The sequence below is a fragment of the Allobosea sp. UC22_33 genome (assembly GCF_042700715.1).
GTDB lineage: Bacteria > Pseudomonadota > Alphaproteobacteria > Rhizobiales > Beijerinckiaceae > Allobosea.
Genome location: NZ_CP170556.1, coordinates 7,501 through 230,438, shown reverse-complemented (window position 1 = coordinate 230,438; position 222,938 = coordinate 7,501). Strand labels below are relative to the sequence as shown.

At 67.3% G+C, this 222,938-nt stretch carries 212 protein-coding genes, 3 pseudogenes and 1 riboswitch (2 of these 216 only partly in view); of the genes and pseudogenes, 116 read left to right on the top strand and 99 right to left on the bottom strand.

Annotated features, from left to right (window positions below; genetic code table 11):
- The 4 genes in view from ACFJGT_RS01110 to cobJ are tightly spaced (at most 3 nt apart) and all read left to right on the top strand, a layout consistent with a single transcriptional unit that may run on beyond the window.
- Positions 1-230 carry the end of a precorrin-3B synthase gene (locus ACFJGT_RS01110; protein ID WP_377844978.1) on the top strand. The gene continues 1,162 nt to the left of window position 1, outside the view, so only the last 230 of its 1,392 coding nucleotides appear in the window; its start codon lies beyond the left edge, outside the window; it ends in the stop codon at positions 228-230.
- The gene (locus ACFJGT_RS01105; RefSeq protein ID WP_377844976.1) at positions 227-859 is read left to right on the top strand and encodes a precorrin-8X methylmutase; all 633 of its coding nucleotides are present in this window, start codon (positions 227-229) and stop codon (positions 857-859) included. Before ACFJGT_RS01110 ends, ACFJGT_RS01105 begins: the two co-directional genes overlap by 4 nt.
- Before the next feature lie 3 nt (positions 860-862).
- Positions 863-1,603 carry a precorrin-2 C(20)-methyltransferase gene (locus ACFJGT_RS01100; RefSeq protein ID WP_377844974.1) on the top strand — a complete coding sequence of 247 codons (741 nt, stop codon included), beginning with the start codon at positions 863-865 and terminating at the stop codon, positions 1,601-1,603.
- Positions 1,600-2,391: a precorrin-3B C(17)-methyltransferase gene (gene cobJ, locus ACFJGT_RS01095; protein WP_377844972.1), complete on the top strand. Its 792-nt coding sequence runs from the start codon at positions 1,600-1,602 to the stop codon at positions 2,389-2,391. Before ACFJGT_RS01100 ends, cobJ begins: the two co-directional genes overlap by 4 nt.
- On the opposite strand, the gene ACFJGT_RS01090 is transcribed toward cobJ, so the two are convergent.
- Positions 2,334-3,098 (bottom strand): cobalt-precorrin-6A reductase, encoded by a 765-nt coding sequence (locus tag ACFJGT_RS01090; RefSeq protein ID WP_377844970.1) that lies wholly within the window; start codon positions 3,096-3,098, stop codon positions 2,334-2,336. The two genes, cobJ and ACFJGT_RS01090, sit on opposite strands and share 58 nt — an antisense overlap.
- 19 nt (positions 3,099-3,117) lie before the next feature.
- Between ACFJGT_RS01090 and cbiE the strand changes: the two are divergent.
- From cbiE to bluB, 5 genes and pseudogenes are all read left to right on the top strand, one after another.
- Positions 3,118-4,348: pseudogene (cbiE, locus tag ACFJGT_RS01085) on the top strand (precorrin-6y C5,15-methyltransferase (decarboxylating) subunit CbiE).
- Positions 4,345-4,737 carry a cobalamin biosynthesis protein gene (locus ACFJGT_RS01080; RefSeq protein ID WP_377844968.1) on the top strand — a complete coding sequence of 131 codons (393 nt, stop codon included), beginning with the start codon at positions 4,345-4,347 and terminating at the stop codon, positions 4,735-4,737. Before cbiE ends, ACFJGT_RS01080 begins: the two are co-directional and overlap by 4 nt.
- On the top strand, positions 4,734-5,498 hold the full coding sequence (cobM, locus tag ACFJGT_RS01075) for a precorrin-4 C(11)-methyltransferase (RefSeq protein WP_377844966.1): 765 nt from the start codon (positions 4,734-4,736) through the stop codon (positions 5,496-5,498). Before ACFJGT_RS01080 ends, cobM begins: the two co-directional genes overlap by 4 nt.
- The gene (locus tag ACFJGT_RS01070; protein ID WP_377844964.1) at positions 5,495-6,823 is read left to right on the top strand and encodes a cobyrinate a,c-diamide synthase; all 1,329 of its coding nucleotides are present in this window, start codon (positions 5,495-5,497) and stop codon (positions 6,821-6,823) included. The genes cobM and ACFJGT_RS01070 overlap by 4 nt, the downstream gene beginning before the upstream one ends.
- Positions 6,820-7,431 (top strand): 5,6-dimethylbenzimidazole synthase, encoded by a 612-nt coding sequence (gene bluB, locus ACFJGT_RS01065; protein ID WP_377844962.1) that lies wholly within the window; start codon positions 6,820-6,822, stop codon positions 7,429-7,431. The genes ACFJGT_RS01070 and bluB overlap by 4 nt, the downstream gene beginning before the upstream one ends.
- Here bluB and ACFJGT_RS01060 read toward each other — a convergent pair.
- Complete coding sequence (locus tag ACFJGT_RS01060; protein WP_377844959.1) at positions 7,406-8,638, bottom strand: CynX/NimT family MFS transporter; 1,233 nt, start codon at positions 8,636-8,638, stop codon at positions 7,406-7,408. The two genes, bluB and ACFJGT_RS01060, sit on opposite strands and share 26 nt — an antisense overlap.
- A 94-nt stretch (positions 8,639-8,732) precedes the next feature.
- Here ACFJGT_RS01060 and ACFJGT_RS01055 point away from each other — a divergent pair, with 94 nt between their 5' ends.
- A complete protein-coding gene (locus ACFJGT_RS01055) occupies positions 8,733-9,641 on the top strand; it encodes a LysR family transcriptional regulator (RefSeq protein WP_377844957.1) in 909 nt (302 codons plus the stop codon).
- 73 nt (positions 9,642-9,714) lie between these two features.
- Here the strand turns inward: ACFJGT_RS01055 and ACFJGT_RS01050 are convergent, their stop codons facing one another.
- Positions 9,715-11,328: a caspase family protein gene (locus tag ACFJGT_RS01050; protein ID WP_377844954.1), complete on the bottom strand. Its 1,614-nt coding sequence runs from the start codon at positions 11,326-11,328 to the stop codon at positions 9,715-9,717.
- A gap of 440 nt (positions 11,329-11,768) precedes the next feature.
- Between ACFJGT_RS01050 and ACFJGT_RS01045 the strand changes: the two genes are divergently transcribed.
- The 5 genes from ACFJGT_RS01045 to ACFJGT_RS01025 all read left to right on the top strand — a co-directional run bounded on the left by ACFJGT_RS01045 (position 11,769) and on the right by ACFJGT_RS01025 (position 16,610).
- Positions 11,769-12,539 (top strand): ABC transporter ATP-binding protein, encoded by a 771-nt coding sequence (locus ACFJGT_RS01045; protein ID WP_377844953.1) that lies wholly within the window; start codon positions 11,769-11,771, stop codon positions 12,537-12,539.
- A complete protein-coding gene (locus ACFJGT_RS01040; RefSeq protein ID WP_377844952.1) occupies positions 12,526-13,272 on the top strand; it encodes an ABC transporter ATP-binding protein in 747 nt (248 codons plus the stop codon). The genes ACFJGT_RS01045 and ACFJGT_RS01040 overlap by 14 nt, the downstream gene beginning before the upstream one ends.
- A 60-nt stretch (positions 13,273-13,332) precedes the next feature.
- Positions 13,333-14,535, top strand: coding sequence for an ABC transporter substrate-binding protein (locus tag ACFJGT_RS01035; RefSeq protein WP_377844951.1), 1,203 nt, complete (start codon positions 13,333-13,335; stop codon positions 14,533-14,535).
- 175 nt (positions 14,536-14,710) lie between these two features.
- Positions 14,711-15,598 carry a branched-chain amino acid ABC transporter permease gene (locus ACFJGT_RS01030; protein WP_377844949.1) on the top strand — a complete coding sequence of 296 codons (888 nt, stop codon included), beginning with the start codon at positions 14,711-14,713 and terminating at the stop codon, positions 15,596-15,598.
- Positions 15,599-15,617: 19 nt separating this feature from the next.
- Entirely contained in the window at positions 15,618-16,610 is a 993-nt protein-coding gene (locus ACFJGT_RS01025) for a branched-chain amino acid ABC transporter permease (RefSeq protein ID WP_377844946.1), read from the top strand.
- A gap of 10 nt (positions 16,611-16,620) precedes the next feature.
- Here the strand turns inward: ACFJGT_RS01025 and ACFJGT_RS01020 are convergent, their stop codons facing one another.
- On the bottom strand, positions 16,621-17,151 hold the full coding sequence (locus tag ACFJGT_RS01020) for an isochorismatase family protein (RefSeq protein ID WP_377844944.1): 531 nt from the start codon (positions 17,149-17,151) through the stop codon (positions 16,621-16,623).
- 131 nt (positions 17,152-17,282) lie between these two features.
- Between ACFJGT_RS01020 and ACFJGT_RS01015 the strand changes: the two genes are divergently transcribed.
- The 3 genes from ACFJGT_RS01015 to ACFJGT_RS01005 all read left to right on the top strand — a co-directional run bounded on the left by ACFJGT_RS01015 (position 17,283) and on the right by ACFJGT_RS01005 (position 19,994).
- The gene (locus ACFJGT_RS01015) at positions 17,283-17,729 is read left to right on the top strand and encodes a MarR family winged helix-turn-helix transcriptional regulator (protein ID WP_377844942.1); all 447 of its coding nucleotides are present in this window, start codon (positions 17,283-17,285) and stop codon (positions 17,727-17,729) included.
- 117 nt (positions 17,730-17,846) lie between these two features.
- A complete protein-coding gene (locus ACFJGT_RS01010; RefSeq protein ID WP_377844940.1) occupies positions 17,847-19,340 on the top strand; it encodes an MDR family MFS transporter in 1,494 nt (497 codons plus the stop codon).
- A 93-nt stretch (positions 19,341-19,433) separates the two neighbouring features.
- Entirely contained in the window at positions 19,434-19,994 is a 561-nt protein-coding gene (locus tag ACFJGT_RS01005; protein ID WP_377844938.1) for a DUF1269 domain-containing protein, read from the top strand.
- A 122-nt stretch (positions 19,995-20,116) separates the two neighbouring features.
- Here ACFJGT_RS01005 and dapD read toward each other — a convergent pair whose 3' ends face one another.
- From dapD to ACFJGT_RS00975, 6 genes are all read right to left on the bottom strand, one after another.
- Positions 20,117-20,959, bottom strand: a complete 843-nt coding sequence (gene dapD, locus ACFJGT_RS01000) for a 2,3,4,5-tetrahydropyridine-2,6-dicarboxylate N-succinyltransferase (protein WP_377844936.1) — start codon at positions 20,957-20,959, stop codon at positions 20,117-20,119.
- 61 nt (positions 20,960-21,020) lie between these two features.
- A complete protein-coding gene (gene cobF, locus ACFJGT_RS00995; protein ID WP_377844934.1) occupies positions 21,021-21,779 on the bottom strand; it encodes a precorrin-6A synthase (deacetylating) in 759 nt (252 codons plus the stop codon).
- A 52-nt stretch (positions 21,780-21,831) separates the two neighbouring features.
- The gene (locus tag ACFJGT_RS00990; protein ID WP_377844932.1) at positions 21,832-22,083 is read right to left on the bottom strand and encodes a hypothetical protein; all 252 of its coding nucleotides are present in this window, start codon (positions 22,081-22,083) and stop codon (positions 21,832-21,834) included.
- 55 nt (positions 22,084-22,138) lie between these two features.
- A complete protein-coding gene (locus ACFJGT_RS00985) occupies positions 22,139-22,423 on the bottom strand; it encodes a hypothetical protein (RefSeq protein ID WP_377844930.1) in 285 nt (94 codons plus the stop codon).
- A 158-nt stretch (positions 22,424-22,581) separates the two neighbouring features.
- On the bottom strand, positions 22,582-23,361 hold the full coding sequence (locus tag ACFJGT_RS00980; protein WP_377844928.1) for a VOC family protein: 780 nt from the start codon (positions 23,359-23,361) through the stop codon (positions 22,582-22,584).
- A 121-nt stretch (positions 23,362-23,482) separates the two neighbouring features.
- Positions 23,483-24,469 carry a TRAP transporter substrate-binding protein gene (locus ACFJGT_RS00975; protein ID WP_377844926.1) on the bottom strand — a complete coding sequence of 329 codons (987 nt, stop codon included), beginning with the start codon at positions 24,467-24,469 and terminating at the stop codon, positions 23,483-23,485.
- Positions 24,470-24,609: 140 nt separating this feature from the next.
- Here ACFJGT_RS00975 and ACFJGT_RS00970 point away from each other — a divergent pair, with 140 nt between their 5' ends.
- Complete coding sequence (locus ACFJGT_RS00970) at positions 24,610-25,485, top strand: aldose 1-epimerase family protein (protein WP_377844924.1); 876 nt, start codon at positions 24,610-24,612, stop codon at positions 25,483-25,485.
- A 4-nt stretch (positions 25,486-25,489) separates the two neighbouring features.
- On the opposite strand, the gene ACFJGT_RS00965 is transcribed toward ACFJGT_RS00970, so the two are convergent.
- The 6 genes from ACFJGT_RS00965 to ACFJGT_RS00940 all read right to left on the bottom strand — a co-directional run bounded on the left by ACFJGT_RS00965 (position 25,490) and on the right by ACFJGT_RS00940 (position 32,353).
- Positions 25,490-27,079, bottom strand: coding sequence for an ABC transporter substrate-binding protein (locus tag ACFJGT_RS00965; RefSeq protein ID WP_377844922.1), 1,590 nt, complete (start codon positions 27,077-27,079; stop codon positions 25,490-25,492).
- Between the two features lie 71 nt (positions 27,080-27,150).
- A complete protein-coding gene (locus tag ACFJGT_RS00960) occupies positions 27,151-28,656 on the bottom strand; it encodes a serine hydrolase domain-containing protein (protein WP_377844920.1) in 1,506 nt (501 codons plus the stop codon).
- A gap of 11 nt (positions 28,657-28,667) precedes the next feature.
- On the bottom strand, positions 28,668-29,828 hold the full coding sequence (locus ACFJGT_RS00955; RefSeq protein WP_377844918.1) for an amidohydrolase: 1,161 nt from the start codon (positions 29,826-29,828) through the stop codon (positions 28,668-28,670).
- Between the two features lie 123 nt (positions 29,829-29,951).
- A complete protein-coding gene (locus ACFJGT_RS00950; protein ID WP_306223310.1) occupies positions 29,952-30,167 on the bottom strand; it encodes a hypothetical protein in 216 nt (71 codons plus the stop codon).
- A gap of 93 nt (positions 30,168-30,260) precedes the next feature.
- Entirely contained in the window at positions 30,261-31,001 is a 741-nt protein-coding gene (locus tag ACFJGT_RS00945) for a M48 family metallopeptidase (protein ID WP_377844914.1), read from the bottom strand.
- A gap of 47 nt (positions 31,002-31,048) precedes the next feature.
- Complete coding sequence (locus tag ACFJGT_RS00940) at positions 31,049-32,353, bottom strand: polyhydroxyalkanoate depolymerase (protein WP_377844912.1); 1,305 nt, start codon at positions 32,351-32,353, stop codon at positions 31,049-31,051.
- 181 nt (positions 32,354-32,534) lie between these two features.
- On the opposite strand from ACFJGT_RS00940, the gene ACFJGT_RS00935 reads away from it, so the two are divergent.
- Entirely contained in the window at positions 32,535-33,887 is a 1,353-nt protein-coding gene (locus ACFJGT_RS00935; RefSeq protein ID WP_377844910.1) for an ActS/PrrB/RegB family redox-sensitive histidine kinase, read from the top strand.
- An 86-nt stretch (positions 33,888-33,973) separates the two neighbouring features.
- Positions 33,974-34,540, top strand: coding sequence for an ActR/PrrA/RegA family redox response regulator transcription factor (locus ACFJGT_RS00930; protein ID WP_377844907.1), 567 nt, complete (start codon positions 33,974-33,976; stop codon positions 34,538-34,540).
- 73 nt (positions 34,541-34,613) lie between these two features.
- On the opposite strand, the gene ACFJGT_RS00925 is transcribed toward ACFJGT_RS00930, so the two are convergent.
- The gene (locus ACFJGT_RS00925; RefSeq protein ID WP_377844905.1) at positions 34,614-35,792 is read right to left on the bottom strand and encodes an MFS transporter; all 1,179 of its coding nucleotides are present in this window, start codon (positions 35,790-35,792) and stop codon (positions 34,614-34,616) included.
- A 98-nt stretch (positions 35,793-35,890) separates the two neighbouring features.
- On the opposite strand from ACFJGT_RS00925, the gene ACFJGT_RS00920 reads away from it, so the two are divergent.
- A complete protein-coding gene (locus ACFJGT_RS00920; RefSeq protein WP_377844903.1) occupies positions 35,891-36,856 on the top strand; it encodes a LysR family transcriptional regulator in 966 nt (321 codons plus the stop codon).
- Here the strand turns inward: ACFJGT_RS00920 and ACFJGT_RS00915 are convergent.
- Both ACFJGT_RS00915 and ACFJGT_RS00910 read right to left on the bottom strand, forming a co-directional pair.
- The gene (locus ACFJGT_RS00915; RefSeq protein WP_377844901.1) at positions 36,848-37,315 is read right to left on the bottom strand and encodes an MmcB family DNA repair protein; all 468 of its coding nucleotides are present in this window, start codon (positions 37,313-37,315) and stop codon (positions 36,848-36,850) included. The two genes, ACFJGT_RS00920 and ACFJGT_RS00915, sit on opposite strands and share 9 nt — an antisense overlap.
- Before the next feature lie 50 nt (positions 37,316-37,365).
- On the bottom strand, positions 37,366-38,436 hold the full coding sequence (locus tag ACFJGT_RS00910) for a LacI family DNA-binding transcriptional regulator (RefSeq protein WP_377844899.1): 1,071 nt from the start codon (positions 38,434-38,436) through the stop codon (positions 37,366-37,368).
- Positions 38,437-38,554: 118 nt separating this feature from the next.
- Between ACFJGT_RS00910 and ACFJGT_RS00905 the strand changes: the two genes are divergently transcribed.
- The 5 genes from ACFJGT_RS00905 to ACFJGT_RS00885 all read left to right on the top strand — a co-directional run bounded on the left by ACFJGT_RS00905 (position 38,555) and on the right by ACFJGT_RS00885 (position 44,778).
- Entirely contained in the window at positions 38,555-39,571 is a 1,017-nt protein-coding gene (locus ACFJGT_RS00905; RefSeq protein WP_377844897.1) for a TRAP transporter substrate-binding protein, read from the top strand.
- A gap of 88 nt (positions 39,572-39,659) precedes the next feature.
- Positions 39,660-41,501, top strand: coding sequence for a TRAP transporter large permease subunit (locus ACFJGT_RS00900; RefSeq protein WP_377848889.1), 1,842 nt, complete (start codon positions 39,660-39,662; stop codon positions 41,499-41,501).
- Between the two features lie 25 nt (positions 41,502-41,526).
- Positions 41,527-42,081 (top strand): VOC family protein, encoded by a 555-nt coding sequence (locus ACFJGT_RS00895; RefSeq protein ID WP_377844895.1) that lies wholly within the window; start codon positions 41,527-41,529, stop codon positions 42,079-42,081.
- A 132-nt stretch (positions 42,082-42,213) separates the two neighbouring features.
- Positions 42,214-43,494 (top strand): ribulose-bisphosphate carboxylase large subunit family protein, encoded by a 1,281-nt coding sequence (locus tag ACFJGT_RS00890; protein WP_377844893.1) that lies wholly within the window; start codon positions 42,214-42,216, stop codon positions 43,492-43,494.
- 6 nt (positions 43,495-43,500) lie between these two features.
- Entirely contained in the window at positions 43,501-44,778 is a 1,278-nt protein-coding gene (locus ACFJGT_RS00885; protein WP_377844891.1) for a four-carbon acid sugar kinase family protein, read from the top strand.
- Here ACFJGT_RS00885 and ACFJGT_RS00880 read toward each other — a convergent pair.
- From ACFJGT_RS00880 to ACFJGT_RS00855, 6 genes are all read right to left on the bottom strand, one after another.
- Entirely contained in the window at positions 44,775-45,719 is a 945-nt protein-coding gene (locus ACFJGT_RS00880) for a threonine/serine dehydratase (protein WP_377844888.1), read from the bottom strand. The two genes, ACFJGT_RS00885 and ACFJGT_RS00880, sit on opposite strands and share 4 nt — an antisense overlap.
- A complete protein-coding gene (locus ACFJGT_RS00875) occupies positions 45,719-46,759 on the bottom strand; it encodes a succinylglutamate desuccinylase/aspartoacylase family protein (RefSeq protein ID WP_377844886.1) in 1,041 nt (346 codons plus the stop codon). The genes ACFJGT_RS00880 and ACFJGT_RS00875 overlap by 1 nt, the downstream gene beginning before the upstream one ends.
- A gap of 192 nt (positions 46,760-46,951) precedes the next feature.
- Complete coding sequence (locus tag ACFJGT_RS00870; RefSeq protein ID WP_377844884.1) at positions 46,952-47,734, bottom strand: transporter substrate-binding domain-containing protein; 783 nt, start codon at positions 47,732-47,734, stop codon at positions 46,952-46,954.
- A gap of 41 nt (positions 47,735-47,775) precedes the next feature.
- On the bottom strand, positions 47,776-48,507 hold the full coding sequence (locus tag ACFJGT_RS00865; protein WP_377844882.1) for an amino acid ABC transporter ATP-binding protein: 732 nt from the start codon (positions 48,505-48,507) through the stop codon (positions 47,776-47,778).
- The gene (locus tag ACFJGT_RS00860) at positions 48,494-49,144 is read right to left on the bottom strand and encodes an amino acid ABC transporter permease (RefSeq protein WP_377844879.1); all 651 of its coding nucleotides are present in this window, start codon (positions 49,142-49,144) and stop codon (positions 48,494-48,496) included. The genes ACFJGT_RS00865 and ACFJGT_RS00860 overlap by 14 nt, the downstream gene beginning before the upstream one ends.
- The gene (locus ACFJGT_RS00855; protein WP_377844877.1) at positions 49,141-49,803 is read right to left on the bottom strand and encodes an amino acid ABC transporter permease; all 663 of its coding nucleotides are present in this window, start codon (positions 49,801-49,803) and stop codon (positions 49,141-49,143) included. The genes ACFJGT_RS00860 and ACFJGT_RS00855 overlap by 4 nt, the downstream gene beginning before the upstream one ends.
- A gap of 142 nt (positions 49,804-49,945) precedes the next feature.
- On the opposite strand from ACFJGT_RS00855, the gene ACFJGT_RS00850 reads away from it, so the two are divergent.
- Positions 49,946-50,728: an IclR family transcriptional regulator gene (locus ACFJGT_RS00850; protein ID WP_377844875.1), complete on the top strand. Its 783-nt coding sequence runs from the start codon at positions 49,946-49,948 to the stop codon at positions 50,726-50,728.
- A 10-nt stretch (positions 50,729-50,738) separates the two neighbouring features.
- On the opposite strand, the gene ACFJGT_RS00845 is transcribed toward ACFJGT_RS00850, so the two are convergent.
- Positions 50,739-51,641 carry a GntR family transcriptional regulator gene (locus ACFJGT_RS00845; protein WP_377844871.1) on the bottom strand — a complete coding sequence of 301 codons (903 nt, stop codon included), beginning with the start codon at positions 51,639-51,641 and terminating at the stop codon, positions 50,739-50,741.
- A gap of 93 nt (positions 51,642-51,734) precedes the next feature.
- Between ACFJGT_RS00845 and ACFJGT_RS00840 the strand changes: the two genes are divergently transcribed.
- From ACFJGT_RS00840 to minE, 10 genes are all read left to right on the top strand, one after another.
- Positions 51,735-52,883: a C45 family autoproteolytic acyltransferase/hydolase gene (locus tag ACFJGT_RS00840; RefSeq protein WP_377844868.1), complete on the top strand. Its 1,149-nt coding sequence runs from the start codon at positions 51,735-51,737 to the stop codon at positions 52,881-52,883.
- A gap of 49 nt (positions 52,884-52,932) precedes the next feature.
- Positions 52,933-54,474, top strand: a complete 1,542-nt coding sequence (locus tag ACFJGT_RS00835; protein WP_377844866.1) for an ABC transporter substrate-binding protein — start codon at positions 52,933-52,935, stop codon at positions 54,472-54,474.
- A 185-nt stretch (positions 54,475-54,659) separates the two neighbouring features.
- Positions 54,660-56,129 (top strand): M81 family metallopeptidase, encoded by a 1,470-nt coding sequence (locus tag ACFJGT_RS00830; protein WP_377844863.1) that lies wholly within the window; start codon positions 54,660-54,662, stop codon positions 56,127-56,129.
- Between the two features lie 104 nt (positions 56,130-56,233).
- Entirely contained in the window at positions 56,234-57,835 is a 1,602-nt protein-coding gene (locus ACFJGT_RS00825) for an ABC transporter substrate-binding protein (RefSeq protein WP_377844861.1), read from the top strand.
- Positions 57,836-58,009: 174 nt separating this feature from the next.
- The gene (locus tag ACFJGT_RS00820) at positions 58,010-58,951 is read left to right on the top strand and encodes an ABC transporter permease (RefSeq protein WP_377844859.1); all 942 of its coding nucleotides are present in this window, start codon (positions 58,010-58,012) and stop codon (positions 58,949-58,951) included.
- Between the two features lie 13 nt (positions 58,952-58,964).
- Positions 58,965-59,846 (top strand): ABC transporter permease, encoded by an 882-nt coding sequence (locus ACFJGT_RS00815; protein ID WP_377844857.1) that lies wholly within the window; start codon positions 58,965-58,967, stop codon positions 59,844-59,846.
- Positions 59,847-59,957: 111 nt separating this feature from the next.
- Positions 59,958-60,959 (top strand): D-cysteine desulfhydrase family protein, encoded by a 1,002-nt coding sequence (locus tag ACFJGT_RS00810; protein WP_377844854.1) that lies wholly within the window; start codon positions 59,958-59,960, stop codon positions 60,957-60,959.
- Positions 60,960-61,219: 260 nt separating this feature from the next.
- On the top strand, positions 61,220-61,948 hold the full coding sequence (gene minC / locus ACFJGT_RS00805) for a septum site-determining protein MinC (RefSeq protein ID WP_377848888.1): 729 nt from the start codon (positions 61,220-61,222) through the stop codon (positions 61,946-61,948).
- 37 nt (positions 61,949-61,985) lie between these two features.
- Positions 61,986-62,801, top strand: coding sequence for a septum site-determining protein MinD (gene minD, locus ACFJGT_RS00800; RefSeq protein ID WP_377844852.1), 816 nt, complete (start codon positions 61,986-61,988; stop codon positions 62,799-62,801).
- Positions 62,798-63,064 carry a cell division topological specificity factor MinE gene (minE, locus tag ACFJGT_RS00795; protein WP_199091428.1) on the top strand — a complete coding sequence of 89 codons (267 nt, stop codon included), beginning with the start codon at positions 62,798-62,800 and terminating at the stop codon, positions 63,062-63,064. Before minD ends, minE begins: the two co-directional genes overlap by 4 nt.
- Positions 63,065-63,097: 33 nt before the next feature.
- On the opposite strand, the gene ACFJGT_RS00790 is transcribed toward minE, so the two are convergent.
- The gene (locus tag ACFJGT_RS00790; protein ID WP_377844850.1) at positions 63,098-63,616 is read right to left on the bottom strand and encodes a hypothetical protein; all 519 of its coding nucleotides are present in this window, start codon (positions 63,614-63,616) and stop codon (positions 63,098-63,100) included.
- Positions 63,617-63,746: 130 nt separating this feature from the next.
- Here ACFJGT_RS00790 and ACFJGT_RS00785 point away from each other — a divergent pair, with 130 nt between their 5' ends.
- Positions 63,747-64,634: a LysR substrate-binding domain-containing protein gene (locus tag ACFJGT_RS00785; protein ID WP_377844848.1), complete on the top strand. Its 888-nt coding sequence runs from the start codon at positions 63,747-63,749 to the stop codon at positions 64,632-64,634.
- Between the two features lie 27 nt (positions 64,635-64,661).
- Here ACFJGT_RS00785 and ACFJGT_RS00780 read toward each other — a convergent pair whose 3' ends face one another.
- The 11 genes from ACFJGT_RS00780 to ACFJGT_RS00730 form a co-directional block, all read right to left on the bottom strand.
- The gene (locus ACFJGT_RS00780) at positions 64,662-65,873 is read right to left on the bottom strand and encodes a M24 family metallopeptidase (protein WP_377844846.1); all 1,212 of its coding nucleotides are present in this window, start codon (positions 65,871-65,873) and stop codon (positions 64,662-64,664) included.
- Positions 65,874-66,036: 163 nt separating this feature from the next.
- Positions 66,037-67,518: a dihydropyrimidinase gene (gene hydA / locus ACFJGT_RS00775; protein ID WP_377844844.1), complete on the bottom strand. Its 1,482-nt coding sequence runs from the start codon at positions 67,516-67,518 to the stop codon at positions 66,037-66,039.
- Between the two features lie 14 nt (positions 67,519-67,532).
- Entirely contained in the window at positions 67,533-68,192 is a 660-nt protein-coding gene (locus tag ACFJGT_RS00770) for an aspartate/glutamate racemase family protein (RefSeq protein ID WP_377844842.1), read from the bottom strand.
- Positions 68,193-68,246: 54 nt separating this feature from the next.
- Positions 68,247-69,548, bottom strand: coding sequence for a Zn-dependent hydrolase (locus ACFJGT_RS00765; protein ID WP_377844840.1), 1,302 nt, complete (start codon positions 69,546-69,548; stop codon positions 68,247-68,249).
- Between the two features lie 195 nt (positions 69,549-69,743).
- Positions 69,744-70,649, bottom strand: coding sequence for a LysR family transcriptional regulator (locus ACFJGT_RS00760; protein WP_377844838.1), 906 nt, complete (start codon positions 70,647-70,649; stop codon positions 69,744-69,746).
- A gap of 66 nt (positions 70,650-70,715) precedes the next feature.
- Positions 70,716-72,146, bottom strand: coding sequence for an amidohydrolase family protein (locus ACFJGT_RS00755; RefSeq protein WP_377844836.1), 1,431 nt, complete (start codon positions 72,144-72,146; stop codon positions 70,716-70,718).
- 157 nt (positions 72,147-72,303) lie between these two features.
- The gene (locus tag ACFJGT_RS00750) at positions 72,304-73,179 is read right to left on the bottom strand and encodes a polysaccharide deacetylase (protein WP_377844834.1); all 876 of its coding nucleotides are present in this window, start codon (positions 73,177-73,179) and stop codon (positions 72,304-72,306) included.
- A gap of 66 nt (positions 73,180-73,245) precedes the next feature.
- Positions 73,246-74,088 (bottom strand): ABC transporter substrate-binding protein, encoded by an 843-nt coding sequence (locus tag ACFJGT_RS00745; RefSeq protein ID WP_377844833.1) that lies wholly within the window; start codon positions 74,086-74,088, stop codon positions 73,246-73,248.
- Between the two features lie 19 nt (positions 74,089-74,107).
- A complete protein-coding gene (locus ACFJGT_RS00740) occupies positions 74,108-74,923 on the bottom strand; it encodes an amino acid ABC transporter ATP-binding protein (RefSeq protein WP_377844831.1) in 816 nt (271 codons plus the stop codon).
- 10 nt (positions 74,924-74,933) lie between these two features.
- On the bottom strand, positions 74,934-75,767 hold the full coding sequence (locus ACFJGT_RS00735; protein WP_377844828.1) for an amino acid ABC transporter permease: 834 nt from the start codon (positions 75,765-75,767) through the stop codon (positions 74,934-74,936).
- A gap of 84 nt (positions 75,768-75,851) precedes the next feature.
- Positions 75,852-76,109, bottom strand: a complete 258-nt coding sequence (locus ACFJGT_RS00730; protein ID WP_377844827.1) for a transporter substrate-binding domain-containing protein — start codon at positions 76,107-76,109, stop codon at positions 75,852-75,854.
- Between the two features lie 254 nt (positions 76,110-76,363).
- Between ACFJGT_RS00730 and ACFJGT_RS00725 the strand changes: the two genes are divergently transcribed.
- The 3 genes from ACFJGT_RS00725 (at position 76,364) to ACFJGT_RS00715 (ending at position 77,995) form a co-directional block, all read left to right on the top strand.
- A complete protein-coding gene (locus ACFJGT_RS00725; RefSeq protein WP_377844825.1) occupies positions 76,364-76,990 on the top strand; it encodes a GNAT family N-acetyltransferase in 627 nt (208 codons plus the stop codon).
- 144 nt (positions 76,991-77,134) lie between these two features.
- Positions 77,135-77,551, top strand: coding sequence for a hypothetical protein (locus ACFJGT_RS00720; protein WP_377844823.1), 417 nt, complete (start codon positions 77,135-77,137; stop codon positions 77,549-77,551).
- Between the two features lie 129 nt (positions 77,552-77,680).
- Positions 77,681-77,995 carry a hypothetical protein gene (locus ACFJGT_RS00715; RefSeq protein ID WP_377844821.1) on the top strand — a complete coding sequence of 105 codons (315 nt, stop codon included), beginning with the start codon at positions 77,681-77,683 and terminating at the stop codon, positions 77,993-77,995.
- Between the two features lie 8 nt (positions 77,996-78,003).
- On the opposite strand, the gene ACFJGT_RS00710 is transcribed toward ACFJGT_RS00715, so the two are convergent.
- From ACFJGT_RS00710 to ACFJGT_RS00675, 8 genes are all read right to left on the bottom strand, one after another.
- Positions 78,004-78,993, bottom strand: coding sequence for a hypothetical protein (locus tag ACFJGT_RS00710; RefSeq protein ID WP_377844819.1), 990 nt, complete (start codon positions 78,991-78,993; stop codon positions 78,004-78,006).
- A gap of 3 nt (positions 78,994-78,996) precedes the next feature.
- Positions 78,997-80,112: a GNAT family N-acetyltransferase gene (locus ACFJGT_RS00705; protein ID WP_377844817.1), complete on the bottom strand. Its 1,116-nt coding sequence runs from the start codon at positions 80,110-80,112 to the stop codon at positions 78,997-78,999.
- Positions 80,109-81,329 carry a hypothetical protein gene (locus tag ACFJGT_RS00700; RefSeq protein ID WP_377844815.1) on the bottom strand — a complete coding sequence of 407 codons (1,221 nt, stop codon included), beginning with the start codon at positions 81,327-81,329 and terminating at the stop codon, positions 80,109-80,111. Before ACFJGT_RS00700 ends, ACFJGT_RS00705 begins: the two co-directional genes overlap by 4 nt.
- Positions 81,326-82,207, bottom strand: coding sequence for a ThiF family adenylyltransferase (locus tag ACFJGT_RS00695; protein ID WP_377844813.1), 882 nt, complete (start codon positions 82,205-82,207; stop codon positions 81,326-81,328). Before ACFJGT_RS00695 ends, ACFJGT_RS00700 begins: the two co-directional genes overlap by 4 nt.
- On the bottom strand, positions 82,204-83,166 hold the full coding sequence (locus ACFJGT_RS00690) for a hypothetical protein (RefSeq protein ID WP_377844811.1): 963 nt from the start codon (positions 83,164-83,166) through the stop codon (positions 82,204-82,206). The genes ACFJGT_RS00695 and ACFJGT_RS00690 overlap by 4 nt, the downstream gene beginning before the upstream one ends.
- A complete protein-coding gene (locus ACFJGT_RS00685) occupies positions 83,166-86,573 on the bottom strand; it encodes an acyl-[ACP]--phospholipid O-acyltransferase (RefSeq protein ID WP_377844809.1) in 3,408 nt (1,135 codons plus the stop codon). The genes ACFJGT_RS00690 and ACFJGT_RS00685 overlap by 1 nt, the downstream gene beginning before the upstream one ends.
- Before the next feature lie 115 nt (positions 86,574-86,688).
- Positions 86,689-86,967 carry a YiaA/YiaB family inner membrane protein gene (locus tag ACFJGT_RS00680; protein WP_199091902.1) on the bottom strand — a complete coding sequence of 93 codons (279 nt, stop codon included), beginning with the start codon at positions 86,965-86,967 and terminating at the stop codon, positions 86,689-86,691.
- A gap of 39 nt (positions 86,968-87,006) precedes the next feature.
- Complete coding sequence (locus ACFJGT_RS00675; RefSeq protein WP_377844806.1) at positions 87,007-87,702, bottom strand: PspA/IM30 family protein; 696 nt, start codon at positions 87,700-87,702, stop codon at positions 87,007-87,009.
- 123 nt (positions 87,703-87,825) lie between these two features.
- On the opposite strand from ACFJGT_RS00675, the gene ACFJGT_RS00670 reads away from it, so the two are divergent.
- The 5 genes and pseudogenes from ACFJGT_RS00670 (at position 87,826) to ACFJGT_RS00650 (ending at position 92,050) form a co-directional block, all read left to right on the top strand.
- Positions 87,826-88,437, top strand: a complete 612-nt coding sequence (locus tag ACFJGT_RS00670; RefSeq protein ID WP_377844804.1) for a TetR/AcrR family transcriptional regulator — start codon at positions 87,826-87,828, stop codon at positions 88,435-88,437.
- A gap of 172 nt (positions 88,438-88,609) precedes the next feature.
- A complete protein-coding gene (locus tag ACFJGT_RS00665) occupies positions 88,610-89,698 on the top strand; it encodes a PspA/IM30 family protein (protein ID WP_377844802.1) in 1,089 nt (362 codons plus the stop codon).
- A pseudogene (locus tag ACFJGT_RS00660) lies at positions 89,698-89,979 on the top strand (hypothetical protein); the annotation flags it as partial. The gene ACFJGT_RS00665 and the pseudogene ACFJGT_RS00660, both read left to right, overlap by 1 nt.
- A 34-nt stretch (positions 89,980-90,013) precedes the next feature.
- Positions 90,014-90,349, top strand: coding sequence for an OB-fold-containig protein (locus tag ACFJGT_RS00655; protein ID WP_377844800.1), 336 nt, complete (start codon positions 90,014-90,016; stop codon positions 90,347-90,349).
- Between the two features lie 3 nt (positions 90,350-90,352).
- Positions 90,353-92,050, top strand: a complete 1,698-nt coding sequence (locus tag ACFJGT_RS00650; RefSeq protein ID WP_377844798.1) for a flotillin family protein — start codon at positions 90,353-90,355, stop codon at positions 92,048-92,050.
- Positions 92,051-92,125: 75 nt separating this feature from the next.
- Here the strand turns inward: ACFJGT_RS00650 and ACFJGT_RS00645 are convergent, their stop codons facing one another.
- From ACFJGT_RS00645 to ACFJGT_RS00615, 7 genes are all read right to left on the bottom strand, one after another.
- Complete coding sequence (locus tag ACFJGT_RS00645) at positions 92,126-92,941, bottom strand: ABC transporter permease (RefSeq protein WP_377844796.1); 816 nt, start codon at positions 92,939-92,941, stop codon at positions 92,126-92,128.
- Position 92,942: 1 nt separating this feature from the next.
- Entirely contained in the window at positions 92,943-93,857 is a 915-nt protein-coding gene (locus ACFJGT_RS00640; RefSeq protein ID WP_377844794.1) for an ABC transporter permease, read from the bottom strand.
- Positions 93,854-94,993 carry an ABC transporter ATP-binding protein gene (locus tag ACFJGT_RS00635; RefSeq protein ID WP_377844792.1) on the bottom strand — a complete coding sequence of 380 codons (1,140 nt, stop codon included), beginning with the start codon at positions 94,991-94,993 and terminating at the stop codon, positions 93,854-93,856. Before ACFJGT_RS00635 ends, ACFJGT_RS00640 begins: the two co-directional genes overlap by 4 nt.
- On the bottom strand, positions 94,990-96,051 hold the full coding sequence (locus ACFJGT_RS00630; protein ID WP_377844789.1) for an ABC transporter substrate-binding protein: 1,062 nt from the start codon (positions 96,049-96,051) through the stop codon (positions 94,990-94,992). The genes ACFJGT_RS00635 and ACFJGT_RS00630 overlap by 4 nt, the downstream gene beginning before the upstream one ends.
- Positions 96,052-96,206: 155 nt before the next feature.
- A complete protein-coding gene (locus ACFJGT_RS00625) occupies positions 96,207-97,505 on the bottom strand; it encodes an NAD(P)/FAD-dependent oxidoreductase (protein ID WP_377844787.1) in 1,299 nt (432 codons plus the stop codon).
- 20 nt (positions 97,506-97,525) lie between these two features.
- Entirely contained in the window at positions 97,526-99,019 is a 1,494-nt protein-coding gene (locus ACFJGT_RS00620) for an aldehyde dehydrogenase family protein (RefSeq protein WP_377844785.1), read from the bottom strand.
- A complete protein-coding gene (locus ACFJGT_RS00615) occupies positions 99,016-100,122 on the bottom strand; it encodes a mandelate racemase/muconate lactonizing enzyme family protein (RefSeq protein WP_377844783.1) in 1,107 nt (368 codons plus the stop codon). Before ACFJGT_RS00615 ends, ACFJGT_RS00620 begins: the two co-directional genes overlap by 4 nt.
- 133 nt (positions 100,123-100,255) lie before the next feature.
- Between ACFJGT_RS00615 and ACFJGT_RS00610 the strand changes: the two genes are divergently transcribed.
- The 6 genes from ACFJGT_RS00610 (at position 100,256) to ACFJGT_RS00585 (ending at position 107,877) form a co-directional block, all read left to right on the top strand.
- Positions 100,256-101,797 carry a PLP-dependent aminotransferase family protein gene (locus ACFJGT_RS00610; RefSeq protein ID WP_377844781.1) on the top strand — a complete coding sequence of 514 codons (1,542 nt, stop codon included), beginning with the start codon at positions 100,256-100,258 and terminating at the stop codon, positions 101,795-101,797.
- Between the two features lie 8 nt (positions 101,798-101,805).
- Positions 101,806-103,440 carry a GMC family oxidoreductase gene (locus ACFJGT_RS00605; RefSeq protein WP_377844779.1) on the top strand — a complete coding sequence of 545 codons (1,635 nt, stop codon included), beginning with the start codon at positions 101,806-101,808 and terminating at the stop codon, positions 103,438-103,440.
- A gap of 56 nt (positions 103,441-103,496) precedes the next feature.
- Entirely contained in the window at positions 103,497-103,841 is a 345-nt protein-coding gene (locus ACFJGT_RS00600) for a RidA family protein (protein ID WP_377844777.1), read from the top strand.
- A gap of 92 nt (positions 103,842-103,933) precedes the next feature.
- Positions 103,934-105,301 (top strand): glutamine synthetase family protein, encoded by a 1,368-nt coding sequence (locus ACFJGT_RS00595; RefSeq protein ID WP_377844775.1) that lies wholly within the window; start codon positions 103,934-103,936, stop codon positions 105,299-105,301.
- Positions 105,302-105,349: 48 nt separating this feature from the next.
- A complete protein-coding gene (locus ACFJGT_RS00590) occupies positions 105,350-106,732 on the top strand; it encodes an aldehyde dehydrogenase family protein (RefSeq protein ID WP_377844773.1) in 1,383 nt (460 codons plus the stop codon).
- On the top strand, positions 106,732-107,877 hold the full coding sequence (locus ACFJGT_RS00585; protein WP_377844771.1) for an iron-containing alcohol dehydrogenase: 1,146 nt from the start codon (positions 106,732-106,734) through the stop codon (positions 107,875-107,877). Before ACFJGT_RS00590 ends, ACFJGT_RS00585 begins: the two co-directional genes overlap by 1 nt.
- A 98-nt stretch (positions 107,878-107,975) precedes the next feature.
- On the opposite strand, the gene ACFJGT_RS00580 is transcribed toward ACFJGT_RS00585, so the two are convergent.
- Positions 107,976-110,165, bottom strand: a complete 2,190-nt coding sequence (locus ACFJGT_RS00580) for a methyl-accepting chemotaxis protein (protein ID WP_377844769.1) — start codon at positions 110,163-110,165, stop codon at positions 107,976-107,978.
- A gap of 368 nt (positions 110,166-110,533) precedes the next feature.
- On the opposite strand from ACFJGT_RS00580, the gene ACFJGT_RS00575 reads away from it, so the two are divergent.
- Entirely contained in the window at positions 110,534-111,439 is a 906-nt protein-coding gene (locus ACFJGT_RS00575; protein WP_377844766.1) for a LysR family transcriptional regulator, read from the top strand.
- A gap of 43 nt (positions 111,440-111,482) precedes the next feature.
- Here the strand turns inward: ACFJGT_RS00575 and ACFJGT_RS00570 are convergent, their stop codons facing one another.
- The 10 genes and pseudogenes from ACFJGT_RS00570 to ACFJGT_RS00525 all read right to left on the bottom strand — a co-directional run bounded on the left by ACFJGT_RS00570 (position 111,483) and on the right by ACFJGT_RS00525 (position 119,839).
- Positions 111,483-112,124, bottom strand: coding sequence for a CDP-alcohol phosphatidyltransferase family protein (locus tag ACFJGT_RS00570; protein ID WP_377844764.1), 642 nt, complete (start codon positions 112,122-112,124; stop codon positions 111,483-111,485).
- Positions 112,125-112,127: 3 nt separating this feature from the next.
- Positions 112,128-112,508: a hypothetical protein gene (locus tag ACFJGT_RS00565; RefSeq protein ID WP_377844762.1), complete on the bottom strand. Its 381-nt coding sequence runs from the start codon at positions 112,506-112,508 to the stop codon at positions 112,128-112,130.
- Positions 112,505-113,456 (bottom strand): annotated as a pseudogene (locus tag ACFJGT_RS00560) (phosphatidate cytidylyltransferase). The gene ACFJGT_RS00565 and the pseudogene ACFJGT_RS00560 overlap by 4 nt, the downstream one beginning before the upstream one ends.
- Positions 113,453-114,091 (bottom strand): lysophospholipid acyltransferase family protein, encoded by a 639-nt coding sequence (locus ACFJGT_RS00555; protein ID WP_377844760.1) that lies wholly within the window; start codon positions 114,089-114,091, stop codon positions 113,453-113,455. The pseudogene ACFJGT_RS00560 and the gene ACFJGT_RS00555 overlap by 4 nt, the downstream one beginning before the upstream one ends.
- Before the next feature lie 123 nt (positions 114,092-114,214).
- The gene (locus tag ACFJGT_RS00550) at positions 114,215-115,231 is read right to left on the bottom strand and encodes a DUF6925 family protein (protein ID WP_377844758.1); all 1,017 of its coding nucleotides are present in this window, start codon (positions 115,229-115,231) and stop codon (positions 114,215-114,217) included.
- Positions 115,228-116,019, bottom strand: coding sequence for an ABC transporter ATP-binding protein (locus ACFJGT_RS00545; protein ID WP_377844756.1), 792 nt, complete (start codon positions 116,017-116,019; stop codon positions 115,228-115,230). The genes ACFJGT_RS00550 and ACFJGT_RS00545 overlap by 4 nt, the downstream gene beginning before the upstream one ends.
- On the bottom strand, positions 116,019-117,038 hold the full coding sequence (locus ACFJGT_RS00540) for a FecCD family ABC transporter permease (RefSeq protein WP_377844753.1): 1,020 nt from the start codon (positions 117,036-117,038) through the stop codon (positions 116,019-116,021). Before ACFJGT_RS00540 ends, ACFJGT_RS00545 begins: the two co-directional genes overlap by 1 nt.
- The gene (locus ACFJGT_RS00535) at positions 117,035-117,895 is read right to left on the bottom strand and encodes an ABC transporter substrate-binding protein (protein WP_377844750.1); all 861 of its coding nucleotides are present in this window, start codon (positions 117,893-117,895) and stop codon (positions 117,035-117,037) included. The genes ACFJGT_RS00540 and ACFJGT_RS00535 overlap by 4 nt, the downstream gene beginning before the upstream one ends.
- Positions 117,892-119,487, bottom strand: coding sequence for a TonB-dependent receptor plug domain-containing protein (locus ACFJGT_RS00530; RefSeq protein ID WP_377848887.1), 1,596 nt, complete (start codon positions 119,485-119,487; stop codon positions 117,892-117,894). Before ACFJGT_RS00530 ends, ACFJGT_RS00535 begins: the two co-directional genes overlap by 4 nt.
- Complete coding sequence (locus ACFJGT_RS00525) at positions 119,474-119,839, bottom strand: TonB-dependent receptor plug domain-containing protein (protein WP_377844748.1); 366 nt, start codon at positions 119,837-119,839, stop codon at positions 119,474-119,476. The genes ACFJGT_RS00530 and ACFJGT_RS00525 overlap by 14 nt, the downstream gene beginning before the upstream one ends.
- Before the next feature lie 121 nt (positions 119,840-119,960).
- Positions 119,961-120,160, bottom strand: a riboswitch (cobalamin riboswitch).
- Between the two features lie 117 nt (positions 120,161-120,277).
- Here ACFJGT_RS00525 and ACFJGT_RS00520 point away from each other — a divergent pair.
- Positions 120,278-120,994, top strand: a complete 717-nt coding sequence (locus tag ACFJGT_RS00520) for a GntR family transcriptional regulator (protein WP_377844746.1) — start codon at positions 120,278-120,280, stop codon at positions 120,992-120,994.
- 6 nt (positions 120,995-121,000) lie between these two features.
- On the opposite strand, the gene ACFJGT_RS00515 is transcribed toward ACFJGT_RS00520, so the two are convergent.
- The 5 genes from ACFJGT_RS00515 to ACFJGT_RS00495 all read right to left on the bottom strand — a co-directional run bounded on the left by ACFJGT_RS00515 (position 121,001) and on the right by ACFJGT_RS00495 (position 126,533).
- Positions 121,001-122,521, bottom strand: a complete 1,521-nt coding sequence (locus ACFJGT_RS00515) for a tripartite tricarboxylate transporter permease (protein ID WP_377844743.1) — start codon at positions 122,519-122,521, stop codon at positions 121,001-121,003.
- A 3-nt stretch (positions 122,522-122,524) separates the two neighbouring features.
- Entirely contained in the window at positions 122,525-123,019 is a 495-nt protein-coding gene (locus ACFJGT_RS00510) for a tripartite tricarboxylate transporter TctB family protein (protein WP_377844741.1), read from the bottom strand.
- A 70-nt stretch (positions 123,020-123,089) separates the two neighbouring features.
- Positions 123,090-124,040, bottom strand: coding sequence for a Bug family tripartite tricarboxylate transporter substrate binding protein (locus ACFJGT_RS00505; protein ID WP_377844739.1), 951 nt, complete (start codon positions 124,038-124,040; stop codon positions 123,090-123,092).
- A 102-nt stretch (positions 124,041-124,142) separates the two neighbouring features.
- Positions 124,143-125,075, bottom strand: coding sequence for a methylisocitrate lyase (gene prpB, locus ACFJGT_RS00500; protein ID WP_377844737.1), 933 nt, complete (start codon positions 125,073-125,075; stop codon positions 124,143-124,145).
- Between the two features lie 6 nt (positions 125,076-125,081).
- Positions 125,082-126,533 (bottom strand): bifunctional 2-methylcitrate dehydratase/aconitate hydratase, encoded by a 1,452-nt coding sequence (locus ACFJGT_RS00495; RefSeq protein ID WP_377844735.1) that lies wholly within the window; start codon positions 126,531-126,533, stop codon positions 125,082-125,084.
- 212 nt (positions 126,534-126,745) lie between these two features.
- Between ACFJGT_RS00495 and ACFJGT_RS00490 the strand changes: the two genes are divergently transcribed.
- Genes ACFJGT_RS00490 through ACFJGT_RS00480 form a run of 3 tightly spaced genes read left to right on the top strand, consistent with a single transcriptional unit; the run spans position 126,746 to position 129,704 of the window.
- Positions 126,746-127,717, top strand: a complete 972-nt coding sequence (locus ACFJGT_RS00490; protein ID WP_377844733.1) for a Bug family tripartite tricarboxylate transporter substrate binding protein — start codon at positions 126,746-126,748, stop codon at positions 127,715-127,717.
- Positions 127,718-127,759: 42 nt separating this feature from the next.
- Positions 127,760-128,185 (top strand): tripartite tricarboxylate transporter TctB family protein, encoded by a 426-nt coding sequence (locus ACFJGT_RS00485; protein WP_377844731.1) that lies wholly within the window; start codon positions 127,760-127,762, stop codon positions 128,183-128,185.
- A gap of 1 nt (position 128,186) precedes the next feature.
- The gene (locus ACFJGT_RS00480; protein WP_377844728.1) at positions 128,187-129,704 is read left to right on the top strand and encodes a tripartite tricarboxylate transporter permease; all 1,518 of its coding nucleotides are present in this window, start codon (positions 128,187-128,189) and stop codon (positions 129,702-129,704) included.
- Between the two features lie 19 nt (positions 129,705-129,723).
- Here the strand turns inward: ACFJGT_RS00480 and ACFJGT_RS00475 are convergent, their stop codons facing one another.
- Positions 129,724-130,428 (bottom strand): SDR family oxidoreductase, encoded by a 705-nt coding sequence (locus ACFJGT_RS00475; protein WP_377844726.1) that lies wholly within the window; start codon positions 130,426-130,428, stop codon positions 129,724-129,726.
- A 194-nt stretch (positions 130,429-130,622) separates the two neighbouring features.
- On the opposite strand from ACFJGT_RS00475, the gene ACFJGT_RS00470 reads away from it, so the two are divergent.
- Positions 130,623-131,786 carry a M20 aminoacylase family protein gene (locus ACFJGT_RS00470; RefSeq protein ID WP_377844724.1) on the top strand — a complete coding sequence of 388 codons (1,164 nt, stop codon included), beginning with the start codon at positions 130,623-130,625 and terminating at the stop codon, positions 131,784-131,786.
- 158 nt (positions 131,787-131,944) lie between these two features.
- Here the strand turns inward: ACFJGT_RS00470 and ACFJGT_RS00465 are convergent, their stop codons facing one another.
- Together ACFJGT_RS00465 and ACFJGT_RS00460 are read right to left on the bottom strand one after the other, a co-directional pair.
- Entirely contained in the window at positions 131,945-132,583 is a 639-nt protein-coding gene (locus tag ACFJGT_RS00465; RefSeq protein ID WP_377844722.1) for a DUF5074 domain-containing protein, read from the bottom strand.
- A 34-nt stretch (positions 132,584-132,617) separates the two neighbouring features.
- Positions 132,618-133,838 (bottom strand): helix-turn-helix domain-containing protein, encoded by a 1,221-nt coding sequence (locus ACFJGT_RS00460; RefSeq protein WP_377844720.1) that lies wholly within the window; start codon positions 133,836-133,838, stop codon positions 132,618-132,620.
- A 116-nt stretch (positions 133,839-133,954) separates the two neighbouring features.
- On the opposite strand from ACFJGT_RS00460, the gene ACFJGT_RS00455 reads away from it, so the two are divergent.
- From ACFJGT_RS00455 to ACFJGT_RS00375, 17 genes are all read left to right on the top strand, one after another.
- Positions 133,955-134,734, top strand: coding sequence for a DUF899 domain-containing protein (locus tag ACFJGT_RS00455; protein ID WP_377844718.1), 780 nt, complete (start codon positions 133,955-133,957; stop codon positions 134,732-134,734).
- Between the two features lie 146 nt (positions 134,735-134,880).
- Positions 134,881-135,357, top strand: a complete 477-nt coding sequence (locus tag ACFJGT_RS00450; RefSeq protein ID WP_377844716.1) for a hypothetical protein — start codon at positions 134,881-134,883, stop codon at positions 135,355-135,357.
- Complete coding sequence (locus ACFJGT_RS00445) at positions 135,354-135,935, top strand: peroxidase-related enzyme (protein WP_377844714.1); 582 nt, start codon at positions 135,354-135,356, stop codon at positions 135,933-135,935. Before ACFJGT_RS00450 ends, ACFJGT_RS00445 begins: the two co-directional genes overlap by 4 nt.
- Position 135,936: 1 nt before the next feature.
- A complete protein-coding gene (locus ACFJGT_RS00440; protein WP_377844712.1) occupies positions 135,937-136,893 on the top strand; it encodes a LysR family transcriptional regulator in 957 nt (318 codons plus the stop codon).
- Positions 136,890-138,344, top strand: coding sequence for a SidA/IucD/PvdA family monooxygenase (locus tag ACFJGT_RS00435; protein ID WP_377844710.1), 1,455 nt, complete (start codon positions 136,890-136,892; stop codon positions 138,342-138,344). The genes ACFJGT_RS00440 and ACFJGT_RS00435 overlap by 4 nt, the downstream gene beginning before the upstream one ends.
- The gene (locus ACFJGT_RS00430) at positions 138,344-139,318 is read left to right on the top strand and encodes an ABC transporter permease (protein WP_377844707.1); all 975 of its coding nucleotides are present in this window, start codon (positions 138,344-138,346) and stop codon (positions 139,316-139,318) included. Before ACFJGT_RS00435 ends, ACFJGT_RS00430 begins: the two co-directional genes overlap by 1 nt.
- On the top strand, positions 139,315-140,217 hold the full coding sequence (locus ACFJGT_RS00425) for an ABC transporter permease (RefSeq protein WP_377844705.1): 903 nt from the start codon (positions 139,315-139,317) through the stop codon (positions 140,215-140,217). Before ACFJGT_RS00430 ends, ACFJGT_RS00425 begins: the two co-directional genes overlap by 4 nt.
- Positions 140,214-141,203, top strand: coding sequence for an ABC transporter ATP-binding protein (locus ACFJGT_RS00420; protein ID WP_377844703.1), 990 nt, complete (start codon positions 140,214-140,216; stop codon positions 141,201-141,203). Before ACFJGT_RS00425 ends, ACFJGT_RS00420 begins: the two co-directional genes overlap by 4 nt.
- Positions 141,200-142,225 carry an ABC transporter ATP-binding protein gene (locus ACFJGT_RS00415; RefSeq protein WP_377844700.1) on the top strand — a complete coding sequence of 342 codons (1,026 nt, stop codon included), beginning with the start codon at positions 141,200-141,202 and terminating at the stop codon, positions 142,223-142,225. The genes ACFJGT_RS00420 and ACFJGT_RS00415 overlap by 4 nt, the downstream gene beginning before the upstream one ends.
- Positions 142,222-143,793 carry an ABC transporter substrate-binding protein gene (locus ACFJGT_RS00410; RefSeq protein WP_377844698.1) on the top strand — a complete coding sequence of 524 codons (1,572 nt, stop codon included), beginning with the start codon at positions 142,222-142,224 and terminating at the stop codon, positions 143,791-143,793. The genes ACFJGT_RS00415 and ACFJGT_RS00410 overlap by 4 nt, the downstream gene beginning before the upstream one ends.
- Positions 143,794-143,814: 21 nt before the next feature.
- Positions 143,815-145,095: an acyl-CoA thioester hydrolase/BAAT C-terminal domain-containing protein gene (locus tag ACFJGT_RS00405; protein WP_377844696.1), complete on the top strand. Its 1,281-nt coding sequence runs from the start codon at positions 143,815-143,817 to the stop codon at positions 145,093-145,095.
- Between the two features lie 255 nt (positions 145,096-145,350).
- Positions 145,351-146,388: an ABC transporter ATP-binding protein gene (locus ACFJGT_RS00400; protein WP_377844694.1), complete on the top strand. Its 1,038-nt coding sequence runs from the start codon at positions 145,351-145,353 to the stop codon at positions 146,386-146,388.
- Between the two features lie 53 nt (positions 146,389-146,441).
- A complete protein-coding gene (locus ACFJGT_RS00395; protein WP_377844691.1) occupies positions 146,442-147,734 on the top strand; it encodes an ABC transporter substrate-binding protein in 1,293 nt (430 codons plus the stop codon).
- A 10-nt stretch (positions 147,735-147,744) separates the two neighbouring features.
- Positions 147,745-148,623, top strand: coding sequence for a carbohydrate ABC transporter permease (locus ACFJGT_RS00390; protein ID WP_377844689.1), 879 nt, complete (start codon positions 147,745-147,747; stop codon positions 148,621-148,623).
- Positions 148,620-149,483, top strand: coding sequence for a carbohydrate ABC transporter permease (locus tag ACFJGT_RS00385; RefSeq protein ID WP_377844687.1), 864 nt, complete (start codon positions 148,620-148,622; stop codon positions 149,481-149,483). Before ACFJGT_RS00390 ends, ACFJGT_RS00385 begins: the two co-directional genes overlap by 4 nt.
- 10 nt (positions 149,484-149,493) lie before the next feature.
- Positions 149,494-150,336 carry an endonuclease/exonuclease/phosphatase family protein gene (locus ACFJGT_RS00380; RefSeq protein ID WP_377844685.1) on the top strand — a complete coding sequence of 281 codons (843 nt, stop codon included), beginning with the start codon at positions 149,494-149,496 and terminating at the stop codon, positions 150,334-150,336.
- Positions 150,333-151,157, top strand: coding sequence for an inositol monophosphatase family protein (locus ACFJGT_RS00375; RefSeq protein WP_377844683.1), 825 nt, complete (start codon positions 150,333-150,335; stop codon positions 151,155-151,157). Before ACFJGT_RS00380 ends, ACFJGT_RS00375 begins: the two co-directional genes overlap by 4 nt.
- A gap of 212 nt (positions 151,158-151,369) precedes the next feature.
- Here ACFJGT_RS00375 and ACFJGT_RS00370 read toward each other — a convergent pair whose 3' ends face one another.
- From ACFJGT_RS00370 to ACFJGT_RS00325, 10 genes are all read right to left on the bottom strand, one after another.
- Entirely contained in the window at positions 151,370-153,946 is a 2,577-nt protein-coding gene (locus ACFJGT_RS00370; RefSeq protein WP_377844682.1) for a DNA translocase FtsK, read from the bottom strand.
- A gap of 181 nt (positions 153,947-154,127) precedes the next feature.
- Positions 154,128-154,301, bottom strand: a complete 174-nt coding sequence (gene ccoS / locus ACFJGT_RS00365; RefSeq protein WP_377844680.1) for a cbb3-type cytochrome oxidase assembly protein CcoS — start codon at positions 154,299-154,301, stop codon at positions 154,128-154,130.
- Complete coding sequence (locus ACFJGT_RS00360) at positions 154,298-156,496, bottom strand: heavy metal translocating P-type ATPase (RefSeq protein ID WP_377844677.1); 2,199 nt, start codon at positions 156,494-156,496, stop codon at positions 154,298-154,300. The genes ccoS and ACFJGT_RS00360 overlap by 4 nt, the downstream gene beginning before the upstream one ends.
- A 1-nt stretch (position 156,497) precedes the next feature.
- Complete coding sequence (locus ACFJGT_RS00355) at positions 156,498-157,019, bottom strand: FixH family protein (RefSeq protein ID WP_377844675.1); 522 nt, start codon at positions 157,017-157,019, stop codon at positions 156,498-156,500.
- 20 nt (positions 157,020-157,039) lie between these two features.
- Positions 157,040-158,494 (bottom strand): cytochrome c oxidase accessory protein CcoG, encoded by a 1,455-nt coding sequence (gene ccoG / locus ACFJGT_RS00350; protein ID WP_377844673.1) that lies wholly within the window; start codon positions 158,492-158,494, stop codon positions 157,040-157,042.
- A 1-nt stretch (position 158,495) separates the two neighbouring features.
- A complete protein-coding gene (ccoP, locus tag ACFJGT_RS00345; protein ID WP_377844669.1) occupies positions 158,496-159,383 on the bottom strand; it encodes a cytochrome-c oxidase, cbb3-type subunit III in 888 nt (295 codons plus the stop codon).
- A 2-nt stretch (positions 159,384-159,385) separates the two neighbouring features.
- Positions 159,386-159,541 (bottom strand): cbb3-type cytochrome c oxidase subunit 3, encoded by a 156-nt coding sequence (locus ACFJGT_RS00340; protein WP_377844667.1) that lies wholly within the window; start codon positions 159,539-159,541, stop codon positions 159,386-159,388.
- A gap of 11 nt (positions 159,542-159,552) precedes the next feature.
- Positions 159,553-160,317, bottom strand: coding sequence for a cytochrome-c oxidase, cbb3-type subunit II (ccoO, locus tag ACFJGT_RS00335; protein WP_377844665.1), 765 nt, complete (start codon positions 160,315-160,317; stop codon positions 159,553-159,555).
- 13 nt (positions 160,318-160,330) lie between these two features.
- A complete protein-coding gene (gene ccoN / locus ACFJGT_RS00330) occupies positions 160,331-161,944 on the bottom strand; it encodes a cytochrome-c oxidase, cbb3-type subunit I (RefSeq protein ID WP_377848886.1) in 1,614 nt (537 codons plus the stop codon).
- Positions 161,945-162,126: 182 nt separating this feature from the next.
- Positions 162,127-162,783 carry a helix-turn-helix domain-containing protein gene (locus ACFJGT_RS00325; protein WP_377844662.1) on the bottom strand — a complete coding sequence of 219 codons (657 nt, stop codon included), beginning with the start codon at positions 162,781-162,783 and terminating at the stop codon, positions 162,127-162,129.
- 216 nt (positions 162,784-162,999) lie between these two features.
- On the opposite strand from ACFJGT_RS00325, the gene ACFJGT_RS00320 reads away from it, so the two are divergent.
- A complete protein-coding gene (locus tag ACFJGT_RS00320; RefSeq protein ID WP_377844660.1) occupies positions 163,000-163,473 on the top strand; it encodes a hypothetical protein in 474 nt (157 codons plus the stop codon).
- A gap of 28 nt (positions 163,474-163,501) precedes the next feature.
- On the opposite strand, the gene ACFJGT_RS00315 is transcribed toward ACFJGT_RS00320, so the two are convergent.
- The 6 genes from ACFJGT_RS00315 to ACFJGT_RS00290 all read right to left on the bottom strand — a co-directional run bounded on the left by ACFJGT_RS00315 (position 163,502) and on the right by ACFJGT_RS00290 (position 169,619).
- A complete protein-coding gene (locus ACFJGT_RS00315) occupies positions 163,502-164,221 on the bottom strand; it encodes a ribonuclease activity regulator RraA (protein ID WP_377844658.1) in 720 nt (239 codons plus the stop codon).
- A 133-nt stretch (positions 164,222-164,354) separates the two neighbouring features.
- A complete protein-coding gene (locus ACFJGT_RS00310) occupies positions 164,355-165,272 on the bottom strand; it encodes a dihydrodipicolinate synthase family protein (RefSeq protein WP_377844656.1) in 918 nt (305 codons plus the stop codon).
- 35 nt (positions 165,273-165,307) lie between these two features.
- Positions 165,308-166,819, bottom strand: a complete 1,512-nt coding sequence (locus tag ACFJGT_RS00305; RefSeq protein WP_377844654.1) for a tripartite tricarboxylate transporter permease — start codon at positions 166,817-166,819, stop codon at positions 165,308-165,310.
- An 18-nt stretch (positions 166,820-166,837) separates the two neighbouring features.
- Complete coding sequence (locus ACFJGT_RS00300; protein ID WP_377844652.1) at positions 166,838-167,326, bottom strand: tripartite tricarboxylate transporter TctB family protein; 489 nt, start codon at positions 167,324-167,326, stop codon at positions 166,838-166,840.
- A 192-nt stretch (positions 167,327-167,518) separates the two neighbouring features.
- Entirely contained in the window at positions 167,519-168,514 is a 996-nt protein-coding gene (locus ACFJGT_RS00295) for a Bug family tripartite tricarboxylate transporter substrate binding protein (RefSeq protein WP_377844650.1), read from the bottom strand.
- A gap of 70 nt (positions 168,515-168,584) precedes the next feature.
- Entirely contained in the window at positions 168,585-169,619 is a 1,035-nt protein-coding gene (locus ACFJGT_RS00290; RefSeq protein ID WP_377844648.1) for a 4-hydroxythreonine-4-phosphate dehydrogenase PdxA, read from the bottom strand.
- 150 nt (positions 169,620-169,769) lie between these two features.
- On the opposite strand from ACFJGT_RS00290, the gene ACFJGT_RS00285 reads away from it, so the two are divergent.
- From ACFJGT_RS00285 to ACFJGT_RS00240, 10 genes are all read left to right on the top strand, one after another.
- The gene (locus ACFJGT_RS00285) at positions 169,770-171,176 is read left to right on the top strand and encodes a flagellar biosynthesis protein FlgA (RefSeq protein WP_377844646.1); all 1,407 of its coding nucleotides are present in this window, start codon (positions 169,770-169,772) and stop codon (positions 171,174-171,176) included.
- Between the two features lie 52 nt (positions 171,177-171,228).
- Positions 171,229-171,894: a GntR family transcriptional regulator gene (locus ACFJGT_RS00280; protein ID WP_377844644.1), complete on the top strand. Its 666-nt coding sequence runs from the start codon at positions 171,229-171,231 to the stop codon at positions 171,892-171,894.
- 282 nt (positions 171,895-172,176) lie between these two features.
- A complete protein-coding gene (locus ACFJGT_RS00275; RefSeq protein ID WP_377844641.1) occupies positions 172,177-173,769 on the top strand; it encodes an ABC transporter substrate-binding protein in 1,593 nt (530 codons plus the stop codon).
- A 150-nt stretch (positions 173,770-173,919) separates the two neighbouring features.
- Positions 173,920-175,536, top strand: a complete 1,617-nt coding sequence (locus ACFJGT_RS00270; RefSeq protein WP_377844638.1) for an ABC transporter substrate-binding protein — start codon at positions 173,920-173,922, stop codon at positions 175,534-175,536.
- A 97-nt stretch (positions 175,537-175,633) separates the two neighbouring features.
- On the top strand, positions 175,634-176,458 hold the full coding sequence (locus ACFJGT_RS00265) for a M55 family metallopeptidase (RefSeq protein WP_377844635.1): 825 nt from the start codon (positions 175,634-175,636) through the stop codon (positions 176,456-176,458).
- A 62-nt stretch (positions 176,459-176,520) separates the two neighbouring features.
- On the top strand, positions 176,521-177,531 hold the full coding sequence (locus ACFJGT_RS00260) for an ABC transporter permease subunit (RefSeq protein ID WP_377844632.1): 1,011 nt from the start codon (positions 176,521-176,523) through the stop codon (positions 177,529-177,531).
- 40 nt (positions 177,532-177,571) lie between these two features.
- Positions 177,572-178,480, top strand: a complete 909-nt coding sequence (locus tag ACFJGT_RS00255) for an ABC transporter permease subunit (RefSeq protein ID WP_377844630.1) — start codon at positions 177,572-177,574, stop codon at positions 178,478-178,480.
- A 4-nt stretch (positions 178,481-178,484) separates the two neighbouring features.
- A complete protein-coding gene (locus tag ACFJGT_RS00250) occupies positions 178,485-179,507 on the top strand; it encodes an ABC transporter ATP-binding protein (RefSeq protein ID WP_377844628.1) in 1,023 nt (340 codons plus the stop codon).
- Positions 179,504-180,484: a peptide ABC transporter ATP-binding protein gene (locus ACFJGT_RS00245; RefSeq protein ID WP_377844626.1), complete on the top strand. Its 981-nt coding sequence runs from the start codon at positions 179,504-179,506 to the stop codon at positions 180,482-180,484. The genes ACFJGT_RS00250 and ACFJGT_RS00245 overlap by 4 nt, the downstream gene beginning before the upstream one ends.
- Before the next feature lie 251 nt (positions 180,485-180,735).
- Complete coding sequence (locus tag ACFJGT_RS00240; RefSeq protein WP_377844623.1) at positions 180,736-181,134, top strand: helix-turn-helix domain-containing protein; 399 nt, start codon at positions 180,736-180,738, stop codon at positions 181,132-181,134.
- 248 nt (positions 181,135-181,382) lie between these two features.
- Here ACFJGT_RS00240 and ACFJGT_RS00235 read toward each other — a convergent pair whose 3' ends face one another.
- Positions 181,383-182,138: a glycerophosphodiester phosphodiesterase family protein gene (locus ACFJGT_RS00235; protein ID WP_377844621.1), complete on the bottom strand. Its 756-nt coding sequence runs from the start codon at positions 182,136-182,138 to the stop codon at positions 181,383-181,385.
- 121 nt (positions 182,139-182,259) lie between these two features.
- Here ACFJGT_RS00235 and ACFJGT_RS00230 point away from each other — a divergent pair, with 121 nt between their 5' ends.
- From ACFJGT_RS00230 to ACFJGT_RS00200, 7 genes are read left to right on the top strand one after another with little or no spacing between them, the layout of a single operon-like run.
- A complete protein-coding gene (locus ACFJGT_RS00230) occupies positions 182,260-183,099 on the top strand; it encodes a MurR/RpiR family transcriptional regulator (RefSeq protein WP_377844619.1) in 840 nt (279 codons plus the stop codon).
- A gap of 58 nt (positions 183,100-183,157) precedes the next feature.
- Entirely contained in the window at positions 183,158-184,765 is a 1,608-nt protein-coding gene (locus tag ACFJGT_RS00225; protein ID WP_377844617.1) for an ABC transporter substrate-binding protein, read from the top strand.
- Positions 184,762-185,625 (top strand): ATP-binding cassette domain-containing protein, encoded by an 864-nt coding sequence (locus ACFJGT_RS00220; RefSeq protein WP_377844614.1) that lies wholly within the window; start codon positions 184,762-184,764, stop codon positions 185,623-185,625. Before ACFJGT_RS00225 ends, ACFJGT_RS00220 begins: the two co-directional genes overlap by 4 nt.
- On the top strand, positions 185,622-186,614 hold the full coding sequence (locus ACFJGT_RS00215; protein WP_377844612.1) for an ABC transporter ATP-binding protein: 993 nt from the start codon (positions 185,622-185,624) through the stop codon (positions 186,612-186,614). Before ACFJGT_RS00220 ends, ACFJGT_RS00215 begins: the two co-directional genes overlap by 4 nt.
- On the top strand, positions 186,611-187,336 hold the full coding sequence (locus tag ACFJGT_RS00210) for a glycerophosphodiester phosphodiesterase (RefSeq protein ID WP_377844610.1): 726 nt from the start codon (positions 186,611-186,613) through the stop codon (positions 187,334-187,336). Before ACFJGT_RS00215 ends, ACFJGT_RS00210 begins: the two co-directional genes overlap by 4 nt.
- Positions 187,336-188,268, top strand: coding sequence for an ABC transporter permease (locus ACFJGT_RS00205; protein WP_377844608.1), 933 nt, complete (start codon positions 187,336-187,338; stop codon positions 188,266-188,268). Before ACFJGT_RS00210 ends, ACFJGT_RS00205 begins: the two co-directional genes overlap by 1 nt.
- A gap of 1 nt (position 188,269) precedes the next feature.
- Positions 188,270-189,151: an ABC transporter permease gene (locus ACFJGT_RS00200; RefSeq protein WP_377844606.1), complete on the top strand. Its 882-nt coding sequence runs from the start codon at positions 188,270-188,272 to the stop codon at positions 189,149-189,151.
- Positions 189,152-189,160: 9 nt separating this feature from the next.
- On the opposite strand, the gene ACFJGT_RS00195 is transcribed toward ACFJGT_RS00200, so the two are convergent.
- Complete coding sequence (locus ACFJGT_RS00195; RefSeq protein ID WP_377844604.1) at positions 189,161-189,913, bottom strand: AraC family transcriptional regulator; 753 nt, start codon at positions 189,911-189,913, stop codon at positions 189,161-189,163.
- Positions 189,914-190,006: 93 nt separating this feature from the next.
- Here ACFJGT_RS00195 and ACFJGT_RS00190 point away from each other — a divergent pair, with 93 nt between their 5' ends.
- The 10 genes from ACFJGT_RS00190 (at position 190,007) to ACFJGT_RS00145 (ending at position 200,635) form a co-directional block, all read left to right on the top strand.
- The gene (locus tag ACFJGT_RS00190; protein WP_377844602.1) at positions 190,007-191,206 is read left to right on the top strand and encodes an MFS transporter; all 1,200 of its coding nucleotides are present in this window, start codon (positions 190,007-190,009) and stop codon (positions 191,204-191,206) included.
- 152 nt (positions 191,207-191,358) lie between these two features.
- Positions 191,359-192,138 carry a GntR family transcriptional regulator gene (locus ACFJGT_RS00185; protein WP_377844600.1) on the top strand — a complete coding sequence of 260 codons (780 nt, stop codon included), beginning with the start codon at positions 191,359-191,361 and terminating at the stop codon, positions 192,136-192,138.
- Positions 192,135-193,640 (top strand): ABC transporter substrate-binding protein, encoded by a 1,506-nt coding sequence (locus tag ACFJGT_RS00180; protein WP_377844598.1) that lies wholly within the window; start codon positions 192,135-192,137, stop codon positions 193,638-193,640. Before ACFJGT_RS00185 ends, ACFJGT_RS00180 begins: the two co-directional genes overlap by 4 nt.
- A 6-nt stretch (positions 193,641-193,646) precedes the next feature.
- Complete coding sequence (locus tag ACFJGT_RS00175; RefSeq protein WP_377844596.1) at positions 193,647-194,573, top strand: ABC transporter permease; 927 nt, start codon at positions 193,647-193,649, stop codon at positions 194,571-194,573.
- A complete protein-coding gene (gene nikC, locus ACFJGT_RS00170; protein WP_377844594.1) occupies positions 194,570-195,427 on the top strand; it encodes a nickel transporter permease in 858 nt (285 codons plus the stop codon). The genes ACFJGT_RS00175 and nikC overlap by 4 nt, the downstream gene beginning before the upstream one ends.
- A gap of 12 nt (positions 195,428-195,439) precedes the next feature.
- On the top strand, positions 195,440-196,225 hold the full coding sequence (locus ACFJGT_RS00165; RefSeq protein ID WP_377844592.1) for an SDR family NAD(P)-dependent oxidoreductase: 786 nt from the start codon (positions 195,440-195,442) through the stop codon (positions 196,223-196,225).
- Positions 196,226-196,237: 12 nt separating this feature from the next.
- Positions 196,238-197,134: a polysaccharide deacetylase gene (locus ACFJGT_RS00160; protein WP_377844590.1), complete on the top strand. Its 897-nt coding sequence runs from the start codon at positions 196,238-196,240 to the stop codon at positions 197,132-197,134.
- The gene (locus ACFJGT_RS00155; RefSeq protein WP_377844588.1) at positions 197,134-198,678 is read left to right on the top strand and encodes a gamma-glutamyltransferase family protein; all 1,545 of its coding nucleotides are present in this window, start codon (positions 197,134-197,136) and stop codon (positions 198,676-198,678) included. The genes ACFJGT_RS00160 and ACFJGT_RS00155 overlap by 1 nt, the downstream gene beginning before the upstream one ends.
- On the top strand, positions 198,675-199,655 hold the full coding sequence (locus ACFJGT_RS00150) for an ABC transporter ATP-binding protein (RefSeq protein WP_377844585.1): 981 nt from the start codon (positions 198,675-198,677) through the stop codon (positions 199,653-199,655). The genes ACFJGT_RS00155 and ACFJGT_RS00150 overlap by 4 nt, the downstream gene beginning before the upstream one ends.
- Positions 199,652-200,635, top strand: a complete 984-nt coding sequence (locus ACFJGT_RS00145) for an ABC transporter ATP-binding protein (RefSeq protein ID WP_377844583.1) — start codon at positions 199,652-199,654, stop codon at positions 200,633-200,635. The genes ACFJGT_RS00150 and ACFJGT_RS00145 overlap by 4 nt, the downstream gene beginning before the upstream one ends.
- Here the strand turns inward: ACFJGT_RS00145 and ACFJGT_RS00140 are convergent.
- Together ACFJGT_RS00140 and ACFJGT_RS00135 are read right to left on the bottom strand one after the other, a co-directional pair.
- The gene (locus ACFJGT_RS00140) at positions 200,632-201,795 is read right to left on the bottom strand and encodes an AGE family epimerase/isomerase (RefSeq protein ID WP_377844581.1); all 1,164 of its coding nucleotides are present in this window, start codon (positions 201,793-201,795) and stop codon (positions 200,632-200,634) included. The two genes, ACFJGT_RS00145 and ACFJGT_RS00140, sit on opposite strands and share 4 nt — an antisense overlap.
- A 118-nt stretch (positions 201,796-201,913) precedes the next feature.
- The gene (locus ACFJGT_RS00135) at positions 201,914-202,375 is read right to left on the bottom strand and encodes an Lrp/AsnC family transcriptional regulator (protein ID WP_377844579.1); all 462 of its coding nucleotides are present in this window, start codon (positions 202,373-202,375) and stop codon (positions 201,914-201,916) included.
- A 128-nt stretch (positions 202,376-202,503) separates the two neighbouring features.
- Here ACFJGT_RS00135 and ACFJGT_RS00130 point away from each other — a divergent pair, with 128 nt between their 5' ends.
- The 8 genes from ACFJGT_RS00130 to ACFJGT_RS00095 all read left to right on the top strand — a co-directional run bounded on the left by ACFJGT_RS00130 (position 202,504) and on the right by ACFJGT_RS00095 (position 209,975).
- Positions 202,504-203,661 carry a trans-sulfuration enzyme family protein gene (locus tag ACFJGT_RS00130; protein WP_377844577.1) on the top strand — a complete coding sequence of 386 codons (1,158 nt, stop codon included), beginning with the start codon at positions 202,504-202,506 and terminating at the stop codon, positions 203,659-203,661.
- A gap of 9 nt (positions 203,662-203,670) precedes the next feature.
- Positions 203,671-204,558 carry a DMT family transporter gene (locus ACFJGT_RS00125; RefSeq protein ID WP_377844575.1) on the top strand — a complete coding sequence of 296 codons (888 nt, stop codon included), beginning with the start codon at positions 203,671-203,673 and terminating at the stop codon, positions 204,556-204,558.
- 186 nt (positions 204,559-204,744) lie between these two features.
- The gene (locus tag ACFJGT_RS00120) at positions 204,745-205,917 is read left to right on the top strand and encodes an ABC transporter substrate-binding protein (RefSeq protein ID WP_377844573.1); all 1,173 of its coding nucleotides are present in this window, start codon (positions 204,745-204,747) and stop codon (positions 205,915-205,917) included.
- Positions 205,918-206,095: 178 nt separating this feature from the next.
- Entirely contained in the window at positions 206,096-207,022 is a 927-nt protein-coding gene (locus ACFJGT_RS00115) for a branched-chain amino acid ABC transporter permease (protein WP_377844571.1), read from the top strand.
- A 2-nt stretch (positions 207,023-207,024) separates the two neighbouring features.
- Positions 207,025-208,017, top strand: a complete 993-nt coding sequence (locus ACFJGT_RS00110; RefSeq protein ID WP_377844568.1) for a branched-chain amino acid ABC transporter permease — start codon at positions 207,025-207,027, stop codon at positions 208,015-208,017.
- Complete coding sequence (locus tag ACFJGT_RS00105; RefSeq protein WP_377844566.1) at positions 208,010-208,759, top strand: ABC transporter ATP-binding protein; 750 nt, start codon at positions 208,010-208,012, stop codon at positions 208,757-208,759. The genes ACFJGT_RS00110 and ACFJGT_RS00105 overlap by 8 nt, the downstream gene beginning before the upstream one ends.
- Before the next feature lie 2 nt (positions 208,760-208,761).
- Positions 208,762-209,460, top strand: coding sequence for an ABC transporter ATP-binding protein (locus ACFJGT_RS00100; RefSeq protein WP_377844564.1), 699 nt, complete (start codon positions 208,762-208,764; stop codon positions 209,458-209,460).
- Positions 209,461-209,516: 56 nt separating this feature from the next.
- The gene (locus ACFJGT_RS00095) at positions 209,517-209,975 is read left to right on the top strand and encodes a cupin domain-containing protein (RefSeq protein ID WP_377844562.1); all 459 of its coding nucleotides are present in this window, start codon (positions 209,517-209,519) and stop codon (positions 209,973-209,975) included.
- Between the two features lie 156 nt (positions 209,976-210,131).
- Here the strand turns inward: ACFJGT_RS00095 and ACFJGT_RS00090 are convergent, their stop codons facing one another.
- A complete protein-coding gene (locus ACFJGT_RS00090; RefSeq protein ID WP_377844559.1) occupies positions 210,132-211,376 on the bottom strand; it encodes a flavin-dependent oxidoreductase in 1,245 nt (414 codons plus the stop codon).
- Between ACFJGT_RS00090 and ACFJGT_RS00085 the strand changes: the two genes are divergently transcribed.
- Complete coding sequence (locus ACFJGT_RS00085; protein ID WP_377844557.1) at positions 211,375-211,665, top strand: hypothetical protein; 291 nt, start codon at positions 211,375-211,377, stop codon at positions 211,663-211,665. The genes ACFJGT_RS00090 and ACFJGT_RS00085 overlap by 2 nt on opposite strands.
- 12 nt (positions 211,666-211,677) lie before the next feature.
- Here the strand turns inward: ACFJGT_RS00085 and ACFJGT_RS00080 are convergent, their stop codons facing one another.
- Positions 211,678-213,552, bottom strand: a complete 1,875-nt coding sequence (locus ACFJGT_RS00080) for a dipeptide ABC transporter ATP-binding protein (RefSeq protein ID WP_377844556.1) — start codon at positions 213,550-213,552, stop codon at positions 211,678-211,680.
- 262 nt (positions 213,553-213,814) lie between these two features.
- On the opposite strand from ACFJGT_RS00080, the gene ACFJGT_RS00075 reads away from it, so the two are divergent.
- Together ACFJGT_RS00075 and ACFJGT_RS00070 are read left to right on the top strand one after the other, a co-directional pair.
- Positions 213,815-214,822: an ABC transporter permease gene (locus tag ACFJGT_RS00075; RefSeq protein ID WP_377844553.1), complete on the top strand. Its 1,008-nt coding sequence runs from the start codon at positions 213,815-213,817 to the stop codon at positions 214,820-214,822.
- On the top strand, positions 214,815-215,723 hold the full coding sequence (locus ACFJGT_RS00070) for an ABC transporter permease (protein ID WP_377844551.1): 909 nt from the start codon (positions 214,815-214,817) through the stop codon (positions 215,721-215,723). The genes ACFJGT_RS00075 and ACFJGT_RS00070 overlap by 8 nt, the downstream gene beginning before the upstream one ends.
- 24 nt (positions 215,724-215,747) lie before the next feature.
- Here the strand turns inward: ACFJGT_RS00070 and ACFJGT_RS00065 are convergent, their stop codons facing one another.
- The 3 genes from ACFJGT_RS00065 to ACFJGT_RS00055 are packed head-to-tail and all read right to left on the bottom strand — an operon-like array spanning position 215,748 to position 218,632.
- On the bottom strand, positions 215,748-217,016 hold the full coding sequence (locus ACFJGT_RS00065) for an NAD(P)/FAD-dependent oxidoreductase (protein WP_377844549.1): 1,269 nt from the start codon (positions 217,014-217,016) through the stop codon (positions 215,748-215,750).
- Positions 217,013-217,759 carry an N-formylglutamate amidohydrolase gene (locus ACFJGT_RS00060; protein ID WP_377844547.1) on the bottom strand — a complete coding sequence of 249 codons (747 nt, stop codon included), beginning with the start codon at positions 217,757-217,759 and terminating at the stop codon, positions 217,013-217,015. Before ACFJGT_RS00060 ends, ACFJGT_RS00065 begins: the two co-directional genes overlap by 4 nt.
- A 6-nt stretch (positions 217,760-217,765) precedes the next feature.
- On the bottom strand, positions 217,766-218,632 hold the full coding sequence (locus ACFJGT_RS00055; RefSeq protein ID WP_377844545.1) for a MurR/RpiR family transcriptional regulator: 867 nt from the start codon (positions 218,630-218,632) through the stop codon (positions 217,766-217,768).
- Between the two features lie 123 nt (positions 218,633-218,755).
- Between ACFJGT_RS00055 and ACFJGT_RS00050 the strand changes: the two genes are divergently transcribed.
- A complete protein-coding gene (locus ACFJGT_RS00050) occupies positions 218,756-220,453 on the top strand; it encodes a peptide ABC transporter substrate-binding protein (protein ID WP_377844542.1) in 1,698 nt (565 codons plus the stop codon).
- Between the two features lie 624 nt (positions 220,454-221,077).
- On the opposite strand, the gene pntB is transcribed toward ACFJGT_RS00050, so the two are convergent.
- Positions 221,078-222,511: a Re/Si-specific NAD(P)(+) transhydrogenase subunit beta gene (pntB, locus tag ACFJGT_RS00045; protein WP_377844540.1), complete on the bottom strand. Its 1,434-nt coding sequence runs from the start codon at positions 222,509-222,511 to the stop codon at positions 221,078-221,080.
- Positions 222,512-222,524: 13 nt separating this feature from the next.
- Positions 222,525-222,938: the 3' portion of a Re/Si-specific NAD(P)(+) transhydrogenase subunit alpha gene (locus ACFJGT_RS00040; protein ID WP_377844538.1), read on the bottom strand. It continues 1,161 nt past the right edge of the window; 414 of the gene's 1,575 nt are visible here — the last part of the coding sequence; its start codon lies beyond the right edge, outside the window; it ends in the stop codon at positions 222,525-222,527.

Below are 222,938 nucleotides of genomic sequence, written 5' to 3'. Positions count from 1 at the left end.
GAGGCGCGACGCTGCATGTCTCCGGTTGCATCAAGGCCTGCGCCCATCCGGCGGCTGCCGACCTGACGCTGGTCGGGAGAGAGGGGCGCTACGACGTCGTGCCTGGCGGGACGACGCGGGACAAGCCGGTCGCGACGCTTGACCTTTCGGCGCTGCTCACGCGATTGCAGCCCGGACAGGATATTCACGCCCGGCTGAAGGCCGCGCGTTCAGCGGGATCGCAGGGTTGAGCAAGGCATACGACTACATCCAAGACGGCGCGGCGATCTACGCGCGCTCCTTCGCCATCATCCGCGTTGAGGCCGATCTCGCCCGCTTCAGCGGCGCAGCCGAGCGCGTCGTCGTGCGCATGATCCATGCCTGCGGCATGACCGACCTGCCTGATGACGTCGAGATGTCAGCCGGTTTCGCGGAGACCGCGCAGGCCGCCCTCAGGAACGGCGCCCCGATCCTCTGCGACGCCAAGATGGTCGCCAACGGCGTAACCCGTGCCCGCCTGCCGGCGAATAACGAAGTCCTTTGCACGCTCGACGATCCGCAGGTTCCGGCGCTGGCGGCCGAGATGGGCACGACGCGTTCCGCCGCCGCGATGGAGCTCTGGAAGCCCTGGCTCGCCGGCGCCATCGTGGTCATCGGCAATGCGCCGACCTCGCTGTTCCGTTTGCTCGAGATGCTCGATGCCGGCGCGCCAAAGCCCGCTGCTGTGATCGGCATCCCCGTCGGCTTCGTCGGCGCCGCGGAATCGAAGGAAGCGCTGGCTAAGGACGGGCGCGCGCCCTTCGTCGTCGTGCATGGGCGCCGCGGCGGCTCGGCCATGGCGGCGGCGGCCGTCAATGCGCTGGCGCAGGACAAGGAATAGGCGATGAGCGGGACGCAGAAGACCCTGCTCTACGGCGTCGGCCTCGGTCCCGGCGCGCCGGACCTGATGACGGTCAGGGCACGCGAAATCATCACCACGGCCGACCGTCTCGTGCATTTCTGCAAGCGCGGCCGGCGCGGCAATGCCCGCGGCACGGCGGACGCGATCATCGCGCCCGATCCGGCCCGCGAGATCGAGCTCGCCTTCCCGGTGACGGTGGAGGCCAGCGTCGGCGACCCCGATTATGATGGGCCGATCGCGGCCTTCTACGAGGAAGCCGCCGAGCGGCTGGCCGTGGAGATGCAGGCCGGGCGGACGCTCGCCGTGCTCTGCGACGGCGATCCGTTCTTCTACGGCTCCTTCATGCATCTGTGGCGACGGCTCTCGCAGCGTTTCCCGACCGAGGTCGTGCCCGGCGTCACCGGCATGACCGGCGCCTGGGGCGAGGCCGGCGCGCCGATCACCTGGGGCGACGACGTGATGACCGTGCTGCCCGGCACGCTGCCGGAAGCCGAGCTGACGCGCCGCTTGGCGGATACCGACGCCGCCGTGATCATGAAGCTCGGCCGCAACCTGCCGAAGGTGCGCCGCGCGCTTGTCGCTGCCGGGCTGGAAGGGCGCGCGATCTATGTCGAGCGCGCCACCATGGCGCGGCAGGTCGTGGCGCGTCTCGTCGACAAGGCCGATGACGAGGCGCCCTATTTCGCGATGGTGCTGGTGCCCGGAGAGGGGCGGCGCCTGTGACGGGCTCGCTCACCATCGTCGGGCTTGGGCCGGGTACACCGGAGTGGATTACGCCGGCGGCGCAGGCTACTCTCGATGCCGCGACAGACATCGTCGGCTACGGCCCCTATGTCGACCGGGTTCCCGAGCGGGCCGGACTGACCAAGCACGCCTCGGACAACCGCGTCGAGGTCGAGCGCGCCTCGCATGCCCTGCGACTGGCAGCGGAGGGCCGCAGGGTTGCGGTGGTATCCGGTGGCGACCCCGGTGTCTTCGCGATGGCGGCGGCGGTGTTCGAGGCGCTAGAGGCAGGCCCCGCCGAATGGCGTTCCCTTCCGATCACGGTCGAGCCCGGCATCACCGCAATGCTGGCGGCGGCGGCGCGGGCCGGCGCCCCGCTCGGCGGGGATTTCTGCGCGATCTCACTCTCCGACAATCTCAAGCCCTGGGAGGTCGTGACCGCGCGGCTCGAAGCGGTGCTCGCCGCCGATCTGGTGATCTGCCTGTACAACCCGATCTCGAAGGCGCGGCCCTGGCAGCTCGGCAAGGCGCTGGAACTGGCGGCGCAGCATCGCGAGGCGACGACGCCGGTGCTCTTCGCCCGCGCGGTCGGGCGGCCGGACGAGAACCTGCGCATCCTGACGCTGGCCGAAGCCATAGTCGCAGCGAGCACCGCCGACATGGCGACGCTGGTGATGATCGGGGCGTCGAGCACGCGCCTGATCGCGCGCGAGGGTGCGGCGCCTTACGTCTACACGCCGCGTTCGGTCGCGAAGATGCCCTGCGCCACCAGCCAGGGCAGGACCTGATCGATATGATCGACGGTCTCGACATCGGGCTTGGGCGGGCGCTCGACCATCACCACCGGCAGGGAGAGCCGGCGCGCTGCCACGAGCTTGCCGACCGTCGCCGGCCCGCCGGAATTCTTGCTGACGAGGATCTCGACGCCCTCGCGGCGCATCAGATCCTCCTCGTCATCGGCATCGAAGGGGCCGCGCTGCTGGATGACGTCAACATGCGGCACCGGCAAACGGTCGCCGATCGGCTCGATCGCCCGCACGAGATAGCGATGCTGGGGAGCGTCGGCGAAGGCCGGCAGCTCAAGGCGCCCGACCGTCAGGAAGACGCGCCGCGGCTCGTCGCCCAGCGCCTGCGCGGCAGCCTCGATATCTTGTACGGATTTCCAACGGTCGCCGGGACGCGGCTTCCAGGAATCGCGGCGAATCGCCAGCAGCGGCACGCCTTCCGCCTTGCAGGCATGTTCGGCATGGAAGGGCATGATCGCGGCGAAGGGATGGGTCGCATCGACGACAGCGACGATGCCTTCCTCGACCAGATAGCGCCTCAAGCCCTCGACGCCACCGAAGCCGCCGGTGCGGACCGGCAGATTGGTCGGGCGGGGATCGACGGTATGGCCCGCCAGCGAGATAATGGCACGGATATCGGGAGCCTGATCAGCCAGGTGCTGGTCAAGCGCAGCAGCTTCAGTCGTTCCGCCGAGGATGAGGACGGTCATGGCCACAGTTTCGCGTGAAATGGAGGCTCTGTCGAGCCAAGAGACGCCGGCGCCCTGGCTCGCGCTGATCGGTCTCGGGGAGGACGGGGCCGCAGGGCTCTGCCGGGAGGCGCTGGCTGCTCTGAACGAGGCCGAGATCGTCTTCGGCGGCGAACGGCATATCGCGCTGGTCGGCTCCGTGCCCGGCGAATTGCGGCCCTGGCCGCAGCCCTTCCGCAACGCTCTGCCACAGATCCTCAGGGAGCGCGGCCGCAAGGTCTGCGTGCTCGCAACGAGCGATCCGTTCCATTACGGCATCGGCAACAGCATCAGCCGGGCTATCCCGGCCGAGGAAATGCGGATCATTCCGCAGCTCTCCTCCTTCTCGATGGCCTGCACGCGGATGCGCTGGCCGCAGGAGGAATGCGCGCTGGTCTCGCTGCACGGCCGCACGCTCTACCGGATCGTGCCGCATCTCCAGCCCGAGGCCCGCATCCTCGCCCTGTCCTGGGACGAGACGACGCCGCGGGCCGTCGCCGAGCTCCTGACCGCACGCGGCATGGGCGCGAGTCGGATCGTGGTGATGGAATCGCTCGGCGGGCCGCAGGAGCGCATCCGCGCATGCCGCGCCGATGCATTCGACCTGAACGACATCGTGCCGCTCAACCTGATCGCGGTCGAGGTCGCTTCCACCCGCGATTTCCCGCATCCTGCCACTGGCGCCTGGGCTCGACGAGGAGTGGTTCGCCCATGACGGGCAGATCACCAAGTCCGAAATTCGCGCGATCACGATCTCGGCGCTCGCCCCGCGCGGTGGCGAACTGCTCTGGGATGTCGGGGCGGGCTCCGGCTCGGTCGCTGTCGAATGGTGCCAGCGCCATCTGCGCAACCGCGCCATCGCCTTCGAGGCCAAGCCGGAACGGGCCGAGCGGATCAGGCGCAACAAGCTGGAACTCGGCGGACTCTCCGTCGAAGTAGTCGGCGAGGCGCCGGCCGGCTTTGTCGGACGCGAGGCGCCGGACGCCGTCTTCATCGGCGGCGGCCTGACCGAGGACGGCCTGTTCGACGCCGCCTGGGCCGCGTTGAAGCCGGGCGGGCGCCTCGTCGCCAATGTCGTGACGATCGAGGGCGAGGCGAAGCTCGCCGCGCTCCATGCCGAGCATGGCGGTTCGCTGCGCCGCATCTCGATCGACCGGCTCGCGCCTGTCGGCGGCAAGCATGGCTGGCGCCCGGCCATGCCGGTGACGCAATGGCGGGTCGAGAAGCCTTGAGCGCGGGCCGCCTCGTCGCCGGCATCGGCATCCGGCCCGGAACGGAAGCCGCCGATATCCTCGCCTGCCTCGATCAGGCGCTGGCGAGCGCCGGGCTTGCCGGCGCGCCGACGCCACGCTTCGCCACGCTGGCGAGCCGCGTCGCGGAAGCCGGCATGATCGCGGCAGCCACCGAACGTGCGGCCGAGCTCGTCGCCATTCCCGACGAGGCGCTGAAGGGTTTCGAGGCGGCCTGCGCGACGCGCTCGACACGGATCGCCTCGCTCTATGGCGTCGGCTCGGTGGCGGAGGCCGCGGCTCTGGCTGCGGCAGGTCCGGGCGGCGAACTGGTGCAGCCGCGCATCGCAACCGCGCGCGTCACCTGCGCGCTCGCCAGAAGCCTCGCATGACCATCCATTTCATCGGCGCCGGCCCCGGCGCGCCCGATCTGATCACGCTGCGCGGTCGCGACCTGATCGCGGCTTCGCCTGTGTGCCTCTATGCGGGCTCGCTGATCCCCAAGGCGATGCTCGACTGGTGCCCGCCCGGCGCGCGCATCGTCGATACCGCCCCGCTCGATCTCGATGCGATCATCGCCGAGATGGAGGCCTCGCATCGCGCCGGGCAGGACGTGGCGCGCCTGCATTCCGGCGACCTTTCGATCTGGAGCGCCTGCGGCGAACAGATGCGCCGGCTCGACCGGGCAGGCATTGCCTATACGGTGACGCCGGGCGTTCCGGCCTTTGCCGCCGCAGCTGCCGTGCTGAAGCGCGAACTCACCTTGCCGGGCGTCGCTCAATCGCTGGTGCTGACGCGCACCTCCGGCCGCGCCTCGGCCATGCCGGAAAAAGAGAAGCTCGCGACCTTCGCCGCTTCCGGCGCGACGCTTGCCATCCATCTCTCGATCCATGTCGTCGAGCAGGTCGTGGCGGAATTGACGCCGTTCTACGGCGCCGATTGCCCGGTCGCGGTCGTGTTCCGCGCGACATGGCCTGACGAGACCGTGCTGCAGGGCAGGCTCGCCGATATCGCCGGGAAAGTCCGGGCGAGCGAACTCGAACGCACGGCGCTGATCCTCGTCGGGCCGGCAATGGCGGCCGATGATTTCGACGAAAGCGCGCTCTATTCGATCGATTACGACCGCCGCTTCCGGCCGCGGGGCGGGCCATGAGCGCGCGCGGGCTGCTCATCGCCGCGCCGCGCTCCGGCTCCGGCAAGACCACGATCACGCTCGGATTGCAGCGCGCGATGACGCGGCGCGGGTTGACCGTGCGCGGCCTGAAATGCGGGCCGGATTATATCGACCCGGCCTTCCATGCCGCCGCGACGGGAGCGCCCAGCGCCAATCTCGACAGCTACGCGATGACGGACGGCCTGCTCGGCCGGATCGCCAGCGAAGCCGCTGACGCCGCCGACATCGTCATCGCCGAGGGCTCGATGGGGCTGTTCGACGCCGTACCGGGACCGGAGGGACATACCGGCGCCGGCGCCGATATCGCGGCGCTGACGGGCTGGCCGGTCGTGCTCGTCATCGATGTTTCCGGGGCGGCGCAATCGGTGGCCGCGGTGGCGCTCGGCTGCAAGCTCTACGATCCGCGCATCCGCGTCGTCGGCGTGATCCTCAACAAGGTCGCCAGTGCCCGGCATGAACGACTGGTGCGGCAGGGCATGGACCGTATCGGCCTGCCCGTGCTGGGCGCCTTGCCGCGCGAGGCGAGCCTGATCCTGCCCGAGCGCCATCTCGGGCTGGTCCAGGCCGGCGAGACAGCCGACCTGCACGCAAGGCTCGATGCGCTGGCGGAAGCTGTCTCGAAGACCATCGATCTCGATGCCGTGATGGCTGCTGCCGGCGCCACGACGCTCCTGACGACGGCTGGCGATGCGACCCCGCCCCTGCCCGCGCCGGGCCGGCGGATCGCCATCGCCCGCGATGCCGCCTTCTCCTTCGTCTATCCGCATGTCGAGGCGGGCTGGCGCGCGGCGGGCGCGGAACTGGTGCCGTTCTCGCCGCTGAAGGACGAGGCCCCGCCAGAGGCTTGCGACGCCTGCTGGCTGCCGGGCGGCTATCCAGAACTGCATGCGGGCACGATCGCGGCGGCAAGCCGTTTCCTCGACGGGCTCCGGTCTTTCGCCTCGACCCGGCCAGTGCATGGCGAGTGCGGCGGCTACATGGTGCTCGGGCGCACGCTGACCGATGCCGATGGGGTCGCCCATGCCATGGCTGGCCTGCTCTCGGTCGAGACCTCCTTCGCCAAGCGGAAGATGAATCTCGGTTATCGCCGGGCGGTTCTGGAGGCGGATGGCCCGCTCGGACCGGCGGGCTCGGCGCTGACCGGGCATGAATTCCACTATGCCAGCATCGTCGCGCAGGGCGAGGACCCGGCCTTCGCCGTGGTGACCGATCCCCATGGCTCGGCGCCTGTACCAGCCGGCAGCCGGCGCGGACTGGTCACAGGCTCGTTCTTCCACGCCATCGCCACGGCGGGGTCGGCGTGAGCGAGCCGCCGGTCTTCGACGAAGGCTTTGCCCGGCAGTTCGAGGAGCTGCTGCGCTGGCGGCGCGATGTCCGGCGATTCAAGCGCGATGCGGTCCCGGTCGAACTGATCGAGATGCTGCTGGCGCAGACCAGTCTCTCTCCTTCCGTCGGGCATGCGCAGCCCTGGCGCTGGATTCCCGTTGCGGAGCCGGCGCAGCGCGCTGCCGTGCAGGAGAGCTTCGGCCGCTGCAATGCGGATGCGCTCGCGTCCTATGAGGGCGAGCGCGCGGCCCTCTATGCCCGCCTGAAGCTCGAAGGCCTGCGGGAGGCACCCGTGCAGTTCGCGGTGTTCTGCGACCACGGCACCGGGCGCGGCCATGGGCTGGGCCGGCGGACCATGCCGGAGATGCTGGATTACTCGGTGGTCGCTGCGATCACCCAGTTCTGGCTCTCGGCGCGTATCCATGGGCTCGGCGTCGGCTGGGTCTCGATCCTCGACCCCGACGAGATCGCCAAGACCCTTGAGACACCGCCTGAGTGGAAGCTCGTCGCCTATCTCTGTGTCGGCTGGCCGGAGGAGGAAGGCGACGTGCCCGAGCTGGTCAGGGCTGGCTGGGAGCGCGGCTGAGCGTCAGCCCGGCGAGATCGCGCCGCAGACCAAAAGCGGTGAGCACCGCCAAAATGGCGAGGATTGCGACGAGCCAGGCGGCAGCCGCCCAGCCGATGCCGGAGATCACCAGTCCGACCACGGCCGGGCCCAGGACCTGACCGAGATTGCTGCCCTGCATCAGGAGCCCGATGCTGGCCGGCACCAGATTGGGACGGGGGGCGAGCGCGGCAGCCGTCGAGAGCAGGGTCGCGGGGATGAAGCCGCCCGCCGTCGCGAACAAGATGCCGGATACGAAAGCGCCCGCCGGCGGCAAGAGCGGCAGGAAGACGAAAACCGCCGCGAGCCCCATCGCCAGGCTGGCGCCAGCAAGGACCGCGAGCCGTGGCACGCCACGGGCCAGCAGCATGCCGGCGATCAGGTTGCCGACGATGTTGCCCGCCGTCGCGAGGCCGCTCAACAGGCCTGCGACCGCCAGGGAACTCTGCATCCGCTCGATCAGCAGGACGGGCAGGAAGCTGAGTACGGCGAAGAACATCATGGCGTAGAGCGCGAAGCACAGAGCCAGAAGCATCGGCCCGCGCGTCCGGAACATGTTGCCCGCATCGGCGGCGAGCTGCCGCCAGGATACAGCCGCGCCGGCGGCCGAAGCCGGTACTCTCAGCGCGACCGACGCACCGGCCACCAGCGCGAAGCCCGCTCCCGCCAGCCAGATCGCGCGCCAGCCGCCGAAAAGCGGTCCGAGCAGCATCGCCAGCGCCATGCCCGCCGGCATGAAGCAGCTCCATAGCGCCATCGCGATCTCCCGGTCGCGCTCGCCGACGCAGCGGCGCAGCAAAGCCGGGCCGGAAACGCTGACCATCAGGAACCCCGAACCCTCGACGACACGGCAGGCCAGCAGGAGACCGAGGCCGGAGGTCATCGCTCCAAGCGCGCTGCCGATTGCGAGCAGGGTGAGGCCGAACAGCAGGATCCTCCGGTCACCGAAGCGTGTCGCCAGCGCGCCGACCGGCACGCCGCCGAACAGGCCGAGCACCGCGAAGATCGAGCTGACCCAGCCGAGGACGGCGAGATCGCGCCCCGTCTCCGTTTGCAGCAGCGGGATCGCGATCGCGGCCTTGCCGATCTGGAGCGAGGCGGCAATGCCCGCCGCGACAACCAGCACAACCACCCACCAGTCCGTTACGGCGCCTGCCACGCGCCTGGCCGTTCCATCGATCTTGTGCAAGCCGCGTCACCTCGTTGCCGGGCCTTCTGATGCACCTTCGGGTCAATCGACAGAAGTGAGATAATTCTCATCGAAATGATCTATGAGATCGATCATGCTCGACAATCTCTCCCTCGACCAGATGCGCATGTTTCTCGCGGTCTGCGATAGCGGCAGCTTCCGCGCGGCGGCGAAAGCACTTGGCCGCGTGCAGTCGGCGGTCAGCCATGCCATCGCCAGGCTTGAAGGCGAGCTCGGCGTCACGCTCTTCGACCGGTCCGGCCATCGGCCAGTGCTAACGCCGGAAGGCCGCGCCCTGCTCGCCAATGTGCGCGACGTGCTGCTGCGCGTCGATGCGATGCGGGCCCGGGCGCGCGGACTGCGCGAGGGCGTCGAACTCGAACTGTCCCTGACCATCGACGTGCTGTTCCCGCCTTTGCTGGTCGGCGCGGCGCTCGCCGAGATGAGCCTGGCCTATCCGTCCGTCGCGATCCGGCTTTCGGCCGAGGCGCTGGGCGGCCCGATCACGGCGCTGCTGGACGCGCGCAGCCAGGTCTCGGTCATCGTCGGCGAGAGCTTTCGCGATCCGCGCATCGCGATCGAGGCACTGACCTCGATCGAGATGATCGCGGTCGCCGCGCCTTCCCATCCGCTGGGGCAGGCCGGCGGGCGGACGCTCGATGCGGCTGCGCTCGCCGACCATCTCCAGATCGTCCAGTTCGACCGCTCGCCGCTGACACACCAGCGCGATATCGGCGTGGTCTCGCCTCGGACCTGCCGGGTCGACGGGCAGGACATCAAGCACGCGATGATCCGGGCCGGCCTCGGCTGGGGCCGGCTGCCAGGCTGGCTTGCAGCCGAAGATATCGCCAGTGGCCGGCTGGTGCGGGTCGAGACCGGCGTGCTCGGCCGGCGCGGCGCGCTTCCGGCCGAGGCCTATCTCGGACATCGGCTGGACGCGCCGCTCGGCCCGGCGGCACGCAGCTTCGCGGCGGCGCTGACGCGGCTGTGCGCCGAACCATAGTTCACGACGGCTGAAACGAAAAAAGCCGGCCTAAAGGCCGGCTTTCCGTGTGGTGAGAACGGGATTCGGTGCGTCAGCGGCGGAAGCCGCCGCCGATCACCCCGCCGACCACGCCGCCGAGGATGGAACCGAAGGCCGCCGCGCCAGCAGTTTCGCCGGTGTTGCCGTCTCGTGTCCGGACGCGGCCCTGATAGCCGGTGCTGGTGGTGCCACGGCCCGCTGTGGCCGGGCCGCGATAGGTTTCGCCGCGCTCGCGAGCGAGGTCGCGCCGATACATCTCGTCGCCATCATAGGTCACGCTGCGCGTCCCCTTGCCGCCAGCCTTGCCTTCGCCGGCCGTCTTGGTGCTGCGCTTCTTCTCGGCCGCGGCCTTCTCCTCGGTGAGGACGGCCTGATAGGCGGTCTCGCTCTGGACGCGGAGAGCGCTGACCTGCATCGCGGTCAGGAAGCCGGTCTCGGGAATGCTGCGCGACTTCTGCCAGGCCTGGATCGCCTTGCGATGGCTCGGGCCGAAGGTCGTCGCGGCCTTGCCGGGCTGGAAGCCGCTGACGCGCAGGCGCGTCTGCACTTCGCGCCGGCCAGCATTGTCCAGCTTCATCGCAGTCTCGGTCTGCGCCGTGCCGATCTCCTTCTTGAGCGCTTCGTCATTGACGCCGGGAGGGGTCTCCAAGAAGCCGGCCGCCGGCTTCGCGGTTTCAAGGCTCGCGAGGCGGTTGCGGGCGAAGGTCGCGAACTGGCCCGACGGGAAGGCGTCGAGATAGGCGCGGTAATCGGCGGCCGAATTGCCGCGCTCGGCGACTTCCCAAGTCTTGATGTCGATCTGGGCACGGTCGAGCGAGGGAGCCGCCGGCATGGCCGGCATCGGCACGGCGGCGTCGATGGTCTTGGTCGCAGCCACGCCGGGATCGACGGAGGCGAGCTTCAGCGTCGGGTTCATCTTGAACTCGCCGATGATCGAGGAATTGGTCCAGGGCTTCTGCTTCTTGCCCGTGGTCTCCCAGACATCGGCGCGCACCCGGTCCATCACCGTGGTGATCGACACTTCCGGCGTCTCGATATGCTTGAGCAGCGCACTGGTGAAGGGGCTGTTGCCGTCGCGCTCACCGTCGAGTGCCGTGGCGCGCGGATCGGTCGCGAAGGCGATCAGGATGCCGGAGGCCGACTGTGTCTCGATCGCGGTCAGGCCGCGGGTGACGGCGCGCGACTTCGCCGCGAGCTGGGCGGCGAAGGGGTTGTCGCGGCAGGCGTCGAGAATGACGATGTTGACGCGCTCGTCGCGTTGCATCTGGCGCAGCACGAGCTGGACGTTCACCGCCCGGAAATCGAGATCGGCTTCAGAGCGCAGCGTGGCGTCGACGGGGATGAGGTAGTTCTCGTCCCCGACGGCGATGCCGTGGCCGGCATAATAGACGAGGCCGGCCTTGGCGCCGTCGAGCTTCAACGCGAACTCGCGCACGATGCCCGTCATCTCGTCCATCTTGAGGTCGTAGCCTTCGACGACGTCGAAGCCGAGGCGCTTCAGCGCGGCGGAGATGCCCTTGGCATCACGCTGCGGATTGGCGAGCGGCGGCACCGCCGTATAGGCGCTGTTGCCGATGACGAGCGCGACGCGCCGCTCGGGCACGGCCGCAGAGCCGGGAGAGGCCAGCGCCACCGCTGAGAGCACCAGCGCAAAGGCGACAGCCATTCGGGCACGGAACCCTGGAACCAGAGACGCGAAATTCACGACAACCTCCCCAATCCGGCAATCGGCTGCCCGCCCGCAACGGTCGGCGCAGCGCACATTCTGAAACACGGCGGCAATATGGACGAAAGATGGCCGTCTTTTTTACCGCAACACGCTCCGATGGTAAACCGGAACGTCTCTTCGTCGCGCGAGCCGTCATGTCGGTTCAAATTGCGTCCCGGATCGCGCGCCCGAACCGCGAGCATCGGACCCGAGCGGAGGCGCCCGCATCGTTCGTTCGCATGAGACGCGGGAGATAAGACGAAGGGATGAGTGCGCGTCTGCCAAGACCGCTTTGAAACCCGCCAGCGTTGACTTATGCCCGGAGCGCGGTGCAGCATGACATGCAAGGGGAACCGCATAACCAAGAAAGATAAAGCTGATGAGGGCTGGCAACCGGCATGCCTGAGGATACTATTCTTTCGACATCAGGTCTTACAAAAGAATTTGCCGGCTTCACAGCTGTAAACGGCGTCGACCTCAGCGTCCGCCGCGGGTCTATTCACGCTCTGATCGGCCCGAACGGAGCCGGCAAGACGACCTGTTTCAATCTGCTGACCAAGTTCCTCGCGCCCACGCGTGGCGCGATCGTCTATAACGGCCGCGACATCACCCGCGAGAAGCCGGCGGAGATCGCCCGGCTCGGGCTCGTCCGCTCCTTCCAGATCTCGGCCGTGTTCCCGCAGCTCTCGGTGCTGACCAATGTCCGCATCGCCCTGCAGCGGCGCAAGCGCGGCGATTCGTTCGACTTCTGGCGCTCGGAACGGTCGCTGAAGGAGCTTGATGCGGAAGCGGCGGCCCTGGTCGACGCTGTCGGCCTGACCCCGTTCCTCGGGCTGACCGCCGGCGAGCTCTCCTACGGCCGCAAGCGCGCGCTGGAGATCGCGACCACCCTGGCGCTCGATCCCGAGATGCTGCTGCTCGACGAGCCGATGGCCGGCATGGGGCGCGAGGATGTCGACCGCATCGCGGCATTGATCCGCAAGATCTCGGCCAATCGCACCATCCTGATGGTCGAGCACAATCTCTCGGTCGTGGCCTCGCTCTCGGACCGCATCACCGTGCTGGCGCGCGGCCAGGTGCTGGCGGAGGGCGACTATGCCACCGTCTCGAAGGACCCGCGCGTGGTCGAGGCCTATATCGGCTCGGGAGGCGGACATGGCCACCACTGAGGCCCTGAAGACGCCGGCAAGCGCTGCAGGCACCGCCCCGCTGCTCAAGGTACGCGGGCTCGAGGCCTGGTATGGCGAGAGCCATGTCCTGCACGGCATCGATTTCGACGTCGCGGCCGGCGAGGTGGTGACGCTGCTCGGCCGTAACGGCGCCGGCAAGACCACGACGCTGAAATCGATCATGGGCGTGATCGGCAAGCGCAAGGGCTCGGTCGTGCTGGAGGGCAAGGAGACGATCGCCTTGCCGTCGCGTTCGATCGCCCGGCTCGGCATCGGCTTCGTGCCGGAGGAGCGCGGCATCTATGCCTCGCTCTCGGTCGAGGAGAACCTGATGCTGCCGCCGCAGGTGCGCCCCGGCGGGCTCTCGCTCGACGCGATCTTCACGCTCTTCCCCAATATCAAGGAGCGGCTGAAGAGCCAGGGCACCAAGCTCTCCGGCGGCGAGCAACAGATGCTGGCGATCGGCCGCATCCTGCGCACCGGCGCGCATCTGCTCCTGCTGGACGAGCCGACCGAGGGGCTCGCGCCTGTCATCATCGAGCAGATCGGCCGGACCATCGCGAAACTGAAACAGGACGGCTTCACCATCATCCTGGTCGAGCAGAACTTCCGCTTCGCCCAGACGGTGGCGGACCGGCACTATGTGGTCGAGCAAGGCAAGGTGATCGACATGATCCCGAATGCCGAGCTCGACGCCAATATCGACAAGCTGCATCGCTATCTCGGCGTCTGAAGCAGCGCGATCCACCAGAACAGAACCGGCTCGCCCGGTATCGATAGAGGGAGAACGATCATGAAGCTGAAGACGATTCTCGCGACCACGGCGCTCGCGACCCTGATGGCGGCTCCCGCCCTCGCCCAGCAGATCACGGTCAAGGCCGGCGTGCTGAACGACCGCTCGGGCCTCTATGCCGACCTTGCCGGCGAAGGCTCGGTGATTGCGGCGCGCATGGCGGTCGAGGACTTCAAGGCGGCCGACAAGGGCATCAAGGTCGAGATCGTCGCGGCCGACCACCAGAACAAGCCCGATGTCGGCTCGACCATCGCGCGGCAGTGGTACGACCAGGACGGCGTCGACCTGATCCTCGACGTTCCGACCTCCTCGGTCGCGCTGGCGGTCAGCCAGATCACCAAGGAGAAGAACAAGGTCAACATCAACTCGGGCGCGGGCTCGTCGGACCTCACCGGGAAGGCCTGCAACGCCAACACCATCCACTGGACCTACGACACCTACGCGCTGGCGCAGGGCACGGGTGGCGCCATGGTGAAGGCGGGCGGCGACAGCTGGTTCTTCCTGACCGCGGACTACGCCTTCGGCCATGCGCTTGAGCGCGACGCCACCGCCACGATCACGAAGGCCGGCGGCAAGGTCGTAGGCTCGGTCAAGACCCCGTTCCCCGGCACCGACTTCTCGTCCTTCCTGCTGCAGGCCCAGGCCTCCAAGGCCAAGGTCATCGGCCTTGCGAACGCCGGCAGCGACACCACCAACGCGATCAAGCAGGCGGGCGAGTTCGGCATCGTCGCGGGCGGCCAGAAACTCGCAGGGCTCCTGGTCTTCATCAGCGACGTGCATGCGCTCGGCCTGCAGGCGGCACAGGGCCTGGTCCTGACCGAGTCGTTCTACTGGGATCGCGACGACGGCACCCGCGCCTGGTCGGAGCGCTTCGCCAAGCTCAACGGCGGCAAGAAGCCGACCATGGTGCAGGCCGGCGTCTATTCCGGGCTGCTGCACTACCTGAAGGCGGTCGAGGCGACCAAGAGCAAGGATTCGGCCACCGTCGTCGCCAAGATGAAGGAGATGCCGACGGACGATCCGCTGTTCGGCAAGGGCACGATCCGTCCGAACGGCCGCAAGATGCACGACATGTATCTCTACGAGGTCAAGAAGCCCTCGGAGTCGAAGGGTCCGTGGGATTACTACAAGCAGGTCTCGGTGCTGCCGGCGGAGCAGGCCTTCCAGCCGCTGGCCGAAACCGGTTGCTCGCTCGTCAAGTAAGCCCCGGCTGAACGCCGCCTAGACGTCCTCCGCCGTCATCCCGGGCGACCGCAGGTCGACCCGGGATCCATCGGAGGGCTCCGGAACTCTACGATGGATCCCCGCACGGCGCTTCGCCTGGCCGGGATGACGAAGAGGTTCGAGAGCCCGCCCCATACGATGATCTGAGCCCCGCATGTTCGAACTTCTCGGAGTCCCGCCGCAGGCGCTGTTCGGTCAGGTCCTACTCGGCCTGATCAACGGCTCGTTCTACGCCATCCTCAGCCTCGGGCTGGCGGTGATCTTCGGGCTGCTCAACATCATCAACTTCACGCATGGCGCGCAGTACATGATGGGCGCCTTCGTCGCCTGGATGTGCCTGAACTATCTCGGCCTGAACTACTGGGCCGCCCTGTTGCTGGCGCCCATCATCGTCGGCGCGACCGGCGTCGCGGTCGAACGGCTGCTGCTGAAGCGCATCGCTCATCTCGACCATCTCTACGGGCTGCTGCTGACCTTCGGCCTGGCGCTGATCATCCAGGGCCTGTTCCGCAACAGTTACGGCTCGTCCGGCCTGCCCTATGCCATCCCGCCCCAGCTCACCGGCGGTCAGAATCTCGGCTTCATGTTCCTGCCGAACTACCGCGCCTGGGTGATCGTCGCCTCGCTCGTGGTCTGCCTCGGCACCTGGTTCCTGATCGAGAAGACCAAGCTCGGCGCCTATCTGCGGGCTGCCACGGAGAACCCGACGCTGACCCAGGCCTTCGGCATCAACGTGCCGCTCTTGGTGACGCTGACCTACGGCTTCGGCGTCGCGCTTGCCGCCTTCGCCGGCGTGCTCGCCGCGCCGATCTACTCGGTCAATCCGAACATGGGCGGCGACCTGATCATCGTCGTTTTCGCCGTCGTTGTGATCGGCGGCATGGGTTCGATCATGGGCGCGATCGTCACCGGCTTCTCGCTCGGCCTGATCGAGGGCCTGACCAAGGTGTTCTACCCGGAAGGCGCGGCCACCGTGATCTTCGTCATCATGGTGCTGGTGCTTCTGGTGAAGCCTGCCGGCCTGTTCGGCCGCGCGGCCTGACGCAAGCGAGGACAACGACATGACCGACCTCGCCTCCACCGACGCTCCCGCCGCCGGCCTCGCGCTCGCCGAGACCGACGACAGCACGGCGCGCCTGCACCGCAACCTGTTCATCGCCATCGCTGTGGCGCTCGTGATCGCGCCCTTCGTCGCCTATCCCGTCTTCGTGATGAAGGTGCTCTGCTTCGCGCTGTTCGCGCTCGCCTTCAACCTTCTGCTTGGCTATGGCGGCCTGCTCTCCTTCGGCCACGCCGCCTATTTCGGCATGGCGAGCTATGTCAGCGCCTATACCGCCAAGCACTGGGGCCTGACGCCGGAGCTCGCGATCCTGTTCGGCACCGCCGTCGGCGCGGTCCTCGGCCTCGTCTTCGGCGCGCTCGCCATCCGCCGCCAGGGCATCTATTTCGCCATGATCACGCTGGCGCTGGCCCAGATGGTGTTCTTCTTCTCGCTGCAGACGCCGCGCTTCACCGGCGGCGAGGACGGCATCCAGGCCGTGCCGCGCGGCAAGTTCCTCGGCCTGATCAGCCTTGCCGACGACCGCGCGCTCTACTGGCTCGTCGCGGCGATCTTCATGGGCGGGCTGCTGCTGATCTACCGCGTCATCCACTCGCCCTTCGGCCAGGTCTGCAAGGCGATCCGCGACAACGAGCCCCGCGCGATCTCGCTCGGCTACCGCGCCAACCAGTACAAGCTGATGGTCTTCGTGCTCTCGGCCACGCTCGCAGGGCTTGCCGGCGCGACCAAGGCGATCGTCTTCCAGCTGGCCTCGCTGACCGACGTCTACTGGACGATGTCGGGCGAGGTCGTGCTGATGACGCTGGTCGGCGGGCTCGGCACCGTCTTCGGGCCGATCGTCGGCGCCATCGTCATCGTCGCCATGCAGAACTATCTCGCGACGCTCGGCGCCTGGGTCACGGTCGTCCAGGGCGGCATCTTCGTGCTCTGCGTGCTGCTCTTCCGCGAGGGCATCGTCGGCGTCATCGCCAAGGCGATCAAGAAGCCGCTCTGATCGGCGGCTTCTACCGGATCAGCTTCGAGACCGTCCGGAACTGCGGATGCTCGGCGCTGCGCAGCCATTCGAACAGCACCATCTCGGTGGTGACGATCTCGGCGCCGTGGCTTGCCATGCGCTGCAGCGCGATCTCGCGCGAGGCCGGCACGCGCGAGCCGATCGCATCGGCGACCACGACGACGCGGCGGCGATGCTCCAGCAGGGTCAAAACCGTCTGGCCGACGCAGACATGCGCCTCGCAGCCGCAGATCACCAATTCCTGATCTCCCGCCACAGCCTCGAGGAAGGCCGACTCGGCGCAGGCGTCGAAGCTCATCTTGGCTATGGCCGGCGCGACCTCCGCCAGGGCCGGCACCGTCGCGCCGAGACCACGCGGATATTGCTCGGTCAGGACCGCGGGCACGCCCAGCAGGCGCGCTGCTTCGGCAAGACGCGCGGCATTGAGCAGCACCGTCTCGCCGTCATGGATCGCCGGCATCAGCTTCGCCTGGAAGTCGATGACCACCAGCATGGCATGTTTCGCGGCGAGCAGCGGCATGATCGGCCTTTCCTCTTGGCGCCGTCAGGGAGCCCTCATAGCGCTTACCGGCGCGGCTCCGTCAACCGGCATGGAATCTGTTCGGTCGAGCTTCGCTTGACTTGCCTAACGGCAGTCAACATGCAGACAACATGGACGGCAAACCGATCGTTCCCTTCGCGACGACGCTGCATGTGCGCGACCATTGCCTGTGCCTGCATGTGCAGCGCGCGGCGCGAGCGCTGGCGCGCCGTTTCGACGAGGCGCTGCGGCCGGTCGGGCTGACCAACGGCCAGTTCTCGCTGATGATGGCGCTCAACCGGCCGGTGCCGGCCACGTTCGGCCCGGTCGCCGAACTTCTGGCGATGGACCGGACGACGCTCACCGCCGCGCTGAAGCCGCTGCAACGGCGCGGCCTCGTCACGATCGCGGTCGATCCTGCCGATCGACGCGGTCGCCTGCTGTCGCTGACGGAGGACGGCATGGCGCGGCTCGCCGCGGCGGTGCCGATCTGGCAGCGGACGCATGAGATCGTCGAGGCGGCCATGCCCGATGCCGGGCCGGAAACCCTGCGGGACACCCTGCGCAGCCTCGGCTAGCTGCGGCGACTTGTCCCGCCCCCGCTGCAAGGCCGCTCCGACAACGTGACTCTGGCGCATGACGTCCGCTGCGATTACCCTCCCGTCATTCCCTGGACGCAAGCAAGATCACAATTCATGGACAAGCGGCTCGATAATCCAGCCCAGGCCGCGGCCATGACGCCCGCGGATATTCGGTCGGTCCTGATCGGCGTCATGCTGGCGATGTTCCTCGCCGCGCTCGACCAGACCATCGTCGCGACCGCGCTGCCGACGATCGGCCGCGATCTCAACGACGTCACGCATCTCTCCTGGATCGTCACGATCTACCTGCTCGCCTCGACGGCGGTGACACCGCTCTACGGCAAAATCGCCGATATCCATGGGCGGCGGGTGACGCTGCTCGCCGGCATCGTCGTCTTCGTCATCGGCTCGATCGCCTGCGCGCTGGCGCCCTCGCTCTGGCTGCTCGTCCTCGCGCGCTTCGTGCAGGGATTGGGCGGGGGCGGGTTGATCGCGCTCGCCCAGACCATCGTCGGCGACATGGTGCCGCCCAAGGAGCGTGGGCGCTATCAGGTCTATTTCGCCAGCGTCTTCATGTCCTCCTCGCTGCTCGGCCCGGTCCTCGGCGGCTTCCTCGCGGAAAAGCTGCACTGGTCGGTGATCTTCTGGATCAACCTGCCGCTCGGACTCGGCGCCTACTGGATGTCGAACGCGGCCCTGAAGCGGCTGCCGCGCCATGAGCGGCCACACAAGCTCGACGTGCTCGGCGCCATGCTGATGACACTGGCGACGGTGTCGCTGCTGCTCGCCCTGTCCTGGGGCGGCACGGCCCATCCCTGGCGCTCTCCCGAGATCGCCGGGCTCGTCGCGGCATCCCTCGTGCTCTGGATGCTGTTCGCCTGGCGCCTGCGCCGGGCCGCGGAACCGCTGATCCCGCTCGATCTCTTCGGCAATGGCGTGGTCAGGCGCGGCACGGTCGCCGCCGGCTTCGGCATGGGCACCTTCATCGGCCTCACCATCTATCTGCCGCTCTATTTCGAGACGGTGATGGGCCTGAGCGCCACCCAGTCCGGCCTCGGCCTGCTGCCGCTGACCTGCGGTACCGTTCTCGGCGCGACGAGCTCCGGGCGAGCGATGTCGCATCTCACCCATTACAAGCGCGTGCCATTGGCCGGGCTCTTCGTCGCGATGGCGGGCTCAGGCGTTCTCGCCGCCTTCTCCGGCCGGATCCCGCTCCTGCCCTTCAGCGTGATCCTGGCGATCGTCAGCATCGGCTTCGGCACATTGCTGCCCGTCGCGACCGTCTCGATCCAGAACGCCGTGCAGGCGCATCAGTTGGGCACGGTGACGGCGGTGGCCAATTTCTTCCGCCAGATCGGCGGCGCGCTGATCGTCGCGGTGTTCGGCGCGATCGTGCTCGGCGGCGTCGGCGGGGCCGGCGCGCAGCTCTCGCCCGAGGCATTGAAGCTCGGCACCGTCGACCGCGAGACCATGGTCGTGCTGTTCCGCTATGTCTTTGGCGCCGCGAGCCTCGGTTTCGCGCTCGCCTGGCTGTCGCTGGCGCGGATGCAGGAACTGCCACTGCGCGGCCGGGCCGTCGAGGCGGCCAAGGCGATCGGCGGCGAGTAACCGAAAACGGAACCGGCGCGACCGGCTGCGCGTTGCCATGAGCCCGTCATCCGTCCGGGCCAGCATGCCAGCGTCTGCACCAGGAGTTCCGCCATGTCCGATCTCGTCGTCATCGTCTATCCGACCGAGGCCCGTGCCGAGGAGATGCGCCAGAAGCTGATCGGCCTGCAGAAGGAATACCTGATCGAGATCGGCGACGCCGCGATCGCGGTGATGCACGAAGGCGGCAAGGTGAAGCTGAACCAGCTCCTGAACACGACCGCGCTCGGCGCGGTTTCCGGCTCGTTCTGGGGGCTGCTGATCGGCGCGATCTTCCTGATGCCTATCTTCGGCGCAGCTTTGGGCGCGGCTTCGGGCGCGCTCGGCGGGGCGCTGACCGATTACGGCGTTGACGACAAGTTCATGAAGGACCTGTCGGGCAGCCTGCAGCCCGGCAATGCGGCGCTGTTCGTACTCGTCAACAAGGTGACCGGCGACAAGGTGCTGGAGGCGATCCGCGGCAGCGGCGGCACCATGCTCAAGACCTCGCTCGACCGCTCGCAGGAGCAGAAGCTGCGCGACGCGCTGGCCGATGCGCACGGCGCGGAACCGGCGACGCAGAACCCGCCTGAGCCCTATCCGCAAGGCACGGGCGCGCCCTCGCCGGTGGGTTGAGGCACCCTTAACCGTCATTCTCGGGCCGCGCTTCGCGCGGACCCGAGAATCTCATGACAAGAAGATACTGGTTTCCGAGATGCCCGGGTCAAGCCCGGGCATGACGCGCCGCGATCAACGGCTCAGTCGCGCAGCAGCTCGTTGATGCCGGTCTTGGAGCGCGTCTGCGCGTCGACCGTCTTGACGATGACGGCGCAGGAGAGCGACGGGCCCGGCGTGCCGTCAGGGAAAGGCTTGCCCGGCAGCGAGCCCGGCACCACCACCGAATAGGGCGGCACCTTGCCGACATGGACCTGACCGGTGGCGCGGTCGACGATCTTGGTCGAGGCCGAGATGAAGACGCCCATCGAGAGCACCGAGCCTTCGCCGACGATCACGCCCTCGACGACCTCGGAGCGGGCGCCGATGAAGCAGTTATCCTCGATGATGGTCGGGTTGGCCTGCAGCGGCTCGAGCACGCCGCCGATGCCGACGCCGCCCGAAAGATGCACGTTCTTGCCGATCTGGGCGCAGGAGCCGACCGTCGCCCAGGTATCGACCATAGTGCCGGTGTCGACATAGGCGCCGATATTGACGAAGGACGGCATCAGGACGACGCCGGACGCGATGAAGGAGCCCTTGCGCGCGGCAGCCGGCGGCACGACGCGGAAGCCGGCGGCGCGGAAACGGTTCTCGCCCCAGCCCTCGAATTTCGAGGGCACCTTGTCCCAGAACACGCTCTCGCCCGGCCCATTGGCCATGATGACGTTGTCGGTGAGGCGGAAGGAGAGCAGAACCGCCTTCTTCAGCCACTGATGCACGACCCACTCAGTGCCCTGCTTCTCGGCGACGCGGGCCTGGCCGGCATCGAGCATCTCGATCGCCTGCTCGACCGCCTCGCGGACGGGGCCTTTGGTCTGGACGCCGATCTCGGCCCGGTTTTCCCAGGCGGCATCGATGGTCTGGTTGAGATCGGCGAGGGACATCGGGTGGCTCCGGCGCTTCCAGAAAGATCGGCGCGAGCGATGGCGGATGCAGGCGTCTGCGTCAAGCCGGACGGCGGCGCAGCAGATATGTATCCATGATCCAGCCATGCCGGGCGCGGGCCTGCGCCCTCACCGCGGCAATCTCGGCCGCCAGCTCCGCGAGCGGGCCGGCGCGCAGGATCTCGTCGGGCGTGCCGAGATAGGCGCCCCAAAAGATGTCGAGCCCGGCGGGATCGATCCTGCCGAAGGTCTGCTCGCCGTCGAGCATGACGACGACGCTGTCCTGATCGGCCGGGAAGCCCGCGGCCAACCGCCGGCCGGTGGTGATCAGGATCGGCGCCCCGATCGTGTTGAGGGGTATGCGGTGGCGCGCCGCCAACACCTGGACGCTGCTGATGCCGGGATAGACCTGCCAGTCGAGATCGAAGCCGGAGGCGGCGACGCGCTCCATGATGCGCAGGGTGGAATCGTAGAGCGCCGGATCGCCCCAGACCAGCAGCGCGCCAGTTTGCCCGTCCTGCAATTCGGCTTCGAACAGGCTGCGGTAGCGCGCGGCGATGCGCTCATGCCAGTCGTCGACGACACCGTGATAGTCGCTGCCGGCCTCGGCGCGGCGCGGGATCTCGACCGGAACCGTGCGGTATCCGGGCTTGCGGATGAAGCGGGCGCAGATCGCCTCGCGCAGAGCCCGAAGCGCGGCCTTCTCCTCGCCCTTGTCGGGAATGAACAGGATGTCGGCGCGGTTCAGCGCCTCGATCGCCTCGACCGTCATGTGGTCGGGATTGCCGGCCCCGATGCCGATGATGAGGATGTTGCGCATGCCGCTCCGCCGTTCGCGGCGGCTTAGCATGCCCGGTGAGGAGAATGCGAGATCAGGCCCGGCCGAGCACGACCATGCGGGCGAGATCAGCCTGCGGCGCCGGCATCGCGTTCAGCGCCAGCGCCGTCTGAAGCGCCTCCAGATCCGCCTGGAGGCGCGGATGCCAGCCGCAAGGGCATGGCTGGTCACCGCAATGAGCATCCGCCACCTCTCTGTAGACAGAACCGACCGCTGCCGCCGCCAGCTCGATCAGGGCGAGCGGCGGCAGGCGCGTATCGCGAAGCGCGGCGCAAAAAGCTGTCATGACCGCTTCCCGGATGTCGGCCCGGGCGGTCTCCAGCGATTCTGCGCTCCCCTGATCAGGCTGCACGTTCGATGCCCTTGATGGCGGCATGGAGGCGGCGCTGTGGCCCTTGCAGGGGCTTGGGTCCCTGCTCGGGCAAGGCGACCGCAAGCAGGTCGACAAGGCGCTGCATGCGCGGCGGCAAGGCCGCATCGGCGTCGAGATCGCCCGGCCCCTTGGCAAGCGCGAGCGCCCGGCGCAGTTCCGGCCGGCTCGCCCCGGTGCGAACGATCTCGCGGATGATGATCTCGTCGATACGGCCGATCACGGCCGCGACATCGACCTCGGTGACTCCACCCATCCCGGTCCCTCCGTCGGCTGATTCACTGATCGCGAGGGAGAGATAGGCGCGTCGCCGATTCGATGCAAGGCCTTGTTATTACTACATAAATAGAACTATTTTAAGGTAACGGGTCACTCTCGGCCGCCAGCGTGACCGCATCATGACGCGACCAGCGGCTAGAGGTCGCGGACGACTTCCAGGCGCGCGCCGTGAGCGAGGCCGTCGTCAAGACGGGCATCGTCGGGGCCATAGAACGAGATGGCGTAGGCCCCCTGCCCACGGCGGACGAGGTGCTCGCCGAGGCCGGCCGCGGCCGGGCCTCGCGGCTCGGCCAGGGACAGGGTCTGCCGGCCGATGCGGAACTGCGCGAGCCCGAAGCCGAGGCCGGGAACGCCGCCGATGGCGACCGGCTCACACCCGAGCAGGGCGCGGTAGCGGGCGACCGAGGTCGCGAGATCCTGCACCGCCACGGTGACGCCGGCCACCCCGGTCACAACATTGGCATGGCGGCGGGCCGGCCCCTCGGGAACACGCAGGCTGCGGGCCGTGACATCGGTGCAGAGGAAGGGAATATCGGGCTCGGGCGGGCGGGCCGAGCGCCAGGCGATGCTGGTGCCATCGGGCTTGAGCCGGCCGCCATCGATGGGGCCATCCATGACGATGCCGGCGGCGCGGGCGCGGGCGAGATCGGCGCCGAGATCATCCGGCAGAACGGCATAATCGACGAGGCCGGGGCCGGCGCGATCCAGCACCTGCCACCAGCGATAGTCCGGCAGCGGGCGGGGGAAGGCGATGATTTCGAGATAGGCGCCGTCCGCGAACACGACCAGCGCGTTGCGCGAGCCGCGCGGATGCTCGCCGCCGGGCAGCACGGTGAAGCCGAGTGCCGTGTAATCGCGGATCGCCGCGTCGAGATCGGCGACGGCGATGACGATATGGTCGATCGAAAGCGGCATGGTCCTCGTCCCGTCGATGCTGGATCGCCGCGTCCTGCCGGACGCAAATCGGCGATCCAAGCCTTTATCTTAGCATCGGATTTTCCGAAAACCGGCTTCCACTTTTCGGTCCGATGCTGGTTCAGCGGCTCTGCGCGATGGCTTCGATGCCCGACATGCCGCCGAGCTGCGGCGCAAAGCTTTCCCAGACCCTGCGCGCACCGTCCTGCCAACCCTCGCGGTTCTCGGCCGGCACGACCTTGCCGCCTTCGGCCCTGGCGCGCGCCATCGAGGCTTCCTCGTCGGCCCGCATCAACTCGTCGAAATAGGCAACGCCCTCCGTCACGGCAGCCGTCAGCGCCTCGCGATCCTCTGTTGTCAGTGCCTTCCAGAAGGGTGCTGCGAACATCACGACGCCGCTCGCCCAGATATGGCCGGTCTCGATCAGAACCGGCACGACCTCGTGCAGGCGGAAGCCGACATAGGCCGACTTGGTCAGGTCCATGCAGTCGACCACGCCGGTCTTGAGCGCGTTATAGGTCTCCGGGATCGGGATCGGCGTCGGATGAGCGCCGAAGCCCGACCAGAGCGCGGTATGGAGCGGGCTCTGGATGACGCGGATGCGCTTGCCCTTGACCGAAGCGGGCGTGGTCAGCGGCTCCTTCGCCAGGAGATGGCGCGCGCCGTAGTTGATGAAGCCCGGCACGACGAAACCCTGCGCCTGGTAAAGGTCCTTGAGCGCGGTTCCGAGCGGCCCGGCCAGCGTCCGCGCCAGATGGCCGCGGTCGCGGAACAGGAAGGGCAGGTCGAGGATCTGCCCGGCAGGCACCCAGGTCGAGAGCGAGGACACGGTCGAGAGCGCCGCCTGAATCGAGCCGAGGCGCAGGCCCTCCGCCACCTCCTTCTCGCCGCCGAGCGCCGCATTGGGCACGATCCGCAGGTCGAAACGGCCGGGCGCCGTGGTGGCGAGGATGTCGGCGATGCGCCGCCAGACCTTGGTCTCCGGCTTGTCCTCGCCCAGGAGCGAAGCCACGGTCATGGGACGGCCGGCGGCGACAGCCTGCCCGCTCTTCAGGATGGCGGGCGCGGCGAGCGAGCCGGCGGCGAACTGGCGGCGGGTGATCGGCAAGGCTTGCCTCCTTCGGCTGAAGTAGCGGAATCGCGCGAAACGCGCCCCACCGCAAGGGGCGCGCCTGTTCGAACGGAAGCGCAAGTGGATTTCACCGGCACCGATCGGCTATCGGGAGGAAAGCCGCGATGGAGACGATGATGAGCGAGACCCACGAGATTGCTTCCGACCGGCTGCGCGCGACGGTGAGGGCCCAAGGCGGCGAGTTGATCGCGCTGTCCGATGCAAATGGGCCCCTGCTCTGGCATGGCGGGCCGGACTGGCCGCGCCATGCGCCAGTTCTGTTCCCGATCGTCGGGCGGCTGACCGACGATACGCTGATCCATCAGGGGCGCTCCTACCGCCTGACCCAGCACGGCTTCGCCCGCGACAGCCTGTTCAGCTGGGTCGAGCGCAGCGCGGAGCGGGCCGTGCTGGAACTGCGGGAGAGCCCGGAGACGCTGGCGATCTATCCGTTCAGGTTCGTATTGCAGATGATCTACGCGGTCGCAGGCGATACGCTGACCGTGACCTCGCGGGTGAGCAATCCAGCCGAAGTGCCCTTGATCTGCGGTGTCGGCGCCCATCCAGCCTTTCTCTGGCCGCTGACCGAGGGCATAGCGAAACAGGCGCATCGCCTGACCTTCCCGCAGGCGGAGCCGGGTCAGGGCCGCGGCGTCGAGGCCGGCCTGCTGACCGCACCAATCCCCCTGCCTTTCGAGGGCACGGAACTACCGCTCGATGAAAGCCTCTTCGTCAACGACGCGATCGTGATCCCGGATACGGTGAACCGTTCCGTGCGCTTTGCAGCATTTGACCCATCTGGGCGAGAAAACCGCGCCCTGACCGTGAGCTGGGAGGGCTACAAGGACCTCGGCATCTGGTCGAAACCATCTGGCGCGCCGTTCCTGTGCATCGAGCCCTGGTACAGCATGGCGAGCCCGGCCGGCTGGCAGGGCGAAATCGCGGACAAGCCCGGCATCCTCAAGCTGGCGCCGGGCGAGAGCCGCGATTTCGTGTGGCGGGCTACTCTTTAGCCCCTCACTTCTTCTCGATGTTCCAGAACAGCATGACCGGCGCCGCCAGGACGCCAGCGACATTGGTGCGCCGGGCATAAGGCTGGTCGTACTGACCGAGCACACGATAGGGCTGTACCTCGGCGAGACGCTTGTGCAGGGCGTCCAGTGCGAGCTTGCGGCCGGCATCATCAGGCGCATCGATGAAGGCACCGCGCAGCTTCTCGGCTTCCGCATCGCAGGGCCAGCCCGACCAGGCGCGCTCGCAGGCCATGTTGGTGCCGATATTGGTCAATGGCGACTGCATCGTCGCGCCCGACGCCGTCGTGACGAAGAGGTTCCAACCGCCCTGCTCGGATGTGCCCTTATTCTGCTGGCGCGTGGTGACGGTTCCCCAATCGGCGACCTGGAGATCGATATTGAACCCGACCTTCCTGAGCGAGGCGGCCGCGACTTCCGCCATGCGGCCGATCGGCGCGATGTCGTTGCTGGTCGAAAGCACCAGCTTCTGGCCCTTGTAGCCACTCTCCTTCAGCAGCGCCCGCGCCTTGTCGAGATCGGGCTTGGCATAGCTCTCGGTGCCGGCCTCCGTGCCGTTGGGGCCGCCGCAGATGAAATAAGAGGCGCAACGCTTCCACCATTCCTCATCGCCGAAGCCGGCCGAGAGGAAATCGGCTTGGTCCGTGGCATAGGCGAGCGCCAGACGCGCCTTCGGGTTGTCGAAGGGCGGATGGAGATGGTTCGGCCGCAGCATCGCCTGGTTGGAGAGATTGGCGTAGCGGTCGACCTTGACCTGGCTGTTGGTCGCGATGACCGGGATCAGGTCCTGGCTCGGCTGTTCCCAGATATCGATCTCGCCGGTCTGGAGCGCCGCGGCGGCGGTCGCCGCATCCGGCATGATCTGCCATTCGACGCGGTCGACCTTGACGACGCGCCCGCCGGCGAGCCCGTCGGCCGGCTCGGAGCGCGGGACGTAATCGGGATTGCGGTCGTAGACGACCTTCGAGCCGCTGCGCCAGTCCTGGCGGTTGAACTTGAACGGGCCGGAGCCGATCGTCTCGGTGATCGGCTTCATCGAGTCGGACTTGGCGTCGATCTCGCGCATGATGACGGGGATCTGGCCGACGGCGGAGCCCAGCGCGAAGGGCACCAGCGCGAGTGGCCGCTTCAGCTTGAGCTTGAAGGTGGCATTATCCACTGCCTCCATGCCGTCGGTATATTCGGCGAGCTTTCCGCCGATCGTGTCGCGCTTCATCCAGCGCTCGAGCGAGGCGATGACGTCCTTGGTCGTCACCGGCTGGCCGTCATGGAATTTCAGGCCGGGGCGCAGCTTGAACGTCCAGGTCAGCTTGTCCGGCGAGGTCTCGAAGCTCTCGACCATCTGCGGCTTCGGCTGGAGGTTGGAATCCCAGGCGAAAAGCGTCTCGTAGATCATCAGCCCGTGCATGCGGGTGATGACGATGGAGGCGGCGACCGGGTCGAGCGTCTTGAGATCCGCATGCGGCGCGACGCGCAGAATCCGGTTCGAGGCCGGCTGCGACTGCGCCGATGCCGGAAACGGCAGAAGTGCCGCCGCCGACAGCAGCAGCGCGGCGGTGAAACGGGACAGGTGCATCGGGCGTTCTCCTCCTTCGTCACCGGCCCTGCGACTCCGCTCCTCAGCGGAGCCACCTCAGCCGGCGCGTTTCATGCTCGTTTCATCTGCAAGATTCTTGCCCGGTGGCCGGCGACCCGCAAGCTGCCTTCCGCATCGAGCCAGAGGCAGGGTCGCGCAAGCCAGGGGCCGTGCAGGTGGCTGGCGAGGGCGCGGCCGTTCGGCAGCGGCGTCAGGCGCGACACCGTCCCGCCCGAAGGCCAGGGCAGCAGCGCGGTGCCGTCGGCCCGGATCTCGATCTCCGTGCCGAAATGCTGATCGCGCCAGCGCCCGACCAATCGCGCATCGAGCGGGGTATCGGCCGGCACGCGCGCCAGCGAGCGCTGCACGCCGCCGATCAGGCCGGTGAGACGGTCTTCGCCGTCACGCTTGAGACGGATATCGAGATAGGCCGGCAGGCTGCGCAGACCGCCGTCGCCATCCGTGATCAGGCGCTCGAAGCCCCCCATGAAGCTGATCGAATCCGTCGCGAGCTCAGCCCAGAACGGCCCTTCGTCGCTGACGAACAGCCCGGTGGGCGCGTTCGCGATCGTCGGCAGCTCCTGCCCGAGCAGAGCCGCCAGCACCGTCAGGGCCGGCCAGAGCGCCTCTTCCTCGCGATTGCTCAGCACGACGACGCCGACACCATGGGCCGGCGACATCCAGAAATGGTTGCGATAACCGGCGAGCGAGCCGCCATGGCCGATGATCGCGGTCTCGCCCAGCCGGCTGCAGACCAGGCCCAATCGATAGACGCTCTCGTTGCCGTCCGCGAAATGACGCGGCGCAGTCAGGCGCTCCAGCATGCCCGCGAGCGGGCCGCGGCCGGCCAGCAGGGCCGAGGCCCAGCCGGCGAGATCGGCAGCGGAACCAACGATCCCGCCCGATGCGGAGAAATGCGGGCCGTTATGGCCGCGCCGCCAAGAGGCGCCATCGTTCCAGTAGCCGGTGGCGAGGCCGGGCACGATCTCCGAGCCGTCATAGGGCAGGCGGAAGGCGGCACCCAGCTCGCCGGAGAGTTCCGCGACGGTCTCCTTGTAGGGCTTGCCCGTGACCTGCTCGAGGATGCGCTGCCCGAGGCGCCAGCCGGTGTTGGAATAGGCCATCTCGGTGCCGGACTCGGCACTCAGCGAGGGCAAGCGGCAGGCCAGCGCGAAGACCTCCTCCGCGCTCAAGGTGGCGGTGAAGGGCACGCCCTGCTGCCAGAGGCACTCCATCATGTCCGGCAGGGCGCCGGTCATGTCGAGGGCGCGGCCGAATTCGACCTCGGCAAGCGGCGCCGGCAATTCTTTCAGCCAATGGCCGAGCGGCGCGTCGAGCGGGATGCCGGCGCGCAGCAATGCCACCGCCAGGATATGCTTGCTGATCGAGGCGAAGCGGTTCGGCGTCTGCGGCGTGAAGGGCACGCCGTATTCGATGCTGGCGAGGCCGCCGGCAAAGGCCTCGCGCACGCCGTCGCGGTCGAAGAGCACGACGGCGCCGCCCGGCCCCGCCGCGCGCTGCCAGTTCGCGACGATGTCCTGCGCGCGGGTCGCGGCGCCTGTCCAATCCAAAGCCATGTCTTGCTCCTTCAGCCCTGCGGCCGGGCTTCGCCGAGCAGATTGCGCAGCGCCCGCATGAAGACGCGCGCGCCGGGGCCGATCGCATCATCCGGGAAATCGAAATCGGGATTGTGCAGATGCGCGGTCTCGCCCGAGCCGAGCAGGAACATCGCCGATTTGGAGCGGCGCCCGAACAGGCCGAAATCCTCCGAGCCGCGCGAGGGCGGCGTCGGGCCATGCGGCACTTTTTCCTCGTCCATCGCCCGGCGCAGCATCGCCACGGCCTCGGGCTCGTTCTCGCAATGGTGGAAGATGTCGTGATAGCTGATCTCGACGCTCAAACGGTCGGCCTCGGCCGCCTCGCGCGCCAGTTTTTCGGCCGCTTCGCAGAGCGCGCCCATCTGCGCGTCGTTGACGGTGCGCAAGGTCGCCCAGAGCTCGCCATGGCCCGGCGCGATGCCGAAGGCCTGCTCGCCGATCTCGATATGGGTCACCGTGACCAGCCGGAAATTCGCGTCGAGCGGCCCGCCCGGCCCAAGCGCGGTCAGGGCGGGGATCAGCGTCGCGATGGCCGGGGCCGGCGAACGGCCATGCTCGGGCGTCGAGGCATGCGAGGTTTCGCCGGTCAGGACGATCTTGATGCCGCGCGAGGCACAGTTCGCGGCCCCTTCCGAGATGCGGGCGTGGCCGACGGGAACGCCCGGGCGGTTATGCAGCGAGAAGGCGTAATCCGGCACGATCTCCTCGAATTTCGGATCGGCCATCACGGCAGCAGCGCCGGCGCCGGTCTCCTCGGCCGGCTGGAAGAGGAGGATGGCGCGGCCCTTCTTCGGCGGGTTGCGCTGGAGACCGCGCGCCAGACCGGCGAGGATGGTCATGTGGCCGTCATGGCCGCAGAGATGGCCCTTGCCGGGGATTTCGGAGCGATGGTCGCAGTCGGAAAGCTCTTCGATCGGCAACGCATCGAGCTCGGCGCGGATCAGCACGGTCGGGCCGGGCTCGGAACCCTGGTAGATCGCCGCGACGCCATGGCCCCCGAGTTCGGTAACGATGCGGTCAGGGCCGGTCGGCTTCAGGAAATCGACGATGGTCGCGGCGGTCTCGCGCTCCTCGCCCGAGATTTCAGGGCGGCGATGCAGCCGATGCCGGAGATCGACGAGATCGACCATATCGCTGTTGGTCAGGAACACGGGTGAAGCCTCCCAGGCACTATGCCGGCCGGCGGATCACCGGCTCTTGCCTGGAAAGGTTCGACACTTCAGCCGCTTCGGCAACCCGCGTCGTCGCCGGGGGCGGCATGCGCGAGCGCAGGATCAATTACCGAGCTCGGCCTCGACCTCGGCGTCGAAGGCCTGCGCCAGCATCGCCCGGCAGGCCTCGGCCTGCTGGCGCGCCGAATCCAGCGCAATGTGTGGAAGTATCTCGGCGAGATCGCGCAGGGCGAAATCGACGGCCGACATCAGGCCGAGCACCGGCTCGGCGGCAGCAGCCGGCTGTTGCGGAAGGCGGAACGCGATGACCTGACCCATAGGCATACTCACGCTGAAAGCGAATCGGCCTTCAGTGTGCAGGTGCAGGTTTCAGAAAGTGGTTAACGGCGGAATTGCGGCAGGGCTGCCGACTTAACCATAGCCATGCAGGCTGGCGCCATGACGCTTCAGCCATGCCTCCGCCTCCTCGGTGCCTGGGCAGAGCTTGTGGGTCAGCGCCCAGAAGCGGTGCGAGTGGTTCATCTCCTTGAGATGCGCCACCTCATGGGCCGCGAGATAGTCGAGCACCGGGGACGGCGCCAGGATCAGCCGCCAGGAAAAGCTCAGATGGCCCTGCGAGGAGCAGGAACCCCAGCGACTCGTCGTGTCGCGGATGGTGATCTTGCGGGCGGGAATGCCCAAGGTCGCCGTGTGGCGGCGCACCGCCTTTTCGAGATCGTCGAGCGCGAGCTTCCGCAGGAAATCCTTGACCCGGCGCGAGACATGGGCGGCGTCTCCGGCGACCGCGATCACGGGCGCGCCGTCGGCATCGCGCGTCGCCTGCGTCAGCCCGCGCGCCTTCGACCAGTGGACGATGCGATGCGGCACGCCGCGCAAGGGAATGCTCTGACCGGGCTCGAACGGCACGGCGCGCGGGCGCTTGGCCATGCGCGCCGCGATCCAGCCGCCATGGTTCTCGGCGAAGGTGCGGCCTGCCGCGAAATCGGCGCGCTCGGGCAGAGTCAGGGTGATCTCGCCGGTCGCCTGCGAGACGCGCAAGGTCATCCGCCGCGCCGCGGCGCGACGCTTGACCCAAACGGCATAGCGCGTGCCGGCATGCACGACCTCGATCCGGTCGGGGTCCGGCTGGCGCCTGAACAGGGAGATGCGCATCGCCCACGATTGTGCGGGATTCGCGGGCGATGGGGAAGAGCGATGCTTCAGCCCGCGATCTTGAGCGCCTTGCGCTGTTCCTTGGCGCTGTCGTCGCGACGCTCCTTGGCCGCTTCCATGTCGAGGCTGACCATGAAGTCGGAGATGCGCGGCTGGATCTCGGAGCGGAAGCGCGAGCCGTTGAAGACGCCGTAATGGCCGACCTTCGGCTGGAGATAATGCACGCGCTTGTCGTCGGGGATGTTGACGCAGAGGTCATGCGCGGCCTGCGTCTGGCCGACGCCGGAGATGTCGTCCATCTCGCCCTCGACCGTCATCAGCGCGACGCGGCGGATGGCGGTGAGATCGACCGGCTTGTCTCGATGCATCATCTCGCCCTTCGGCAAAGCGTGCTGAACGAAGACGGTGTCGACTGTCTGGAGATAGAACTCCGCGGTCAGGTCCATCACCGCGAGGTACTCGTCATAGAAATCGCGATGCTTCTCGGCGGAATCGCCGTCGCCGCTGACGAGATGCTTGAACATGTCGTAATGGGCAGTGACGTGGCGGTCGATATTCATCGCCATGAAGCCCGAGAGCTGCATGAAGCCGGGATAGACCTGCCGGAAGGCGCCGAGGCTCGGGAAGGGCACGACGGTGATGCAGTTGCGGCGGAACCAGTCGGTGCCGCGCTCCATCGCGAGCTGGTTGACGGCGGTCGGTGAGCGGCGGGTATCGATCGGGCCCCCCATCAGCGTCATCGAGCGCGGCGCGCAGGGGTCGCGATCGGCTTCCATGCGGGCGATCGCGGCGATGACCGGCACGGATGGCTGGCAGATCGCCATGACATGGGTGTCCGGCCCCAGCATCTGCAGCATGCCGATGACATAGTCGATGTAATCGTCGAGATCGAAGCGCCCCTCGGAGAGCGGCACGAGGCGGGCATCGATCCAGTCGGTGATGTAGACCTCATGGCCGGGCAGGAAGGCCTCGACCGTGCCGCGCAGCAGCGTGGCGTAATGGCCGGACATCGGCGCGACCAGCAGCACCTTCGGCTGCGGCTTGCGGCGGCTGGCTTGGATCTTGCGGTCGAAATAGACCAGCTTGCAGAAGGGGCGTTCCCAGACGACCCGCTCCTCGACGGCGACCTTGACGCCGTTGATCGTGGTCTCGTCAAGGCCGAAGGCCGGCTTGCCGTAGCGTCGCGTCATGCGCTCGAACAGCTCGCAGGAAGCCGCGACGCTGCGGCCGAACGGCGTGTAGGTCAGCGGATTGGCGGGGTTCTTGAAGGCCAGATGCATCGCATCCGAAACCCCGCGCACCGGGCTCACCATCATGTGAACCGCTTCGTAGGCATGGTAGGCGAACGACATGGCAGCCCCGTACATACGATTGAACGTCCTTCCGGCGTCGCAACATGCGATGATGCGACGCAGCATCGCACCTTACGTTGATTTTGTTCTCATTCAACCCGGCTAAAGGCTAAGATTTTCCTGCGATGTGGATGAAGCCGGGAAAACCATCGGCAGGCGCCGTGCAGGAGACCTTCGAATCTTGAGCTTCCCGGACCTTTCCGCCCCGGTTCTGGCGCGTTCCAACCGTCATTTGCGCCTCGATACGCTGGTTCGGCTGCGCTGGCTGGCCATTGCCGGGCAGAGCCTCGCGGTTGCCGGCGTGCATTTCGGCCTCGGCTTCCCCCTGCCCTTCGGCTGGTGCTTCAGCGTCATCGCCGTCTCCGCCTGGCTCAATATCGCGCTGCGAATCCGTTTTCCGCTGAGCCATCGCCTGCGCGACACGGCCGCGACCGCGCTGCTCGGCTTCGACATCGCCCAGCTCGCGGCGCTGCTGTTCATGACCGGCGGCCTGCAGAACCCGTTCGCGATCCTGTTCCTGGCGCCGGTCATGATCTCGGCGACGGCGCTGCCGCCGCAGCGCACGCTGGTGCTCGGCCTGCTGGCGATGGGGCTCGCGACCCTGCTCAGCCGCTACCACCTGCCCTTGCCCTGGGCCGGCGACGATCGACCGGTGCTGCCGGCCTTCTACCAGCTCGGCAACTGGGTCGCGCTTGTGCTCGGCCTCGCCTTCACCGGCATCTATGCCTGGCGCGTCGCCAAGGAGGCGCGCGATCTCTCCGACGCGCTCGCCGCGACCGAACTCGTGCTGGCGCGCGAGCAGCACCTGTCGCAGCTCGACGGGCTCGCCGCCGCCGCCGCGCACGAACTCGGCACGCCGCTCGGCACGATCGCGCTGGTCGCGCGCGAACTGACCCGCCTCGCCCCGCCGGATGGCGAGATGGCCGAGGATATCGCGCTGCTGCGCGAGCAGGTCGAGCGCTGCCGCGGCATCCTCGGCAAGCTCTCCAGCCTGCAGGACGAGGATGCCGGCCCGCTCGGCCAGCTCACCTTGCGCCTGCTGATCGAGGAGACCGCCGGGCCGCAGCGGCCCTTCGGCGTGCCCTTCGAGATCACCATGACCGGTGAGAAGCCGGAGCCGGTCTGCCGCCGCAATCCCGGCATGATCTACGGCCTCGGCAATATCGTCGACAACGCCGTCGATTTCGCCCGCTCGACCGTGGCCATCACGGCGGAATGGAACCAGAGCCAGGTCGTGCTGGTGATCTCCGATGACGGGCCGGGCTTCCCGCCGGACGTGCTGATGCGGGCCGGCGACCCCTATCTCTCGCGCGGCTCCGGCGAAGGTCGGGCCGGCGGCGGCCTCGGGCTCGGCCTCTTCATCGCCAAGACGCTGCTCGAGCGGGGCGGCGCGACCCTGGAATTCTCGAACCGGCCGGCGCCTGCCAGCGGCGCCTCGATCCGGATCACCTGGTCGCGCGATGATTTCGAGGCCGATCTGCCTGTCGATGGGGGTACCCAGGCGGGCGCATCGGCCTTACATGAACCTGGCTGAGCAGGCTCCACAGGGCGCCTGCCGGCGAAGCGAAACCCGAATACGCGCAAAGCCGCAGCGCGTGGAGAAGCGGCAAGGAGAAGACGATGCAGGACGCAGCGAGCGAAACCGACAGGGCCGGCCCGGCCGCCGACATGTCCCTTCTGCTGGTCGATGACGACAAGCCGTTCCTGACCCGTCTCGCCCGCGCCATGGAAGGCCGCGGCTATGCCGTGCGCATCGCCGACAGCGTCGCCGCCGGCATTGCTGCCGTGGAAGAAGCCGCGCCGGCCTTCGCCGTGATCGACCTGCGCCTCGGCGACGGCAACGGGCTCGACGTCATCGCCCGCCTCAAGGAGCGCCGCCCCGATGCGCGCGGCGTGGTCCTGACCGGCTACGGCAATATCGCGACTGCTGTCAGCGCCGTGAAGCTCGGCGCCTTCGACTTCCTCGCCAAGCCGGCCGATGCCGACGAGATCCATGCAGCCCTCGCCGCCCAGCGCGATGCCCGTCCGCAGCCGCCGGAAAACCCGATGTCGGCCGACCGGGTGCGCTGGGAGCATATCCAGCGCGTCTATGAATTGTGCAGCCGCAATGTCTCGGAGACGGCGCGCCGCCTCGGCATGCATCGCCGCACGCTGCAGCGCATCCTCGCCAAGCGCGCGCCGCGCTGATCCAAACTGAATACAGAAAGCCCGCCGGACGACCTGTCCGGCGGGCTTTTCATTTGGCGACTGCCCACGCGCTTCAGGTTGCGCAAGCCGGCACGATCCGGGCCGCACGCCGCTCCAGCGACACCGCCAGAATGGCGAGTCCGAGCGCGAGCAGCGGCACGACAGCAGCAACCGGCGCGATGGCGCCATAACCCAGCCCCTGCGTGATCACCACGCCGCCGAGCCAGGCGCCGAAGGCGTTGCCGAGGTTGAAGGCGGCGATGTTGAGGCTGGATGCCAGCCCCTGCCCCGCGCCGCCGGCCTGCTGCAACACCCACATCTGGAGCGGCGCGACCGTGGCGAAGGCGGCAGCACCCAGCACGAAGGCAGCGATGATCGCGCCGATCTGGCTATGGAAGGCGAAACCCGAGGCGAACATCGCGACGGTCAGCAGCGCGATCGAGCCGATCAGCGCCGGAGCGAGCCTGCGATCGGTCCAACGCCCGCCGAGCAGGTTGCCGACGACAAGCCCGCCGCCGAAGACCAGCAGGATCGGCGAGACCGCTGCCTCGCTGAAGCCGGCGAGCTGGACCAGGATCGGCTGGATGAAGGTGAAGACCGCGAAAATCCCGCCGAAGCCGAGCACGGTCATGACGAGGCCGAGCTGGACCTGCGGCCGCGCCAGCACCTTGAACTCCTCGGCGAGCGAGCCGGGGACGACGCGCTCGCGATCGGCCGGGACGAAGACCGCGAGGACGACCAGGGCGACGAGGCCGATCGCGGTCACCGCCCAGAAGGTCGAGCGCCAGCCGAAGGCAAGCCCGAGCCAGGAGCCGAAGGGCACGCCGAGCAGGGTCGCCAGCGTCAGGCCGGTGAACATCAAGGCGATAGCGGAAGCCTTGCGCTCCGGCGCGACGAGGCTGGTGGCGACGAGCGAGCCGACGCCGAAGAAGGTGCCATGTGCCAAAGCCGTGACGATGCGGGCCGCCATCAGCCAGCCGAAGCTCGGGCTCAGCGCTGCAGCGAGATTGCCGAGGGTGAAGATCGCCATCAGCACGAGCAAGGTCGTCTTGCGCGGCAGGGAGCGGGTCGCGATCGTCAGGATCGGCGCGCCGACGAAGACGCCGAGCGCATAGCCGGTCATCAAGAGCCCGGCGAGCGGGACGCTGATGCCGAGATCGGCGGAGACCTGCAGGAGCAGGCCCATGATGACGAATTCGGTGACGCCGATGCCGAAGGCGCCGACGGTGAGGGCATAAAGGGCGATGGGCATGGAATGCCTCCGAGAAACTGTTCGGGCCCGGAGATAGCGCCGCCGGCGCTTGTGAATTAGACTGCATGAAAGACCAGCAATTGTGAGATGAATTCACGATGCCGCGCAGCGAGATCAACCGGTCCGGCGAGATGGAGGTCTTCGCCCGCGTCGTCGAGCTCGGCGGCTTCTCCCCGGCGGCGCGCGCATTGCGGATGACGCCCTCAGCCGTCAGCAAGCTCATCACCCGGCTGGAGGCGCGGCTCGGCGTCAGGCTGATCGTGCGCTCGACCCGCAAGTTCATGCTGACCGAGGAAGGCACGACCTTCCATGAGCGGACATTGCGCGTACTCGCCGATCTCGACGAGGCCGAGCGGGCCGTCGCCGCCTGCCAGATCCCGCGCGGGCGGCTGCGGGTGAATGCCAATGTCGCGTTCGGCTGGCATTTCCTGCTGCCGGTGGCGCCGCGCTTCATGGCGGCGCATCCCGGCATCCAACTGGATATCTCGATCACCGATGCGGTGATCGATCTCGTCGACGAGCGGGCCGATGTCGCGATCCGGGTCGGGCCGCTGCGGTCCTCGCAGCTTGTCGCGCGCAAGCTCGGCGAAAGTCTCTCTGCGATCGTCGCCTCGCCGGATTATCTGGCGGCGCACGGCGCGCCGGATCATCCCGAAAAGCTGCCCGGCAGCGATCTCATCACCTTCAACTTCGCGAGGCATCGCGACACCTGGCCCTTCGTCATCGACGGCCAGCGCGTCTTCCTGCCGGCCCATGGCCGCGTCACGGTCGGCGACGGCGAGAGCGCGCGGCGGCTGGCGCTGGCGGGACAGGGCCTGACCCGGCTCTCGCTCTTCCATATCGCCGACGACATCGCCGCCGGCCGGCTCGTCCCGGTGCTGGAGGCTTTCAATCCCGGTGATGTCGAGGACATCCACGCCGTCTATGTCGGCCATGGCGGCAAGCTGCCGGCGCGCGTTCGCGCCTTCATCGACTTCCTGGTCGCGGAGATCGACCTGCGCCGCTTCGCCACGATGCCGAGAGCGGCAATGGCCGGAGCCCGAGAAACGGCCTTATCAGGCTGATCCGTCGGGGTCCTCGATCGAGGCAAGCCGGCTCGAGGCCAGCCGCGCCAGCGCGATGGTCAGCATCTTGCGGCGCGCCGCGCTCAGGGGATGGCGCGGCGGCTCGCGCAGCAAGTCGCCGCCATAAGCGTCGGCGACGATCAGGCCGACATCGTCGGGCAGGATTTCGCGCGGAAATTCGGGCGCGACGGCGAAGAGGAAGCCGTCGCAATAGTCGCGATAATCCGGCCATTTGCCGTCGACACGATAGTCGGCGATGCCGGACTTGACCTCGACGACCCAGAGTTCACCGGATGGCGAGAGCGCGACGATGTCACCGCGCCGGCCATTGGCGAAGGTCATTTCCTTGACGATGGCATAGCCGCGCTCGCGCAGGTGACGCGCCGCGCCGCGGCAGACGATGCGCGTGATATCGGGCCGCGCAGGCGGCGGATTGAGGACGGAATCCGGAAGGGACATGCGCGCATGTTCCCTCTTTGTTTCCGGGAATGCAAGTCTCCTGCGGAAGTCTAGGGCAGGTTCTCGCGCAGGATGATCTCGATGCTGGGCGGCGCCGTGCCCTCCAGAGCCGGGCGGCCGGCGCGCAGATTGGCGAAGATCGCGATGCAGCTCATCAATGCCGCATGGGGATGCTGGGTGATGACCGCGTCCATCGTGCCGTCGAGCAGGAGCGCGCGGGTCGCCGGCGTCAGGCCATGACCGACGAAGACCACCTCCTGCTGGCGGCCGGCCTCCTTCAAGGCGCGCGCGATGCCCTCCGGCCCGCCGCCGATATTGTAGATGCCGGCGAGGTCCGGGTGCTGGGCGAGCAGCGCCTTGGCCTGGCGATAGTTGCGCCCCTCGTCGTCGAGCCCCTCGCGCAGGCCGACCACCTCGATCTGCGGAAACATCTCCTCGAAGAGATGGAGGAAGCCCATCTCGCGCTCCTCATGGGCGCGGTAGCTCAGGCTGCCGGCGATCATCGCGACCTTGGCCGGGCGCTTGCCGATGAAGCGGGCGACGAGATAGCCGGCCGTGCGCCCGGTCGAGCGGTTGTCGAGCCCGACATAGGCGGCACGACGCGCATTGGCGATGTCGGAGATCAGGGTCACGGCCGGCACGCCGCGCTCAGCGAGGCCGTTCACCGCCTCGCGCACCGCCGGGTGCTCAAGCGCCATGAAGGCGATACCGTCGACATCGCGCCCGACCTGCCGGAGCTGCTGGGCCAGCAGTTCCGGCTTGAAGCTCTCGATGAACTCGACGCGGGCGCGCATGTTGAAAGAGGCGAGCTGCTCCTGCGCCTCCGCGATATGGCGCCCGAGCATCGCGAGGAAGCGGTTGCTCCCGGCCGGCAGCAGGAAAGCGAGACGCATCGGCGTGAAGGCCTGCGCCGGCAAGGCAGGATCGAGGACATAGCCCAGTTCGCTCGCGGCCTTCAGAACGCGCTGGACGGTGGCCGCACGTACGCCCGGCCGCTGGTTCAGCACCCGGTCGACGGTTGCGGTCGAGGCGCCGGAGAGCGCCGCGACATCGGCGATGCGGGCCATCCGGCGGCGCTGCAGGCTTTCACCGCTACCGTTTTTCTCTGCGGTGTCCGTCATAGAGTCACATCAAAAACCATCAGTATTTGAGTTTGACCACCATCATTCCAGCTTCCTAATCTGAGGGCAAGAAGACCGCAATCAATCAAATCGCATCAGCGATACCGGGAGGATCACCATGACGAACTTCACGCGCCGCACGGTGCTGCGTACGCTCGCCGCTACGCCTGCCGCCTCGTTCATCGCCATGCCGCATATCGCGCGCGCCGCCGAGATCGAGCTAAAATACGGCAACAACCTGCCCCTCAGCCACCCGCTCAACATCCGCGCCCAGGAGGCGGCCGAGCGCGTCGCGAAGGAAACCAACGGCCGGGTCGAGATCAAGATCTTCCCGAACAATCAGCTCGGCGGCGATACCGACATGCTGAGCCAGGTGCGCAATGGCGGCATCACCTTCTTCACGCCCTCCGCGCTCGTCATCGCGACGCTGGTGCCCGTCGCGGCGATCAACGCCGTCGGCTTCGCCTTCGCCGATTACGACCAGGTCTGGAAGGCGATGGACGGCAAGCTCGGCGCCCATGTCCGCGACGCCATCTCGAAGGTGAACCTCTATGCCTTCGAGAAGATGTGGGACAACGGCTTCCGCCAGATGACCACCTCGGGCAAGGCGATCGAGACGGCCAAGGAAATGGCCGGCCTCAAGATCCGCGTGCCGGTGAGCCCGCTTTCGATCTCGATGTTCAAGGCGCTTGATGCCGCGCCGGCCAGCCTGCAATTCTCCGAGGTCTATACCGCGCTGCAGACCAAGGTCGTCGACGCGCAGGAGAACCCGCTGCCGATCATCCAGGTCGCCAAGCTCTACGAAGTTCAGAAGAGCTGCGCCGTCTCCAACCATATCTGGGACGGGTTCTGGTTCATCGCCAACGGGCGCGCCTGGCGCGCTCTGCCGCCCGATGTCCAGACGATCGTCGCGAATGCGATCAACGATGCCGGCGTCGCCCAGCGCGGCGACATCAAGAAGCTGAACGAAACCGTACAGGCGGACCTGCAATCCAAAGGCCTCGCCTTCAACAAGACAGACCCGGATTCCTTCCGTGCCAAGCTGCGGGAAAGCGGCTTCTATAAGGAATGGCAGGAGCGCTTCGGCAAGGACGCCTGGAGCCTGCTCGAAGACGCCGTCGGCAAGCTGGCCTGAGGGGTGCGGGCGGGCCTATAAGGCCCAAAAGCACAAGACAGGAAACGCCCCGATGGATGCCCATAGCGCGCCCCTTCCCGCTGCCGCCATGCCCGCCAACGGGCTCGGCCGCTTCGCCGGCCATCTCGACCGTGCCCTGGGCGGCCTGGTCGAGACGGTGGCGGCGGTGCTGGTTCTGGTCGAGATCATCATCCTCGGGGCCGGTGTCACGGCGCGCTATGTCTTCCACGCCCCGCTGGTCTGGTCGGACGAGCTCGCCTCGATCCTATTCCTCTGGCTCTCGATGCTGGGCGCCGTCGTCGCGCTGCGGCGCGGCGAGCATATGCGCATGACGGGCCTCGTCTCCCGCGTCTCGCCGCAGACGCGGGCGCTGCTGGAGGCGGTCGCGATCACCGCCTCGATCGCCTTCCTCCTCCTGATCATGCCGCATGCGGTCGAATATGCCGAGGAAGAGAACTTCATCGTCACGCCGGCGCTGGAGATCAGCAATGCCTGGCGCGCGGCGGCAATCCCCGTCGGTGTCGGCCTGATGCTGATCGCCGCCGGCTGCCGCCTGCTGCGCTTTTCGACGCTGAAACCCGCCCTGCTCGCGATCGGGATCACCGCGCTGCTCGTGCTGCTGTTCTGGCTCGCCGGGCCTTCGCTCAAGCCGCTCGGCAAGCTCAACCTGATCGTCTTCTTCGTCGGCGTCGTCGCACTTAACGTCTTCTCCGGCGTGCCGATCGCCTTCTCCTTCGCGCTCGCCACCTTCGGCTATCTCGCCTGCACAACGTCGACGCCGATGCTGGTCATGGTCGGCCGGCTCGACGAGGGCATGAGCCATCTCATCCTGCTCGCGGTGCCGCTCTTCATCTTCCTGGGCGCGCTGATCGAAATGACCGGCATGGCCCGCGCCATGATTCAGTTCCTGGCGAGCCTGCTCGGCCATGTCCGCGGCGGCCTGTCCTATGTGCTGGTCGGCGCGATGTACCTCGTCTCCGGCATCTCCGGCTCGAAGATCGCCGACATGGCGGCGATCGCGCCCGTGCTCTTCCCAGAGATGCAGAAGCGGGGTGCCAAGCCCGGCGATCTCGTCGCGCTGCTCTCGGCGACCGGCGCGCAGACCGAGACGATCCCGCCCTCGATTGTGCTGATCACCATCGGCTCGGTCACTGGCGTCTCGATCGCGGCGCTGTTCACCGGCGGCATGCTGCCCGCCGTGGTGCTCGGCGTCGCGCTCTGCTTCGTCGTCTGGTGGCGCTGCCGCGGCGAGGACCTCAGCAACGTCAAGCGCTTCTCCCGGCGCGAAATCGGCAAGCTTGCCCTGGTCGCGCTGCCGGCGATCGCGCTGCCCTTCGTCATCCGCGCCGCGGTGGTCGAGGGTGTCGCGACCGCGACCGAGGTTTCGACCATCGGCATCGCCTATGCGGTGCTGGCCGGCATCCTGCTCTATCGCCAGTTCGACTGGCGCCGCCTGCCGCGCATGCTGGTCGAGACGGCCTCGCTCACCGGCGCGATCATCTTCATCATCGGCTGCGCCACCGCCATGGCCTGGGGGCTGACGCAATCCGGCTTCTCGCGCGACCTCGCTCAGGCGATGGCCGCCGTGCCGGGCGGAACCTGGGGCTTCCTCGGCATCTCGATCGTCGCCTTCACCATCCTCGGCAGCGTGCTCGAGGGCATCCCGGCGATCGTGCTGTTCGGCCCGCTGGTGTTCCCGATCGCCAAGCAGGTCGGCGTGCACGAGGTCCATTACGCGATGGTCGTGATCTTCGCGATGGGCATCGGGCTCTTCGCCCCGCCCTTCGGCGTCGGCTATTACGGCGCCTGCGCGATCAGCAAGATCAATCCCGATGAGGGCCTGAAATACATCTGGGGCTACATCCTCGCCCTGTTGCTGGGCCTTCTCGTCGTCGCTGCCGTGCCGTGGATCTCCATCGGCTTCCTTTGATCCTGATAATCAGAAAGCAACGCCCATGAGCCGCTTCTTTGGCCAGATCCGTCAGGCCGGCTATGTCGTCCCGGATATCGAGGCGGCGATGGACTACTGGAGCCGCGTGCTGGGCGTCGGACCGTTCTTCTACAACCCCAAGGTCCCGATCAAAAACTACCGCTACAAGGGCGAGGCCTACGAGCCGCACAATTCGGTGGCGCTGGCCAATTCCGGCCCGCTCCAGATCGAGCTGATCCAGTGCCGCAACGCCGTGCCGTCGATGTACAAGGACTTCACCGATGCGGGGCTGACCGGGCTGCAGCATGTCGCCTACTGGACGTCGGACTACGACGCCGATCTGGAGCGACTCGTCACTGAGGGCTTCAAGCCGGTGATGTCGGGCGAGGTCGGCGAGCGAGGGCGCTTCGTCTATTTCGACACGCATTACCATCCGGGCACGGTGATCGAGCTTTCGGAAGTCGCCGGCCCCAAGGGCGAGATGTTCAGACTAATCCGCGAGGCGTCGGAGATCTGGGACGGCAAGGACCCGGTGCGGCCCTTCCCCGACCTGAGCAAGCTCGCTGCCGCGGCGGCGTGAAGTTGCCTCGTCCGGGTCATCCCGGGCGACCGCAGGGAGACCCGGGATCCATGCCGGAACCGTTCAGGCATGGATCCCGGATCGGCGCCGCTGACGCGGCTTGTCCGGGATGACCCGGGAGTTCGATTTCTGATGACATCTTCGCAGAACCGCTTCGAAGCGACCTACCTGATCGAAACCCCGCTCGCCCCGGCCAGGGTCGCCGAGGTGATGGCGGGCGAGCAATCCTGCGGCACCTTCGCCCGCGTCGCCGGGGAGACAGACGAGTTGCGCGAGCGGGCCCGCGCCATCGTCACCCGGATCGAGGAGCTGGAGCCCGCAACGGAGCCCAGCCTGCCGAATGCCTGGCTCGCCCGAAAGGGCGTCAGCGGGCCGTGGCGGCGGGCGCGGGTCACGATCTCCTTCCCGGTCGACAATGTCGGCGCCAATCTCGCGACGCTGGCGGCGGTCGTCGCCGGCAATCTCTACGATCTCGGCGAGGTCACGGGTCTCAGGCTCGAAAGCATCGCCCTGCCCTGGTCCTACCGCCGGCGCTTCCCGCTGCCGGCGCAAGGCATCGCCGGCACGCGACGCCTGACCGGTGCGGCGAAAGGGCCGCTGGTCGGCTCGATCATCAAGCCGAATGTCGGCCTCAGCTCTGCGCAGACGGCGGAGCTCGTCGCCAGCCTGTGCGAAGCCGGGCTCGACTTCATCAAGGACGACGAGATCTCGGCCGATCCCGTGCATGCGCCTCTGGCCGAACGCATTCCGGCCGTGATGGCGGCGGTGCGCCGGCACCAGGACAAGACCGGCAAACATGTCATGGTCGCCTTCAACATCACCGACGAGACCGATGCGATGCGCCGCCATGCCGATCTCGTCCAGCGCGAGGGCGGTTCCTGCGTGATGGCGAGCCTGAACTGGTGCGGTTTCTCGGCGATCGAGACCCTGCGCCGCTCGACCGATCTCGCCCTGCACGGCCACCGCAACGGCTATGGCGCCTTCTCGCGCCATCCGCTGCTCGGCATCGGTTTCCAGGCCTATCAGGTGCTGTGGCGACTGGCCGGCGTCGACCATATGCATGTCCATGGCCTGCAGGGGAAATTCGCGCAGGAGGACGAGGAGGTCGTGACCTCCGCCAGGGATTGCGTCACGCCGCTGACCGATGGCGCCGACGACCGGGTGATGCCGGCCTTCTCCTCCGGGCAATGGGCCCGCACGGCGCAGGCGACCTGGGACGCGATCGGCCATGACGACCTCTTGTTCATGGCCGGTGGCGGCATTCTGGCCCATCCCGGTGGACCGAAAGCCGGTGTCGCCAGCATCCGGCAGGCCTGGGCGGCCGTGGCCGAGGGCACGTCGCTGGTCGAGGCGGCGCGGTCGCATCCGGAACTGCAACAGGCGCTCGACACCTTCGGCGGCAAGACGGGCTAGCGCGCCGTGACCGCGAAGCGCATGCCTCTCTACGGCTGGTACGGCGACGATTTCACCGGCTCGACCGACACGCTGGCGACGCTGGCAGAGCGCGGTTTTCGCGCCCTGCTCTTCCTGCGCCAGCCGAGCGAGGCGCAGCTCGCGGCGGCCGGCCCGCTCGACGCGATCGGCATCGCCGGGGCGAGCCGGGCCATGGCGCCGGAGGCGATTCGGGCTGAGCTGACGGAAATCGGTCGCTTCTTCGCCGGGCAAGGCGTCAAGCTGATGCATTACAAATGCTGCTCGACCTTCGACAGCGCGCCTGATATCGGCAGCATCGGCGCGGCCGTCGCGGCATTGAAGCCCCTCTTCCCGAACCCGCTCGTGGCGATCCTCGGCGGCCAGCCCAATCTCGGGCGCTTCTGCCTGTTCGGTAACCTCTTCGCGGCCGGCGGCGACGGCACGGTCCACCGCATCGACCGGCATCCGACGATGAGCCGGCATCCGGTGACGCCGATGGCGGAAGCCGATCTGCGCCGGCATCTCGCCGCGCAGGGGCTTACAGATATCGGACTCGTCGACTATCGCGCCTATGCCGATGGTTCGATCACGCAGGCCGCGCTTCCGAGCGGGAAGCCCGCCGTTCTGTTCGACGTCTCGACGGAAGCCGACCTGTCGGCGATCGGTGGGTTACTCGCGACCGCGTTGGAGAATGCTCCGATGCTCGCGGTTGGCGCGAGCTCCGTCGCTCGTGCCTTCGCGACCGGGCATGGCAAGGCGGCTGTCGTGCCGCCAGCTCCCGATGCGACGCATCGCGGCACCGGACCGGTCCTTGCCCTCGTCGGCAGCCTTTCCCCCGTGACACGGGCGCAGGTCGAAGCCGCGAGAGGCTATGCGATGCTGCCTGTCGAGGCCGGACGGCTTCTCGCGGATGAAAGCTATGCGGCGGCGCTCCGTTCAGCCGCCCTCTCCCAACTGGCTCAAGGCGATGTGATGCTGGTGACGGAACAGCCCGCAGGTGCTCCGGCCGCGGCCGGCGCGGTTGCCGAAGCAACCGGAGCCTTGCTGGCCGCGATCATCGCCGAAGCGCGCCTCGGCCGGCTCGTCGTCGCGGGCGGCGACACCTCGACCATGGCGATCCGGTCCCTGCCGCTCTGGGGCCTGTCCTATCGCGGGCCTTGCGTGCCCGGCGCGCCGCTCTGCCGCGCCCATTCCGGCGATGCGCGTCTCGATGGACTGGAGATCGTACTGAAGGGCGGGCAGATGGGGCCGCCCGGCTTCTTCAATAACGAAGCGCGCGCCTAACCCGGCAGGCAACCATCCGTGCCGGCGCCGCAGACCAGCGCGCAGACCTTTTCGCCGCCGGACAACGCGATCCGTCCCGACTGCAGCGCGGCAACCGCCGCCGCGCCCGACAAGTCGGCGGCGATGCCGAATTCGAACCAGAGCGATTTCGCCGCCTGCTCCATCTCGGCATCGGTGATCAGCACGATCTCGTCGACATTGCGGGCTGTCGCCTCGTAGATCGCCTGATCGGTCTGGCGGCAGGACATGGTGGCGACGCGGGTCTCCAGCTTGTCGAGCGCGACGAGACGCCCCGCAGCGAGACAGGCATGAAGCGTCGGCGACCCCACCGGCTCGATGCCGATGATCCTTGTTTGCGGGCGCAGGGCCTTCACCGCCGTCGAGAGGCCGGTGATCAATCCGCCGCCGCCAATGGCGACGAGGATGATGTCGACATCCGGCATGTCGTCGAGGATATCGAGGCCGAGCGTGCCCTGGCCCGCGACCACGACCGGATCGCTGAAGGGATGGGCATAGGTCGCGCCGGTCTTGGCGGCGTGGGCGAGCGCGGCGGCATTGGCATCGTCCCAGATCGCGCCGACGATATGGACGTCGGCGCCCCAGTCACGCAGCTTGGCGATCTTGTCCGGCGCGGCGTTGGACGGCAGGAAGATCGTGGCGTTGACGCCGAGCACATGGGCCGAGCGGGCGATGGCGAGGCCGTGATTGCCGCCGGACGCGGTCACGACGCCGCGCGCTAGTTCGTCCTTCGACAGGGTCAGGAGGCGGTTCATCGCGCCGCGCGCCTTGAAGGAACCGGCGGCCTGCAGCAATTCGAGCTTCAGCGTGACATCGCCGCCGAAATCGCCGCCGCGCGTCTTCGCATAGGGCAGTGTCGGGGTTTGCCGGATGTAAGGCGCGATGCGCTCGCGGGCGGCGCGGATATCGTCGCGCGTTATCATCACAGCGTCCCGCGATAGGGCGCCGCCACGATCAGGCAGCAATTGCCCGGCTTGACGCGGCCCGGCTGGCGGCGGCCGTAGAGGATGCCGTCGGCGGCGTAATGCAGCGTCTCGGGCGGGCGCGTCGGGTCCCAGGTGCAGTGGATCCGGCCGGCCGGCTCGCCGGCGCTGACCTTGCTGCCATTGGCGTGGAAGGGCTCGAAGATGCCGTCCGCCGTCGCATAGACATAGGCCGAGATGCCGGGCAGTTCGAGGATCTGGCCATCGCCGCGCCTGGGCTCGGGTTTTTCGCGGACGACGACGCCGAGATGATCGAGCACATTGGCAACGCCGCGCCGGCAGACCGAGAGCGCCTCCAGCGAGACCGTGCCGGCGCCAGCCATCTCCGTGCCGACCGTGACGAGCCCGGCGCGGCAGGCGGCGGCGGTCGCGGTGCGCGGCTCGCCGAGATTGCTGATCACGACCATCATCGGCGCGTCGAAGGCCTGTACCGCCGCGACATTGCGCTTGTGCAGGGCTGGATCATCGGTCGGCTCGACGATGGCGCTCGGGATGATGTCGAGCGAGGAGCCGCCGGAATGCAGGTCGAGGAAGGCGTCGCCGATCGGCAGGATATGGTCGCTGACGAAGGCCGAGATCTGCTGGGTGATGGAGCCGCGCGGATCTCCCGGGAAGGTGCGGTTGAAGTTGAGGCCGTCGACCGGCGAGGTGCGCTGGCCGGCCATGACCGCATGGACATTATTCGCCGGCATCAGGATGAGCCGCCCCTGGACGCGGCCGGGATCGAGATCGCGGATCAGGTCGCAGATCGTGATCGGCCCCTCGTATTCATCGCCATGGTTGCCGCCCTCCATGATCACGGTCGGGCCGGAACCGTTCTTGATCACGGCGATCGGCACGCGGGTCGCGCCCCAGGCATCGTCATGCGGCGAATGCGGGATCATCAGGAAGCCGGTCTGCTTGCCCTCGCGGTCGGGGTCGACGGTGAGGAAGGCGCTGGACGGGCGCGGTGTCGGCTTGGGGCGCGTGGTGGTGGTCATGGCGGGCTCGATCGGACGTGAATTGGCATGACTTAGGGGGCCTCCCCGAGACGGGGAGGATCGATGCAAGCCGTCATGCTCGGGCTTGACCCGAGCATCTCAGGCATAAGCAGGCTCCGACCAGCGCCTTCTGATCAGGAGATTCTCGGGTCTTCGCTACGCTTCGCCCGAGAATGACGGCTGACGACTCAACTAGAGCGTCGGCAGCGGGTCCATAGGCATGTCCAGGTACTTGCGGTGCAGCCGGTCGAGCTCGCCGTTCATCGCGTTGAAGAAGATGAAGCCGTCGAGCCAGCGCACGAGGTTATGCTGGTCCATCTGCACGCCCATATGGGCCGGGCTGCGGCGGATGACGAACTTGCGCTCGAACTCCTTGTTCGGGTTCTGCTTGGCGAGCGCCTGCGCCACGATCGAGTTGGTGGCCAGCAGATCGGCCTGGCCGGTGATGTAGGCGGCGGCGGCCGTCGCGTCGTCCTCGGTGCGCATCAGGCTCGCCTTCGGCGCGGCGGCCGAGATCGCGAGCTCCTGCGTCGTGCCCTTGGCGGCGGCGACGCGGGCCGAGCCGATCGTCTCCGGGCTCGACACGGCCGAGCTTTTCGCGCCGTAGACCGCGAGGAAGGTGTTGGCATAGGGCGCCGTGAACTGGATCTGCCGGGCGCGCTCCGGCGTCAGGCCCATCACCGAGATGACGATGTCGACCTTGTCGGTCATCAGGAAGGGGATGCGGTTGGCACCGGTGATCTGCTGCATCTCCAGCTTCACGCCGAGGCCCTTGGCGACCATCTCGGCCATCTCGATGTCGAACCCGATCGCCTTGCGGTCGGCATCCTGCGAGCCGAAGGGCGGCGCATCGAGCGGCACGCCGATGCGGACGACGCCCTTGGACAGGATGTCCTGGAGCTTGTCGGCCTTGGCCTCGGCAGCGCCGAAGGCGGCGACGGCCAGGGCGGCTAAACCTGCGAACAGTGAACGCATCGTCTTCTCTCCCCTCGTTGATGTTGTCTTGTCGTTCCGCCTCAGTGCAGGACCGCGCTGAGGAAGGTCTGGAGTTCCGGCGTCTTCGGCTCGGCCAGCACGGCAGCAGCCGGCCCCTGCTCGTGAATGCGGCCCTCATGCATGAAGACGACGCGCGAGCCGAAGCGGCGCGCGAAGCCCATCTCATGGGTCACGAGGATCATGGTCATGCCCTCGCTCGCGACGGATTCGAGGACCTTGAGCACCTCGCCGGTCAGCTCCGGGTCGAGGGCGGAGGTGACCTCGTCGAACAGCATCAGCTTCGGGCGCATCGCGAGCGAACGAGCGATGGCGACGCGCTGCTGCTGGCCGCCGGAGAGCTGCGACGGATAGGCGTCGAGCTTGTCCTCAAGGCCGACGCGGGCGAGCACCTCGCGCGCGACTTCGCGGGCGGCCTGCGGCGCCTGTTTCTTCACGACGCGCGGGGCGAGCGTGATGTTGTCGCAGACCGAGAGATGCGGAAACAGGTTGAAGCTCTGGAAGACGATGCCGACCTCCTGACGCAATTTGCGCAGGTTGGTCTTGGGATCGTTGACCTGCGTGCCGTCGATGCGGATCACGCCGGCCTGCACCGGCTCCAGCCCGTTGATGCAGCGGAGCATCGTGCTCTTGCCCGAGCCGGAACGGCCGATCACCGCGATGATCTCGCCCTTGGCGACGTCGAGCGTGACGTCCTTCAGCACCTGCACCGAGCCGTAGCTCTTGTTGATCCCGTGGATTTCAACGAGCGACATCGAGCTTCCGCTCGATCGAGCGGCTCCATTGCGAGAGGGGGAAGCACATCGCGAAATAGATCGCGGCGACGGTGATGTAGACGGCGAAGGGCTTGTAGGTGCCGGCCGCCGTGAGCTGGCCTTCGCGCGTCAGCTCGACGAAGCCGATCACCGCGGCGAGCGAGGTGTTCTTGATGAGCTGGACGAGGAAGCCGACCGTCGGCGGGATCGCGACACGGATCGATTGCGGCACGATGACGTAGCGCAGTTGCTCCCCGAGCGAGAGACCGAGCGAGGCGCCGGCCTCCCATTGCGTCTTCGCGATCGAAACCAGCGCACCGCGCCAGATCTCGCCCAAAAAGGCGCTGCCATAGACCGAGAAGGCGAGCGCTGCGGCGATCCATGGATTGACCGAGATGCCGGTGAGCGGCAGGCCGAAGAAGATCACGAAGAGCCAGACCAGAAGCGGCGTGCCCTGGACGATGTGGATATAGGCGGCCGCGAGCCAGCGCAGCGGCGCAAAGGGCAGGATGCGGGCGATGGCGATGACGATGCCGATCAGCGATGCCCCGATGAAGGCGGTCGCGGTCAGCGCCAGCGTCCAGCGCGCCGCCGCGATCAGGTACATCACATCGATGAGGCCGAATTCGCGGATCATCGTCTGACGAACGCCCAATAGTAGAGGCCCGCGAACAGGCCGCGGAAGGCGAAGGCGAGCCCGAGATAGAGCACGCCGATGACGGTGTAGACCTCGAAATCGCGGAAGGTACGGGACTGCACGATCGAGGCTACGTGGAACAGGTCCTCGACCGAGATCTGCGAGACGACGCTGGTCGCCAGCATCAAGAGCACGAACTGGCTGGCGAGCGCCGGGAACATCGCCTTCAGTGCCGGGAACATCACGACATAGCGGAAGACCTGCAGGCCGGAGAGCCCGAGCGAGTGACCGGCCTCGACCTGCGCCTTCGGCACGGCCTCCAGCCCGGCGCGGACGATCTCGGTGGTGTAGGCGCCGAGATTGACGACCAGCGCGATGATCGCGGCGGTGAGCCCGTCGAGCCTGATGCCGAAGCTCGGCAGCCCGAAGAAGATCAGGAAGAGCTGCACCAGCAGCGGCGTGTTGCGGATGACCTCGACATAGGTGCCGACGATGCGGCGCAGCCATGTCGGGCCATAGACGCGGGCGGCGGCGCAGGCGATGCCGATGACGAGGCCGCCGACCATCGCGACGGCAGAGAGCAGCAGCGTGATCCAGACGCCGTCGAGGATCGATTCCCAGGCGGCGAAGACATCGCGGAACTGCAGGCCGTATTTCATGGCCGGCCGCCTCGCGACAGCAGCGCGACGCCCCCAGAACCTGCGATATGATCCGACGATCGTACCATCCGCCTCCCCTTTGACGGCGAGGCTAGGTTCGTTTCTTATTTGATGTCAAGCTTCATATATGAAACAGAGAGACATGAGCGACCTGCCGGATACCGAGAACGGAGACAAGGGCAGCTACGCGGCGCCGGCGCTGGAGAAGGGGCTCGACATCCTCGAACTCCTCGCCGAAGTCGGCGAGCCGCTATCGACCCGCGAGATCGCCGAGCGTCTCGCCCGCTCGAAGAGCGAGATCTTCCGCATGGTCTTCGTGCTGCAGCAGCGCGGCTATCTCGCCCGCGAGGCCGGGACGGACCGGCTGGAACTGTCGCGGCGGCTGTTCGATCTGGGCATCCGCACGCCGGCCGGCCGCCAGCTCACCTCGATCGTGCTGCCGGTGATGGAGCGCTTCAGCGAGGCGAGCGGGCAGGTCGCGCATCTCGTCGTGCTGAGCCGGGCGCAGACCGTGGTGCTGGCGACCACCTCGGGCCATCTCGATGCCAGCGTCATCGTTCGGCCGGGCTATGGTCGCCCCGCCCTCGACGCCAATTCCGGCCTGCTCATCCTCGCCTTCCAGAGCGAGGCACGCCGGCGCCAGCTCATGCGCGAAGCCTCGCAGGCCGACAAGCTGCGCCTCGAAGCAGCGGACACCGAGCGGACCTTTACCGAAATTCGCGCCCTCGGGCATCGCGTCGCGGCCAGCCGCGACATCATGGCGGTGACCGATATCGCCTGCCCGGTGATCGGCCCCGGCGGACATGCGGAAGCTGCGATCCTGGTGCCCTGCCTGCAGCGCCACGGCATCGCGACCGACGAAGATGCGATCCTGAGAGCGCTCAAGGCGAGCTGTGCGGAGGCCGGTTCGCAGTTGTCGCTTTAGCGGCTATACGTCAGGGCCGCCCTGAACTCTCCGGCGGCTGCCCTTCCCAGTCCCGGGCGGCTCCGGCGAGATGCTCGACGAGCAGTCGCACGGCACCCTCCCGGTCGCCCTTGTCGAGGGCAGCGAGGATGGCGAGGTGATCCCGGCAGGATTGCAGGATCTGCTCGGGTTCCAGTTCCCAGAAATCGGCGAATTGATGCATACGCCGCAGCGCGTTCTGGCGCCGGACGGCCTGCAGGAAGAAGCGGTTCCGCGACCATGAGGCGAGCGTCTCGTGGAAGGTCGAATTGACCTCGAACCAGAGCTGCGGCGTGACCTCCCCCACCGGCCGGCGCATCAGCGCCTCATGCGCCGTGCGCAGCCGGCCAAGCTCCACCGCATCGACGCTGTAGCCGGGCTGGTTGAGCGCCGCCGTCTCGATGGCAATGCGGAAGGCGTAGGATTCGAGGATGGCCTCCGGCGTATCCAGGCTCTCGGTGAAACGCCAGCCATGGCCGCGCTGGCGCTGGACCAGGCCTTCCGCGGAAAGGCGCATCAGGGCCTTGCGCAGATCGCCCTTGGCTGCGCCGAAATGAGCCAGCATCGCGTTCTCGGTGACCTCGGTCGGGAGCTCGCCGCGCGCCCGCTCGGTCAGGATCCTCTGGTAGAGTTCGCCACCGCCGGCCGGCATCGGCATATGCGCGGCAATCGCGACGTCATCGACCGGTCGCAGCAGGCTGAAGCCCTGGCCCTCCGCACGCGTCAGCAGGCCGGCCTCGACCAGCGTCAGGAGCGCGCTTCTCACCGGCGTGCGTGAAACGCCGAACCGCGCCGCCAAGGGTTTCACGCCGACGGCCGCGCCCACCGACCAGCCCTCGTCGCGGGCCAACCGCAGGATATCGCCGATGATCTCGCCGTGCAGGGTGCTGGCCATGCCGTGTTTCCGCTTCTTCGAGAGCGATTTGACAATCCGCGGAATGATGCGCCACTGTGCATCTTGGTCAATCAAAAAACACAATAGTGTCTCATGATCGAACCATTCCCCTTCGTCTCGGTGTCAGGCGCTCCCTATGAGCGCGGGCGCAGCTATGGCGCGGCGGTGCCGGATCGCATTGCCGGCAGCGCCCGGTTCTATGCCGGCCAACTGGACGGGCTGGGCTCCAGCCCGACGTTGCGCGGCAAGCTGATCGACGAGGCGCGGCAGGGTATCGCGGCCTTCGACGAGGCCTATCTGGAGGAGATGCGCGGCATCGCCGACGGCTCCGGCGTGCCGCTCGACGCGATCATCATGATCAACGCCCGCACCGAGATCGTCGCCAAGGCAAGGCTGCTCGCCAACCGCGCCGAGGAGGAAGAGGAAGAAGACGAGGCCGATAATGACGGCTGCACCGGCGCGATCATCCTGCCGGAGCGCAGCGCCACCGGCGGCGTCATCCAGGGCCAGAACTGGGACTGGCAACCGGAATGCGCCAGGACCGCGATCGTGCTCAGGGTGAAACGCCGCGACGGGCCGGACCTGCTGACCTTCGTCGAGGCCGGCGGGCTGGGCCGGCACGGCATGAACGAGGCCGGCATCTGCGTCACCGGCAATTACCTGCGCAGCGACCGCGACTATTGCCAGGAGGGCGTGCCGCTGGCGCTGATCCGCCGCAAGGCGATGGAACAGGAGCATCTGGCGCTGGCGATCAAGGTGGTCGCGACCACGCCCAAGGCCTGTTCGACCAACATGATGCTGAGCCAGGACAAGGGCTTCGGCATCGATCTCGAATGCGCGCCGGACGAGGCCTTCCCGATCCTGCCCGAGGACGGGCTGATCGTGCATGCCAATCACTGGACCAGCCCGGCGGCGCTGACGAAGCTGCGCGAGACCGGCATCGCCAGCGCGCCCGACAGCCCCTATCGCGACTGGCGCGTCCGCAAGCTGCTGAACGAGCCGCGCCGGCCGCTTGGGCGCGAGGACCTGAAGGCCGCGCTGTTCGACGATTTCCTGTCGCCCTTCTCGGTCTGCCGCCCGCCGCGCCCCGGCCAGCGCGGGGACATCACCGCCAGCGTGGCGATGATCCTGCTCGAACCGGGCAAGGGCGTGATGGAGGTGGCACCGCTGCCGGCGCTCAACCGGCATTTCACTTGCTACAGCCTGACCGGCGAGCCCTTCGCGACCGAGCAGGCCGCCTGACAGACATCGATCGCGCCGCTTGTGGCGACACCTTGAGGGAGCCGATGCCATGAGACGTCCACTCGCCCTTGCCGTGCTGCTCGCCGCCTGCGCAAGCCCGGCCGCCGCACAGTCGATCACCGTGGCCGTGGCGGCCGACATCCGCAGCAACAATCCCGGCGTGAACCGCGACGACAGCACCGATGATTTCGCGCTGCAGCTCGTCGAGGGGCTCGTCGGCTATAACGAGGGCGGCAATGCCGCGCCGCTGCTGTCCCAGAAGGTCGATCTCTCGGCCGACGGCAAGACCTATACCTTCACGCTGCGGGACGGCGTGAAGTTCCACAACGGGGCGACGCTGACCTCCGCCGACGTGCTGTGGAGCTGGAACCGCTACATGGATCCGAAGACCGAGTGGCGCTGCACGTCGGAATTCGACGGGCGCAGCGGCCTCAAGGTCGAATCCGTCTCGGCGCCCGATGCCAAGACCTTCGTCATGACAATCGACAAGCCGAACGCGCTGTTCCTCGATACGATGGCGCGGACCGACTGCGCGATGACCGCGATCCTGCACAAGGATTCCGTCAAGGCCGACGGGACGTGGGACAAGCCGATCGGCACCGGCCCCTACACGTTCGGCGAGTGGAAGCGCGGCGAGTACTTCACCATGACCGCCTTCGACGGCTACCAGTCGCCCGGCCAGGGCAAGATCGACGGCTATGTCGGCTCGAAGCGCCCGCTGCTCAAGGAGGTCAAGTTCCTGATCGTCAAGGATGCAGCCACCGTGAAGGCCGCGCTGATCTCCGGCGCGGTCCAGATGAGCGAGACGCTGCCGAGCGATGTCGAGGAACTCAAGAAGGTGCCGAGCCTGAAGGTCGCGGTCGCCCCCAATGCGGTGCGCCACATCTTCCTGATCCAGACCAAAGACACTGTCATGGGCAACAAGAAGCTGCGCCAGGCGATCGCGGCCGCGCTCGACTATCCCGAGCTGGTCGCGGCCGCCTCCAACAACCTGGGTACGCCGAACAACTCGCCGATCTACTCGACCTCCGGCTATTTCGGCGCGGTCCAGAAGCAGGGCCATCAATACGACCCGGCCCGTGCCAAGCAATTGCTGCAGGAGGCCGGCTACAAGAGCGAGAAGATCGTGATCCTCGCCAACAAGCGCCCGACCGTGCCGAGCTTCCCGGCGGCAGTCGTCTGGCAGCAGATGCTGCAGGCGGTCGGAATCAATGCCGAGATCGAGATCCTGGACTGGGCGACGCAGCTCGACCGGTTCAACAAGGGCAACTACCAGATGCAGTCCTTCTCGTTCTCCGCCCGCTTCGACCCGGCGATCGCCTTCGAGCAGTTCTCCGGCCCGAAGGACAAGCAGCCGCGCAAGGTCTGGGACAACCCGGAAGCGCAGGCGCTGATCGACAAGTCGATGCTGATCTCGGACAAGGCCGAACGACAGGCGATCTTCGACGATCTGCATCGCCGCGTCATCGACGAGGTGCCGCTGATCTTCCTCTATAACGGGCTCGATGCCGTCGCGATGAGCAAGGCCATCTCCGGCTTCCAGCCCTGGCAGTCCAAGCTCCGGATGTGGGAAGTGACGCTGGCGAAGTGAGCCCCGGGGCCGGCCCGGCCTCACCGGGAGCAAAGCCGGCGACAAAAATGACAATGCGTCTCATCTGCAATAATGAGACGCTCGCGACCCATGCAGCGGCTGCAGCATTCCGCGCTCGCGCTGCAGCTTGACATGGCCTTCGCGGCCAACCGAACATGACGGTCACATTGTCGGAAAGGTAGCTTATGCGTCTGTTTGCTGCGTCGCTCGCAACCGAGACCAATACGTTCTCTCCGATCCCGACATCCCGGGCCAATTTCGAGGCGTCCGCCTATTTCCCGGCGGGCCAGCATCCCGACCGGGCGACCCACACCACCGCCCCGCTCTATGTCGCGCGGCAGCGCGCCAAGCGCGAGGGCTTCGAATTGATCGAGGGCTCCTGCTTCTGGGCCGAGCCGTCGGGCACCTGCGCCAAGGCCGATTACGAGGAGATGCGCGACGAGATCCTCGTTCAGCTCAAGGCGGCGCTGCCGGTCGACGGCGTGCTGCTCGGCCTGCACGGCGCCATGGTCGCGCATGGCTATGACGATTGCGAAGGCGACATCATCGAACATGTCCGCGCCATCGTCGGCCCCTCCGTGCCGATCGGCGTCGAGCTCGACCCGCATTGCCACCTGACCGAGAAGCGCGTGCGCCTTGCCGATGCGGTCATCCTCTACAAGGAATATCCGCATATCGACTTCGTCGAACGGGCCGAGGAGCTGGTCGACATCATCCTCGGCACGATCCGCGGCACGATCAAACCCGTGATGTCGCTCTACGATTGCCGGATGATCGAGCTGGTGCCGACGACGCGCGAGCCCGGCCGCTCCTTCGTCGACCGGATGAGCGCGCTCGAAGGCAAGGACGGCATCCTTTCGGTCTCGCTGGCTCATGGCTTCCAGCAGGGCGACGTGCCGGAGATCGGCACCCGCGTGCTCGTCATCACCGACAACGACAAGGCGAAGGGCGATGCGCTCGCGGCAAAGCTCGGCGAGGAGTTCCGTTCGCTCAAGGGCCAGTTCGCCCCGCCGGTGACCCCGCTCGACGAGGCGCTCGACCGCGCGCTCGGCGGTGCTGCGAACGGTCCGCGCGTCATCGCTGACTCCACCGACAATGCCGGCGGCGGCGCGGCCTCCGACAACACCAACATCATCCACCGGCTGCGTGAGCGCGGCATCGGCGACGCCGCGGTCGGCCCGGTCTGGGACCCGGTCGCGGTCGAGTTCTGCCTGACGGCCGGCGTCGGCGCGACCATTCCGCTGCGCTTCGGCGGCAAGGCGGCCTCGACCTCGGGCACGCCCGTCGATGGCGAGGTGACGGTGCTCGGTGCTGTCAGAAACGGTACCCAGAGCTTCGGCACCGCCAAGGTGCCGATCGGCAATGCGGTCGGCATCCGCATCGACGGCATCGATGTCGCGCTGCTCTCACACCGGACGCAGGCGCTGGGGCTGGAGATCTTCACCAGCGTCGGCATCGACCCGACGCAGAAGCGCATCGTCTCGGTCAAGTCGACCAACCATTTCCATGCGGCCTACGGGCCCATCGCCAGCGAGGTGATCTACACCGATGGCGGCGGCCCCTCGCATCTCGACGTGCGCAAATATCCCTATCGCAAGATCAACCGGCCGCTCTGGCCGCATGATCCGCTCCCGCCGGGCCGGCTCGTCGTCTGACGTCGCTCGCACCCGAAAGGAACAGGAGAGAAGAAGCATGACCCGATGAGGGCCAGACGAGGCGAATGCCTGCGGCCCTCTGTTGCAACGCGGAGGAGAACGACATGACCACGACTCGCAGACGCTTCGTTCAGGGCGGATTGGCAACCGGCGCCATCATCGCCGCACCAGCCACGATCCGCGCCCAGACCACGCCTACAGCAGCCCGCACCATCCGCGCCGTCCTGCACGGCGATCTTCGCGTCTTCGATCCGATCTGGACGACGGCGAACATGACCTCCTATCACGCAGGCATGGTCTACGACACGCTGTTCGGCGTGAACGACAAGTTCGAGCCGCAGCCGCAGATGGTCTCGAAATGGTCGCTCTCGGATGACCGCAAGACCTATACGTTCGAGCTGCGCGACGGGCTGCGCTTCACGGACGGCACTCCTGTCACGGCCAAGGACTGCGTCGCCTCGATCCGGCGCTGGGGCGCTCGCGACGGCGGCGGCCAGCACATGATGGCGCGCCTTGCCGACACCCCGATCAAGGACGACAAGACCTTCCAGATCGTGATGAAGGAGCCCTATGGGCTCGTGGTGGAATGGCTCGCGAAGGCCGCGACCAATGTCTGCTACATCATGCGCGAGAAGGAGGCCGGGACCGACCCGAACCAGCAGATCAGCACGATCCTCGGCTCGGGCCCCTTCGTCTTCAACGAGAGCGCGGTCGTCCAGGGCCAGCGCTATGTCTATGACAAGAACCCGAACTACGTGCCCCGCTCGGAGCCGGCCGTGATGACCTCGGGCGGCAAGGTCGTGAATGTCGACCGGGTCGTCTACGAGAACATCGCCGACGAGGCGACCGCGATCGCCGCGATCCGGGCCGGCGAGATCGACATGATCGAGTATCCCAATGTCGACCTGCTGGATTCGCTCGCTGGCGAGAAGGACATCAAGCTCGAGGTGCTGAACAAGCAGGGCCAGCTCGGCTGGGCGCGCGTGAACTGGCTCCATCCGCCGTTCAACAACGTCAAGGCCCGCCAGGCGATGCTGCACCTCATCCACCCGACCGAGGTGATGAAGGCGACCTTCGGCGACGAGAAGTATTTCCGCGGCTGCTCCTCGCTGTTCGGCATGGGCACGCCGATGGAGAACGACGCCAATATCGACTGGTTCAAGGGCGCGCCGAACATCGAAAAGGCGAAGCAGCTCGTCAAGGAGTCCGGCTATGACGGCCGCCCGGTCGTGGTTCTGCAGGCGACCAACATCGCCTATATGAACAACGCCGCGAACCTGATCGCGCAGTGGATGCGCCAGGCCGGCTTCAACGTCTCCCTGCAGGCCTCCGACTGGGGCGCCGTCGTCACCCGCCGCGCCGTCAAGGCTGCGCCGGACCAGGGCGGCTGGAACGTGTTCTTCACCTCCGGCTCGGTCAACGCCTTCGGCAACCCCGTCTCGCTCAGCGGCCATGCCGCCAATGGCGAGAAGGGCTGGTTCGGCTGGCCGACCAACGAGCTGCACGAGCAATTGCGCGACAAATGGGCCGGTGCCCAGACCGATGCCGAGCGCAAGCAGATCGCGCGCGACATCCAGCAGAACGCCTGGGATTTCGTGCCGCATGCCTATTTCGGCCAGTGGTTCCAGCCTGCCGCGCTACGCAACCTGACGGGGTTGATCGGCATGCCCGAGCTGATCCCGTTCTGGAACGTCAGGAAGGGCTGATCCCAGCCCGATCGTGAACCCGACCTGTGGTGTCCGCCTTCGGGCGGACCCCATCTGTCCGACCGTCTTCAGGTGATCATGCCGGCGGCGTGAGGGCGAGCACGCAAGCCGTGCCCGAGCGGGCGGCCCAGCAGCCCGCATCAAAGAGTAAGCCGACGGAGGACGAACGACGCAATGCTGAGTTATCTCGTACAGCGCCTGGCATCGACCATCCTGGTGATGACATTGGTGGGCGTCTTCGTCTTCCTGCTGCTGCATCTCTCGGCCGGCGATCCCGCCGCCATCATCGCCGGCGACTACGCCACGCCGCAGCAGATCGTCGCCATTCGCCAGCGGCTCGGCCTCGACGATCCCCTGCTCGTCCAGTTCGGGCGCTGGGGCTTACGCGTCGTGCAGGGCGATCTCGGCGTCTCGATCTTCACGAACACGCCGGTCTCGACGCTGATCCTGCAGCGCATGGAGCCGACGCTGTCGGTCGCCGTGCTGACCATGATCTTCGCCGTCTCGATCGCCGTGACGCTCGGCGTGCTCGCCGCCTGGAAGGCAGGCCGGCCGGTCGACCGCCTGCTGATGGGTTTTTCCGTGCTCGGCTTCTCGATGCCGACCTTCGTGGTCGGCTATTGCCTGATCTATGTCTTCGCCATCGAATTGCGCTGGCTGCCCGTGCAGGGCTATCGGCCGATCATGGACGGCATCGGCCCCTGGTTCCTGCATCTCATCCTGCCGACGATCACGCTCGGCCTCGCCTATGTCGCGCTGATCGCGCGCATGACCCGCGCCTCGGTACAGGAGGTGCTGGAGGAGGACTATATCCGCACAGCCAATGCCAAGGGGGTTCCAGCGCGCACCATGCTGATGAAGCACGCGCTGAAGAATGCCGGCGTGCCGATCATCACCGTGATCGGCATCGGCGTCGCGCTCCTGATCGGCGGCGTCGTGATCACCGAGACCGTGTTCAACATCCCCGGCATCGGCCGCCTCGTCGTCGATGCGATCTCGAAACGCGACTACCCGATCATCCAGGGGGTGATCCTCGTCTTCTCCGGCATCTATGTGCTGATCAACCTCGCGGTCGACCTGTCCTATTCCCTCATCGATCCCCGTATCCGGCATTGAGGAGGCGAGACCAATGACAACGATCGATGCCCCCACCGTGCCCGTTCCTGCCTCCGGCAACCGCCTCGTCCGGTTCGGCCGCTTCGCGCGCCGCAACCCGACGATGCTGATCGGCGCCGCCATCCTGATCTTCTTCGTCGGAATCGCGATCATCGCGCCCCTGATCGCCGGCGACCCCATGCTGAAGCTGCCGACACGGCGCCTGCAGCCGCCCTCCCCCGAACTGCGCTTCGGAACCGACCAGCTCGGCCAGGACGTCTTCGCGCGCACCGTCTACGGCGCCCGCGTCTCGCTGATCGTGGGCTTGAGCGTCGCGACGATCTCGATCCTGATCGGCCTGACGATCGGCCTCTTCGCCGGCTATTACCGCCGCTTCGACGCGATCGTCATGCGCCTGATGGACGGGCTGATGGCGATCCCCGCCATCCTGCTGGCGATCGCCATGGTCTCCCTGAACCAGGGCAGCATCGGCATCGTCATCGCGGCGATCTCGATTCCCGAACTGCCGCGCGTCGTCCGCCTCGTCCGCTCGATCGTGCTCAGCGTCAAGGAGCTGCCCTTCGTCGAGGCCGCGCGTGCCTGCGGCGCGAAGACACCGCGCATCCTGTTCCGGCACATCATGCCGAGCACGATCGCGCCGCTGATCGTGCAGGCGACCTATATCTGCGCCTCGGCGATCCTGGTGGAGGCCTCGCTCTCCTTCCTCGGCGCGGGCGTGCCGCCGGAAGTGCCGAGCTGGGGCAACATGATCGCGTCGAGCCGGCTCTATCTCGCCCGCGCCCCCTGGACTATCTTCTGCCCGGCGATCGCGCTTGCGCTGGTCGTGCTAGCGGTGAATCTGCTTGGCGACGGCTTGCGGGACCGGCTCGACCCGCGCCTGTCGCGGCGGCTTTAGCCTGCGACTGGACTGCACGCCGGGCATGCGTTCGCGCGCCCGGCGAATCTCCGGCGCCGCGCTATGCTGGCCTCGCCATCGATGGCGACACGAAGCTGGGAGCCTGCCGGAATGAACCGACGCGAGACGATCCGACTGGCCCTGCTGCCGACGCCGTTCGAGCCGTTGCCTCGCCTCTCCGAGGCACTGGCGCGCAATGGTGTAGGCCCTTCGATCTGGATAAAGCGGGATGACTGCACCGGCTTTGCCGGCGGCGGCAACAAGGTGCGCAAGCTCGAATATCTCGTCGCCGAAGCCTTGAAGCAGGGCGCGGACACGCTGGTCACGATGGGCGCGATCCAGTCGAACCATGCTCGCCAGACGGCCGCCGCGGCCGCGCGCAACGGCCTCGCCTGCGTGCTGCTGCTGACCGATTCGGTGGCTGGCCGCAGCGAATCCTACCGGACCAACGGCAACTGGCTGCTCGATCGGATTTTTGGCGCGGACATTCGCCTGCTCCCTGCCGGCGGCGATGCGATCGCCATCGCGGACGAGGCTGTGGCCGGGCTGAAAGCCCAGGGGAAGCACCCCTATTTCATACCGGTCGGCGGCTCCAACGCGCTGGGCAGCCTCGCCTATCGCGACGCCCTTCTGGAATTGGCCGGGCAGGCGGAGGCCGAGGGTGTGCGCATCGACCATCTCGTCGTGCCGACGGGCAGCGGCGGCACCCATGCCGGCATCCTGGCCGGCGTCGAGAATGCCGGGCTCGATTGCCGCGTGCAGGGCGTCAGCGTCTCGCGCTCGTCCGAGCAGGCTGGCGCCATCGTTTCCGGGCTTGTGAACGACATCTACGCGCTGGAGGGCCGGCAGCGAGGCGAGCAGGTCGCCCTGGAGATCGATGATTCGCAGGTCGGCCCCGGCTATGGCCAGCCGACGCCCGCGATGATCGAAGCGGTCGAACTGGTCGCGCGGACCGAAGGCATCCTGCTCGACCCCGTCTATACCGGCAAGGCGATGGCCGGGCTGATCGCATTGGTCAGAAGCGGCGCCATCGGCCCCGACGAGACCGTCGTGTTCTGGCATACCGGCGGCGCGCCGGGGCTCTATGCCTATCCGGAGGTTTTCCAGGGGTAGCGGCGACCGCGCAACAGAGCGTCATTCTCGGGCGAAGCGTAGCGAAGACCCGAGAATCTCCAGCAAGAATAGGTACTTGTCCTTCCAGAGATGCTCGGGTCAAGCCCGAGCATGACGGCCTGCGGCACCCTCATTCCGGGTCCACAACGGAGATGTGGACAGCTTCCCACAGACCGTATCGGGCGAGCCCATCCGAGGCTCCGGTTTACCCTCTGTTAACCATTTCCTCGATACACCGAAGCAACCGAAAATTTACCAAGATAACCGACGTGTTAACTCAACCCAGGCCCATCCGCCTCAAGGGGCGGTCCTATCTTGCGCTGACGCTGACCCCGGAGCTGCCCTTCGAGGACTGGCTCGCGCGGCTCGACGATCTCGCCTCGCGCTCCGCCGGCTTCTTCCTGCGGCGCCCCGTGGTGCTCGACATTACCGGGCTGGACATCGACCGGGCGCAGCTTCGCACCTTCGTCAGCCAGCTCGGCTCGCGCCAGGTCAGGATCATGGGCATCGAGGGCGCCTCGCCCGCCCTGCTCGGCTCCGATCTGCCGCCGGCGATGGCCGACGGGCGCCCCACCCCCGATTTCGAACCTCCGGCCGCGGCCGAGGTGGCCGAGACGGTCACGGTCGCCGAGCCGGTCATGCCGGAGCTGCCCAAAGCGGTTCCGTCGATCATTGTGACGCAGCCGGTGCGCTCGGGCCAGTCGCTGGTCTTCCTCGAAGGCGACGTCACCGTCGTCGGCTCGGTCGCATCCGGCGCCGAGATCGTCGCGGGCGGCTCGATCCATGTCTACGGCACCCTGCGCGGACGGGCGATGGCCGGCACGATGGGCAATGCTGCGGCACGCATCTTCTGCCGCAAGCTCGAGGCCGAGCTGATCGCGATCGACGGCTACTACAAAACGGCCGAGGACATGGGTCCGGAATTCCGCGGCAAGCCCGTGCAGATCTGGCTCGACGGCGAAACGTTCAAGGTCGAAGCGCTCGCCTGAGGCGCACACATAACTCAACGTTCAGAAGGAGCGGTCAATGGGCAAGGTCATCGTCGTCACATCGGGCAAGGGCGGCGTCGGCAAGACGACATCGTCGGCCGCGCTCGGCGCCGCGCTCGCCCAAGGCGGGGACAAGGTCGTGGTCGTCGACTTCGACGTCGGCCTGCGCAATCTCGACCTGGTGATGGGCGCCGAGCGGCGCGTGGTCTACGACCTCGTCAACGTCATCCAGGGCGAGGCCAAGCTGACCCAGGCGCTGATCCGCGACAAGCGGGTCGAGACGCTCTACCTGCTGCCGGCCTCGCAGACACGCGACAAGGACAACCTGACGACCGAGGGCGTCGCTGCCGTCATCGGCGCGCTGAAGGCGAATTTCGACTGGGTGATCTGCGACAGCCCGGCCGGCATCGAGCGCGGCGCGACGCTGGCCATGCGCCATGCCGATATCGCGATCGTCGTGACCAATCCGGAAGTCTCCTCGGTCCGCGATTCCGACCGGATCATCGGCCTGCTCGATTCCAAGACGCTCAAGGCCGAGAACGGCGAGCGCATGGAGAAGCACCTGCTGCTCACCCGCTACGACCCTCTCCGGGCCGAGCGCGGCGACATGCTGAAGGTCGACGACGTGCTGGAGATCCTGTCGATCCCGCTGCTCGGCATCATCCCCGAGAGCATGGATGTGCTGCGCGCCTCCAATATCGGCTCACCCGTGACGCTGGCCGACCAGGGCAGCGCGCCTGCCATCGCCTATTTCGATGCCGTACGCCGCCTCAAGGGCGAGCAGCTCCCGGTCACGGTTCCCGGCGAGAAGCGCGGCTTCTTCGGCAAGTTCTTCGGAAGGAAGGCGGCATGAACCTGCTTCGTCTCTTCTCCCGCCCCCGTTCGGCCCCCGCCGCCCGGGAAAGGCTGCAGGTGCTGCTCGCCCATGAGCGCGCCGCGACGGGCGGTGATGCCGATCTGCTCGGCAAGCTGCGCGACGAAATCTTGCGCGCGATCTCCAAGCACATGCAGATCGACGACGACAAGGTCAGCGTCCGGATGGAACGCGGCGCCCAGGTCTCGACCCTCGCGGTCGATATCGAGGTCCCGTTCGACGCCGGCAAGAAGGCGGCGTAATCGCCGGACACCCAATCGGGCGCGCGATGGCTGTCAGCCCATCGCGCGCCCTATGATGTCATCGACCTCGTCGCGATCGATGCGGCGCTGGTCCGATAATCGCCGGGCGATCGCGGCCAGGGCGGCAAGCATCGTCGGACGGTAGAGAATGGCCGTCGCTGCATTGGCGCAACGGGTACGCAGCGCCGCCTCGTCAGTCGGCCGCAGAAGCGCGAGATACGGCTTCATCTGCCGGAGATCGTCCTCATGCGAGGCGATCGCGCCCGGATACCATTTCAGCCCGTCCTCGTTCCAATAGATCATCTCGCCGCAATAGCCGGCGGACAGGATGATGATCTCGATCTCGGCCCGCTGGCGATCGACCGCGTTATCGATCTGGAAGCCGCGCTTATAGGGCTCGAAGCAGGTCTCCCCCGAGAAGCCATAGGGCGGGCGCAGCCAGGCATGGGTGATATGGCGCCGGTGCTCCCAGCCGACGACGATATGGCCGGCCTCGTGAAAGGCGCAGGCGGCGCGCCGGATGTCGGCAGGAATGTCGCTGAGAATCGGCATCGCGCCCCACTGTCACTGCCAGCGCGCCCTGCGCAACAGCGACAGAGGCAGGCTATGCCGGGATCGACACCGCAGCAGGCCAGCCTCGATAGAAAATTGATTTTTTGATCCGATTTGATAGCTTTTCGCTATGCGTTACACCCAGCTCAGGTCGTTCCATCTCGTGGCCGATACCGGCGGCTTCAACGCTGCGGCGGACGCCTTCAACATCAGCCAGCCGACGCTGACGGCGCAGGTCGGCGCGCTGGAGGCGGAGTTCGGCGTCGAGCTTTTCGTCAAGCGCGGCCGGCGGCGTGAACTGAGCGATACCGGGCGACAGCTTCTCGCCATCACCACCCGCCTCTTCGCCGAGGAGGCCGAAGCCCTCGCCTTCCTGTCGGACACACGGGAATTGCGGACCGGCCGTCTCTCGATCAGCGCCGTCGGGCCGTTCCATGTCACGGAGATGCTCGCTTCCTTCAACCAAGCCTATCCGGAGATCGAGCTCGCCGTAACGCTCGGCAACTCGGCGGAGGTCCTCGACGACCTCGCGAGCTATCGCTGCGATGTCGCGGTTCTCGCCTATATCGATGAGGACGACCGGCTCCTGACCATTCCTTACCGGCGCCATCCGGTCGCGGTGTTCGTGCGGAGCGACCATCGCTTCGCCGCCCGCGACAGCATCCGGCTGACGGAACTGGAAGGCGAGCCGATGATTGTGCGCGAGCAGGGCTCGACGACCCGGCGGGCCTTCGAGGAGGCGCTGGCCAGGACCGGCACGAAGCCCCGTCTGATGATGGAGATCGGCAGCCGCGAGGCCATCCGCGAGGCGGTGATCCACGGCCTCGGCATCAGCTATGTCTCGGAGGCCGAGTTCGTGCCCGACGAGGCCCTGAAGCTGATTCCGATCGCGGGCGCGGAGGTCTATACCTACGCACATGTCGTCGTGCTGAAGCAGCGCGAGTCCAGCCGGATCATCAAGGCCTTTCTCGACGTCGTGCATCGCGCACGCGACGCCTTTGACGCCGGCCAGCCGTGACAGGCCGGCCGGCGCTCGACCGGGAGGTCAGGCCTCGTAGCCGAACGGATCGTCGACGCTATGGGCGGGTTGCGTGAACCAGCGCGCACCGTCTTCCGCCATATAGGCGATGTCTTCCAGGCGGACCCCGAACTCGCCGTAGATGCACATCATCGGCTCGACCGAGAAGCACATCCCCGGGGCCAGCGGCGTGCGGCTGCCCTTGACCATGAACGGCTCCTCGTGGATCGCGAGGCCGAGCCCATGGCCGGTGCGATGCGGCAGGCCCGGCACCTTGTAGCCGGGGCCGAAGCCGGCGGACTCGATCACGCCGCGCGCCGCATTGTCGACGGCCTCGCAGGGCGCGCCGAGCACGGCCGCCGCGAAGCCGGCAAGCTGCGCGCGCTTCTCCAGGTCCCAGATCTCGCGCTGGCGCTCCGTGGGCTCGCCGAAGACATAGGTGCGGGTGATATCCGAATGGTAGCCGCCGACCTTCGTCCCGGTGTCGACCAGCACCATGTCGCCTTCCGCCAAGGTCTGCGGATAGGGCACGCCATGGGGATAGGCGGTCGCCTCGCCGAACTGGGCGGCGCCGAATGTCAGGCTCAGGCCGAACTTGCGATGGCCGCGATCGAGGAAATCGACGAGTTCCGTCGTCGTCATGCCGACGCGCAGCGTGCGGGCGGCGGCCTTGTGAACGGCCATGGTGACATCCATGGCGCGCTGGATGAGCGCGATCTCGGCCGCCGATTTCAACTGGCGGCAAGCGGCGGTGATCGAACTGGCGCTCTGGAAGTCGAAGCGGTTGCCGGCCTTGCGCAAGCCATCGACGGTGTAGAACGGCGTGTCGGGGTCAAGCGCGACGGAGCCGCTTTCGTAGCCGAGGCTGCGGATGGTCTCGACGACCAGCGCGGTCGGGTCCTCATGCTCTTCCCAGCAGCGCACGTCCTCGCCGAACTGCATGTATTCGCGCGTCTTGGGCTCCTCGAAAGCCGGGCTGAGATAGACGACCTCGCCCTCGGCCGGGATGATCGCGCCGTGCAGACGCTCGGTGAGCTTGAGCTGGATGCCGGTGAAGTAGTGCAGGTTGGTCGAGGTATCCAGATAGAGGGCTTGCAGACCCTGCTCACGCAGCAGGCGCTGCGCCTTCGCGATCCGCGCCTTGAACTCGCCAACGGCGATCGGCGGGACCTCGGCGGTCGCTGATCCCAGCTTGGCGAGTTCCGCTTCGACGCTCGAACCTCCCACCCCAATGGCCATCGGTCGTCATCTCCTTCGGTCGGTTTTCGCGCATTGTCCGGCGAACGACAGACGCCGCGGCAGCGCGCTGCAGTCACAGTACATTGCATATTTTTTGTCGACAATAGACGCCGGAGGCGACCCACCGGGACACCTCGCCACGTCGGCCCCGACAACCGCGCTTTCAGTCGAGCAAGGTCGCCCCGAAGTTCCGCTGCGGGTCGATATCGGCGACGAGGCGCCCGGTCGGGGTCGCTGCATGGCCGCCCGTGCGCGCGAGCCAGCGGCCCGAGCCCGGGGCCGCGTGCAATGTGCCGCTGCTGACGACATCCTGCCCACGGACCAGGACATGCTCGGGCCAGCCGGTGACGCTGCGGCCGGCGAAGGGCGTGAAGCCGGTGAGGTCATGCATCGCCGCGTCGGTGATGGTCACCTGCTTGGCGGGGTCCCAGATCGCGATATCGGCGTCGTAGCCGGGGAGCAGCGCGCCCTTGCCGGGAAGGTTGTAGATTTTGGCCGGCGCCGTCGCCGTCAGGTCGACGAAGGCTTCGAGCCCGCGCCCGGCGAATTCCGGCCGCCCTTTCGAGACCAGTGCGTCGAAGAGCAGCGGCAAGCGCGTCTCAAGCCCGGGCAGGCCATTGGCGATCTGTTTGAAATTCGGGTTCGGGCCGGCCGAGAGCTTGCCGGTCTCGTCGAAGCGATAGGGTGCGTGATCTGAGGAAACCGTCTGGATGTCGCCGAGCGCCAGCGCCTGCCAGAGCGCATCCTGATCCGCCTGCTCGCGCGGCGGCGGCGAGCACATCCATTTCGCGCCGTCCAGGCCGGGCTTGTCGAGATCGTGCCGGGTCAGGAAGAGATATTGCGGGCAGGTCTCTGAGAAGACCTTCAGGCCGCGACCGCGCGCATCGCGGATCGCCTGCGCGCCTTCGGCCGTCGAGACGTGGAAGATCATGATCGGCTGGTCGAGCAGTTCCGCCGCGGTGATCAGGCGGTTGAAGGCTTCGGCCTCGGAGCCGCGCGGATGGCTGATCGCGTGGTATTTCGGCGCGACATAGCCCTTCTCGACGAGCTTCCTGCCCATCCAGGAGATCATGCCGTGGTTCTCGGCGTGGACGCAGATCAGCGCGCGGTTCTGCCGGGCGGTCAGCAGCAGGTCGAGCAGCGGCTCGTCGTCGACCTTGATCAGGTCATAGGTCATGAAGACCTTGATCGAGGCATGGCCCTCGCCGATCAGCGCCGGCAGATCCTGCTGGATCGTCTTGGCGTCAGGATTGGCGACGATGAGATGGAAGGCGTAGTCGATCAGGGCGCCGCGCCGGGCGAGGGCCGAATAATCGTCGACGACCTTGCGTAGATCGAGGCCGCGATGCTGCGCGGCAAAGGAGATCAGCGTGGTGTTGCCGCCGAAGGCGGCCGAGGTCGTGGCGCTCTCGAACGTGTCGGCGTTGAGCAATCCACCGGCCGAGACCTGCTCGACATGGGCATGGGTATCGATGCCGCCCGGCAGGACGAGCTTGCCCGTCGCGTCGATCTCGCGGGCGCCCGCGCCAAGGCCGAGACCCAGGGCAGCGACCTTGCCGTCCTTGACCGCGACATCGGCGCGGAAGCTGCCGGTAGCGGAGCCGACCGTGCCGCCGCGAATGACCAGATCATAGTTCGCCGTCATCTGCCCTCGTCCCTTCAACGCACCATCAGCGTGCCGATCGCCATGGCGACCGCGGCCTGCGTCGGATCGATCACGGGGATGCCCAGCGCATCCTCCAGCGGCCGACGATGCCGCGCCATGCCGGCGCAGCCCATCACGATGGCGCCCGCGCCGTCCAGTTCCTTGAGCTCGGTGCCGATCGCGATCATGCGCTGGAGCGTGCCTTCGCCGGACGCGCTCTCGGCCACCGACATCTCCAGCGGTCGCTCGCCGGCGAGCCGGTCCATCAGCCCCATCTGACGGAGATAGCGGATATGGCGCGGGATCGAGCGCGACTTGATCGCGATGACGCCGAAGCGGTCCGCTCGCGTGAGCGCCGTGAGCACGCCGCATTCGGCGATGCCGAAGACCGGGCTCGCGGTGCCCTCGCGGGCGACATGCAGGCCGGGGTCCGAATAGCAGGCGATGACGAAGGCATCGATGTCGTTGGCGGCCTCGACCCGGCGGCGCAGCGGCAGGGTGACGCTTTCGACATGCTCCTGCGTCTCGATGCCGATCGGCCCTTCGCGCAAGCTCTCGCAGATAATTTCCGGCCCCTCGGCAAAGGCGAGCGGCACCAGCGCCTGCCGCAAGCCCTCGGTGACCATCTCGTTCGAATTGGGGTTGATGACGAGGATGCGGGGGCGGCGGCTCATCGCGAAGTATCCAGTTTGGCAGGTCTAGGGATCAGCATGGCATTGCCGGCCGGCTCAGGCGACCTCTCGCACCACCCAATCCGCGAGAATGGTGCAGGCCGCCAGAAAATCGTCGATCTCCATCGCCTCCAGCGGGTTATGGCTGCCATGCTCGTTGCGCACGAACAGCATGGCGATCGGCACGCCGGCGGCGGCGAAGGCGGCGGAGTCGTGGGAAGCGGGGCTGCCCAGCGGCATCGTCGAAATGCCCTGCCGGTCGGCTGCCGCCTCCAGCCCCGCGACGATGCCGGGATCGACCGGGCCGACGGCGGCGCTGGCGCGCGTGCCGAGCTCGAAGCTGACGCGCCGGCGCGCCTCGATCTCGCCGATGCCGGCCAGCATCTTCGCCTCGACGCGCTCCAATACGGCCGGATCATAGGCCCGCACGTCGAGACTGAAGGCGAAGCTGCCGGGCACCGTGGTCAGGCCATGGACGGCCGGATCGGTATGAAAGCGCCCGAGCGTCACCGCCATCGGGAAACCCGCTTGCTCCTCTTCCTGCCAGAGCCGGTCAAGCATCACCGCGAATTCGGCGCCGGCCATGGCGGCATCGCGGCGGAAGCGGCGGGGCGTGCCGACATGGTCGTGCCGGCCGACGATGCGCGCGTCGGGATAGCGGAAATTGCCGGGCACGCCGGTGCAGATCGCGACCGGCAGGCCGGATTCGACCAGGCTCGGCGCCTGCTCGATATGGACTTCGAGGAAGGCCCTGATCGTGGCGGGGTCGAGATGGCGCTGGCGCCGACGAATAGCTTCGGCGTCGCCGCCGCTGGCCTCGATGCTGGCGGCGAGGACGCGGCCGTCGTCGATGCGCTTCGCCTCCAGAGCCCCGTCCGGCAGGGTGCCGAGCGCCGAGCGGCTGCCGATATAGGAAACCTGGAACCAGACGCTTTCCTCGGCGCGTACACCCATCGCGGTGACGTCGCAGCGCGGCGCGATGCCGAGCGCCCGCAGCGTCTCGATGACCACGAGCCCGGCGACGACGCCGGCCGCACCGTCGAAATTGCCGCCATGCGGGACGCTGTCGAGATGCGACCCCATCAGGATGCGTGGCGCTGCCGCCTCGCGACCCGGCAGGGTGACATAGGTGTTGGCTGCGAAATCATGCGAGACGGAAAGCCCGCGCTCCTTGCCATACTCAGCCAGCAGGCGATGGCCGAAATCCTCGCCCGCGCCATAGGTGTCGCGCGTGATGCCGGGGAGGTCGCGGCTGCCGGCCGCCAGCCGATCGAAAAGCGTCTCGACCCAGCCGCGCTGGGCCGCGACGGCCGTGGCGATCGTCGTGTCGGTGTGCGGCGTCCTGGCGGTGGCGGTCATATCGGTCCGGTCGGGTATCGGTTGCGGCCCGGCAGCGCGCCCGGCGATAGGGCGGCGACCGGGCATGCGCTGTCTTGTGAGCCTCGCCGCCGGGAGGCGGCCAGGAAACTTTGGGCCAGCCCGTGCGGCCGGACAATGGCGGCGTCTATGCGGATTTCCGGGGCGGCATTCGCAGGCTGAATAGCGCGGCGCGCGTCAGCCTGAACCCAGCTTGGCGGCGGTCTCCGCAGCGACGAGCCGGACTTCGCGCAGGAAGGCGTCAGCCGCGCGCGAGATCGGGCGCTTGCGCGAACGGACGGCCGAGGCACGGACTTCCGAAGCGGGGATGAAAGGCCGGATAGCAAGGTCGTAATGGCCACTGAAGACCGGCGACAGCGGGTCGACCACAGCGACGCCGACGCCGCTTTCCGCCAGCACGCAGGCCGTGTTGCAATAGCGGACCTCCACGGAGAAGCGGTGAGGCACATCGGCCTGGGCGAATGCGCGCCGGACGATCGTGCCCATGCGCGTGCCCTGTTCGAGGGCGATATAGGGGGCGTCGCGCAGATCCTCCGGCGTGATCGTCGCCTTGGCCGCGAGAGGGTGCTCGGGCCGCATGACGCAGACCATGTCGCCGGCGAAGAAGGTCTCGGCATCGAGCCCGCGATCATCGTCCAGCCCCATGACGAAGCCGAGCTCCGCCGTTCCGTTCTCGACGCTTTCCAGCACATGCTCGAAGCGGCGGATATCGAACGAGACCCGGACCTTCGGCCGCTTGACCAGGAAATTGCGCAACGCCGCCGGCAGGACGCCATAGCCCAGGGGCGGCGTCGCGATGATGCGGATATGGCCGGCGCGGTTCTCCTTGATGTCCTGCACCCTCGCCTCCAGGGCCGCATGCAGGGTGAAGATCGGCTCGGACTCCTCGTAGAGCGTACGCGCCTCGGCTGTCGGGAACAGGCGGTTGTTGACGCGCTCGAACAGCGGGAAGCCGACCTGGCTTTCGAGATGCTTGATCGCATTGCTGACGGCCGGCTGCGACAAGCCCAGTTCCTGCGCGGCGCGAACCGTCGTCTCGCAGCGGACGACGGCGCGCAGCAGCTCGATCTGGCGAAGGTTCATATGATCTGTCCGAATAGAGTAAGGGCACTCTATTTGCTCAGCAAATCATATGCCAGCCTCTCGGCTTTACGCCCAGCGCAGGCTCGGCGGTGAGAGCTCGTCGACCGAGCGCCCGGCCCAGTCGAGCGAGGAAGCCTTGGCGAGCGCACGTCGTTGCGCCTGCTCCAGCCCGTCGGAGGCGGCCTGATAGTCCATGGTCAGGACCTTGCCGTCGGCGACGACCTGCTTGCCCTGCACGAAAACATGGGAGACGGCGCGGTCGGCGGCTGCGTTGATCAGGCTCTTCAGCGGGTCGCGTGTCGGGCGCATCATCGGATGGGTCAGGTCGACCATGACGAGGTCGGCCTGGGCGCCCTTCGCCAGCCGGCCGATATCGTCGCGGCCGAGCAGCTTGGCCCCGCCCAGCGTCGCGGCGCGGAAGACCTGTCCGGTCGTCACCACCGCATGGCTTTCGCCGGTGATGCGGGCATAGACGCCGGCATGGCGCAGCTCTTCCAGCATGTTGTGCGGGAAGGTGTCGGTGCCGATGCCGATATTGACGCCGGCCTTCAGGTAGCGGCCGAGATCGCGCAGCGTGAAGCCGCGGCGGCCGAAGACGGTCGGGCAATGCGCGACGGAGGTACCGGTCTCGGCGAGGCGGGCGAGGTCGGTGCGGGTCGGCCAGCGCACCCAGGGGTGGTCGTCGAGGAAGATGGCATGGGCGATCGAGGCGTTGGGCGCGAGGAAGCCGACGCTGTCGAGCCACTGGATCGGCGAGAGCCCGCTGCGGCGGACCATCTCGTGAAATTCGCTGATCGACTGGCCGGCATGGGTCTGGATCGGGATCTTGCGCTCGGCGGCAGCCGCGATCGAGGCGCGGAACAGCTCTTCCGTGCAGGTGTCGATCTGGGCCGGGCAGGCGAGGCCGGAAAGCCGGCCGGATTCATGGGCGAGCGCGGCATCGATCACCTTGAAGGCGTCTTCCATCGCCTCGCGGCCGGCCGCGTCGTCGAGCTCGTATTCGACCTGATAGCCGTTGCGGGTGAACCAGCGGCCGTTGCGATACATCGGCGCCATCACCATGCGCAGGCCTGATGCGGCTGCGCGGTCGAGCCAGCCCTCGCTCAGGAAGGAGAGGTCGACCAGCGTGGTCGTGCCGGACATCAGCAGTTCGGACCAGGCGACGTGGTTCAGATGCGGGATTCCCTCGGCATCGGCGCGGAACAGCCAGAGGAACTCGTAGAGCGAGGAGTTGTAGAGCTTCGGCGTGCCGACTTCGTCGGTCATGCCCTTGTTGCCGGGCTCGCTCGACGGGTGGGAATGGATGTCGACGAGGCCGGGCATGACCATGAAGCCCTTGCCGTCGATCTCGCGCGCGACCTCGCCGGTGAAGCCATCGCCGAGATGCAGGATGCCGCTGGCGTCGAAGACGACATCGAGATCCCGGCGATAGACATGATCGTCGGCCGCCGCGTCATAGGCGATGACGATGTCGGCATTGCGGATGCGGGTGGTCATGGGGCCTCGTTTGCGCTCGGCTTCTTCGAAGACAGCCGTCATCCCGGACAAGCGGCAAAGCCGCGCCGATCCGGGATCCATCGGAAGGCTCCGGAGCTTTACGATGGATCCCGGCGCTCCGCTTCGCTGCGGCCGGGATGACGGCGTCGCGTGGGCTTCAGGCCTTCGCCTTCTTTTCCTGCGCAATGAAATGCTCGGCGATCTGCTGGCCGGTCGCGATCCAGACGTCTCCGAAGCCGCGGGCCCGCGCCAGGAATTCGCGCATGATGCCGATCCGCATCGGCCGGCCTGAGACCTGCGGGTGCATCACCATCGAGACGAGGCCGCCCCATTCGCGGAGCTGGTCGAGCTCGTCGTTCCAGATCGAGAGCACATGCTCCTTCGGGAACATCGGGCGCGGGGAGAAGCGCTGCGACAGCCCGTAGAGCCAATCGTCGAAATACATGTCCACCGGCAGCTCGATCGGGCCTTTCGAGCCGTCGCGCAGCTTGTGGCGATAGGGCCGGATGTCGTCGCGGAAGGAGGAGGAGTAGAGGATGCCCTTGTCGCGGAGATAGCCGAGCAGTTCGTCGTAGTTCTCCCCCGAGGGCGCGCGGTAGCCGACCGGCGTGACGCCGAGGATGCGCTTGAAGATGTCGAGCGTCTTGTCGATCTCCTCCTTGTCGACGGCGAAGTCGCCCGGCTCCGGCCGCTTATGCGAATAGCCGTGATGGCCGATCTCGTGCCCGTCCCTGGCGATGGCTTCGCACATCGCCGGATGCACCTCGACGACCCAGCCCGGAATGAAGAAGGTCGCCTTGATCTCCATGAGACGAAGCTGCTCGAGGATCTTCGGCACGCCGACGCGCTGCTCATAGCCGCCATGGGAGAGCGTCACCAGCCGGTCGGTATTCTTCGCATCGTAGTTCAGCCAGGCCGTCTCGGCATCGACGTCGAAGGCCGGGAAGACGGCGCTGCGATAGCCCTCCGGCCAGGGATAGTCCGGCGCGGGATCGGCGAGATTGGCGACGCGGTGGGGGAAGTCGGTGAGCATGACAGGCGTCTTTCGGGTGGGAGTGCCCCCGCCGGGCGGCAGGGGCATGGATGCGGTTATGCGTGATCAGTTCTTGGCTTCGCCGTTGATCATGAGCTTGTCGACCTTGGCCTCGCCGAGCTCCCATTTCTTCAGCACGGCGGCATAGGTGCCGTCGGCCAGCATGGTCGCGAAGGCCTTGGCGACGGCGTCGCGCAATTCGGTGTCCTTCTTGGCGAAGGCCAGGCCCTGGTAGACGGTGGTGAAGGGCGTGCCGAGGATGGCATAGACGCCGGGCTCCTGGCCCATCAGATAGGGCAAGGTTTCGCTGCCCTGCACGGCGGCGTCGAGGCGCTTCTGGCGCAGCTGCGTGCGGGCATCGGCCGAGCCTTCGGTGCCGACGATCTGCATGGCCGGCTTGCCCTTGGCCTCGCAATTCTCCTTGCTCCAGGTCTCCATCTCCTTCGGGAAAGAGGTGCGGCGGCTGGCGCCGACCTTCTTGCCGCAGAGCGCGGCGAGGTCCTTGAACTCGTCCTTGCGGTCGGCATTGGTGTAGAACTGCGCGCCCGAGGCGAGATAATCGACGAAATCGAGGGTTTCGCGCCGCGTCGGCAGGTCGCTCATGCCCGACAGGATCATGTCGACGCGGCCGGTGGTCAGCGCCGGGATCATCGCCTCGAAGCCGATCTCCTCCCATTTGATGGTGATGCCGAGCTTCTGCGCGATGGCGTTGCCGAGATCGATGTCGAGGCCGGTGAGCGTGCCGGTCTTGGGATCCTTGAATTCGAGCGGCGGATAGTTCGGCACATTGGCGACGGAGAGCGTCTTCTTCTCCAGGATGCGCGCCGGCAGGCTCTGGGCCTGGGCGAAGCCGGCGGCGGTGCTGAGCGCGATGGCCGTGAGGCCGATCAGGATGGAGGTCTTCGACATGGTATTCCCCTTTTTGTGATCAGTGACGGACGGCGTTGATGAAGGCGCGGGTGCGCGCCTCCGTGGGATCGGTCAGCACGGTGCGCGGGTCGCCGAGCTCGACGATCTGGCCCTGGTCCATGAAGGCGACGCGGTGGCCGACATCCCGGGCGAAGCCGAGCTCATGGGTGACGCAGATCATGGTCATGCCGCTCTCGGCGAGATCGCGCATCACCTTGAGCACCTCGGAAACCAGCTCGGGATCGAGCGCCGAGGTCGGCTCGTCGAAGAGCAGCAGTTCCGGCCGCATGGCGAGCGAGCGGGCAATCGCGACGCGCTGCTGCTGGCCGCCGGAAAGCTGCGAGGGATAGGCGTCGCGCTTGTCGGCAAGGCCGACGCGCTCCAGCAGGGAAAGCGCCCGCTTCGTCGCGTCCGCCTTCGGCTCGCCGAGCACCTGCACCGGCCCTTCGATGATGTTCTGCAGCGCGGTGAGATGCGGGAACAGGTTGAAGCGCTGGAACACCATGCCGATCGAGCGGCGCTGGCGGGCGATCGCCTTGTCGTCGAGCTCGTAGAGCTTGTTGCCCTCGCGGTGATAGCCGACGCGCTCGCCGGAGACCCAGAGCGCGCCGCCGTCGATGCGTTCGAGCTGGTTGATGCAGCGCAGGAAGGTGCTCTTGCCCGAGCCGGAGGGGCCGATGATGCACAGCACCTCGCCCTTGGGGATGGCGATGTCGATGCCCTTCAGGACCTTGAGCTGACCGAACTGCTTCTCGACCCTCTCGGCGAGGACGAGCGGGGCGCCGGCGATATGGTCCGGGTCGATCGGCCGGATGTTGGGGAGGATATCGGTCATGGCCCGCTCCTCAGCGCTGCGCCGGCGCGGCGACGCCGCGGGCATAATAGGCCTCGATCCGGCCCTGGATCAGGCTGAGCACGGTCACCACGACCAGGTACCAGATGGCGGCGACGATCAGGAGTTCGATGACCCGCGAATTGGCGTAGTAGATGTTCTGCGCGCTGTGCAGGATCTCGGCGAACTGGATGACGCTCGCCAGCGAGGTGAGCTTCACCATGCCGATGAACTCGTTGCCGATCGGCGGCACGATCACGCGCATCGCCTGCGGCATGATGATCCGCCGCAGGAGCTGAAGCCGCGTCATGCCGAGCGTCTGCGCCGCCTCGTACTGGCCGTTATCGACCGAGAGCAGGCCGGCGCGCACGACTTCCGCCGTAAAGGCGCCCTGCTGGATGCCGAGCCCGAGCAAAGCCGCGACGAAGGGCGTCATCACGTCGACGGTCTTGAACGCGAACAGGCCGGGGATGCCCAGCGTCGGGAAGACCAGCGCGAGGTTGAACCAGAGCAGCAACTGCAGCAGCGCCGGCACGGCTCGGAAGAACCAGATATAGCCGATCGCGGTCTTCGACAGCACGGGATTGGCCGAGAGGCGCATCACCGCGAAGACGACGCCCAGCGTGATGCCAAGCACCATCGCCAGGATCGCCATGACGATCGTGTTGACCAGCCCGCTCAGAATGACCGGCACGGTCAGGAATTCGGCGACATAGTTCCACTCGATCTGGCCGACGGCGAAGGCCCGCACGATCGCGGCGAGCGCGATGCAGACGATCGCCGCGCCGATGATCCGTCCGAAATGTCGGCGGGGGACGATGATGAGGTTTTCGGTTTCGGCGGTCATCTGGCTTCGATGGCTTGAGGTCGTCGGTGAAAGGCGGTGGCTAAGCAAAAGACTTGCCGCTGGCTCAAATGGCCTCCGGCGCGATCAGCAGGATCTCATCTCCTCCCACTTCGCGGCGATGCCGAGGTCCCGAGCGATCGCCTTGACGAGCTCGACATTGAAGCCGGCGCGTTCATGGCTCTTCGGGACCTTGAAGGCCATCGGCGGATAGGTGGTCTCGATGCCGACGCCTGCCCGGCCGATTTCACAGCGGCCGGCAGCGGGATGGCGCCTTGCTGGGCTGGCGCGGGTGTTGCCGCAGCAAGTGCGAGCGCCAAGGTAAGGGCGGCTGCCGAAAGGCATTGTCCGGCCGGAAAATGAGCGGTCATCATGGTTCCCCGTTTTTGCCGACCGCCGAGATCACGAGACCCCGAGGGGTCGCGCCGGTTCGGCAGCCGAGCGCCTTTTTTGACGCTGCAGCGATCTTAGCGGGCATGCTCGGGAACGGAGCGGCCGCGCGCTATGATATATTTCCGTCCTCTATTCGGTGCGCTTATATGCGCAGGGATCGTGCGGGCCGGGCCTTCTCCGCCTGTTTGACGAGCGGAGATCAAACCATGAATCCCATGGAAAGCTGGGCTTCCGGCTACGCCCTGACACGCGGCTATCCTGCGCCGGAGGTGGTGCCGACCGGCCTGTGGCTGGAGATCGGCAAGCCGGACCAGCGCGGCCGCTACGTGCTGCCCGCTTTCGACCCCGCCGCGTTCTCGGAGCTGGCCCGATCGATCGAGGCGCCGGGGATTTATATCGAGGCGCCGGCACCCCGCGAAGCCGCCGCGCCGTTGCTCCCGGACAACTGGACCGTGCGCGAGCGTGCCTTTCTCATGACCACCCTGCTCGCGGCCCCCGTTTCCCTGCCCTTGCCGCCCGGCTATCGGCTCGTCGTAAGAGACGATGGCGCCACGGTCCGGGTCGAGGTCGTCACCGATGACGGGGAGCCCGCGGCCGGCGGTTCCGCCGGCCTGACCGATAGCCATGCCGTCTTCGACCAGATCCTCACGCAGGCGGCGCATAGACGCCTGGGCCTGGGAACCACAGTCATGGGCGCCCTGACGCGCCGCGCCATGGAACGTGGCGCAAGCCAGGGAACCCTGATCGCAACGCCGGAGGGCCGCGCCCTTTACCAGGCGCTGGGCTGGGTTCAGTGGTCGGAGATCACCTCGGTGATCAGCCCGGAGCGCTGAAGCCGGAACAGGACCATCCGCCTCGCGTTCCAAGCCGACGGAGCAGCCGAGCTACCTGAAAATGCGGCGTGATCACGAGACCGGCCTTATGCTCATCGCATTGGATGACTAGATCAGGAGCCATCTCGGCAGAACAGGCGGAGCATGATGCGCAATCTCATCGCAGCAACGGCGGCCCTGCTGGCCGTGCTGGCCTCCCTTCCCGCCAGCGCCCAATTCGACGCGACGCCCGGCAACGCGCCGCTCTATCCGGGCGGCCCGCGCCAAGGCCTGGGGCCGCCCTCGATCACGGACAATGTGCCGGATATCCGGCTGCGTTCGAGCCAGGGCGGGATTCCGGGCGCCGGGCCGCCGGTCGGAGCCGGCGCCACCAGCCCGCGCTTCTACGAACCGAGCCCATCATCGGGCAGGTCCTATCGCCGGGCGGAGCGGACAAGCGGGCTCGGACGCCACTGCCGGACGCCGGCACGGCAGTGCATTCTGGCACGGCCTGCCTCTCTCGGAGACGACTGCTCCTGCCGCACGTCCAAAGGGCGCCGGCAAGGCTTCGTCATCCGGTAGGGCAATTCCGCAATTCTTCGAACCGCAGAATTGCCCTAGATCTTTGTTTTATCGCATTTTCTTCACGCGAACCGGTGTCCACTTCGCTCGAAAATGCTCTAGTCCCGGCGAGGCGACAGACACCCGATCATGCAACCGCTCTCGTCCAGGCAGGAACTGCGCCGCGCTTTCAAGCATATCGAACGCGAGTTGCCGCCCCGGCTGGCCACGGGTTTGCGATGGCTGCGTCATCCCGATTCCCGGCTGGTCCGCATTCCCGCCGGCATCGCCCTGATCGCCGGCGGGATCTTCTCGTTCCTGCCTTTGCTCGGCGCCTGGATGCTGCCGCTCGGCCTGCTGCTGCTCGCCGCCGATATCCCCATCCTGCGAAGGCCGATGGCCCGCTTCGCGCTGTGGTGCCTCAGCCTTCTCAATCGCTTTCGCTCCCGACGGACGCGCGACTGAGAGGGCCGTCAGACGATCAGTTCGCCGAGAGGCAGGCGCGCACGGGCAGCGCCAGCGCCGGGCGGAACCCGGCCGAGCCGGAACACATTGACGAGCCTGCGACCGGCCGGCAGCGGATGGCGCTGGATGAGCGCGGCGTTGCTGACCGGCCAGTCGGCCAGGACCGAGATTGGGCAGGCGCCGAGCCCCCGCGCCGCCATCGCGAGCCAGGCGCGATAGAAGGCACGGCCGGTTTCCAATGGGTCCTCGCCCTCGGGCCGATGGAACAGCGCTATCGCGCCCGATGCCGTCTTCGCGCGCTCCTGCGTCAGCGGCTCGGCGAGGCCGAGGCGTTTCAGCAACGGAAACAACGGCCCGAGCACGAGCGAGGCCGCTATCGCCTCGGCGCTCCCCAACGCCATTGCCTCCGCATTGAGGCCGTCGCGATCATAGCGCGGATGGCGGCGCGACAACCGCATCCAGGCGAGCAATTCGCGCCGATGCGCATCCTCGCACAGGAAATGGAAGCCGGCGCGATCGGCCAGTCCCGCGATTTCCGCCACGGCAGAGCCCGGCAGGACGACGAGGAGATCGGGCGCGGCAGCGAGCTTCTGAAGGCTGTCCCGGAGTTCGACATTGGCCGGCAGGAAACGGCCACGCCAGGTGCTCCGGCCTGCCACCGCCGATGCGAGCGGATCCTCGACACCGCCGGTGGCGAGCGTCAGCCGGGCGATGACGCGCAGCCCGGAGATCTCATCCAGCCGATCGTGCAACTCGACCTGCCCAATCCGCAGTCCATGCCGGCCGCAGGCCAGCGACAGGCCCTCAAGCGCCGCGCCATGCGAGAGCCGGACATCGTGCCCGGCCGGATCGGCCGCCGGAAGGCACCGCTGACCGTCCTCCAGCAGCAGCACCGTATCGGCCGCAACCAGGCGCCAGCGCGTCGGCTGGATATTGTGGACGCTCGGCGCCAGGCTGGCCTCGGCGATCACGTCCCGGAACAGGTCGCTGTCGAGCATCGCTCAATCCCGCAGGGGTTTTGCGAAAAGATGCAGGCGATGCAGCGGCTTGGCGCCGGCCTTCTCGGCCTGCCGCAGGCTCGGCCCGTTGACATCGGCGATCCAGGTGCCGCCGAGTTCGGCATAGCCGGCAGCCTTGAGCGCGCTCGCGACCTTGAACAGCATCGCGCCGTTGAGGCCGCGATTATGGAAGGCGCGACTGACCGACTGGTAGACGATCACCGCGCGCCGGTTCGTCCAGCGATGTCGCAGGAAGCGGAAGGGGAAGCTCAGGCCCATCCGCCCGCCCGTAGCCTTCACCAGCGGGTTGAGATCGGGGATCGCGATGATCGCGCCGACCGGCTCGCCCTTGTGATGGACGACGGTGGAGATGCGCTTGTCGATGACCCACATCATGTCGCCGGCCTGGAAGCGGTATTCCTCGGCCGTCGGGGGGACAAACATCGGGTTGGTGTCGAAGCCGTCATTGAGGATCCGTCGCGAGTCTTCGAGCCGCTCGGCGAAATGGCGGCGGTCGATCGGCATCCAGCGATAATCCGGGTCGGCCAGGATTCCCTGCTGCTTCGGGCCGAGCAGGCCGCGCGGATCGATATCGGCGAGATCGATCCGGAAGGTCGTCATCGGGAAGGTCGCAGCATAGCCGTTCGCTTCGAGCAGGCGCGCGATATGCGGCGGGCTCCAGAGCATGTCGGTGAAGGGCGCATTGTCGAAGCCGCCGGTCACGACACCGGCCTGCTGCATCGCGGTGAGATTGAAGTTCCCCACGAGCTCGGCCATGCCGCGCTCGCGCGCCCAATTCTCCGCCGCACGAAGCAAAGCCGCAGCGATCTCGGGATCATCGGCGCAGTCGAAATAGCCGAACTGCGCACGCCTCGTGCCGTGCCGGGCGTTGGAGGCGTCATGGATCGTCGCGACGATGCGCCCGAGCGGCCGCCCGTCGCGCAGCGCCGTGAACAGCTCGAAGCGGCCGTGGCCCTGCGTCATCAGCGGATTGCGCGCCGGATCGAGCATGCGGTCGAAATCGGACCACATCGGCGGGACATAGGTGCTGTCGGCCGGATAGGCATTTGCGATGACAGCGAAAGCCGCCTTGCGGTCGCTGCTGCGGATCTCGATCATGCGGCAGCCTCGCTGGGTGCGGTGGCGAGCAGACGGCGCACCAGGGCCAGCGCCGTCTCGGTCGCGGGATCGGCCGAGACCACCGGCACCGTCACCAGAAGCAAATCGAGCGGCGCCTCGCCGAGCACGAGCAGGTGGCTCGCGGAATTCACAGCCATCAGCGCGGCCAATCGCTCGGCGGCCGCAGCGGTCGGCGGCCAGGGCCAGCCACGGCCTGACGCGTGGAGCACGCCGATGCCCTGCAAGGCCGGTCGCAGGATCAGGGGGTCGTAATCGGAGAGCGCGGCTTCATCGAGCCGGCGCGCGCTGGTGAAGAGCGGATGGGCGGCGAGCTGCGCGATCAGGGCCTCGCGCGTGCCTGCCTTGGAGCGGGCGAGCGAGTCGAGCACGCCGGGCGCCTCCGCGTCGAAAGAACTCGATAATGCGTCGACCGCCAGCGCGATGGCGAGCACGCCGGCAAGCGCCACAGCACAGAGCCGGGCGATATGAGCGAGGCCGGCATCGGGCGTGACCAGCGCTGCCGCGAAGCCGAGCAGCAGCCCGGCCGCAACGCGCAGGCTGAGCATTGCAAATCGCTGCCGACGAGCCGGTGCAGCCCCTCCGGTCACCAGCAGGATCGAAACCAGCAGCAAGGCGCCGACACCGCCAAGCCTGACCGGCATGCCCGGCAGCAACTCGCGGAAATCGCTGAGCGCGAAGGGCAGGATCAGGAAGGCGCAGAGCCCGAGCCGCCAGACGCCGGCATTCTCCGACGCGCTCAGGGAGGACTGATCGCGGCGGAAGAGCAGGATGCCGCAGAACGCAAGCGTCAGGAGCTGAAAGGCGGCCAGCGCCAGATCATAGATCTGACCGGAATCGTCGAGGCCGAGAAGGCTGGCGAGAACCAGCAGGAGCGAGCCGGCAAGCACTGCGATCTTGCCCGGCCGCGGCGCATGCCGGCGCAGCATGCCCTCGGTGACGATCAGCGCGCCAAGCGGAAACAGCGCGGCGCAAGCGAGGGCGAGGCGTCCGAGCAACACGCTGCCGCTCCACCAGCCCAGCGCCCGCAGGAGGAAGAGCGCGGCGACCAGCCCCATCGCGACGAGGAAGCGCCGTGCCAGCGCGCCGCGCGGATCGCGGCGGCGCAAGGCCACCATGGCAACGGCGAGACCGAGCGCGCCGCAGAGATCGACGATCGAATCCGCCACCAGGCCGGGATTGGCGAAGCCGCCGGTCATGGCCCGGCCACCATCTTCGCCAGAGCCCGCGCCACGAAGGGCTTCAGCAGCGCCGCGACCGGGGCCGGCCAGGGCCGCTCCACTGCAGGACGGTAGGGGTTGAAGAACCAGCCGCGGCAATCGGTGCCGGTCGGTCGGCCCAACGTGAGCGCGATCGCCTCATAGGCCATCATCATACCCGTGGTGATCACCATCGGCGCGAAGGACATGCGGCTGCGCCGGCCGGCTGCGACCTCGCCGGCAATCGCGAGATCGACATGATGGCGCGAGCGCGAATGCAGCATGACATGCGTGACCTCGCAGAGCATGGCGGCGCGCTTGTCCTCTTCGGACAGCGCCCGCCAATCCTTGCCGAGCGTCGGGAAGCCCATTCGCTCCTCCGGGCGCGGATCGTCGGGGCGCACCACGATCACCGAGGGCAATGGCGCCATATAGGCGTCGATGACGGTCGCGCCTGCCGTCTTGGCCGTGCGGTAGAGATGCAGGCCGGCGGCGATATCGTCCATGCCGTTGACGATGACCGGGCAGCGCCCGGCGATCTCGGGCAGGCGTTCGACCCATTCGGCGCCGAGCACCTTGATCTCGATCCCCGGGTTGATGGCGCGCGCGGCCTCGGCCGCGGCTTCCGCCTTCGGCCGGCCGATCGTGCCGGCATGGGCGAAAACCTGCCGGTTCAGGTTGGAGATTTCGAAGACGTCGATATCGGCGATGACGAAACGGCCGATCCCGGCCCGGACCAGCGCCATGAAGGCCGCGCCGCCCATGCCGCCGACGCCGCAGACGAAGACCGTCGCTTGCCGAAGCCGCGCCTGCTCGGCTTCCGAGACGAAGCCGATATTGCGGGTGGCGAAAAGCTCGTAGCTGAAGCCGGGGATCATGGTTTCGACCTCGCTGGGCGCGGGCGCAATGTGCCGAAGCGCCGGGTGTCGTCGAGCCAGTGTACCAGCGGCAGCAGCAGGCGCTGCACCATGAGGAAGGCCGAGGCTCCGAGCAATCCCGGCAGCGAGGCGCGGGGTACCTGGCCGAGCAGGTAGCGCCGTGCCGCGGCGAGGTCCATGCGACCGAGCTGGAGCACGTCGTCGCCGCGGCCGTAATCGAGCTTGTCGCAGCAGAAGGTGTTGTAACGCTCCTCGCGGTGATGCGTCGCCTGCTCGAAGCTCTTCTTCAGATCGTCGGAGCCGCCGGTATAGGCGTCGGTGATGATCGAATTGCTTTCGTCGAAGCCGGCTTCGGGGCCGACGCCGAAGACGTGACGGTGATCGCGCATGATCTGCCGGGCGAGCGTCAGATGCGCGAAGCTCTGGCGGCTGCCCGGATCGGGCGAGGGATAGACCTCGGAGAAGGTCTCGCAGACCATGCCGACGACGCTTGGCACCTGCGTGACGTTCGAGATCCAGCGCGGGCGCAGGCCGCCGCGCACGAACAGCACCAGCACGGTCAGGCCATAAAGCACCCATGACAGGCCGCGGCCGCGCACCTCGGGATCGACCATGACGAGGCCGAGATGCGTGACCGGCTCGGGCTCGCCATTCAAGGTGAGCGGCATCTGGGCGAGCGCATTGAAGGCGATCGGCCGGCCGGTCGCCGTCTCGCTGATCAGGGTGATGATGCTCTGGCTCAGGCGCTCGCGCTCGCCGGAGAAGACACCATAGGTCAGCGCGCCCTGCGCCAGCGTCCGCCCGGCAACCCTGCGCAACTGCTCGACCAGCGCGGCGAGCTCCGCATCGTCGAGCACGGCGCCGGGCCGCTCGATGATGCGGGTCTGCTGGCCTGGCGCGGTGGTCAGCGTCAGGTCCAGCGTCGGCCGCGTCAGTGCCTTCAGCCAGAAGCCGAGCATCAGGCCTCCACCGGCGCGGGCGACGCGGCCCGCTCCTTGACCAGCCTGGCGATGCCGGCGAAGTCGAGCTTGCCGGAGCCGAGCACCGGCACGGCGGGCACCACCACGACCTCGGCCGGGATCATCAGGTCCGCCGCGCCCCTGCCCTTGGCGAAGGCCTGGAAGGCGGCGCGGGTCGCGTCCTTCTGCTGCGTCACCAGCACCAGCCGCTCGCCCTTGCGGGCATCGGGGAGGCTCGCCACGCCCGAGAGCACGCCCGGCCAGCATTCGGCGGCGAGCGCCTCGACCGCCGCGAGGGAGACCATTTCGCCCGCGATCTTGGCGAAGCGCTTGGCCCGGCCCTTGATCGTGACGAAACCGTCCTTGTCGATCGCGACGATGTCGCCGGTGTCGTGCCAGCCTTCGGGCGGCGGTTCGAGCACGCCGGGATTCTCCGACTTGAGATAGCCCAGCATGATGTTGGGGCCGCGGACATGCAGGCGGCCGCCTTCCTCGACGCCCGGCATCGGCTCGAGCCTGGCTTCCATGCCCGGCATGATCCGGCCGACCGTGCCGAAGCGGTTGAACATCGGCGTGTTCAGCGCCAGCACCGGCGCGGTCTCCGTGACGCCATAGCCTTCGAGGATGCGCAGGCCGAATTTCTCGGCATAGGTGCGCCGCGTCGTGTCCTTCACCGGCTCGGCGCCGGCCACGATATAGCGCAGCGAGCGCAAATCGTAGGGATGTGCGGCGCGGGCATAGCCGGTGAGGAAGGTGTCGGTGCCGAACAGGATCGTCGCGTTCGAGCCGTAGACCAGCTCCGGCACCATCCGGTAATGCAGCGGCGAGGGATAGAGATAGACCGGAACGCCGGAGACCAGCGGCAGGATCAGCCCCGCCGTCAGGCCGAAGGAGTGGAAGACCGGTAGCACGTTGAAGACCTTGTCGCGCCGGCCGAAATCGATCCGGGCCGCCGCCTGCGCCGCATTGGCCAGCATGTTGGAATGGCTGAGCACGACGCCCTTGGGCGCGCCCTCCGAGCCCGAGGTGAACAGGATCGCCGCGCGGTCCGAGCCCTTCGCGGGCTCGATCGCCTGGCCATGGCGCCAGAGCGCCCAGAGCTTGTCGCCGGTCGAGACGGTGGCGCGGACGTCTTCGAGATAGACGATCTTCACCTCGGCCGAGAGCGCCTCGATCAGCGGCCCCATCCGGCCCTTCTCGACGAAGGCGCGCGAGGTGACGATGGTCTTCACTTCAGCCGCCTTGCAAGCGGCGGCGATGTTGCCGGCGCCGGCGGTGAAATTGATCATCGCCGGGACGCGTGCCGCCGACATCAGGCCGAGCAGCGTCACCGCCGCGCCATTGGCGTTGGGCAGCATCACGCCGATCGCCTCGCCCCTGGCCGCCAGCGGCATCAGCTTGCGGCCGAGCACCTCGGCGCCGATCAGCAGGCGCTTGTAGGTCAGCGTGCCCGTGATCGGATCCTCGACCGCGATGCGGCCCTCACCGTTGCGCTTGGCGGCTTCCGCCACGGCCTCGAAGACGCTGCGGTCGATATCGGTGGTCTTGAAGATCAGGTCCGACATGATCTGGTAGAGCGCCGCGCCCGCCGCCTGGCGGCGCGGCTTGCCCTTCAATTCGTCGGGCACGGTGAGCGAGACCGGATCGAGCACGGTGACGTGCACCTTGGGGAACCAGCGCCGGCGGACCTGCTCGCGGGTCAGGCGCGAAAAGATCGTCGCCTCCAGCCCCTCGATGCGGACGGGGACGATCGGCACGCCCGATTTCTCGGCGATCATGCCGACGCCGTCATAGACCTTCATCAGGCTGCCGGTGACGGTGAGGCGCCCTTCCGGGAAGATCACCAGGCTCTCGCCGCTCTTGACCGCGTTGATCAGCGAGCGCGTCGCCAGCGGGCGCGAGGGATCGAGCGGCATGGCCCGCGTCAGCTTCAGGAAGGGCTTCACCCACCAGCGCTGCGCGATGCCGTGGTCGATGGCGAAGACCGGCTCCTTGTCGAGGATCGACAGCGCCAGCGCCGCATCGAGAAAGGAGACGTGGTTCAGCGCGATGATGGCGTTGTTGCCGGCCTTGGCGATGTTCTCGCGGCCGGTGACCTCGACGCGGTAGAAGGCGCGGAACAGGATCGAGAGGAAATCGCTGAGCGGATTGGTGGGCAGCGTCCGGAAGATCCAGATCGAAGCCGCGATGGTCATGGCGCCGATCAGCACGAAGAGGTGGCTGAGCGTCAGGCCGGCGGCCTGCAGCAGGGCGACGACCGCCGCGCCGACGACCATGAAGGCGGCCGAGAGCACGTTGACGGCGGCAACGATGCGGGCGCGCTTCTCGGCCGGCGCCCAGGCCTGGGTCGCCGCGAAGGACGGCACGATGAAGATGCCGCCGGCGATGGCGAGGCCGGCGAGGTCGATGCCGACGCGCCAGGCGGACGAAGTGGCGAAGAAGGCGTCGAGGTCCTGCGCCGGCTGATGCGCAATGATACCGGAGACCGCCCAGCCGAGATCGAGCGCGAACAGGCCCATCACGATGCCGGCAACCGGCACGGGCAGGAGCACGATGCGCCCGCTTGCCAGGAAGGAGCCGATGCCGGAACCGATGGCGATGGCGATGGCGAAGGTGGCGAGATAGGCCGAGACGACCATCTCGGTACCGCCCATGCCGTTCTTCACCAGCGCGGGCAGCAGCGCCATCACGACGGCGCCGATCAACCAGAAGAACGAGACCATGACGCCGGTGCGCCAGAGCCGGGCATCGGCCCAGAGGTCTATCAGCAGATCGCGGGTCGAGCGCAGGATGTTGCGGTCGATCGCGAGATCGGGCGCGGCCGCTCCGGTCTTCGGGATGAAGAGCGTCGCGACCCAGCAGGCGAGCGCGAAGACCATGATCAGCAGGCTGAGCTGCGCGGCATCGCCGCCTTCGCGCGCTGTCAGGCCGCCGGCGATGGTGCCGAGCAGGATCGCGATGAAGGTCGCGCCCTCGATCAGCGCGTTGCCGGCGGGCAATTCCTCGCGCTTCAGGTGATCCGGCAGGATGCCGTATTTGATCGGCCCGAACAGGGCCGCGATGACGCCGAACAGGAAGAGCGCGGCGAAGAGCATCGGCACGGAATGGAGCGTGAAGCCGAGCGCCGCGACGCCGGCCGCCCCGATCTCGGCGAGCTTCAGGCGCTGGGCCATCATCGCCTTGTCGAAGCGGTCGGCCATCTGCCCGCCGATGCCGGAGAGCAGGAAGAAGGGCAGGATGAAGAGCCCGCCCGCCAGGGTCACCAGCGCCTCGCCATGCGAACCGGTCAGCCGGTAGAGGATGATGAAGACGAGGGCGTTCTTGAGGAAATTGTCGTTGAACGCGGAGAAGAACTGCGCCCAGAACAGCGGCGCGAAGCGCCGCTTCAGCATCAAGGTGTCGATCATGGCGGGCTCACGGAAAAGGACGGTGAGGTTGCATCGGCCGGGCTAAGCAACTCTTGCCTGCGCCGGCCGATCTCGATTTGCGGTTAAGCGCGGCTTGCCGGCATGGCAGCAAAGCTCACAGAGCCGGCTTGCCGGCATCCATCAGCAGGCGCTCGGTGCGGGCATCCTCGATGCGGTTCACCAGCCTGGCGGCCTCGTGCACGTCGCGCACCGTCTTGGTCATGGTGATGCAGGACTGGACGAGCATGACGCAGCCCATGGCGAGATAACCCTTCGCCCACCAGTCCAGCGGCAGGAACATGATGCCCGAGCCGACCATCACGGCGGCGGCGAAGAAGGAGGCGTAGGTGAAGCTCACCCAGGCACCGCTATGAGGCTGTACGTTCTGGTTCATGATGACGATCTCCCGGTTTGAAATGCGGTCGTCGTTGGCTCAGTTGGCGGGCGCCACGGCGCGGCTGCGCAGGCGCTCGAGCACGTCCTCAGCCGTCGTCCGCAGCCGTGGGCCGAAGCCCCTGGCGGCGAGCTTCTCGGTGACGGAGGCCGCGGCCGCACCATCGAGTTCGTCGAGCGCGGTTTCGGCAGCTTCCGCCTCGACCTGACGCTCGCGCAGCCGCTTCAGCGTCTGCTCCGCCTCGGCCAGCGTCGCCTCATGGACGGGACCGGGCTCGATCCGGCCCTGCCGCATCTGGCGCACGGCCTCCGAACCGCGGGCGAGGCGCCGGCCGCGGTCGAGCTCGGCGATGCGCGCCTGGGCCTGGGCGACATGGCGGCGCAGGCGGAGGATCTCCGCCGCGAACAGCGCCTGCGCGCTCGACGCGGCATCGCGATCAGCCTCCAGAGTAGCAGTCGCCTCGGCACCTTCGCGGGCAAGGCTTTCGTCGCCGGCCGCGAGTGCTCCCGCGACGCGGGTTTCCAGATCGGCGATGCGAGCATTGCCGGCGGCGAGGCGCTCGGTCTCCTGCCGGTCCTGCGCGATCGCGATCGCCAGCGCCTTCTTGGCCCGATCGAAAGCGGCGGCGGCATCGCGCATCTGCTGGTCGAGGATAAGAAGCGCATTGCGATCGGCGAAGCGTTCCTCGGCGATGGCGGCACCGCCGCGAACGAAGGTGAGAAACATCTTGAGCATTGGCCTTCCCCTGCTATGAACATCGTTCACGAGAGAGTGGATAGCCTATCTTTGAACGACGTTCAAGACATATTTTGAACATCGTTCAAGACAACATGAAGCGACCATGGCGAAAGCGAAGACATGAGCACCACTGCGGCCCGACGGGACCGGCAACGCGAGCAACTGATCGAAGCGGCGGAACGAGCCATTGCCGAGAAGGGCCTGACGGGCCTGAAGGCGCGCGAACTCGCGTTGGAGATCGGCTGCTCGCTCGGCGCGATCTACAATCTCGTGGCGGATATGGACGAGCTTGTCCTGCGGGTCGGCTCACGCACGCTCGCCCGGCTCGACGCGACGCTGAGCGCCGCGCCAAAGCCTGCCTCCTCGCAGGCAGAGGCCACCGAGGCACTCGTTGCGGTCGCCCTCGCCTACTCCGCCTTTGCCCGCGACAACCTGCAGCTCTGGCGCGTCCTGTTCGAGCACCGCATGGCCGAGGGTGCGGTGGTGCCCGACTGGGCCGTCTCCGAGCAGATGACGATGTTCCGGCATATCCTCGAACCATTGGTTACGCTGGTGCCGGAGCACAGCGAGGAGGACAGGAACCTGCTCGGCAGGACGCTGTTCTCGGCCGTCCATGGCGTCGTCGCGATCGGGCTGGAGGAGAAGCTGATCGCCGTGCCGCGCCGCGAGCTCGACCGCCAGATCGAGGGGCTGGTGCGATTGGCCTGCCGCGGTCTCGCTGCTGGCGGCTGAGGCGGCCTGGACAATGGCGAGATCGTTCTGAGCCGAGCCATCTTTATCATTCCGGGACATAGCGCAGCGTAGAACCCGGAATGAAACCTGCGGCGACAAACTGCGCCAAGCTCTTGAAAGCACCAATGAAGTGCTTTACATTCTTCGCATGGTCAAGAAGCCTCAAACCACGATGGCGCTTCTGCTGGCGCCCAGCGACGAGGAGCGCGAGGCGCTGATCGCCACCCTCGCTGCCTACCGGCAGGCCATGGCCATTCTCGACGGCACGACGGGCGCCAATCTCGTCGCGCTGCACGAGGAAGCCTATGAGGAAATCCGGGCGCAGACCGGCCTGCCCTCGCGCATGGCGACCTTGGCCTTGCGCGACCACAGCCGGCAGCAGGCGGGTGAGCCTGCCGTCGAGATCCCGCTCGATTCCAAGCTTTTCGCCATCAAGGGCCCGGACAGCATCAGCATCGCCACCATCACCGGGCGGATTGTCGTCCCCTATTCGGTGGATGGCTATCGCGGCGGCTGGAACGACTTTGCCGAGGCGCGTCTGTCCTTCCAGGGATCGACGATCAGCGTCCTCGTCGCTGTCCAGGCCGGAATTCACACATACAGGGAGAGCACGATGTCCAACGAAGGAATCCTTGCCCGCCTCGGCCGCGTGATCGCCGGCGTCGTCAACAATGCGGTCGATGCAGCGGAGGGCGCCAACACCATCGCCGTCGCCCAGCAGGCCGTGCGCGAGATCGAGAAGATCGCCGAGGAAGCGCGGGCCGCGCTCGGCGTCGCCGTCGCTGCCGGCCACCGCCTCAAGGCCAAAGCCGCCGATCTCGACGAGGAGATCCGCGACCTCGACCAGAAGATCAAGACGGGGCTGGAGAAGGGCCGCGAGGACCTCGCCCGCGCCGCCACCGGCGTCCAGATCGATCTGGAAGCGCAGCGCACCGCGCTCGCCAAGGCAGTCGCGGAGAATGCCGGCGAGATCACCGAGACGGAAGCGACATTGCGCAGCATCGCCTCGGCCCGCGCCGATGCGATGAAGCGGCTCGACGACGCCAAGCGCGCCGAGCGCGCGGTTGCAGCAAGCGACCCGGCTACCCCTTCGCAGCGCAACGACCAGCGCTTGGCCGCGGCGCTCTCCGCCGTCGAGCGCGTCACCGGCGTCCCGCCCAAGCCGATGACCGGCGCAGCCGAGGTCGAGGAGCTCGGCCGTATCCAGCGCGAGGATGCGATCGAGGCCAGGCTCAGGGCCTTCCGGGAAGGCCAGCGCTGATGAGCGACATCATCCAGCCGGGCACCGCGCCCTTCTGGGTGGCGCTGATGGTCGTGGCCGGGCTCGGCCTGATCGAGCTGGTCTCGGTCCTGATCGGCGCCTCGGCCTCCGGCCTGCTCGATGACGGGCTCGGCCATCACGGGCCGGGCGACCACGAAGCCGGCCTGCTCGGCGGCTGGATGTCCTGGCTCAATGCCGGCGGCGTGCCGATCCTCGTGCTGGCGGTAATCCTGCTCACCGCCTTCGCGGTCTTCGGCTTCATGCTGCAGAGCCTCGCCGCGCGGATTCTTCGGGCCGCTGCCGCTCCTGATCGCCGTGCCGGCTGCCTTCCTGGCGGCGCTCCCTTCGACGCGCTGGGCGAGCCGCGGCATCGCCCGGATCATCCCGCGCGACGAGACCAACGCGCTGAGCCAGTCCGAGTTCATCGGCCTGATCGGCACCGTCACGATCGGCCCGCTCGACCAGGGCCATCCCGGCGCGGTCCGGGTCAAGGACCGCTACGACAATGTTCACATCCTGCGCGCCAGGGCGGCGCCGGGACATCTGATGGCAACGGGCGCGCTGGTGCTGATCGTCGATGGAGCGGACGGCCTGTTCGAGGCCATTCCCGCGCCGGACAGCGTCGCAGGCAGCGCTTCAACGGGGGTCTGAGACATGGATTTCTTCACGCTCGGCATCATCGCCGCCAGCATTCTGGTCGCCATCGTGGTGATCGGCATCATCATGACGTCGCTCTACACGCGGGCGACGCGCGACAAGGCCTATGTCCGCACCGGTCTCGGCGGCAAGAAGGTCGTGCTCGACGGCGGCTCGGTCATCCTGCCGATCTTCCATTCCTATTCCTGGGTCTCGCTCAGCACATTGCGCCTCGAAGTGAAGCGCGCCGAGAACGAGTCCCTCATCACCAAGGACCGGATGCGGGCGGACATCACCGCCGAATTCTATGTCCGGGTGAAGCCGGATGCCGAAAACATCGCGCTCGCCGCGCAGACGCTGGGCGACCGCACCAACGATGCCGACGCGCTGAAGGCGCTGGTCGAGGCCAAGTTCGTCGACGGCCTGCGCTCGGTCGCCGCCACCATGTCGCTGCGCGACCTGCAGGAGCAGCGCGCCGAGTTCGTGAAATCGGTGCAAGCGGCGGTCGCGCATGATCTGCAGTCCAACGGCCTGGAGCTGGAATCGGTCTCGCTGACGCGGCTCGACCAGACCGACATCAAGCATTTCAACCCGAACAACACATTCGATGCCGAAGGCCTGACCGCGCTCACCAAGATCACCGAGGAGCGCAAGCGCGAGCGCAACCAGATCGTGCGCGACAACGAGGTCGAGATCGCCACCAAGGACCGCGAGGCCTCGCTGCGGCGCCTGACGATCGAGCGCGAGCAGCGCGACGCCGAGCTCAGCCAGGAGCGCGACATCGCCAACAAGACGGCGGAGACCCGCGCGGAAGCCGCCAAGGCCGAGCAGCTCGCCCGCCTCAGCGAAGAGACGGCGCGCCTCGAAGCCGAGCGCGGCATCGCCGAACGCGATTCCGAGACGCGGCAGGCGCGCGAATCCGCCCGCATCGCCGCCGAGCGCGGCATCGCCGAGCGCGAGGCGGAAGCCCGCAAGATCACCGAGACCGCCCGCATCGAGGCCGCGATCGCGGTCGCCCAGAAGACCGAGGAGGAGCAGGCCGCCCGTGCCCGCGCCGACGAGGCGAAGGCCGCCGCCATCACTGCCGAGGAACAGGTGACGACGGCCCGCGAGGTCGAGATCGCCGAGCGCGCCAAGCGCATCGCCGTGCTCGATGCGCGCCGTATCGCAGAACAGGAAGCGACGGCGCTCACCGTCAAGGCCGAGGCCGAGCGCCAGGCGGCGGAAAACCTCGCCGCGGCGACCAAGATCGAGGCGGAGGCCGAGGCCCAGGCTGCCAAGATCCGCGCCACCGGCGTGATCGAGCTCGGCGAGGCGCAGGCGCGTGCCGAGCGGGCCAAGAACGAGGCCCGCAACGCCCTGTCGCCGGCGATCATCGAGTTCGAGCTGAACAAGGCCCGCGTCGATATCGTGCCGGCGGCGCTGGCGCAGGCGATGAAGCCGATCGAGAAGATCTCGGACATCCGCATCTTCAGCGCCGGCAATCTCGTCGGTGCCATGAATGGCGGAGGCGGCGGCGACCAGCCGGGCGGCGCAATCGGGGACCTGTCGAGCCAACTCCTGAGCTTCACCGCCCAGAAGCCCATCCTCGACGAGATCCTGAAGCAGGCCGGCTTCGAGGGCGCCGATCCGACGCAGGCGCTATTGGCCTCGTCCGTGGGCGGGGCTAGCAAACCGCCTGCGCAGCCGGCGCCTGCGTCCGAGCCGAAGAAGTAGACCCAGGGTTCCAGCGGGCTATCCACGACGCCGGCCGTTCCCACGGCCGGCGTTTTGTTGATGGCCTGCGACCTGTCAGCTCTCGCTTTTGCCGAAGAGCTGCGACACCGCCAGCAGCAGCGACGTGATCACGATCATGATCGTCGAGATCGCCGCGATGGTCGGATCGATCTGGTCGCGCAGTGCCAGGAACATCATCCGCGTAAGCGTCGCGTTGTCGCCGCCGGAGACGAAGAGCGCGACCACGACCTCGTCGAAGGAGGTCAGGAAGGACAAAACCGCCGAGGTGACGAGAGCGAAGCCGATCTGCGGCGCCGTCACCTGCAGGAAGGCCTGCGTCCGCGTCGCGCCGAGGCTGCGCGCGACACGCTCCTGATCGAGATCGAAGCTCTTCAGGGCCGAGCCGACGATCATCATCACGATCGGCACGGCCAGCATCGTATGCGCCAGCACGATGCCGAGGAAGGAATTGACCATCTTGAGCTGCACATAGGCGTAGAACAGCGCGATGCCGACGAGGATGACCGGCACGATCGTCGGCGTCAGCAGGGCGAGGATCGCGAGCCCCGCGAAGCGCAGCCGCGCGGCATGCAGGCCATAGGCCGCGAGCGTGCCCATCGGCGTCGCCAGTAGCGCCGTGCAGAAACCCGCTTTGAACGAGGTCGCGGTCGCCGCCATCCAGCTCGACGAGGAGAAATAGGCCTCGTACCAGCGCAGCGACCACTCCCGCGGCGGGAATTCCAGATATTGCGACTGGGAGAAGGACATCGGGATGACGATCAGCGTCGGTATGGCCAGGAAGGCCAGCACCAGCACGCCGACCCCGTAGAGCCAGAGCCGCGCGCCATGGCTGATCTGCGTGTCGCTGGCGGGACGATCGAGCCAGCTCATCTCAATGCCCCGCCCCGAACAGGCCGGCGCCGCGCGACAATCGCGCCGCCAGCACCAGCACGACCAACGTGATCACCAGAAGCACGACGCCAAGCGCGCTCGCCGCGCCCCAGTTGAAGAAGAGCTCGATATCGTTGGCGATACGGTTCGAGACCATCGTCACCTTGCCGCCGCCGAGCATGGCCGGCGTCACGTAGAAGCCGAGACAGAGCACGAAGACGAGCGAGGCGCCGGCGGCGAGCCCCGGCAGCGAGAGCGGGAAGAACACCGTCCAGAAGCCGTGGACCGGCGTCGAGCCGAGGCTGGCGGCGGCGCGCAGCAGGTTGCGGTCGATCGCGCGCATCGTGCCGTAGAGCGGCAGCACCATGAAGGGCAGCATGATATGGACCATGCCGATCAGCGTGCCGCCCATGTTGTGGACGAGCTGCAAGGGCTCGCTCCACAGGCCGAGCTTCATGCCCCATGTGTTGATCAGCCCGCTGCGCTGAAGCAGCACCAGCCAGGCATAGGTGCGCACCAGCAGCGAGGTCCAGAATGGCAGAAGCACCGCGATCATGCAGAGATTGGCGGCCCGCCGCGGCAGTTGCGACAGGAAATAGGCCAGGGGATAGCCGAGCAGGATGCAGATCAGCGTGGTGACGAAGCTGATCTCGAAAGTGGTGCGGAAAGTCCGGCCGTAGGAGGGCTCGGCCAGCATGCGCCGGTAATGCTCGAGGCTCAGCGCGCCATTGTCGTCGAGGAAGGACAGGCCGAAGAGCCAGCCGACAGGCACGAGCATCGTGACGGTGACGAGCAGAAGCGCCGGCGCCGCAAGCCCTGCCAGCCCCATGCGCTCGCGCCACTGGTCGCGCCTCAGGCCGGCGGCGTGGTCGTCCCCGGCCGTTCCGGCTGGATCGAAGGCGCTCGCGGTCGTCACGGCTCGCCCTTCGTCTCGTCGGGCAGCAGCACCGTATCGGACACCGCGATGCCGATGCGGACCGGCGTCCCCGGTGCAGGCGACGGGCCCTCGCCGCCGCGCGTCGTCAGGCGCAGCGCAACTGGGCTGCCACCGTTCAGGACAGCCTGAAGGAGCAGCGTGTCGCCTTGGTAGACCGCGCCGGTGACGCGGCCGTCGAAGCAGTTCATGCCCTCGCCTTCGCCCGGCCCGAGCAGATGCAGGCGCTCCGGCCGCAGCACCATCGTGCAGCGCCCCTGTCGTGTCGGCAGGTTCTCGGCGCGGATGGTCGTGCCGGCGGCGCGGGCGATGCCATCGACCACCGCGACGTCGAGGAAGGAGGATTCGCCGATGAACTCGGCGACGAAGCGGCTGCCGGGATCGTCATAGATCGCGCGCGGCGTATCGATCCGGGCGATGCGGCCGCGATCTAGGATGGCGACGCGATCCGACATGGTCAGCGCTTCGCGCTGGTCATGCGTGACATAGACGGTGGTGGTACCCAGCCGCTCGTGAAGCTGGCGCAGTTCGATCTGCATGCGCTCGCGCAGCTGCTTGTCCAGCGCCGAGAGCGGCTCGTCCATCAGGATGATGCGCGGCTCGAAGACGATGGCGCGGGCGAGCGCGACGCGCTGGCGCTGGCCGCCGGACAACTGGTCGATGCGGCGGCGGCCAAAGCCGCCGAGCTGGAACATCTCAAGCGCCGCCTCGACGCGCCGGGCGGCCTCGACTGCTGGCACGCGCCGCAGCCGCAAGGGGAAACCGACATTACCGGCGACATCCATATGCGGGAACAGCGCGTAGTTCTGGAACACCATGCCGATCTCGCGCTTATGCGGCGCGAGGCGAACGACCTCGCGCTCGCCGAAGCGGATCGAGCCCTTGTCGGGCCGCAGGAAGCCGGCGATCGCCATCAGCAGCGTCGTCTTGCCCGAGCCGGAGGGGCCGAGCAGGGTCAGGAACTCGCCCGGCCGGACGTCGAGATCGATCTCGTCCAGCACGGGAACCGCCCCATAAGCCTTGCTCAGCCGCCGGACCGCGATGGGCAAGGCCGTCGCGGAACCCGAGGCCGAAGCGGCCGCATCGCGCGGCCGCTCGTGATCGCCGGCCAGCCTCATTCGGTCAGCATGTTCTGGTAGGCGGAAGAGGCCTGGGCCTCGAACTTGATGTACCAGTCCAGGTCGATCGTCAGCTGCTTGGCGGCATTGTCGGGATGGGACGGCAGGGTCTTGGCAAAGGCCGCATCGATCGCGCCGCCCTCATAGGCCTTCTTGTTGGTCGGGCCGTAGGTGATGTATTTCGTGAATTCGGCTTGGTATTGCGGCTTGCTGACCTCGGCGAGGAACTTCATCGCCAGATCCTTGTTCGGCGCGCCCTTGGCGATCGCGAAGCAATCATAGTCGAGCAGGCCCTGATTGAAGGTATAGGCGACCTTGGCGCCGTCCTTGGCAGCGACGTCGAAGCGGCCGTTCCAGCCGGTGATCATGTCGACCTCGCCGTCCTTCATCAGCTGGGCATGCTGCGCGCCCGAGCTCCACCAAACCGCGATATGCGGCTTCAATTCGCGGATCTTCTTGATCGCGCGCTCGATGCCGCCGGGCTGGGACAGGACCTCATAGACCTTGTCGGCGGGCACGCCATCCGCCATCAGCGCCGGCTCCAGCGCGCCGGCCACGCCCTTGCGGTAGGAGCGCTTGCCGGGGAATTTCTTCACGTCCCAGAAATCGGCCCAGCTCTGCGGCCCGTTCTGACCGTAGGTCTTGGTGTTCCAGGCCAGCACGGTCGAGAACACGTCACCACCGACGCAATAATCCTGCGCCGTGCCGGGCAGGAAGTTCGAGGTGTCGATCACCTTGTAGTCGAGCTTCTCGAGGATGCCTTCGGCGCCGGCGCGGGCGGCGCTGCCAGAGCCGCTGGCGACCACGTCCCAGGTCACGGCGCCGGCCTTCACCTTGAGGCGCAGGTCCGCGATGCTGGTATAGGTCTCCTCCTTGATCTTGATGCCCAAAGCCTTGGCGGCGGGCTGGAAGAGCGCCTTGCTCTGGCCCTCCTGATAGGAGCCGCCGAAGGAGACGACGGTCAGTTCCTGCGCCCAGGCGGGCGCAGCGCTCAACAGGCCAAGGCCCATGACGAGGGCTAGGGCCGTTCTCGTCGGCATCATCGGCTGGCGCGGCATGTGTCTGTTCTCCCGTTTGAACATTGCGTTCCCCAAAGATGAGCGCGCGGTTGGCCGATCAGCGGCGTCCGCACGTCTCGCCTCATGCAGGGTCCGGCGAAATTGGTCTGGCCATAAGGTCCACTCTGAGAATTCGAGGTAGCCAATCCGATGGCTTAGCGCGCCAAACGATCGCGCCAGCTGTAGTAGAGGACCGACGGCGCGAGGAACCAGGGATTGCCGCTGTAGAAGGGCCGCGTCTCAAAGGGCAAACCGTCGAAGGCGGTCTTGCCTTCCGCGAGACCCAGTACCTGCTGGCCGAGGCGCATGCCGAGATAGCTCGCCATGCCGACGCCCGAGCCGCAATAGCCCATGGCGTAATGCATGCCTTCATGCCGGCCGATATGCATCAGCTCGTCGAAGCTGTAGGCGACAAGACCGCACCAGGAATGGCTGATCTTGCGATGGGCGAGTTCCGGGAATATCCGGCTCATCGCGGCATGGAGCAAGGGCCCGCTGCGGCGCGGATCGGTCTCGCTGAGCGAGACGCGACCACCGAACAGGATGCGCCGGCGATCAGGCGAGGCGCGGTAGTAATAGACCACCTTGCGGGTGTCGCTGACGATGCGGTTCTTCGGGATCAGCCTGTCGACCAGTTCCGGCTCCAGCGCCTCGGTCGCGATGACATAGCTGCCGATCGGGATGACGCGGCGGCGCAGCCAGCCGGTCAACGGCCCGGTATAGCCGTTGGTGGCGATAACGACGTCGCGGGTGCGGATCGTGCCGCGCGGCGTCTGGACCAGGAAATCCTGCCCGATGCGCTCGATGCCCGCCGCCGGGCAATGCGGCACGAGTTCGGCGCCGGCCGCGACTACGCGCTGCAACAGCCCGTGATGGTAGCGGGCCGGGTTGATCGAGGCATGGCTCTCGTAGACGACGCCGCCATGATAGAGATCGGAGCCGATCTCGTTGCGCTGCTCGGAGCGCGGCACGACATGGCAGGCAACCTCCAGCCCTTTCGGCTGGGTCCCGACACTGCGGGCCAGCTCCTCGTATCTGCCCGGAGCATGCGCGGCGTGGAAGCGGCCGACGACGCCGAAATCGCAGTCGATCTGCTCGTCGCGGACGAAATCGCCGATGTAGCGCAGCGAGTTCCGGCCTTCCTGCATGATCGCGAAGGCGCGCTCACGGCCATGGCGGCGGGCGAGCTCATCGAAGCCCGGCTTCACGCTGGTCGATATCTGGCCGCCATTGCGGGTGCTGCAGCCAAAGCCCGCCGCCTCGGCATCGAGGATGACGGTATGGCGCCCGCCGCGCGCCGTCTGGAGCGCCGCCTGCAAGCCGGTATAGCCGGAGCCGACGACGACGACCTCGGCCTGCTGTGGCGGATCGCTGCGCGGCAGGTCGGGCCGGGGCACCGCGTCCCACCAATAGGGCGCGGCCTTGAAATCACTGGCGAACAGATCGCTCGGCATCGTCTCGTCATCCCCCCGGATCAGATCCGCGCCACCACACTCTTGAGCTTGCAGTAGGAGCGCAAGCCCGCCATGCCCTTGGCGCGGCCGAAGCCGGATTTCCGGTTGCCGCCGAAGGGCATCGCGATGCCACCGGCGAAGAACTCGTTGATATAGACCTGCCCCGCATCGACGGCCCGAGCGAAGCGCCAGGCTTTTGCGTGATCGCGGGTATAGATGCCGGCGACCAGCGCATAGGACGTCGCGTTCGCCGCCGCGAGGGCCGCCTCGAAATCGGGGACGACCTGCACCGTCAGCACCGGCCCGAAGATCTCCTCCTGCACCAGCGGATCGTCCGGGCCATCAGCGAGCACGATGGTCGGCTGGTAGAACCAGCCGCCGCCACAATCCTCGGGCGGCACGATCGCGCCACCAGTGAGAATGCGGTTGGCGGCGGCACGGGCGCGGTCGACATGGCCGGCGACCCGCGCCAACTGCGCCGGAGAATTGATCGGCCCGATCCCGGCCTCGCTCAGGCCATGGCCCGGCCGCAAGCCCTGCGCGCTCGCGACGAGGCGATCAAGCAAGGGCGCAGCGATCGCTTCCTCGACGATCAGGCGCGAGCCGGCCGAGCAGATCTGGCCTGCATTCTCGAAGATCGCTTCCATGATCCCGGTGATGGCCGCGTCGAGATCGCAATCGGCGAGCACGACAAGGGGCGATTTGCCGCCGAGTTCCAGGACGAGCCGGGTGACATGCTCCGCCGCGGCCCGCATCACGCGCTGCCCGGTCGCGACCGAGCCGGTGAAGGTGATGTGGTCGATGCCGGGATGGGCGACGAGTGCCGCGCCTGCCTCGACGCCGGTGCCGGCGACGACATTGAGCACGCCTGCGGGCAGCCCGGCCTCCTCAAGCAATTCCGCCAGCATCAGTGTGGTGAAGGGCGTCTGCTCGGCCGGCTTGACCACGAGCGTGCAGCCGGCCGCGAGCGCGGGGGCGATGCCACGCGCCGCCGTCGAAAGCGGATAATTCCAAGGCACGATCTGGGCTGCGACGCCGACCGGCTCCTCGATCGTCAATCCGATATGGTCGGGGCCGAGCGGCATGCTGTCGCCATGCAGCTTGTCGGCGGCGCCGGCATAATAGGCGAAGGCTTTCACGACGCCGGCGACATCGCCCTCCGCTTCCGCGAGACGCTTGCCGGAATCGAGGGTCTCGACCACGGCGAAACGGGCAGCGCGTTCGGCGATCAGGCGGCTCGCCCGCATCAGGATCTCGCCGCGCGCGGCCGGGCCCAGACGCGACCATGGGCCGGAAAGCGCAGCGCGGGCGGCGGCGACCGCGCGGTCGATATCGGCGCCGTCGCCGGCTGCGACCGTTGCGAAAGCCTTGCCCTGGCCGGGATCGAAGCTCTCCATCCGCCGCCCGGAGACGGACTCGACGAAGCGCCCGTCGATGAAATGCCCACCCGGCAGGCCGGCCAGCGTCCCCGTCCTCAGGGCTTCGGCGACGAGTTCGGCGCGGTCCGCGGTCACGCGCCGATCTCCGTGACCTGGTAGGCGGCCTTGTCGAGCCAGGACGGCTCGATCTCGACGCCCCAGCCCGGGCTATCGGGGATCGCGACCATGCCGTCCCGCGCCTGCGGGGGGTTGCGCAGCAGGCCCTGCTCCCACGGGTAGTAATCCGGCCCTTCGATCGAGAATTCGACATAAGGTCCCGCATTGGCGAGCGCGCCCATGATGTGCAGCGTGAACACCGTCACCAGCGACTGGTTGGCCGAATGCGGCGTCACCGGGAGGCCTGCGGCCTGCGCCCAGCGCGCGACCTTCAGCATGCGCCCGACGCCGCCGATATAGCAGACGTCCGGCTGCACCACGTCGACCACCCGGCCGTCGATCATGGCGCGCCAGACGGCAAGGTCGCAGTCCTGCTCGCCGCCGGTGACGTCGAGATCGAGCGCCTCGCGAACCTCGCGCGTCCATGCATGTTCCCAATAGGGGCAGGGCTCCTCGAAATGGACGATGCCGTGATCCTGCAGCATCCGGCCGACCGCGATGGCCTTGGCCGGCGAATAGGCGCTGTTGCCGTCGACGAGCAGCGTCGCGTCAGTGCCGAGCGCGCGCCTGATCTGCGGAACGATCGCCTCCGTCCGACCCGGCCACTCGTCGATGTCGCGGCCGCATTCGCGCCCGACCCGGAACTTGAAGGCGCGGTAGCCGTGGGCGTCGCGCAGGCGCTGGAAGCGCTCGGCCTCGGCTTCGGGCGTGATCTCGCCGCGCTTCATGCTGGAGGCATAGACCGGGAAGGGCCGCGGCGTGCCGCCGAGCAATTCGCAGACGCTCTTGCGCTCGATCCGGCCGCGCAGGTCCCACAAAGCCGTGTCGAGCCCGGTCATGGCGCGGCAGAGATAGGAGCCGGGGAATTTGTGCTCGCGCTCGCCGATCGTCGCAATCAGCTCGTCGATGGCGAAGGCATTTTCGCCGACTGCCCAGCGCGCGACCTGCCGGTGGAAGACGGTCGCGGTGATGTCGGCATTATAGGGCGAGAACTGGCCCCAGCCCTGGCTGCCATCCTCGCATGTAGCGCGGACGAAGCCGACGTCCTGCGTCGAGAAGCTTTCGAGCCGGGTGATCTTCATCGCTGCCGCTATCCGTTCCGGGAGCGCCGCCCGGCGGGACCGCGAGCAGCTTCAACGCAAGAAGGGGCTTGAATTGGCCTGATCCCAAGGTCCATTCTCGCCAAATCGACAGTCCACTCTCGAACGAGGCGCCATGGTCAAACGCGAGGAAGGCGCCCTGCTCCAGTCGATCGTGCTCGACCGCGAGGGCGAGCATGGGCTCAGCGTGCAGATCTGCGCGGGCCTGCGCGAGTTGATCCTCGGCGGCACGCTCAAGGTCGGCGAGCGGCTGCCGGCGACGCGCACGCTGGCGCAGGAATTCAGGGTCGCCCGCACCACCATCGTCGAGAGCTTCGAGCGCCTCGCCGCCGAAGGGCTGATCGAGACCCGCGTCGGCTCCGGCACCTATGTCAGCCAGGCGCTGGCGAACGAGCGCCCCGCTCCGGCCGCCGCGGCGGTCGCCGCGCCGACAGCGCGGGTCAAGCTGGCGCAGGCGATGAACACCGCGTCAAAGCTGTTCGGCACGCGCCTGCCGCATCAGCCCCGCGCCTTCACCACGGCGATGCCAGCCTTCGACGCCTTCCCGATGGCGCAATGGGCGAGGCTTTCGGGCAAGCACTGGCGCAAGACGCGCCATCAGGTGCTCGGCTATCCCGATCCGCATGGCGAGCGAACCTTGCGCCAGGCCATCGCCGCGCATCTCAGGCTCAATCGCGGCATCGCCTGCGAATGGCAGCAGGTCTTCGTGGTGGCCGGCGCGCAGCAGGCCTTCCAGCTCATCGCCGCGACGCTGCTCGACCCCAGCGACAAGGTCTGGTTCGAGGACCCCGGCGCGATCGGCGCGCGCAACAGCATGATCCAGTCGGGCGTCGAGATCGTGCCCGTCCCGGTCGATGAGGCCGGGCTCATCGTCGAGGAGGGCCTGCGCCGCGCACCCGAATTCCGGCTCGCCTTCGTGACGCCGGCGCATCAGCAGCCGCTCGGCGCCAAGATGAGCCTGGAGCGGCGCCTCGCCCTGCTGGAAGCAGCCGAGGCGAGTGGTGCCTGGATCATCGAGGACGATTGGGACGGCGAGTTCTGCTTCCAGGGCGCGCCGATGGCGACGCTGACCAGCATCGATCGCAGCGGCCGGGTGATCTATGTCGGGACCTTCTCGAAGACGCTGTTCCCGTCGCTGCGGCTCGGTTTCCTCGTCGCCCCTCCACATCTCGTTGAGCAGATCGGCATCTGCCTCGAAGCCTTCTCGCCGGGCGTGCCGACGGCGCTGCAAGGCATCGTCGCCGATTTCATCGTCGAGGGGCATTTCGCGACGCATGTGCGCCGCATGCGCAAGCTCTACCAGGAGCGCTATCAGGCACTGGAGGACGCAGCGCGCGAGCATCTGGCGCCCGATCTGGAGGTCGTGCCGACCCAGACCGGCATGCACACCATCGCCTATCTCCGCGACGGGCTCGACGCCGTCGCTCTGACGCAGGCCGCAGCCCGGCGTGGCGTCACGGTCGCGCCGATCAGCCGCTTCTGCCTCGAACCCGCGGCGCGGGACGGGCTCGTGCTCGGCTTCAGCGGATTCACATCGGCTGAGATCAAGGCCGGCGTGCTCGACCTGCGCCGCGCCATCGACGACCTCATGGCGGCCCGCGAATGGACTGGTGCTTCGGCGGGAATGGCCCTTAGCGGGAAGCCCAATTCTGCCTAGGAATCGTGGTGGGCTGGCTGGGTGAGAGCATCTTGACGGAATGGGACGTGATCATCGTCGGTGCGGGCTCGGCCGGCTGCGTGCTGGCCGGGCGGCTTGCGGAAGCGGGCCACGGCTCGATCCTGGTGATCGAAGCAGGTCCGCGCGATCTCAGCCCCTGGGTCCATCTGCCGATCGGATACGGCAAGACCTTCTACCATCGCCGGATGAACTGGATGTACCGGACCACACCGCAAACCGGACTGGACGGACGGGAAATCTACCAGCCGCGCGGCAAGGTCGTCGGGGGCTCCAGCGCAATCAACGCGATGGTCTATGCCCGCGGCCAGGCCGAGGATTTCGACGAGTGGAAGCGGCTCGGCAATCCCGGCTGGGGCTGGGCCGAGGTGCTTGCCGCCTATAGACGCATGGAGGACCACGCGCTGGGCGCCTCCCTCTGGCATGGCGCCGGGGGGCCGCTCCATGTCGAGAACGTCGCCGCTGAAGTCCACCCGCTAACCCCGCTTTTCGTCAGGGCGGCCGGCGAAGCGGGCCTGCGCTTCAACCCGGACCTGAACGCCGCGACCAGCGAGGGCGCCGGCTTCTACCAGATCACCACGCGTGGCGGCCGTCGTGAATCGGCGGCGCGCGCCTTCCTGCATCCGGCACGGCGGCGCGGGCGCTTGAAGCTCGAAACCGACTTGCAGGTGACGCGCATCCTGTTCGACGGGCGGCGCGCTATCGGCGTCGAGGCCACGCGAGGCGGCGAGACCCTGCGCTTCCGCGCCCGGCGGGAGGTCGTCCTTTCCGGCGGGGCGTTCAACTCGCCGCAATTGCTGCAGCTCTCCGGCATCGGCTCGGCGGAACTCCTGAAGCAACATGACATCACACCGCTGCTCGACCAGCCCGCGGTCGGCCGCAACCTGCAGGACCATCTCTGCTACGACCATGTCTATCGCTCGAAGCGGCCGAGCCTAAACGACGCGCTGCTGTCCTGGCCGGCCCGGATCGGCATGGCCGCGAACTACCTGCTGCGGCGGCGCGGGCCGCTGTCGCTCAGCGTCAACCAGGGCGGCGGCTTCTACCGCACCCGGCCGGAGCTGACGCGGCCGGACATGCAGCTCTACTTCTCGCCGCTGAGCTATGAGCGCGCCGTGCCGGGCGTGCGCGCTCTGATGAAGCCCGACCCGTTCCCCGGCTTCAGCCTCAGCGTCTCGCCCTGCCGACCCTTGAGCCGCGGCCGTGTCGCAATCCGCTCGCCCGATCCGCAGGTCGCGCCGGAGATCGCGCCGAACTACCTCTCCGATCCCGAGGACCTGCGCATCCTGCTGGAGGGCGCGCGCTTCCTGCATCGCCTCGCGGCGACGCCGACGCTCTCGGCTGTGATCGACACCGCGATCCGCCCGGGGCCGGAGGCGGTCGATGAGGAGGCGCATGTCGCCGCCATCCGCGCCAACGCCTACTCGGTGTTCCACCCCTGCGGGACCTGCCGGATGGGGCCTGACGCGAGCGAGGCCGTCGTCGATGCCAAATTGCGGGTGCATGGCATCGAAGGCTTGCGCGTCGTCGACGCCTCGATCTTCCCGACGATTCCGTCCGGCAACATCAACGCGCCGGCCATGATGGTCGGAGAGCGCGCCGCCGCCCTGATGGCGGAAGGCTGAGAGCGAATTCCCTGCCCCGCCGGCCGTCGTCGGCATCATTCCCCGGAGGACAGACCATGATCACGCGCCACGAAGTGACCGGACGGCTGAGCAAGGTGCTCGTCGCCAACGGCTTCGCCTTTCTTTCGGGCCTGACAGCGGCCGATCGCAGCGGCGGCGTGCGCGAGCAGACGGCCGATATTCTCAAGCAGATCGACGGCTATCTCGCGATGGCCGGCACCGACAAGACCCGCATCGCCGTCGCCAATATCTGGCTGAAGGACATCGCGAATTTCAACGAGATGAACGCCGCCTGGGAAGCCTGGGTCGACCCCGCGCAGCCGCCGGCCCGTGCCACCGTCGAGTCGCGCCTGGCGGCCGATAACATCCTGGTCGAGATCCAGGTCCAGGCCCTGGTCTGATCCCTGCATAAACCGCACGGGGACATGCGAGCCGGCTATTCCGCCGGGCGCATTCCCGTGTGAAGATCGCCTATCGCAGATGGATGACCGGCATGACGCAAGCCTACACGCTCGACGCCCTGAGAGAGGATGTCACGGCCGGCCGGATCGATACCGTGCTCGCCTGCCTCGTCGACATGCAGGGGCGCCTGATGGGCAAGCGCTTCCATGCCGCCTTCTTCCTCGAAAGCGGGCATCACGAGACGCATAGCTGCAATTACCTGCTCGCCACCGACATGGAGATGGAAACCGTAGCCGGCTATGCGGCGACGAGCTGGGCCGCCGGCTATGGCGACTATACGATGAAGCCGGACCTTTCGACCTTGTGCCGCGTGCCCTGGCTCGAAGGCACCGCGCTGGTGCTGTGCGACGTGTTCGACCATCACGGCCATGACATCCCGCACTCGCCGCGCGCGATCCTGAAGAAGCAGGTCAAGCGGCTCGAGGCCATGGGGCTCAAGGCCTATATGGCGACCGAGCTCGAGTTCTTCCTGTTCGACCAGAGCTACGAGAACGCCTGCGCCAGCGGCTATCGCGATCTCAAGACCGCAAGCAGCTACAACGAGGACTACCACATCTTCCAGACGACCAAGGAAGAGGCGGTGATGCGGGCGATCCGCAACGGCTTGCAGGGCGCCGGCATCCCGGTCGAGAACTCCAAGGGCGAGGCTTCGGCCGGGCAGGAGGAGATCAATGTCCGCTATGCCGACGCGCTGACGATGGCAGACCGGCACGCCATCATCAAGAACGCCTGCAAGGAGATCGCCTGGGCACAGGGCAAGTCGATCACCTTCCTGGCCAAGTGGAGCAACGCGCATGCGGGCTCCTCCTCGCATATCCACCAGTCGCTCTGGAGCGCTGACGGCAAGACCCCGCATTTCCTCGATGCGCAGGCGCCGCACGGCATGTCGCCGTTGATGCGGAACTATGTGGCAGGCCTGCTCGCGCACGCTTCCGACATCACCGGCTTCCTCGCGCCCTATATCAACTCCTACAAGCGCTTCGTCGCCGGCACCTTCGCACCGACCAAGGCGGTCTGGAGCGCTGACAACCGCACTGCCGGCTACCGGCTCTGCGGCGCCGGCACCAAGGGCATCCGCATCGAATGCCGGGTCGGCGGCTCCGACCTCAATCCCTATCTCGCCATGGCGGCGCTGCTCGCGGCCGGCCTCGACGGCATCGAGAAGAAGATGGAGCTGGAAGAGGCCTTCGTCGGCGATGCCTATGGCGACCGGAGCGTCCGCGAAATCCCCAAGACCCTGCGCGACGCGACCGTGGCGCTGAAGGGCTCGGCGATGCTGCGCAAGGCCTTCGGCGACGACGTGATTGACCATTATGTCCGCGCCGCCGAATGGGAGCAGGAGGAATACGATCGCCGGATCACCGATTGGGAAGTGAAGCGCGGTTTTGAACGCGCCTGACCCGGCCCTCTCCTCTCCCAGCCCATTTCAGCCAAACGGATAGTGACGATGACGATGATCCGATGCGTGTCGCCGGTTGACGGCTCGGTCTATGCCGAGCGGCCGGCCCTAAGCCTCGACGATGCCAAGACCGTGGTCGCCCGTGCCCGCAAGGCGCAGAAGGCCTGGGCGAAGCGCCCGCTCGACGAGCGCATCGCGCTGGTGCTGAAGGGCGTCGCGCGGCTCAACGAGATGGGGCAGGAGGTCGTCACCGAACTCGCCTGGCAGATGGGCCGGCCGGTGAAATATGGCGGCGAGTTCAAGGGCTTCAACGAGCGCTCGAACTACATGGCCTCGATCGCTGGCGAGGCGCTGGCGCCTGTCGTGATCGAGGACAGCGCCGCCTTCAAGCGCTTTATCGCGCGGGAGCCGCATGGCGTCGTCTTCGTGATCGCGCCGTGGAACTATCCCTACATGACCGCGATCAACTCGGTCGCGCCGGCGCTGATCGCCGGCAATGCGGTCATCCTCAAGCATGCCAGCCAGACGCTGCTCACCGGCGAGCGGCTGGCGCGCGCCTTTCATGAAGCCGGCGTGCCGGAAGAGGTTTTCGCCAATGTCTTCCTCGACCATGAGACCTCGTCGCGGCTGATCGCCGAGAAGCAGTTCGACTTCATCAACTTCACCGGCTCGGTCGCGGGCGGGCAGGCGATCGAGCGCGCGGCGGCGGGCACCTTCACCGGGATCGGGCTGGAGCTCGGCGGCAAGGATCCCGGCTATGTCATGGAGGACGCCGATCTCGACAAGGCCGTCGACACGCTGATGGACGGCGCGACCTTCAATTCCGGGCAATGCTGCTGCGGCATCGAGCGCATCTATGTTCACGAGAACCTCTACGACGCCTTCGTCGAGAAATCGGTCGCCTGGGTCTCGAACTACCGGCTCGGCAACCCGCTCGACCCCGAAACCTCGCTCGGGCCGATGGCCCATAAGCGCTCCGCCCAGGTCGTGCGCGAGCAGATCGCAGAGGCGACCGCGAAGGGCGCGCGGGCGCTGGTCGACCCAAAACTCTTCCCGCAGGACGATGGCGGCGCCTATCTCGCGCCGCAGATCCTGGTCGATGTCGATCATTCCATGACGATCATGCGCGAGGAGACCTTCGGCCCGGCGGTCGGCATCATGAAGGTGCGCGATGACGCCGAGGCTCTCGCGCTGATGAACGATTCCAAATACGGCCTCACCGCTTCGCTCTGGACCGGCGATGCCGAGCGCGCCGCCCGTTTGGGTGCGGAGATCGAAACCGGCACCGTCTTCATGAACCGCGCCGATTATCTCGACCCGGCCCTGTGCTGGACCGGCGTCAAGGAGACCGGCCGCGGCGGCTCGCTCTCGGTCATCGGCTTCCACAATCTCACCCGTCCGAAATCCTACCACCTGAAGAGAGCTGGCTGATGCCGATCACCGCGAACTGGAGCTACCCGACCGCCGTCAAGCTGGGCGCCGGGCGGATCAGGGAACTGGCCGATCACTGCAAGGCGCTCGGCATGAAGCGGCCGCTGCTGGTCACCGATCGCGGGCTGGCAAGCATGGCGATCACCGCCAACGCACTCGACATCATCGAGGCCGGCGGGCTTGGCCGGGCGATCTTTGCCGATGTCGATCCCAACCCGAACGACCGCAATCTCGATGACGGCGTGCGCGCCTTCAAGGCGGGCGGGCATGACGGCGTCGTCGCCTTCGGCGGCGGCTCCGGCCTCGATCTCGGCAAATGCGTGGCCTTCATGGCCGGGCAGACCCGCCCGGTCTGGGATTTCGAGGATGTCGGCGACTGGTGGACGCGCGCCTCGGTCGAGGGCATCGCGCCGATCGTCGCGGTGCCGACCACGGCCGGGACCGGCTCCGAGGTCGGGCGCGCCTCGGTCATCACCAATTCGCAGACCCATACCAAGAAGATCATCTTCCACCCGAAATTCCTGCCGGGCGTGACGATCTGCGACCCCGAGCTGACCGTCGGCATGCCCAAGGCGATTACGGCCGGAACCGGCATGGACGCCTTCGCGCATTGCCTGGAAGCCTATTCCTCGCCGTTCTTCCATCCGATGAGCCAGGGCATCGCGCTGGAAGGCATGCGTCTGGTGAAGACCTATCTGCCGCGCGCCTACGCAGACGGCAGCGATATCGAGGCGCGGACGCAGATGATGGCTGCCGCCGCGATGGGCGCCGTCGCCTTCCAGAAGGGGCTGGGCGCGATCCATTCGCTCTCCCACCCGGTCGGTGCCGTCTACCACACGCATCACGGCACCACGAATGCGGTGGTGATGCCGCCGGTGCTGCGCTTCAACCGCCCGGCGATCGAGGAGAAGATCGCCGCGGCCGCCGCCTATCTCGGCATCGCCGGGGGATTCGACGGCTTCTATGATTTCGTCATGAAGCTGCGTGCCGATCTCGGCATCCCCGACAAGCTCGCCGCGCTCGGCGTCGGCACCGACCGGATCGACGAACTTGCCGAGGCCGCCGTGGCCGATCCCTCGACCGGCGGAAACCCGGTCGAGCTCACGGTCGATGCGGCGCGCAAGCTGCTGATCGAGTCGATCTGAGGCCACGCATCCCACAACAAAATGCCCCGCCGACGAAAAGCCGGCGGGGCAGTGATATCGCGCTTCTGCAGGCTTGAGCGGTAGGACTGCCGCCTGCCTCAGAACTCTTCCCAGCCGGAATCGCCGGCCCTGCCGCCATTCGCGACCTTGCGAGGAGCGGGGCTGAAGGCGACTTCGGCCAGCTTCTGAAGCCGCTGAGGTTCGGCAGCGGGCCGCTTCGCGACAGGCGCCCGCGCAGCCGCCTGGCCCCTAGTCGCGCCGGCGCCGTCCGCTCCCGTCTTGAACGCGGCCACGAGATCGTTGAGCTGGCCGATGCGCTGGTTCAGCGCATTGGCGCTCGCGGCGCTCTGCTCCGAGAGAGCCGCGTTCTGCTGGGTCATCTCGTCCATATGGGCGACGGTCTGGCTCATCTCCTCGATGCCGTTGGCCTGCTCGGCCGCGGCGGAGGAGATATCGGCGATGGTCGAGGCGACCTTCTGAGAAGCGGCCATGATCTGCGTCAGCGCGTCGCCGGCCTGGCGCACCAGTTTCACGCCGTCGGCGACCTCGACATTGGACGAGGAGATCAGCGTCGAGATGTCCTTGGCGGCCTCGCCGGAGCGCTGAGCCAGGGTGCGCACCTCGCTCGCCACCACCGCGAAGCCCTTGCCGGCATCGCCGGCCCGCGCCGCTTCCACCGCAGCGTTGAGCGCCAGCAAGTTGGTCTGGAAGGCGATATCGTCGATCACCCGCGTGATGTCGGAGATCTTCTTCGAGGCCTCCTCGATCCGGGCCATGGCCTGCACCGCCCGACCGGCGATCTCGCCGCCGTCCTCGGCCGCGCGCATCGCTTCCTCGGCCGTGGTCGCGGCCTGCCGCGAGCCATGGGCCGAAGCCTTGACCGAGGCTGCGAGCTCCTCGGTCGTCGCAGCGCTCTCCTCCAGCGAGGAGGCCTGCTCCTCGGTGCGCTTGGAGAGATCGTCGGCGCCCGTCGCGATCTCGCGGGCGGAGAGGCTGACATCGGCGGCGGTGAGCTGGATCGTCCGCACCGTCGAGGAGAGGCGCTCGACGGTCTCGTTCACCGCGGTCTTCAGTTCGCCGAAGCGGCCGCGATAGGCGGTGGCGATGTCCTGCGTCAGATCGCCGTCGGCGACGCGGCGCAGCACCGCGACGAACTCGGTCGTGGCGCCGTCGACCACCGCGTTGATCTGGTTGATGCCGGCGACGAGCTTCTGCATCTGTTCGTCGGCATCGTTGATCTGCAAGCGGGCGGAGAAATCGCCATCGGCCGCTGCCGCGACGACCTCGCCGACATCGGAGACGACGCGCGACATCGCGTCGGCGCGGGCGGCGCGGGCGGCGGCTTCGGCCCGCTCCTGCGCTTCCAGCGCCCGGATCTGGACCAGCTTGTCGCGGAACAGCAGCAGGGCTGCGGCGACGGCGCCGACCTCATCGCTGCGGCCGGTCTGCGGGATCGAGGTTTCCAGCTCGCCGTTCGAAAGGCCGTCGATGCTCGTCCGGATCGCAGCAAGCGGCCGGATGACGCGCGAGACGATCAGGGCCCCGGTCGCAAGCACCAGCATCACCAGGGCGCCGAGCAGCGCATTGAGCACCCACTCCATCCTGTCGACGGTGGCGTTGGTCGATTCCAACAGCTGATTGGTGCGCGCCTCGACCACGCCGAAGAACGCATCGACCGGCTTCAAGATCTCGGCCTTCATCCGATCGTAATCGGCAGAGAACAGCAGTTCGCGCGCGAGATTGAGATCGCGATCCTTCTTGACGGTGTACTGGCCGTTGCCGTCCTGGAACAGGCCTTTGGCGGCGTTCATCGCGCGCGTTTCGAGGGCGACGAGGCCGTCCGACTTGGCATTGGCTTCGCCGAGCATGGCGAATTCCCGGTCCGTGAAGCCGGCTTCCTTCATCGCAGTCAGGAGCGCCTTGGTCTCGCCCGCGCCGCGCGGCCGCACGGCATTGTCGAGGACGAGGTCCCAGTAGATCCGATGCGGTTCGACCGGGCGCGGCTTCTGGCCGCTGCGCATGGCGATGACTTCGAGATATTGCTGTTCGTAATGGGGATTGCCGGTGACGGCGAAGGTGCGCGCCAGCCGCGTCAGATCATCGGAACTCTGCCGGAATTCGTCGGCGAGCAGATAGGATGCATGCGCCTGGCGATAGGCACCCGCCCGCGCCTCGGTCGCCTGCTCCTGAAGATACCAGGCTCCGAGAATGGCGGTGATCAGGGCGGCGAAGAGCCCTGCCATGCATAGAAATGTCTGCTTGATGGTGAGATTAACGGGCAGGCGCATGCTGCTGCTCCAGAGAACGGAGAGTGATTCAAGGGGTTTCCGTACCGGCAGCGGAATCCCGCTGCCGCAACGGCAGGCTTCATCATCTGACAGGGAACTGGATCACGCTCCGGCCTGGCGACCAGAGACCTGTCGGTCGGAGGCACCCCCGCCTCAGAACCAAACAGTACTTCTTCGATTGAAGGTTTCAATAATTCTGAACGCCCGCCTTCCAAATAGAACTAGCTCTATGATAGTAAATTTTTGTTGAATCGGGCGCATGTGAAATTGAAATCACAACTTGAATCAAATTCATGCCTGCAACCACGCGTGAAGGTTCTCAACGACATCCGCTCGCGGATACCGGCCACCGCATATCGGCGACGCCAATGACGACGAAGAGCTACAGCATCCGCGCCCTGCAAACGTTCTCAGCCGTTTCGCAGCACCAATCGCTGACCCGTGCCGCCCGCGAACTCGGCGTGACCCAGAGTGCCGTCAGTCACCAACTCTCCAAGCTGGCCTCCGAGGTCGGGGAGACGCTGATCGTCAAATCCGGGCGCAAGCTGCAATTGACCGAGACGGGGCAGCGGCTCGCGGATGCGCTGCGTTCCGCTTTCGGGCAGATCGAGGAATCCGTCGCGCAGGCCATCGGATCGGGGCGACGCACCGTCAGGCTCGCCCTGTGCAGCTCCTTCGCCCCGGGCTGGATGATCCCCCGCCTGTCGGACCTGCTTCACAAGCATGCCGAGTTCGAGCTCGACCTCAGGATGTACGCGAAAGACCCCGCGCTGACCGATCAGGTCGCGGATGCCTTCATCACGACTCTGCCGGAGGAGGCCGGGTTCTGGAGCCTGCTGCTGCGCCGCGAGGAACTCGTCGCCGTCGCGGCGCCGGAGCTGGTTCGGCGCCTGGAAGCCGGGCAGAAGGCGCCGCTCATCACGACAGACACCTCGCCCGCGACCATCGGTGCCCGCTGGCATCGACTGTCCGAGAGCCTGGGCCTTCCGATCCAGTCGTTCCACGACGGGCAGTGGCGCCTGTGCTCCCACCATGTCCTGGCCTATGAATTGGCCCGCCACGGGCATGGCATCGCGCTCCTACCGGATTTCGTCGCACGCCAGGCGATCGCGGAGGGGCGGCTGGAGCATGCGCTGAACGGCGCGCTGATCTCCGGCAAGGACTATTATCTCTGCGTGAAATCGTCCCGGAAGAACGAACCGCATCTGCGTGCCCTGATCGCGTGGTTCGAAGAGCAGCTTCACCCCGCTGCCGACGATATCCGGGGGGCTTAAGGCCTGATGCCCGAGCCCGGCGCGCATGGACGAGGCGAAGGTTTCAGCGCGCGCGCAACTGACTGACGATGTTTGCCGCGCGCCGGCAGGCGGTGATCGCGGCGCCGAGCGCGATCAGCCAGAGCGCTCCGGCGAGAACCTGATTATGGCCGCTCCAGAGCGGCTCCAGCAGTGAGAGCAAGGCTGCGGCGGTGATTGTCGCCATGCGATGCTGCTTGGCCATAGGGCCCGAGAAATCGGCAGGCAGACCGCAGTTGCGGCCGAGCTCGCGGGTATAGGCGGTCAGCACGGCGAAGGCCGCCGCCGCCCAGCCCAAGGCCGGCAGGCCGACGCCATAGCCGGTACCGACGAGGATCAGGATATCGGCGACGCGGTCCGGGAATTCGTTCCAGAACGGCCCATCGGGCGCCTGCTTGCCACCTTCGATCGCGACCATCCCGTCGAAGAGATTGCAGAGCAGCCGGAACTGGCAGAACAGCGCTGCGAGCAGGAGAAAAGCTACGCGGGAACCGCCCGTGGCCGTGCCAGCCTGCCAGAAAGCGATACCGGCGATGGCCGCCATGACCATGCTCGCCATCGAGATCTGGTTCGGCGTCACGGAGGCTGTGCTCAGCTTGCGGGCGACGGCGCGGGCCCAGCCGGACTCACGGCTGGCGAGCGGGCGGCGGTTCTCGTCCTGCGCCATGGTTCAGGCCTTCCGGATGCGCCAGAGCGAATAATTGTAGAGTGCGGCATAGCTCGTCGCGACCGTAAGAGGCACGGCGATCGTCTTCGCGATTTCGGGTGTGCCGCTGAGCGTGTGCAGGAGGGTCAGCAGGCTTGCCGAGACGAGGCCGGCGATCACCGGCGGCGCCAGCAAGGCGGCCAGGCCCGAGAAGCGGCTGGCGAGATATTCGATCGCGCGCTTCAGGACCAGCGTGATCGTGGCCGAGATCGCGCCCTGCAAGAGTCCGGCCTGGAGTGGCGCCGGCATGGGATGGGCGCGGTTGGCGAAGGCCGCCCAGCTCCCCATCGCCAGGAAGGCGAAGCCGACATGGACGATGCTGCTTCGCATCAGGCGCGCCATCATACGGCCGACCAGCCGTAGCGGACGAGGTGGAAGAAGATCGGGGCGGAGAACACGACCGAGTTCGAGCCGGTCGATGAAGCCGCCATGGCCGGCGATCAGGTGGCCCCAGTCCTTGACGCCGCGATCCCGCTTGATCGCCGACATGACAAGCCCGCCGAAGAAGCCGAGGAGGACGATGACCAGCGCGAGGAAGGCCGCCTGAAGGGCAGTGAACGGCGTCATCCAGGACAGGCCGGCGCCCACGGCGGTGGCGCTGAGCGCGCCGCCGACGAAGCCCTCGACCGTCTTCGAGGGCGAGAGCTTCGGCGCGATCTTGGTGCGCCCGATGAGCTTGCCCCAGACATATTGCAGGACGTCGCTGATCTGCACGACGATGACGAGGAAGGCGATCAGCAGGACGTTGCGACCCTCGTAGCCGGAAATCTGGAGACTAAGCAGTGCCGGCACATGCGAGGTGGCGAAGACGCAGATCATCATGGCCCATTGCACTTCGGCGATGCGCACGAGGAAATGCTCGGTATCGCCGCGCGCCGCGGCGATGATCGGCATCAGCAGGAAAGCGTAGACGGGGATGAAGATCGAATAGAGCCCGTACCACTCGATCCAGATCAGATAGTACTGCACCGGCAGCACGACGAAGAAGGCCGCGGCCAGCGCCCAGTGATCGGCCCGGCGCGTATCGGTCAGCGTGATGAACTCGCGCAAGGCCGCGAAGGAGCAGAAGCCGAAGAGCAAGGTCACGCCGGTCTTGCCGCCGATCAGCGCCAAACCCATCAGCACGACCATGACCCACCAGGCCCGGATGCGGTCGTTCAGGTTCTCGACCACGGCATTGGAGCCATCGGGCGAGAGCTTGCGCTGCAGCACGAAGCCGATGGTGGAGGCGAGGACGAGAACGCCGAGGATGCCGGCGAGCACGGCCACCAGATCGGGATGCGGCATCGTCATGACGCGTTCGCCTTCGGAGACAGGGCGAGCAGCGCGGCCTCAGTCCGCGCCAGGAAATCCTGCTTGGTCTCGCCTTCGCTGAGGCGAAGCGGCGCGCCGAATGTCACCGTGCAGATCAGGGGGATCGGCACGAACTCGCCCTTGGGCATGACGCGGTTGAGATTGTCGATCCAGGCGGGAACCAGCGCCACGTTCGGCCTGGTCTGCGCCAGATGGAACAGGCCGCTCTTGAACGGCAGCAGGCGCGCCTCGGTGGTGTTGCGCGTGCCCTCGGGGAAGACGATCAGCGAGGAACCGGCGTCGAGCGCCTCGGTCATCTGGGCGATCGGATCGCTGGTGCGGCTGTCGCGATCGCGATCGATCAGAACGGCATTGAAGACGTCGCGGCCGATGAAACGGCGCAAGGCGCCTTTCAGCCAGTAGTCGCTTCCGGCGACCGGCCGGGTCGTGAAACGCAGGCGCCGCGGCAGCACCGTCCAGATCAGGACGAAATCGCCATGGCTGGCATGGTTGGCGAAATAGATGCGCTGCTCGTCGCTGGGCTCGGTGCCCGCCCAGCGGCCGCGCACGGCCGTGATGAAGCGGGCGAAGAAGAGAATGAGCGCGCCAGCCAGACTTGCCCCTGCCCCACGCATCCTGCAATCCCGCCCCCGTTAGCCGCCTAGACGAGGTAGCGCCTGTTTCGAGCCCTGTCGATATCGGCGGCAGGCCGACGCTAGGGCAGCGGCTGCGACAGCCGGGGACAACGTGTTCCCGCTTCAGTGTCCGTAGGGATCGGGTGCCGTGCCGTCCTCGGATTCGGCCTCGCGCTGATCGAACGCCGCGGACCATGCGCCCAGCTGCTTCTTGTCGCTGCCGTCGAAAGCCGCCTGCCTGAGGAAGACGCGCAGTGCCTGTCGCCCGAAACGACTGCGCGGCGCCTCGAAAACATCCGGAGCATGGCCCGCAGTGATGGCCTCGCGCGCGCTTCGCTTCAGCGCGATCAGGGCGGGTTCGCCGAAGCGATCCGCCAGCGTTTCGAACGCCCGGAAGGCCTCGCGATCGAAGGCATGCGGTCTGCCCAATCCATCCTTGAGCGGGTGCGCCGGAACGAGATGGGCGCAAGGCACGAAGCCTTCCGGCACCGGCTCGGTCGCGGCATGGGTGCGGCCGCTGCGCAGGAGCTGGGGCAGCACATGGGTATGCGGACCTTCCGGACTGCGGCCATCGGCCGGCGGGATCGGCTGGTAGACCTCGCAGCGGCCGAGACGGGCGATGAAGACCCGGTGCGGGCCGGCCGCGACGATCGCACCCATGGCGCCGTTGCCGGGCTCGAATAGGGAACGGCCGGCCTCCGCCCGCAACGCGGCAATCAAGGCCGGATCGGCGGTGCGGATGCAGATATCCACCTGGAGCGTACCGAGCCCCATGTCGAACAGGATGCCTGCCGTATCCTGCGGACGCAGCGCGCCCGCGTCAGGACCGAGCTCGGTCAGGACGGTGCGCCGGTTCATCGCGCAGGCGCCCTCCGGCAGGCAGAGCGCGACGCGATGGTTCCAGCCGCTGCCGACGGCGCTTTCGGATGCGTACAGGCGGACGCCGTCGAGCGCGCCGAAGCCGATGCCGCCGCGGGCCGTCGTCGCCGAGAGCCGGCCGGGTTCATCGACGGTCTCGAACGGCTCGCCGGGATCGCGCATGAATTCCGCGATGGCGCCGAAGGTGCCGAGATTCCACTGGCTGCCGGTGTCCAGCAGGTGATCGCGCAGAAGGCTGCGCACCGTGTCGGTTCCGATCATGAAGCGGTCTTTCCGTTGTCGAGGGTGCGCCAGGGCAGGAGGAAGGGCTCTCCGGCATGGGAGCCGCGTATGGCCTGGATGTCGAAGACCTGCGCGAGCCTGCTGTCGTCGAGGACTGCGGCGGGCGCCCCTTCGGCGATCAGCCGGCCGTGGTCGAGCAGGAGTAGCCGGTCGCAGAAGCGGGCCGCGAGCGTCAGGTCGTGCAGCACGACGACCACGCCGGTGCCTTCGCCGCTGATCCGGCGCAGCAGTTGCAGGGTATCGAGCTGATGCTGCGGATCGAGCCCCGCCAGCGGCTCGTCCGCGAGGAGATAGGGCGCCTCGACCGCGAGCGCTCGCGCCAGCAGGACGCGGCGGCGCTCGCCACCCGAGAGCGTGCCGACCGCGCGGCCGGCGAAGCCGGCGACATCGCAGAGCGTGAGCGCCCGCCAGATCGCCTCCCGGTCGGCATCACCGGCGTCGGCGAAGGGGCGCCGATGCGGCAAGCGGCCGAGCCCGACCAAGGCTTCGACGGAGAGAGCCGATGGCGCTTCGCCACCCTGGGCCAGAAAGGCGACGCGGCGCGCAAGCGTGCCCCGCCCTAGAGCACGCGCCGAAGCGCCGTCATAGTCGACGCTGCCGCGCTCCGGCACGAGCAGCGCCGCCAACACCCGCAGCAAGGTGGTCTTGCCGGCGCCGTTGGGGCCGATCAGGCCCAGAACTTCGCCGGGCCTGATCTGGGCACCGACCTCTTGCAGGATCGGCTTGCCACCGAGGTTAACAGTGATGCCGGACGCCGTGATCGCCATCACAAGGCCTCCCGGCGCAGGCGCTGCACCAGCGCGAAGAGGAAGGGCGCGCCGATCAGCGCCATCACTACGCCGAGCTTCAGTTCCGGCCGGATCGGCATGAGACGCACGCCGATATCGGCCGCCAGCACGAGGATTGCTCCGCCCAAGCCGCTGGCGATGAGCAGCCGGCCCGGCCGATGCCCGACCAGCGGGCGCAGCAGATGCGGCACGACGAGCCCTACGAAGCCGATCGCACCGGTCACGGCAACCGCGCTGCCGACGGCCAGCGCCGCGCCGCCGATCAAGCGTGCCCTGAGCCAGCCGAGATCGAAGCCGAGGCTCGCGGCCGTATCCTCGCCCAGGCTGAGCGCATCGAGCGCCGGAGCCGTGGAGGCGAGCAGGAGCCAGCCGGTCAGCATCAACGGCAGAGCGAGCGCGACATGGTTCATGCTGCGGTCGGCCAGCGAGCCCATCAGCCAGAACACGATCTCCAGCGCCGCATAAGGATTGGGCGCGAGGTTCAACGCGAGCGCGGTCGCCGCTCCCGCGAAACTGTTGAGCGCCACGCCCGCGAGGATCAGAGTGGTCGTGGTCGTGCTCGCGCCGCGGCCGAGCAGGATGAAGAGGATCACGGTTGCCACGAGCGCTCCCGCGATGCCGCCGAGCGGCAGGGCGAGCGCAAGGCTGGCGGAGAGCCCGCTATAGAAGGCGAGGACGGCACCGAAGGCCGCCGCGCTGGAAATGCCGATCACGCCGGGCTCGGCGAGCGGATTGCGCAGCAGCCCTTGCATCGCCGCGCCGGCCATGCCGAGGCTGAAACCGACGAGGGCGCCGAGCAGGGCACGTGGCAGGCGCAGTTCATAGAGCACCAGGGCCGGCAGGCTTTTCTGCCCCGCGAGGAGGTCCGTCACCGCCGGGCCGAGCGGTAGAGGCGCATAGCCGACGGCCATGGAGATCGCGGTCATCGCCAGAGTGGCGAAGGCGAGCGATCCCAGCAGCGGCGCCGGCCTGAAGCCGGGTGAAGCATCCGGCGTCATCGCTTCTCCTCCACGGCACGCACCAGCAATTCGATCGCGTCGAGCACGCTCGGCCCGGCGCAGGTCCAGAGCCGCGACGGCAGCGCGACGAGCTTCAGGCGACCACCGAGCCGGTCGATCACGGGATGATGCAGGATCTCGTGCGCCAGCGACGGCGGACCGTCCGGGGTCTCGTTCAGGATCAGGATCTCGGCGCCACCGAGCGCCACGGTTTCGAGCGCGATCTGGCCGTAGCTCTCGACGCCCAGCTCCGCGGCGATGTTGATGAGGCCGGCACGGGTCAGGATTTCGTCGACGAGCGAACCGCGGCCGACCGTGAAACCGCTGGGGCGCAGCACGATCGCCCGCAACGGCCTGTCGACGCGGCGCGCCGCGAGCGCCTGAAGGCGTTGTTCGATTTCGGCGAGCAGCGCCTGCCCGCGCGCGGGCTCGCCGAGCAGATCGGCCATCTCGGCGATCTGCGTCTTCATCTCCGCGAGATTGCGGGGAACGCCGAATTCCCTGACGCCGACGCCGACGCGCCCGAGCAGCGAAACCGTGGCGCGGGTCGTGTAAGTGCCGGCGACGACGAGATCGGGTTTGAAGCCCAGCACCTCTTCGGCGAGGCCGTGATTGGCGGGGATACGGCGTGCGACCTGTGCCATATTGGCGTTGCGCGGGTCCTGCGACAGCCATGTCACCGAAGCGATGCGTGCGGGTTCGGCCAGACGCAGCACGAGTTCGTCCGTGCACATGTTGAGCGAGACGATGCGTGCGGGCCGCTCCATAGCGGCCGAGCCGGATGCCATCGCGCCCGAGAGCGCGACGGCGATCAGGCAGGCTCCGCGCAGGAGCCGCAGGACCCGAGGAAACGTCATCCGCCGATGGCCACCTTGATACCGCCGAAGACGCCGAGGCCCGGCACGAGGAAGCCGACCGGATTCTCCCAGCGCTTGTCGAAGAGGTTATCGACCCGCCCGAACACCGTCACCTTGTCGGTCGCCTTGTATTCGGCGGCGAGATTGACCAGCGTCGCGCCCTTCGCCCGCATGCGCGGGACCGAGAAGTCGCGGTTGCCGTCGACCCATGAACCGATATGGATCAGCGTCGCCGAGAGGCTGAGCTTGTCGGTCGGCGTCCAGGTCGCGGTCATGCTCGCCTTGTGGCGCGGCCGGCGCAGCAGTTCCTGCCTGGCGACCTCGTCCTTGGCGAGGGTGAAGGTGTAGTCGGCGCGGATGCGGAACTGCGGCGAGATTTCCAGCGCGGCGAAGGCTTCGACGCCCTTCGTCCTGGCCTTGCCGATATTGGCGTAGGAATCGCGCCTGGTGTTGGTGACGATCAGGTTCTCGATATCGTTCTGGAACCATGTCGCGCCGAGTTGCAGGCGCTTGTCGAAGAGCGGCTGCTCGAAGCCGAGATCCCAGCCGCGGCTTTCCTCGGGCTTCAGGTTCGGGTTGCCGAAGAAGTTGTAGCCGGGGCGGTAGTCGATGAAGAGTTCGCTCAGCGTCGGCGCCTTGAAGCCGGTGCCGTAGCTCGCCTTCAGCTTGGTCTGCGTGCCGGGAATGATGACGGCCGGCGCGACGCGGTAGGTCGTGTGGCCGCCATAGCTGTCGTCATGGTCGTGGCGAATATTGGCCGCCAGGAAATAGCGATCCTCGATATTGCCCTGGTATTCGAGATAGGCGGCCTTGTTGCCGTTCGAGGCGATCAGGCTCGTGGTGTCGAGCCGCTCGCGCTCATATTGCAGGCCCGCGATCAGGTTGTGGCCCTTGGTGATCTCGAGATTGCCGCGCCAGTCGAGCTTGGTGCGCTCGCCGAGGCTCTGGTTGGGCAGGCCGAGCAGGCCGGTTACCGCGGACGCCGAGCGCGTTCCCCTGTCCTGCCGCGAATAGGAGACGCCGAAGGTATTGACGAAGCGCCCACTAAGCGGGTCCCAGACCACTTCGCCACGGGTGAAGGCCTGCGCATAGTTTTGCAGGGAGCGATAGGGCGAGGGCTTGCTCGGGAAGCCGGTATCGCCGGTATAGCGCAGCTGGCCGTCCTGGTAGCGACCGACCCAGTTCAGCGTCAGCGTGTCCGTCAGCGCGAAGCCGAGGCGCCCCGAATAGCTGTAATTGTCGAAGATGTTCGGATTGATCCGGCGGCCGGGCGGCACGAGGTTCGGCGGCGTCACCTCGGTTCCGTCGGCCCGGAAATGGCTGGCGTTGAAGGCATAGTTGAAGCGCGCATCGCCCCCGCTGAAGCCGGCGGACTGGCTGAATGTGCCATGCGAGCCCGCCTCGACGCGCGCCGTCATCTTCGGCGGGCCTTCGCCGCGCTTCGTGGTCACCGAGATGACCCCGCCGATCGCATTGGCGCCGTAGAGGCCGCTCTGCGGGCCCCGCAGCACCTCGATGCGTTCGATATCCTCGGTCAGCATCGAGCCGAAATCGAAGGCACGGTTCGGCGCCGAGGGATCATTGGCCTCGATGCCGTCGATCAGAATTCTTGACGTGGTTGGAGTTGGTGCCGCGCATGAAGACCGAGGTCAGGCCGCCCGGCCCGCCGGTCTGCACGATGTTGAGGCCGGGCACGGCGGCCAGCGCCTGCGGCAGAGTGCGGCGCTGCTGCTGCTCGATCTCCTTCGCGGTGATCACCGTGACGGAACTGGCGATCTCGCGCGCCGGGGTCGGCGTTCCCGTGGCGCTGACGACGATCTCGTCGAGCGCCACGGTGGCGGGCGCGTTCTGGGCAAAAGCCGGGCCAGCGGAGGCCAGGATGGCAAGGCAGGAAGCGGACAACAGCAGGCGGCCGCATCCGGCGGCCGGGGAGAAAACGTTCACGATGGAGACCTCGGGCGTTGACGTCAGTGGCACGTCACCGCGAACGCGATCTCCCATCAGCCGCTCGAAAGACGGCGAACAGTCGAATCCGCGATCGGCGCACCCCGGCCGAACGTGTCCGCGTGTGACCACGGCTGACGGCAGGTCTCCTGGCTCGCGGGTCTGTGCCTTTCACCGCCTTCCCAGGTCCGAGGCCCCAGTGGCGTATGGCGAAAGGCTCGCCGCTTACAGTTGCGGGGGCAGCCGCGGCATGGGGTGGCTCGCCACCCGCACCGCGTTCCCTTTTGATCCCGTGAGGGAACCGTCGGTTTCCCGAGTAGGGCGAAAAAGTGGCGACGTCAAACGGCTGCCGTATCGCGATCGCGGCCATGAACAGGCTCGGCAATCGCGGCGGCTGCGCTATACTCCGTCGATCAGAAGCAGATAGGCACCCGCTCGATGCTGGCCGAGACTTTGCCCCCCGCGAGCGTGGGCGTCACCGTCAAACTCTACGATGATCTCTCCTTCGCCATCGTCTCCGGAGAGATCGCGCCCGGCGCCAAGTTGAGCGAGCCTGCGATCGCGCGCCGTTTCGGCGTCAGCCGCGCGCCGGTGCGCGAGGCGATCCGGCGTCTGCAGGAGCGTGGGCTCGTCACCTACGTCGCCAACCAGGGCGCCCGCGTCGCCGAGCCGAGCGCGGCCGAGTTCCTCGCCCTGCTCGACGTGCGCGAGGCGACCGAGGGCATGGCCGCCCGCCTCGCGGCCGAAAGCATGAGCGAGGCCGAGATCGCGGCGCTGGACGCGCTGGTCCGGGGCCATCGCGGCGAGATCGAGCGCAATCCGATGGGCGCCTATCTCCAGGACGAGCCCGAGGCGGATTTCCACCGCCGCATTGCCAAGGGCAGCGGCAACCCGATCCTGGCCGAACTGCTCTGCGAGCAGTTCTATCCGCGCCTGCGTCTGTGCCGGCGCCTGCACTCCACCGTGCCGGGGCGAGGCCGCGAGGCCTGGGGCGAGCATATGCGGATCACCGAAGCGATCAGCCATCGCGATGGCGAACTCGCCGAGATTTTGATGCGCCGTCATATCCGTGCGGCGCGCACCGCCTTGCAGGCTGCGCTCTCCGCAAGCGAGAGCGCCCAGCCGGGCAAGCGGCGGAGCGGTGGGAAGCGCTGACCCGGTTCAGCCGGCAGCAGCGGCCGATTGCCCCACGGCCTCGGCGCGACGGCGACGGTAGGCGAGCAAAGGCGGCACGATCAGGACCAGCGCCGCAATCGCGAGCAGCGTCGCCGCGATCGGCGTGCCGACCAGCACGCTCCAGTCGCCCTGGCTGACGGCGAGCGCGCGCCGAAGCTGGATTTCCGCCTGCGGGCCGAGAATCAGCCCGATCAGGGCCGGCGCGATCGGGAAGTCGTGGACCCGCGCGACATAGCCGACGAGGCCGAGGCCGCCCATCAGCGCAAGGTCCATCCAGGAGGTCGAGAGGCCCCAGACGCCGACCATCGCGAAGACGACGATGCCGCCATAGATGTAGTGCCGGGGGATCAGCAGCAGCCTGACCCAGATGCCGACCAGCGGCAGGTTGAGGATCAGCAGGATGACGTTGCCGATATAGAGCGAGGCAATCAGGCCCCAGAGTAGGTCGGGATTGGTCGCGAAGAGCAGCGGGCCAGGCTGGAGCCCGTAATTCTGGAAGGCGGCAAGGAGCACGGCCGCCGTCGCCGTCGAGGGCAGGCCGAGCGTCAGCAGCGGCACGAGGATGCCGGCCGCCGCCGCGTTGTTGGCGGCCTCGGGCCCGGCGACGCCCTCGATCGCGCCCTGCCCGAACTCCTCCGGATGCTTGGTCAGGCGGCGCTCCAGTGCATAGGACAGGAAGGTCGGGATTTCCGTGCCGCCCGCCGGCAGCGCACCGATCGGGAAGCCGATGACGCTGCCGCGCAGCCAGGGTTTCCAGGAGCGCTTCCAGTCCTGCTTGGTCATCCAGCTGCCGCCGGAGAGCGGATTGATCGCGGCCGGCGCGGCGCTGTGCCGGCTTGCGACATAGAGGGTCTCGCCGATCGCGAAGAGCGAGACCAGAACGACGGTGAAGGAGATGCCGTCGAGCAGTTCGAGCGTGCCGAAGACCATGCGGGTCTGGCCGGTCTGGGTATCGATGCCGATCGTCCCGAGCGCGAGCCCGAAGAACAGGGCGGCGAAGCCGCGCACCATCGAGCGCCCCATCACCACGGCGACCGAGGTGAAGGACAGCATCATCAGCGCAAAATAATCCTCGGGGCCGAAGACGAAGGCGAGCTCGGCAATGGCCGGCGCGAGGAAGGTCAACGCCAGCGTGCCGATCGTGCCAGCGACGAAGGAGCCGATCGCGGCCGTCGCCAGTGCCGCGGCACCGCGACCGCGACGGGCCATGCGGTTGCCTTCGAGCGCCGTCATCACCGAGCCGCTCTCGCCCGGCGTGTTCAGCAGGATCGAGGTGGTCGAGCCGCCATAGAGCGCGCCGTAGAGGATGCCGGCGAACATGATAAAGGCGGAGGCCGGGTTGACCTGCGCGGTGACGGGCAGGAGCAGCGCGATGGTCAGCGCGGGACCGATGCCGGGCAGGACGCCGACCGCCGTGCCGAGGCCGCAGCCGATGAAGGCCCAGAACAGGTTCATCGGCTGCAAGGCAACCGCGAACCCGCCAAGCAACTGGTTCAGGATGTCCATGCTCTAGCCCAGCAGCGGAAAGAATGGGCCAAGGCTGATGCCGAGGCGGGAAAAGCCGAACCAGGCGAGGCTGGCGATCAGCGCGCCGATCGCGAGATCGAGGGCAGTCCGGCGCGAGCCGAAGGCATGGGTCACGAGCGTGAAGGCCAGCATCGCGCTGAAGGGAAAACCGAACCAGCGGATGGTCAGCAAGGGCACGCCGACGCCGGCCAGCGCCATCAGGAAGGCGGGGCGCGAGAACGGCGCCTCTTCCTCGTCCTCACTGGGTGGCGCGAGCTGTCCCTTCAGCGCCTGCACGATCAGCAGGAAGCCGAGCAGGACGAGGCCGAGCCCGACGGCGAGCACGATCGCCGCCGGCCCGACGCCGACATAGTTGGTGGTCGAGGCGATGCTGCGCGCGCCGTTGAGCCAAAGCGCGCCCATGACCATGATGGCGAGCCCGAGCCACCAGGGCCGTCCGCCGCCTGACGCTACGGAATTGGTCTTCGTCGACGACATCTGCCTTGCCCGCCCTTCGCGATGGATGGCGGGCGGCGCACTATGACGCGCCGCCCGGCTTCGACGGAGGCTATTTCAGAATGCCGACTTCCTTGAGCGCGCTGGTCCAGTTCGCTTCCTCGCTCTTGAGGAAATCGTTGAAGGCGTCGCCCGGCAGATAGGCGTCCTCCCAGCCCTGCGTCTTCAGCGTCTCCTTCCACTCCTTGGTGGCGTGGAGCTTGGCGAAGCGGTCGAGCCAGGTCTTCTTGGCGGCGTCGCTCATGCCGGGCGCGCCGACGAAGCCGCGCCAGTTGCCGACCTCGACCGGAATGCCGGCCTCCTTCAGCGTCGGAGCGTTCAGACCCTCGACCCGCGTCGGGCCGGAGGTCGCGATGATGCGGATGCGGCCGGATTCGGCGAAGGCGCGGAATTCCGAGGCGCCGGAGATCGCCGCCTTGATCTTGCCGCCGCCGAGCGCGGCCAGGATCTCGCCGCCGGAGAAGGCGACGAAGTTGATCTTGCCGACAGGCGCGCCGGCATGCTTGGCCAGCAGCGCCAGCATGACATGGTCGGCGCCGCCGGCCGAGCCGCCGCCGACGGAGAGCGCGCCGGGATCGGCCTTGAGCGCGGCGATGAAGTCCGCCGGCGTCTTGATCGGCGAGTTCGCGGGCACGGCGATGGCGTTGTACTCGTTGGTCAGGCGCAGCAGCGGCGTCGTGTCCTTGAGCGAGACCGGCGTCTGGTTGGTGATGACACCGCCGACCATGATGACGCCGGTGACCAGCAGGGCGTTGTCGTCGCCCTTCGCGGTGCGGACGAATTCGGCGAGGCCGATCGTGCCGGCGGCACCGCCCTTGTTGGTGAAGGACGCCCCGTCCGTGAAGACCTTGGACTGGGCGAAGGCCGCCATGGTGTGGCGCCCGGCCCCGTCCCAGCCGCCGCCGGGATTGGCGGGGATCATCACCTTGGCGGGTTCAGCCAGGGCCGCGCCCGTGCCGAGCCCCAGGGCTAGAACGCCGGCCATCGTCAAACGCTTCAGCATCTTCCATCTCCTCCCGTTGTCGTTACGCCGCCGTTTTCGGCTGGTCGTTCTGTTGCCGCAGCTGCGGTTCGGGCGCCGGGTCGTTCCGGCACCCTCGTGTCCTCATGCGCTGCGCTCGCGCTGCGGCATGCCTTCCGGCGTGATCGTCGCGACGATGGAGGCGTCGAGCGCCTCGTAATCGGCGAGCCCGATCGTCTTGTAGAGTTCGACCCGCGTCTGCATCTGGTCGACCATCGCATGGGTGCCGCCATCGCGGGCAAGCGCGGCGTAGAGCTTCTCCTGCGCCTTGTTGGCGACGCGCAGCGAGGATACCGGCCAGATCACCATGCGGTAGCCCATCGCCTCGAACTCGTCGGCCGTGAAGAAGGGCGTACGGCCGAACTCGGTCATGTTGGCGAGCAGCTTCACGCCGGGCATGCGGCGGGCGAACTCGCGGAACATCTCGGCCGTGGTCAGCGCCTCCGGGAAGATCGCATCGGCGCCGGCCTCGAGATAGAGCTTTGCCCGCGCGACCGCGCCATCCATGCCTTCGCTGGCGGCGGCATCGGTGCGGGCGATGACGTAGAGATGGCGGCGCGCCCTGGCGGCAGCTGCGACCTTGGCCGCCATGTCATGGGCGTCGGCCAGCTTCTTGTCGTTGAGATGGCCGCATTTCTTCGGCAGGAGCTGGTCCTCGATATGGACGGCGCCGGCGCCGGCCTCCTCGAAGACGCGGACCATGTGCATGACGTTGAGCGCCTCGCCATAGCCGGTATCGCCATCGACCAGCAGCGGCAGGCCCGAGGCCCGCGCGATCTGGCGGATGAAGAAGGCGACCTCGTCGACGGTGATCATGCCGAGATCGGGGATGCCCATCGAGGCGGTCATCGCCGCGCCCGACAGATACAAGCCCTCGAAGCCGGCCATCCTGGCCTGAATCCCGGCCATGCCGTTATGGGCGCCGGGGAGCCGCGCGATGCCGCCGCGCTCGACCAGCGCCCGGAAGCGCTGGCCGGCCGGCTCGGACGGAAGATCGGAGGCGACGAGATAGGGCATGGGCGCTCAGCTGCAGTAGAGATCGACGTAGTCGTTGACCGACATCGCTTCGAGCTTCGCCTGATCCAGCGAAACGTCGAGAATCTCACGCTGGCGCTTCTCGACGAAGCGGCGGGCGAGATTGGTGCGGAACTTGGCCTCCAGCAGCGGGATGCCATCGGTGCGGCGGCGCTTGTGGCCGATCGGGTACTCGACCACGATCTCGGGCAGCACCGTGCCGTCCTTCAGCGTCACCGTCATGCCGTTGGCGATCGAGCGCTTCTCGGGGTCGTGGTAATCGCGGGTGAAGGCCGGGTCCTCGACGCATTCGATCTTGTCGCGGAGCGCATCGATGCGCGGATCGGCGGCGACGTCGTCCTCGTAATCGGCGGCGGTAAGACGCCCGAAGATGAAGGGCACGGCGACCATGTACTGGATGGTGTGGTCGCGATCGGCGGGATTATGCAGCGGGCCGCGCTTGTCGATGATGCGGATGCAGGCCTCGTGCGTCCTGATCCTGATCGAGGCGATGTCGTCGCTGCTGCGGCCCATCGTCTTGAGCTGATCGTGCAGCGTCATCGCGGCCTCGACCGCGGTCTGCGAGTGGAACTCGGCCGGGTAGGAAATCTTGAACAGCACATGCTCCATGACATAGGAGCCGTAGGGGCGCTGGAACTTGAAGCTCTGGCCGCGGAACGAGGCGTCGTAGAAGCCCCAGGTCTTGGCCGATAGCGCGGAAGGGTAGCCCATCTCGCCGGTGCGGGCGATCAGGGCGAGCCTGACCGCGCGGCTGGTGGCGTCGCCCGCTGCCCAGCTCTTGCGCGAGCCGGCATTGGGGGCGTGGCGATAAGTCCTGAGCGCCTGACCGTCGACGAAGGCGAGCGAGAGCGCGTTGACGATCTCGTCGCGGTCGAGCCCGAGCATGCCGGCGACGACCGCCGTCGAGGCGACCTTGACCAGGATGACATGGTCGATGCCGACCTTGTTGAAGGCGTTCTCCAGCGCCAGGCAGCCCTGGATCTCGTGCGCCTTGATCATGGCGGTCAGCACGTCGCGCATCGTCAGCGGCGCCTTGCCGGCGGCGACCGCGGTGCGCGACAGCCAGTCGGCGACGGCGAGGATGCCGCCGAGATTGTCGGACGGGTGGCCCCATTCGGCCGCGAGCCAGCAATCGTTGAAATCGAGCCAGCGGATCATCGTGCCGAAATTGAAGGCCGCCTGGATCGGGTCGAGCTGATAGGGCGTGCCCGGCACGCGGGCGCCGTTCGGCACGGTCGTGCCGGGAACGACGGGGCCGAGCAGCTTGGTGCAGGCGGGGTATTCGAGCGCCTCCATGCCGCAGCCCATCGTGTCGATCAGGCAGTTGCGGGCGGTCTCGTAGGCGAGGCTGCTCTCGACGCGATAGTTCAGCACGTAGTCGGCGATATCGACCAGCACGCCGTCCGGAGCCGGACGCTCATTGTTGTTGAATGTCGCCATATCGGGCCGTCCCTCGCATCGATCGCCCGCCATTCCGTCCTGGCAAGCGTTTATTGTCGACATAAATTACATTGAGACGCCCGTTTGACAAGTGGTTCTGCTTCGCTAATCTAAAAATTGTCGACAATCGAACCGAGCCGATCATGAGCCCGGACAGGCGACGCCAGCCCGCTAACGACAGGCGGGAGCAACAAGATTTTCGGAGGAACGCCATGAGGACAACGATCGCCACCTGCTGCGCGCTGCTGCTCTCGGCAACCGTCCACGCGCAGGACTTCCAGCCGCAGAACCCGGAATGCATCGCCCCTGCAGCGCCCGGCGGCGGCTTCGACCTGACTTGCCGGCTCACCAGCCGCGTGTTGAACGAGACCGGGCTGGTCGGCCCCTCGATCCGCACCACCAACATGCCGGGCGGCATCGGCGCCATCGCCTATAACAACATCCAGGCGCAGCGCGCCGCCGACGCCAATGTCATCGTCGCGGTCTCGACGGGCTCCTGGGTCAATCTCGCCCAGGGCAAGTTCGGCCGCTTCAGCGAATCCGACGTGCGCTGGCTCGGCGCGATCGGCGCCGACTACGGCGTGCTCGCCGTGCGCAAGGACAGCCGCTTCAAGACGCTGGCCGATGTCGTCGAGGCCCTGAAGAAGGACCCGACCTCGGTCAAGGTCGGCGCCGGCGGCACCGTCGGCAGCCAGGACTGGATGAAGCCGGCGCTCGTCTTGAAGGCGGCCGGCGTCGATCCGCGCAAGATGCGCTATCTCGCCTATGAGGGCGGCGGCGAGGCCATCGGCGCCCTGATCGGCGGCCATATCGACCTCTTCCCCGGTGATGCCTCGGAGGTGCGCGGCCAGCTCGAAGCCGGCGAAATCCGCCTGCTCGCGACCTTCTCGGACAAACGCCTGCCCGGCGCCTTCGCGCAGGTTCCGACGGCCAAGGAGCAGGGCTACGACGTGCAATGGCCGATCGTACGCGGCTTCTATGCCCCGCCGAAGGCGCCGGAAGCGTCCTATAACTACTGGACCGGCGTGCTGACCAAGCTCAATGCCGATCCGCGCTGGCAGAAAGCCCGCACCGAACAGGGCCTGTTCGAGTTCAGCATGGTCGGCGCGGAGTTCGACGCCTTCGCCAAGAAGCGGACCGCCGATTTCCGGGCGCTGGCGGCCGAGGTCGGCCTCGCCAAGTAGCGGCCGGCATCCCTTGCGGAAGCTGCAGGACGGGAGAGGATCATGATCGATCGCCTGGTCGGGTTGATCTGCGCATTGCTAGGCGCGGGCGCGATCTGGCACGCGCAGACCCTGCATGTGCCCTTCGCGGCCGATCCGGTCGGGCCGCGCGTGTTCCCGACGATCACCGGCGGCGTGCTGATCCTGGGCGGATGCATCCTGATGCTGCGCCCGGGGCCGGTGAAGATGGAGTTCGGGACATGGCCGCGCGCGCTCGCCGTGCTCGTGGCCAGCCTGATCTACCCGCTGCTCCTGCTGCCGATCGGCTTCATCGCCGCCACGTCGCTCCTCTGCTTCGTGGCCGCGCTGGCCTTCCACGCCCGGCCATTGCCAGCGGCGGCATCCGCCGTCGCCACAGCGGTCGTGTTCTTCGTGCTGCTCGACAAGCTGCTCGACCTGCCATTGCCACGCGGGCCGCTGGGGATCTGAGATGGACGCACTTGCCGCCCTGCTCACCGGCTTCCAGGTTGCGCTCACCCCGCTCAACCTCTTTGTGGCCTTTGCCGGCGTGGCGCTCGGCACCGCCATCGGCGCGCTGCCGGGCATCGGACCGATCAATGCGGTCGCCCTGCTGCTGCCGCTCTGCTTCGCCCTGAAGCTGCCGCCGGAGACGGCGCTGATCCTGCTCGCCGGGCTCTATTACGGCAGCGGCTATGGCGGCCGCATCTCCTCGATCCTGCTCAACATCCCCGGCGATCCCGGGCTGGTGATGACGACGCTCGACGGCTACCCGCTCGCCAAATCCGGGCGCGGCGCGGCGGCACTCGCGATCAGCGGCATCGGCAGCTTCGTCGGCGGCACCAGCGCCGTCATCCTGATGACCTTCCTCGCCGTGCCGCTGACGCGGCTCGCGCTCTCCTTCGGCCCGGCCGATTATGTCGCGCTGATGGTGCTGTCCTTTGCGCTGCTCGGAACGATGAGCGAGGGCAAGGCGGTGAAGACCTGGATCGCGGTCGCGCTCGGGCTCCTGCTCGCCATGGTCGGCATCGATGGCGGCACCGGCGTCGAGCGCTTCACCTTCGGCTCGCTGGAGCTGCTCGGTGGCATCGACTTCACCAGCCTGACCATCGGCCTCTTCGCCGTCGCCGAAATCCTGTTCCTGGCGGAGGGCATGATCAGCGGCGTGGTCTCCCGCACCGGGAATGGCGCTCGCCTGACCTTCCGCGAAATCATCTATTGCCTGCCGGCCATGCTGCGCGCGACCGGGCTCGGCTTCTTCCTCGGCGTGCTTCCGGGCACCGGCGCCTCCGTCGCCTCGGCCATGGCCTATACCGCGGAGAAGCGCATCTCCGACAAGGGCACCTTCGGCAAGGGCGACATGCGCGGCCTCGCCGCCCCGGAGACCGCCGACAATGCGGCCCAGACCGGCTCGATGGTGCCGATGCTGGCGCTCGGCATTCCCGGTTCCGGCACCACCGCCGTGATGCTCGGCGCCTTCATGATGTACTCGATCACGCCCGGCCCCCTGCTGTTCACGCAGCGGCCGGAGGTCGCCTGGGGCCTGATCGCCTCGATGTATATCGGCAACCTGATGCTGCTGGTGCTGAACCTGCCATTGGTCGGGCTGTTCGCGCGCCTGCTGCTGGTGCCGGCCTGGATCCTCTATCCCGGCATCCTCGCCCTGTCCTATGCCGGGGTCTATGCCGTCTCGAACTCGGCCTTCGAGCTGATCATCACAACCGGCATCGGGATCCTCGCCTACATCCTGCGCAAGGTCGGCATTCCCTTGATCCCGCTGATGCTGGCCTTCGTGCTGGCCCGGCTGCTGGAGGACAATTTCCGCCGGGCGCTGTCCTTGTCGGATGGCGGCTACGAGATCCTGTTCTCGACGCCGACCAGCATCGTGCTCTGGCTGCTGGCACTCGTCGCGATCGGCCTGCCACTGATCCGCAAGCCGAAGCTTCACCCGGCCGTGCCGGTGGCCGAAGCCGGAAAACCGGGCGCCTGAACGGCGCCCGGAACAGACTTCAGATCGCGCGGGTGATGCCGCCGTCGACGCGCAGGTTCTGGCCGGTGATATAGGCCGCGTCCTTCGAGGCGAGGAAGGCGATGGTGCCGGCGATCTCGTCGCTGGTGCCGTAGCGCTGCATCGGCACGCCCTGCCGCCGCTCCTCCGTCGCCGGCAGGCTGTCGATCCAGCCCGGCAGCACGTTGTTCATGCGGATATTGTCGGCCGCATAGGTGTCGGCGAAGATCTTGGTGAAGGAGGCAAGCCCGGCCCGGAACACCGCCGAGGTCGGGAACATAGAACTCGGCTCGAAGGCCCAGGCCGTCGAGATGTTGATGATCGCGCCGGCCTTCTGCTTCTGCATGATCGGCGTCACGAGCCGCGTCGGGCGGATGGCGTTCAGCAGATAGACGTCCATGCCGCGATGCCAGTCCTCGTCGGTGATGTCGAGGATCGGCGCGCGCGGCCCATGGCCGGCGCTGTTGACGAGCACGTCGATGCGGCCCCAACGCTCCATGGCGATATCGACGAGGCGCTTCAGGTCGTCGTTCGACTGATTGGAACCGGTGACGCCGATGCCGCCGAGCGCCGCGGCCAGCGCCTCGCCCTTGCCGGACGAGGAGAGGATGCCGACGGCGAAGCCCTCCTGCGCCAGGCGCTTCGCCGCCGCGGCACCCATGCCGCTTCCCCCCGCGGTGACCAGGGCGACCTTGTCCACTGCCATTCCAACCTCCTGCATCGACTGACGCGAATCCGGCGATCTTCGTAGCATTCCAGCCGGGCCGTGACGAACCCGCCCCGGCGCCGGCCTGCCCATCGCCATGCGCAACAAATTTGCATCCGGCCGGCAGGATTGCAGCGCTTCTTTCGGCGCATCTGCATTATCCCTTCCGAGCTCCGCAAAACGAGGCCGCTTCGATGTCCAAGCTCGATCTCGACGCCCTGCAATCCGAGATGACCGGGTGGCGGCGCCACCTGCACACGCATCCCGAATTCGGCTTCGAGGAGAAGCGGACCGCGGCCTTCGTGGCGGCCAAGCTGCGCGAATTCGGCCTGGACGAGGTCGTCGAAGGCATCGGCGGCACCGGCGTGGTCGGGACACTCAGGCGCGGTAGCGGCAATCGGGCCATTGCGCTCCGCGCCGACATGGATGCTCTGCGCATCGCCGAACAGAGCGAGCACCCCTATCGCTCGCAGACGCCCGGCGTGATGCATGCCTGCGGCCATGACGGCCATACCAGCATGCTGCTCGGCGCGGCCAAGCTCTTGGCGGAGGAAGGCGGCTTCGACGGCACCGTGCGCTTCCTGTTCCAGCCGGCGGAGGAATGGGGGCGCGGCGCGCTCGCCATGCTCGACGACGGATTGATGGAGCGTTTCCCCTTCGACGAGATTTACGGCCTGCACAACATGCCGGGCCTCGCCATCGGGCAATTCCAGACGCGCGCCGGGTCGTTCATGTCGGCCGAGGACAATTTCGAGATCGTGCTGAAGGGCGTCGGCGGGCATGCCGCCAAACCTCATGCCGGCAGCGAGGTGCTGGTCGCCGCCTGCTCGCTCGTGATGCAGCTCCAGACCATCGTCTCGCGCCGGCTGAGCCCGGCGGATATCGCCGTGGTCTCGGTCACCGAACTCTTGACCGACGGCACCCGCAACGTGCTGCCGGGAACGGCGCGCATCCTCGGCGACGCCCGCAGCTTCCGCCCCGAGGTCAGCGCCGCGATCGAGCGCCAGATGGGCATCATCGCTGTTGGCACGGCCGAGAGCTACAATCTCACCTGCGAGATCACCTATACGCGCGAATTCGTGCCGCTGGTGAACGACGCGGCGCTCTCGCAGGAAGCGCTCGCCGCCGCCCGAACGGTGCTTGGCGAGGCGAATGTCGCGATCGCCGCGGAACCGATGACGGGCTCGGAGGATTTCGCCCGCTTCCTCGACCATGTGCCCGGCTGCTTCGCCTATGTCGGCAATGGCGAGGGCTCGGCCCCGCTGCACAACGCGTCCTATGATTTCGATGATCGCGGCCTGATCCACGGCGCCCGGTTCCACGCCGCGATCGTCAGGCACAGGCTGGGCGCCGGCTGAGCTCGCGCCGCGCGAGAAGCAAATCCTTCCAGCGCGGCGCTCCGAGAAAGGAGCTCGCGAACATCCCCTGATGTTTGGAATCAAACCCTACGCCCACCAGCGTAGAGATGAGCCTGCTCTCGCCGCAACGGCTGTCGAACAGGCTCATGCTTCACCATTCAGGCGCGCTTCGGCCGGCGCACGGCCCGCAGCGTGCTTTTGCCGACGTCACCGCAATAGAAAAGGTCGGCCCCGTCCGATTCCAGGCCGGACAAGCCGACGCCGGAGGGCATCGCCAGCGCGTCCAGCCCCTTGCCGGTGGCGGGATCGATCCGGCGCAATTCGCTTTCGCCGTCTTCCCAGGTGCCGTGCCACAATTCGCCGTCGACCCAGGTCACGCCGGTGACGAAGCGGTTGGTCTCGATGCTGCGCAGCACCTTGCCAGTGGCGGGGTCGATCTGGTGGATCTTGCGCTCGCGGTAGTGGCCGACCCAGAGCGAGCCCTCGGCCCAGGCGAGGCCGGAATCACCGCCCTTGCCGGGCGCGGGGATCGTGCCCAGCACGGAACCGGTCCGCGGATCGATCTTCTGAATGCGGTCCTCGGCGATCTGGAAGAGATGCGTGCCGTCGAAGGCCGTGCCGGCATGGGCGGGCACGTCGATGGTTCTGATGACCTCGCCCTTGGCGGTATCGAGCTGGTTCAGCCTGTCGCCGGAGGCGAACCAGACATTGGCGCCGTCGAAGCTGACGCCATGGACCTTTTCGACGCCCGGAAACGGGCCGTAGATGCGGGTGATTTCGGCATTGGTCATGGTCATGGCGTTGCTCCAGCGCTTGTTGTGATGCCGGACCCTAGCCATCCGGCCAGGAGGCCGGGAGTAACAAACTCGTCGCGAAACCCGGCGTCGGCGGCATCAGCCAACGGCGCGCCCGCGCCTGCCCGTAGGACTGGACCTTGCCGGTCTCGGCAAGGGCATCGAGCGCACGCTGGACGCTGCGCTGGCTTGAGCCGAGCGCCAGCGCCAGGGCGGAACTCGACCATGTCTCGCCATCGGCCATGAGGGCGAGCACCATGGCATGTTTCTCCTCGACCGGGCGCGCCAGCACCGCGATTCCCGTCGCACGGCGTGGCGCGATGACGAAGCCGCGCTCCGTCGCGCTGATCCGCACCAGCGGCCGCAGCGCCGCACGCAGGCGGCCGATCTCGACGCGCAATCGCGCCCGGTGCGACTCATCGGTAAACCGCGAGCCGAAGGCGCCGGCGATCAGGACATCGCGTGGCGCATCCATCGGCCAGGCCTCGGCCAGTGCCCGCAGCAGCGCGAAGAGCACGGGACGCGTCGCCAGCGAAACTGCGTTGTCACGGTCGTGCACGGCATTGCGGCAGGCATCGACGATCAAGACCTCCGAGCCCTGCAGGTCCTCGACCTCGTCGAGCAGCAAGGGGCGCTCGACGCCATCGGCGATCAGGCGTGCGGCCGGCTCGTCGAGTAGGCGGCTTGCAGCATCGACCTCGGCGATCAGCGCCAGGATCCTGGCCCGGCCGGCAGCCTCGCGCGCCTCCGCCAGGGCGGCTCTCGCGCTCCGCGCCTTCATCCGGCGCAACGCAATGCCGGCCCTCGCCAATCCGTGGACGGCCCGCAGCGGTGCAGGCAACTGCGCGGGATCGATGCCGGCGAGCCGCTCCCCCGCATGGTCGAGCCGGCCGATCAGCAGCAGCCGGCGGATGTCGAGCAGGCGCGCATGGGCGGCGTTCGCGCGGTCGCCATGGGCCTCGAGTTCCGCGCCGGCTTCGTCGAGCCGGCCGGGCGGCCAGCCGAGATCGCGCGCCGCCAGAGCGACCTCAGCCTCGGCGACCGTGCAGCGGGCGCGAGCGACCGCTTCCCCCGCCCCGAAGGCGCGGCCGGCGCGGCGCAGCAAAACCTTGGCGCGGGCGAAATCGCCGAGCTGGGCCATCGCGATGCCGCGCAGCGCCAGGGCGGGCGCATCGTCGCGCAAGGCGACCCGGTTCAGCGCACCCAGCGGATCGCCCTTCGCCAAGGCCTGCGCCGCCGCCGTGATCAGCGAGTCCATTGGAATCCCGCCAAACTTGTCACTCCCACCGTCTGCCGCCTCCGCCTTACCACCGATCGCGACGCCGCATCGAGTGTCGAGGCGGCGCGGACATCTGGCGACAGGAGGGAGACATCATGACCCGTCATGCGATCGGAACACGCGAGGAATGGCTAGCCGCCCGGCTCGAACTGCTGGAGGCCGAGAAGGCGCATACGCGGCAGGGCGATGCGCTGGCCGAGCGGCGGCAGGCGCTGCCCTGGGTGAAGGTCGAGAAGGACTATCTCTTCCAGACCGAGCAGGGCGACGCTTCGCTCGCCGATCTCTTCCAGGGGCGCTCGCAGCTCCTCGTCTACCATTTCATGTTCGGGCCGGACTACAAGGCCGGCTGCCCGTCCTGCTCGGCGATCGCCGACGGGTTCAACGGCTCGGTGACCCATCTCGCCAACCACGACGTGATGCTCTGGGCGATCTCGCGGGCGCCGATCGACAAGCTCCTCGCCTTCCGGGAGCGGATGGGCTGGAGCTTCCCCTGGGCCTCGTCCGGCGAGAGCGACTTCAATTTCGACTACAACGTCTCCTTCACCGAAATGCAGGAGCGGACGCAGGGCATCGACTACAATTTCCGCCACCAGCCGAAATTCGAATGGCGCGGCCCCGGGAACGAATTCGAACGCTCCTTCGCAACGATGGCCGGGGTGGACGTGCCGACCTATCACCGCGACCGGCCGGGCCTGAGCGCCTTCATCCGCGAGGATGGCGCGATCTACCACACCTATTCCAGCTATTCGCGCGGCGTGGACGGCGTCTGGGGCATGTATGCCTGGCTCGACCGGGCGCCGAAGGGCCGCAACGAGGCGGATGGGCCGTGGTGGCTCCATCGCGACCGCTACGCCGCCCGCCCGGCCACGCCGTAGCACGCAGGACTTCCGAGAGAGCCGCGCGCCAGCCCGCAACACGCGCGCGGCTTGGCTGCCGGCAAAGCTCCTTGACGCAGCGCAAATTCGTTGCTTCATTCGTTTAAAGCATCAAGCAGCGAAGTTGATGCATGAAAGGGATTGCCATGGCCCAACCCGCCAACCCCGAGGCGTCTCCCTGGCTCGGCGCCGCATCGGCCGCCGCACAGTCACGCAGCAACATCTTCGAGATGAGCCGGCAGGCCGAGAGCGCGGTCATCGCTCCGCGCGACCCCGGCGGCTTTCCCTCCGCATGGCGTCATGCCGTCGCGGCCCGGATCGCGACCTTGAACGCGCTGCCGGACCTCGCCGCACATTATCTCGCCGGCGTGACCGAGCCGGCGGTGCGCGGCCTCGCCGATCCGGCCGAGGCCGGGCGCGACGCCCGTGAACGCAGCGTCATCACCTTCATGGACCGGGTCGCGACTCAGCCGCGGGCGGTGCAGGCCGAGGAGATCGAGGGGCTCAAGGCGGCCGGCGTGGCTGATGCCGATATCGTGCGGCTCTGCGAACTCAACGCCTTCATGAGCTATCAGTGCCGCGTCCTCGCCGGGCTCGCGGCCCTCAAGGGAGCTTCCGCATGAGCCGGGTCGTGCATCGCTTCACCCGCAACGTGCCGGACTGGCAGCCGCGTGTGACCCCGGTCGACCTGACCAAGGCGAGCCCCGAGCAGCTCGACGCGCTGAAGGTCACGCCGTCCAATACCAAGGTCTCGGACTATGTGCTGGTGCTGGCGCATGATCCGGAGACGCTCAACGTGCGCTCGCCGCTGTTCAACGGCATCATGTACGACCCCGGCGGCCTGAGCCGGGCCGAGCGCGAGCTCGGCGCGATCGGCGCCTCGGTGGTCAACCGCTGCATCTATTGCGCTGCCGTCCATGCCGCGCGTCATGCGCAGCTCAGCAAGGACACCGCCGTCACCGACGAATTGTTCGCCAATGGCGAGAAGGCCAAGCTCGGCCCGCGCGACCAGGCGATCTTCAACTATTCCGTCAAGCTCTCGCAATCGCCGCCGGCCGTGACCGAGGCCGATACGGCCCGCCTGCGCGAAGCCGGGCTGGACGAGGCCGAGATCGTCGACCTCATCCTGTCCACGGCCCTGTTCGGCTGGGCTAACCGATTGATGCACATCCTCGGCGATCCGGTCCGCAAAGACGGGTGAGATGAGCCGCCTCAAGATCCTCGAGGCCTATCTGCAGGTCGCCTCGCTTGGCAGCGTCACGGCGGCGGCGAAGCATCTGGGCGTGTCCCAGCCTTCGGTCAGCCGCATGATCCAGGAGCTGGAGCGCGATCTCGGCCAGCCGCTGTTCGAGCGCGTCGGCCAGCGTCTCGTGCTGACGCAGAAGGGCATGGTGCTGCGCGACGATGTCGAGCGGGCGCTGGCCGGCTTCGTGAACCTATGGGAACGCGCCCGCGAGGTGATCGGCGAGGCCGAGCCGCCGATCCGGATATCGGCGGTCTCGTCGCTCGCCTTCGGCCTGCTGACCGATGCCTGGAACGGGGCCGATGCGCCGCGGCTCGCGATCGAGGTCGAGAATCCCGATCGCGTGCAGAACGCCGTGATCTCCGGCGATGCACAGCTCGGCGCGACCAGCGCGCCACTGCTGCACCGGGACCTCACGCTCGAATGGCTGGGCACGGCGCCTTGCGTGCTCGCGGTGCCGGAGACCGATCCGCTCGCGCAGATCGAAGGGCCGATCGATCTCCATGCCCTCGCCGGGCGGGACCTCGTCGGCATGTCCTTGCGCCGTGGCTTTCCGGCGCGCATCCGCGCCGCGCTCCACGCGGCCAATGTCGATGTCCGGGTCCGGATCCGCACGACCTCGACCATGAACGTGTTGTCCTTCATCCGGGCCGGCGCCGGCATCGCCATCGTCGAGCCGCTGACGCTGACCGGCAATCCGACGCCCGGCATCCGTGTCCTGCCGTTGGCGACACCGATCCCCTACTGCTTCGGCGTGGTGACCGCGCGCGGCGTCACCGTCTCCGACAAGGCCCGTGACCTGATCGCCGCGATCAAGTCGAGCGCACAGAAGCGCCTCGCCGCTTTCAACCTGATCCCGCCCGAAGAGCACCAGGCGCTCCTCGCCTCGCTGACCAAACAGGAGACGCGGCTGTGACGACGAGACAGGCCGAGGCGCCGGAAGGGCTGGAGGCGCTGAACCGGCGCGTCGCCCGCGAGCTCGAATTGCTGACCCTGCCGGCTGCGCCGTGGGTTCCGGAGACAACCGTCGGCGGCGAGCCGGTGCTCGACGTCGCGATCATCGGCGCCGGCATGGCGGGCCTCGCCGCCGCCGCCGCCTTCCGCAATATCGGCCTGCGCGCCGTCAATTTCGACCGGCGCCCGCAGGGCTTCGAAGGTCCCTGGGCGACCACGGCGCGGATGGAGACATTGCGCTCGCCGAAGACCCTGACGGGGCCGGCGCTCGGCATTCCCTCGCTGACCTTCCGCGCCTGGTTCGAGGCCCAGTTCGACGCCGCAGACTGGGAGGCGCTCGACAAGATCCCGCGCCTGATGTGGATGGACTATCTGCGCTGGTTCCGCGAGGTTCTCGCTCTCGATGTCCGCAACGGCCATGAGATCGCGATGATCCATCCCGGCCCCGAGCATGCGACGCTGGAGATCGACGCCGCCGGCAAGCGCCAGCGCGTGCTCGCCCGCCATGTCGTGCTCGCGACCGGCCGCGACGGGCTCGGCGGCCCGGCCGTGCCGGAGATCGCGGAGAGCCTGCCGCGCGAGCGCTGGGCGCATTCCTCGGATGAGAACGACTACGCGCAACTCCGCGGCAAGCGCGTCGCGGTGATCGGCGCCGGCGCCTCGGCGATGGACAGCGCCGGCACGGCGCTCGAAGCCGGCGCCGCCAGCGTCGACCTCTTGATCCGCCGCCGCGACATCCCCCGCATCAACCGCGGCAAGGGCATGGGCCATCCCGGCTCGACCGCCGGCTATCGCCATCTGCCCGATGCCTGGAAATGGCGGATCAACAGCTACATCGCCCGCAAGCAGGTGCCGCCGCCGCGCGCCAGCGTGCTGCGGGTCTCGCGCCACCCCAATGCCTTCTTCCGGCAGGGCACGGCGCTGCTCTCCGCCCGGATGGACGGCGACGAGATCGTGGTCGAGACCAGCGCTGGCACGATGCGCTTCGACTTCATGATCTTCTCGACCGGCTTCAAGGTCGATTGGGGCAGCCGGCCCTTCCTCAGGGAGATCGCGGCCAGCGCCCGCAACTGGGTCGATCGCGGCCTGCCCGAGGATGCCGAGCCCAGCCTCGGTGCCATGCCCGATCTCGGGCCTGCCTTCGAGTTCCAGCCGAAGCTGCCGGGAACCTGCCCCGGCCTCGAGCGCATCCATTGCTTCTGCTATCCGGCGATGATGTCGCACGGCACGGTTTCCGGCGACATTCCGGCGATCAGCGACGGCGCCGAGCGATTGTCGCAGGCGATCGCGTCCAGCCTCTTCCGCGAGGATATCGCGATCCACTTCCAGCGTGGCCAGGAGTATTCGGAGCCCGAAATCTTCGGCGACGAATGGGTGCCGATCCTGCCCGAACCCGCGAAGGTGCCGGTCTGATGCTCGGGTGGCTGCTCCAGCGCGTCGCGCAGGCGCTCCTCGTGATCTTCGCCATGTCGCTCGTGGTCTTCCTCGGGCTGCATGCCGTCGGCAACCCCGCCGACCTCCTGCTGGCACCGGACGCAACCCAGATCGACCGGGCGGAGCTCGTGGCGAGGCTCGGGCTCGACCGGCCGCTCTGGGAGCAGTACCTGAACTTCGCGGGCAGCGCGCTCAAGGGCGATCTCGGCCGTAGCTTCGTCTACAACGTGCCCGCGGTGACGCTGATCCTGCAGCGCTTGCCGGCGACGCTGGAGCTCGCCTTCGCCGCGATGGTCTTCGCCGTCATCATCGGCGTGCCGCTCGGGCTCTATGCCGGGCTCTATCCCGAACGCCTGCTGTCGAAACTGATCCAGACCGGCAGCATCCTCGGCTTCTCGCTGCCGACCTTCTGGGTCGGGCTCCTGCTCATCATGACCTTCAGCGTCTCGCTGGGCTGGCTGCCGGCGAGCGGGCGCGGCGAGACGGTGCGCGTCTTCGGCGTCGAATGGTCGTTCCTGACGCTGAACGGCTGGCGCCACCTGCTCTTGCCGGCGATCAATCTGTCGCTGTTCAAGGTCTCGCTGGTGATCCGCCTGACGCGGGCCGGCGTGCGCGAGGTCCTGCCGCTCGACTATGTCCGCTTCGCGCGGGCCAAGGGCCTGCGCCGCGGCCGGATCGTGATGATGCATATCCTGCGCAACATCATGATCCCGCTGGTGACGGTGCTCGGGCTCGAACTCGGCTCGACCATCGCCTTCGCCGTGGTGACCGAGAGCATCTTCGCCTGGCCGGGCTCGGGCAAGCTCATCCTCGACAGCATCAACGCGCTCGATCGGCCGGTGGTGATGGCCTACCTGCTGGTGGTGGTGACGCTCTTCGTCATCATCAACCTCATCGTCGACATTCTCTATCGCTTCCTCGATCCGCGCGTCCGCGAGGAGGCCTCGGCATGACCACGGTTCCCGCCGCCGCTTCCGCCCGTCGTCCGTCGAGCAATGCGCTGCGCCGCTTCCTGCGCGCCCCCTCCGCCTGGATCGGGCTCGGCCTGATGACCCTGCTCGTCATCGGCGCGGTGTTCGCGCCGCAGATTGCGCCGCAGAACCCGTTCGATCTCGCCGCCATCGACGTGCTCGACGCGCGGATGACGCCGGGCTCCGTGTCGTCGACCGGTGACATCACCTATCTGCTCGGCACCGACGGACAGGGCCGCGACCTGTTCTCGGCGATCCTCTACGGTCTTCGGACCAGCCTCACCGTCGGCGTCGGCTCGGCGGTGCTGGCCGGCATCATCGGCATCATGCTCGGATTGATCGCGGCCTGGAGCGGCGGCTTCATCGATGCGCTGATCATGCGGCTGGTCGACCTGCTGATGTCGCTGCCCTCGATCCTCGTCGCGCTCCTGATGCTCGCGCTGCTCGGCAAGGGCATCGGCAATGTCGTGCTGACGCTCGTGCTGCTCGAATGGGCCTATTACGCCCGCACCGCCCGCGCCCAGGCGCTGGTCGAGCGCAAGCGCGATTATTTCGAGGCGGCACGCGGTCTCGGCCTGCCGACTTCACGCATCCTGCTGCGCCATGTCCTGCCAAATTGCCTGCCACCCCTGCTGGTCATCGGAGCGCTGCAGGTCGCGCGCGCCATCACGCTGGAAGCGACGCTCTCCTTCCTCGGGCTCGGCGCGCCGGTGACGCAGCCCTCGCTCGGCCTGCTGATCGCCAACGGCTTCCAGTTCATGCTCTCCGGCGAATACTGGATCAGCTTCTTCCCGGGGCTCACGCTGCTGACGGCCATCGTCGCGATCAACCTCGTCGGCGACCGCCTGCGCGAAGTGCTCGATCCGAGGGCGCTGAAATGACCGCGCCGCTCCTCGAAATCCGCAAACTGCGCACGCGCTTCCGCACCGATCGCGGCGATCTCGACGCCGTGCGCGACGTCTCCTTCACCTTGCGGGCCGGCGAGACGCTCGGCCTCGTCGGCGAGAGCGGCTCGGGCAAGTCGGTCACCGGCTTCTCGATCATGGGGCTGATCGACCCGCCGGGACGGATCCTCAGTGGCGAGATCCTGTTCCGGGGGCAGGACCTGACGAAGCTCGACGAAGAGGCGATGCGCCGCTTGCGGGGCAACCGCATCGCCATGGTCTTCCAGGACCCGATGATGACGCTGAACCCGGTGCTCCGGATCAGCACGCAGATGATCGAGACGATACGGGCGCATGAATCGATCGACGACGCTTCGGCCCGCATCCGGGCGCGTGACCTGCTCGGCACCATGGGCATCCCGAGCCCGGAAGCCCGGCTCGACGCCTATCCGCACCAGCTCTCCGGCGGCATGCGCCAGCGCGTCGCGATCGCCATCGCCTTGATCAACAAGCCCGACCTGATCATCGCCGACGAGCCGACAACCGCGCTCGACGTCTCGATCCAGGCGCAGATCCTGGCCGAGGTGCAGCAACTGACCCGCGAGAGCGGCACCGCCCTGCTCTGGATCACGCATGACCTCTCGGTCATCGCCGGCATCGCCGACGAGATCGCCGTGATGTATGCCGGCCGCATCGTCGAGCATGGTGGAATAGACGCCGTGCTCGACCAGCCGAGCCATCCCTATACCGCCGGGCTGATCGGCAGCCTGCCAGGGACGAGCCCGCCGGGCTCGATGCTGGTGCAGATTCCCGGCACGACGCCGGACATGGTCGATCCCCCGCAGGGCTGCGCCTTCGGGCCGCGCTGTTCGCGCCGCGACGACGCCTGTGAGCGCCAGCCCGCCTTCACCGAGAGCCCGCACCGCCTGCGCTGCTTCCATCCCCTGTCTGGCCCCGCCTCGGCCGCCGAGGTGTCGGCATGACCGTGACCGTGGCCCCTTCCCCTCCCGCACTGGAGACACGCAGCCTCACCCGACATTTCGGCCGCCCGGCCGGGCTTGCGGTGAAGCTGCATCTGGCGAAGCGCCAACCGATCATCCGGGCGCTCGACGGCATCGACCTGACCATCCCGACCGGCGAATTCGTCGGGCTCGTCGGCGAATCCGGCTCGGGCAAGTCGACGCTCGGGCGCATCGCCGCCGGCCTCCTGCCGCCGAGCACGGGCGAGGTCGAGGTCTTCGGGCGTTCGCCGCAGGGCGACCGCTCGGTCCATCGCGACGTGCAATTGATCTTCCAGGACCCGCAGGCCAGCCTCAATCCGCGCATGCGGGTGGCCGAGGCCATCGGGGAGGCGCCGCTCGTGCACGGTATCGCTGGCCGGTCTGAGATCGACGACTATGTCTGCGCTCAGATGCGGCGTGCCGGGCTTGACCCCGCCTATCGCCAGCGCTTCCCGCACCAGTTCTCCGGCGGCCAGCGCCAGCGCATCTCGATCGCCCGCGCCCTCGCGCTGCAGCCCCGCTTCCTGGTCTGCGACGAATCGGTCGCTTCGCTCGACGTCTCGATCCAGGCGCAGATCCTCAACCTGTTCATGCAGCTCCGGCGCGAGCTCGACCTGACCTATCTCTTCATCAGCCACGATCTGCGCGTCGTCCAGCACATCGCCGACCGCGTGGTGATCATGTATCTCGGCCGCATCGTCGAGGATGCGCCGGCCGCGAGGTTCTTCGCGCATCCGAACCATCCCTATACGCAGGGCCTGCTGGCGGAGATTCCGAGCCTGAAGCAGCGGCGGCGTGCCTATGCACCGGTCAAGGGCGAGATCCCGAGCCCGGCCGCGCCACCGCCCGGCTGCCATTTCCATCCACGCTGCCCGGCCGCCTTCGACCGCTGCCGCATCGAAAGACCCGCCCTGCGCGAGATCGTGCCGGGCCATCGTTCTGCCTGCCACCTCAACGACGTCGCAGCGGCCCCGGCCCGCGCGCAAACAGGAGAGATCGCATGACGACCAAACTGAGCACGCTCGCCCTCTCGGCGGCGCTGATCGTCGCCGCAGGCGCCGCCCATGCGGAAGACCTGCGCATCGGCTTCGCCGACCCGGTCTCGGCGATCGATCCGCAGCTCAACAACCATGCCGGCGACCATTCGGTCTCGCAGCATTTCTGGTCGCGGCTCGTCGCGCAGAAGACCGAGGGCGGCGTGGTGCCCGACATCGCCGCATCCTGGAAGAATCTCGCGCCCAATACCTGGGAGTTCAAGCTGCGCGAGAACGCGGTCTGGAGCGACGGCAAGCCGGTCACGGCGGAGGATGTCGCCTTCTCCTACGAGCGCGCCCAGAACGTGCCGGGCACCGTCGCGAGCTACAAGGGCTTCCTGCGCAATGTCGCCAAGGTCGAGATCAAGGACCCGCATACGCTGGTGATCACCAGCCATGCGCCCGATCCGCTGCTGCCGATCAACATCTCCAGCATCTACATCGTCAGCAAGCATATCGGCCAGGGCGCGACGACCGACGACTACAACAGCGGCAAGGCGATGGTCACCGAAGGCCCCTATGCCTTCGTCAGCTATACGCCGGGCGACCGCATCGAGATGAAGCGCAACGAGCGCTTCTGGGGCCCGAAGCCCGAATGGGAGAAGGTCAACTACCGCTATATCGCCAACCCGGCGGCGCGCACGGCCGCCCTGCTCTCGGGCGATGTCGACGTGATCGACAAGGTCTCCTTCTCCGATATCGAGAAGCTGGAGAAGAATCCCAAGGTCAAGGTCTGGTCCTATCCCGGCCTGCGCGCGCTGATCATGCAGCCGAGCTTCAACCCCGCGCCCTCCAAATTCCTCACCGACAAGGCCGGCAAGCCGCTCGACAAGAACCCGCTGCTCGACGTCCGCGTCCGCAGGGCGCTCAACATGGCGATCAACCGCGACGCGATCGCCGACCGCGTCGCGCGCGGCGGCGTGACCGTCGCGACGCAGTGGATGCCGGCCGGCAGCTTCGGCTACGATCCCGACCGCTCGAAGATCGATGTCGATCCCAACAAGGCCAAGGCCTTGCTGACCGAGGCCGGTTATCCCAACGGCTTCAAGCTGACCATGCATGTGCCGGGAGAGCGTTATCCGCTGGCGCCGGAGACCGCGCAGGCCATCGCGCAGTTCTGGACCCGGATCGGCGTCGAGACGCAGGTCGAGGTCGTGCCCTTCTCGGTCTATTCCGGCGCGGCCAACAAGAACGAATATGCGATGAGCATGATCGGCTGGGGCAACGGCACCGGCGAGGGCACCTATGCGATGCTGGCGATCCTCGCGACCGCCGATCCCGCCAAGGGCCTGGGTGCCTCGAACTGGGGCCGCTACAGCAACCCGAAGCTGGACGAGGCGCTCGCCAAGGCCAGCGCCGAATTCGACGACGCCAAGCGCGAGGCGATCATCAAGGACGCGGTCAAAGTCGTGATGGACGATGTCGGGATCATGCCGCTCTATCACTACAAGAACATCTGGGCGAGCCGGCCGGACCTGAAGGTCGTGCCCTGGCATAGCGACCGCACCGTCGCGATGCAGGTCAGCAAGGCCAAGTAGGGCCAGGTCAGGGACGCCGCCATGCCCGCTGCCTTCACGATCAGTCCCGCCATCGACCTGATCGACGTGCCCCGCCGGATCGCGCTTTCCGGGCTGCCGGCGGGCGCGGAGGTGACCATCGCCGCGGAGACCCCGCGCGACGGTCATGTCTGGCGGGCTGAGGCGGTGTTCGCGGCCGGGGCCGATGGCAGTATCGACCTCGACCGCGACGCGCCGGTGCGGGGCGACTATGCGGGCGTCGCAGGAATGGGGCTGGTCTGCGCACAGACCGGCCAGGGCGAGCTGTTTCCGGCCGATCTGTCCCATCCGCTCGAAACCACGCTCACCGCCGTAATCGGCGGTGAGCCGATTGCCGCCGCACGCTTCAGCCAGACCCTGATGGCGGACGGCGTGACGCGGCACCCTCTTGCCGAGGGTGGGCTCGTCGGGACGCTGTTCCTGCCGGCCGACGCTGGCCCGCATCCGGCGATCATGATCCTCAACGGCTCGGGCGGCGGCATCAACGAGCCGCGCGCCGCGCTCTGGGCCTCGCGCGGGGTCGCCGCGCTGGCGCTCGGCTATTTCGGCGCGCCCGGCCTGCCGAAATACATCTCGAACACGCCGCTCGAATATTTCGCGCGGGGACTCGACTGGCTGCGCGGCCACGTGCGGCCGAAGAACGATTTCGTCGCCGTCGCCGGGCAATCGCGCGGCGGCGAGCTCGCGCTGCTGCTCGGCGCCACCTTCCCCGATAAGGTCTCGGCGGTGCTGGGCTATGTGCCGAGCGCCTTCGTCCATGGCGGGCAGGCCGCCGCCGACCCGGCCTTTGGCCGCGACGGCCCCGGCTGGACGTTTGAAGGCAAGCCGCTCGTCCATCAATGGCAGGACAACGCCACGGCGAGCTGGAAGTCCTATGACGAGGCGACCGACACCCGCCGCAATGCCGACGCGATGCGCACCGCCCTCGGCGACCCCGTCGCCATGGCCCGCGCCCGCATCCCGGTCGAGCGCATCGCCGGGCCGGTGCTCCTGCTCTCCGGTGGAGACGATGGCGCCTGGCCTTCCGATCTCTATTCGCTGATCGTGCAGTCGAGCCTGCGCGCGGCCGGGCATCCGCACGAGGTCACATGGAAGAACTGGCCGGCCGCCGGCCATTCCATCCTGTTTCCCCATACGCCTGCGACCCGCATCGCCCATCGCCATCCGGTCAGCGGCATCGCCACGACCATGGGCGGCACGCCCGCCGCCAATGCCGAGGCCAATGCCGGCGCCTGGGACGCCGCTCTCGCCTTCGTCCGGCGCCATGGCGGGCGGACAGGCTGAGTTCCTCGGACCCACGCCGTCATCCCGGGCTTGCCCCGGGACCCATCGAAGGGCACCGGAACTCTGTGATGGATCCGGATCGGCGCTGCTATCGCGGCTTGTCCGGGATGACGGCGCGGTTTCCCCGCAATTTGGCGACCGATCGGCGGCCTCTTGTGCGCAAAAGAATTTTCCCATCATGGTCTCGCTGACTTCACGCCGGTGACACGCTATTGCTGTGCCGGCTCACCATGACCTCGGCTCACCGGATCGCGAATGGTTTCTGTAGCGCTGAAGACGGTTTCGAAGACCTGGGGCGGCACGGCTGCCGTCGATGCCATCAGCTTCACCGTCGAAGGCGGCAATCTCGTCGCGCTGCTCGGCCCCTCCGGCTGCGGCAAGTCGACGACGCTGCGGCTGATCGCCGGGCTGGAGGACACCAGCAGCGGCACGATCGCGATCGGCGGGCGCGACGTCACCCATGCCTCGCCCTCGCAGCGCGGCATCGCCATGGTCTTCCAGAACTATGCCCTGTTCCCGCATCTGAGCGTCGCCGAGAACATCCTGTTCGGGCTCAAGGTGCGCAAGGTCGGGCGTGCCGAGCGCGATGAGCGCCTCGCCCGCGCCGCCTCGATCCTAGGCTTGTCTGCCCTGCTCGAACGCAAGCCCTCGCAGCTCTCGGGCGGCCAGCAGCAACGCGTCGCGCTCGGCCGGGCCATCGTCGCCGAGGCGCCGATCTGCCTGATGGACGAGCCGCTCTCCAATCTCGACGCCCAGCTGCGCGTCGAGATGCGCCGCGAGATCCGCGAATTGCAGCAGCGGCTCGGCATGACCATGGTCTATGTCACGCATGATCAGGTCGAGGCCATGACCATGGCCGACCAGGTCGTGCTGATGCGCAACGGCCGGATCGAGCAGGATGCCCCGCCGGACGTGCTCTACGAGAACCCGGCGACGATCTTCGCCGCCCGCTTTGTCGGCACGCCGCCGATGAACGTGCTGCCGCTGGCGACCGTGCAGGCGCGCGGGGGAGCGATCACCGCTCCGTCCGACCTCGATCCCGCCAGCCTTGCGGTCGGCATCCGCCCGGAGATGGTCGAGATCACCGGCAGCGGCGTCGCCGCCGATGTCGTCGCGGTCGAGTATCTCGGCTCCGACACGCTGCTGGAAACCCGCATCGACGGCCATTCCTTCATCGTCAAACGGCCCGGCAAGGTGCGAGCCACAGCCGGCGAAACGATCTACATCACGTTGTCACAATCGGCGCTGCACTGGTTCGACCAGGCGTCGGAACGGAAGGTGGTTCGCAACTGAACCGGCCGGAGCGTCGGACGTGCGGACCATCCCAGCAAGGGAGAGAGGACATCATGGACAGGCGTGAATTTCTTGGCGGCACAGCCGCCCTCGCGGGCGCGACCGCCCTGCCCGGCATCGCCCGGGCGCAGAGCACCGCCGAGCTTTCGTTCTTCTATCCGGTCGCCGTCGGCGGGCCGATCACCAAGCTGATCGACGCCTACGCCGCCGGCTTCGAAAAGGACAACCCGTCGGTCAAGCTGAAGCCGATCTATGCCGGCACCTATCAGGAGACCATCGTCAAGGCGCTGACCGCGCATAAGAGCGGCACGCCGCCGGTGCTTTCGGTGCTGCTCTCGACCGACATGTTCACGCTGATCGACGAAGAGGCGATAGTGCCCTTCGACGACTTCATCAAGACCGATGAGGACAAGAAGTGGCTCGCCAGCTTCTTCCCTGGCTTCATGGAGAACAGCCAGACCGGCGGCAAAACCTGGGGCATCCCGTTCCAGCGCTCCACCGTGGTGCTCTACTGGAACAAGGAGCTGTTCAAGGAAGCGGGCCTCGACCCCGAGAAGCCGCCGAAGACCTGGGCCGAGCAGCTCGAATTCGCGCAGAAGCTGACCAAGCGCGACGCCGCCGGCAATGTCACGCAATGGGGCATCCAGATCCCCTCCTCCGGCTTCCCCTACTGGCTGTTCCAGGGCCTCTCGACGCAGGCCGGCGCGATCCTCGCCAATCCGGCGGGCGACAAGACCGATTATGCCAATCCGGGCGTGGTCGAGGCGCTGCAGTACTGGGTCGACCTCGCGCAGAAGCACAAGGTCCATCCGCCCGGCATCGTCGAATGGGGCACGACGCCGCGCGACTTCTTCGAGAAGAAGGTCGCGATGATGTGGACCACCACCGGCAACCTGACCAATGTCCGTGCCAACGCCAAATTCCCCTTCGGCGTCGCGGTGCTGCCGGCCGGCAAGAAGCCGGGCAGCCCGACCGGCGGCGGCAATTTCTATCTCTCGAAGAAGGCGACCAAGGCCGAGCAGGAAGCCGCCTTCAAGTTCGTACGCTGGATCACCACGCCCGAGCGCGCCGCGCAGTGGAGTGCCGAGACCGGCTATGTCGCGGTGACGCCGGCTTCCTACGAGACCGAGGCGATGAAGAAATACGTCGCCGACTTCCCGCAGGCGCTGGTCGCGCGCGACCAGCTGCCGAGCGCGGTCGCCGAGCTCTCGACCCATGAGAACCAGCGCGTCACCAAGGCGCTGAACGACGGGTTGCAGGCGGCGCTGACCGGCACCAAGACGCCGCAGAAAGCGATGGAGGACGCGCAGGCCGAGGCCGAACGCATCCTCAAGGCCTATCGCTGACCTCGCCCAGATGACGAACCGCGCGACCGCGACGATCCATGGCTGGCTGCTCCTGCTGCCGGCCATGGCTTGCCTGGCCCTGTTCACGCACTGGCCCGCGGTCGCGAGCTTCATCGAAAGCTTCCATTCGACCCCGAAGGCGCGCCGCCCGGCGCGCTTCATCGGGCTCGAGAACTACCAGCAGATGCTCGCCGACCCGATCTTCTGGAAGGCGATGAGCAACAACCTCTGGTTCGCGCTCGGCACGATCCCGACCTCGATCGCGCTGGCTTTGCTGATGGCTGTCTGGGTCAATGACAAGATTGCGGGCCGCACGCTCGTGCGCATGGCCTTCTTCACGCCGACGATCCTGCCGATGATCGCGGTCGCCAATATCTGGCTGTTCTTCTACACGCCGCAATACGGGCTACTGGAGCAGTTCACCGGCCTGTTCGGGGCGCGTTCGACCAACTGGCTGGGCTCGCAGGACACCGCGCTCTACGCCATCACCGTCGTCGCGATCTGGAAGGAAGCCGGCTTCTTCATGATCTTCTATCTCGCGGCTTTGCAGGCGATCCCGCCCAGCCTGGGCGAAGCCGCGGCAATCGAGGGCGCCTCGCGCTGGACCTTCTTCCGGCGCATCCAGTTCCCGCTCCTGATGCCGACGACGCTGTTCGTGCTGATCAATGCCGTGATCAACGCCTTCCGCATGGTCGACCATGTTTTCGTGATGACGCGCGGCGGACCGGACAACGCGACGACGCTGCTGCTGTTCTACATCTACCAGGTCGGCTTCGGCTTCTGGGACACGGCCTATGCGGCGACGCTGACCTGCGTGCTCCTGGCGCTACTCGCGCTCGTCGCCTTCGTCCAGTACGGCTGGCTCGAACGCAGGACGCATTATCAATGAGCGCTGCGACGCAACCCGCCCCGGCCGCGACGCGCAGCGACCCTTACGCGCCCAAGGGCCTCGCGCTCACGCTGGAATCGACCGGGGCGATCCTGCTCGCGCTCATCTGGGTGCTGCCGCTGGCCTATGCCGTCTGGGCGGCGTTCCATCCGGCCGAATACACCACGCGCTTCGTGCTGACCGCGCCCTTGACGCTCGACAATTTCACCCGCGCCTGGGCGGCCGCGCCCTTCGCCCGCTATTTCCTCAACACCTTCATCCTGGTCACCCTGATCCTCGCCTTCCAGATCGTGCTGGGGACGCTCGCGGCCTATGCCTTGGCGCGGCAGGATTTCTGGGGCCGCGACGTCGCCTTCGTGCTGATCCTGGCGCAGCTCATGATCATGCCGGACGCGCTGATCGTCGAGAACTACCGTACGCTCGCCAAGCTCAACCTGATCGACACGATCCCGGCGATCGCCCTGCCCTATATCGCCTCGGCCTTCGGCATCTTCCTGCTGCGGCAGACCTTCAAGACCGTACCGAAGGAACTCGACGACGCCGCCCGCGTCGAGGGCGCGAGCCCGCTACAGGTGCTGATGAAGGTCTATGTGCCGCTCGCGAAGCCAACCTATGTCGCCTATGGCCTCGTCTCGGTGAGCTATCACTGGAACAACTTCCTCTGGCCGCTCCTCGTCACGAATTCGGTCGAGTCGCGCCCGCTAACGGTGGGCTTGCAGGTCTTCTCCTCCGCCGACCAGGGCATCGACTGGGCGGTGATCTGCGCGGCGACCTTGATGACCTCGGCGCCGCTGCTCGTCGGCTTCCTGCTGTTCCAGCGCCAGTTCGTGCAGAGCTTCATGCGCGCCGGCATCAAGTAACGGCGTGCCGATGAAGCTGATCACCTGGAACATCCAGTGGGCCCGCGGCGTCGACGACAAGGTCGATCCGCGTCGCATCATCGACCACGCCCGGCAGATGGCGGATTTCGACCTGCTCTGCCTGCAGGAGGTCGCGGCGAACTTCCCCGATCTCGACGGCAATGACCGCACAGACCAGTTCGCGTTGTTCAACGAATTGCTGCCGGGCTTCACAGCGATCGAAGCAATCGGCATCGACATCCCGGATGGCTCCGGCGGCCGCAAGCGCTTCGGCAATCTCATCCTGTCGCGGCTGCCGGTGGCGCAGGCGCTGCGCCATGTCCTGCCCTGGGAGGCGGCGGCAACGCGCAACATGCCGCGCGTGCTCGCCGAGGCCGTGGTCGAGACGCCCTTCGGGCCGATCCGGGTGATGACGACCCATCTTGAATATTCCTCCCCCGTCCTGCGCGCCGCGCAGGTCGAGGGCATCCGGCAGATCCACCGCATGGCCGCCGCGCGGCAGGCGACGCCGCGCGCTCCCGGCCCGCACACCTATATGCCGACGCCGAACACGGCGAGCGCGATCCTCACCGGCGATTTCAACATGCGTCCGGACGATACCGGAATGGCGCTACTGCTCGCGCCGTTCGCCGGTGAGGCGCCACCGCTGGTCGATCTCTGGCCGGTATTGAAGGGCAAAGAGGCGCATCCGCCCTCCGCCTTCATCTGTGACCAGACCTATGGCCCGCCGGGCTGCCTCGACTATGTGCTGGCGACGTCGGACCTCGCCGAGCAGGCGCGCTCGATCACCTACGACATCGAAACGCGCGCCTCGGACCACCAGCCGATCCTGGTCGAGTTCGATCTCGGATGATCTTCACCCGGCAGGATCACGAGCGGCTCGACGCCATCCTGCGCGAGGCCGCCCGCCGCGAGGTGATGCCGCGTTTCCGCCGGTTGGCGGCTGGCGATATCCGGGCCAAGCAGAACCCGGTCGATGTCGTCACGGAGGCAGACGAGGCGGCCGAACGCTTTATCTGCGACGAGCTGGCCAAGGCTTTTCCGGGCGCCGTGCTGATCGGCGAGGAGGCCGTGGCGCAAGACCCGTCCCTGCTCTCGAAGCTGGAGCAAGCCGAACTCGCCTTCGTCATCGACCCGATCGACGGCACGCTGAACTATGCCAGCGACCTCTCGCTTTTTGCGGTGATGGCGGCGGTCATCGTCAAAGGCGAGATCGCCGCAGCCGTGATCCATGATCCGACGGCCGATGACAGCGCCATGGCGCTGCGCGGCGAAGGCGCCTGGATGGCCTCGGCTGACGGCACGAGCCGTGATTTGCGCGTCGCGCCGGCCGTCGCGCCGCGGCAGATGAACGGCATGGCGAGCTGGCAGTATTTTCCAGAGCCGTTGCGCAGCACGCTTCCCGGCCGCTTCCCGGCCTTCCTCGAAGTCGGCTCGCTGCGCTGCTGCGGGCAGGAATACCGGCTGGCGGCGGCAGGACGCCTGCAATTCCTGCTCTATGGCGTGCTCAACCCCTGGGACCATGCGCCGGGCGTGTTGCTCTACAGCGAAGCCGGCGGCCATGCGCGCCTGCTCGATGGCCGGCCCTATTCGCCGACCGAGCGCCCGGCCGGGCTGCTCTGCGCGCCCGACGAGGCGAGCTGGCAGGAGATCAGGTCGATCCTGCTGGATTGAGCGGGATCGGTCTTCGGCGGAATCTCCGGCGTCATTCCGGGGCTTCGCGAAGCGAAGAGCCCGGAACCCAGAACCGATGATGGTTCCGGAAAGGCGCGGTCGGACTACCACCCTGATTTGTGAGGGCATCGGTTCTGGGTTCCCGGCTCAGGCCTGCGGCCTGCCCCGGAATGACGGATTGGTTCGCTCGCGAGATGAAGCCCCGGCCCAGCTCAGTCCTCGTCGTCGCGCTGGCGCGGACCTTCCCCGAGGATCTCGCGCTTCCCGGCGTGGTTTGCGGGTCCGACGATGCCCTCGTTCTCCATGCGCTCCATGATGGAGGCGGCTCGGTTGTAGCCGATCTGGAGGCGGCGCTGGATATAGGAGGTCGAGGCCTTCTTGTCCCTCAGCACGACAGCGACCGCCTGCTCGTAAGGGTCGTCCGAGTCGGCCGAGCCCATGGCGCTCTTGTCGAAGACGGCGCCGTCCTCGTCCTCGCCCGCTTCCTCCTCCTCGGAGGTGACGGCGTCGAGATATTGCGGCCGGCCTTGGGTCTTGAGATGGGCGACGACCTTCTCGACCTCGTTGTCCGAGACGAAGGGGCCGTGGACGCGGGTGATGCGCCCGCCGCCGGCCATGTAGAGCATGTCGCCCTGGCCCAGAAGCTGCTCGGCGCCCATCTCGCCCAGGATCGTGCGCGAGTCGATCTTCGAGGTCACCTGGAAGGAGATGCGGGTCGGGAAGTTCGCCTTGATCGTGCCGGTGATGACGTCGACCGAGGGGCGCTGTGTGGCGAGCACGACATGGATGCCGGCGGCGCGCGCCATCTGGGCCAAGCGCTGGATCGTGCCCTCGATCTCCTTGCCGGCGACCATCATCAGGTCGGCCATCTCGTCGACGATGACGACGATATAGGGCAGAGGCTCGAGGTCCATGACCTCCTCCTCGTAGATCGCCTCGCCGCTGTGCTTGTCGAAGCCGGTCTGGACCGTGCGGGTGATGACCTCGCCGGCCGCCTTGGCCTCGCCGACCCTGGCGTTGAAGCCGTCGATGTTGCGCACCGAAAGCTTCGACATCTTCTTGTAGCGCTCCTCCATCTCGCGCACCGCCCATTTGAGGGCGACGACCGCCTTCTTGGGATCGGTGACGACCGGGGTGAGCAGATGCGGGATGCCGTCATAGACGGAGAGTTCGAGCATCTTGGGATCGACCATGATCAGGCGGCACTCCTCCGGCTTCAGCCGGTAGAGGATCGACAGGATCATGGTGTTGATCGCCACCGACTTGCCCGAGCCGGTGGTGCCCGCGACGAGCAGATGCGGCATGCGGGCGAGATCGGCGATGACCGGCTCGCCGCCGATGGTCTTGCCGAGGCAGAGCGCGAGCTTGTGCTTGGTCGATTCAAAATCCTGGCTCGCCAAAAGCTCGCGCAGGAAGACGGTCTCGCGGCGAGCGTTGGGCAACTCGATGCCGATCGCGTTCTTACCCTGCACCACCGCCACGCGCGCCGACACAGCGCTCATCGAACGCGCGATGTCGTCGGCAAGGGAGATGACGCGGGAGCTCTTGATGCCGGGGGCAGGCTCCAGCTCGTACAAGGTGACCACCGGACCGGGGCAGGCCTGGACGATCTCGCCGCGTATGTTGAAATCCTCCAGCACGCCTTCGAGCAGGCCGGCATTCTGCTGGAGCATCTCGACCGGCATGGTCTCGGCCTGCTCCTGCGGCGGCTCGGCCAAAAACTCGATCGGCGGGAGCTGGAAGCCGGCATCCTGCACGACGGGCAGTTCGACGAGGCGGAGCTTGGCCCGGAACGGGGTGACCTTCGCCGATTCGACCGCCACGGGCTGGGGGCGAGCAGGTTCAGGCTGAGCGGGCTCGGGCTGGACCTGCTTGGGTTGAGCCGGCTTGGCCTCGACCGCAGGCCGCGTGCTGCGCGCCAGCGGCACGCCGGGTTTCGCCGCGACCGGGGGCTCGACCGGAATCGGAAGCTCATCCTCGACCACGGGCGCCTGCGCGACCGGCATCGACCAGGACGGCGTCGCGATCTGGAAGCTGACCTGATAGCTCTGCCCCCAGCCGAAGCCGGACCAGGAGGGCGCGACGACCGGAGCCGCAAGCGCGATCGGTGCAGCTTCGCGCATCGCGACCGGCGGCTCTTCAAAAGCGACGGCCGGAGCATAGGCCATCGCATCCGCGATCATCGACGGCGCGGCGGGATCGAACGCAAAATCGGCGTCGTCGCGCTCGGCCTCGGGCACGCATTCCCAGAAGGCGTGATCCGAGATGAAATCGAGCGGCGTCGCGACGTCCTGTTCCGGGTAGGTGCCGGCGGTTGCGGGAGCTTCGAAACCCGTCTCGACGACCTGCATCTCATCGACAAAGGCGTTCTCGTCCGCGTCGAAGGTCAGCTCGACATCGACCGCTTCGTCCATTGCGGGTTCGGGCACCGGCTCGGAGCCGGGCGCGCCCCAGACCTGCCGGATCAGGTGATCCGGCGTGCGCCAGAAGCGGACGCGGCTCTCGCCCGGTGTGGGCGCGTTCGGGGACAGGCTGATGTCGAAACGCTGCCCGAGGATGGGCGAAGCGGAGAGCTCCCGCTCGGCCTGCGCCAGCTTGCGCTGGGCGTCGCCCGAACGCGACGGGCGGACATAGGTCGGCCAGGAGCTGGGCGACGCCCCCCCGTGCCGAATCGACTCTGCCACAGGGGTTTCCGGCGCTGCGGATGGCGCGCCCTCCTGTGGCTGAACGAAGCGATGATCCTCGGGAACGACGGCGTTCGCGCGGCGGTGACGATCCAGTTTTTGCATGGGCTTAGGCGAACACTACGCTTCGTTAACCTGAGACCCAGTGCTAGCCCGGCAGGGTTAAGAGACCGTTCCAGGCGACGCTTTTTGAGTGTCCGAAGGCGGCGCGAATCCGCGGCCGGCCTGTTGGGAAACGTGCAGAGCGCGGCCAGCCCCGGCGCCGCACGCAAGCGCCCTGCGACAATCAGCCCGCCTCATTCTCCGGCGTGCGATTTGCCGCGTCATCGTCCTGGAGCACGCGCCAGGCGGCGCCTTCGAGATCGGCGAATTGGCCTGATCGCATGCACCAGAAGAAAGCGCCCAAGCCCAGCAACCCGAGCCCCAGCGCGAGCGGGAACAGGATCACGATGATGTTCATGCCCCGGCCTCCGACGGCGTCTTGCGGCCACGCGCGCGCAAAGCATTGAGGGTCACGACCAGTGACGAGCCCGACATCGCGACGGCTGCGACCAGCGGCGTCGCGAGCCCGGCGATGGCGATCGGCACCGCGACCGCATTGTAGAGCACCGCGAACCACAGGTTCTGCAGCATCAGCCCGCGTGCCTTCCTGGAGATGCCGAGCGCGGCTGCGACCGGCGCGAGGCTGTCGCCGAGGAAGACGATATCGGCCGCCGCCTGCGCGAGATGGGTGGCGCTGACCGGCGAGCACGAGACATGCGCACCCGCGAGCGCCGGAGCGTCGTTGAGCCCGTCGCCGACCATCAGCACCTTGCGGCCATTGGCCGCCATGCTGTCGAGCAGGTTCAGCTTATCGGCCGGCAGCAATCCGGCCTGGACATGCGCGATACCGAGTTCGGCCGCAATCGGCGCGACGGCTTCCGGCCGGTCGCCGGAGAGGATCGCGATCTCCAGCCCCGCCGCGCGCAGGGCGTCGATCGTGGCGCGCGCATCCGGTCGCAGGCTCTGCCCAAGCGCCAGAACGGTGCGGTAGGCGCCGTACCGATAGGCGATCAGCGAAGCGTCCGGATGTTGCGCCTTGACCGAGGCGGCTTCCGCTTCGGTCCCGCAGAAGGTGAGACTGCCGAGGCGCTGCTCGTCGTCGCCTTCGCCAGCCGACAGGCCGTGCCCGCGCTCCTCGCGGACATCCGTCCGGGGAGAGGTGGCGCCGAGCGCCCTTGCCAGAGCCTGCGCCAGCGGGTGGGTGCTGGCTGCGGCGAGTGCACCGATCTCCGCTCGGCGCTCGGCCTGCAGCGCTTCCGGATTGAGAATCTCGGGCTCTGGCAAGGTCAGCGTGCCCGTCTTGTCGAAGACGGCGATATCGGCTTCGGCGAGACGCTCCAGCGCATCGCCTTCCTTGAGCATGATCTTGCGCCTGAACAGGGCGGATACCGCGACGACCTGCACCGCGGGAATCGCAAGGCCGAGCGCGCAGGGGCAGGTGATGATCAGAACGGTGACCGCGATCATCAAGGCTTCGGGCCAGGGCAGTCCCCAGGTGAGCCAGCCGAGGAAGGTCGCCGCCGACAGGGTGTGAACCACCGGCGCGTAGAGCCGCGCCGCCCGGTCCGAGAGGCGGACATAACGCGAGCGGCTGCCGACGGCCTCGCTCATCAGCCGGTCGATCTCGTCGAGCAGCGTGCCTTGGCCGGCGGCTTCGACGCGGATGGTCAGGGCGCCCGTGAGGTTGAGCGTGCCGGCATGAACGCGCTCGCCTTGGCGGATCGCGGCCGGCGCCGTCTCGCCCGTGACAAGGCTCTGGTCGAGCTCGGAACGGCCGGTCTCTACGATGCCGTCGACCGAGACGCGCTCGCCCGGGCGGACGAGGACGCGGTCACCGGGTGCGATCGCGGCGATCGGCGTGATCGTCCAGCTGCCATCGTCGGCAAGCCTCGCTGCGGTCTCGGCCTTGAGGGCGGCGAGGTTGCCGGCGAGGTCGCGGGTGCGGCGGCGCATGAGCTGGTCGAGATAGCGCCCGATCAGCAGGAAGAAGAGCAGCATCACCACGCCGTCGAAATAGGCGTGGCGGCCATGGGTCCAGGTTTCGGCGACCGACATGACCAGCGCGAGCACGATGCCGATGGTGACCGGCACGTCCATGTTGACGGCGCCGGCCTTGAGGGCACGCAGCGCGCTCTCGAAGAAGGGGCGGCCGGCACAGGCCGCCGTCGGCAGGGCGATCAGCGCCGAGAGCCAGTGGAAGAAGTCGCGCGTTGTCGGGTCGATATCGCCGCTATTGCCGGACCAGACCGCGACCGAGAGCAGCATGATGTTCATCGAGGCGAAGCCAGCGACGCCGAGCCGGCGCATCAGGCTGCGCTCCTCGATGGCGGCGCTATCCTCCTGACGTTCGGCCACGAAGGGATAGGCCTTGAAGCCGAGCGCGCCGAGCTTGTCGACGACCGCCTCCGGCCGCATCAGCGCCTCGCGCCATTCGACCGAGACGCGCTTCAGCGCGAGATTGACGCGGGCGCCGAGGATGGCGGGCTCGCGGCCGAGCCCGCTCTCGATCGCCTGCATGCAGCCGGCGCAGCGGATGCCGTCGACCGCCAGTTCCATGCTGGCGATGCCGTCGTCGCGATGGCGCACGAAGACTGAGAGGTCCTGCGCCGCCATGTCATTTCTCCGGCAGGATGATGCGGCTGCGCGAGACGAAGACGACCTCCTCGCCACGCCGCGCCTGCAGTTCGAGAATCCAGGAACCGGCCTCGACGCGATCAAGATCGGCCTCGTAGCGGCCGGGTTGGCGCTCGTTCAGCGTGACGGCGTGGTCGCGAGCCGAGGTCGCCGGGTGCCGCAAGCGCGCCGTCGCGGCGAAGCCGGTAAGCGGCTGGCCGGCACGATCCGCCAGCGTCACGCCAAGCGAGGCGCCCTCACCTCGCCGCACGAGCGTGGCCACCGCCTTCCAGCCGCGCGCGTCGCGCTCATGCTGGCGGGCGATCTCCTCGTTGAAATGCTGGCTGGTCTCATAGGCGCTCTTGGTCTCGACGCCCGGCATGGTGCGCAGCGCGACCGTCAGGATCGTTGCATTGACAGAGACGATGACGCCGAAGAACAGCACCAGCATCGCCGCGACCATCCCTCCGGTCAGTTGGAAGGGCCGTCGCGGACGCGGGGCGGCAGGGGTGTCGCAGGACATCAGGAAAACTCCGCAGCAGCTCATGGTTTGGCTCCGGGCGCCATGAAATGGTCGGCCGCGCGCACGGTCTCCCCGGCGAAGAGATCGGAGGCGGTGATGGTGATGGCCTGCGACGCTTCCAGCGGCACGCCGGCCGGCACGGTGACGAGCACGCGCACCTCGCGCGAGGAATCCGGGTCGACGGTCACGACCGGCCTGACATCGGCGGTAGACGTCACGCCAACCGCTTCGATGCGGATGCCCGGCAAGCCGTCGACGGTCAGGGCAAAGGGGCGGGTTTCCGGGCGCTTGTTGAGCAGGCGGACCGCATAGGCATTGCGGATCGAACCGTCGCTTAGCCTCACGAACAGCGGCGCACGCTCGTGCAGCACCGAGATATCGGCGGTGCGGCGCGTCGCGAGCTGCCAGAGCATGGCGCCGCCGACGACCACGATCAGCGCCGCATAGATCGCGGTGCGCGCCCGGAACGGGCGATAGATCGCCTTGAGACCGGCCATCCGTCGCTTGACGTTGGTCTCGGTGTCATAGGCGATCAATCGCTTGGGGCGCTCGACCTTGGCCATGACGGTGTCGCAGGCATCGATGCAGAGCCCGCACTGGATGCAGTCGAGCTGGGCGCCGTCGCGGATGTCGATGCCCACGGGACAGACCGCGACGCATTGATGGCAGTCGATGCAGTCGCCGGCCGGCGCGCCTTGCGCCTTCAGCTTCAGGCCCTGCTTGACCGAGACGCGCGGCTCGCCGCGGTCGTAGCGATAGGTGACGTTGAGCGCCTCGTCGTCGGTCAGCGCCGCCTGGATGCGCGGCCAGGGGCACATGAACTTGCAGACCTGCTCGCGCATGATCCCGGCGAGCGCATAGGTCGTGAAGGTCAGGATCGCGATCCAGACATAGGCCGAGAGCGGCGCGGTGAAGGTCGCGAGTTCCCGCACCAGTGTCGGCGCGTCCGCGAAATAGAGCACCCATGCCCCACCGGTCCACCAGGCGATGACGAGCCAGACCGCGTGCTTGGCCACCTTGCGCCAGAGCTTGCCGAAGCTCCACGGCGCTGCGTCGAGGCGCATGCGCTCGCGCCGGTCGCCCTCGAAGAAGCGTTCGACGACGAGGAAGAGATCGGTCCAGACCGTCTGGGGGCAGAGATAGCCGCACCAGACGCGGCCGGCGAGCGCGTTCATCAGGAACAGCGCAAAGGCTGCCAGGATCAGCAGGCCGGTGAAGTAATAGACCTCCTGCGGCCAGATCTCGATGAAGAAGAAGTAGAAGCGGCCATTGGCGATATCGGCCAGCACAGCCTGGCTTGGCAGGTGCGGGCCGCGGTCCCAGCGCAGGAACGGCAGCAGGTAGTAGATGCCGAGGCACAGGAAGAGGATGAGCCACTTCGCGCGCCGGAACGGGCCGGACACGCTCTGCGGATAAACCTTCGCCGACGCCGCGAAGAGCGGCAGGTCGTCGGGATCGGCCCCGGCCGTGCTCACGCTACTGCCCTCCCCCCAGCGAGTGGACGTAGACGGTCAGCGCCTTGATCGTCGTCGCATCGAGGCGCCCGCCCCAGGCCGGCATCACGCCATTGCGGCTGTTGGCGATGGTCTCGGTCAGCGAGGCCATGTCCATGCCGTAGAGGCTGATCGCGTCGGTGAGATTGGGCGCACCCATCTCCGGATTGCCCTTGCCCGCCTCGCCATGGCAGGCGGCGCAATTGTCGGCGAAGAGCTTGCGACCGAGTGCGAGATTGGCCTTGGGCTCGGTCGAAAGGCCGGCAAGCTCGCGGACATGATTGGCGACGGCGTTGATCTCGTCGCGCTTCAGCATGCCGTCGCGGCCGAAGGCCGGCATCTGGCTGACCCGCGTCTCGTCATTGCCCGCAGCGCGGATGCCGTGGAGGATGGTATGCTGGATCGCCTCCAGCGAGCCGCCCCAGAGCCAGTCGTCGTCGTTGAGGTTCGGATAGCCCTTGGCACCGGCGCCACCGACGCCATGGCAGGCGGCACAATTGTCGCCGAAAGCGGCCTTGCCCTGCGCCATCGCGATCTGGAACAGGGTCGGGTCGGCCTTGATCTGCGCCGGCGTCGCCTCCGCCATCCCGGCAGCCTGGACCGCGCGCTGCGCCTTGAGCTGCGCCATATCCGCGCTGATATCGGCCCGGCTGGCATAGCCGATCACGCCCTTGGTGGTGTCGGTCAGGAGCGGCCAGGCGGGGTAGACGACCCAGTAGCCGACGGACCAGACGATGGTGGCGTAGAAGATACCGAGCCACCAGCGCGGCAGCGGCGTGTTGAGCTCGCGGATGCCGTCCCATTCATGGCCGGTCGTGGCGATGCCGGTGTGAGGGTCGATATGCGGGGCGTCGTGGTTCTTCTGGTCCATGATCAGTCCTCGCGCAGCGGATTGAGCGCGGCTTGCTCGAAGCGGGCGCGGTTCTTCGGCCAGAAGGCGTAGACACAGACGCCGAGGAAGACGGCGACGAAGTAGAGAAGGCCGGCGGACTGGGCAAAGCCGGCGAGCCAGTGATAGGTCGTTTGCATGGCAGCCTCGCTCAGCGGATGTTGGCCTTGTCGTCGTAGAGCTTGAAGTCGACGAGCGTGCCGAGCGCCTGGAGATAGGCGATCAGGGCGTCGGCCTCGGTGATGCGCTGCGGGTCGCCGTCGAAATCGCGCGACTGCGCCTTGGGGTAGCGCTTCTCCAGATCGGACTGGCCGGGATGGTCCGGCGTCGCCTGCGCCTTCAGGTCGCTCTGCGCCTGGGCGACCATCGCGTCGGTGTAGGGCACGCCTCCGGCTCGGTTGGCGCGCAGTTCATCCGCGATGTCGCTGTATTTCAGCTCGGTCTTCGCCAGGAAGGGATAGCCCGGCATGATCGATTGCGGCACGACGGCGCGCGGCTCGGCCAGATGCGCCCGCTGCCACTCGTCGGAATACTTGCCGCCGACGCGGGCAAGGTCCGGCCCGGTGCGCTTCGAACCCCACTGGAAGGGCTTGTCGTACAGGCTCTCGGCCGCCAGCGAGTAATGCCCGTAGCGCTCGACCTCGTCGCGCAGCGGCCGGATCATCTGGCTGTGGCAGTTGTAGCAGCCCTCGCGGACATAGATGCCGCGGCCGGCCAGCTCGAGCGGGGTGTAGGGCCGCATGCCCTGCACGGTCTCGATCGTGTTCTTCAGGTAGAACAGGGGCGCGATCTCGACGAGGCCGCCGATCGAGATCACCAGCAGCGTGCCGATGACCAGGACGATCGAGTTGGTCTCGAAGATCTTGTGCTTGGCCCAGAGCGACTTGCGCGCGGGCTTGTGTTCGATGCTCGTCATTGCCCAGAACTCCTCAGACGGCCATGGCCAGCGGCGCCGGCGCCTCGTCGACGCGCGGCATCTCGGCCGCGCTCTCGGAGCGCACGGTCATCCAGAGGTTGAAGGCCATGATCAGCGCGCCGATCAGGAACAGGGCGCCGCCCAAGGCGCGGATCACATAGAAGGGATGCATCGCCGCGACGGTCTCGATGAAGGAATATTCGAGGAAGCCGAGCGAGGTGTAGGCACGCCACATCAGGCCCTGGAGGATGCCGGAGACCCACATCGCGCAGATGTAGAAGACGATGCCGAGCGTCGAGATCCAGAAATGCCAGCTCACCAGCTTGAGCGAGTAGAGCCCCTTGCGGTTCCAGAGCCAGGGCACGAGGCAGTAGATCGCGCCGAAGGAGATATAGGCGACCCAGCCGAGCGCGCCGGCATGGACATGGCCGATGGTCCAGTCGGTGTAATGCGACAGGCCGTTGACCGCCTTGATCGACATCAGCGGCCCCTCGAAGGTGGCCATGCCGTAGAAGGCGAGCGAGACCACCATCATCCGCAGCACCGGATCGGTGCGCAGCCTGTCCCAGGCGCCGGACAACGTCATGATGCCGTTGATCATGCCGCCCCAGGAGGGCATCCACAGCATGATCGAGAAGGTCATGCCCAGCGTCTGCGCCCAGTCGGGCAACGCGGTGTAGTGGAGATGGTGGGGGCCGGCCCAGATATAGATGAAGATCAGCGCCCAGAAATGGATGATCGAGAGCCGGTAGCTGTAGATCGGCCGGTCCGCACGCTTGGGCACGAAGTAGTACATGATCGCGAGGAAGCCGGCGGTGAGGAAGAAGCCGACCGCGTTATGGCCGTACCACCACTGGAACATCGCATCCTGCACGCCCGACCAGAGGCCATAGGAGCGCGGCGACAGGAGCGAGACCGGCACGGCGACGTTGTTGCCGATATGCAGGACCGCGATGGTCAGGTTGAAGCCGAGATAGAACCAGTTCGCCACATAGATATGTGGCTCCCGGCGCTTCATCACCGTGCCGAGGAAGACCAAGAGGTAGACCACCCAGACGATGGTCAGCCAGAGATCGGCGTACCATTCAGGCTCGGCATATTCCTTGGCCTGGGTGATGCCGAGCAGATAGCCGGTGCCGGCGATGACGATGAAGAAATTGTAGCCGAGCACGACGAACCAGGGCGACAGGATGCCGGCGAGGCGCGCGCGGCAGGTGCGCTGCACGACGTAGAAGGACGTGCCGATCAGCACGTTGCCGCCGAAGGCGAAGATCACGGCCGAGGTGTGCAGCGGCCGCAAACGGCCGAAATTGGTCCAGGGCAGATCGAAGTTGAGATCCGGGAAGGCGAGCTGCAGCGCGATGATGAGCCCGACCGCGAAACCGGCGATGCCCCAGACCATGGCGGCCACGGTCGCGAACTTGACCGGCTCCATATTGTAGTTGGGCTTGCCGTCGATCTCCTGCGGCTCGACCGCAACGCTGCCGTCGAAGCAGCGATTGGCGATCAGGACGATGGCGGTGACGGAGGCCATGACGCCGAGCATGGCGTGGAAGGCGTAGCCGGAGTTCTCGGTGAGCGCGGCGATGATGATCAGGGGCAGCACGCAGGCCGCCGCGATCAGCATCCCCAACAATTCGCCGACAGTCGCCTGCCTGACAGGGCTTGCCGTTGCCGTCACCTTCTGACCCCGCTTCGTCGCCGGCGCATGAGCGCGCCAATCGCGGAAGGCTTATCGGGCGGGGGCCGGAGGGGCGTTGATTCAGGTCAATAGCGGCGCCGTGCAGGGTGCGGCGCGGCCGCGCAGGCTCAGGCCGCGACGGCGCTCATACGCTCGGGGTTCATCACGCGCACGCCGCCGGGGACGATCAGGATCGTCTTGTCCTTGGCGAGGCGGGTGAAGGTGCGGCTCACCGTCTCGATGGTCAGGCCGAGGAAATCGGCGATGTCCTGCCGCGTCATCGGCAGGGGCACCGTGACCGAAGGCTTGCCGAGCCTGGCCCAGCGCTGCTGCATGCCGAGCAGGAAGCAGATCAGCTTCTCCTCGGCGGTGCGGCGGCCGAGCAGCATCATCTGCTCATGGGCAAGCGTCAGCTCATGCGTCGCGAACTCGTGCAGGCGCTTCAGCAGATGCGGCTTGGCGTCGACCAGCGCGGTATAGGCGCCGCGGGAGAAGGCGCAGGCCGCGACCTCGCCGATCGCATCGGCCGAGAAGCCGTAGGCGTCGCGCATGGCAAGGCCGAGAAAATCGCCAGGCAAAGCGAAGCCGACGACCTGACGGCGACCATCGGAGAGAAGCTTGTAGAGGCGCACGACGCCGGCCGTGACGTTGTAGACCGAATGCGCCTCGCGCCCTTGCGTGAACAGCGTCTCGCCCGAGGCGAAATGCGTGGGATGCGCCAGCGATTCCAGCAGCGACAGCTCGTCGTCGGAGAGCGACGCGCAGACGCTGACCAGACGCACCATGCAGCTGCGGCAATTGCCTTCGCCACGGTGCGCAGCGCTACAGGCCGAAGGATGACAGTTCACGATCGCATCTTCCCACTTATCGGAAAGACCATAACCGAGGCGGGCAAGGTCACAAAGCACGCTCACGACCGCAGCCGGCGAAATTGATCCAGATCAATGCGACGACAGGCCCCGCGCAATCACCGTGCGGTCCTGAATTCGGGAGAGGTCACGGTGACGGGCGATGATATCTTCGAGGTCGCGCGCATCGCGCCGGCCGGCGCCGACACGGTCTTCGGCCTCGTCGCGATGCTGCATCCGGAGGTGACGCCGGAGGGCTGGGCCGAGTTCGTGCGCGACCATTCGCAGGACGGCGCCAGGCCGCGCGGCGTCTTCGCGCTGCGCGACGCGCGGGCCATGCCGCATGCGGTCTTCACCTTCCGCGTCGCGCAGACGATCGCTGGCGGCGCTGCGCTTGAGATATCGGAGCTCGCGATGCTCCGGCTGCCGGGCACACATCTGGTCAACGCGTTGCTGCGCTTCGCCAACCAGCTCGCGGTCGAGCTCGACCTGCCCCGGATCGCGATCTCGCTGGAGCGCTCGGCCGCCTGGCCGCAGGACCATGACGCGCTCCAGCGCTCCGGCTTCGAGGTCGACCGGATGATGGTTCTGGGCCGGGCGCAACTGGCGCCGCCAGCCCCCAATTGACCTGCCTCAAACCAAGAGGCAGTCCCACTCAGCGGCCGTTGGCCTTCCGCCACGCCGCGAAATCGACCTTGCTCTGCTCTTCCGTCGGCGGGTAGAGGCCGAGGATCGAGCGGCCCTTCAGGACCTCCTCGGTGACGAAATCCTCGAAGGCGGTCATCTCGACGGCCTCAGTCGCGACCTCGTCGGCGAGATGGGCGGGGATGACGATGACGCCCTCGGCATCGCCGACCACGACATCGCCCGGGAAGACCGCGACATCGCCGCAGCCGATCGGCACGTTGATGTCGATCGCCTGATGCAGGGTCAGGTTGGTCGGGGAGGACGGGCGGTTGTGATAGCTCGGGAACGGCAGCCCCGCGATCTCGTAGGAATCGCGGAAGCCGCCATCGGTGACGACGCCGGCGACGCCACGCTTCATCAGGCGCGAGACGAGGATGCCGCCGGCCGAGGCCGCACGCGGGTCCTTGCGGCTGTCGATCACCATCACGGCACCGGGCGGGCAATCCTCGACCGCCTTGCGCTGCGGATGGGCGCGATCCTGGAAGACGGAGAGCGGGTTCAGGTCCTCGCGCGCCGGGATATAGCGGAGCGTGAAGGCCTCGCCGACCATGGTGCCGGCGCCGGGATTGAGCGGGCGGACATCCTGGATGAACTGGTTGCGCAGGCCCCGCTTGAACAGCGCGGTGCAGAGCGTGGCGACGGAGACCGTGCGCAGCTTCTCGCGGGTTTCCGGCTTGAGACTGGGCATGCGTTCACCTTCCGACGTCCGTGGCTCCCCGCCGGGCGGCAGGCAAGGGAGAGGTTCCCGCGATCCGCCCCGCTTTGTAAAGGCGGAACGGGACGTGAAAAACGCAACCCGCCCCTGCCCGTTGGGATGTCGCTTACTTGCCCCAGCGCAGCGCCAGCGGATCGAGCTCGCGCGCCAGCTCGATCAGGCCCTCGCGGGTCTTCGGATGCAGAGGGGTCAGCGGGTGGCGCACGGCCTCCGATTTGATCACGCCGCCCTCCTTCATCACCGCCTTGGCCGAGCGCAGGCCGCATTGGCGGTTCTCGTAATTGATGATCGGCAGGACGCGGGCATAGAGCGCCGCCGCCTGCTTGCGATCACCCGCAGCGTGGGCCGCGAGGATCGGCTTGATCAGGTCGGGGATCATCGCCGAGGTCATCGTGCCGGTCGCACCGGCATCGAGATCGGCCATCAGCGTGATCGCCTCCTCGCCGTCGAAGGGGCCGACCACGGCGTCGCCGCCGGCCTCGATCAGCGCGCGCAGCTTGTTCGCGGTGCCGGGCACCTCGATCTTGAAATAGCGGACAAGCGGGACCTCCTTCGCCAGCCGGATCATGAAGGGCACGGTCATGGTCACGCCCGAGAGCGGCGCGTCCTGCAGGATGATCGGAATGCCGCAGGCATCGGCCACCGCCTTGAAATGCTCGATCATGCCCTGCTCGTCGGCCTTGAGCAGCGCGCCGTGATAGGGCGGCATCATCATCAGCATCTTGGCGCCGGCATCGGCCGCGGCCTTGGCGCGCTGGGCGGCGATGCGGGTCGCGAAATGCGAGGTGGTGACGATCACCGGCACGCGACCAGCGACCTGCTCCAGCGAGAGCCGCATGACCTGCTCGCGCTCCTCGTCGGTCAGCAGGAACTGCTCCGAGAAATTCGCGAGGATGCAGATGCCGTCGACACCCTGGTCGACCATCAGGTCCATGACGCGCTTGTTGCCCTCGATATCGAGGTCGCCATTCTCATGGAAGATGGTCGGCGCGATCGGCAGGATGCCCTTGTAGGGTTCGGTCATGGCGTCATCTCGTCGGGGGCGGACATAGGCGGGATTCAGACAGTGCTTGTGGCCTTGGTGCCGCGCAAGCGGCGGGCGAGCGAGCCGATGACCGGCATGACCAGCAGCGCGAGGCCGATCGCCATCAGCGTCGAGACCAGCGGGTTCGACCAGAAGATCGAAAGCGAGCCCTGGCTGAAGATCATCGACTGGCGGAAGGCATCTTCGGCCTTGTCGCCGATGACCATGGCGAGCACCAGCGGCGCAATGGGATAGTCGAGCTTCTTGAAGAGATAGCCGACGAGGCCGAAAACCAGCGCGAGCCAGATATCGAATTCCTTGCTGGCGGCGGTGAAGGCGCCGATGAAGCAGATCACCACGATGATCGGCCCGATGATCGAGAAGGGAATGCGCAGGATCGAGGCGAAGAGCGGCACCGTCGCCAGCACGACCACGACCGCGACGACATTGCCGAGATACATCGAGGCGATCAGGCCCCAGACGAAATCCGGCCGGTCGGTGAAGAGCGTCGGGCCGGGATTGAGGCCCCAGATCATCAGGCCGCCCATCATCACGGCAGCCGTCGCCGAGCCGGGAATGCCGAGGGCCAGCATCGGCAGCATAGCGGCGGAGCCGGCGGCATGGTCCGCCGTCTCGGGCGCGATCACGCCCTCGGGCTCGCCCTTGCCGAACTTGGCGGGATTGCGCGAGGAGCGCTTGGCCATGGCATAGCTCATGAAGGAGGCGGCCGTCGGCCCGCCCGGGGTGATGCCCATCCAGATGCCGATCAGCGACGAGCGCAGCAGGGCGAGCCAGTAGCGTGGCAGCTTCACCGCCGTGCGCAGCACGTCACCGATACGCACCTTGGCGGCAACGCCCTCGAATTTCAGCCCCTCCTCCATGGTCAGCAGCAATTCGCCGATGCCGAACAGGCCGATCACCGCGATCAGGAAGCTGACGCCCGCCAAGAGCACGTCGAATTCGAAGGTGAGGCGGACATTGCCGGAGACCGAGTCCATGCCGATCGTCGCCAAGGCGAAGCCGATCGCCATCGACACGACGGTCTTGAAGGGCGAGGCGCCGCCGAGCCCGATGAAGCTCGCGAAGGTCATGAAATAGACGGCGAAATATTCGGGCGAAGAGAAGCGCAAAGCGAATTTCGCGACCCAGCCGGAGAGCAGCGTGATCAGGATGACGCCGGCGAGCGCGCCGAAGCCGGCCGATAGAAAGGCGAAGGAGAGCGCCTCGGTCGCCTTGCCCTGCTTGGCCATGGGGTGGCCGTCGAAGGTCGTCGCGACCGATGAGGGCTCGCCGGGAATGTTGAACAGGATCGAGGTGGTCGAGCCGCCGAAGAGCGCGCCCCAGTAGAGCGAAGTCAGCAGGATGATCGCCGAGACCGGGTCCATCGAGAAGGTCAGCGGCAGCAGCAGCGAGACGCCGTTGGGCGCACCGAGCCCCGGCAGCACGCCGACGAGCACGCCGAGCAGCACGCCCGCCATCATCAGCAGGAGATGATGCGTGGTGAGCGCGACCGAGAAGCCGTGCATCAGGTTGGCGATGTTGTCCATGCTGATATCCCCGCCGTCTCAGAGGCCGATGAGCGGCTCGATCGGGCCCTTGAGCAGGCCGATCTGGAAGAATTTCTCGAGCGCGAAATAGAAGAAGGCGGCCGTCACGAGAGCCGTGACGAGGCTGGGCAGCCAGCCATAGCCGCCCTGGAAGCGCATGGCGAAGACGAGGTAGAGGATGGTCGCGACATACATGCCGAGCGTCACACTCAGCACGACGAAGGCGACGAGCGGCAGCAGGAAGGACAGCACGCGCTTGCCGCGCTCGGCGTCGAGGAAGGCCTCCGCGAGCGCAGCCTTGCCGGCCACGCGCTGACTGATCGTCATCGCCAACGTGCCGAGGCTCGCCAGCGCGATCAGTGCCCCCGCATAAAAGGGAAAGGCGCCGGGCTGCGGGCCGGACGTATCCCAGCCGATGCCGAATTCGAGCGAGCCCTTCACGATGACGAGCCCGAAGACGAGCGTCAGGATCGCGGTCCCGATCTCTGCCCAGAAGCGGGTGATCATGCGGTGGGTTCCTCCTTGCGGGAGCGGCGGGAAGGCACGGCTCTAAGGAGAGGCTGGTCATCCCGGACGGAGCGAAGCGCAGATCCGGGATCCATGCCTGAGCGGACCGAATGAAGGTTCCGGCCTGGATCCCGGGTCAAGCCCGGGATGACCGCGCGATTCCGGGGAAGATCGGCTCGCGCCGATCCCAGCTTACTTCGCGACCCAGCCTTCGTTCTCGAAGACCTTCTTGTTCGCCGCTTCGTCCTTGGCGACGAAATCGGCGAGCTCCGCGCCCTTCATGAACTTGGCGGTCTGGGCGGTGCGCGTCACGAATTCCTGCCATTCCGGGGTCTTGGAGACCTTCTCCAGCAGGCCGGCATAATAGGTCACGGCATCAGCCGGGACGTCGGCCGGCAGCCAGACGGTGCGCGGCATCTGGAAGGTCTCCAGCGGCAGGCCCGCTTCCTTGCAGGTCGGGATATCGCCCCAGCCCTTGCCCTCGAAGACCGGCTCGCCCTTGGCGAGGCGCACCGGCGAGAAGACGCAGAGCGGCTTCACCTGTCCGGCCTTCCACTGGCCGATATTCTCGTTGGGATTGTTGGTGTTGGAGTCGATATGACCACCGGCGAGCTGCACGGCCGCGGCGCTGCCGCCCTGGAACGGCACATAGATCCACTTCACGCCGGTGGCGTCCTGGATCATCGAGGTCAGGGTCTGGTCGGTGTCCTTGGACTGGCTGCCGCCCATCTTGAAGCCCATGGGCTTGGCCTTGACCGCCTCGATATAGGCCTTGGCGTCGGCATAGGGGGCATCGCCCTTGACCCAGAGCAGGAACTCGTCGAGCGCCAGTGCCGCGACCGGCGTCAGGTCGGAAACCTTGTAGCCGAGCTTGGCGACGTAAGGCAGCAGATAGGCGTTATTGGTGCCGAAAATGACGCGGTTCGGATCGCCCTTGGCGCCCTTGCCATAGACATAGCCCTCGGCGCCCGAGCCGCCACCCTTGTTCACGACCACGATCGGCTGCTCGGTGAACTTGTGCTTGGTGATGATCGACTGGATGATGCGGGCGAAATTGTCGGTGCCGCCGCCGGCGCCGGAAGTCACGACGAACTCGATCGGCTTGGTCGGCTCCCAGGCCTGCGCGGCGCCGATGCCGCCGAGCGTGAGCGCGCCGGCGAATACAGCCGAGATGGCGATGGTCTTCATGGTTTCTCTCCCTGGGTTTTGATTGTGCGAGGCCGCTCTTGCCGGCGGCTTTGTCGAAACGCTTGGAAAATCAGGCTGCTGCGCGCGCCCTCGCCTTTCCGTCCTGGGCCATCTTGATGGCGAGCGCGAGCGCGGCCCGGGTCGCGCCGAGATTGGCGATGCCTTGGCCTGCGATCTCATAGGCCGTGCCATGGGCCGGCGTGCAGATCGGGAAGGGGAAGCCGCCGATCAGGGTGACGCCGCGGTCGAAGCCGATCAGCTTCATCGCGATCTGGCCCTGGTCGTGATACATCGTCAGCACGGCGTCGAAATCGCCGTTCTTGGCGCGTAGGAAGACGGTATCGGACGGGAACGGCCCCTCGACCGTGAAGCCCTTGGCCTTGGCCGCCTTCACCGCCGGCTCGATCGTCTCGATCTCGTCGCGGCCGAAATTGCCGCCGTCACCGGCATGGGGATTGATGCCGGCGACCGCGATGCGCGGCGGGTTGAAGCCGGCGGCGCGCAGATTGGCATCGGCCAGCGTCAGCGCCCGCAGGATGCGCTCCTGCGTGATGTTCTGCGCGACCTCGGACAGCGGGATATGCGAGGTGACGCGGGCGTTCCAGAGCTTGTCGAGGATGTTGAACTCGCTCGCGGCGCCCTCGAAACCGATGGCATCGCGCACAAAGCGGATCTCGTCGTCATAGCCGGGATAGGCGAAGCGCATCGCCGCCTTGTTGAAGGGCGTGAAGAACACCGCATCGGCCTGGCCTGAGGCTGCGAATTGCAGCGCGCGGCGGAAATTCTCGGTCGCGGCCTTGCCGCCGGCCAGGGTCGCGGTGCCGCGCTTGAGATCGGCTGGGTCGTGATTGGCGAGATCGACGAAGACGGGCTTGTCGCCGAGCGGCAGCGCGTCGCCATCCCTGACGACCTGAACCTGCGGATCGGCGCCGCCGTCCTTGATGCCGAGATCGAGCAGACGCTTGTCGCCGAAGACCACATAGCGCGCGGAGCCGCGCAGATCGGCTTCCGACAGGATGCGGGCGGTCAGTTCGGGGCTGATGCCGGAGGGATCGCCCATCGCCACGGCGATCACCGGCAAGGCGTCATTCGTCCGCTCATTCATGGCCGCCACTCCGCTGCCTATCCGTTCTTCTGGCTCCGTTGGCTAACACAGGGAGCTCGCTCGCTCAAGTATGCTGTATGCAGCATATTAAAACCGATGTAGTCATTCGGCAGGCGCAAGCTGCGGATTTGCCGCGCCGAAGGAGGGCCGATGAATTTTCATGCGCATTACGCCGGCATCACCGAACCCGTCGACACCTGCCTCGTCGGCAGCGGCAGCTTCGGGCGCAGCTATCTCGCGCAGTCGCGCCGGACGCGGCTGGTCAATGCGCGCATCGCGGTGGACGTGACCGCCGAAGCGGCGGGAAAGGCTTTCGCTGCGGCCGGCTTCGCGCCTGCCGAAATCGCGTTATGCACGACCGGTGCCGAGGCGAAGGCTGCCTGGAATGCCGGGCGCTGCGTCGCTGCGGCGAGCCTCGACACCGTCATGGAGCTGCCTTTCGCGCTTCTCGTCGAGGCGACCGGCAGCCCGGAAGCGGCGACGCGGCACAGCCTCGCCGCGATCGATGCCGGCCGCCATGTCGCGCTGGTCTCGAAGGAGGCCGACAGCGTCGTCGGGCCGGGACTGGCGCGGCTCGCCCGAGACAAGGGCGTCGTGGTAACCCCGGTCGATGGCGACCAGCCGAGCCTGCTGATCGCGCTGGCGAGCTGGGCCGAGGTGATCGGCCTCGAGATCATCGCCGCCGGCAAGTCGAGCGAATACGATTTCGTTCTCGATGCGGCGACCGGCAATGTCACCTGCAACGGCGTGACCCGCTCGCTGCCGGCGCTGCGCGAGCACTGGCTGCCGGGCTCGCGTTCCATCGTCGCCACCGCAGCGGAGCGCGCACGCATCCTTGGTGAGGCCTTCCCGCTGCGCGCCGTGCCCGATCTCTGCGAGATGACGCTCGTCGCCAATGCGCTCGGCTTCTCGGCCGATGCTGCCGGCTTCCATGCGCCGCCGGCCCGCGTGCCGGAGCTGGCCGACCTCTTCTCCGAGCACCGCGAAGGCGGATTGATGGGCGGCACGCGCCGGATCGACGTGTTCCACCATCTGCGGCTCGCCGAGGAAGCGAGCTTCGCGGGCGGCGTCTTCATCGTCGTACGCTGCGACAATGACGAGACCTGGGAGATGCTCGCCGGCAAGGGCCATGTCGTCAGCCGCAGCGGCAAGACCGCCGCGCTTTACCTGCCGCGCCACCTGCTGGGGGTGGAGGTCGTGACCTCCATCCTCGATGCCGCCGGCCTCGGCCGCTCGGGCTATGGCGACGATTATCGGCCAAGGCAGGATCTCGTCGCGGTGGCGCAGCACGACCTCGCGGCCGGAACGATCCTGACGATGGGCGGGCACCATCACAGCATCGACGGCGTCGGTGCCGAGGTGAGGCCTGCGGCAGCGCTCGCGAACGACCGCCCTGCCCCGTTCTATCTCGCGGCCGACCGGACGCTCGTCCGCCCGGTCAAGGCCGGCGAGGCTATCCGTCTCGGCGACGTCGCGATCCCCGCGGATTCCGGGCTGCTGGCGATGCGCCGACGGCAGGATGTGCTCTTCTTCGCAGAGAACGGCGCGCCGGTTTGACAGCGCGGAAGCCGCATGCCGTAACGGAGAGGCCGGAAACACGGGAGCAACGATGAGCGAGACGGCGGCCGACTACACCCCGATCACGCGCCGCACCCTTCATGACGAGGTGCTGGAGCGCGTGCGCGACATGATCATCGAGGGGCGGCTGGAACCCGGCCAGCGCATCAACGAGGGTCAGGTCGGCGCCCAGCTCGGCGTTTCGCGGACGCCGCTGCGCGAGGCGATCAAGACGCTCGCCAGCGAGGGGCTGGTCGAGATCCTGCCGGCCAAGGGCGCGATCGTCCGCAAGTTCTCGGCCCGCGACCTCGCCGATATCCTGGAGGTCATCAAGAGCCTGGAGCAGCTCGGCGGGCGGATCGCCTGCGCGGAGGCCAGCGACGCCACGATCGAGGCGATCCACACGCTGCACCGCGACATGCTCGCCCTCTACGCGACGCGCGACCGGCTCGACTATTTCAAGCTGAACCAAGCGATCCACAGCGCCATCGTCGCCGCATCCGGCAATGCGGTGCTGGCCGAGATGCACACAACCCTGCAATCGCGGATCAAGCGCCTGCGCTTCGTCGGCAACGAAGGCCCGGAAAAATGGGCCGGAGCGGTCGCCGAACACGAGGACATGATGGCGGCCCTGCTGAGGCGCGATGGCGAGGCTCTCGCCGAGGCGATCGGCCGCCATATGGATACGACACTGGTCAGGGTGCGCGAAGTTCTCTGAGGGCGGGCGCCGCGCAACGCGCCCGCCTGCCGCCCATAGACTTTCGAATAACCTCCCAGTGGCAGGGCGAGCCTCCGCTGCTCCAGCCGGAATCCGTTCCCGCACAATCGTTTACCCTGCCCTCGGAGCCGGCCGGCGAGCCCTCCGAGACGGCTATCCGCGCCCCCGTTCTTTCAATAAGCTGTAGACAAGGCGGCCCGGGGACTTTCGCCCCAGGAGCTTCCGATACAACGGGGCCGTTCACCGCCCGGGTAGGGCGGAGAGGCGTTCAAGGAGACATCCATGAAGACAATTCTGTTGGCGACGCTGTCGGCCTCCGCGCTGATGGCGGCGCAGCCGCTGATGGCCAAGACCCTGGTGTATTGCTCCGAGGGCAGCCCCGAGAACTTCGCGCCGAGCGTCAACACCACCGGCACGTCCTTCGATGCGAACACCCAGATCTATGACACGATCGTGCAGTTCGAGCGGGGCGGCACCAAGGTCCAGCCGGCGCTCGCCGAGAAATGGGACATCTCGCCGGATGGTCTGACCTACACGTTCCACCTGCGCAAGAACGTCAAGTGGCAGTCCAACAAGACCTTCAAGCCGACGCGCAACTTCAATGCCGACGACATCATCTTCATGATCGAGCGGCAGTGGAAGGAAGATCACCCGTTCTTCAAGGTGACCAGCTCGAACCACTCCTATTTCAACGATATGGGCATGCCCAAGCTGTTGAAATCGGTCGAGAAGGTCGATGACTATACGGTCAAGTTCACGTTGAACCATCCGGAGGCGCCGTTCCTCGCCGACCTCGCCATGCAATATGCCAGCGTGCAGTCGAAGGAATATGCCGACGCCATGCTGAAGGCGGGCACGCCGGATAAGCTCGACCAGGACCCGATCGGCACCGGCCCCTTCTATCTGGTGCAATACCAGAAGGACGCGATCATCCGCTACAAGGCCAATCCCGACTATTGGGCCGGCAAGGCCAAGATCGACGACCTGATCTTCGCGATCACGCCGGACGCCTCGGTGCGCTGGGCCAAGCTCCAGAAGGGCGAATGCCATGTCATGCCCTATCCGAACCCGGCCGATCTCGACGCGATCAAGAAGGACGCCAATGTCCAGATCCTGGAGCAGCCCGGCCTGAACATCGGCTATCTCGCCTACAACACCACCAAGAAGCCCTTCGACGACGTCAAGGTCCGCCACGCGTTCAATATGGCGATCAACAAGAAGGCGATCATCGACGCAGTCTATCTTTCGACCGGCGTCGCCGCGACGAACCCGATCCCGCCCTCGATGTGGTCCTACAATGCCTCGGTCAAGGACGATCCCTATGATCCGGAGGCGGCCAAGAAGCTCCTGGCCGAAGCCGGACACCCCAACGGCTTCGAGACAGATCTCTGGGCCATGCCGGTGCAGCGCCCCTATAACCCCAACGCCAAGCGCATCGCCGAATTGATGCAGGCGGATCTCGCCAAGGTCGGCATCAAGGCCGAGATCAAGACCTTCGAATGGGGCGAATACAGGAAGCGCCTGCAAGCGGGCGAGCACCAGACAGGCATGTTCGGCTGGACGGGCGACAACGGCGACCCGGACAATTTCCTGGATACGCTACTCGGATGCGCCGCCGCGGCGCCGGGGGGCGGCAACGTCGCCAAATGGTGCAACCAAGAATACCAGGCGCTCGTCACGAAGGCGAAGACGATCAGCGACCAGGCCGAACGCACGAAACTCTACGAGCAGGCGCAAGTGGTCTTCAAGCGTGAGGCCCCCTGGTTCACCATCGCCCATGCGGTCCAGCTGAAGCCGGTCCGCAAGGAAGTGAAGGACTACAAGCTCTCGCCGTTCGGCCGCCACACCTTCTACGGCGTCGACATCGGCAAGTGAGCCGAATGGCCAGCCGCGCCACGCCCTGGCGCGGCTGATGCATGCCAGATGACGCGGCCCCGGCGGGGCCGCGTTCCGAGAGGCGGAGACGATGGGGCACGACGCCCCGCGCCCGATCCGCCTCCCCTGCCTCTGCCGAAAGAACCGCCCATGTCCGTTCGCGCCCGCTCCCTTGCCCTGACGCTGGGGCTCAGCGCCCTCATGCTGCCCGCGCTCGCCAGCGCCCAGGCGCTCGTCGTCTGCTCCGAAGCCAGTCCCGATTACCTGAACCCGCAGTTCAGCGGCCAGAACACCGCCTATGATGTCGCCGCGCAGGTCTATGAGCGGCTGACGGCAACGGAACGCGGGGGATCGCAGATCATCCCGAGTCTCGCCGAGTCCTGGACGACCTCCGACGACGGGCTGACCTATACGTTCAAGCTGCGCAAGGGCGTGAAATGGCACGCCAGCAAGGCGTTTACCCCAACACGGGACTTCAACGCCGACGACGTGATCTTTTCGTTCGGGCGCATGTTCGACGAGAGCAACCCCTTCCACAAGGTCGGCAGCGGCAATTTCAGCTTCTTCGCGGAGATCGTGAAGCCGAGCTTCAAGGCGCTCGAGAAGGTCGATGACTACACGGTCAAGCTGACCCTGACCAAGCCGAATTCGCCGCTGCTCTCGGCGCTCTCGGTCGAGCCGATGTCGATCCTTTCGGCTGAATATGCAGCGGCGATGCTGAAGGCCGGCACGCCCGAACAGATCGATTTCCTGCCGATCGGCACCGGGCCGTTCTCGCTGCTCTCCTACCAGAAGGACGCGGTGATCCGCTTCAAGGCGGTGCCGGACCACTGGACCAAGGCGGTGGGCAACCGCGACCGCATGGCGCTCGTCAACGACCTGATCTTCGTGATCACGCCGGACGCCTCGGTGCGCTTCGCCAAGGTGCGCTCCGGCGAATGCCAGATCGCGCGCTATCCCAATCCCGGCGACCTGCCGGCGATGAAAGCGGAAGCCTCGATCAACCTGCTGCAGGGCAGCATCGCCGATCAGAGCTTCCTCGCCTTCAACCAGCAGAAGAAGCCCTTCGGCGACAAGCGGGTGCGCGAGGCGCTGGCCTATGCGACCAATATCCCGGCGATCATCGACGCGGTCTATCAGGGCACCGGCAAGATCGCCGCGGCGGCGGTGCCGCCCTCGCTCTGGTCGCATGACGCGGACCTGAAGCCGCGCCCCTACGACCCCGAGAAGGCCAAGGCGCTGCTCAAGGAAGCCGGCCTGGAGAACGGCTTCGAGACGACGCTCTGGGCGATTCCCGTCGTGCGCGCCTATATGCCGAACGGCCGGCGCGCGGCCGAGCTGATCCAGGCCGACTGGGCCAAGATCGGCGTCAAGGCGACGATCCAGAGCTTCGAATGGGGCGAATATCTCAAGCGCGGCCGGGCCGGCGACCATGAGGTCGGCATGTTCGGCTATACCTGGGATTATCCCGATCCGAGCCAGATCCTACTTTCGGGCTGGACCTGCGAGGGCGTGAAGAGCGGCGCCAACCGCGCGCGCTGGTGCAACCAGGAAGCCTCGGACGCGCTGGCCAAGGCCAGCACGATCACCGACCAGGGCGAGCGGGCCAAGCTCTACAAGCGCTTCCAGGAGCTGTTCCACCAGGATGTCGCCGGCCTGCTCTTCGCCAATGCACAGGCCTTCACGCCGGCGCGCAAGGAAGTGAAGGACTACAAGATTCACTTCTTCGGCGGGCAGCCCTTCTACGGCGTCTCCGTCGCCAAGTAATCCTCCCGCGCTCTCGCCGCGGCAGCTCCCCGCTGCCGCGGCCGATTTTCTGCGCGGTCATGCGGGCCGTGCAGCGCCTTCCCGGAGCTTCCTCGCCATGCGCATCTACATTTCCGCCGATATCGAAGGCATCGCCGGTGTCGTCACCCGCGACCAGACCCTCGTGGAGGGTTTCGAATACCAGGCCGCCCGCGTCTGGATGACCGACAGCGTCACCGCCGCTGCGCAGGCCGCCTATGACAGCGGCGCCAGCGAGGTCGTGATCGCCGACAGTCACGGCCGGGGGCAGAACCTGCTGCTAGAGCGGCTGCCGCGCGACGTGCAGCTCGTTCGGGCCCATCCGCGGCCGCTCTCGATGATGCAGGGCGTCGAGGCCGGCGCCTATGACGGCGCGCTCTTCATCGGCTACCACACGGGATCGACCAATCCCGAAGGCGTGCTGGCCCATACCTTCCGCGGCGCCACGCTGCGCGAGGTCAGGGTCAACGGCACCGCCGTGCCCGAGGCCGGCATCAATGCCGCCATCGCCGGGCATTTCGACGTGCCCGTCCTGCTCGTCAGCGGCGACGACGCCACCATCGCCGAGACCCAGGGCTTCCTGCCCGATATCGAGGGCGTGACGGTGAAATGGGCGCATAGCCGCCAGTCGGCCCGCACCCTCATGCCGGAAGCCTCCTATGAGCTGATCGCGGATGGCGTGAAGCGCGCGATCGCGCGGCGGGCCTCGATCAAGCCCTATCGCATCGCCGGGCCGATCACGCTGGAAGTCAGCTTCCTCTTCCGCCAGCCGGTCGAGTATCTGGTCATGCTGAAGCTCGTGGAGCGGGTGGATAGCTTCACGATCCGCTATGTGGCGGACGATATTCTTGATCTCCAGCGCTTTTTGGTGTTTGCGCTGGGCTACAGCTCGACATTGCAATAAATCCAAACGACCTGCCGGCGTGAAACGATCCTTTCGCGCCGGCCAAAAACATCGGCAGAACCATGCTGCGCTTCATCTTCACCCGGCTGAGCCTGGTCATCCCGACCTTCATCGGCATCACGCTGCTGGCCTTCTTCCTCGTCCGTCTCGTCCCCGGCGACCCGATCGAGACCATGGCCGGCGAACGCGGCATCGACGCCGCCCGCCATGCCCAGCTCCTGACCGAGTACGGCCTCGACCGGCCGCTGCTCGTCCAGTACGGCAAGTATATCGAGCGCGTCGTGCAGGGCGATCTCGGCAAGTCGATCGTCACCCGCGAGAATGTCCTGTCCGAATTCGGTCAGCTCTTTCCGGCGACGATCGAGCTCGCGATCTGCGCCATCCTGCTCGCGCTGATCATCGGGCTTCCGGCCGGCATCATCGCGGCGGTGAAGCGAAACTCGATCTTCGACCATGGCGTGATGGGCATCTCGCTCACCGGCTATTCGATGCCGATCTTCTGGTGGGGCCTGCTGCTGATCCTGCTGTTCTCGGTCCAGCTCGGCATCACGCCGGTCTCGGGCCGCATCGCGGTGCAGTACTTCATCGAACCGGTGACGGGCTTCCTGACCATCGACAGCCTGCTCGCCGGCGATATCGATGCCTTCTGGTCGGCCCTCTCGCATCTCGTCCTGCCGGCGATCGTGCTCGGCACCGTGCCATTGGCCGTCATCGCGCGCATGACCCGCTCGGCGATGCTGGAGGTTCTGGGCGAGGACTATATCCGCACGGCGCGGGCCAAGGGCATGGCCCCGCTTCGGGTGGTCGCGCTGCACGCGCTGCGCAATGCGCTGATCCCGATCGTTACCGTCATCGGCCTGCAGGTCGGCGCGCTCTTCACCGGCGCGATCCTGACCGAGACGATCTTCTCCTGGCCCGGCGTCGGCAAATGGCTGATCGAGGCGATCAGCCGGCGCGATTATCCGGTCCTCCAGGGCGGCACGCTGCTGCTCGGCGTCGTCGTGATGAGCGTCAACCTCTTCGTCGACCTGCTCTACGGCCTGATCAACCCGCGCATCAGGCACGCCCGATGAACCGTCATTTCACCCTTCGCTCCCATCGGAGCCTCGCAGCATGAGCCTAGAGACCCTCAAAACCCCGGCCGCCGTGCCGAACGTCGCGCCGCCCCATCCGCTGCGCGAATTCTGGACCTATTTCAGCGCCAATCGCGGCGCCGTCGCCGGCCTCATCGTCATCGTGCTGGTGCTGCTCTGCGCCCTGTTCGCGCCGTTGATCGCGCCGCATGAGCCGAACCTGACCAACAACGCGGTCTTCCTGAAGCCGCCGTTCTGGCAGGAGGGCGGCTCGCTCTCCTATCCGCTCGGCACCGACGCGATCGGCCGCGACATCCTCTCGCGCCTGCTCTACGGCGCGCGGCTCTCGCTGGTGATCGGTATCGCGGTCGTGGCGCTCGCCATCGTCGTCGGCATCGTGCTCGGCCTCATCGCCGGCTATTTCAAGGGCATCGCCGATATCGCGATCATGCGGTTGATGGACATCCTGATGACCATGCCGAGCCTGCTGCTCGCCATCGTCATCGTCGCGATCCTCGGCCCCGGCCTGATGAATGCGATGCTTGCTGTGGCCATCGTCGTGCTGCCACACTATGTCCGCATCACCCGTGCCGCCGTCATCGCCGAGGCCAGCAAGGACTATGTCGTCGCTGCGCAGGTCTCGGGCGCGCAGACCGTCCGGCTGATGTTCTCCGAGATCTTGCCGAACTGTGCCGCGCCGCTCATCGTGCAGGCGACGCTCGGCGTCTCCACCGCGATCCTCGACGCTGCGGCGCTCGGCTTCCTCGGTCTCGGCGCCCAGCCGCCGACCCCGGAATGGGGCACGATGCTCGCCGACGCCCGCGAATTCGTACTGCGCGCCTGGTGGGTCGTCACCTTCCCGGGCCTCGCCATCCTCATCACCGTGCTCGCCTTCAACCTTCTCGGTGACGGCCTGCGCGATGCGCTCGACCCCAAGCTGAAGCGCTGACCCCATGCCCCTGCTCGAAATCGAAAACCTCAGCGTCGAATTCCCGACCTCCCAGGGAACGCTGCGCGCCGTCGACCGCATCGACCTCACCCTCGAGGAGGGCGAGGTGCTCGGCGTCGTCGGCGAATCCGGCTCCGGCAAGAGCGTGACCATGCTCGCGCTGATGGGCCTCGTCGGCTATCCCGGCCGCGTCCGCGCCGACAAGCTGCGCTTCGACGGCCGCGATCTCCTGACCCTCTCCGCCCGCGAGCGCCGCCAGCTCACCGGCAAGGACGTGGCGATGATCTTCCAGGAGCCGAGCACCAGCCTGAACCCCTGCTTCACCATCGGCTTCCAGCTCGCCGAGACGCTCAGGAAGCACGAGGGCATGGACGGCAAGGCGGCGAAGCGCCGCTCGATCGAATTGCTCGAACAGGTCGGCATCCCCGCGCCGGAAAGCCGCCTCAAGGCTTATCCCCACCAGATGTCCGGCGGCATGAACCAGCGCGTGATGATCGCGATGGCGATCGCCTGCAATCCGCGCCTGCTGATCGCCGACGAGCCGACGACCGCACTCGACGTCACCATCCAGGCGCAGATCCTCGACCTGCTGATGTCGCTCCAGCGCGAGCGCAACATGGCGCTCGTGCTGATCACCCACAACATGGGCGTCGTCGCCGAGACGGCGCAGCGCATCATGGTGATGTATGCCGGGCAGATCATGGAGGAGCGCAAGGTCGACGCGCTCTTCGCCAACCCGCAGCATCCCTATTCCGCCGCCCTGCTCGCCGCCCTGCCGGAGCGCAGCGAGCATGCGACTAGGCTCGCCACCATTCCCGGCATGGTGCCGGGCCTGAACGACCGGCCGAAGGGCTGCCTGTTCTCGCCGCGCTGCGCCTATGCGACCGATCACTCGCGCTTGATCCAGCCGGAGCTCCGCAACTGGGCGGATGGACGCGTGCGCTGCCACTATCCGCTCGGCGATCCCCAGCGCGACGCCGATCGCGCCCGCGACGAAGCCGGCCAGGCGCAGGAGGCCGCGCGATGAGCAATCCCGTGATCGAAGCGCGCGAGCTGACGCAGATCTATCCGGTCAAGCAAGGGCTCTTCAAGGCGCCGGCGCAGTTGCAGGCTGTGAACAAGGTCTCCTTCGCGGTCGAGGCGGGGCGCACGCTCGCCGTCGTCGGCGAGTCCGGCTGCGGAAAATCGACCCTGGCGCGTATGGCGACGCTGATCGAGACACCGACTTCGGGCGCGCTGACGCTCGACGGGCTGGACGCGATCAACCCGCCGGCCGACAAGCGCCGGCATCTGCGCCGCACCGTGCAGTTCGTGTTCCAGAACCCCTATGGCTCGCTCAACCCGCGCAAGAAGATCGGGACGATCCTGGAGGAGCCGCTCAAGATCAACACGGACCTCTCCGCCACTGAGCGCACCGAGAAGGCGCGCGCGATGATGGCCAAGGTGGGCCTGCGCCCCGAGCACTATGCCCGCTATCCGCATATGTTCTCGGGCGGCCAGCGCCAGCGCATCGCGATCGCCCGCGCGCTGATCCTTTCGCCCAAGGTCGTGGTCGCGGACGAGCCGGTCTCGGCATTGGACATCTCGATCCAGGCGCAGGTGCTGAACCTGCTCGCCGATCTCCAGGACGAGCTGAAGCTCGCCTATCTCTTCATCTCGCATGATCTCAGCGTCGTCCGGCACATCGCCCATGACGTGATGGTGATGTATCTCGGCAATGCCATCGAGCACGGGCCGAAGGAGCGCATCTACGCGCGCCCGCTGCATCCCTATACGCAGGCGCTGCTCGCCTCGACGCCACGCGTCGATGCCGGCAAGCGCGAGCGCATCATCCTGCGCGGCGAATTGCCCTCCCCGCTCAACCCGCCGAAGGGCTGCGTGTTCTCGACGCGCTGCCCGCATGTCACCGATCGCTGCCGGGCGGAGCGCCCGGACAAGCGCGAGATCGACGGCCGCCAGGTCGCCTGCCACTACGCCGAGGATTTTCTCGCCAAAGCGGCGTGATCCCGCGCGGACGGCTGCAAGCGGATCGCGTCGGCACGCCTCGTGCCGGCGCGGCCCGCCGGGCTTGCACCGCATCCCTGCTGCCGTTGAGTTCGCTCTCTCTGGCGACGGTGTTTTCGCGTTTCCCGCGGGCTGATTTGCTCTGCCGCAATGCGCGCTGAGAATTCTCGCATATTTGTCGAGAAAAACTGGACGAAATCGTGATTGCGGAGTCAGATTGCGTATCCGGTTCGATGCGACTGGAGGGCGGAATGCGCACGGAAGCTGAAACGATCAACCGCCATATCGGAGGTCGTCTGCGGATCCTCCGCAAGAAGCGCGGCCTGAGCCAGGCCGATCTTGGCGCCGTCCTCGACGTCTCATTCCAGCAGTTGGGCAATTACGAGAAGGGCAAGGACCGGTTGAGTGCAGGCGCTCTCTTCCTGCTGGCGCGCTTCCTGAACACAAGCCCCGCCAGTTTCTTCGAAGGACTGATTCCGGCGGAGGCTGGATTCGCCGAGGATGCCGCGACCTACGCACAGGCAACCGAAAGGCCACCCCAATCCGACAAGCTCGATGCTGCATTCGGACGGATTCGCTCACAGCGCGACCGCGCCTTGGCTGTGGCGATCGTGGAGACGATCGCGGGCCGCGATGACGGAGCCGCCTGACCGCGAATATCCCCGGCCGTTCGGACGGCTCTCAGCGCAGCTTCATCGTCGCGCGCGCCGTACCTCACTTCCGTCCTCGAAGCGTCATGAGAAGCAATCCAGGGCGACCGGCTGAACCGTTCAGCCCAGCCTCCTGGATTGCTTCATCGTCCGCTCCGCGCAATGGCGGCTTGCGTGGAGGGCCGATCTCACGCCGAAACCGAGGCCCCAGACCGGGGCGCTCGCATGTCGGCCGGGCGCAGCGAATGCTAGCCGCGTCCCTCGTTCAACTTGCTGCGCACTGAGATGGCGATATCCGGCCGGTCGGTCGTGAAGGCGCTGACGCCATCGGCGAAAGCCTTCCGGATCGCCGGCTCGTCATGGGCGCCGTAATAGCCCAGCGTCACCGCCTCGCTGTGGCAGGTCTCGCGATCGCCATCCCGTGCCTGTGCGATACGGATCGCGATCTCCGACACGCCCGCCGCGGCAGCCTGGCGGCAGAGATCACGCAGATCCCGCGCCGGCCCTGCCAGCAGCTTGTCGGCGATCAGCCAGATCGTCGGCGTTGCCGGGGCGAGGCGCAGGAGGCCCACCAGCGTCGGCAGATCGAAGGAGGTGAAGGTCGTCCGCCCGAGCAGGCCCCGCTCCTGCAACCGGGCCACGACCTGCGCCTCGATCCCCGGGTAGCGCGCGCCGCCCTGCCGCGTCTTGAGTTCGATGCGCAGCCTGATGCCGCTGGGTTCGAGGATATCCAGGACCTCGTCGAAACTCGGGATCGTCTCGCCATCCGTTCCGATCAACTCCACAGCCGTGAGCGCGGCCCAGTCCATATCGCCGACCGCGCCTTCGCCTGACGCGGTCCGGCCAAGCAGCGGATCGTGATGCACCACCAGAATGCCGTCGCGGCTGCGGTGGATATCGAACTCGATGAAATCCACCGGCAAGACAGCGGAATTGCGGAAAGCGAGGCGGCTGTTCTCGGGCCAGATTCTGGCGCCGCCGCGATGTGAGGCGATGTCCGTCATATCTCTGTAACCATGAGGGGAGATGACTGCTTATGCAACATAAGTTGCTGACAGACCAATTTGCAATTTAACTTGCAAGTCGCTTCAGAGCTCCATTACCCTGCCTGACATGGGAGAGACGATGAACCTGACGGAGATCATCGCGGCGCGGCAGGACGAGCTGACCGAGTCGGATCGCCGGCTGGTCGAGGTTCTCCTGGCCAATCGCACGGCGGGCAGCTTCCTGCCGTCGCACAAGGTCGCCGAGCAGGCCGGCGTCCACGCCTCGACCGCCGGCCGCCTCGCCCGCAAGCTCGGCTTCGCCTCCTATCGCGAGATGCGCGGTGCCTTGCAGGATACCATTGTCGCCGACCTCGACGCCTCGGTCCGGGTGCAGCGCCGGCTCGACCGGGTTCGCGGCGAATCCCTGCTCGGCTCGGTCGTTGAGGGGGAAATCCGGGCGCTCGGCGCCCTGATGAGCCAAATCTCGGATACCGAGATCGTCGCCGCAGCCGGAATGCTGCGGCAGGCCGGGCGCATTCTCGTCGCCGGCGAGGGCCATGCCAGCAGCCTCGCCGAATTGTTCGTGCGGCGCCTCGTCCGCTCAGGCTATCGTGCGACGGTCGTCGCCCATGCCGACTGGCAGGCGGCCGACCAGTTGCTCGGCCTTGCCGCCGGCGATGTCGTCATCGCCCTGATCTTCCGGCATGAGAGCCCGGCGATGACGCGCCTCATAGCCTGCGCGCGGGAGATCGGCGCCAAGACCCTGCTGATCACCGACCGCCGCACCGGCGTGCCGGCCTGCGACCTCCAGCTCGTCGCCGCCCGCGGCGAGCAGGGCGAATTCCATTCGCTGACCGTGCCCATGGCGATCTGCAACACGCTGATCCTGGAATTGTCACGCACCGATGAAGGCCGCTCGCTGGACACGCTGGCGAAGGTCGAGAGCCTGCAACGCCTGTTTCGCGGCAAGCCCGGCTAGGGCCGCCGCAGCCATTCCGCCCGTTCACCGACACAGCCCCTGTTCTCAGGAGAATGCGATGAAGATGTCACCGATCAGCAAGGCCATCCCGGGGATCATGCTCGGCGCAGGCCTCGCAGCAGCAGCCGGCTCGGGCGCCATCGCGCAGGAGCGGCCCGCCGTCACGGTCGCCGTCAACGAGCTCGCGCGCTCGCTCGACCCCGGCGAGCACACCGGCAATGTCGACACCCGGATCTACTACTCGATCTTCGACACGCTGATCCGGCGCGACTTCGCCAAGCCGAAGGCCGATGGCGGCGCCAATCTGGTGCCCGGCCTCGCCGAAAGCTGGTCCTGGACGACCCCGACCACCTTCGACCTGAAGCTGCGCCGCGGCGTCGCCTGCCATGACGGCAGCCCGTTCGACGCCAACGACGTGCTGGCGACCTTCTCGCCCGACCGGCTCTGGGGGCCGAAGGCCTATTACCCGGAAGGCCGCATCTATTTCGGCAATTTCACCCAAGTCGAGAAGCTCGACGACTTCACCGTGCGGATTACGACGGCGCAGCATGACCCGATCATGGAGCATCGCCTGTCGAGCTACATGTCCTTCGTGCTCTGCGACGAGCCCTGGAACGCGTTCCGCAAGGAGGGCGTCGATTCCAAGGTCTGGATGGACCAGGCCGCCAAGGCGCTCCGCTGGAAGCCGGTCGGCACCGGCCCCTACAGCTTCGTCGACTACCAGAAGAACGACAGGATCACGCTCGCGGCCTTCGACCGCTATTTCGGCGGAGCGCCGGCAGCCAAATCCATAACCTTCCGCTCGGTCCCCGAGGTCGCGGCCCGCGTCGCCGGCCTCGTTGCGGGCGATTTCGACATCGCCGTCGAATTGCCGCCCGACCAGTGGGATGGCCTCAAGCGCTACAAGGACGTCTCGGTGAAGACCGAGCCGCTGGAGAACAGCCATGTGCTCCAGTTCAACACCAATGACCCCGTGCTCGCCGACAAGAAGCTGCGCCATGCGATGAGTCTGTCGATCGACCGCAAGGCGCTGATCGACGCGCTCTGGAAGGGCCAGACCTATACGCCGAACGGCCACCAGCTCCCGAGCTTCGGGCCGATCTATGTCAAGGAGAACAAGGGCTACGCCTATGATCCGGCGCTCGCCAAGAAGCTGCTCGCGGAAAGCAGCTACAAGGGCCAGGAAATCTCCTACCGGCTGATCCCGAACTACTACCTCTACAATGTCGAGGCGGCGCAGGTGATCCAGGAGATGTGGCGCGCTGTCGGCATCAACGCGCGCATCGACTTCGTCGACAGCTTCAAGGAGGTGCGCAAGCCGGGCGCCCAGGTCTTCGCCTGGTCGAACACCTATCGCGTGCCCGATCCCTCCGGCGCGATCCTGACCCTTTGGGGGCCCGACAGCGAGAACCAGAAGACCTGGAAGCTCTATGGCGCGAGCCCGGCCTTCAACGATGCCGCCAAGGAACTGACGGCCGAGACAGACGAGGCCAAGCGCCGCGCCGCCTTCGCCAGGCTGCTCACGGCCTTCGAGGACGATATGCCGATGACGATGCTCTACAACCCCGTCACCGGCTATGGCGTCAAGAAGGGCATCGAGTGGACGCCCTACAGCCAGTATTACATGGACTTCCGCCCCTCGAACTTCTCGCTGGCCGCGAAGTGACGGGCGGCGCGCGCAGGAGCGGCACCGACGGGGGCAGCGAGCCGCTGCTCTCCGTCGAGGGCCTGACCGTCGGCTTCCGCACCGCGAAGGGTTATGCCGATATCCTGCACGCGGTCTCTTTCACTGTCCGGCCGGGCACGACGACCTGCATCGTGGGCGAGAGCGGCAGCGGCAAGAGCGTTTCCTGCCAGGCGGTGCTCGGCCTGCTGCCCGGGAACGGGCGCCGGACGGCGGGGCGCATCCTCTTCGAGGGGCGCGACCTCGCCGCCGCCAGCGAGGCCCAACTCGAGAAAGTTCGCGGCCGCGGCATCGGCATGGTGTTCCAGGACCCGCTCGGGTCGCTCAACCCGCTGCACACGGTCGGGACGCAATTGCGCGAGACCTTGCGGCTGCACACCGCGCTTTCCGAGCCACAGCGTCAGGCTCGCGCGCTGGAGCTCTTGCGTTTGGTCGGCATCCCCGAGCCGGAGCAGCGCCTCGCTTCTTACGTCCACCAGTTCTCCGGCGGCATGGCCCAGCGCGTCATGATCGCGATGGCACTCGCCTGCGAGCCGCGCCTGCTGATCGCCGACGAGCCGACGACGGCCCTCGACGTCACCATCCAGGCGCAGATCCTTGATCTCCTGAACAAGCTCAAGGCAGAGCTCGGCATGGCGATCCTGTTCGTCACCCATGACCTCGGCGTCGTCGCCGAGATGGCTGATGATGTCGTGGTGATGCGTCATGGCCGCGTGGTCGAAGCCGGTCCGGCCGAACGGCTGCTGAACACGCCCGAAGCGCCCTATACGCGCGAGCTCCTCGCCGCGATGCCGCGCCTCGACGTCGCCGCGCCGATTTATCGCGAACGGGCCGCATCATGAGCGCCGCGACCGAACCCCTGCTGCGCGTCTCCGGTTTGCGCCGTCATTTCGGCGGCGGCCGTTCCTTCCTGCGGACGCAGCGGACGATCCGCGCCGTCGAGGATGTCTCGTTGACGCTGCGGATCGGCGAGACGCTCGGGCTCGTCGGCGAATCCGGCTGCGGCAAGTCCACTACCGGCCGCATGATCGTCGGGCTCGAACGACCGAGCGGCGGCGAAATCCTGTTCAAGGGCCGCGACCTCACGAGCCTGACGCCGCAAGACTGGCAGCGGCAGCGCCGCGACATCCAGATGATCTTCCAGAACCCGCAATCGGCGCTCGATCCGCGCTTGAGCATCGGCCGACAGATCCGTGAGCCGCTCGACCTGCACGAGATCGGCGAGCGCAACGGGCGCGACGCGGAAACCCTGCGCCTGATGCAGGCCGTGGCCTTGGCGCCGGAGATGGCCGACCGCTTTCCGCACCAGATCAGCGGCGGGCAGGCGCAGCGCGTGGTGATCGCGCGGGCACTGGCGATGAAGCCGAGCCTGATCGTCTGCGACGAGCCGGTCTCGGCGCTCGACGTCTCCGTGCAGGCGACGGTGACTGAACTGCTGCAGGAACTGCAGGAGCGCTTCGACATCGCCTATCTCTTCATCTCGCACGACCTGCGCGTGGTGAAGAAGCTCTCGCACCGGATCGCCGTGATGTATCTCGGCCAGATCGTCGAGGAAGGCCCGACAGACCCGGTCTACCGCGCGCCGATGCACCCCTACACGATGGCGCTGCTCGCCGCGATTCCGGACCTTTCCACCTCGCGCACCGCCCGGCCCGTGCGGCTTGCAGGCGATCCGCCCTCGCCGGCCAACCCGCCGGCCGGCTGCCATTTCCACACGCGCTGTCCCTATGCCCGCCCGCGCTGCTCGGCCGAGATGCCGGTTCTGCGCCCGCTCGGCGACGGCCGCAGCGTCCGCTGTCATTTTGCTGGTGAACTGGGAGTTGCGTCATGACCCGGCCGCTCGTCATCGCCCATCGCGGCCACTCGGCGCGCTATCCCGAGAACACGCTGGAGGCCTATCGCGCCGCGATCGCGTCCGGCGCCGATCTCGTCGAGACCGATGCGCGGCTCAGCGCCGATGGCGTGGTGATCGCCTCGCATGATCCCGATCTCGTCCGCGTCGCCGGCCGCAACGCCGCGATCGCGGAGACGCCTCATGAAGACCTCAAGGCCATCGCCCGCTCCGGCAGCGTGCAGCTCGCAACGCTGGCCGAGGCGCTCGCCGCGATCTGCCCGCATCGTCAGGCGCTGATCGACATCAAGACCAAAGATCTCGCCATCATCGACGCGGTGCTCGCGGTGATCCGGGAACTCGGCGTCGTCGATCGCGTCTGGGTCGGCGCGCGCGAAGTCCTTCAGGTCGCGCATGCGACGCTGACGATCCCCGGCCTGCGCGTCCTCGCCTTCCTGCCCGACAATGCCAATCCGGATCACTATGCCGCCGCCGGCGCGAGCGCCTTCCGCATCTGGGAAGGCGCGCTCGATGGCCCGGTCGCGGCCAAGCTGTGCGGGCGCCTGCCGGTCTGGGTCACGGCCGGCGGCAAAGGCACCGGCCGCATCGTCGGCGATGTCGATGGCGACGGCCTTAGCGCTATCCTCGCACATGCACCGCAAGCCGTTCTTCTCAACGATCCCGACCTGCTGACCGGCTTCCAAAGCCGCAAGGCCTCGTGATGCCCGGCAGGCTCTTCCTGACGAAGCTCGCGCGCGGTCTCCTGACCGTCTGGCTGATCGTGACGCTGACCTTCGTCGCGCTCAACCTCTCCGGCGACCCGATCGAGGCGCTGGTCGGCGACCAGGCTCCCGCCGAGGTCATAGCGCATTACCGCGAGAAATTCGGGCTCGACCGGCCGCTCTGGCAGCAATACGTCTCCTATGTCGCGGGGATCGCACAGGGCGATTTCGGCTTGTCGCTCTCGGACCAGCGGCCGGCGATCGAGCTGATCGCCGCGGCGCTGCCGCGCACGCTTCGGCTTGGACTGACGGCCTTCGTGCTCGGCCTATTGCTCGGCGTCGGGCTCGGCATCGTCGCCGCGCTCAACCGAAACCGGCCGATCGACCGCTTCGTCATGAGCTTCGCGGTGCTCGGCTTCAGCCTGCCGAACTTCTTCCTCGGCATCCTGCTGATTCTGCTGTTTTCGTTGCACTGGCGCCTGCTGCCGAGTTCGGGCGACGCGACGATCTGGCACCTGATCCTGCCAGCGATCACGCTGGGCACGCATTTCGCCGGCACCTTCGCCCGCTTCACCCGCTCGGCCATGCTGGAGGTGCTGAACAAGCAATATGTCGTCGCGGCCCGGGCCAAGGGCGTGCCGCGTCCGCGCCGCGTGCTCTGGCACGCCCTGCCCAATGCCGCGATCCCGATCATCACCATCATCGGCCTCAAGCTCGGCGATCTCGTCGCCGGCTCGATCATCGTCGAGACGGTGTTCGCGGTGCCCGGCGTCGGACGTCTGCTGGTCAATGCGGTGACCTCGCGCGATTTCGCGCTGGTGCAGGCGATCCTGATCATGACCTCGATCACGATGGTGCTGGCCAATCTCGCCGTCGATGCGATCTACGCCATGATCGACCCGCGCATGCGCGCCGCCCGCTCGGAGAGTTGAGATGGCGCTCATGACCCTGTTCCGTCGGAAGGACGATGCACCAGTGCGGGCCGAGGCGCGCTACCCCGCCCTCGTCGTCATGGCGCTAATCCTGCTCGGCCTGATCCTCGTGATCTTCCTCTTCGCCGACTGGCTGGCGCCGTACGACTACCGCACGCAATCGCTGCTGAAGCGCCTGAAGCCACCGAGCTTCCTCGGCGGGTTGCCAGAGCACCTGCTCGGCACCGACGAGCTCGGGCGCGACGTCCTCAGCCGCCTGATCTATGCGATCCGCTTCAGCGTGCTCGTCGCGCTCGGCGGCACGCTGATCGGCGCCTTCATCGGCACCACGCTCGGCTTCATCGCCGCGCATTTCCGTGGCCTCGCCGAGGAAGCGATCATGATGCTCGCCGATGTGCAGGCCTCGCTGCCCTTCATGATGATCGCGCTGGCGCTGATCGCCCTGTTCGGCGGCGGCTTCTTCCTCTTCGTCGCGATCATGGGCTTCTACGGCTGGGAGGTCTTCGCGCGATTGACCCGCGGCGTCGTCATCGCCGCGAATACGCAGGGCTATGCGACGGCCGTGACCGCGCTTGGCGCGCCCGCCCGCCATGTCTATCTCCGGCATGTCCTGCCGAACATCCTGAGCGTGCTGATCGTCCAGTTCACGCTGAATTTTCCGCAGGTGATCCTGCTGGAGACTTCGCTGAGCTTCCTCGGCCTCGGCATCCGCCCGCCCCTGACCAGCCTCGGCCAGATGCTGGGCGCGGGCCGCGCCTACCTGACCAGCGCATGGTGGATCGCGGTGCTGCCGGGACTGGCGATCTTCCTGACGACGATGTCGATCTCGATCGTCGGCGACTGGATCAGGGACAGGCTCGACCCGACGCTGCAAACGCGCTGACCGGCCCCGTTACGACAGGTCGGCCCGGCCGAGGACACGCCGGGCGGCCGTGCGCAGCGCACGCTGGTCGGCATAGCCCACCGCCTTGACGACCTGCTGCGGCGAAGCGCCGTCGCTCGCCATCGTCATCGCCCTGAGCACGCGCAGCCGCGTGCGCCAATCGCCGAAGCTCAGGCCCGTCTCCGCCCGGAAGCCGCGCGTCAAAGTGCGCCGGCTCGCGCCGGCACGCTCGGCCCAGCCGTCGAGATCGATGTCGAGGGCGGGGTCCTTGAGCAGCGCATCGCAGATCCGCCGCAGACGCGGATCGCGCGGCAAAGGCAGGGTCAGCGCCGTCTCGGGCGCCCGCGCGATCTCGTCGAGGATCAGCGCGGCAAGATGCCCGCCGCGCCCGGCTTCGTCGTAGAGCATGGGCTCGACTGACAGCGCCTCCAGCGCCGAAGCCAGCAGGCTCGAGACCTCCAGCACGCGGCACCCTGTCGGCAGCACACCCACCGCCTCGGGTGCGATATAGGCCGAGCACATCGAGACCGCGCCATGCATCCTGACCTCGTGCGAAAGGCGCGGCGGAATCCAGAGCGCGTGCCGGGCCGGCAGCACCCAGGTGCCGTCCTCCGCCCGCACCAGCGTCAGGCCGGCCGTGGCATAGAGCAATTGCGCGCGCGGATGGCTGTGCCACCCCGTACTCGCGCCGGCCTCATAGCTCCTGGGCATCACGGCGACCGCGCGCGGCACCGTTTGATAGGCCTCGCTTTCGCGGCGCATCGCTTCCCCTCTTTGGCCCGATCCCGTCGAATTACGGCCCGACAGGCCTAGCGGGTCAAGCTAAGCTTGGTCATCATTGCCGCGAGATCGCCCATGAGCCCCGAGACGCTGTCCAAGCGCACCCTTCTCTTCGTCAATGCCGCCCACGCGCTCGACCATTTCGTGCTGCTGATCTACCCGACGGCGGTGATCGCCATCGCCGCGCAGAGCAGCCTTAGCTATGCCGAGCTGATCGGCCTCGCCACCGGCGCCTTCGTCGCCTTCGGCCTGTGTTCCCTGCCGATGGGCTGGCTCTCGGACCGGTTCGGCCGGCGCAACATGCTCGCCGTGTTCTTCATCGGTTACGGTTTGTCCTGCCTCGGCGTCGCCAGCGCGGATCGTCCCGCAGCCTTCGCCAGCTGGCTGCTCGTGCTGGGTGTGGCCTCGGCGATCTATCACCCGGTCGGCTCGACGATGCTGGTCAGCCATGCCCGCCAGCTCGGGCGCGATCTCGGCGTCAACGCCGTCTGGGGCAATCTCGGTGCGGCTTCGGCCGCCGGCGTGACCGCGCTGATCGCCGCGAATTTCGGCTGGCGCTTCGCCTTCATCCTGCCGGGCTTCGTCTGCCTCGTGCTCGGCGCGGCGTTCATCGCACTCGTGCCCGGCGACGGAAACCCGTCCGCGAACCGCTCCGGCAAGGCCGAGCTTATTCCGGTCAGCAGGCCGAAAGCTCTGCTCGCCATCTTCGCCGTCGCGGTCATCGCCGGAGGCATGACCTTCAACATCACCACCATCGCGCTGCCGAAGGTCATCGACGAACGGCTGGGTCTCGACCTGCCGCTGGCGCTGATCGGGTCGCTGGCGACGCTCGTCTTCGTGTTTGGAGCCGCCACGCAATGGCTGATGGGCCGGCTGGTCGACCGCTTCACGCTGCCGACCCTGTTCGTCGGGCTCGCGCTGTTCCAGCCGCTCGGCCTCGCGCTCGCGGCGACGACCTCGGGCGTGCCGCTGCTCATCGGCCTCGTCATGACCATGGCCGCGATCTATGGGCAGGTCGTCGTCAACGACGCCATGGTCGCCCGTTACGTGCCGGCGCAGCACCGCGCCAAGGCCTTCAGCGTGCGCTACTTCCTCGGCTTCACGGTGAGCGGCTTCGTCGTGCCGATGCTGGCCGTGCTGCATGCCCAGGGCGGGTTCGGGCTCGTGCTCGCCGGTGCCACCGCTTTCGGTCTGATCGTCTGGTGCGCGTCGCTGGCGTTCTTCTTCCTGGCCCAAGGCGCGCCCGCCGCCAGCACCGTTACGGCCGAGCAATAGGTTTTCCGACAGCGCGAGCTGCCTGCCCATCATTCGATCAGGATCGAGGCATCGCCCCGCCATGCATGGCGGGGTTCAACTGCGCCTGATCATGCGTTTCTGACATCTCACAAAATGATTGTCAGATGTCATAAACTGAGCCAGCATGGCTCATGCTCGATCAATCGCCTTTCTCGCTTCCTAGGCCGCCAGCGGCGGAGAGCGACATCGCCTTCGCGGGCCGGCGCCTGCGACAGGCGCTCGTCCGCTGCGAGCTCGCTCCCGGCACCTATGTCCATGAGGCCGACCTCGCGCAGCGTTTCGGGCTGGGGCGCGCCGCCGTCCGGGTCGCGCTGACGGAACTTTCCATCGCCGGCTTCGTCGCCCGTCACGCACGGCAGGGCTGGCGCGTCGCGGCGGTCGATGGCGCGCTGGCCAGCGCGATCGTCGGGGCCCGGACGCGAATCGAGCCCGCGCTGGCCGAGAAGCCGCTCGATGAGCGCAGCGTTGCGCTGCTCGGCAGCCTGCGGGGGGCGATCGACGCCGTGATCGGGCGGGACGATCCTTCCGCCCGCACCATGGCGCAGCAGCTCTGCCGGCAGGCGCTCGACCTGCTTGCGCAAAGGACCGGCGGTTTCATCGCGGTCTGGCTGCGCGATCTCTGGGATCATACCGAGCGCCTGACGCGCTCGCTCGAACTGGCCGGTGCAGAGGCACCCGCAACCGATCCGCGCCCGTTGCTCGATGCGCTCCTGCACGGCGACCGCGAAGCCGCGCTGCTCGCGCTCCAGGAAGAGCAGAAGCGCTTCACCGACGCGGTGGCGCACGGCTTTCTCGCCACCGCACGCCTGCTTCCGCAGAACGAACCGGTTTCCGTGCGCAGCCGCCGGCCGCGCCGAGGCACGAACGACCGCAAGCCGTCCCACACCCTGTCCGAGGAGAAATCGCGATGAGCCGTGTTTCGAAAGCCGCAGCCGCCTTCCTCGTCGCCACCGCGCTCGGCCTTGCGGCCGGGCCGGCACTGGCCGCCAAGGACCGTTTCGTCGTCGACCTCGTCAACGAGCCGTCCTCGCTCGACCCGCAGGTGCAGTGGAACCCGGACAGCTACTATGTCTACCGCAACATCTTCGACAATCTCGTCACCCGCGACGACAAGGGCGAGATCATCCCGCAGGTCGCGACCGCCTGGAAGCAGGTCTCGGATACCGAGATCGAGTTCGACCTGCGCAGCGACATCGCCTTCCATGACGGCTCGAAGCTGACTGCCGAAGACGTCGTCTACAGCGTCAAGCGCATCACCGATCCGAAATTCGCCAGCCCCCAACTCGGCCAGTTCGACAAGATCACCGATGCGATCGCGCTCTCGCCGACCAAGGTGAAGCTCGTCACCGCCGGCCCCTATCCGGCGCTACTGGCCCAGCTCGTCAAGCTCTCGATCGTGCCCAAGGCCGTGGTCGAGGCCGTCGGCAAGGATGCGTTCAACCTGAAGCCCGTCGGCAGTGGCCCCTACAAGTTCGAGTCCTGGCAGCGCGGCGTGAACGTGCAGCTCACGCGCAATGACGCCTATTGGGGCACCAAAGCGCCCTTCCCGACGGTGATCTTCCGCGCCGTTCCCGACGCGGCGACGCGGCTTGCCAACCTGCAGGCCGGGGCCAGCGACCTCGTCGTCACGCTCGATGCCGATCAGGCCGCCCAGCTCAAGTCCTCGCCCAAGGCGCAGGCCCTGATCGGCCTGACCGAGCGCGTCGCCTATGTCCGGCTCAACACGACCAAGCCGCCCTTCGACAATCCGAAGCTCCGCCTCGCGGCGGCGTATGCGATCGACAAGCAGGCGATGATCGACGGCCTGCTCGGCGGCTACGACAAGCAGGTCCCCGAACTGCTGACGCCCGCCATCTTCGGCTGGGTCGACGGCATCAAGGCGCCGGAACACGACCTCGCCAAGGCGAAAGCGCTGATCGCCGAGGCAGGCTCGGCCGCGAAGGCCGAAATCGATCTCGCCACGTCGCCCGTCTTCGACCAGCGCATCGTGCAGGCGATCCAGCAGATGCTCACCGAAGCCGGCTTCAATGTGAAAATCGCGATGTCGGACATGGCGACCTATCTCAAGCGCGCCCAGGCCGGGCCGGAGACGACCTCTCTGCTCAGCTTCGGCCGCTGGTCCTGCGCCTGCCAGGATGCGGACGGCGTGCTCTTCCCCTTGCTGCACAAGAGCAGCGGCTGGTCGGCCTATCGCAACCCGAAGATGGATAGCCTGCTGGAAGAGGCCCGCGCGACGCTCGACACCAGCAAGCGCCTTGCCGCCTACAAGCAGGTGCATGAGATCGTTGCCACTGATGTCCCGGTCGTGCCGCTCTACCAGGCCGTGGTGATCTATGGCGCGGCCAAGAACCTGACCTTCCAGCCGACGCCGAACGAGAGCATGTTCTTGAACCGGATGAGCTGGAAGGACTGAGCCGCGGTGCCGGGTTTCCTGCTCCGCCGGCTGGGCCAGGCGGTCGTCACCATCCTCGGGGTGGTGACGCTGATCTTCTTCGTCCAGCGCCTGACCGGAGACCCGACCTATCTGCTCGTGCCGGAAACGGCGACACAGGCCGATATCGCGGCCCTGCGCCATCAGCTCGGCTTCGACCGGCCGCTCCCGGTGCAATATCTCGACTTCCTCGGCGAGCTCGCCCGCTTCGATCTCGGCCAGTCGGTGGTGCAGCGCGTGCCGGTGACCACCATCATCGCCTCGCGCCTGCCCTATACGCTGATGCTGGCGGCCGGCGCCCTTCTCGTCGCCTGCGGCATCGGCGTGCCGATCGGCATCCTGCTCGCGATCTTCCGCAACTCGCCCGCAGCGAAGGCGGCCGCCGGCTTTGTCCTCGCCGCCCAGAGCATGCCGACCTTCTGGAGCGGCATCCTGATGATCCTGGTGTTCTCGGTGCTGCTCGGCTGGCTGCCGCCTTCCTCCACCGGCGATCTCTCGAATCTCGTCATGCCGTCCTTCGCGCTCGGCCTCCTGAGCATGGCGACCTTCGCGCGGATCACCCGTTCGGCCCTGCTCGACGAACTCTCGAAGGACTATGTCCGCACCGCCCGCTCGCGCGGCGTCCGCAGCGGGCGCCTGCTCATCCGCCATCTCGCGCGCAACGCCTCGATCCCGGTGATCACGGTCGCCGCACTTGAAATCTCGAACCTGCTGGCCGGCGCCGTCATCGTCGAGACGGTCTTCGCCTGGCCCGGCCTCGGGCAGGTGACGGTGCAGGCGATCCTGGCGCGCGACTTCATGATCGTGCAGGGCGTGGTGCTGCTCGGCGCGTTCGTCACCGTGCTACTCAACCTCATGTCGGACCTGCTCTACAGCCTGGTCGATCCGCGCATCGTGCTGGAGGGGGCGCGATGAGCGTCGCCGCGGCGAACCCTGTGCCGCGCCGGAGGAGCTGCAACCTGTGGCGCTGGTGGCCGGTCGGCATCATCGCGCTCGTCGTTCTCGTCGCGATCTTCGCGCCCTGGCTCGCGCCTTATGATCCCAACCAGCAGAACCTGCTCGGCCGATTGAAACCGCCGGGCACGGTCTCGCGCAGCTTCCATTACTGGCTCGGCAGCGACGAGCTCGGCCGCGACCTGCTCAGCCGCGTCATCCATGGCGCGCGGATATCGCTGATCGTCGCCTTCGCCTCGGTCATCCTCTCCGGCGTGGTCGGCACGACGCTCGGCATGATCGCCGGCTACCGCCGCGGCTGGGTCGAGATCGCGGTGATGCGCGTTGTCGACGTCTTCCTGTCGATCCCGGCGATCCTGCTCGCGATCATCACGGTCGCTGTGCTCGGCCCCGGCATCGTCAACGTCATCATGGTGCTCGCGCTGACGCGCTGGCCGCGCTACGCCCGCATCGCCTACAGCCAGACGCTGTCGGTCGCCAACATGCCCTATGTCCGGCTGTCGGCCTTGATGGGGGCCGGCGCGCCGCGCGTGCTCTTCCGCCATGTCCTGCCCAATATCGTCGGCGCGGTCAGCGTCGTCGCGACGCTCGAATTCGGGCTGATGATCCTGTTCGAGGCGGGCTTGTCCTTCCTCGGGCTCGGCGTCCAACCGCCGACCGCGAGCTGGGGCGCGATGCTCTCGACCGGCCGGAACTATGTCGCCACCGCATGGTGGGTCGCGACGCTGCCCGGCGCTTGCCTGTTCGTGCTGGTGCTCGCCGTCAATCTCACCGGCGACGCCGTGCGCGACCGCCTCGATCCCCGCCATCGCTGAAGGAAGAAGCCCATGTTCGAGGATATCAAGGGGAAGCGCGCCGTCGTCACCGGCGCCTGCGGGGTCATCGGCCGCTGGATCGCCGAGGTGCTGCACGAGGCCGGCGCCACGCTCTGTCTCACCGATGCGCGCGCCGAGGACCTGGAGGCGCAAGCCAAGGCGATGGGCCTTTCGGGCGACAGCTTCGTCATGCCGGCCGACCTGACCGACGAGGCCTCGATCGTGGCGCTCGCTACCGAGATCGGGAAGCGCTGGGGCGCTGCCGACATCCTCGTCAACAATGCCGGCATCTATCCGAGCGCCTTCCTGCTGGACACGTCGACCGCCGAGTTTGACCGCATCCTCGGGATCAATCTGCGCGCGCCGTTCATCCTGACCCGCGAGCTCGCGACGCAGATGGTGCGCAAGGGCGTGAAGGGCTCGATCATCAACATCTCGTCGGGCGCCTCGCGCAAGATGCGGCGCACGGCCTGCATCTACTCGACGTCGAAGACCGCGCTCGACCGATTGACCAAGGGCTTCGGCGTCGAACTCGCCGAATACGGCATCCGCTCCAACGCGCTGGAGCCCGGCTTCGCCGCCGGCAGCACGGTCAGCGCACTGACCGACGCCCATATCCAGAACACCGTCGCGCAGATCCCGCTCGGCCGGGCGTCCTCGCGCGCCGATGTCGGCAACGCCCTGCTTTATCTCGCCAGTGACGCCTCGGCCTATGTCACCGGTGCGACCTTGACGGTCGATGGCGGCAACTCGATCGGCTCGCTCGCCGTCCATCAGGACAAGAAGCAGGCGCTCTGAGGAGGCAAGGACATGACCGCCCCGAACGCTAGCCGCCCCGCCTATGAATGGCCCGAAGGCAAGAGCAGCGCCTTCTGCTTCACCATCGATGTCGATGCGGAAAGCCCCTATCAGTGGAGCCTGCCGGAAAGCGCACCGGTCGCGCTCGGCCAGATCGAACAGCGCCTGTTCGGTCCGCGCGTCGGCATCTGGCGCCTGCTCGACCTGCTCGATCGCGATGCTATCAAGGCGACGCTGTTCGTGCCGGGGCTCGTCGCGAAGAACCATCCGGAATTGCTGCCGGCCTTCGTCGAGCGCGGCCACGAGATCGGCCTGCACGGCTATTTCCATGAGCTCGCGACCGAGGCCGGGCCGGAGGAATTCGCGCGGGCGATGGACGAGTCGCTGGCGCTATTCAAGAGCCAGGCTGGCGTCGTGCCCAAGGGCTTCCGCTCGCCGGCCTGGGAGATGACACCCTTCATGCTGGAGAAGGTGAAGCGGCGCGGGCTCTACGATTCCTCGCTGATGGGCTTTGACCATCCCTATACGATCGACGGGGTGACGCAGGTTCCGGTGCTCTGGGCCGTCGACGACGCCGTCTATTTCCGCTTCACCGGCAGCGCGCAGGACCGCGCCCCACCATCACCGCAGAACGGCATCCTCGACGCCTGGCTCGACGAGTGGGAGGTGCTGCATCGCGAAGGGCGGATGATGATGCTGACCGTCCATGACTGGATCTCCGGCCGTGCCGGACGCGTGCGCATGCTGGAGAAGCTGCTCGACGTGGTGACGGCCTCGCCCGGCGTCTGGATCGCGACCGTCGGTGAGCTGGCGGCGTATCACGCGGCGAGCGCCAATGCGCAGCGCTTCAGCGTGCCCCTGCGCCTGCCGCAGCCGAGCGCGCCGCTGCGCTTCAGGACTAAAGCCTGATGCAGACCTTCAGCATCCGCCGCCCGGCCGTCCGCTCCCAGCACGGGCTCGTCGCCGCGCAGAACCGCCACGCGGCCGAGGCCGGCGCTGCCGTTCTGTCGCGCGGCGGCAACGCGATGGATGCAGCCATCGTCACCGCGCTGGTGCTGAGCATCGTCGAGCCCTGGCTTTCGGGCGTGGGCGGCGGCGGCTTCCTTGTTCATGCCGACGGCAAGACCGGCGCGCTCGACACGCTCGACTTCAACGTGCGCGCCCCGCGCGGGCTCGACCCGGCGGATTATCCTCTGACCGATGCGGGCTCGGGCAACTGGTTCGCCTGGCCTGCCGTGGTCGGAGACAGGAATGTCGCCGGCTACAGCGCGATCTGCGTACCCGGCGCCATTGCCGGCTTCGCCGCCGCGCTGGAGCGCTACGGCACGATCTCGTGGAGCGAGGCGCTGCAACCGGCGATCGAGCATGCCGAGCGCGGGCTGGAGATCGACTGGTACGCGGCGCTCTGCATCGCGGTCGAGGTTGCGGGACTTTCGCGCGATCCTGCGATCTCGTCGCTGCTGCTTGATAACAGCCAGCCGCCCAAGGCCAGTGCCGATACCCGCCGCTTCAAGCCGATGACCGCCAAGGCCGAGCTGTTGAAACGGCTGGCGAAGGCGGGCGCCCGCGATTTCTACGAAGGCGAGGCTGCAAGGCTGATCGCTGGTGATCTCGAAGCGGGCGGCTCGGCGATCCGCGCCGACGATCTCGCCAACTATCAGGCCGTCTGGTCACCGGCCCTGACGGGACGCTATCGCGATCTCGACATCGCCGCCATCCCCGGCCTCAGCGGCGGCCCGACCTTCTTCGACGCCGCGCGGCGCTTGGAAGCGCGGGGCCTTGGTCAGGACACCTCGCAGGCCGATGCGGCCCTGGCCTACGCGACGGCGATCCGCGAGGCCTATGCGGTGAGGCTCAACAGCCTGGGCCATGCCGCGACACCGCAGGCCGGCTGCACCTCGCATGTCAGCGCGGTCGACCGCGACGGCAACATGGTCTCGCTGACCAATACCCTGCTATCCCGCTTCGGCGCGCGGGTGGCTCTGCCGCAAGCCGGCATCATCATGAATAACGGCATGATGTGGTTCGACCCGCGCCCCGGCCAACCCAACAGCATCGCGGCCGGCGCCAAACCGCTCGCGAACATGTGCCCGCTGGTGCTGAGCCGCCACGGCAAGCCCTGGCTCGCGATCGGCGCCGCCGGAGGCCGTACGATCTTCCCGACGCTCTTGCAGATGATTTCCGGCATCGCCGATTACGGCCTCTCGCTGGAGGACGTCTTCCACCGGCCACGCATCGACGCCTCGACCCCGCGCATCAAGGTCGACGCCAGGGCGGAGCCGGATGTGGCAGCGCGGATCGCCGGCGCCTTCCCGGTCGAGATCGTCGAAGACACGCTCTACCCCGTGAACTTCTCCGTGCCTTCGGCCGTGATGTGGGCGGAGGATGGCGGCTTCCTCGGCATGGCACATCCGACCAGTCCCTGGGCCGCGGTCGCGGCAGCATCCGCATGAGCGAGCGCGCCGACCCGATGCTGGCGATCGAGGGCCTCACGATCGAGATCGACGGCAACCGCATCGTCGATGGCGTCTCGCTTAGCGTCGAGACCGGCCGCATCCTGGCGATCGTCGGCGAATCCGGCTGCGGCAAGAGCCTGACGGCGCTGTCAGTGCTCGGCTTGCTGCCGGGCGCCGCACGGGTTGCCGGAGGCTCGATCCGGCTCGGTGGGCGCGAACTGACGGGGCTTTCCGAAGCGGAGCTGTCGCAGGTCCGCGGCAACAACGCGGCGATCATCTTCCAGGAGCCGGTTGCCTCGCTGAACCCGCTGATGCGCGTCGGCGAGCAGGTCGAGGAAGCACTGCTCCTGCATCGCGGGCTATCGCGTGCCGCCGCCCGCGAAGAGGCCATCGCGATCATGGCGCGCGTCGGCATTCCCGATCCGGCAAGGCGCGCCCGGCAATATCCGTTCGAGCTCTCCGGCGGCATGTGCCAGCGCATCATGATCGCCTCGGCCCTGATCTGCCGGCCCTCGCTCCTGATCGCGGACGAGCCGACGACGGCGCTCGACGTCACCATCCAGGCGCAGATCCTCGAGCTGATGCGCCGTTTGCGCGACGAGGTCGGCAGCGCGGTCGTGCTGATCACCCATGACATGGGCGTGGTCGCAGATCTCGCCGACGATGTCTGCGTGATGTATGGCGGCCGGATCGTCGAAAGCGGCCCGGTCGATGCCATCTTCGCCGAGCCGAGCCATCCCTATACGCGCCTGCTGCTGGGCACGATCCCGAAGCTCGACGGCGCACGCAAGACGGTGCTGCGCACGATCGAGGGCATGGTGCCGCCGGCCGGCGCCTGGCCTGAGGGCTGCCGCTTCCGCACGCGCTGCCCGCTCGCCGACGAGGCCTGTGAACAGGTTCCGCCCGCCGTCGTTGTCGGAGCCGAACACCGCGCCGCCTGCTGGCATGTCGACCGGCTGGAGGCGATGGCATGAGCGCGCCCCTGCTGGAAATCCGCGACCTCAGGGTGCATTTCCCGCTGCGCGGCGGCATCGGCACGCCGGGCGGCGTGGTCAAGGCGGTCGACGGCATCTCCCTCGACCTCCAAGCCGGAAAGACGCTGGCGCTGGTCGGTGAATCCGGTTGTGGCAAGTCGACGACGGCCTATGCCGTCGTCGGGCTGGAGCGAGCGACGTCCGGCACGATCCGCTTCGACGGGCGCGACATCACCGCGCTCAAGGGGCGCGAGCGCGCGGCGCTGGCGCAGGACATCCAGATCGTCTTCCAGGACCCGTCCTCGGCGCTCGATCCCAAGATGACCATCGCGGACAGCATCAGCGAGCCGCTCGCCATCGCCGGCCGCAGCCGCACTGAGCGCAAAGCTCGGGTCGCCGAATTGCTGGATCGCGTCGGCCTGCCAGCGGCGCTGGCCGAGCGCCTGCCGAGCGCGCTTTCGGGCGGGCAACGCCAGCGTGTCGTCATCGCGCGGGCGCTCGCCTTGTCACCACGCTTGCTCGTGCTCGACGAGCCGGTCTCGGCGCTCGACGTCTCGATCCGCTCGCAGGTGCTGAACCTGCTGCTCGAATTGCAGCGCGATCTCGGCCTGTCCTATCTCTTCATCTCGCATGACCTCTCGGTCGTCCGGCATATCGCCGACGAAGCGATGGTGCTCTATCTCGGCACCGTCGCCGAGCAAGGGCCGGTCGATGCGATCTTCGAGCGGCCGCAGCACCCCTATACGAAGGCGCTGCTCTCGGCGATCCCGCTGCCGGACCCACGCGCGCAGCGCCATCGCGAAAAGATCATCCTGAGCGGCGACCTGCCGAGCCCGCTCTCGCCACCGGTCGGCTGCCCCTTCGTGACGCGCTGCCCGGAGCGGATCGCTGTATGCGCCGAGGAGCGCTTCCCGCTCGCCGCTGGCGACACGGGAACCGAGGCGGCCTGCGTCCATGTCGGGCGGGCGGCAATCGGTTAGCCGCGAATGCGCTCCCATTCCGCGAGCGCGAGCAGGAGATGGTATAGCACCCGCACCGGGATCACGGTTTGGGTGGGCGTTCCATCTTTCGCGAGCTGGTTGAACCAGAGCCCCGTTTCAGGCGCGACGAACCAGCGGAACAGGCTGGCGAGATGCCTGTCGAGGCGCGCGGCCGCATCGGCATCATCAAGGAATTCGACCCGGGCGAGGAAGGCCTTGATCGCCTCGGTCTGCGGCCAGAGCAGCTTGGTCGAGGCCGTCACATGGCCGGTGCGATCGAACACGTCGAAGGCAGCGAGCGGCCCTGTTCCGCCATCGTCGACGCCATACCGGATGGCGAAGCCGTAGAGCCTCTCCGCCAGATCGCGCGCCTGTGTATCGCCTGTCAGGCGCCAGTGATGCAGCAGCAGCCAGGTCCATTCGAAATGATGGCCGGGCTCGCAGACCATCCCGGCCGCGCCAGCAGCAGGCTTCCAGTCGTCGGTGAAATACTCGCCGAGCGTGCCGGTCTCGGCATCGAACAGGTGCTCGCGCGCCAGCCGGACGATCGCGCTGGCATGGTCGAGCCAGCGCTTCTCACCGGTCGACTCCGCCAGCGCATGAAACGCTTCGAGCAGATGCATATGCGGGTTCTGCCGCCGGGGCAGCGTGCCCAGCGTATCCTCGGCGAAACCGCCGAGCGGATGCGCCATCTCGTTTTCGATGAAGCCGATCACCTCGTCGGCGATGGCGAGTGCCTGATCGTCCCGCGTCGCGCGATAGTACCAGGCCATGGCGAAGAGGACGAAGGCGAGGTCGTAGAGGTCGGTGCGAGCATCCACCGGCGTGCCGTCCTCGCGGACCGAATGCAGGAAGCGCCCTCGGCCGCCCTCGCGGCAGGCATCGCGCAGGAAGGCGAAGCCATGGCGGGCAGCGGCGAGCGCCCCGCTTTGCGGATCAAGCAGATGGGCGTGGCTGAAGACATAGGTCAGCCGGGCCGTGACGAGCGTCGTCCGGAGCGATCCGCTATCGCGCAGGGGATCGGCCGGATCGAACATCTCGACGAAACCGGCGCGGCCGGACCGAACGGCACGATCGATCCAGGCCGGGATGAGGGTTTCCCGGAGCCACGCCTTCGAAGGCAGATCGCTGGCGCTCTTCGGAGCCTCTTCACGCTTCATCGCAGGATATCCTCGGTGAGGAAAGAATGGGCGATGGCAGAGCTTCCCGCCGCGCCATGATGGCTTCCAGCGGATAGCCACAGCCGGAGCTTGCGTCCACATCGCCCAGCGCAGAGCGCTATAGCGCGCCGCGGCCGACGACTTCGCGCATGGCGATATAGCTGTGGTATTCCGCGACGTTCGGATCGTCGTGAAAGACCTCGCGGGTGAAGGCGGCATAGGCGGCCATGCTCTCGACCTGCAGATGCAGCACGAAGTCGGCATCGCCCGTCACATAGGAGGCGTGCTTGACCTCGGGCCGGGCCTGGAGCTTCCGGGCGAAATCGCCATAGGTGCGCGAGCCCTGGAGGATCGAGACGGTAACATGCACCGTAACCGGCACGCCCATGATCTCGGGGCTGACGACCGAGACATCGGCGGTGATGACCTTTTCGGCCCGCAGGCGCCTCAATCGCCGCAAGACTGCGCTCTGGGACAGGCCCACGCGCTCCGCCAGCACGCGTGCGGGCGTCTGGTTATCGGCCTGCATCTCTCTCAGCAGGGCGTAATCGAACCTGTCCAGGTCGACTGTTTTGGCCATCGAAACCTTCGTGATCGGCGAAATTCGTCACGCTATAGCAAAAATGGGCGACTATCGCCAAGCGCTCGACGGCATGATCTGCTGGAGATGCCGCCCCTGTCGGCGGCGACGAAACTGGGAAACGGGTCATGACTGCGACGAAGTGGACCAAGAGAAGCCTTGCCGCGCAGGCCATGGGCAAGATCGACCCGACCACCAAGGGCGTCGTGCCGCCGATCCATATCTCGACGACTTATATCCGCGACGAGGATAACGGCTACTCGACCGGCTTCATCTATGGCCGGCCAGATAACGAGACGGTGCATGAGGCGCAGGCCGTGCTCGCCATGCTCGAGGAGGCCAAGGCCGGCGCCTTGCTGTTCGGCTCGGGCATGGCCGCGGCGACCGCCGTGTTCCAGGCGCTCTCGCCCGGCGACCATGTCGTCGCCTCCAAGGTGATGTATTGGGCGTTGCGCGCCTGGCTGCTCAACGAGGCGACGCGCTGGGGCATCAAGGTCGATTTCGTCGAGACCGACGATCTCGCCGCGTTGAAGGCGGCGGTGAAGTCCGGCCAAACGAAGCTCGTCTGGATCGAGACGCCGTCGAACCCGCTCTGGACCATCACCGATATCGCGGCGGCCGCCGAGATCGCGCACAAGGCCGGCGCCAAGCTCGCCGTCGACTCGACCTGCGCTTCGCCGGTCCATACCCGCCCGCTGACGCTCGGCGCCGATATCGTCATGCATGCGGCGACGAAGGTGCTGAACGGCCATTCCGACGTGGTCGCCGGTGCGCTCTGCGCCCGCGAGGACGACGAGTTCTGGAACCGGGTCAAGACGGTCCGCAAGGGCCAGGGCGGCATTCTCGGCCCGTTCGAAGCCTATCTGCTGATGCGCGGCATGCGCACGCTCCATGTCCGGCAGGAGCGGCAGGCCGCGTCCGCGATGGCGCTGGCGCAGCGGCTCTCGGCTCATCCGCTGGTGGCGCGCGTGCTCTATCCCGGCCTGCCGCAGCATCCCGGCCACGATATCGCGGCGCGGCAGATGGAGAACGGCTTCGGCTTCATGCTGTCGGTGCAGGTCACCGGCGGCGAGGCGGCGGCGGTCGCCACGGCGGCCCATGTCGAATTGTACAAGCGCGCGACCTCGCTCGGCGGCGTCGAGAGCCTGATCGAGCATCGCGCCTCGATCGAGGGCGCCGGCTCGCCCTGCCCGACCGACCTGCTGCGCCTCTCGACCGGCATCGAGGATATCGATGACCTCTATGCCGATCTCGACCAGGCGCTGAAGGCCGGGCATCGCGCGTAAGGCGCTGCCATGACCGCGACAGGCTCCGCCCCCATGCCGGCCAGTCAGACGGTCGGCAAAGCCCTCCTCATGGTCACGGCCCTGGGCTGGGGCCTCAACTGGTCCGTGCTGAAATTCGTCCTGCAGGACTGGCCGCCGCTCTTCGCGCGGGGGACGGCGGGTCTGCTCGGTGCGCTCTGCCTCGCCTTGCTGGCCAAGGCGCGCGGCGACAGCCTCGCCGTGCCACGGGAAGCCCGCGCGCCGCTCGTGGTGGCTGCCGCGATCAACGTCTTTGCCTGGATGGGCTTCACCGCGCTTGCGCTGAACTGGCTCAAGGTGTCGGAAGGGGCCTTGATCGCCTATTCGATGCCGATCTGGGCGATGATGCTCGCCTGGCCCTTGCTCGGTGCGCGCCCGACCCGGCGCAGCCTCGTCGCGCTGGGCCTGAGCATCACGGGCATGGTCGTTCTGATGGGCGGGCCTGAATTTTCGGCGGCCAAACTTCCCGGCGTTCTGTTCGCCTTCGCGGCGGCCGTGCTGTTCGCACTCGGCACCGTCAAGGCAAGGAAACCCCTCGCCATGCCCGGCCCCGCCGTCGCGGCCTGGCAGGTCGCCCTCGGCTGCCTGCCGATGGTGATCTTGGGCCTGATGCTGGAGCAGCCGCAGATCACGTCGCTGTCGCTGCACGGAGCGCTCGGGCTTGCCTACATGGCAGTCGGCCCGATGGCGCTCTGCTACCTCACCTGGTTCGGCGCGCTGAGGCGCCTCCCGACCGCCGTCGCGGCCACCAGCATGCTGATCGTGCCCGTCGTGGGCACGCTGACCGCCGTGCCGCTGCTGGGCGAAACGCTCGGGGCCCGGGAATTGATCGCGATCGTGCTGACCATCGGCGGTGTTGCCCTCGCTCTTCGGCAATAATCCTCGCCACCGTGCCGCACCCGGCAGGCAGCCGGCAGGGCTGGATCGCAGCGGCCTTGGAGCGCCCGCGAAATTTCCGTAAACTGCGACTTGCAGATATTTTAAGCTTGAAACATTATGGTCTGCGCGAGCCATAGAAATCCGAGGGAACGGGGCCGCGCTTCAACTTCGTCCGGGAGAGCATCGATGACGGCATTCAGGTTCGGTCTGGCACTCGGTTGCGGCGCGCTGGCGCTGTCCATCGCGTCCGCACAAGCGCAGGAGCCGATCAAGATCGGCGTGGTCAGCGTGCTGACCGGCCCGGCCGCCTCGCTCGGCCAGCAGGTCCGCGACGGCTTCCAGCTCGCGGTCGACAAGAACGGCGGCAAGCTCGGCGGCGTGCCGGTCAAGATCACCGTGATCGACGACGAATTGAAGCCGGACGTGGCCGTCGAGCGCGTGCGTTCGTTCGTCGAGAGCGAAAAGCCTGCCTTCGTCGTCGGCCCGGTCTTCTCGAATATCCTGGGCGCCATCGCGAAGCCCGTGCTCGATTCCGGCGCCTTCCTGATCAGCCCGAATGCGGGCCCCTCGACCATGGCCGGCAAGGCCTGCAACAAGAACTTCTTCGTCACCTCCTACCAGAACGACCAGGTGCACGAGGTCCTCGGCAAATACGCGCAGGACCAGAACTACAAGCGGGCCTATATCATCGCGCCGAACTACCAGGCGGGTAAGGACTCGCTTGCCGGCTTCAAGCGCTACTTCAAGGGCGAGATCGTCGACGAGGTCTATGCGCCGCTGAACGCGATGGATTTCTCGGCCGACCTCGCCAAGATCGCCTCGTCCAAGCCCGATGTCGTCTTCGCCTTCCTGCCCGGCGGGCTTGGCGTCAATTTCGTCAAGCAGTGGTCGCAGGCCGGCCTGCAGGGCAAGATCCCGTTCCTCTCCGCCTTCACGGTCGATGAATCGACCCTGCCGGCGCAGCAGGACGCGGCGGTCGGCCTCTATGGCGGCATGACCTGGGCGCCCAACATGGACAACCCGCAGACGAAGGATTTCGTCAAAGCCTATGAGGCGGCCTACAAGATCGTGCCCGGCTCCTATGCCCAGCAGTCCTACGACGCCGCCATGCTGATCGATTCCGCCGTCAAGGCGGCGGGCGGCGCCGGCAATCCGGACAAGTTGCGCGAAGCGATCAAGAAGGCCGATTTCACCTCGCTGCGCGGCAAGTTCAAGTTCAACACCAACGGCTATCCGATCCAGGACTTCTACCTCGTCAAGGTCGCCAAGCGCGCCGACGGCAAGTTCCAGACCGAGATCGCTCAGAAGGTGTTTTCGGACTATGCCGATCCGCACGCCAAGGATTGCGCGCTGAAGTAAGGGCGCCCCGTCCGCTGCCGTCATCCCGGACAAGCCGCGAAGCGGCGCCGATCCGGGATCCATCGAAGGGCAAAGTCCTGCTGGGAATGCGCTCTACGATCGATTCCGGGCCTTCGCTTCGCTACGCCCGGAATGACGGTCGAGCCTGATCGCGACGGCAGAGCGAGCCACCGATCCCATGACCCTCAGCCTCCTGATCGTCCAGCTCCTGAACGGCCTCCAGTTCGGCGTCCTGCTGTTCCTGGTCGCGGCCGGGCTGACGCTGGTCTTCGGCGTGATGGACTTCATCAATCTCGCCCATGGCGTCCAGTACATGCTGGGCGCCTATCTCGCCGTGACCTTCGTGTCGCTGACCGGCTCCTTCCTGCTGGGCCTGGCGCTCGCGCTGACGGCGGCGCTGCTGCTGGGCCTTGCGCTCGAGTTCCTGGTCTTCCGGCATCTCTATGAGCGCGACCATCTCGATCAGGTGCTGGCGACCTTCGGGTTGATCCTGCTGCTCAACCAGGCCGTGAAGATGATCTGGGGCGCCGCGCCGCTCTCGGTACCGGTGCCGGAATTCCTCTCCGGCAATGTCCGGCTGCTGGACGGCATTCTCTATCCCGTCTACCGCTTCACCCTGATCGCAGCGGGCCTGGGTGTCGGCGCGCTGCTCTGGTTCGTGGTCGAGAAGACCCGCACCGGCATGCTGCTGCGAGCCGGCGCGTCGAACGCGCCGATGGTCTCGGCGCTCGGCGTCGATATCCGCAAGCTGTTCATGATCGTCTTCGCCTTCGGCACCATGCTCGCCGGCTTCGCCGGGGCGATGGCGGCGCCGATCCTCTCGGTCGAACCCGGCATGGGCGACACGGTGCTGATCCTCGCCTTCGTCGTCATCGTCGTCGGCGGCATCGGCTCGATCCGCGGTGCCTTCGTCGGTGCGCTGATCGTCGGCCTCGTCGACACGCTCGGCCGCTCCTCGATGAACGACCTGCTTAGGCTGTTCATGGCGCCGGCCTCGGCCCGCGCGACGGGAGCCGCGCTCTCCTCGATGCTGATCTATCTGGTCATGGCGGCGGTTCTGTTCGTCCGGCCCGAAGGCCTGCTGCCCGCCAAGGGGCGCTCGTGAGCATGGCGAGCGCACCTGCGACTTCCGCCGCCGCAGTGCGGCCTCCGGCGCCGATCGTGCGCCGGCTGGCCCCGTTCGTCATCTTCGCTCTGCTAGCGTTGTTGCCGCTGGCCTCCGCGCTCGGCCTGCCCGGACACTGGCTGACGCTGGTGACGCGGGCGATGATCTTCGCCATCGCGGCGCTCTCGCTCGATCTCATCCTCGGCATTGGCGGGCTGATCTCCTTCGGCCATGCGGCCTATATCGGCATCGGCGCCTATGGTGCCGGCATCCTGATCACCGAGGGCCAGACCGAATTGCTGGTGGCACTGCCGGTCATTCTGCTGGCCTGCGCCGTCTTTGCCGCGATCACCGGCTACGTCTCGCTGCGCACGCGCGGCGTCGCCTTCATCATGATCACGCTCGCCTTCGGGCAGATGGCCTTCTATTTCGCGCAGGCGCTCTCGGCCTATGGCGGCGATGACGGCCTGACGCTCTACGAGAAGAGCACGCTGCTCGGACGCGAGATCTTCGGCAACCGCACCGGCTTCTACTATATCGCATTGGGCACGCTGGCCTTCTGCTACTGGCTGGCGCGGCGGCTCGTCGCCTCGCGCTTCGGCCGCGTGTTGCGGGCCGCGCGGGAGAACGCCGTGCGGGTCACCGTCACCGGCTACGACGTCAACCATGTCCGGCTCGGCGCCTATGTGATCAGCGGGATGATGGCGGGCCTGTCCGGTTTCCTGCTCGCCAACCAGACCGATTTCGTCAGCCCGGCCTATATGGCCTGGTCGCGCTCGGGCGAACTGATCTTCATGACCGTGCTCGGCGGCGTCGGCTCGCTCTATGGCGCGATCCTGGGCGCGCTCGCCTTCCTGATCACCGAGGATGTGCTCTCCAGCCTGACGCAGAACTGGAAGGTCATCTTCGGCCCGCTGATCGTGCTCTTCGTCCTGTTCACCCATGGCGGCATAGCGGGCCTCGCCACCAAGCTTAGGGGGCGCCGCGATGGCTGAGGCGGCGCTCGCACTCAAGGGGCTCGCCAAGTCGTTCGGCGCGCTCAAGGTCACCAACGGGGTCGACCTCACCATCGCGCCCGGCGAATTGCATGCGCTGATCGGCCCCAACGGCGCCGGCAAGACCACGCTGGTCCACCAGATATCCGGCACGCTGAAGCCGGATGCCGGTTCGATCCTGTTCGGCGGGCAGGACATCACCCGCCTGCCGCCGCAAGCGCGGGCGCGGGCCGGTCTTGCCCGCACCTTCCAGATCACCTCGACCATCGCCTCGCTCTCTGCGCTGGAGAATGTCGCGCTCGGCGTGCAGGCCCATAGCGCCCATCCGCTCTCGCTCTTCCGCGACGCAGCCAGCGACGAAGCGCTCAATGCACCCGCCTGGGAAGCGCTCGAAGCGGTCGGCCTGGCAGAGCGCGCCCATGCGCCGGCGGGCAGCCTCTCGCATGGCGAGAAGCGCGCGCTGGAGATCGCGATGGCGCTGACCTTGCAGCCCAAGCTCATCCTGCTCGACGAACCGCTGGCCGGCGTCGGCCATGAGGAAGGCGAACGCCTGATCGCGCTCTTGAACAGCCTCAAGGGCCGCTTCGCCATGCTGCTGGTCGAGCACGACATGAGCGCCGTCTTCGCGCTGGCCGACCGCGTCACCGTGCTGGTCTATGGCGGCGTGATCGCCTCGGGCGAACCGGCGGCGGTCAGGGCCGATCCGGCCGTGCGGCAGGCCTATCTCGGCGAGGAGGGCTAGCGATGCTCAGCGTCGAAGGGCTCGATGCCGGCTATGGCGAGGCGCAGATCCTGTTCGGGGTCGACCTTGCCGTCGGCGAAGGCGAGGTCGTGACCCTGCTCGGCCGCAACGGCATGGGCAAGACCACGACGGTGCGCTCGATCATGGGGCTGCTGCCGGCAAAGGCCGGCAGGATCGCCTTCGGCGGACGCGACCTGACCGGCGCGGCGCCCTTCCGCATCGCCCAGGCGGGCATCGGCCTCGTGCCTGAAGGCCGCCAGATCTTCCCGACGCTGTCGGTCGAGGAGAACCTGATCGCGACAGCGGCCGATCGCTCCGGCAAGAAGCGCTGGGACCTCGGGCGCATCTACGCCTTCTTCCCCCGCCTCAGGGAGCGGCGGGAGAACCGCGGCAACCAGCTCTCCGGCGGCGAGCAGCAGATGCTGGCGATCGGCCGGGCGCTGATGACCAATCCGAAGCTGATCATCCTCGACGAGGCGACCGAGGGGCTCGCGCCCCTGATCCGCGAGGAGATCTGGAATTGCCTGACGGCGCTGAAGGCGGAAGGCGAGTCGATCCTCGTCATCGACAAGAACGTCGATGCGCTGGTCCGGATCGCCGACCGCCATGTCGTGCTGGAAAAGGGCCGCGTCGTCTGGCGCGGCTCAAGCGCCGAGCTGCGCAGCGACAGCGCCGTGAAGGACCGCTTCCTGCATTTCTAGAAAAGCATACGACCGACGCCGGCCTGCCCGCCGGCAGATGAGGAGAGCCAAGACCCATGAACCCGCTGACCGCCGGCGTGACACGCGCCAATGAAGGCCTCGACGGCATTTCCTGGAACATCCTCGGCCAGACCTATGTGCCGAAGACGCTGACGGAGGAGAGCTTTTCCTGGCACGCGACCCTGCCGCCGGGCGCTTTCGTGCCGCCGCATATCCACACCACGCAGGAAGAGTTCATCTACATGCTGGAGGGCCGGCTCGACCTGCTGCTCGACGGCAAGGAGAGCTTCGCCACCGCCGGCGACCTGATCCGCCTGCCGCGCAACATCCCGCACGGCCTGTTCAACAAGAGCGATTCCACGGTGAAATGCCTGTTCTGGGTCTCGCCGACGGCGCGGCTCTACGACCTGTTCTGGGGCCTGCATTCGATGGCCGAGCAGAAGCCGGCCGATGTCGTCGCGCTCTCGGCCAAGCACGAGGTCGATTTCCTGCCGCCTCCGCCCGACGCAGGGTGAGGACAGGGGGAATTCTGTACGGAACCAAGCCGTCATCCCGGGCTTGACCCGAGATCCATGCCGGAGCGCTTCCTGGGAAGCTTCAGGCATGGATCCCGGATCTCCGCTTCGCTGCGTCCGGGATGACGCGCGCCTTTCTGGAAGCGCGTCGCAGCGCTAAGTCTTCCCCGCCAATTGCTCGGCCGAGAACCCCGCCTTGCCGGCATAGCCCTTGACGATCTGCTCGCGCGCGGCGTGGTCGAGCACGCTCTCGATATCGCCGAAACCCTGCGGCGCCAGCGCTTCCACCGCATCGATCACGCGCTCCGGGCCGCCGACACGGTTCATCGCCACGACCTCCGCTGTCGCCGGCAGGCGCTGCGCCTCATAGGCGGCCAGCGCCTGGCGCGGATGCTCCGCCTTCGCCAGCCAGTCGGCGAGGCAGCGCGCGTCGAGGATCGCCTGCGAGGCGCCGTTGGAGCCGACCGGATACATCGGATGGGCAGCATCGCCGAGCAGCGTGACGCGGCCATGGGTCCAGCGCGGCAGCGGATCGCGGTCGCACATCGGATATTCCCAGAAGGTGGAGGTCGCGCGGACCAAACCGAGAATGTCCATGCCCGGCACGCTGAAGCGCTTCGCGAAGGGCAACACGTCCTCCAGGCGGCCGGGCTTGGACCAGGCCTCCTTCGGCGGCGGCCTGTCGGGATCGCCCGTGCGGATATTCACGACCCAGTTGGTCAAACGCGTCTGCGGCGTGGCGCCCTTGCCGATCGGATAGAGCACCAGCTTGCCGGCCATGCCGCCCGCGATGATCATGCTCTCGCCGTCGAGGAAGACGGGCCAGTCGCAGGCGCCGCGCCACATCTGCACGCCCTGCCAGCGCGGCGGCCCCTGGTTCGGGAAGTAGAAGGCGCGCACGGCGGAATGGATGCCGTCGGCGCCGATCAGGATGTCGCCGCGTACGGTCTCGCCAGCCTCGCCGAGGCGGGTGTCGCTGAAATGCGCGGTGACGCCGCCTTCGTCCTGGATGAAGCCTTGCAGCCGGCGGCCGGTGCGGATCGCATCCTCGCCCAGTCGCTCGGCCACCGCGTCGCGGATGACGCCTTGCAGCCTGCCGCGATGGATTGAGAATTGCGGCACCGGTGCGCCGGCATGCACGCCGCGCGGCTCGCTCCAGACCGTCTGCCCGAAGCGGTTCATGTAGTGCAATTCGCGCGTGCGGATGCCGACCGCGTCGAGCGCCGGCAGCAGGCCGAGGTCGGCGAGCTCGCGGATGGCATGGGGCAGCGTGTTGATGCCGACGCCGACCTCGCGGATCTCGCTGGCCTGCTCGTAGACGGTCGCATTGATCCCACGGGCATGGAGCATCAAGGCCAGGGTCAACCCGCCGATGCCGCCGCCGACAATGATCACCCGCATGACGTCGCCCCTCAGCGATCTCGATATTTTAAGTTTGAAATATCTCGACTCGCCTTGTCAATCGCATAGGCGCGACCGCAGCCAACGCGTGGAACAGCCGCAGATTTCGCCGGCTTTTGCGGGGCTCCGGCGTTCGATCGACGATGCGGTCGACCCCACCCCCGCAGTCGGCATCGGATGGCAGAGTCCGGAAGACGTGCGGTCTCGGGATGACGCGCCTCCCTCCGTCGGCCGTCTCTCAACCGCCACCGGCCGCTTCTTGCTGGTCGCAGGCCAAGACGCAACCTGAATGGATCAGACTTCAGGCAGATTCGAGCATGTGGAGCACCCGATGGCCGGGCGCGATTTCGGTGTAGAGCGACGGCGCAGGCATATGGTCGGCGGGGTGGATGGGAGAGCGCAGCGCCCGATGGCCGGTCAGGCTGTGCGCCGACCGGCGCGCGGGATCGGCGATCGGGACCGCAGCCAGAAGCGCCTGCGTATAGGGATGCTGCGGATTCTCGAAGATCGCGGCGCGCGGGCCGATCTCGACGATCCGGCCCAGATACATCACCGCAACCCGATGGCTGATCCGCTCGACGACCGACATGTCGTGGCTGATGAACAGGCAGGCGATTCCCAGGTCCGCCTGCAGTTCCATCAGCAGGTTCAGCACCTGTGCCTGCACCGAGACATCGAGCGCGGATACGGCCTCGTCGGCGACGATCAGTTTCGGCTCAAGCGCCAGCGCACGGGCGATGGCGATGCGCTGGCGCTGGCCGCCCGACAATTCGTGGGGGTAGAAGTCGATGAAGGCAGCGGGCAGGCGTACGCGCTCGAACAGCTCGGTCACGCGCCGATGCAGGGCCTGTCCCGAGAGCTGGCCGTAGTTGCGGAGCGGTTCGGCCACCTGGTCGAACAGGCGCATCCGCGGATTGAGGCTCGCATAGGGGTCCTGGAAGATCATCTGCATCTTGCGGCGCAGCGCATGCATCCCTTGCGTCGACTGGGCCAGCACATCCTGTCCATCCAGCATCACCTCGCCCGATAGCGGGTCAGTCAGCCGCAGGATCGAGCGACCGCAGGTCGACTTGCCGCAGCCGGACTCGCCCACGAGGCTAAGCGTCTGGCCGGGGTCGATGGTGAAGCTGACATCCTCGACCGCATGGACATTGGCGATCGTGCGGCGAAGCAGCCCTTTCCGGACAGGGAAACGGGTGCACAGGTGACGCACGTCAAGAAGCGGCCCAGTCGCCGTTCCCTGGGGCGTCGCAATGGGGGCCGCCGCTGCCGGGGCCAGCCCGCCTGCGGTCGCAATGCCGCGCATCGGTGCGGGGAGAGTGGTGCCGCGCATTTCGCCCAACCTGGGCACGGCCGCCAGCAGGGCGCGCGTATAGGGATGTCGGGGGGCGGCGAAGATCGCCTCCACCGGTCCCTCCTCGACCTTGTCGCCGCGATACATCACCACGACCCGGTCGGCCATCTGCGCAACCACGGCCATGTCGTGGGTGATGAACAGCACGGCGGTGCCGGTCTTGCGCTTCAGCCTGTCGATCAAGGCGAGGATTTCAGCCTGGATCGTGACATCGAGCGCGGTGGTCGGTTCGTCGCAGATCAGCAGGCGCGGCTCACAGGCCATTGCCATCGCGATCACGACGCGCTGGCGCATGCCGCCCGAAAGCTCGTGCGGGTATTGCTTCAGGCGGCGCTCGGGTTCGCTGATCTGCATCTGCCTCAGCAGGTCCAGCGCGCGGGCGCGGGCCGCTTCCGCCGGGATGCGCAGGTGGGTCAGGATCACTTCTGTGAGCTGGCGTTCGATCGTGAAGACCGGGTTCAGCGCCGTCATCGGCTCCTGGAAGACCATGCCGATCTGCCCGCCACGGATCGCGCGCATCGTGGCCTGATCGGCCCGAACGAGATCGACCATGCGCCCGTCGACCTGCCGGAAGCGCAACTCACCTTCCGCGATCCGACCGCCGCCGAATTCGACGAGCCGCATCAGCGAGAGCGCCGAGACCGACTTGCCCGAGCCGGATTCGCCGACGACGCAGACGCATTCGCCGGGGGCGATGTCGAAGCTGACGTCACGCACGCCGGTGACGGGACCGGAATGGGTTTCGAACTCGACGCGTAGCCCGGCGATCGAAACGAGCGGCTGCGGGCCGGAATCCTGCGGAGTATTGAGCGTATCGAACATCAAACCTCCCGGGCAGCGGCCCGGCCATCCCGTCGACCTGAAGGCGGCACCCCAGCCGGAGGCGAACATCCGGCGAGATGCGGACCATTTCCCGAAAAAGTATTGTTTGTTACATATTGACTGTCAGATCACATGTTTGCAATCTATTTTACATAATCCAGTGATCGAAACAGGTGCCATCAGGATGGATCAGGACCTCATATGCCGCGCGACCGCCAGGCGCCCCCGCCGGCCATCTGTCGCGTCCGGCTAGGGCCTCCGGATGCTCCACTACACGCTGCGCCGGCTGCTGGTGGCGATCCCCACGCTGCTGCTGATCAGCCTTGTCATCTTCCTGCTGCTCGGCCTCGCGCCCGGAGATCCGATGGCGCAGCTGCCGCTGACGATTCCGCCCGAGGTGAAGGAGAAGATGCGCGCCTCGCTGGGCCTCGGCGATCCCTTGCTGGTGCGCTATCTCCTGTGGCTCAAGCAGTTCTTCTGGGTCGAGCCCCTGCATGTCCTCGACACGCTGTTCGGGTGGAACCTGGCGGGCGAGAGCCAGCGCGTGCTGTCGTGGCAGTCGCGTGCGCCGGTGGCCGACATCATCGCGCAGAGGCTGCCGCAGACACTCTGGGTCGTGGGCCTCGCCTATGTCGTGGGCACAGCCATCGCGCTGCCGATCGGCATCCTGTCGGCCTATCGGCAGCATAGCTGGTTCGACCAGATCGGCACCTTCCTGTCGATGATCGGGTTCTCGGTGCCGACCTTCTTCACCGGGGTGCTATTGATCGTGGTCTTCTCGGTCGGGCTCGGCTGGTTTCCCTCGCTCTACGACACGACGCTGAGAGTGACGAACTGGGACAGCTTCCTGGCGCAGATCCGCCAGATGGTTCTGCCGGTGATGGTGCTGGCCCTCTACAATGCCAGCCAGGTCAGCCGCTTCATGCGGGCTTCGATGCTCGACAACCTGCGGCAGGACTATGTCCGCACCGCCCGGGCCAACGGGCTGAGCGAGCGGGTGGTGGTACTGGTCCATGTGCTCAGAAACTCGATGATCCCGGTCGTGACCGTGATCGCCATGGGCGTGCCCCACATCTTTGGCGGCGCCATCATCACCGAGCAGGTCTTCAAGGTGAACGGGATCGGCGAACTGCTGATCTCGTCGATCCAGGCCAACGACGTGCCGATGGTCCAGACCCTGACCTTCATCTTCGCGGTGCTGATCGTGCTGTTCAACCTGATGGCCGACATCCTGTACGGCATTCTCGATCCGAGGATCCGCTATGACTGAGGCCGTCGCGACCGCCCCCCGCCGGCGCTCGAGCCATGCGCGCGATGTCTGGAGCCGGTTCCGCAAGCATCGCGGCGCGATGATCGGGGTGGTCATCCTCGGCGTGATCCTGCTGGCCGTCATCCTCGGCCCCTGGCTGTGGCATCTCGATCCGACGGCCATCTCCATGCGGATGCGCAACAGGGGGCCGTCGCTGGACCATCCGTTCGGCACCGACCATCTCGGGCGCGACATGCTGGCGCGCCTGATCGCGGGCGGGCGGGTCTCGCTGACGGTCGGCATGACGGCGATGGGGCTCTCGCTGCTGCTGGGCACGCTGGCCGGGGTCTGCGCGGGCTTCCTGCGTGGGCTCGACGGCATCCTGATGCGGCTGACCGACCTCTTCCTGGCGCTCCCGCTGCTGCCGCTGCTTCTCGTCATGTCGATGCTGTTCCGCGAGCCGCTGTCGCAGTGGCTCGGCGCCGAGACCGGGATCTTCCTGCTGATCGTCGCGGCGATCGGCGGGACGAGCTGGATGCACACCGCGCGCCTTGTCCGCGGCGAGGTCCTCACCCTGAAGGAACGCGAATTCGTCCTCGCCGCCCGGTCGGTCGGCACGCGCAACGGCAAGATGATCCTGCGCCACATCCTGCCCAACGTGCTGTCGCCGATCCTGGTTTCGGCGTCGCTCGGGATCGCCAGCGCGATCATCACCGAAAGCTCGCTGTCCTTCCTCGGGCTCGGCTTCCCGCCGGATTTCCCGACCTGGGGGCGGCTGCTCTATGACGCGGTCGACCAGATCCAGCTCTATCCGATGCGGGTGATCCTGCCCGGCATCGCGATCTCGCTGACGGTGCTGTCGGTCAACTATATCGGCGACGGCTTGCGCGACGCGATGGACCCCCGGGCACGCGCCCGCTGAGCATGATCGCAACGGGGAAGGCGTTCAGCCCTCGATCCGGTCGCGCAACTGATTGAACGGGCCGCGGCAGAGCTGCACCATCCGCCCCAGCAGGGCGCCTGCGACGACCTTTGGCGGCTGCCGTTGTGGCCACCAGTCGAGCCCGGCGGCAGGGTTCTCCAGGGTCCGGGCGAAGGCGAAGGACAGGGCCGCAGATGTCGGCACGCCGCGGCCGGACCAGCCCGACAGCGCCCAGAGCCCGTCATCGAGCTTCTGGATCGAGGGCGTCTGGTCGAGCGCCATGCTGACGGTGCCCGTCCACATGAATTCCCAGTCCAGCCCCGCGAGCACCGGCCAGATCCGTGCCAGCCGGCGGGTCATGAAGCCCGCCGTGTAGTCGAAGCGGCTGCCGCGGCCGGGCTCCTGCAAGCCGCCGGTGACGATCCGCCCGGAGGCATCGATCCGGAAGAACATCGGGTCGTGATGGGTGTCGCCGAAATTCATGCCGGATGGCATGACGCTCGCGCGCTCCTCCGCCGTCAGCGGGCGGCTTGCGATGGCATAGCTCGTCAGCGGGAAGAAGCCCTGCGTCACCGCGCCGGGGATCGCCGCGGTCGAATAGGCGTCGGTCGTCAAACCCACCGCTTTGGCGCGGATTTCGCCCTCGGGTGTACGGACGCACCAGCGACCGCCGTCGCGCGAGAAACCGGTCATCGGGCTGTCGGTGAAGATTTCAATGCCGAGCGACAGCGCCAGCCGCGCCAGCTCACGGGCATAGCCGAGCGGATTGACATGGCCCCCATCGCGATGGACCCAGCCGCCCCGGAAAGCATTGGCACCGGTGAGCGCGGCGACCTCGTCGGCATCGAGATAGCGGTCGGTCTTGCCGTAGACGGCATATTTCGCCTGCGCCGCCAGCGTCGCCGCCAGCGTCCGGTCGTTATAGGCCGCGCTGAGCGTGCCCTTCTGGATCGCCTCGCAGCGCAGGTCGTGCCTTGCGATCCGATCGAAGACCCGCGCTCCGGCCTCGGCCAGGAGATCGACGCCCTTCTTCGGCAGGATCGCGGGGTCGAGATAGCGGAAGACCGGGATGCACTGGCCATGGTTGCGCCCGGAGCCGCCGGCGCCGATGTCGCGCGCCTCGATCACGGCGACGCGCGCCCCGGCCTCCGCCAGCTCGATCGCGGTCAGCAGGCCGCCATAGCCGCCGCCGACCAGCAGCATGTCGACCTCGCGCGTGCCGGCGAGGCGCCCGGTCTCCGGGGCGGCGACGGCGGTCAGCGCATAGGGCGGCTCGGCGGAAAACGGGGTCATGCGGCGACTCCCTGGTCGATGGCGGCGGTCAAGGCGCCGGCGAGACGGCTGGCCCAGCGGGCGCGGTCCGGCGCGGTCTCCAGGAGATCGTTCGTCACCTCGAAGCCGCAGGCCGGAAGGCCCGTGCCATAGCTGTGCCAATCGACAGTGTAGACGCCGCTCCGGCCGGAATAGGGCTGGTTGTCCCCCAGGACGAGCCCCTCTTCCATGCCGAGATGGCCGAGCAGATGGCGCGACAGCGTGTCGTCGTCATGCCAGATCGTGCCGCCATCCCAGGGGCGATGCTGACCGTCGAAGACGCGGGTGCAGCTATGCAGCGCGAAGAAGAAGGGGCGCGGATGGCTGGTGGTCTGGCGCCCCCAGATCTCGGCCAGCAGCCGGTGATAGGGCCAGAAGACGGCGTCCTGCCGGGCTTCCCGGTCGGCGACGGACAACGCCTCGTTGGCGGCGATCGGCGTGCCTTCCAGCGCGGCCGGGATCGAGCGGGGGTCGTCGACCCAGCGATTCACGTCGATGACGAGGCGGCTGACGTCGCAGAGCACGATCGGCACGTCGATCCGCTCGGCGAGATCACGGGCGAGCTCCGCCACGCCGAGATCGCAGAAGTAATGGCTGTCATGCCAGGCGGGCGCGAGCCCGAGATCGCCGAGGCCCGGCGGGATCGAGCGGCCGGCGTGATCGACCGCGACCAAACCGGGCAAGCGACCATGCGGGTTCAGCACGATCGGCGGATTGGCATGCATGGACGGTCAGCTTTCCTTGGCGGGCGGCTCGGCCGCGCCGAGCTTGCGCAGCTCCTCGATCCGGGCGAGCCGGTCGCGGCTCCAGTCGCGGCAACGCAGACTGACCGCGGCGACGATCGCCTCGATCTGGGCGGTGGCAACGACGCGCGAGCCGAAGGGCGAGGTCGAAGCATCGGGCGAGGTCAGCACCGCATCGGCATATTCCGCGATCGGCGAACGCCAGATATCGGTGAACAGGCAGATCCGGGCGCCGCTTTGCCGCGCCCCACGCGCGAAGGTCAGAAGCTCGCTCTGGTAGCGGCGATAGTCGAAGATCACGAAGACGTCCTGCGGGCCGGCATCGACCAGCGTGTCATAGGCGAAGCCCAGCATGAGCGGGGTGAAGGCGACGCCCGGCCGCAACTGGCCCAGCTGGGTGGCCAGGCGCTGCGCCAGGTTCTGGCTGTAGCGGCCGCCCAGCAGCTTGATCGCCGCGCGCGGGGACACCAGCAGGTCGATGATCGCGTCGAATTCCGCCGGCATCGCCTGGGCGGCCGCAAGCTGCAGCGCCTCGGCCTGCATCAGCAAGGTGCGCTGGTAGACATGCTCGGGCGGCTCGGCCGACGCTTCCGCGCGGATGTTGTTCAGGGGTGAGCCGAGCTGGCGCTCGACATCGGCAATGGCCGCGGCCTGGAAATCGGCGAAGCGCGAGAAGCCGATCTTGGCGAGGAAGCGCAGCACGGTCGGCGCGCTGACCGAGGCCTGTTTCGCGAGAGCCTCGACCGTCGCGAGGGCGCGTGTCGGATAGCCTTCGAGCAGGGTCGAGGCGACCTTCCGCTCGGCCGTCGAGCGAGCTTCGCTGCGGATCCTGTCGAAAAGGGGCGGCGCGGACATTCCTGTATTCTTTATTACATATTGACTCAGTTCAGGCATCTTGCACAGTATGTTACAACAATCAATGCGTGCCGCCCGGAAGCCCGCGCCGAGGCGCCGGGGCCAGCGACAGGAGAAGACGGAATGAGCATGGCCAAGTTCCTGACCACGGCCGCGCTTGCGCTGCTGCCCTTCGCCGCGCATGCCGAGCGAGGCTCGGACGGGGATCTCAAGATCCTCTATTGGCAGGCCGCCTCGACGCTGAACCCCTATCTGTCCGGGATCGGCAAGGAAGTCGACGCGGCCGCGCTCATCGTCGAGCCGCTCGCACGCTTCAATCCGCAGGGCACGCTGCTGCCGCTGCTGGCGGCGGAGATTCCGACCAGGGAGAATGGCGGCATCTCGGCCGACACCACGATGATCACCTGGAAGCTGCGCCCCGGCGTCACATGGGCCGATGGCAGCGCCTTCACGGCAAAGGATGTCGTCTTCACCTGGAAATACTGCACCGCGCCGGGCGCGGGCTGCGCCGCCTCGAACTCCTTCGACGGCGTCAAGGACATCGTCGCCAAGGACGAGCTGACGATCGAGATTCAGTTCGCGCAGCCGACGCCCTACCCTTACGTGCCGTTCGTCAGCTCGACGACTCCGGTGCTGCAGGAAGCGCAGTTCAAGGACTGCATGGGCGCCAAGATCGCCTCCTGCACCGCGCAGAATTTCGCGCCGATCGGCACTGGCCCGTACAAGGTCAAGGAATTCAAGCCGAACGACGTCGTCATCTACACGATGAACACGGCCTATCGCGAAGCCGGCAAGCCGCATTTCTCCAGCGTGACGATCAAGGGCGGCGGCGACCCGATGTCCTCGGCGCGGGCCGTCTTCGAGACGGGCGAAACCGATTATGCCTGGAATCTGATGCTGGCGCCCGACGTCATGGCGAAGCTCGCCTCCACCGGCAAGGCACGGCCGGTGACGGCCCACGGCACGATGGTCGAATTCCTGTTCCTGAACCTGACCGATCCGTCCTCGGATCTGGGCGACAAGCGCTCGACCGTGGCAGGCGGCCCGAACAAGATCCTGAGCGATATCCGCGTGCGCAAGGCTCTCTCACTGGCCGTAGACCGGGCCGAGATCGCGGAGGTTCTCTATGGCGATCAGGGCAAGTCGAGCTGCAATGTCGTGCCGGCGCCCGCCCAATATGTCTCGACGGCGAATGACGGCTGCCTGAAGCCGAATGTCGCCGCGGCCAAGGCCTTGCTGGACGAGGCCGGCTGGAAGCCGGGCGCGGACGGCATCCGCGAAAAGGGCGGGCAGAAGCTGAGGCTGTCCTTCCTGACCTCGACCAGCAGCGTCCGGCAGGACACCCAGGCCATGCTGAAGGAATACTGGAAGGCGCTCGGCGTCGCGGTAGATCTTCGCAATGTCAGCGCGTCGGTCTTCTTCGGCGGCGATGCCGGCAATCCGGACACGCGGCAGAAATTCTATGCCGATATCGAGATGTATACCGACAACTCGAAGGGCCTCGACCAGGAACCCTACCTGAACAAGTGGACCTGCGCGGCGATCCCCTCCCCGGCCACGCAATGGCAGGGCAGCAACATGCCGCGCTATTGCTCGCAGGACTACGATGGCCTCTCGAAAACCCTGAGGAAGACCGACGGGGCCGAAGCGCGCGCCGAACTCACGCGCAAGATGAACGACATGCTGGTGCAGTCCTATAGCGTCATCCCGCTCGTGCATCGCGGCAATATCTCGGGCGCCACGAAGTCGCTCGCCGGCGTTGCGATGAACCCCTGGGACAGCGAACTCTGGGATGTCGGCAACTGGTCAAGGGCCAAGTAAGGCGACCCGCCCTTTCGCGGCGCGTTGCCGAGGCCTCTTTTTAAACGGCCTTCGCGGCAGCCGCATCTCATCACCGGATCGGATCAGAGCCTCACCGAGCAAGGCCTGGTCCACTCGCGCAGGCCGTGCCTCCAGCCTTGAGCAATCGCTCCGCCTGCGCCAGAGCCGCCCTGAAAAACGGTCGCGGTCTCGGCTGCGGACCGCCGGTGGTCCTGCAGCGTTGCCCTGGCTTCCACCGCAGTCCGAAGGCCGCGAATGCGCAGCCTTTCGACCTCGGCGATGATCGCAGCAGCGCGCTCGATCGTGGCCGGGTCAAGCGTCTCGTCATCGAGGACTGGCGCCAGCCGAACAGCGACCTAAATGCCGTGCTCCTCGCAAGCCCGCTTGATGGCCGAACGATCCACCGCAGCCGCGATCGGCCCAATCTCGACGGAGCGATAGAAGCCCCCTGCCCCGCCCGGTCGATCTGCGCGACGTAAAAGGCCGGGTTTGGCCTTCCACGGCGCATAGACCTTCCGGGCGCGGAAGGGAGGGAACGATGCCTTCAGAGACCCCGATCATCATGGCGTCTCTTGTGAGCTCTCGCGGCATTCGGCTTGCCGCGAGAGACGCTTTTCGTCGCCCTCAGCCGATCTTGGGCAGGAGTTCGTCAAGGCTCTTCTTGGCGTCGCCGTAGAACATCCGCGTGTTCTCCTTGTAGAAGAGCGGGTTCTCGATGCCGGAATAGCCCGTGCCCTGGCCGCGCTTGGAGACGAAGACCTGCTTCGCCTTCCAGACCTCGAGCACCGGCATGCCGGCGATCGGGGAGTTCGGGTCCTCCTGCGCCGCCGGATTGACGATGTCGTTGGAGCCGATGACGATCGCGACGTCCGTATTCGGGAAGTCCTCGTTGATCTCGTCCATCTCCAGCACGATGTCGTAGGGCACCTTCGCCTCGGCGAGCAGCACGTTCATATGGCCGGGCAGGCGCCCGGCGACTGGGTGGATCGCGAAGCGCACCTCCTTGCCGGCGGCGCGCAGCTTGCGCGTCAGCTCCGACACGGATTGCTGGGCTTGCGCCACCGCCATGCCGTAGCCGGGCACGATGATGACGCTGTCGGCCTCGTTCAGCGCGGCGGCGACGCCGTCGACATCGATCGCGATCTGCTCGCCCTCGATCGCCTGCGCCGGGCCGGTGGTGTTGCCGAAGCCGCCGAGGATGACCGAGATGAAGCTCCGGTTCATCGCCTTGCACATGATGTAGCTGAGGATGGCGCCCGACGAGCCGACCAGCGCACCGACGACGATCAGCAGGTCGTTGCCGAGCGTGAAGCCGATCGCGGCGGCCGCCCAGCCGGAATAGCTGTTCAGCATCGAGACCACGACGGGCATGTCGGCGCCGCCGATGCCCATTATCAGGTGGTAGCCGATGAAGAAGGCCAGCAGCGTCATCAGGAACAGCGCCCAGAAGCCGGCGCCCTGCACATAGACGATCAGCAGCAGCAGCGAGAGCGCCGCCGCGCCGGCATTGAGCATATGGCCGCCGGGCAGTTTCTTGGCCTTGCCGTCGACCTTTCCGGCAAGCTTGCCGAAGGCGATGATCGAGCCGGTGAAGGTGACCGCGCCGATGAAGACGCCGAGGAAGACCTCGACCTTCAGGATGGATATCTCGACCCCGGTCTTGTGCGCCAGCACGCCGGCGAAGCCCGTCAGCAACGCACGCGCGGCCGGTTCGAGCGCCTGGACCGACCCCAGCTCGATATGCGCGTTGAAGCCGATCAGCACGGCGGCGAGGCCGACGAAGGAGTGCAGCGCCGCGACGAGCTGCGGCATCTCGGTCATCTGCACCTTCATCGCCACCTGCCAGCCGATGGCGGCCGCGATGGCGAACATGATGAGGACGAGCCAGAGCTTGCCGCTGTCCGGCCCGAAGACCGTGGCGAAGACAGCGAGCGCCATGCCGACGATGCCGTACCAGACCGCGCGCTTGGCGCTTTCCTGGTTCGAGAGGCCGCCGAGCGACAGGATGAACAGGATGGCAGCCGAGATATAGGCCGCGGAAACGATACCGATGCTCATGTCCGAGCCCCCCTCAGGACTTCTGGAACATGGCGAGCATCCGGCGCGTGACCAGGAAGCCGCCTACGATGTTGATGGATGCGATCAGCACCGAGATCATCGCCAGGATGGTGACGATCCAGCCCGAGGAGCCGATCTGCAAGAGCGCGCCGAGCACGATGATGCCGGAGATCGCGTTGGTGACCGCCATCAGCGGCGTGTGCAGCGAGTGCGACACGTTCCAGATCACCTGGAAGCCGACGAAGCAGGCGAGCGCGAAGACGATGAAATGGCTCATGAAGCTCGCCGGCGCATAGGCGCCGATGATCAGCATCACGACCGTGCCGACGGTCAGCAGCGTCAATTGCGAGCGGGTCTGCGCCTTGAAGGCCGTCGCCTCCAGAGCGAGCTTCTCCTCGCGGGTCGGCTCCTTGGCCTTCTCCTTCGG

What these genes read in the sequence shown, in the direction of transcription:
- ACFJGT_RS01100 (WP_377844974.1), top strand. Translation starts at nt 863, where the DNA reads ATGAGCGGGACGCAGAAGACCCTGCTCTACGGCGTCGGCCTCGGTCCC.
- ACFJGT_RS01090 (WP_377844970.1), bottom strand. Translation starts at nt 3,098, where the DNA reads ATGACCGTCCTCATCCTCGGCGGAACGACTGAAGCTGCTGCGCTTGAC.
- cobM (WP_377844966.1), top strand. Translation starts at nt 4,734, where the DNA reads ATGACCATCCATTTCATCGGCGCCGGCCCCGGCGCGCCCGATCTGATC.
- ACFJGT_RS01070 (WP_377844964.1), top strand. Translation starts at nt 5,495, where the DNA reads ATGAGCGCGCGCGGGCTGCTCATCGCCGCGCCGCGCTCCGGCTCCGGC.
- ACFJGT_RS01055 (WP_377844957.1), top strand. Translation starts at nt 8,733, where the DNA reads ATGCTCGACAATCTCTCCCTCGACCAGATGCGCATGTTTCTCGCGGTC.
- ACFJGT_RS01050 (WP_377844954.1), bottom strand. Translation starts at nt 11,328, where the DNA reads ATGGCTGTCGCCTTTGCGCTGGTGCTCTCAGCGGTGGCGCTGGCCTCT.
- ACFJGT_RS01045 (WP_377844953.1), top strand. Translation starts at nt 11,769, where the DNA reads ATGCCTGAGGATACTATTCTTTCGACATCAGGTCTTACAAAAGAATTT.
- ACFJGT_RS01040 (WP_377844952.1), top strand. Translation starts at nt 12,526, where the DNA reads ATGGCCACCACTGAGGCCCTGAAGACGCCGGCAAGCGCTGCAGGCACC.
- ACFJGT_RS01035 (WP_377844951.1), top strand. Translation starts at nt 13,333, where the DNA reads ATGAAGCTGAAGACGATTCTCGCGACCACGGCGCTCGCGACCCTGATG.
- ACFJGT_RS01030 (WP_377844949.1), top strand. Translation starts at nt 14,711, where the DNA reads ATGTTCGAACTTCTCGGAGTCCCGCCGCAGGCGCTGTTCGGTCAGGTC.
- ACFJGT_RS01025 (WP_377844946.1), top strand. Translation starts at nt 15,618, where the DNA reads ATGACCGACCTCGCCTCCACCGACGCTCCCGCCGCCGGCCTCGCGCTC.
- ACFJGT_RS01020 (WP_377844944.1), bottom strand. Translation starts at nt 17,151, where the DNA reads ATGCCGCTGCTCGCCGCGAAACATGCCATGCTGGTGGTCATCGACTTC.
- ACFJGT_RS01015 (WP_377844942.1), top strand. Translation starts at nt 17,283, where the DNA reads ATGGACGGCAAACCGATCGTTCCCTTCGCGACGACGCTGCATGTGCGC.
- ACFJGT_RS01010 (WP_377844940.1), top strand. Translation starts at nt 17,847, where the DNA reads ATGGACAAGCGGCTCGATAATCCAGCCCAGGCCGCGGCCATGACGCCC.
- ACFJGT_RS01005 (WP_377844938.1), top strand. Translation starts at nt 19,434, where the DNA reads ATGTCCGATCTCGTCGTCATCGTCTATCCGACCGAGGCCCGTGCCGAG.
- dapD (WP_377844936.1), bottom strand. Translation starts at nt 20,959, where the DNA reads ATGTCCCTCGCCGATCTCAACCAGACCATCGATGCCGCCTGGGAAAAC.
- cobF (WP_377844934.1), bottom strand. Translation starts at nt 21,779, where the DNA reads ATGCGCAACATCCTCATCATCGGCATCGGGGCCGGCAATCCCGACCAC.
- ACFJGT_RS00990 (WP_377844932.1), bottom strand. Translation starts at nt 22,083, where the DNA reads ATGACAGCTTTTTGCGCCGCGCTTCGCGATACGCGCCTGCCGCCGCTC.
- ACFJGT_RS00985 (WP_377844930.1), bottom strand. Translation starts at nt 22,423, where the DNA reads ATGGGTGGAGTCACCGAGGTCGATGTCGCGGCCGTGATCGGCCGTATC.
- ACFJGT_RS00980 (WP_377844928.1), bottom strand. Translation starts at nt 23,361, where the DNA reads ATGCCGCTTTCGATCGACCATATCGTCATCGCCGTCGCCGATCTCGAC.
- ACFJGT_RS00970 (WP_377844924.1), top strand. Translation starts at nt 24,610, where the DNA reads ATGAGCGAGACCCACGAGATTGCTTCCGACCGGCTGCGCGCGACGGTG.
- ACFJGT_RS00965 (WP_377844922.1), bottom strand. Translation starts at nt 27,079, where the DNA reads ATGCACCTGTCCCGTTTCACCGCCGCGCTGCTGCTGTCGGCGGCGGCA.
- ACFJGT_RS00960 (WP_377844920.1), bottom strand. Translation starts at nt 28,656, where the DNA reads ATGGCTTTGGATTGGACAGGCGCCGCGACCCGCGCGCAGGACATCGTC.
- ACFJGT_RS00950 (WP_306223310.1), bottom strand. Translation starts at nt 30,167, where the DNA reads ATGGGTCAGGTCATCGCGTTCCGCCTTCCGCAACAGCCGGCTGCTGCC.
- ACFJGT_RS00945 (WP_377844914.1), bottom strand. Translation starts at nt 31,001, where the DNA reads ATGCGCATCTCCCTGTTCAGGCGCCAGCCGGACCCCGACCGGATCGAG.
- ACFJGT_RS00940 (WP_377844912.1), bottom strand. Translation starts at nt 32,353, where the DNA reads ATGTCGTTCGCCTACCATGCCTACGAAGCGGTTCACATGATGGTGAGC.
- ACFJGT_RS00930 (WP_377844907.1), top strand. Translation starts at nt 33,974, where the DNA reads ATGCAGGACGCAGCGAGCGAAACCGACAGGGCCGGCCCGGCCGCCGAC.
- ACFJGT_RS00925 (WP_377844905.1), bottom strand. Translation starts at nt 35,792, where the DNA reads ATGCCCATCGCCCTTTATGCCCTCACCGTCGGCGCCTTCGGCATCGGC.
- ACFJGT_RS00920 (WP_377844903.1), top strand. Translation starts at nt 35,891, where the DNA reads ATGCCGCGCAGCGAGATCAACCGGTCCGGCGAGATGGAGGTCTTCGCC.
- ACFJGT_RS00915 (WP_377844901.1), bottom strand. Translation starts at nt 37,315, where the DNA reads ATGTCCCTTCCGGATTCCGTCCTCAATCCGCCGCCTGCGCGGCCCGAT.
- ACFJGT_RS00910 (WP_377844899.1), bottom strand. Translation starts at nt 38,436, where the DNA reads ATGACGGACACCGCAGAGAAAAACGGTAGCGGTGAAAGCCTGCAGCGC.
- ACFJGT_RS00905 (WP_377844897.1), top strand. Translation starts at nt 38,555, where the DNA reads ATGACGAACTTCACGCGCCGCACGGTGCTGCGTACGCTCGCCGCTACG.
- ACFJGT_RS00900 (WP_377848889.1), top strand. Translation starts at nt 39,660, where the DNA reads ATGCCCGCCAACGGGCTCGGCCGCTTCGCCGGCCATCTCGACCGTGCC.
- ACFJGT_RS00895 (WP_377844895.1), top strand. Translation starts at nt 41,527, where the DNA reads ATGAGCCGCTTCTTTGGCCAGATCCGTCAGGCCGGCTATGTCGTCCCG.
- ACFJGT_RS00890 (WP_377844893.1), top strand. Translation starts at nt 42,214, where the DNA reads ATGACATCTTCGCAGAACCGCTTCGAAGCGACCTACCTGATCGAAACC.
- ACFJGT_RS00880 (WP_377844888.1), bottom strand. Translation starts at nt 45,719, where the DNA reads ATGATAACGCGCGACGATATCCGCGCCGCCCGCGAGCGCATCGCGCCT.
- ACFJGT_RS00875 (WP_377844886.1), bottom strand. Translation starts at nt 46,759, where the DNA reads ATGACCACCACCACGCGCCCCAAGCCGACACCGCGCCCGTCCAGCGCC.
- ACFJGT_RS00870 (WP_377844884.1), bottom strand. Translation starts at nt 47,734, where the DNA reads ATGCGTTCACTGTTCGCAGGTTTAGCCGCCCTGGCCGTCGCCGCCTTC.
- ACFJGT_RS00865 (WP_377844882.1), bottom strand. Translation starts at nt 48,507, where the DNA reads ATGTCGCTCGTTGAAATCCACGGGATCAACAAGAGCTACGGCTCGGTG.
- ACFJGT_RS00860 (WP_377844879.1), bottom strand. Translation starts at nt 49,144, where the DNA reads ATGATCCGCGAATTCGGCCTCATCGATGTGATGTACCTGATCGCGGCG.
- ACFJGT_RS00855 (WP_377844877.1), bottom strand. Translation starts at nt 49,803, where the DNA reads ATGAAATACGGCCTGCAGTTCCGCGATGTCTTCGCCGCCTGGGAATCG.
- ACFJGT_RS00850 (WP_377844875.1), top strand. Translation starts at nt 49,946, where the DNA reads ATGAGCGACCTGCCGGATACCGAGAACGGAGACAAGGGCAGCTACGCG.
- ACFJGT_RS00845 (WP_377844871.1), bottom strand. Translation starts at nt 51,641, where the DNA reads ATGGCCAGCACCCTGCACGGCGAGATCATCGGCGATATCCTGCGGTTG.
- ACFJGT_RS00840 (WP_377844868.1), top strand. Translation starts at nt 51,735, where the DNA reads ATGATCGAACCATTCCCCTTCGTCTCGGTGTCAGGCGCTCCCTATGAG.
- ACFJGT_RS00835 (WP_377844866.1), top strand. Translation starts at nt 52,933, where the DNA reads ATGAGACGTCCACTCGCCCTTGCCGTGCTGCTCGCCGCCTGCGCAAGC.
- ACFJGT_RS00830 (WP_377844863.1), top strand. Translation starts at nt 54,660, where the DNA reads ATGCGTCTGTTTGCTGCGTCGCTCGCAACCGAGACCAATACGTTCTCT.
- ACFJGT_RS00825 (WP_377844861.1), top strand. Translation starts at nt 56,234, where the DNA reads ATGACCACGACTCGCAGACGCTTCGTTCAGGGCGGATTGGCAACCGGC.
- ACFJGT_RS00820 (WP_377844859.1), top strand. Translation starts at nt 58,010, where the DNA reads ATGCTGAGTTATCTCGTACAGCGCCTGGCATCGACCATCCTGGTGATG.
- ACFJGT_RS00815 (WP_377844857.1), top strand. Translation starts at nt 58,965, where the DNA reads ATGACAACGATCGATGCCCCCACCGTGCCCGTTCCTGCCTCCGGCAAC.
- ACFJGT_RS00810 (WP_377844854.1), top strand. Translation starts at nt 59,958, where the DNA reads ATGAACCGACGCGAGACGATCCGACTGGCCCTGCTGCCGACGCCGTTC.
- minD (WP_377844852.1), top strand. Translation starts at nt 61,986, where the DNA reads ATGGGCAAGGTCATCGTCGTCACATCGGGCAAGGGCGGCGTCGGCAAG.
- minE (WP_199091428.1), top strand. Translation starts at nt 62,798, where the DNA reads ATGAACCTGCTTCGTCTCTTCTCCCGCCCCCGTTCGGCCCCCGCCGCC.
- ACFJGT_RS00790 (WP_377844850.1), bottom strand. Translation starts at nt 63,616, where the DNA reads ATGCCGATTCTCAGCGACATTCCTGCCGACATCCGGCGCGCCGCCTGC.
- ACFJGT_RS00785 (WP_377844848.1), top strand. Translation starts at nt 63,747, where the DNA reads ATGCGTTACACCCAGCTCAGGTCGTTCCATCTCGTGGCCGATACCGGC.
- ACFJGT_RS00780 (WP_377844846.1), bottom strand. Translation starts at nt 65,873, where the DNA reads ATGGCCATTGGGGTGGGAGGTTCGAGCGTCGAAGCGGAACTCGCCAAG.
- hydA (WP_377844844.1), bottom strand. Translation starts at nt 67,518, where the DNA reads ATGACGGCGAACTATGATCTGGTCATTCGCGGCGGCACGGTCGGCTCC.
- ACFJGT_RS00770 (WP_377844842.1), bottom strand. Translation starts at nt 68,192, where the DNA reads ATGAGCCGCCGCCCCCGCATCCTCGTCATCAACCCCAATTCGAACGAG.
- ACFJGT_RS00765 (WP_377844840.1), bottom strand. Translation starts at nt 69,548, where the DNA reads ATGACCGCCACCGCCAGGACGCCGCACACCGACACGACGATCGCCACG.
- ACFJGT_RS00760 (WP_377844838.1), bottom strand. Translation starts at nt 70,649, where the DNA reads ATGAACCTTCGCCAGATCGAGCTGCTGCGCGCCGTCGTCCGCTGCGAG.
- ACFJGT_RS00755 (WP_377844836.1), bottom strand. Translation starts at nt 72,146, where the DNA reads ATGACCACCCGCATCCGCAATGCCGACATCGTCATCGCCTATGACGCG.
- ACFJGT_RS00750 (WP_377844834.1), bottom strand. Translation starts at nt 73,179, where the DNA reads ATGCTCACCGACTTCCCCCACCGCGTCGCCAATCTCGCCGATCCCGCG.
- ACFJGT_RS00745 (WP_377844833.1), bottom strand. Translation starts at nt 74,088, where the DNA reads ATGTCGAAGACCTCCATCCTGATCGGCCTCACGGCCATCGCGCTCAGC.
- ACFJGT_RS00740 (WP_377844831.1), bottom strand. Translation starts at nt 74,923, where the DNA reads ATGACCGATATCCTCCCCAACATCCGGCCGATCGACCCGGACCATATC.
- ACFJGT_RS00735 (WP_377844828.1), bottom strand. Translation starts at nt 75,767, where the DNA reads ATGACCGCCGAAACCGAAAACCTCATCATCGTCCCCCGCCGACATTTC.
- ACFJGT_RS00730 (WP_377844827.1), bottom strand. Translation starts at nt 76,109, where the DNA reads ATGCCTTTCGGCAGCCGCCCTTACCTTGGCGCTCGCACTTGCTGCGGC.
- ACFJGT_RS00725 (WP_377844825.1), top strand. Translation starts at nt 76,364, where the DNA reads ATGAATCCCATGGAAAGCTGGGCTTCCGGCTACGCCCTGACACGCGGC.
- ACFJGT_RS00720 (WP_377844823.1), top strand. Translation starts at nt 77,135, where the DNA reads ATGATGCGCAATCTCATCGCAGCAACGGCGGCCCTGCTGGCCGTGCTG.
- ACFJGT_RS00715 (WP_377844821.1), top strand. Translation starts at nt 77,681, where the DNA reads ATGCAACCGCTCTCGTCCAGGCAGGAACTGCGCCGCGCTTTCAAGCAT.
- ACFJGT_RS00710 (WP_377844819.1), bottom strand. Translation starts at nt 78,993, where the DNA reads ATGCTCGACAGCGACCTGTTCCGGGACGTGATCGCCGAGGCCAGCCTG.
- ACFJGT_RS00705 (WP_377844817.1), bottom strand. Translation starts at nt 80,112, where the DNA reads ATGATCGAGATCCGCAGCAGCGACCGCAAGGCGGCTTTCGCTGTCATC.
- ACFJGT_RS00700 (WP_377844815.1), bottom strand. Translation starts at nt 81,329, where the DNA reads ATGACCGGCGGCTTCGCCAATCCCGGCCTGGTGGCGGATTCGATCGTC.
- ACFJGT_RS00695 (WP_377844813.1), bottom strand. Translation starts at nt 82,207, where the DNA reads ATGATCCCCGGCTTCAGCTACGAGCTTTTCGCCACCCGCAATATCGGC.
- ACFJGT_RS00690 (WP_377844811.1), bottom strand. Translation starts at nt 83,166, where the DNA reads ATGCTCGGCTTCTGGCTGAAGGCACTGACGCGGCCGACGCTGGACCTG.
- ACFJGT_RS00685 (WP_377844809.1), bottom strand. Translation starts at nt 86,573, where the DNA reads ATGATCGACACCTTGATGCTGAAGCGGCGCTTCGCGCCGCTGTTCTGG.
- ACFJGT_RS00680 (WP_199091902.1), bottom strand. Translation starts at nt 86,967, where the DNA reads ATGAACCAGAACGTACAGCCTCATAGCGGTGCCTGGGTGAGCTTCACC.
- ACFJGT_RS00675 (WP_377844806.1), bottom strand. Translation starts at nt 87,702, where the DNA reads ATGCTCAAGATGTTTCTCACCTTCGTTCGCGGCGGTGCCGCCATCGCC.
- ACFJGT_RS00670 (WP_377844804.1), top strand. Translation starts at nt 87,826, where the DNA reads ATGAGCACCACTGCGGCCCGACGGGACCGGCAACGCGAGCAACTGATC.
- ACFJGT_RS00665 (WP_377844802.1), top strand. Translation starts at nt 88,610, where the DNA reads ATGGCGCTTCTGCTGGCGCCCAGCGACGAGGAGCGCGAGGCGCTGATC.
- ACFJGT_RS00650 (WP_377844798.1), top strand. Translation starts at nt 90,353, where the DNA reads ATGGATTTCTTCACGCTCGGCATCATCGCCGCCAGCATTCTGGTCGCC.
- ACFJGT_RS00645 (WP_377844796.1), bottom strand. Translation starts at nt 92,941, where the DNA reads ATGAGCTGGCTCGATCGTCCCGCCAGCGACACGCAGATCAGCCATGGC.
- ACFJGT_RS00635 (WP_377844792.1), bottom strand. Translation starts at nt 94,993, where the DNA reads ATGAGGCTGGCCGGCGATCACGAGCGGCCGCGCGATGCGGCCGCTTCG.
- ACFJGT_RS00630 (WP_377844789.1), bottom strand. Translation starts at nt 96,051, where the DNA reads ATGCCGCGCCAGCCGATGATGCCGACGAGAACGGCCCTAGCCCTCGTC.
- ACFJGT_RS00625 (WP_377844787.1), bottom strand. Translation starts at nt 97,505, where the DNA reads ATGCCGAGCGATCTGTTCGCCAGTGATTTCAAGGCCGCGCCCTATTGG.
- ACFJGT_RS00615 (WP_377844783.1), bottom strand. Translation starts at nt 100,122, where the DNA reads ATGAAGATCACCCGGCTCGAAAGCTTCTCGACGCAGGACGTCGGCTTC.
- ACFJGT_RS00610 (WP_377844781.1), top strand. Translation starts at nt 100,256, where the DNA reads ATGGTCAAACGCGAGGAAGGCGCCCTGCTCCAGTCGATCGTGCTCGAC.
- ACFJGT_RS00600 (WP_377844777.1), top strand. Translation starts at nt 103,497, where the DNA reads ATGATCACGCGCCACGAAGTGACCGGACGGCTGAGCAAGGTGCTCGTC.
- ACFJGT_RS00595 (WP_377844775.1), top strand. Translation starts at nt 103,934, where the DNA reads ATGACGCAAGCCTACACGCTCGACGCCCTGAGAGAGGATGTCACGGCC.
- ACFJGT_RS00590 (WP_377844773.1), top strand. Translation starts at nt 105,350, where the DNA reads ATGACGATGATCCGATGCGTGTCGCCGGTTGACGGCTCGGTCTATGCC.
- ACFJGT_RS00585 (WP_377844771.1), top strand. Translation starts at nt 106,732, where the DNA reads ATGCCGATCACCGCGAACTGGAGCTACCCGACCGCCGTCAAGCTGGGC.
- ACFJGT_RS00580 (WP_377844769.1), bottom strand. Translation starts at nt 110,165, where the DNA reads ATGCGCCTGCCCGTTAATCTCACCATCAAGCAGACATTTCTATGCATG.
- ACFJGT_RS00575 (WP_377844766.1), top strand. Translation starts at nt 110,534, where the DNA reads ATGACGACGAAGAGCTACAGCATCCGCGCCCTGCAAACGTTCTCAGCC.
- ACFJGT_RS00570 (WP_377844764.1), bottom strand. Translation starts at nt 112,124, where the DNA reads ATGGCGCAGGACGAGAACCGCCGCCCGCTCGCCAGCCGTGAGTCCGGC.
- ACFJGT_RS00565 (WP_377844762.1), bottom strand. Translation starts at nt 112,508, where the DNA reads ATGATGGCGCGCCTGATGCGAAGCAGCATCGTCCATGTCGGCTTCGCC.
- ACFJGT_RS00555 (WP_377844760.1), bottom strand. Translation starts at nt 114,091, where the DNA reads ATGCGTGGGGCAGGGGCAAGTCTGGCTGGCGCGCTCATTCTCTTCTTC.
- ACFJGT_RS00550 (WP_377844758.1), bottom strand. Translation starts at nt 115,231, where the DNA reads ATGATCGGAACCGACACGGTGCGCAGCCTTCTGCGCGATCACCTGCTG.
- ACFJGT_RS00545 (WP_377844756.1), bottom strand. Translation starts at nt 116,019, where the DNA reads ATGGCGATCACGGCGTCCGGCATCACTGTTAACCTCGGTGGCAAGCCG.
- ACFJGT_RS00540 (WP_377844753.1), bottom strand. Translation starts at nt 117,038, where the DNA reads ATGACGCCGGATGCTTCACCCGGCTTCAGGCCGGCGCCGCTGCTGGGA.
- ACFJGT_RS00535 (WP_377844750.1), bottom strand. Translation starts at nt 117,895, where the DNA reads ATGACGTTTCCTCGGGTCCTGCGGCTCCTGCGCGGAGCCTGCCTGATC.
- ACFJGT_RS00520 (WP_377844746.1), top strand. Translation starts at nt 120,278, where the DNA reads ATGCTGGCCGAGACTTTGCCCCCCGCGAGCGTGGGCGTCACCGTCAAA.
- ACFJGT_RS00515 (WP_377844743.1), bottom strand. Translation starts at nt 122,521, where the DNA reads ATGGACATCCTGAACCAGTTGCTTGGCGGGTTCGCGGTTGCCTTGCAG.
- ACFJGT_RS00510 (WP_377844741.1), bottom strand. Translation starts at nt 123,019, where the DNA reads ATGTCGTCGACGAAGACCAATTCCGTAGCGTCAGGCGGCGGACGGCCC.
- ACFJGT_RS00505 (WP_377844739.1), bottom strand. Translation starts at nt 124,040, where the DNA reads ATGCTGAAGCGTTTGACGATGGCCGGCGTTCTAGCCCTGGGGCTCGGC.
- prpB (WP_377844737.1), bottom strand. Translation starts at nt 125,075, where the DNA reads ATGCCCTATCTCGTCGCCTCCGATCTTCCGTCCGAGCCGGCCGGCCAG.
- ACFJGT_RS00495 (WP_377844735.1), bottom strand. Translation starts at nt 126,533, where the DNA reads ATGGCGACATTCAACAACAATGAGCGTCCGGCTCCGGACGGCGTGCTG.
- ACFJGT_RS00490 (WP_377844733.1), top strand. Translation starts at nt 126,746, where the DNA reads ATGAGGACAACGATCGCCACCTGCTGCGCGCTGCTGCTCTCGGCAACC.
- ACFJGT_RS00485 (WP_377844731.1), top strand. Translation starts at nt 127,760, where the DNA reads ATGATCGATCGCCTGGTCGGGTTGATCTGCGCATTGCTAGGCGCGGGC.
- ACFJGT_RS00480 (WP_377844728.1), top strand. Translation starts at nt 128,187, where the DNA reads ATGGACGCACTTGCCGCCCTGCTCACCGGCTTCCAGGTTGCGCTCACC.
- ACFJGT_RS00475 (WP_377844726.1), bottom strand. Translation starts at nt 130,428, where the DNA reads ATGGCAGTGGACAAGGTCGCCCTGGTCACCGCGGGGGGAAGCGGCATG.
- ACFJGT_RS00470 (WP_377844724.1), top strand. Translation starts at nt 130,623, where the DNA reads ATGTCCAAGCTCGATCTCGACGCCCTGCAATCCGAGATGACCGGGTGG.
- ACFJGT_RS00465 (WP_377844722.1), bottom strand. Translation starts at nt 132,583, where the DNA reads ATGACCATGACCAATGCCGAAATCACCCGCATCTACGGCCCGTTTCCG.
- ACFJGT_RS00460 (WP_377844720.1), bottom strand. Translation starts at nt 133,838, where the DNA reads ATGGACTCGCTGATCACGGCGGCGGCGCAGGCCTTGGCGAAGGGCGAT.
- ACFJGT_RS00455 (WP_377844718.1), top strand. Translation starts at nt 133,955, where the DNA reads ATGACCCGTCATGCGATCGGAACACGCGAGGAATGGCTAGCCGCCCGG.
- ACFJGT_RS00450 (WP_377844716.1), top strand. Translation starts at nt 134,881, where the DNA reads ATGGCCCAACCCGCCAACCCCGAGGCGTCTCCCTGGCTCGGCGCCGCA.
- ACFJGT_RS00445 (WP_377844714.1), top strand. Translation starts at nt 135,354, where the DNA reads ATGAGCCGGGTCGTGCATCGCTTCACCCGCAACGTGCCGGACTGGCAG.
- ACFJGT_RS00440 (WP_377844712.1), top strand. Translation starts at nt 135,937, where the DNA reads ATGAGCCGCCTCAAGATCCTCGAGGCCTATCTGCAGGTCGCCTCGCTT.
- ACFJGT_RS00430 (WP_377844707.1), top strand. Translation starts at nt 138,344, where the DNA reads ATGCTCGGGTGGCTGCTCCAGCGCGTCGCGCAGGCGCTCCTCGTGATC.
- ACFJGT_RS00425 (WP_377844705.1), top strand. Translation starts at nt 139,315, where the DNA reads ATGACCACGGTTCCCGCCGCCGCTTCCGCCCGTCGTCCGTCGAGCAAT.
- ACFJGT_RS00420 (WP_377844703.1), top strand. Translation starts at nt 140,214, where the DNA reads ATGACCGCGCCGCTCCTCGAAATCCGCAAACTGCGCACGCGCTTCCGC.
- ACFJGT_RS00415 (WP_377844700.1), top strand. Translation starts at nt 141,200, where the DNA reads ATGACCGTGACCGTGGCCCCTTCCCCTCCCGCACTGGAGACACGCAGC.
- ACFJGT_RS00410 (WP_377844698.1), top strand. Translation starts at nt 142,222, where the DNA reads ATGACGACCAAACTGAGCACGCTCGCCCTCTCGGCGGCGCTGATCGTC.
- ACFJGT_RS00405 (WP_377844696.1), top strand. Translation starts at nt 143,815, where the DNA reads ATGCCCGCTGCCTTCACGATCAGTCCCGCCATCGACCTGATCGACGTG.
- ACFJGT_RS00400 (WP_377844694.1), top strand. Translation starts at nt 145,351, where the DNA reads ATGGTTTCTGTAGCGCTGAAGACGGTTTCGAAGACCTGGGGCGGCACG.
- ACFJGT_RS00395 (WP_377844691.1), top strand. Translation starts at nt 146,442, where the DNA reads ATGGACAGGCGTGAATTTCTTGGCGGCACAGCCGCCCTCGCGGGCGCG.
- ACFJGT_RS00390 (WP_377844689.1), top strand. Translation starts at nt 147,745, where the DNA reads ATGACGAACCGCGCGACCGCGACGATCCATGGCTGGCTGCTCCTGCTG.
- ACFJGT_RS00385 (WP_377844687.1), top strand. Translation starts at nt 148,620, where the DNA reads ATGAGCGCTGCGACGCAACCCGCCCCGGCCGCGACGCGCAGCGACCCT.
- ACFJGT_RS00380 (WP_377844685.1), top strand. Translation starts at nt 149,494, where the DNA reads ATGAAGCTGATCACCTGGAACATCCAGTGGGCCCGCGGCGTCGACGAC.
- ACFJGT_RS00375 (WP_377844683.1), top strand. Translation starts at nt 150,333, where the DNA reads ATGATCTTCACCCGGCAGGATCACGAGCGGCTCGACGCCATCCTGCGC.
- ACFJGT_RS00370 (WP_377844682.1), bottom strand. Translation starts at nt 153,946, where the DNA reads ATGCAAAAACTGGATCGTCACCGCCGCGCGAACGCCGTCGTTCCCGAG.
- ccoS (WP_377844680.1), bottom strand. Translation starts at nt 154,301, where the DNA reads ATGAACATCATCGTGATCCTGTTCCCGCTCGCGCTGGGGCTCGGGTTG.
- ACFJGT_RS00360 (WP_377844677.1), bottom strand. Translation starts at nt 156,496, where the DNA reads ATGGCGGCGCAGGACCTCTCAGTCTTCGTGCGCCATCGCGACGACGGC.
- ACFJGT_RS00355 (WP_377844675.1), bottom strand. Translation starts at nt 157,019, where the DNA reads ATGTCCTGCGACACCCCTGCCGCCCCGCGTCCGCGACGGCCCTTCCAA.
- ccoP (WP_377844669.1), bottom strand. Translation starts at nt 159,383, where the DNA reads ATGGACCAGAAGAACCACGACGCCCCGCATATCGACCCTCACACCGGC.
- ACFJGT_RS00340 (WP_377844667.1), bottom strand. Translation starts at nt 159,541, where the DNA reads ATGCAAACGACCTATCACTGGCTCGCCGGCTTTGCCCAGTCCGCCGGC.
- ccoO (WP_377844665.1), bottom strand. Translation starts at nt 160,317, where the DNA reads ATGACGAGCATCGAACACAAGCCCGCGCGCAAGTCGCTCTGGGCCAAG.
- ccoN (WP_377848886.1), bottom strand. Translation starts at nt 161,944, where the DNA reads ATGCTGATCGCGGCGGCCTGCGTGCTGCCCCTGATCATCATCGCCGCG.
- ACFJGT_RS00325 (WP_377844662.1), bottom strand. Translation starts at nt 162,783, where the DNA reads ATGGTGCGTCTGGTCAGCGTCTGCGCGTCGCTCTCCGACGACGAGCTG.
- ACFJGT_RS00315 (WP_377844658.1), bottom strand. Translation starts at nt 164,221, where the DNA reads ATGCCCAGTCTCAAGCCGGAAACCCGCGAGAAGCTGCGCACGGTCTCC.
- ACFJGT_RS00310 (WP_377844656.1), bottom strand. Translation starts at nt 165,272, where the DNA reads ATGACCGAACCCTACAAGGGCATCCTGCCGATCGCGCCGACCATCTTC.
- ACFJGT_RS00305 (WP_377844654.1), bottom strand. Translation starts at nt 166,819, where the DNA reads ATGGACAACATCGCCAACCTGATGCACGGCTTCTCGGTCGCGCTCACC.
- ACFJGT_RS00300 (WP_377844652.1), bottom strand. Translation starts at nt 167,326, where the DNA reads ATGATCACCCGCTTCTGGGCAGAGATCGGGACCGCGATCCTGACGCTC.
- ACFJGT_RS00295 (WP_377844650.1), bottom strand. Translation starts at nt 168,514, where the DNA reads ATGAAGACCATCGCCATCTCGGCTGTATTCGCCGGCGCGCTCACGCTC.
- ACFJGT_RS00290 (WP_377844648.1), bottom strand. Translation starts at nt 169,619, where the DNA reads ATGAATGAGCGGACGAATGACGCCTTGCCGGTGATCGCCGTGGCGATG.
- ACFJGT_RS00285 (WP_377844646.1), top strand. Translation starts at nt 169,770, where the DNA reads ATGAATTTTCATGCGCATTACGCCGGCATCACCGAACCCGTCGACACC.
- ACFJGT_RS00280 (WP_377844644.1), top strand. Translation starts at nt 171,229, where the DNA reads ATGAGCGAGACGGCGGCCGACTACACCCCGATCACGCGCCGCACCCTT.
- ACFJGT_RS00275 (WP_377844641.1), top strand. Translation starts at nt 172,177, where the DNA reads ATGAAGACAATTCTGTTGGCGACGCTGTCGGCCTCCGCGCTGATGGCG.
- ACFJGT_RS00270 (WP_377844638.1), top strand. Translation starts at nt 173,920, where the DNA reads ATGTCCGTTCGCGCCCGCTCCCTTGCCCTGACGCTGGGGCTCAGCGCC.
- ACFJGT_RS00265 (WP_377844635.1), top strand. Translation starts at nt 175,634, where the DNA reads ATGCGCATCTACATTTCCGCCGATATCGAAGGCATCGCCGGTGTCGTC.
- ACFJGT_RS00260 (WP_377844632.1), top strand. Translation starts at nt 176,521, where the DNA reads ATGCTGCGCTTCATCTTCACCCGGCTGAGCCTGGTCATCCCGACCTTC.
- ACFJGT_RS00255 (WP_377844630.1), top strand. Translation starts at nt 177,572, where the DNA reads ATGAGCCTAGAGACCCTCAAAACCCCGGCCGCCGTGCCGAACGTCGCG.
- ACFJGT_RS00250 (WP_377844628.1), top strand. Translation starts at nt 178,485, where the DNA reads ATGCCCCTGCTCGAAATCGAAAACCTCAGCGTCGAATTCCCGACCTCC.
- ACFJGT_RS00245 (WP_377844626.1), top strand. Translation starts at nt 179,504, where the DNA reads ATGAGCAATCCCGTGATCGAAGCGCGCGAGCTGACGCAGATCTATCCG.
- ACFJGT_RS00240 (WP_377844623.1), top strand. Translation starts at nt 180,736, where the DNA reads ATGCGCACGGAAGCTGAAACGATCAACCGCCATATCGGAGGTCGTCTG.
- ACFJGT_RS00235 (WP_377844621.1), bottom strand. Translation starts at nt 182,138, where the DNA reads ATGACGGACATCGCCTCACATCGCGGCGGCGCCAGAATCTGGCCCGAG.
- ACFJGT_RS00230 (WP_377844619.1), top strand. Translation starts at nt 182,260, where the DNA reads ATGAACCTGACGGAGATCATCGCGGCGCGGCAGGACGAGCTGACCGAG.
- ACFJGT_RS00225 (WP_377844617.1), top strand. Translation starts at nt 183,158, where the DNA reads ATGAAGATGTCACCGATCAGCAAGGCCATCCCGGGGATCATGCTCGGC.
- ACFJGT_RS00215 (WP_377844612.1), top strand. Translation starts at nt 185,622, where the DNA reads ATGAGCGCCGCGACCGAACCCCTGCTGCGCGTCTCCGGTTTGCGCCGT.
- ACFJGT_RS00210 (WP_377844610.1), top strand. Translation starts at nt 186,611, where the DNA reads ATGACCCGGCCGCTCGTCATCGCCCATCGCGGCCACTCGGCGCGCTAT.
- ACFJGT_RS00205 (WP_377844608.1), top strand. Translation starts at nt 187,336, where the DNA reads ATGCCCGGCAGGCTCTTCCTGACGAAGCTCGCGCGCGGTCTCCTGACC.
- ACFJGT_RS00200 (WP_377844606.1), top strand. Translation starts at nt 188,270, where the DNA reads ATGGCGCTCATGACCCTGTTCCGTCGGAAGGACGATGCACCAGTGCGG.
- ACFJGT_RS00195 (WP_377844604.1), bottom strand. Translation starts at nt 189,913, where the DNA reads ATGCGCCGCGAAAGCGAGGCCTATCAAACGGTGCCGCGCGCGGTCGCC.
- ACFJGT_RS00190 (WP_377844602.1), top strand. Translation starts at nt 190,007, where the DNA reads ATGAGCCCCGAGACGCTGTCCAAGCGCACCCTTCTCTTCGTCAATGCC.
- ACFJGT_RS00185 (WP_377844600.1), top strand. Translation starts at nt 191,359, where the DNA reads ATGCTCGATCAATCGCCTTTCTCGCTTCCTAGGCCGCCAGCGGCGGAG.
- ACFJGT_RS00180 (WP_377844598.1), top strand. Translation starts at nt 192,135, where the DNA reads ATGAGCCGTGTTTCGAAAGCCGCAGCCGCCTTCCTCGTCGCCACCGCG.
- nikC (WP_377844594.1), top strand. Translation starts at nt 194,570, where the DNA reads ATGAGCGTCGCCGCGGCGAACCCTGTGCCGCGCCGGAGGAGCTGCAAC.
- ACFJGT_RS00165 (WP_377844592.1), top strand. Translation starts at nt 195,440, where the DNA reads ATGTTCGAGGATATCAAGGGGAAGCGCGCCGTCGTCACCGGCGCCTGC.
- ACFJGT_RS00160 (WP_377844590.1), top strand. Translation starts at nt 196,238, where the DNA reads ATGACCGCCCCGAACGCTAGCCGCCCCGCCTATGAATGGCCCGAAGGC.
- ACFJGT_RS00155 (WP_377844588.1), top strand. Translation starts at nt 197,134, where the DNA reads ATGCAGACCTTCAGCATCCGCCGCCCGGCCGTCCGCTCCCAGCACGGG.
- ACFJGT_RS00150 (WP_377844585.1), top strand. Translation starts at nt 198,675, where the DNA reads ATGAGCGAGCGCGCCGACCCGATGCTGGCGATCGAGGGCCTCACGATC.
- ACFJGT_RS00145 (WP_377844583.1), top strand. Translation starts at nt 199,652, where the DNA reads ATGAGCGCGCCCCTGCTGGAAATCCGCGACCTCAGGGTGCATTTCCCG.
- ACFJGT_RS00140 (WP_377844581.1), bottom strand. Translation starts at nt 201,795, where the DNA reads ATGAAGCGTGAAGAGGCTCCGAAGAGCGCCAGCGATCTGCCTTCGAAG.
- ACFJGT_RS00135 (WP_377844579.1), bottom strand. Translation starts at nt 202,375, where the DNA reads ATGGCCAAAACAGTCGACCTGGACAGGTTCGATTACGCCCTGCTGAGA.
- ACFJGT_RS00130 (WP_377844577.1), top strand. Translation starts at nt 202,504, where the DNA reads ATGACTGCGACGAAGTGGACCAAGAGAAGCCTTGCCGCGCAGGCCATG.
- ACFJGT_RS00125 (WP_377844575.1), top strand. Translation starts at nt 203,671, where the DNA reads ATGACCGCGACAGGCTCCGCCCCCATGCCGGCCAGTCAGACGGTCGGC.
- ACFJGT_RS00120 (WP_377844573.1), top strand. Translation starts at nt 204,745, where the DNA reads ATGACGGCATTCAGGTTCGGTCTGGCACTCGGTTGCGGCGCGCTGGCG.
- ACFJGT_RS00115 (WP_377844571.1), top strand. Translation starts at nt 206,096, where the DNA reads ATGACCCTCAGCCTCCTGATCGTCCAGCTCCTGAACGGCCTCCAGTTC.
- ACFJGT_RS00110 (WP_377844568.1), top strand. Translation starts at nt 207,025, where the DNA reads ATGGCGAGCGCACCTGCGACTTCCGCCGCCGCAGTGCGGCCTCCGGCG.
- ACFJGT_RS00105 (WP_377844566.1), top strand. Translation starts at nt 208,010, where the DNA reads ATGGCTGAGGCGGCGCTCGCACTCAAGGGGCTCGCCAAGTCGTTCGGC.
- ACFJGT_RS00100 (WP_377844564.1), top strand. Translation starts at nt 208,762, where the DNA reads ATGCTCAGCGTCGAAGGGCTCGATGCCGGCTATGGCGAGGCGCAGATC.
- ACFJGT_RS00095 (WP_377844562.1), top strand. Translation starts at nt 209,517, where the DNA reads ATGAACCCGCTGACCGCCGGCGTGACACGCGCCAATGAAGGCCTCGAC.
- ACFJGT_RS00085 (WP_377844557.1), top strand. Translation starts at nt 211,375, where the DNA reads ATGACGTCGCCCCTCAGCGATCTCGATATTTTAAGTTTGAAATATCTC.
- ACFJGT_RS00090 (WP_377844559.1), bottom strand. Translation starts at nt 211,376, where the DNA reads ATGCGGGTGATCATTGTCGGCGGCGGCATCGGCGGGTTGACCCTGGCC.
- ACFJGT_RS00080 (WP_377844556.1), bottom strand. Translation starts at nt 213,552, where the DNA reads ATGTTCGATACGCTCAATACTCCGCAGGATTCCGGCCCGCAGCCGCTC.
- ACFJGT_RS00075 (WP_377844553.1), top strand. Translation starts at nt 213,815, where the DNA reads ATGCTCCACTACACGCTGCGCCGGCTGCTGGTGGCGATCCCCACGCTG.
- ACFJGT_RS00070 (WP_377844551.1), top strand. Translation starts at nt 214,815, where the DNA reads ATGACTGAGGCCGTCGCGACCGCCCCCCGCCGGCGCTCGAGCCATGCG.
- ACFJGT_RS00065 (WP_377844549.1), bottom strand. Translation starts at nt 217,016, where the DNA reads ATGACCCCGTTTTCCGCCGAGCCGCCCTATGCGCTGACCGCCGTCGCC.
- ACFJGT_RS00060 (WP_377844547.1), bottom strand. Translation starts at nt 217,759, where the DNA reads ATGCATGCCAATCCGCCGATCGTGCTGAACCCGCATGGTCGCTTGCCC.
- ACFJGT_RS00055 (WP_377844545.1), bottom strand. Translation starts at nt 218,632, where the DNA reads ATGTCCGCGCCGCCCCTTTTCGACAGGATCCGCAGCGAAGCTCGCTCG.
- ACFJGT_RS00050 (WP_377844542.1), top strand. Translation starts at nt 218,756, where the DNA reads ATGAGCATGGCCAAGTTCCTGACCACGGCCGCGCTTGCGCTGCTGCCC.
- pntB (WP_377844540.1), bottom strand. Translation starts at nt 222,511, where the DNA reads ATGAGCATCGGTATCGTTTCCGCGGCCTATATCTCGGCTGCCATCCTG.